Raw genomic sequence first — 228521 nt, 5'->3', positions numbered from 1 at the left:
GAAGTAGAGCCCGAAGAGCTCGGCCGTGCCACCCGGACCGGCGTAGTCGACGTTGGTGCTGGTGCGCACCAGGTCGCCACCGAGGGTGAACTCGAACTGGCGCAGCGTCGCGTCGCGGCCCACGCGGGCGTTGATCTGCTCGGCGTGCACCGCGTCGTCGGCCCAGTCGTTGACGTGGACCAGGTCGAGGTGGGCGCCGTCACCGACGAGCACGGTGGTGAAGGCGTTGTACGTCGTGCTGCCCGAGTGCTCGACGACGACGGTGGCCTTGGAGTGCGTTCCGATCCGGACCACGAGGTGGCCCCAGACGGTGGCGTCGAGCGCCGTGCCGTGCAGCAGCAGCCGCACCGGCTCGTCGACCTCGGTGTCCGACGGGATGTCGAGCACCAGGGCGCCACCGGCGTTCTTCACCGCGAGCGCGCCGAGGCGGTCGAACGGCGCCGTACCGCCGAGGGCGATCGCGTCCTCGGTGGAGAAGCGGGTCAGCGTGACACCGGCGGGAAGGGATTCCTTCCACTCCAGGGTCTCGACGGACGGGACGTCCTCCAGCAGGCCGCGCAAGCGCTTGAGCGGGGTGAACCGCCAGACCTCCTCGCGACCGGTCGGCACGGGGTGTGCCTCGAGGTCGAAGGTGGGCTCCGGGTGGAGGTGGGACTCGACGTGCACCTGCTCGAGGGCGTCGCTGATGGCTGCGGCGCTCAACCCACGGCCCCTTCCATCTGCAGCTCGATGAGCCGGTTGAGCTCGAGGGCGTACTCCATCGGGAGCTCCTTGGCGATCGGCTCGATGAAGCCACGCACGATCATCGCCATCGCTTCGTCCTGCTGCATGCCTCGCGACATGAGGTAGAACAGCTGGTCGTCGGAGACCTTCGAGACGCTCGCCTCGTGACCCATGGAGACGTCGTCCTCGCGGATGTCGACGTACGGGTAGGTGTCCGAGCGGCTGATCTGGTCGACCAGCAGCGCGTCACAGAGCACGTTGGACTTCGAGCCGTGCGCACCCTCGTTGATCTGGATGAGGCCGCGGTACGACGTCCGGCCGCCGCCGCGCGCCACCGACTTGCTCAGGATCGAGCTCGACGTGTTCGGCGCAGCGTGCACCATCTTGGCGCCGGCGTCCTGGTGCTGGCCCTCGCCCGCGAAGGCGATGGACAGGGTCTCGCCCTTGGCGTGCTCGCCCATGAGGTAGACGGCGGGGTACTTCATCGTCACCTTGGAGCCGATGTTGCCGTCGACCCACTCCATGGTGGCGCCGGCTTCGCAGACCGCACGCTTGGTCACCAGGTTGTAGACGTTGTTCGACCAGTTCTGGATGGTCGTGTAACGGCAGCGACCACCCTTCTTGACGATGATCTCGACGACCGCGGAGTGCAGCGAGTCCGACGAGTAGATCGGCGCCGTGCAGCCCTCGACGTAGTGCACGTAGGCACCCTCGTCGACGATGATCAGGGTCCGCTCGAACTGGCCCATGTTCTCGGTGTTGATCCGGAAGTAGGCCTGGAGCGGGATGTCGACGTGGACGCCCTTGGGCACGTAGATGAACGAGCCACCCGACCACACCGAGGTGTTGAGCGCGGCGAACTTGTTGTCGCCGACCGGGATGACGGTGCCGAAGTACTCCTGGAACAGCTCCGGCTGCTCCCTGAGCGCGGTGTCGGTGTCGAGGAAGAGCACGCCCTGCGCCTCGAGGTCCTCGCGGATCGAGTGGTAGACGACCTCGGACTCGTACTGCGCCGCGACGCCGGAGACCAGGCGCTGCTTCTCGGCCTCGGGGATGCCGAGCTTGTCGTAGGTGTTCTTGATGTCCTCGGGGAGGTCGTCCCAGGTCGCGGCCTGCTTCTCGCTGGACCGGACGAAGTACTTGATGTTGTCGAAGTCGATCGCCGACAGGTCCGAGCCCCACGTGGGCATGGGCTTGCGGTGGAAGAGCTTGAGGCCCTTCAGGCGCAGGTCGAGCATCCACTGCGGCTCCGACTTGAGCGCGGAGATGTTGCGGACAACGTCCTCACTCAGGCCACGCTTCGCGTCGGCACCGACGTCGTTCTTGTCGGACCAGCCGAACTCGTAGCGGCCGATGCCTTTGAGCTCCGGGTTCAGTTCTTCGATCGAGGTCATGACGTGACCTGCTCCTTCTTCTGGATGCTGTGGACGTCCGGGATGCAGGTGGTGCACACCCCGTCGCCGTGGGCGATGGTGGCCAGACGCTGGACGTGCGTGCCGAGGACGCGGCTGATCGCCTCGGTCTCGGCTTCGCACAACTGTGGGAATTCGTGGGCGACGTGGGACACGGGGCAGTGCTGCTGGCACAGCTCTTCCCCACTGCGTCCGTTCTTCAGGGGAATGTCGTGCACGGCAGCGACATAGCCCTCGGCGGTGAAGATCGTGGCGAGCACCTGGGCCGGAGAGGCCTCCGGGTGCGCGGCCTGGACCTCGGGGAAACGCTTCTCGATGAACGACGCGCGCCGGTCGGCGAACGCGCGTACGGCGGCCTCACCGCCCGTCTCGGCGAGGAACCGGAGCGCCTCGGTGGCGAGGTCGTCGTACTGCTGGTCGAAGGCGTCGCGACCGCGCTCGGTCAACACGAACACCTTGGCCGGACGGCCGCGGCCACGGGAGCCCACCGGCCGGGGGTCGCGCGCGACGAGGGAACCGTCAGCGACCATCTGGTCGAGGTGCCGACGGACGGCTGCCGGGGTCAGCTCGAGACGCTCCGCGAGGGCCGCAGCGGTGGAGGCGCCGTTGACCAGGATCGACTGAGCCACGCGCTGGCGCGTCGGCTGGTCGCACTCGGTCGGCAATTCCACAACATCAGTGTGCCGATAATGCCCAGCCGCTTTCAAGCAAGGTCAACCTAAGTTTCGAGACTCGCTCCGCTCGCACCTCAACCAACGGGGGTTCTCCGGGTGTGGCGCAGCCATGCCAGGCCCGCGAACGGCAGCACGAGGGGAAGGAATCCGTACCCCTGCCCGAAGTGCGACCAGACCGTCTTGTCGGGGAACAGGTCGGTCGCGAGGTAGCTCATCGCGCCGACCGACAGGACCCCGAGCAGCTCGATCGTGACCGCGATGCCGGCCACCCGCCAGCCGGTGGTGCCGCCGAGCAGCAGACAGGTCGTGGCGACGAGGTAGAGGATCGCGGCGAGGAGCGACAGCGAGTACGCCAACGGCGCCCGGTCCGGTTCCATGCCGAGCTGTACGGCGGAGCGCCCGGTCGCTGCGACCGCGAACAGGCCGTAGACGAAGACCAGCGCGCGACCCCAGCCCTCGGCCAACGGCTGCTGCAGCTCAGACATGGCGACCTCCCCAGATGTCCCAGAGCCGGAGCTCCAGCCCGGCGACCGTGGCGACGGCGAGCAACAAGATCGTGGTGCCGACGCGCGACCGCTCCGCGAGCGAGAAGAACGCGCCGATCACCGGGACGAGGAACACCGTCACGAGGTAGCTCACGAACACCGCGCCCTCGACCTCGCGCTCGGTGCGCGCGAGCGCCACCGCTCCCCCGACCAGCTGGACGAGCAGGATCACGTCCAGCACCGCCAGCGAGACGAAGTGCGAATCCTGGGCAGCCCGGTCACGAATCAGATCGACCACGAGCAGCGCCGCAGCCGCACACGAGACGGCGAGAACGACGCCGTACAACCAGACAGTCACGGCCGCCAGCGTAGGCCCGCGGACCGCGCTCTAGACTCCCCGGGTGCCCGCTGGTCCTGCTGTCCTCGTCGACGGCCTGGTGATGAGGTACGGCGACCGTACAGCCGTCGACGACCTCTCCTTCGAGGTCGAGGCACACACGATCACCGCCGTCCTCGGCCCCAACGGCGCCGGGAAGACCACGACGCTCGAGACCTGCGAGGGCTATCGCCGCGCGCAGTCGGGCACGGTGCGCGTCCTCGGCCTGGACCCGGTGCGCGAGCGGCGCGACCTGCTCCCCCGGATCGGCGTGATGCTGCAGTCGGGTGGCGCCTGGAGCGGCGCGCGCGCCGACGAGATGCTGCGGCACTTCGCCCGGCTGCACGCCCACCCGCTCGACACCGGCCTGCTGATGGACCGCCTCGCGCTGCACGAGTGCGGCAGGACGCCGTACCGACGGCTCTCGGGCGGCCAGCAGCAGCGGCTCGGTCTCGCCCTGGCCCTCGTCGGGCGCCCCGAGCTGGTCTTCGTCGACGAACCGACTGCCGGACTGGACCCCCAGATCCGCCGGGCCGTCTGGGAGCTCCTCGAGGAGCTGCGCGGTGACGGCGTCACGGTCGTGCTGACCACGCACTACCTCGAGGAGGCCGAGCGGCTGGCCGACAAGGTCCACATCCTCGACCACGGCAAGCTCGTGGCGAGTGGCTCGCCCCTCGAGCTCACCCGCGGTGGCACGGTCGCGACGATCCGGCTGGTCGTGACCCAGCCGTTCCCGCCGGGCTCCCCCGAAGCCCTGGCCACAGCGCTCGGCGCCGGCACCGAGCTGACCGTGCTCGACCCGCTCAGCCTGCAGGTCTCGGGTCCCGCTGACGGTTCGACGCTCGGCAAGGTGGCCGCCTGGTGCACCGACCACGACGTGCTGCCCGAGTCGCTCTCGCTCGGACAGCGCAACCTCGAGGACGTCTTCCTCGAGCTGACCGGCCGAGAGGACTTCGCTTGAGCGCCCCCACGAGCACCCCGACGGGCGGAACCTTCACGCCTGCCCCCGGAGCGGCCCCCGTCCTGCGCCAGCTGGTGACGCAGGCAGGCATGGAAGCGCGGCTGATGTTGCGCAACGGTGAGCAGCTGCTGCTCGCGGTCGTCATCCCGGTGATCGTGCTGGTCGCCGCCGTGCGCGGCGCGGACCGGGTCGGCGTCAACCTCGACGGTCGGCCGATCGACGTGCTCACCCCCGGCGTGCTCGCCGTCGCGGTGATGTCGACCGCGTTCACGTCCCTGGCGATCGCGACCGGCTTCGAGCGGCGCTACGGCGTCCTCAAGCGGCTCGGCACCGCTCCCCTCTCCCGCGCCACCCTGCTGGGCGGCAAGGTGATCGCCCTGCTGCTGGTCGAGATCCTGCAGTTCCTCGTCATCGGTGGCGTCGGCTTCGCCCTGGGCTGGTCCGGCCCGGACGGCCTCGGTGGCTACCTCGCGCTGATCCTGGCGGCAGTGTTGGGCACCGCGGCGTTCGCATCGCTCGGCATGCTGCTCGCCGGATCGCTGCGCGCCGAGGCCACGCTCGCTGCCGCGAACCTCGTCTACCTGCTGCTGCTCGCCGGCGGCGCCGTCGTACTCCCTGCCGATGCGTACGGCGGCCTGGGTGACGTCGTGCGCTGGCTGCCCTCGGGCGCGCTCGGTGAGGCTGCGCGCGCCGCGTGTGACGCCTCGGTGGCGGTCCGCGACCTGCTCGTCCTGGTGGGCTGGGCCGTCATCGGCTCCGCCCTGACGGCGAGGACGTTCCAGTGGGAGTGAGCCTGACGACGCGCTGGGCGACCCTCCAGCGGTCGCTCGGCGACCGCCTGGTCCCGCTGGCGTGGGCCAACCTGGTCGCCAACATCGCCATTGCCATCACGGGCGGCGCCGTCCGGCTCACCGGCTCCGGACTGGGCTGCCCGACCTGGCCCCGGTGCACGGACGAGTCGTACCTCCCGCACAGCGCGCTCGGCGTGCACGGCGCGATCGAGTTCGGCAACCGGATGCTGACCTACGTCCTCGTCGTCATCGCCGTGGCTTGCTGGCTGGCTGCCCGGGACCGGGCCGCCGAGCACTCGCGCGCCGTACGCCTCTCCACGATCATCGCCCTCGGCATCCCCGCCCAGGCCGTCCTCGGCGGGATCACGGTGCTCACCGACCTGAACCCGTGGATCGTCGGACTGCACCTGCTCGTCTCGATGGCGATCGTCGGGGTCTGTGTCGTCCTCCTCGACCACCTGCGCGGACCGTCCCGGGAAGGCGCCCCGACAGGCGCCAGCCGGCTGGCCGCGATGCTGTTCGTCGTCGGCTGGGTGGTCCTCTACCTCGGGACCGTCGTGACCGGCTCGGGTCCGCACTCGGGCGACCTCGAGTCGCGCCGTACCGGCCTCGACCCGCAGGTGATGTCCCACGTGCACGCCTGGGCGGTCTACGTGCTGGTGGCGCTGACGGTCGGTCTCCTCTGGACCGCGCAGCGAACGAACCAGCGGGTGCTCCTCCGCGCCGCCGCAGCCTTGCTCGGCGTCGAGCTGCTGCAGGGCACGATCGGCTTCTGGCAGTACTTCACCGACCTGCCCGAGCTGCTCGTCGGGTTCCACATGCTCGGCGCCGGACTGACGTCCGCCGCACTCACCTGGGTCGTTCTCTCGACCCGGCCCCGCTGACCGGGAGCTGGCCTACTTCAGCAGCGGATCGATGGCCACTGCGACGAAGAGCAGTGACAGATACAGGTTCGAGGAGTGGAACAGGCGCATCGGCTGGAGGATGCTCAGCTCCTCGGTCGTCTTCGACCGGCTGTGCAGGGCGTGGGCCTGGCTGAGGAACACCGCACCGAGCACCGCGGCGACGATCGGGTAGACCAGCCCGGTGTCGGCCACCGGCCACAGCAGCAGTGACGTGGCAACCATGACCCAGCTGTAGATCACGATCTGGAAGGCGACCGAACGGGCCGGCTTGACCACCGGAAGCATCGGGACGTCGACCTGGGCGTAGTCCTCGCGGTAGCGCAGCGCGAGCGCCCAGGTGTGCGGCGGCGTCCAGAAGAAGACCACCGCGAACAGCACGATCGGGATCCACGACAGCTCGTCCGTCACGGCGGTCCAGCCGATCAGGGTCGGGAAGCAGCCGGCGATGCCGCCCCACACGATGTTCTGGGCCGTACGACGCTTCAGCAGCATCGTGTAGATGAACACGTAGAAGGCGATGGCGCTGACCGACAACACAGCCGAGAGCGTGTTGACCTGCCAGGCGAGCACCACGGTCGACAGGACGCCCAGCACGATCCCGAACACGAGGGCGGCGCGGGGCGTCACGATGTGGCGCGGGAGCGCTCGCCGACGGGTACGCCGCATCTGCTCGTCGATGTCACGGTCGTAGACGCAGTTGAACACCGACGCCGAACCGGCGGACAGGGTGCCGCCGATGACGGTGGCGACTACGAGGCCCAGCGGCGGCACACCCTCGGCCGCGAAGAACATCATCGGGACGGTCGTGAGGAGCAACAGCTCGATCACGCGCGGCTTGGTGAGGCCGACGTACGCCATGAGCACATCGCGGGCAGTGGCCCCGGTCTCATCCGTCGTGCGCCGTCCGTCGTCAGCGATCAGCTCGGGGCTGGTCGGGTCGACGTAGGTCACGGCAAGTTCCTCGGAGGTGGCCTCGCGGGCAGGGATCGAAAGCGGTCCGAGTGTAGCCCGAGCGAACCGATGTGCAGGCACCGAGCCAGGTGTCGGCCGCCTGCTCCGGCTGGGTAGGCTCGGACACATGATCCCGGAGTTGGTGTGGACCGATCTCGACCGCAAGGCCGTCGACACGGCACGGGTGCTGGCGATGGACTCTGTCCAGAAGGTCGGCAACGGCCACCCCGGCACCGCGATGAGCCTGGCGCCTGCGGCGTACCTGCTCTTCCAGAAGGTGATGCGGCACGATCCCGCTGACCCCGATTGGGCAGCCCGGGACCGGTTCGTGCTGTCCTGCGGACACTCCTCGATCACCCTCTACACGCAGCTCTACCTCGGCGGCTTCGGTCTCGAGCTCGACGACCTCAAGGCGCTGCGCACCTGGGGCAGCAAGACGCCCGGTCACCCCGAGTTCGGCCACACCGCCGGCGTCGAGGTCACCACCGGCCCGCTCGGCCAGGGCGTCGCCAACGCCGTGGGCATGGCGATGGCTGCACGCAGGGAACGCGGCCTGCTCGACCCCGGTGCCGGCGACGGCGCATCGATCTTCGACCACCACGTCTACGTCATCGCCTCCGACGGCGACCTCGAGGAGGGCGTCAGCAGCGAGGCGTCCTCGATCGCGGGCACCCAGGAGCTGGGCAACCTCACGGTCCTCTACGACGCCAACCGGATCTCGATCGAGGGCGACACCCACATCGCGTTCAACGAGGACGTGGCGAAGCGCTACGAGGCGTACGGCTGGCACGTCCAGACCGTCGACTGGACCGGCAACGACCACGCTGACCTCGCTCACTACGCCGAGGACGTCCCGGCGCTGTACGAAGCGATCAAGGCAGCCGACGCGGTCACCGACAAGCCGTCCCTCATCGTGCTGAAGACCGTCATCGCTTGGCCCGCCCCCAGCGCCCAGAACACCGAGGCCGCCCACGGGTCCGCGCTCGGCGCCGACGAGGTCGCGGCCACCAAGACGGTCCTTGGCTTCGACCCCGAGCAGGACTTCGAGGTCCCCGACGACGTCCTCGAGCACACCCGCTCGCTCGTCCAGCGAGGCAAGGCCTGGGCGGCGGAGTGGAACGAGCAGTACGCCGCCTGGTCGACCGCACACCCCGACAGTGCGGCGCTGCTGCACCGGATGAAGGGTCGCGCGCTCCCCGACGGCATCGAGGACGTGCTCCCGACCTTCGAGGCCGACGCCAAGGGCGTCGCGACCCGTGCCGCGTCCGGCAAGGTCATCAACGCGATCGCGGCGATCATGCCCGAGCTGTGGGGCGGCTCTGCCGACCTCGCGGGCTCCAACAACACGACCATCAAGGACGCCAAGTCGTTCCTGCCCGTGGACCGCTCCGTCGAGGAGTGGCAGGGCGACCCGTACCAGGGTCGGGTCCTGCACTTCGGCATCCGCGAGCACGGCATGGGCGCGATCATGAACGGCATCGCCGTCCACGGTGGCACCCGCGTGTTCGGTGGCACCTTCCTCACCTTCTCGGACTACATGCGCGGTTCGGTTCGTGTCGCGGCGCTGATGAAGGCACCGGTCATCTACGTCTGGACGCATGACTCCGTCGGCCTCGGCGAGGACGGTCCGACCCACCAGCCCATCGAGCACGTCGCGTCCCTTCGTGCGATGCCGGGCCTCGACATCGTCCGCCCCGCTGACGCCAACGAGACCGCAGCCGCCTGGCTCCAGGTCCTGCGCAACGCCGACCGGCCCGCCGGCCTGGTCCTGAGCCGCCAGAACGTCCCGACGTTCCCCCGCGGCACCGAGGGCTTCGCGACCACGGAGAACGTCGGCAAGGGCGGCTACGTCCTCGTCGACGCCGAGGGTGGCGAGCCGGACGTCGTGCTGCTGGCGACCGGGTCCGAGGTCCAGCTCGCCGTGACCGCCCGCGAGCAGCTGAAGGCCGACGGCATCAACGCCCGGGTCGTGTCGCTGCCGTGCATCGAGTGGTTCGAGGCGCAGACCCAGGCCTACCGCGACTCCGTCATCCCGCCGACCGTCAAGGCACGTGTCTCGGTCGAGGCCGGCGTGAAGCAGGGCTGGCGCGAGTACGTCGGTGACGCCGGCCGGATCGTCAGCATCGACCACTACGGTGCGAGCGCCGACGCCGGCACGTTGTTCCGCGAGTTCGGCTTCACGCCCGAGGCGGTCGCCGTGGCCGCCCGGGAGAGCATCGCCGCGGTCAGAGCCTGACCCCAGCGGTCGTCGTACCAGCCCCCACACAGCACCTCTCGAGGAGGATTCATGAGTGAACGACTGAAAGCCCTCGCCGACGCGGGGGTGTCCATCTGGCTCGACGACCTGTCCCGCGAACGCATCGAGACCGGCAACCTGGCCCAGCTCGTGGCCGAGAAGTCGGTCGTCGGCGTCACCACCAACCCGACGATCTTCGCCGGCGCCATCGCCAATGGTGAGCGGTACGACGACCAGGTCCGCGCGCTCGTCGCCGACGGCGCGACGGCAGACGCCGTGATCTTCGCGCTGACCACCGACGACGTCCGCAACGCGTGCGACGTGCTCGCGCCCGTCGCTGCCGCCACGGCCGACGACGGCCGGGTCTCGATCGAGGTCGAGCCGACCCTGGCCAACGACACCGCAGCGACCGTTGCGTCCGCCGCGGCCCTGTGGTCCGCGGTGGACCGCCCCAACGCGCTGATCAAGATCCCCGCCACGCTCGAGGGACTTCCGGCCATCGCCGAGGTCATCGGGGCCGGCATCAGCGTCAACGTCACGCTCATCTTCTCCACCGAGCGCTACCGCGCGGTGATGGACGCCTACGTCGAGGGTCTGGAGAAGGCCCAGACCGCGGGCATCGACCTGTCGACCATCCGTTCCGTGGCTTCGTTCTTCGTCTCGCGCGTCGACTCCGAGATCGACGCCAGGCTGGACAAGATCGGCACGGACGAGGCGCTCGCCCTGCGCGGCAAGGCAGCCGTCGCGAACGCCCGTCTGGCGTACGCGGCCTTCAAGGAGGTGCTGGCTTCCGACCGGTGGCAGGCTCTGGCCGCAGCCGGAGCGAACCCCCAGCGTCCGCTGTGGGCTTCCACGGGTGTCAAGAACCCGGACTACTCCGACACCCTCTACGTCACCGACCTCGTCGTCGCGAACACCGTGAACACGATGCCGGAGAAGACGCTGATGGCGTTCGCCGATCACGGCGAGCTGGTGGCCGAGAACGGCGGCGACGCCGTGACCGGCAAGGCTGCCGAAGCCCAGGCGGTGTTCGACCAGCTCACGGCGGTCGGCATCGACCTCGACGACGTCTTCGGAGTGCTGGAGACCGAAGGTGTCGACAAGTTCAAGGTGTCGTGGACCGAACTGATCGAGACCGTCCAAGCGCAGATGGCCAAGGCGGGAGCCTGACCGGTGGGCGAGCCGCAGAACGCTGCTCCCGTCGACCCGACTGCCACGGCCGCGTGGGCGCGGCTGCAGAAGCTCGCTGACTCGCACTGCGACGACCACGGGAACTGGCAGACCTCACTGCGCGAGCTCGTCTCGGAGCCGGGTCGCGTCGACGCACTCACGCACACCGCGGGCGACCTGCTGGTCGACCTGTCGAAGAACCTGGTCGACGACGGGGTCCTGACCGCGCTCCTGGCGCTCGCCGACGAGGTCGGTCTGCCCGGGCGTCGCGAGGCGATGTTCCGCGGTGACCACATCAACGTCTCCGAGGACAGGGCCGTGCTCCACACGGCGCTGCGCCAGCCGGTCGACGCCGACCTCGAGGTCGGTGGGCACGACGTGGTCGACGACGTCCACGAGGTGCTGAGCCGCGTCTACGCGTTCGCGGACGACGTACGGTCCGGCGCCTGGCGAGGGAGCACCGGCGCGGCGATCAGGACCGTGGTCAACATCGGCATCGGCGGCTCCGACCTCGGACCCGTGATGGCCTACGAAGCGCTGAAGCCGTACGTCCAGGCCGGTCTGGAGTGCCGCTTCATCAGCAACATCGACCCGACCGACGCCGCGGAGACCCTGGCCGGGCTCGACCCGGCCACGACGCTCTTCGTGGTGTCGAGCAAGACGTTCGGGACCCTCGAGACGCTGACCAACGCGCGGCTGTGCCGCAACTGGCTCCTGGCGGGACTGCACGACGCAGGCGTCGTCAGCACCGCCGACCCGGAGCACCCCGAAGCCAAGGCCGTGATCGCACGGCACTTCGTCGCGGTGTCCACCGCGCTGGAGAAGGTGGCCGCCTTCGGCATCGACCCCGCGAACGCCTTCGGCTTCTGGGACTGGGTCGGCGGACGCTACTCGGTCGACTCCGCGATCGGGACCTCGCTCGTCATCGCGATCGGACCGGAGCGGTTCGAGGAGTTCCTCGCGGGCTTCCACGTGGTCGACGAACACTTCCAGAACGCCCCCCTCCATGCGAACGTCCCGGTCCTGATGGGGCTGCTCAACGTCTGGTACGTCAACTTCCTCGGCGCCCAGACCCACGCCGTGCTGCCGTACGCCCAGTCCCTGCACCGGTTCGCGGCCTACCTCCAGCAGCTCACCATGGAGTCCAACGGCAAGAGCGTGCGCTGGGACGGCTCGCCCGTCACCACCGAGACCGGCGAGGTGTTCTGGGGCGAGCCCGGCACGAACGGCCAGCACGCGTTCTACCAGCTCATCCACCAGGGCACCCGGCTGATCCCGGCGGACTTCATCGCGTTCGCCACCCCCACCTCTCCCCTGGTGGACGGCACGACCGACGTCCACGAGCTCCTGCTGGCGAACTTCTTCGCGCAGACCAAGGCGCTCGCCTTCGGGAAGACTCCCGACGAGGTGCGGGCCGAAGGCACGGCCGAACAGATCGTGCCGGCCCGGGTGTTCACCGGGAACCGTCCCACCACCTCGATCATGGCGCCGGCGCTGACGCCGTCCGTGCTCGGTCAGCTGATCGCGCTGTACGAGCACATCACGTTCGTGCAGGGTGTCGTGTGGGGCATCGACAGCTTCGACCAGTGGGGCGTCGAGCTCGGCAAGCAGCTGGCGCTGGAGATCGCGCCCGCCCTCGCCGGCGACGAGACGGTCCTTGGCGAGCAGGACCCCTCGACCCAGGCCCTGATCCACTACTACCGGGAGCACCGCGCGCGATGACAGACACCTCTGCGACATCCGAACGACCGAGCCCGCTCATCGAGGTCCACGCCGACGCCGCGGTGCTCGCCACCGCCGTCGCCGGCGAGCTGCTGAACCGGATCGCTGACGCCCAGGCGGCCGGCCACGTGCCCGACATCGGCCTGACCGGCGGGACCATCGCCGACACGATCCACCGTGAGGTGGCCCGCCTGGCGCCCGCCTCCGGCGTCGACTGGGGAGCGGTCCAGTTCTGGTTCGGCGACGAGCGGTTCGTGCCCGCCGACTCACCCGACCGCAACGCCGGGCAGGCCCGTGCAGCGTTCCTCGACGAGGTCCGCGCGATGCGCGTCCACGAGATCCCGGCGTCGGACGAGTCCGAGAGCGCCGAGACCGCCGCGGCGTCGTACGGCGAAACGGTGCGGGCCGAGGGCAATGGCGACTTCGACGTCCTCATGCTCGGCATCGGACCGGACGGCCACGTCGCGTCGCTCTTCCCGGGCCACCCGGGCCTGGACGTGACCGATGCGATCACCGCCGCCGTCCACGACTCCCCCAAGCCGCCGGCCGATCGGGTGACGCTGACGTTCGAGGCCCTCAACCGGGCTCAGTCGGTCTGGTTCCTCGCCAGTGGCGAGGCCAAGGCCGACGCCGTACGACGGGCGCTGGCCGAGGCCGGTTCCGTCGAGGAGACGCCCGCCCGCGGTGTCGCCGGCAACGCGGAGACCGTGTGGTTCCTCGACACCGAAGCCGCGTCACTCATCTGACTGACGCGGCTGCGCGCAGATCAGAAAATGATCTCGCCCGACTTGCGGCGCGAACGCAGCAGCTGGATCGCCTCGTCGAGGATGACCTCGGCCTCCTTGTCGGAGCGGCGCTCCTTCACGTAGGCGAGGTGCGTCTTGTACGGCTCGATCTTGTTGGGCGGCGGAGCGTTCTCCGAGTCCAGACCGGCCGGGAGGCCGCACTTCGGGCAGTCCCAGGACTCAGGGACGTTCGCCTCAACGGAGAAGGTGATCACCGAGCGGTGGCTGTTCGTACAGAAGTACGTCACTGCCTGCCGAGGCGCAGCCTCGCCGCGCTCGGCCTCGCCCATCGGACCTGCACCGACGCGACTCCCGCGAATCGCGTTTCCACCACCAGCCAACGGATTTTCTCCTCAAGCCTTCGGACAGCCCGCTAGTCGGGCAGGCCTGTTGTTCGGTCAGTTCTGATAGGCGAGCAGCAGGCCGAGTGCGATGACGCACGCGAACCAGATGACGCCGATGCCGACCGTGAAGCGGTCGAGGTTTCGCTCAGCAATGGACGACCCGCCGAGCGAGCTCGACACACCGCCGCCGAACATGTCCGAGAGTCCGCCACCACGGCCCTTGTGCAGCAACACCAGGAGGATGAGCAGCAGGCTCGCGGTCACGAGCAGAACGGTGAGCAGGGTGATCAACACGCGGGGAATCCTACGTCAGGCCCGAGATCAGGACAGCACCGGCATGTCATAGAACCGGCAGATCCCGCCGAACTCGTCCACTTCGAGGCTCGCGCCACCGACCAGTGCACCGTCGACATCGGCCTTCGCCATGATGCCGGCGATGTTGGCGGCCTTCACGGAACCGCCGTAGAGGACGCGTACGGCGTCGGCCGCTTCGTCACCGAAGGACTCCCGCACCTGCCCGCGAATGGCCGCACAGACCTCCTGTGCGTCCTCGGGAGTGGCGACCTCGCCGGTGCCGATGGCCCAGACCGGTTCGTAGGCGATGACGAGGCTTGCGACCTGCGCCTTCGTGAGACCGGCGAGGGATCCCTCGACCTGCGCCATCGTGTAGGGGACGTGCTCTCCTGCCTGGCGGATCTCAAGCCCTTCCCCCACGCAGACGATCGGAACGATCTCTGCGTCGAGCGCGGCCTTCGCCTTGGCGTTCACCAGCTCGTCGGTCTCCCCGTGGTACTGCCGGCGCTCGGAGTGACCGACGACGACATAGGAGCAGCCGAGCTTCGCGAGCATGCCCGCGGAGATCTCGCCGGTGTAGGCGCCACTGACGTGCGGGGAGACGTCCTGGGCGCCGTACTTGATGGACAGCCGGTCACCGTCGACCACGGTCTGCACCGAACGGATGTCGGTGAAGGGAGGCAGCAGCGCCACTTCGGCCTTGCCGTAGTCATGGCGCTTGTCCGAGAGCGTCCAGGCGAGCTTCTGGAGCAGGTTCACGGCCTCGGCGTGGTTGAGGTTCATCTTCCAGTTGCCCGCCATCAGGGGGGTGCGACCGGCCTGCGCTGCGTTCCTGCCCATCTCAGGCACCTTCCTCTTCGAGAACCGTGATGCCCGGGAGCTCCTTGCCCTCGAGGTACTCCAGGCTTGCGCCGCCTCCGGTGGAGATGTGCCCGAAGGCAGCCTCGTCGAAGCCGAGAGTGCGTACGGCGGCCGCGGAGTCACCGCCGCCGACGACCGACAGGCCGTCGACCCGGGTGAGTGCGTCCGCAACGGCACGGGTGCCCTCGGCGAAGGCTGCCTGCTCGAACACGCCCATCGGGCCGTTCCAGAAGACCGTCTTCGCGTCGGCCAGTGCGGCGGCGAACGCCGCGCCGGACACCGGCCCGATGTCGAGGCCGAGCGCGTCGGCCGGGATGTCGGTCGCCGCAACCACCCGAGCGGAGGCCTCGTCGCCGAAGCTGTCCGCGACCACGATGTCCGTGGGAAGCACGATCTCGACGCCGAGCTCCTTGGCGCGGGCCTGGTACTCCCGCACCGTGTCGAGCTGGTCCTCCTCGAGCAGGCTCTTGCCCACCTCGAGACCGTCGGCCTTGAGGAACGTGAACACCATGCCCCCACCGATGAGGAGCTTGTCGGCCTTGTCGAGCAGGTTGTCGATGACGCCGAGCTTGTCCGACACCTTGGAACCACCGAGGACCACGACGTAGGGACGCTCGGGCTCGACGGTCAGCCGGCGCAACACGTCGATCTCCGTCGCGACCAGGCCCCCCATGGCGTGCGGGAGCCGCTGCGCCACGTCGTACACGCTGGCCTGCTTGCGGTGGACCACGCCGAAGCCGTCGGAGACGAACGCGTCCGCGAGGGCGGCGAGCTCGTCGGCGAAGGCGCCACGCACGGCATCGTCCTTGCTCGTCTCCCCCGCGTTGAACCGGACGTTCTCCAGCAACGCGACGTCCCCGTCAGCGAGCCCGGCGACGGTCTCCTGCGCCGAGGCACCCACGGTGTCGCTCGCGAACGCCACAGGGGCACCCAGGAGCTCGCCGAGCCGTGCCGCCACCGGGGCGAGGGAGTACGCCGGGTCCGGCGCTCCGTCGGGACGCCCGAGGTGCGCGGTGACCACCACGCGGGCACCTGCTTCGGCGAGCGCCTTGATCGTCGGGACGCTGGCCCGGATCCGGCCGTCATCGGTGATCCGGCCGCCGTCGAGCGGGACGTTCAGGTCCGAGCGGACCAGGACCCGCTTGCCGGCGACGGTCGCGAGGAAGTCCGGGGCAAGCCCGTTGAAGTCAGTCACAAGCGTCAGAGCCGACGTGGACGATGAGGTCCGCGAGCCGGTTGGAGTAGCCCCATTCGTTGTCGTACCAGCCGGCGACCTTGACCTGGTTGCCGAGCACCTTGGTGAGGGGAGCGTCGAAGATGCACGACGCCGGGTCCGTCACGATGTCCGAGGACACGATCGGGTCGGTGGAGTAGCGCAGGAACCTGCCGTCGGCGGCCGCCTTCACGATCGCGTTGACCTCCTCGACCGTGGTCTCCCGCGCCGCCTCGAACGTCAGGTCCGTCAATGAGCCGGTCGGCGTGGGAACGCGCAGCGCGTAGCCGTCCAGCTTGCCCTTGAGCTCCGGCAGGACCAGGCCGATCGCCTTCGCCGCGCCCGTGGACGTCGGGACGATGTTGATCGCAGCAGCACGAGCGCGCCGCAGGTCGGGGTGGATGTTGTCCTGGAGGTTCTGGTCCGCCGTGTAGGCGTGCACCGTGGTCATCAGGCCCTTGACGATGCCGAGGCCGTCGTTGAGCGCCTTGGCCATCGGCGCGAGGCAGTTGGTGGTGCACGACGCGTTGGAGATCACCGTGTGGGCGGCCGGGTCGTACAGCTCGTGGTTGACGCCCATCACGATCGTGATGTCGTCGTTGGTCGCCGGCGCGGAGATGATCACCTTGCGGGCTCCGCCACCGTCCACGTGGGCACGCGCCTTGGTGGCGTCGGTGAAGAACCCGGTGGACTCGACGACCACGTCGACGCCCAGGTCACCCCAGCCGAGGGCGGCCGGGTCGCGCTCCGCGAAGGCCCGGATCTGCTGGTCGCCGACGATGATCGCGTCGTCGGTGGCGGACACGTCCGCGTCGAGTCGACCGAGGATCGAGTCGTACTTCAACAGGTGCGCCAGGGTGGCGTTCCCCGTGAGGTCGTTGACGCCGACGATCTCGATGTCGGCTCCGCTCGCTCGCACCGCGCGGAAGAAATTGCGGCCGATCCGGCCGAATCCGTTGATGCCTACACGCACGGTCACTACGAGCCTCCTGAGGGTGGGGAAACGGTCATCACGACCCTATCCCGCACCCCGGAGCCCGCGGGGCGTCGGGGTGACCCGCATCACATCGCGGACCTCGATTCAGGCGTCCCCGGCAAGCATCTCGGGCGTCAGTGACGCCTCGGTGTCCGGAACACCCAGGTCCTCGGCACGCTTGTCCGCCATGGCCAGGAGACGCCTTATGCGGCCGGCGATCGCATCCTTGGTCAGGACCGGTTCGTGCAGCTGACCGAGCTCTTCGAGCGAGGCCTGCTTGTGCTCGAGGCGCAGCTCCCCCGCCATCTTGAGGTGGTCGGGGACCTCGTCGCCGAGGATCTCCATGGCACGCTCGACGCGGGCTCCGGCCGTCACGGCCGCGCGGGCCGAGCGCCGCAGGTTGGCGTCGTCGAAGTTGGCGAGCCGGTTGGCGGTCGCACGGACCTCGCGCCGCATCCGGCGCTCCTCCCAGGCCATCAGGGTCTCGTGCGCGCCCAGTCGCGTCAGCAGCTGGCCGATCGCGTCACCGTCGCGGATCACCACGCGGTCGACGCCGCGGACCTCACGGGCCTTGGCCTGGATGCCGAGCCGACGGGCGACACCGACGAGCGCCAGCGCGGCCTCGGAGCCGGGGCAGGTCACCTCGAGGGACGACGAGCGCCCGGGCTCGGTCAGCGATCCGTGGGCGAGGAAGGCACCGCGCCAGGCCGCGACGGCGTCGCAGGCGCCCCCGGAGACGACAGCAGGCGGCAGACCACGGACGGGCCGCCCACGCTGGTCGAGCAGGCCGGTCTGACGAGCCAGCGCCTCACCGTCCTTGGCCACCCGCACGATGTAGCGGCTGCCCTTGCGCAGGCCGTTGCCCTGCACCATGACGACGTCGGAGGTCTGACCGTAGATCTCGGAGATGTCCTTGCGCAGCCGACGCGCAGCCGCACCGGTGTCGAGCTCGGCCTCGACGACGATCCGGCCGGCCACGATGTGGATGCCGCCGGCGAAGCGCAGGGTGGAGGCGACCTCGGCCTTGCGGCAACACGCCTTGGTGACCGGAGTACTGGCCAGTTCCGCCTTGACCTGCGCCGTCATCGCCATGGGCCGATCCTGCCATGGTGGTCAACAACCCTGCGCGGGTGCCCGGGTCACTCGGTGGCGAAGATCCGGGTGTAGGCAGCGGCCAGCTTGATCGGATCGTGTCGCGGCGAGCCGTCGTCGGCAGCGACGTCGGCGATGACGAGGCGGGCGCCGAGCGCGGTCACCGTCTCCTCGAGCTCGGCCAGCCCGGACTCGAGGACGCTCTCGTCCGCGAGCACGACGTCGATCGCGAGGTCGGGTGCGTGCTCGGCCAGGACCGCGAGGTGGTCGGACGGCCCGAAGCCACCCGTCTCCCCCGCCTGCTCCGCCAGGTTGAGTACGACGACAAGACGGGCCTCCGTGCGGACCAGCGCATCCCGAAGTGCGGGCACCAGCAGGTGCGGCAGCACCGAGCTGAACCAGGATCCCGGACCCAGCACGGCCCAGTCGGCGTCCGTGATCGCGTCGAGGACCGCCGGACTCACCTCGGGGTCAGGCGGCTCGAGGGCGATCGAGGAGATGACGCCCTCAGTGGTGGCGACCTCGACCTGGCCACGGACGGTGGTGAGCTCGTCGGGACGCCCCTCGACGAGGCCCCGCACCTCGGCCGTGATGTCCATGGGCGTCTGCGCCATCGGCAGGACGCGGCCGCGGGCTCCGAGCAGGCGGCCGACCCAGTCGAGGGCGTCGATGTGGTCTCCGAGGAGCTCCCACAGGCCGACGATCAGGAGGTTGCCGACGACGTGGCCGCGCATCTCCCCCTCCCCCTCGAACCGGTGCTGGAGCACGCGGGCCCAGGTGTCTCCCCACTCGTCGTCGCCACACAGCGCGGCGAGCGCCATCCGCAGGTCACCGGGCGGCAGCACTCCGAACTCGCCGCGGAGCCGGCCCGAGGACCCACCGTTGTCGGCGACCGTGACCACGGCGGTGAGCTTGTCGAGGGTGAGGTCGTCGAGCAGGTGGCGCAGGGCGTTGAGCGAGGCGTGCAACCCGTGGCCACCGCCGAGTGCGACGACCGCCTGGGCGCGCTGAACCGCACCGAAGTCCGAGATCATCGATCGATCACTCCCGACCGACGTCGCGGTGGATGGCGCGGGCGAGGTAGCCCTGCTCCCCCAGTCGCCGGGCGATCTCCTCGCTCATCGCGACGCTGCGGTGCTTGCCACCGGTGCAGCCGATGGCGACGCGCATGAAGCGCTTGCCCTCGCGCAGGTAACCGTCGGCGACCACGGTCAGCAGCGGCACGTAGGCGTCCAGGAACTCCTCGGCCCCCGGCCGGCCGAGCACGTAGCTGGCCACCTCGGGGTCCTGACCGGTGCGCGGGCGCAGCTCCGGGACCCAGTGCGGGTTGGGCAGGAACCTCATGTCGGCGAGGTAGTCGGCGTCGACCGGGCTGCCGTACTTGAAGCCGAAGCTGATCACCGTCACCCGCAACCGGGTGGCGTCCGGCGTACCGAAGTCCTCGGCGATCCGGTCGGTCAGCTGGTGCACGTTGAGGTTGCTGGTGTCGATGACCAGGTCGGCCTCGGAGCGGAGATCGGCCAGCGCGATCCGCTCGCGCTGCAGGCCGTCGAGCAGCCGACCGCCCTGCTGGAGCGGATGGGGCCGGCGCGCGGCCTCCTGCCGGCGCACGAGCACCTCGTCCGAGGCGTCGAGGAAGACCAGCGTGGCGTCGCGTCCGGCGACACCGTGCGCCAGTGCGCTGCGCAGGCCGAGGAAGAACGAACCGGACCGGACGTCGACCACGACGGCGACGGGTTGCGCCGGACCGTGGCTCTCGTCGACGAGGCGAACGACATCGGGAAGGAGGTTCGGGGGCAGGTTGTCGACGACGTAGAACCCGAGGTCCTCGAGCTCCTTGGCCGCGGTGCTGCGGCCGGCACCGGTCATGCCGGTGACGACGACGAGGGGCCCGGCGGTGTGCTCAGTCATGGTGCGCCTTGCTCATGGGGTCGCTCATGGGGTCATTGTGGTCGAGGCCGATGCGGGAGGTGCAGCGTCCCCGCCGTCGAGCGCCGCCTTGATGGCGGCGGCCGTGCGCGGACCGATGCCCGGCACTGCGGCGATCTCGTCGGTCGTGGCCACCCGCAGCTTGCGGAGCGACCCGAAGTGGCGCAGCAAGGTCTTCCGGCGGACCTCGCCCAGCCCGGGGACGTCGTCCAGCAGGCTCTCGACCATCGACTTGGACCGCCGGTTGCGGTGATGGGTGATGGCGAACCGGTGTGCCTCGTCGCGCACCCGCTGCAGGAGGTAGAGGCTCTCGGAGGAACGGGCCAGGATCACCGGGTCCTCCTGACCGGGCAGCCACACCTCCTCGAGTCGCTTGGCGAGGCCACACACGGGGATGTCGTCGATGCCGAGCTCGTCGAGCGCGCGCTGGGCCGCAGCGACCTGCGGTGCGCCGCCGTCGACGACCACCAGTCCGGGCGCGTACGCGAACTTGCGCGGCCTCCCGGTGTCGGGGTCGACCAGCATCGGTCCGCTGGTCTCGTCGCCGGGCCGGAGCTCCGACCTGGCCTGTTCGTCCAGCAACCTGCGGAAGCGCCGCGTGATCACCTCGTGCATCGCGGCGACGTCGTCAGATCCCTCCTGGTCGCGGATCACGAAGCGGCGGTACTCGCCCTTGCGCGCCAGCCCGTCCTCGAACACGACCATCGACGCCACGATCTCGGTGCCCTGGATGTGCGAGACGTCGTAGCACTCGATGCGCAACGGTGCCTCGTCCAGCTCGAGCGCCTCGGCGATCTCGGCCAGGGCCCGGTTACGGGTGGTGAGGTCGCTGGCCCGCTTGGTCTTGTGGAGCATCAGCGACTCGGACGCGTTGCGCGCCACCGTCTCCTGGAGGGTCTTCTTGTCGCCGCGCTGGGGCACCCGGATCTCGACCCGGGAGCCGCGCAGGTCCGACAGCAGCTGTTCGAAGGTCGCGCTCTCGGGTGGCAGCTCAGGGACCAGGATCTCCCGCGGCACGGCGTCACGCGCCTCCTCGGGAGCCACCCCGGCGTAGAGCTGGAGCAGGAAGTCCTCGACCAGCGCCGAGGTGTCGCCGTCATCGGTGCGGTCGGCCACCCAGCCTCGCTGGCCCCGGATCCGGCCGCCCCGGACGTAGAACACCTGCACGGCGACCTCGAGCGGGTCCTCGGCCAACGCGATCACGTCGGCGTCCGAACCGTCGCCGAACACCACGGACTGCTTCTCCAGCGCCTTCTGCATGGCCGCGAGGTCGTCCCGCAGCCGCGCGGCCTTCTCGAAGTCGAGCGCTTCGGACGCGGCGTACATCTCGTTCTCGATGCGCTTGGTGAACTGCTTGGTCCGCCCGGCCATGAAGTCGCAGAAGTCCTCGACGATCGCACGGTGCTCGTCGGCCGACACGTTGCCGACGCAGGGCGCAGCGCACTTGTCGATGTAGCCGAGCAGACAGGGGCGCCCGATCTGGCCGGACCGCTTGAAGACCCCGTTGCTGCACGAGCGCATCGGGAAGACCCGGAGCAGGATGTCGACCGTCTCGCGGATCGCCCACGCGTGGCCATAGGGCCCGAAGTAGCGGGTGCCCTTGCGCTTGGCGCCGCGTCCGACCATCACCCTCGGGAACTCGTCGGACACCGTCACGGCCAACCAGGGGTACGACTTGTCGTCGCGGTACTTGACGTTGAACCGCGGGTCGAACTCCTTGATCCAGGAGTACTCCAGCTGGAGCGCCTCGACCTCGGTCTTGACCACGGTCCACTCGACCGACGTCGCCGTGGTGACCATGGACGCGGTGCGCTGGTGCAGGTTCGCGATGTCCTGGAAGTACGACGACAGGCGGGCCCGCAGGTTCTTCGCCTTGCCGACGTAGATCACCCGGCGCTGACGGTCACGGAACCGGTAGACGCCCGGCTGGGTGGGGATCGAGCCGGGCGCAGGCCGGTAGCTCAGCGGGACGGGCACGCCCCAACCCTACGAGGCCGGACCGACAGCCACCGTCGCGCAGGTCGGCCGGGCCGGTTCAGCGCACGACGCCGATCATGTGGTCGCGGGTGACCGAAGCGACCAGCTCGTCCTCTGGGCGATCCGCCGCGTCACCGGGTGCCAGCGGCAGGACCAGGTAGCGGACCTCGGCGCTCGAGTCCCAGACCCGGAGCTCGACGTCGTCCGGGAGGGTCGTCCCGAACTCGGCGAGCACGGCCCGCGGTTCACGCACCATCCGCGACCGGTACGCCGAGCTCTTGTACCAGCGTGGTGGCAGCCCCAGGACCGGCCACGGGTAGCACGAGCAGAGGGTGCAGACGACGACATTGTGCACGGCGTCGGTGTTCTCGAGCACCACGAGGTGCTCGCCCTCCGCGCCACCGAACCCGAGCTCCCCGACCGCGCTCGTCGCGTCCTCGAGCAACCGCGCCCGGTAGTCGGGATCGACCCAGGCACGGGCCACCACCCGCGCTCCGTTCATCGGACCGACGTGGTGCTCGTAGGTGTCGATGATGGCGTCCACCACGTCGGAGGTGATCAGGCGACGTTCGACGAGCAGCGCCTCGATGGCCTCGATGCGCAGGGCCGTCACCGACGGAGACGCGTGTGCGGGCGACGCGGGCTGGTCGTTCATGTCTGGTCGTTCATGTGAGGTACCGCTCCCACAGGTCGAGGTGGAGGAGACCGGCCTCCGCGTCGTCGCCCCAGAGATCGCGCATCTCGAAGCGAACGGTGTACGTGGCCTCGGGCCGTCCGTCGCCGCTCGCGTGGGGCCAGCCTCCGGGCTGGCGCGTCACGACGCCGCTGACGCCGCGGACGTAGCGTGGGCAGCGGTGGTGACCCTCCGGCGCCATCCGCTTCACGGTGACCCGGTCACCGACCTTGAAGCGCGCGGCAACGTCTTCGCCGCTCGGTCCGCGCGGCCGGTCGACGAGTGCAGCGGCCAGACCGGCTGCCAGCTCGGGGTTGGTGTCGTTCCCGTGCTGGGCCGGCGGTCGCGGATCGCGGACCCGAGCATCGATCTCGGCCTCGGTGAGGGTGCCGGCGTCGACCAGCCCGCGCTCCAGTGAGCTCGCCCACCGCTCGAAGTAGCTCATGGCGAGGTAGTCGGCCGGAGGGATCGCCTCGATCCCCGGCCGGATCGATCCGGACCGCGCCCCGGCCACTCCAGCGGCGATGTACAGGCCGAAGGTGCGCCCCTCCCAGGGCTCGTCGAAGGGGAGCTCCAGGTCGTCCACCGGGACGGCACCGAAGCCGTGCATGCCACCCATGTCGTGAACGCCTTCCACGGCTCCCCCTGTCTGCGCCCCATCATGCGGCGAGGATGCGGTCCCCGTCCATGGTGATCTCGACGGACGCGAGCGGACCGCTGGCAGGACCGCCGGTCACGTCACCGCTCGTGGCGTCGTACGACGACCCGTGGTTGGCGCAGTGGATGGTGCCGTCCTCGACGGAGGTGACCAGGAGGCCCTGGTGGGTGCAGACCGCGGTGAACGCCTGGAAGTCCCCTTCGGTCGGCTGCGTGATGACGATCCTCTCGTCGGTCAGGACGATGCCGCCACCGACGGGCACCTCGGACTTCAACGCAAGCTCGGCACCGGCAGCCACCGCCGGCCCCGAGGAGCCGTCGTCATCGCTGCCCGCACAACCTGCGAGTGCGGCGGCCACACCCAGTGCGCCAAGTCCCGAGAACACGATGCGACGAGTCGCACGAACGTCAGCCAAACGGCTGTGCTCCGGGCTCAACCGCGCACGACCTGGTCACCCTCGACCTTGAGCGTGACCTTCGACAGCGGCGACGGCGCGGGACCGCCGGCGACCGAGCCGTCGGCGACGTTGTAGCTGCTGCCGTGGCACGGGCAGTTGATCTTGCCGTTGGCAACGGAGGTCACGAGGCAGCCCTGGTGGGTGCAGACGGCGGAATAGCCCTGGAACTTCCCTGCCGTCGGCTGCGTGACGACGAGCTCCTCGCCGTCCAGCACGACCCCGCCGCCCACTGGCACGTCCGCGGCTGCGACGAGGCCGCCCGCTGCGGCGGTGCTGGTGGCACCGTCTGCCGTCTCGGTGGTGGTTGCCGATGTCGGTGCGCTGGACGTGGGCTGGCTGGTCGTGTCGTCGGACGCCGTGGAGTCACCGTCGTCGCCACACGCGGCCAGCAGGGGCACGCTGACACCGAGAGTGGCAGCGCTCGTCAGGGCTCGTCTCCTGCTGAAGGGGGCTGTCATGGCCACAGGCTACGACCCGTACCTGAGGCGGGGCTATGCCTTCGCTGTGGCCTTCGCTGTGACCTTGGCCGCGGCCTTCGCCCGGACGCGCCCCTTGGGCTGGGTCGCGGCCCTGCCGGCCAGCATCGGCTTCAGGAACTGGCCGGTGTAGCTGGCCCGGACTGCCGCGATGTCCTCGGGCGTGCCCTCGGCGACCACCGTGCCGCCACGGGAACCACCTTCCGGCCCCATGTCGACGATCCAGTCGGCGGTCTTGATGACGTCGAGGTTGTGCTCGATCACCAGCACGGTGTTGCCCTTGTCGACCAGGCTCGACAGCACGCCCAACAGCTTGCGGATGTCCTCGAAGTGCAGTCCTGTGGTCGGTTCGTCGAGCACGTAGACGGTGCGGCCGGTCGACCGCTTCTGCAGCTCGGAGGAGAGCTTCACCCGCTGCGCCTCACCGCCGGACAGGGTCGTGGCCGGCTGGCCCAGGCGGACGTAGCCGAGTCCGACCTCGCACAGCGTCTTCATGTGGCGGCTGATCGCGGGCACCGCGGCGAAGAACTCGGCGGCCTCCTCGATCGGCATGTCGAGGACCTCGGCGATGGTCTTGCCCTTGTAGTGCACCTCGAGCGTCTCGCGGTTGTAGCGGGCGCCGTGGCAGACCTCGCACGGGACGTAGACGTCCGGGAGGAAGTTCATCTCGATCTTGATCGTGCCGTCACCGGAGCACGCCTCGCAGCGACCGCCCTTGACGTTGAACGAGAAGCGGCCCTGCTGGTAGCCGCGCATCTTCGCCTCGGGCGTCTGCGCGAACAGCTTGCGGACGTGGTCGAAGACCCCGGTGTACGTCGCCGGGTTGGACCGCGGCGTGCGGCCGATCGGTGACTGGTCGACGTGGATCACCTTGTCGACGTGCTCGAGGCCGGTGATCTTCTGGTGCCGCCCGGGGATGGCGCGGGCGTTGTAGATCTGCTTGGCCAGCGACGTGTAGAGGATGTCGTTGACCAGGGTCGACTTGCCCGATCCCGAGACGCCGGTCACCGCGCAGAACACCCCCAGCGGGAAGCTGACGTCGATGTCCTGCAGGTTGTGCTCACGCGCCCCGTGCACCTTGAGCTCGCGCCCCACGGTCCGCGGACGTCGTACGGCGGGGACGGGGATCTCTCGACGCCCGGAGAGGTACTGCCCGGTCATCGAGTCCGGGTGTTCGAGGAGCCCCTTGACGGTGCCGGAGTGCACCACCTGGCCGCCGTGCTCGCCGGCGCCGGGCCCGATGTCGACGACCCAGTCGGCGACCCGGATGGTGTCCTCGTCGTGCTCGACGACGATCAACGTGTTGCCGAGGTCCTTGAGCCGCACGAGGGTCTCGATGAGCTTCTGGTTGTCGCGCTGGTGGAGTCCGATGGACGGCTCGTCGAGGACGTAGAGGACGCCGACGAGGCCGGCACCGATCTGCGTGGCGAGCCGGATCCGTTGCGCCTCGCCGCCCGACAGTGACCCCGAGGGCCGGTTGAGCGAGAGGTAGTCGAGACCGACGTCGAGCAGGAAGTTGAGCCGCTCCTGGATCTCCTTGAGGACCCGCTCACCGATCTGGCGCTCGCGCGTCGACAGGTCGAGGTCCGAGAGGTAGGCAGCGGCCTCGTTGATCGGAAGGGCGCAGACCTCGGCGATGTTCTTGCCGCCCGACTCCCGGGACCCGAGCGTGACCGACATCGAGACCGGCTTGAGCCGGCTGCCTGCACAGACCGGGCACGGCACCTCGCGCATGAAGCCCTCGAACCGCTCGCGGCTGGTGTCGCTCTCGGCCTCGCGGTGGCGCCGCTCGACGTACTTTCGGACGCCTTCGAACTCCGCGTAGTAGGAGCGCTCACGGCCGTAGCGGTTCTTGGTGACGACGTGGACCTTGGTGGCGTGCCCCTCGAGGATCGCCTTCTGCGCCTTGCCCGAGAGCTTCTCCCACGGGGTGTCGACGTCGAAGCCGAGCTCCTCGCCCAGCGCGATCAGAAGCCGGCCGAAGTAGTCGGCGACGTGCGCGTGGCTCCACGGTTGCAGAGCGTTCTCGGCCAGCGTCGCGGTGGGGTCGGGCACGACCAGCTCGGGATCGACCTCCATCCGGGTGCCGAGGCCGACACAGGCCGGGCAGGCACCGAACGGGGAGTTGAACGAGAACGAACGCGGCTCGAGGTCGTCGGTGTCGATCGCGTGCTCGTTGGGGCACGCCATCTTCTCGGAGAACTTCAGCTCCTTCGGCTCGCCCTTCGCGGCGTCGACCATGTCGAAGACGACCAGGCCGCCGGCCAGGCCCAGGGCGGTCTCGACCGAGTCGGTCAGGCGTCGCTTCGCGGTCTCCTTGACCGCGAGCCGGTCGACCACGACCTCGATCGTGTGCTTGAGCTTCTTGTCCAGCGTCGGCGGCGCATCGAGGTTGTGGATCGCTCCGTCGACCCGGGCCCGTGAGAACCCCTGTGTCTGGAGCTGCTTGAAGAGCTCGACGTACTCCCCCTTGCGGCCGCTGATGACCGGTGCGAGCACCTGGAACCGGGTGCCCTCCTCGAGCGCCATCATCCGGTCGACGATCTGCTGCGGCGTCTGCCGCTCGATCGGCGCGCCACAGGTGGGGCAGTGCGCCCGGCCGGCGCGGGCGTAGAGGAGGCGGAGGTAGTCGTAGACCTCGGTGATCGTGCCGACGGTCGAGCGCGGGTTCTTCGACGTGGACTTCTGGTCGATCGAGACCGCCGGGGACAGGCCCTCGATGAAGTCGACGTCCGGCTTGTCCATCTGGCCGAGGAACTGGCGTGCGTACGCCGACAACGACTCGACGTAGCGGCGCTGGCCCTCGGCAAAGATCGTGTCGAACGCCAGGCTCGACTTTCCGGAGCCGGACAGGCCCGTGAACACGATCAGCGAGTCGCGCGGAAGGTCGAGGGAGACGTCCTTCAGGTTGTGCTCGCGGGCGCCGCGAATGATCAGCTGATCGGTCACTACCGGTCCTCGTGTATCGGGTGGTCGGGCCCCGAGGCCCGGTGGTCGAGCCTGTCGAGACCTTCGAACAAGTGTTCGCCATGGTACGGCGCCGGGGCAAGTCGCCGCGCCAGGAACCACCTTCTCACCCACCGCCGACAGCCACCGTTTCGCGGGCATGATGGTCCGGTGACCACCGCTGTCCAGACCGCCACCACCCGCCTGCTCGCCACTGCCGACGCGCTGCCCGACGACGACTGGGCGGCGCCCAGCGTGTGTGAGGGATGGAGCCGCGCACACGTCCTCGCCCACCTCGCCCTCAACGCCGAAGGGCTGGCCGGCGGACTACGTGGGCTGACCGAGGGCGTGCCGACGACCATGTACGTCTCCGACGAGCAGCGCGACCTCGACATCGCCGAGCTGGCCGCGACGACTCCGGCGACGATCCGCGAGCGACTGCACTCCTCGGCACGAGCGTTCGACGAGGCGCTCGCCGGGCTCCAGGCGCCCGAGGACGCGGGCTTCGAGCGGACTCCGGGGGCCCAGGTACTGCGGGCGCGCGTCGTACCCCTCCTCAGGTTGCGAGAGGTCGAGATCCACCACGCAGACCTGGACGCGGGCTACACGCACGCCGACTGGCCGCGCGACACCGCGATCGCCTTCCTCGACCTGTCTGCCCGCCATCCCGTGCGACCGGACTGCCGGGTGGTCGCCACCGACGGCGACGAGCTGTGGGTGTTCGGCACGCCCGGGACCGACGCCGAGGTCGTGCGCGGCACGGCCACGGCCCTGGCCTGGTGGGCATCGGGGCGCGGCATGATGGAGCCATGACCTACACCGGAGACGTGACCGTCGGCGGCGACGCCGGAGTCCGCGACCTGCCCGCGTTGACCATCACCAAGGTCGCCGTCGACGAGAAGATGGCCAACAACGCCTACCTGCTGACCTGTCGCAGCACCGGCGACCAGGTCCTCATCGATGCCGCTGACGCGCCGGACACACTGCTCGCACTGATCGGCGACGCCGGCCTCACCACCGTGATCACCACCCACCAGCACTGGGACCACCACCGGGCACTCGGTGCCGTCGTCGAGGCGACGGGGGCGGACGTTGTCGCCGGCGAGCCCGACGCGGACGCGATCACCGAGCAGACCGGCGTTCCCGTGGCCCGCAGGGTGACCGACGGGGACACGGTCGCGGTCGGCGACTGTGCGCTCGAGGTCATCCGGATCACCGGGCACACGCCCGGCTCGATCTGCCTGCTCTACCGCGACCCCGAGGGTCACCCCCATCTGTTCACCGGCGACTCACTCTTCCCCGGTGGCGTGGGCGGCACGTTCGGTGACGCCGACGCCTTCCGCTCGCTCATCGAGGACGTCGACACCAAGCTGTTCGGCACGCTGCCCGACGACACCTGGTTCTACCCCGGCCACGGCTCCGACTCCACACTGGGCGAGCAACGCCCGCACGTCGCGGAGTGGCGCGAGCGTGGCTGGTGACGGTCCTGCGGGTCGATGACACCGACGTCCATGTCCAGGTCGACGGTCCGGAGGGCGCACCGATCCTGGTGATGGTGCACGGCATGACGTGTTCGCTGCGCTGGTACGACGCCATCACGGCGCTGCTCGCCGACACGTTCCGGGTCATCCGGATGGACCTGCGTGGCCATGGCTCCACCAGGGGCGGAAGTGGCCTGCAGCCCGCCGACCAGGCGCGGATGATCGCGGCACTGCTCGACGCGCTCGGCGTCACCGCACAGGACGACGTCACGTTGATCGGTCACTCCTGGGGCAACGACGCCACCACCGATCTGGCCGCCAGTACCGGTCTGGTCACCCGGATCGTCGTACTCGGACAGGGCCCGAGCTATGCACCGGGTGTGGCGACCATGCCCCGGGTCGGGGCCCTCCTCGCACTCCCGTACCTGGCGCGACTCCATCGGTTCGCACCCGACGCCCTGCTGCGCGGCGGCCTGGCCCTCGGCTTCGCCCCAGGCTTCGACCACCAGGCCGCGTTCGCGGACCCGCAGCAGGCCTACATCGACCTGCGCGGCGCGGACCACCGCATCCCGCGGATCGTCATCCACGACCGTCGGGCACAGCTCGCCGCGAACGGCCTCGACAAACGGCTCCAGGTGCTCGGCCTGCCGGCGTTGGTCATTCTCGGCGAGCAGGACAGCTTCTATCCACCCGAGGCGTCCAGGGCGCTGTACGAGGCCGTCGGCGCCCAGGTCGTCGTACTCGGCGGCGTTGGCCATTCCGTGCAGGTCGAGCGACCGGTCGAGGTGGCCCAACTGATCCGCGACTTCGCCCCGTCGGCGGCGTGACGAGCTAGTCGCCGCCGGCCAGCGCGTGGACGATCGACGCGGCGGCCGGAAGGTCGTGGATCCGCTCGACGGTCTCGCCGGCGTAGAGCGGTGACGTCTCGAGCACACGGTCGGGAAGGTCGTGAGCCGGTGGAGCCGGGATGTAGAAGGGCAGTCGGACGGACTGGTGCGTGACGGCCCAGGCCTGCAGGGCGTCCGGTCCCCGGGCCATCATCGGACGGGTCACACGGTTGGCGACTCGAACACTTCGCGGACCGCGCGGATCCTTGCGCAGCCAGCGTTCGGTGGCGGCGTTCGGCAGGACCCGGTGGGTGCCGGGCCAACCGACACCGAACAGCTCGGTCAGCCTCGTGTCCGAGCCCTCGACCAGTCGCTGCTTGTAACCAGGCGATGCGCCGCTCTCCGCGGACATCAGGAAGCGGGTTCCACACACGGCCGCGACCGCGCCGGCGCCCAGGGCGTCAGCCACGTCAGCGGCATCCGCGATCCCACCCGCGAGCAGGAGCGGGAAGCCGGCCGGCAACGCAGCGCGGACCTGGTCGAGGAGCTCGAGAGCGCGCGTCGTACCGCGGACGTGGCCGCCGGCCTCGACGCCCTGGACGATGACGGCGTCAGCCCCGGACTCACGCGCGGCTCGCGCCTCGCCGACCGAACCGGCCTGGTGGATCCAGGGCTTGTCCGAGAACCTCGTCGGCCGTCCCCAGAAGGTCACCACGACATCAGCCTCAGCGGCCGGAGCTGCGTGGCCCCGGCGGACGAAGGGCAGCAGGAGGTTGATCGCGACGGGTCTGTCCGTACGACGTCGCACCTCGGCAAGGTGCGCGCTCAGGGCCCGCGGACCCGTCATGCCCAACGTGCCGAGCCCGCCTGCGTCGGAGACCGCGGCGGCGAGGTCCGGACCGGCGATGCCGCCACCCATCCCCGCCTGGACGACCGGCCGCGCCACACCGATCCGGGTCAAGAAGTCGATCATTCCGCCCCAGCTGCCTTCCGTCGGGTCTACGTTTCCGAACATGTCGAACTTCCCCGCCCAGGTCCCCGGCCGGCGCTACCTGACCGAGGGCGGCATCGAGACCGAGATCATGTACCGCTGGGGCCATGAGCTGCCGGAGTTCGCAATGTATCCGCTGCTCGACAACCCGGCGGCCATGGCTGACCTGCGCACCATGTATCGCGGGTACCTCGACGCTGCGGCGCGACACGGGATGTCAGCACTGATGGGCGGGCTCGACTACCGCGCCAGCCCGGACTGGGGCACCCTGATCGGCTACTCGGCCGACGGCCTCAGGGAGGCCAACCTGGCGTCGATCGCGTTCCTGCGCGAGCTCGCGGCGGAGTACGCCGACGACATCGACTCGATCCTGGTCCAGGGATTCGTCGGCCCGCGCGGCGATGCCTACGAGCGCAACGTGGTGATGACGCGCGACGAAGCCGAGGACTACCACTCCGTCCAGCTCGCGACCCTCAAGGAGGCGGGTGTCGACCTCGCCTGGGCGTTCACGTTCAACGACGAGGAGGAGGCGATCGGGGTGGCCCGCGCGGCCCGCGCCGTCGACGTGCCGGTGGCCGTCTCGTTCACGCCGACCACCGATGCCCGGGTGCACTCCGGTTCGACCCTCGCTGCCGCGATCGAGACCGTCGACGCCGCCACGGACTCGTCGGTCGAGTTCTTCGGCATCAACTGCTCGCATCCGATCGAATTCGGACCGGCGCTGACGCCCGGAGCCTGGACCGATCGGCTCCGGTCGCTGCGACCCAACGCGTCGAAGATGGAGAAGATCGCACTCTGCCAGCTCGGGCACCTGGAGGAGGGCGACGCGGAGGAGCTGGCCACGACCACGGGCGAGCTCGCCCAGCGCTACCCGCAGATCGACATCTGGGGTGGGTGCTGCGGAACCAGCGCCCGGCACCTCGACCTGATCGCCGCCGCTCTCAGCTGACCGGCAGCACGAAGGCCTTCCGGGCTGCGATCACCTCGTCGCGGGTCACGCAACCGACGACGTGGTCGTTCACCAGGCCCATCGCCTGCATGAAGGCGAAGGCCGTCGTCGGGCCGACGAAGCGCCAGCCGCGCTTCTTGAGGTCCTTCGACATCGCGATCGCTGCCGGGGACGTGGTGAGGGTCTGGGGCTCCCCCAGCTCCGCGAGCGTCGGCTCCCACCCCCAGAAGTACGACGCCAGCGACCCGCGCTCCTCGACCAGCTCGAGGGCACGACCGGCGTTGTTGATCGTCGCCTCGATCTTCCCGCGATGCCGGACGATGCCGGCGTCGCCCAACAGTCGGGCGACGTCGCTGTCGTCGAATGCGGCGACCGCCGCGAGGTCGAAACCGGCGAAGGCTGCGCGGAACGCGGGGCGCTTCACCAGGATCGTGCGCCAGCTCAGGCCGGACTGGAAGCCCTCGAGGCAGACCTTCTCGAACAGGCGTTGGTCGTCGACGACCGGGAAGCCCCACTCGGTGTCGTGGTAGGCCGGGAACTCCGGGGCCGACACGGCCCAGGCACAACGTGGGAGCCCGTCCGGGCCGGGCAGGGCTGTCATGGGTCCACCGTGCCAGAAATGACCGACAGCCCCGCGGTCCGGTGCGAAACCGGCCCACGGGGCTGTCGAGATGAATCAGATGGCGCGAACGTTCTCCGCCTGCAGGCCCTTGGGGCCGCGGGTGACGTCGAACTCCACACGCTGCTCCTCGGCGAGCGACTTGAAGCCGTTGCCCGAGATGCCGGAGTGGTGCACGAAGACGTCGCCGTCGCCACCGTCCTGCGCGATGAAGCCGAAGCCCTTGGTGTCGTTGAACCACTTCACGGTGCCAACTGCCATTTTCTTGCTCCTTGTGTCTTTTCCTACGAGGCCGCTTCGGCATGGTGCCGGCGCGGGCTGAAACCAACTGCACCGCTACCTCGTGGAAGACCAGATGGAGCTACAACAGTGAACCGTGTACCCGACAGCGCCATCGTGTGTGCTGCCGGTCTGCGGGAGGGACGTTTTACCGCTCCCCTTCAACACCGACAAGGTTAGCACCGCAGCCTGTATCACACTGCATCAACGCGGGGCTCAGCTGTAGGTGACCTTGACGGTGTCCGTGACCGGAACCGACTGGCATCCGAGACGGATGCCGTCGTCGAGGTCGTCCTTGTCGAGCACGTCGTTGTGGAGCATCCGCACGTCGCCGGCGAGCAACCGGATCGCGCAGGCCGAGCACTCCCCCTCGCGACAGGAGTACGGCGCCTTGACGCCCTTGCTCTCCAGGAAGTCGAGCAGCGTGGTGCGGGGGTTCCAGTCGTCGAAGGTGAACTCCTCGCCGTCCAGCTCGACCTCGACCTTCACGGGACCCGTGGGTGCATCGGCGAAGTCATCGGCGCCGTCGTCGTTCCCGTCAGCCAGGGCGATCTCCGCCGCGGCCTGCTGGCGCATCTCCTCGATGTCACCGAAGGGGTTGCCGCCGAGGGAGACGAACTTCTCCTGATGACGCTGGGAGCGCGGGACCTCGAGCTCCTTGAGGACGGTCGTGACCATCTTCATGAAGGGCGCAGGGCCACAGACGAATGCTTCGCGATCGAGGTAGCCGGAGCAGAACGCCTTCATCTGCTCGGGCGTCGGCAGGCCCTGGACGGACTCGAGCCAGTGGATGACCTGCAGGCGCTCGGGGTTCTCAGCAGCGAGGCGGGCGAACTCCTCGGCGAAGATGACCGACTTCTCGTCGCGGTTGGCGTAGAACACCACGATCTTGCCGGTGCCCTCGGCGAGCGCCGTACGCGTGATCGACATGATCGGGGTGACGCCCGAGCCGCCGCCGAACAGCAGCAGGTCGTTGTCGATCGACGAGGGCGTGAAGATGCCGGACGGCGGCAGCGCGCGCAGCGTGTCACCGACGGAGAGGTTGTCGCAGATCCAGTTGGAGGCGAATCCCCCGGCAGTGCGCTTCACGGTCACGGTGAGCGGCCCGCCGTCGTGCGGGCTGCTGGACAGCGAGTAGCACCGTGCGGCGATGCCGGTCTGGTCGCTCGGCACGGCCACGGTGAGGAACTGGCCCGGCTTGTAGACGAACTTCTCCTCCGCGCCCGCGGGCACGGCAAAGCTGATCGACTTCGCGTCGGCGGTCTCCTCGACCACACCGACGACGTCCAGCACAAAGGACTCGATGTCCACGAAACTCCCTACAGACTCACGATTGACGCTGCGTTGACGCGACCGGCTCAGTAGCCGTCGAGCGCACCGATCGGGACATCTCCGGCCCGAACAGCGTCATCGATGCTAGCCATCATCCGGGAGCAGGGCTTGTGCACGTCCCGCCTGCCGGTACCGGGATCCTGTCGCGCGAACTCTTGACAATTGGCCCGGGCCTCGGTGCTCCATTGCAGCGAGGTCTGGTGATCGCTGTTCTTCTTGACCCGCACCGTGGCCAGGCAGTCGAGGCAGGCGACGTCGACGAGGCGGGCCTCGGTGTAGAGCCGCTGGTCCTCGAGGGTTTCCGCGCGTGCCGGGACGAAGGAGGACATGGCGGGCTACGCGTCCGCCGGTGTCTCGGCCGTCTCGGCGGCCATCTTCGCCAGGTTCTCGGCGACCTCGGCGTGCCAGTACTCGTTGGCCTTGGTGGTGTCGACCTCGAACTCGAAGCGGTCCACCATCTCGGGCTTCACGTCCGCGACGTCGACGTAGAACTGCTCGTACCAGCGGCGCAGCTGGTAGACCGGGCCGTCCTCCTCGCACAGCAGCGGGTTCTGCACGGCCACCTTGTTCTCCCAGATGGCGACGTCCTGGAGGAAGCCGTCGCCGAAGGACTCGGTGTACTTCTCGGCGATGTAGTTGACGGTCTTCTCGTCGAGGCCCTCGGGCTTGCGGACGCTGATGCCGTACTGGAGCGTGAAGGACTCCGGTCCCGTCGGGATGTGGCAGTTGATCAGGATGACCTCGGTGACGAAGCCCTTGTAGTCGACCTCGAGCCAGTTGATCATGTACGACGGCCCGTAGTAGGTCGCCACCGACTTGAGCATCGAGTCCTCGTCGCCGTACCCGCCCGACATGTCGGGACGGCCCTTCGACTCCATGAACTGGGTGGCGGTGTTGCCGTCGAAGACGTTGCGGAAGCTCGTGGGGAACGCGAAGTGCACGTAGTAGAAGTGCGCCATGTCCGCGACGTTGTCGATGAGCTCGCGGCAGTGCGATCCGTTGATCTGCCGGACGTGCCAGGACCACGGCGTGTACTTCTCCGTCATCACGTCGGGCAGCTCAGGCGGCAGGAGGTCGTGGTCCGCGGCGGATCCCTCGGGGTCGTTCCAGATCAGCAGCTGCCCGTTGCGCACGGCCGTCTCGTAGCGCTGCGTGCGCGCGCGGAGCGGCACCCGGCGGGCGTAGGGGATCTGCTTGCACTTGCCGTCGCCGCCCCAGCGCCAGTCGTGGAACGGGCAGGCGATCTGGTCACCCTTGACCTCGCCCTGGGTGAGGTCGCCGCCCATGTGGCGGCAGTAGCCGTCGAGCACGTTGAGCTCGCCCTGGCTGTCCTGCCAGACGACGAGCTTGGTGCCGAAGCCTTCGATCGCGTGCGGCTTCCCGTCGCCGAAGTCCGTTGCGAGGCCGAGGCAGTGCCAGCCGCGCGCAAAGCGCAGCGGTGCGATTCCCTGATCCAGAAGGCGCGTGTCGCTCATACTAGAACACGTTACAGTTTTCGGGTTAGGCTAGCAACATGCACATCGATCTGGAGCCGCAGCAGATTGCCCTGCGCGAAGAGCTCCGCGAGTACTTCGCACAGCTGGTCACCCCCGAGATCCGCGCCGGCCTGGCCTCGGCCACCGGCGAGTTCGGCGAAGCAGGCGTCTACCGCGACGTCATCCGCCAGATCGGCAGTGACGGCTGGCTCGGCATCGGCTGGCCCAAGGAGTACGGCGGCCAGGCCCGCTCCATGGTCGAGCAGCTCATCTTCACCGACGTGGCCGCCATTGCCGGCGTACCGATCCCCTACCTGACGCTGAACACCGTCGGGCCCACGATCATGCGGTTCGGCAGCGACGAGCAGAAGGAGTACTTCCTCCCGAAGATCCTCGCCGGCGACCTGCACTTCTCCATCGGCTACTCCGAGCCCGGCTCCGGCACCGACCTCGCCTCGCTGCAGACCAAGGCCACCCTCGAAGGTGACGAGTGGGTGATCAACGGCCAGAAGATGTGGACCTCGCTCATCCAGTACGCCGACTGGCTCTGGCTCGCGTGCCGCACCGAGCCGGACGCGTCGCGCCACAAGGGCCTGTCGATGATCCTCGTGCCGGCCCAGGCCGACGGCGTCTCCTACACGCCGGTCCACACCGTTGCAGGTGTCGGCACCTCCGCCACGTACTACTCCGACGTGCGGGTTCCCGCAGAGAACGTCGTCGGCGAGCGCGGCGGCGGCTGGGCCCTGATGACCAACCAGCTCAACCACGAGCGGGTGGCCCTCACCTCGGCCGCACCGCTCCAGCACTCGCTGCAGCTCGTCCTGGACTGGGCCCGAGCCACCCGCAACCCCGACGGATCCCGCGTCTTCGACACCGAGTGGGTCCAGATCGCGCTCGGCCGGGCGCACGCCCGCATCGAGGCCCTCACCCTGATCAACTGGAAGCTCGCCGCCGACGCTGACCACGGAGTCCAGCTCTCCCCCGCCGAGGCATCCGCGACGAAGATCTACGGCTCCGAGCTCGCGACCGAGGTCTACCGCGCACTGATGGAGGTCGTCGGACCGCAGGCCGGCGTGACGGGCGACTCCCCCGGCGCCGCCCTGGCCGGGCGGCTCGAGCGGTTCCACCGCTCCTCGCTGGTGATGACGTTCGGTGGCGGCACCAACGAGATCCAGCGCGACATCATCGGCTACATCGGACTCGGCCTGCCGGCCGCGAAGCGCTAGGGCAACGACATGGACTTCCTCTTCACCCCCGAGCAGGACGAGGCCGCCGAGCTCGCGGCGCAGATCCTCACGGACAGGACCACGAACGACCGACTCAAGCAGGTCGAGGCCGGCGGCGACCGCTTCGACCGCGACCTGTGGGCCGACCTGGACCGCGCCGGCCTGCTGTCGCTCCACCTCCCCGAGTCGGCTGGCGGTGCCGGGCTCGGACTCATCGAGCTCGCGCGGGTCCTCGTCGAGGTCGGCCGCCGCGTCGCCCCCGTCCCGCTGGCCGTGCACGGTGCCTGCACCGCATTCCTCTCCGAGCAGGGCGTCGCGGTCGACGGCCGGTTGTACGCAGCTGCCGTCGCCGAGGAGCGGTCCCACCTGCCCGCAGCACCAGTCGTCGCCGCAGACGCCGCCGGTGTGCTCAGCGGCACCAAGACCCTCGTCCGTGCCGGCATGGCCGCCGATGTCTTCCTGGTCACCGCGACCGGCCCGGACGGTCCGGGCGTGTACCTCGTCGACGCGACTGCCACGGGCGTCGAGCGGGTCGCCCAGAAGACGAGCGACGGCGACGTCGCTGCCCTGGTGACCTTCACCGGCGCCGGGGCGACCCGCTTGGGCGATGCCGCTGCAGCCGAGCGGTTCGGACAGCTCCTGATCACCCTCGCGGCCGCCGAGCAGCTCGGTGTCACCGAGGGAGCGTTGAAGCTGACGGCGTCGTACGCGAAGACGCGGGAGCAGTTCGGCCGCCCCATCGGCACCTTCCAGGCCGTCTCCCAGCGGCTCGCCGACGGGTTCATCGACGTGCTCGGCCAGCGGCTGACGTTGTGGCAGGCCGTGTGGCGCCTCCAGGAGGGCCTGCCTGCAGCCAGCGAGGTCGCCACGGCAAAGCTGTGGGCCGCCGACGCCGGTCACCGGATCGCCCACACCACGGTGCACGTGCACGGAGGGGTCGGCATCGACATGGATGGCGAGGCGCACCGCTACTTCACCACCGGCAAGCGGTTCGAGTTCCTCTTCGGCGGAGCGACCGAGCAGGCGCTGCTGATCGGGCGCGCCTTCGCCTCGTGAGGCCTTCGTGAGCACCGTGCGCGACCTGTTGCTCGCGCGGGCTGACGACACCCGGCCGGGCCTGCTGTTCGAGGAACGGTCGTGGTCGTGGGCGGACGTGGTCCGGGAGAGCGCCGCACGCGCAGCAGCGCTGGACGTGCTGCTCGACCCGGACCGCCCGCCGCACGTCGCGGTGCTCTTCGACAACATCCCGGAGTTCACGTTCGTCCTGGGTGGGGCAGCCCTCGGCGGGCACGTTGTCGTCGGGCTCAACAGCACCCGTCGCGGCGCGGCCCTCGCTGCCGACATCGCTCGTACCGACGTCCAGGTGGTGCTCACCGAGCCCCACCTGCGCGACCTGCTGCCGAACGATCTCCCGGTCGAGGTGATCGACGTGACCGGCGAACGGTGGCAGACGCTGCTCGCCGGGCACACCGCAGCCGACGTACCGCGCCGAGAGGTCGCGGAGGGCGACCTGCTGATGCTGATCTTCACGTCAGGCACGTCCGGTGACCCGAAGGCGGTCCGGGTCACGCACCAGAAGATCGCCGGACCCGGCGTGATGCTCGGGGACCGCTTCGGGCTCAGCGCCGCCGGACGGCAGGACGTCGCGTACGTCGCCATGCCGATGTTCCACTCCAACGCGATCATGGCCGGCTGGGCGCCAGCGCTGGCCACCGGCTCCACGGTCGCGTTGGCCCGCAGGTTCAGTGCCACCGGCTTCCTGCCCGACGTACGGCGGTTAGGAGCCACCTACGCGAACTACGTGGGCAAGCCGTTGACCTACGTGCTCGCCACCCCGTCCCGGCCGGACGACGCCGACAACCCGCTGCGGCTGGTGTTCGGCAACGAGGCCAACGAGGGCGACATCGCGGCCTTCGCGGCCCGCTTCGGCTGCGAGGTCATCGACTCGTACTCGTCGACGGAGAACGCCGTGATCGTGCAGCGCCGACCGGGGATGCCGGCTGGCAGCCTCGGCATGCCGCTGCCGGGGATCAAGGTGCTCTCACCGGAGACCGCAACGGAGACCCCCGATGCGCTCTTCGACCCGCAGGGCCGGCTCCTCAACCCCGACGAGGCGATCGGCGAACTGGTCAACACCGAGGGCGCCGGCGCCTTCGCCGGGTACTACCGCGACGACGAGGCGGAGTCCGAGCGCATGCGCGGCGGCATGTACTGGTCCGGCGACCTCGCCTATCGCGATGCCGACGGCTGGGTGCACTTCGCCGGGCGGACCGGTGACTGGTTGCGGGTCGACGGCGAGAACCTCGCTGCGGCCCCGATCGAGCGGATCCTGCTGCGCCACCCGGCGATCGCCGAGGCGGCCGTGTACGCGGTGCCCGACGAGAAGGTCGGCGACCAGGTGGCGGCGGCGCTCGTCCTGCGCAGCGAGCTGTCGGCCAGCGACCTCGAACGGTTCCTGGCAGAACAGTCCGACCTGCAGGTCAAGGCGCTGCCGCGGTTCGTGCGCGTCGTCGACTCGCTCCCCCGCACCGCGACGAACAAGGTGCTGAAGCGTGTCCTCAGCTCCGAGCCACTTCCCGCGTCCGGAGCTGTCTGGACGCGCGAGGCGCGCGGGACGTCGTACCACTGACGGTCAGGCTGGCGGTCAGGGAAGGTCGCGCCACGGGTCCTCGCGCTGCCACACCTTGGGGAAGTGCAGTGCGACTCCCTGAGCGGTGGCGAGCTCGTCGAACACCCTCATCGTGACGTCGAGGTCATCGCCCGCGAACGGCAGCGCACGCAGCGGCTGGTCGAGGGGGCGGAAGAAGTCGTCCCAATGGGTGAGGACGACCCGTCGCGCCCCGACGGCCTCGACCGTCTCCGCCCAGTAGGTGCGGATGTACGGCTCGCTCTGGATGCCGAGCTGTCCGACGCCGAGGTACGCGACATCCGCCTTGCGTCCGGCGAGCGACCCGGCGACGTACCCGGCGCTGCCCTGCAGCAGGGCCGTGCGACCGCTGGTGTGCTCCACGAGGATCGACCATGCCTCACCGCACTTGTAGGCGCCCATCTTCACCGGCGGCACCAACGGCTCGGTGATCACGCCCGGTGAACGGTCCGGCGGACAGTGGTGGGACTCGACCAGGGTCAGGGTGAAGGCGCCGTACGTCATCGGCTCTCCGGGCGTGGCCACCCGGATCAGATCCTCCGAGAGACCGTGTCCGCGGCCGATGTTGGCGGCGGACTCGCCGCCCACCAGCACGGCGCCCGTCCTCGCGGCCACGACTGCCGAGTCCATGCCGTGGTCGTAGTGCGTGTGCACCGGCAGGACGGCCGCGAGCTGCTCGACACCCGCCCTGGCCAGGCAGGCATCGATCCGCGCCTCGTCGGGTGCGATCCTGCCGAAGGCCGACCTGAGCAGCGGCGGTCGCGAGAAGAACCCGTCGGTCATCACCGCCGAGGTGCCGTCGTCCAGCAACAGGCTGGCGACGCCGAGGAAGGTCACTCCGAAGGTGCCCTCCGCGAGCGGTACGTCGAAACGATCGGCGTACGCAGCAATGTCGGGACGTCCGGGCTTCAGGCGCATGTCGCCACGCTAGCGGTCGCACTGCGCGACAGGTCCTGTCACGTCGCTACGGCAACAGTGCCGCTGCCGTGCCCCGCAGGCCCACCGCGAAGAAGCCCTCGTCCATGTCGGAGTACCAGACCTCGCCGCGCTCCACGTCCCAGGCGGGTTGCGACATCGCGGCGGCACCGTCCGGACCGGGCTGGTTGAAGTAGCCCACCTCGCGGGGGCGCTCGACGTCGGAGATGTCGAACAGGCGCAGCCCCGAACCGACCATCGAGCAGGCCGCGATCTGCGGGTCATCACGGGTCGGGAGCGAGCAGTAGTGACCCGTGTAGCTCCGAACGATCATCCTCGCCCCTCGGTCGCCCATCACCTCGTCCCGCACGAGCGGGTCGTGGACGTCGAGCCGGACGTTGGACACGACGACGGGCACGCGCGGGTCGGTGACGTCGATGATCCGCGCGGCCCCGACCGGGCTCCTCGGGGAGTTGAAGTGCGTGACGTCACCGAAGAGGTCGCTGAACTCGTCGACCTCGAAGACGTACCTGCGCGAGCCACGGGTGAACGGCTCGGCGACCTGCGGGATGGAGGACTCCTCCCACGTCAGCCTGGACAGGGTACGGATCCGGGGACCGGCCCGACGGTCCTGGATGTCGGAGACGTCGAGGATGTCGAGACCGGCGCCGTCGAGGACGCTCCCGCTGAGGAGACCGGGGCTGCCGATGTTGGCGGCGTACATCGTGCGGCCGTCGTCGGACAGACGCAGGCCGTGATAGACGACACCCGTCTTCGTGTGCAGCACCCGTGGCCGCCGCGGGTCGGCCAGGTCGACCGCTGTCAGCGTGAAGCCCGCCGCACCGGCGGTCCAGAACGTCTGCCCGTCAGGTGCGAAGCCGCTCTCGTGCCCCATCACGCCTGACAGGGTCGTCGACATCAGCCGCGGCCTGCGGCAGTCCTGGCTCACGTCGTACACGTCGAGGATGCCCGGGGCGGTTGCCAGCGTGCCCATCACAGCGGCCAGCAGTCCGCGCTCCTCGTTGACGAGCAGCGACTCGTGCGGCTGGAGCATGGCGGGCGTGATCAGGTTTGCCGTCTTCACCGGCTTCGCCGGATTCGTCATGTCGAGCACGACGACCCCGAGACCGGCTCCACCGGTGAGGAGGCTCGTCAGGTTGAGTCCGACCATCAACGCCGAGTCGTAGTACGCACAGGTTCGTCCGGTCACATCGGTGTAGCGCTGGACCTTGTAGCCGCCCGAGCCGAGCACCGAACGCTTGCCGTGGTGGCCGACCTGCACCGTGTTGCACCGGTAGCCCTGCGCGGCCCGCCCGGACCCGTAGTCGGCCGTCGGCACCCGTCCCTGCACCGACGACTCGGGCAGATCTCCGTCGGAACACGTGGCCTCGGGAACACCGCTCAGGGAGAGGTCCGCCTGGGACGAACCAGCCGTCGCCACGGCGCCGGTCACGACCAGCGCGGCTGCCAGCAGGGAGAGGAGAACCCGTCGGATCCCCGAGGAACGATGGCGCATTCGCACACCCTCGCACGGCCCCGCGGACGTGTCGACCGTCTCGGCTCCCCTAGCCCGTGTACGGAATCTCGGTCTGCCAGGCGGACTCGTCCTGCTCCACGGCAGCACGGAGCGCGCGAGCCACGTTGTCGGGGGTGAACGCGCCCTCCTTGGCCAGCATGCCGCGGACGGTGACAGAGACCGCACGGATGCCGTCGCCCTTCACGGTCGCGTCGATGCTGCGCACCAGGTTCTGCACACCGGCCTTCTGGACGCCGAGCGAGGCTGCGCCGAACCACGGCGAGTCGGCGGCCATGCTGCCGGTGACGGAGATCCGGCCACCGGGGCCCATGAACGGTCGCGCGGCCTGGACGAGCGTCAACAGGGCGCCGACACCGAGCCGGACATCGGCGAGCAGCTCGTCCGGGCTGAGTGCGAGCGGGTCCTTCTCCCGATACGCACTCGGGTTGAAGTGCACGACGTCGTAGTGGCCGACGTGGGTGCCCATCCGGGTCACCACGGCACGGGTGGCGGCATCGTCGGTCAGGTCCACGACCGCCGTACCGGCAGTGCCCCCGGCTGCCTCGACCTCGGCTCCCAGCGTCGCCAGGACCCCCGCCTCTGCTCCCAGCAGCCCGACACCGAAGCCCTCGGCGGCATAGAGCCTGGCCAGCGAACCACTCACACCCGGGCCGGCGCCGGCGATCAGGACGTTGCGCGTCATGGACACATCGTAGGGCGCCTCGACCGGGCGGGACGGCGGAGCACTGCCCCCGACTCTGCCCCATCGGCCTTGCCCGTTGCCGGGGCCGGGACTTCGATGGAACCAGGCTGCCGCACGACACCGGAGGCCGCATTGCCGGACCAATCACGGCGCTCGGGAGCCGGCACCTTGTGGCTCGGAGCGCACACGCGCTCCGAGCATCAGCTGTCCCTGCAGTTCGGCCTCGACGACCTGCGGTTCACGGCGTCGTACTGGTACGAGGACGTCGACCTGGTCGACCTCGAGCGAAGGTACGGCACCGACGTCCTGGACCGGGTCTACTTCCACCTCGCGGCCTTCACCGCCAACACGCTGGTCAGCCTGCAACCCGCGACCTTCGACCCCGGCCCCTACCAACGCCACTGCACCCCCGAGTTCTGGGCCCTCTGGCGAGGGGTCGTCCACGGTGTGTGGGCGCAGTGGCGCTTCGAGCACGACCTGCCGGACTACGAGGGGCCAGACCTGTTGCGGTCCCCTGCCGAAGCCGTGCCGAGCCCGGTGTCGACCACGGCCCACGGCGACCCGGACCTGCCGAAGGTCCTGGCGTTCTTCGGGGGTGGCAAGGACAGCGTCGTCTCGCTGCGGCTGCTCCAGCGATCCGGGATCCCGTGCGACACCCTGGTGTACTCGAGCTCGACGTATGGATGCGCAGAGAAGCAGCACGCCCTCTGCAGCACCCTCCTCGACGCGCTCGCGATGCCAGCAGGAGGGCGCCGCCGGATCTGGTCGTACGACGACCTGGTCGACAGTCCCGTCGCGCGACTCATGCCGCACCACGATCTGCTGCCCCTCACCGCGGCAGAGACACCAGCGTCGGTGTTCGCCGCCGTACCCCTGGTGCTCGCCCATGGCTACCGCGGACTGTGTCTCGGGCACGAGCGCAGTGCGGACTCGGGCAACACGGTGCGGTCCCCGGCAGGTGACGAGGTCAACCACCAGTGGGGCAAGTCAGCCGAGTGCGAGGAGGTCCTCGCCGGCTACCTGCGCACCCACCTGGTCGCCGACTGTCACTACTTCAGCCCGTTGAAGGCGGTGCACGACCCGTTGATCTTCACCATGCTCGCGGCCGAACCCGGCGCCATCGCGTTCACGCATTCGTGCAACGTCGACAAGCCGTGGTGCGGCCGGTGCGCGAAGTGTGCCTACGTGTGGCTCGGCTACAGCGCGTACCTCGACCCCGACATCGTCCAGCGGACCTTCCGAGGTCACGGCAACCTGCTCGACCACCCCGACAACCAGGTGTGGTTCCGGCAGCTGCTCGGGCTGGCCGACCACACGCCGTTCGAGTGCGTCGGCGGGATCGACGAGACCAGGCTGGCCTTCGAGCTGTGTCGCCGCCGCGGCCTGCGGGGCACGGCGATGGAGATGTTCGAGCGCGAGGTCGCGCCGGTGGACGTCGATGGACTGCTGACCCGCTATCTCGGCGTCGGTTCCCTCGGCGCCTGGTGCCCACCCGCTCTGCGAGCACCGATCGAGGCAGAGCTGCACCGGGCTGCCGCCAGGGCATTCCCACTGCTCGCTACTTCTTGAAGGACCGGAACCCGACGTAGTCGTAGTGGTCCCACTTGCTCGCATCCATGTGCAGCGAGATCGAGAGGATCCCGACACCCTCGGTCGCGTTCATCGCACTGATGAAGAGGTCGTGGCCGACGTTCAGGCCGGTGTGGCCTGACTCGCCCTTCTCCTTGTTGTGGAACGAGACGAGGTCACCGGTCTGGGCGAAGACACCGGGCTCCAGCTCCTCGGGGTTCTTCGTCTCCTTCGTCTTCTCCCACGCCCCCTTCGCGTTCTTGACGTGTTTCTCGAACACGCCACCGGCCAGGAGGTACTTCGCGATCACCTTGCCCCGGCCGTCGAACTCGAAGATCTCGGCGACGGACTTGCCGTCAGCAGCGAGATGGATGAGCTGAGAGTACGGGAAGTGCTTGAGGTCCTTGCCCGGCTCAAGGCGTGCCTTGCCCTTGTCGACGTCGGCCGCCAGGTCGTTCGCCTTGTACGACCAGGCCTTGTCGTCGCCGTAGAACGGGTACTTCGACTTCCCGATCGCCGCGCCCGACCTGGCGAGGTACGCATCGGCGACGAGCTTGTTGCACTTCCACGACTCGGCACCGAACCGGCCCGTGCTCCCGGCGACACCGGGGTTGGACGCGCCCTCGCTTCCGGGCCGGGTCGTCATCCACAGCTTGTTCTGGGCGCTCGGCGTCCCGGCAACCTTGTCCATGTTCAGCTTCTCGGCCGAGAACACGATCGCCTGGAGCCGGGCGGGCAGCTTGTCGAAGGTCTTCACTGCGGCGATCTCGCCCGCGAGGTCGTTGACCGCCGCGAGCAGTCGGACGTGGAAGCCCGAGTCGTCACCGTGGGGTCCGGCGGAGCCGTGCAGGACGGCGTAGTCGAGCATCTTCTTGAGAGCCGCGGCGGCGCGCTTGTGGCCCGCCTTGTCCAGCGCATCGATCCGCACCGCGCCGAAGGTGCCGAGGATCATCGCGCGGACGGTCTCCCCGAAGCGCTGCACCGTGGCCTGGTTGCCGGCCCAGCGCTGCAGGGCGGTGACGTGGTGGGCGTCGGCCGGCCAGGTGCCCGGAGAGCGATTCGGTACGACGGCGACACCCGGGGCGGCGCGGACGTGCGCCGATGCCCGCTCGTCACTCACCCCGCCGCGCGCACGGCGGGGCTCACCGTGCAGCCGGTCGCGCATTCCCCCATCGTCGGCCTGTTGCCGACGATGAGGAAGTACCTGGCGAGGGAACTGCCCTAACGGGCCACCTCGACGACCTCAGTCGAGCAGGTCCTCGACGCCATTGGTCAGTCGCACGACGTGGAAACCGCTGGTGCCGTCGGTGTACCAGATGCTGCCTCCGGCGGGATCCCACGCAGGTTGGGAGAGGGCACTCGCGCCACCCTTCGCCGGCTTGTTGAAGTACGCCACCTCGCGCGGGTTCTCCACGTCACTGATGTCGAAGATCCGCAGCCCGGATCCGACCATCGAGCAGGCCGCCAGGTTCGGCGCGTCCCGGCGGGGCACCGAGCAGTAGTGCGCCGAGTAGCCGCCGATCGGCAACGCGTTGCCGGGATCCTTGAGCAGCTCCGGCGTCCGGTTCACGGCCTGGTGCACCTCGAGCCGGATGTCCGAGACCAGCGAGGGGCTGTTCGGATCCGTGACATCGATGATCCGCGCGCCGCCGACCGGGCTGTTCTTGAAGTCGACCGTCCAGCCGTCGCCGAACCAGTCGGTGAACTCGTCGACCTCGAGCACGTAGTCGCGGCCGTCGCGGTGGAAGGGCTCCGCGACCTGGGGGATCGAGATTCCCGGCCAGTCGATCTCCGACAGGAGGCTGATCCGGGGTTTGGTGACCCGGGCCTGGACCTGCGACACGTCGTAGATATGGAGGCTCGGCTCGTCGAGGATCGAGTGGGACGACGGGGTGCCCATGTTCGCGACGTACATCGTGTTGCCGTCGTCGGAGAACCGGAGACCGTGTGCGACGACGCCCGTCTCGACGTGCAGCACGCGCGGCCGGCGCGGATCCGTGAGGTCGACGGCGGTCATGGTGAACCCCGCGGCGCCGGCAGTCCAGAAGGTCTGTCCGTCCGGGGCGAATCCGCTCTCGTGCCCGAGCACGCCCGAGAGGGTGGTCGAGAGGAGCTTCGGCTTGCGGCAGTCGCTGCGGACGTCGTACACGTCGAGGATCCCGGGCGCGGTGGCGAGCGTGCCCATCACGCCCACGAGCAGACCTCGCTCCTCGTTGACCAGCAACGACTCGTGCGGGCTCAGCATGGCCGGGGTGATCAGGTTGGCGGTCTTGCGCGGCAGCGCCGGATTCGTCATGTCGAGCACCACGACGCCGAGGCCGGTGCCGTTGAGCAGGTTGCCGACCACGTCCATCCCGAGGATCCGGGTGGAGTCGTAGAAGGCACAGGTGTGGCCCTGGGCGTCGGTGTAGCGAAGGGCCTTGAAGCCACCCGTCGTGCCGTGCCTGCCCGCCGCCTCGGTGTTGCAGGTGTAGCCGGCCAGGACCCGTCCGGAGTCGTAGTCCGCCTGGGGGACCCGGCCCTGCAGGTCGGTGGTCTCGGGTCGCGATCCCGGGCCGCAGTCGGCTTCGGGCACGGCCTGCGGCACGACGTCGTCACCGGCTGCGGCGAGGCTTCCGCCGATCACCACACCGGCGACGGCGACAGCGACCGCGATCCTGCGATGGAGAGCTCCCATGTCTGTTGCCCTCCTCAGATTCCGGCGATGCCGTCCAGCTTCTTGACGGTCGACTCGAACTCCGCGACCAGGTCGGCGACGACCTCGGCCACGGGCCGGACCTCGTTCATCCGGCCGACGATCTGGCCGATCGGCATCGAGATCACGTCGGGGTCGCCGGAGGCGTTGATCCGGTTGTGCGCGTCGGCGACCAACAGGTTCTGCAGCGGCATCGGGAGCGGTGCCGGAGCACCTTCCTCGTTCCACGACTCGGTCCACTTCGTCTTGAGCAGACGAGCCGGCTTGCCGGTGTAGATCCGGGTCCGCACGGTGTCGGACGAGGTGGCGCGCAGGAACGCGGTCTCCCAGCCCTTGTTGCCCGACAGGCTGCGGTACTCCTCGGTGCCGAGCCAGATCGAGCCGGTCCACACACCCTGGGCGCCGAGCGCGAGCGACGCCGCGATCTGGCGACCAGAGCCGATGCCACCGGCGCCGAGCACCGGGACGTCAGGACCGACTGCGTCGACGATGTCGGGCGTCAGCACCATGCTGGCGATCTCGCCGGTGTGCCCACCGGCTTCGTAGCCCTGGGCGATGATGATGTCGACACCGTTGGTGACGTGGCTGAGCGCGTGCTTGGGGGCACCGGCCAGGGCCGCGACCTTGAGACCTGCGGCGTGGCACTGCTCGATCACGTCGACGGGCGGCGAACCGAGTGCGTTGGCGATCAGCACCGGCCGGTGCTGCAGCGCGACGTCGACGTGCGAGCGTGCCATCGAGTGCAACCAGCCGAGGACGCCCTCGCGCCCCTCGCCCTCGGGCAGCGGCGGGACGCCCAGCTTGAGCAGCGTCTCGTCGACGAACTTCTTGTGCTCGTCCGGGATGTACGACGACAGGTCGGCCGACGTGCCCTCGGTGGGGATCTTCATCGGCATCACCACGTCGACGCCGTACGGCTTGCCGTCGGTGTTCTCGTCCATCCAGGTGAGGACCCGCTCGAGCTCCTCGGTGTCGTTGAACCGCACGCAGCCCAGGACACCGAGACCGCCGGCGCGGGAGACCGCGGCCGCCACGTGCTCGGAGGGGGTGAAGGCGAAGATCGGGTACTCGATGCCGAAGGCGTCGCAAAGGGCAGTCTTCATCAGGCGTTCGCTCCTGCAGTCGTGTGGCTCTCGAGGGCCAGTTCCTTGGCACGGGGGTACTGCGCCTTGCCGGTGGCGTTGCGCGGGACCTCCGGGACGATCGTGAGCACGCGCGGCAGCTTGTAGCCGGACAGGTGGGTCCGGAGGAAGGTGCGCAGCTCCTCGAGCTCGACCGTCGCTCCGGCACGGGGCTCGACGACCGCAGCCACGGTCTGCCCGTACTTCTCGTCGGGCAGGCCGACCACGAGGACGTCGTACACACCGGGGTGTGCCTTGATGGCCTGCTCGACCTCTTCGGGGTAGACCTTCTCGCCGCCGGTGTTGATGCAGTTGGAGCCGCGGCCCAGGAGCGTGATCCGGTTGCCCTCCTCGATCCGCGCGTTGTCGCCGGGGATGGAGTAGCGCACGCCGTCGATCTCGATGAAGGTCCGCGCCGACTTCTCGGGGTCCTTGTAGTAGCCGACGGGCACGTTGCCGGAGCGTGCGGTGCGGCCGACCTTGCCGACGTCCTTGACCGGGTCGAGGATCTGGTTGTCGTCGCCGAGGATCACCGTCGTGGCAGGGATCGACACGACCGGACCGTCGGTGGACAACGCGCTGGCGTCCTGCAGGCCGGTGCCCTGGAAGCCGGTCTCCGACGAACCGATGGAGTCGGTGAAGACGGCATTCGGGAAGTGCTTCATCCACCGTTCCTTCACCGACTTGGAGAAGATCGCGGCGCTGGAGGCGATGGCGAAGAGGGTCTGGCCGGAGTAGCCGCCTGCTTCGTAGGCGTCGATCAGGGGGACGGCCATGGCGTCGCCGGTCATGAACATCATCTGCACGCCGTGCTTGTCGACCAGCTCCCACGTGCGCACCGGGTCGAACTTCGGCTCGAGGATCGTGACCTGGCCGGCGAACAGGTGCATCAGCAGCGACGCCTGGGCGCCGCCGTGCATGAGCGGGCTCAGGGGCAGCGTGACGAGTCCGGCCTCCAGTGCCTTCTTCGACTGGTCGTACTCCTCCAGCGGTTCGGCGGTCATGAAGTCGATGCCGCCGCCGAGCACGCGCCAGAAGTCCTCGTGGCGCCACATGACGCCCTTGGGGAACCCGGTGGTGCCGCCGGTGTAGATGATGTGGATGTCGTCGGGGCTGCGCTCCCCGAAGTCGCGGACGTCGGACTGACCGGCGACGGCGTCCTCGAGCAGGACGCCGCCGTACGACGACACGTCGCTCGCGTCGTCGGGCTCGAGCGGGTTCGGGACGACCACGATGGTCTGGAGCCTGTCGAACTTCGGCGCCACCTCGGCGACCAGCGGTGCGTACACCCGGTCGTGGACCAGGCCCACGAGGTCGGCGTTGTCGAAGAGGTACTCGAGCTCGCCGGCGACGTACCGGAAATTCACGTTGATCGCGACGGCACGCACCTTGAGGATCGCGATCAGGGCGATCACGTGCTCGATGCTGTTCTTGGCGTAGAGACCGACATGGTCGCCCGTGCCGATGCCCTGGGCCTGCAGGTAGTGCGCGAGCCTGTTGGACTCGGCTTCCAGCTCGGCGAAGGAAATGACGCGATCGCCCACCTGTACGGCGGGCTTCTGGGGGACGACGTCGACGGCGTGTTCGAAGAGATCGGCAATGTTCAAGGCCACGATCCGAGACTAGAACACGTTTCACTTTTTCGCTAGCGTGGTTCACATGTCCCGCACTGATGACGCTGCCGACGACCGTGGACCCGACTGCCTGGTCGAGCAGGACGGCCACAAACTGATCGTCACGATGAACCGCCCCGAGCGGCGCAACGCGCTCTCCGGTCCGATGCTCCGGATCATGGAAGCGGCCTGGGACCGGGTGAACTCCGACCCCGAGATCCGGGTCTGCATCCTCACCGGAGCCGGTGGCTACTTCTGCGCAGGGATGGACCTCCAGGCCGCCGACGAGAAGCCGCCGTCGGAGGCGTTCGAGTCCGGCGCGTACGACCCGACCGTGATCAAGGGCCTGCTCAAGGGCTTCCGGCTCACCAAGCCGCTGATCGCGGCGGTCGAGGGTCCGGCGATCGCCGGAGGCACCGAGATCCTGCAGGGCACCGACATCCGGGTCGCCGGCGAATCGGCGAAGTTCGGCATCGCCGAGGCGCGCTGGAGCCTCTACCCGATGGGTGGCTCCGCGGTCCGACTCCCCCGCCAGATCCCCTACACCGTCGCCGCCGAGCTCCTGCTGACCGGCCGCACGCTGCTCGCGCCCGAGGCGAAGGAGCTCGGACTGATCGGCCACGTCGTCCCGGACGGACAGGCACTGGCCAAGGCGCACGAGCTCGCCGACCTGGTCGCTGCGAACGGGCCGATCGCCGTCCAGGCCATCCTCAAGACGATGCGTGACTCGGAGGGCAAGCACGAGGACGACTGCTGGGCCGACGACGCGAAGGTCGGCGCCCCGGTGTTCTCCTCCGACGACGCCAAGGAGGGCCCGCGGGCGTTCCTGGCGAAGCGGAAGCCCGAGTTCAAGGGGCGTTGACGGCTCCCGGAGGACGTCCGGGCAGTCCCGATGACCTTCCGGGCAGAGAAAGGTAAAGACTTCCGGACTTCGCTGGCGCCGGTCCCCCGACGGGAAGATAGTGAGCACCGCACTCCTGCTTGTGCTCCCATCCCCCCCAATCGGCAGGTGACTTCCGTGCGTACTCGGACCCTTTTTGCTGCTCTCTCGGTGACCGCGATGGTGTCGGTCCTGGTCGGCCCCACCATCGCGATGGCCGACCCGTCGACACCGGGTGCGTCCTCGACGGTCCGGTGCGCCAGCCCGCCGGCGACCGAGGGAGCCACGCAGGACAACCGCGACGCGTTCGTCGACCTCTGGTCCGAGCGGTTCGCCGACAACACCTGGCGCAAGGCGTACGTCGCCCTCAAGCAGGTCCCGAGCGACATCCTGGCCGAGGGCTTCCACGGGCTCCCCGAGCCGACCCAGCTGTGGCTGAGCGCCTGCCTCCTCGAGGACCTGCTCGCCACCACGCACACGAGTCCCACTGCCCAGGAGCGCGAGACCTACCTGGCCGGCGTCGCCCTGGTGATCTTCGGGAAGGAGAGCACCGAGGAGATGCGCGAGGAGCTCAACGAGCCCGCGCCGCCTCCGCCTGCGGACACACCGCCGGTCGAGCAGGACCTCACCGGCGAGCACCTCGACGCGATGAGCGAAGAGCTCGCCGAGGCACCGAGCCTGACATCGGCGAAGCAGCCACGCACCTCCGTCGCCGCGCCGACCGCGAGGACCTCCACCAACATCACCGCGGGGGCGCCCCCGACCTTCCGCGAACAGCTGACGGCGCTCCCCGCCGTACCGCTCGTGCTCTCTGCCCTGGATTCCCTTCTCCAGGAGGTCAGCAAGGTCCAGGGCAAGCTCTTCACCCTTCCGGTACTCAACCTGCTGGCGCCGCTCTTCTACAGGATCTGTGCCGAGTCGGCGACGATGGAGCTCTCCTGCAGCGTGTCGGTCCCGGTCGGCATCCCGGTGCCGGCCGACGTCACCGGTGACCACCTGCCCGACGTCCTGGCCCAGCTCGTTCCGACGACCAACCTCATCGATGTCGGCGCCCGCTTCGCGGTGTCGCGGATCGGCACCACGGGCAACCTGCCCGCCCACGTCTTCGCGGTGTACGACACCCCGGTGGTGAAGAAGCGGGTCACCGTCGGCATCGACGGTCGCGCCTCGACGTTGGGCTGGAACAACGCCGTCAAGCTGACCCTCAAGAACGTCGTCGGCGCCCTCACCGGCGACGTGCAGGTCGCCGCGAGCGTCGCCACCAACCAACCGGGCGCGACCCAGGCGGTCACGTTCGGGGTCAAGAGCCTGACGGGCGGCAGCAACGGCGTACCGGTGACCGAACAGGACCCGCTGACCGGATCGGTCCAGCTCAGCCCGTTCCCGGCGACGTTCGACGTCGGCGCCCGGTTGACGCACACCAACACCCACAGCAAGGACACGATCACCGTGTCCACGCCGCTCCCGACCAAGGTGGACGCCGCCATCGACCAGGCGGTCACGTCCGGCACCACGGACAGCAACCGCCGCTTCACGGCGACGGTCGACAAGCTGCCGACCACGGTGCAGGTCGACCTGACCCGCGTGGGAACGCACCAGAGCATCGAGTACGTCGCCAACGACGAGATCGGCTTCGTGCAGGCGACCGACACCACCACGCCCGACGTCACGCAGCCGTCGAAGGTCGACCACGCGGTCTACCAGGTGCACGGCGTCCCGAAGCGGATGAAGGTCGACCTCGACGGGAACCTGATCGGCTACGACGCCAGCGACACCATCGACAAGGTCTATGCCGGCGTCGAGCGAATGAACGGCGACGCCGTCACGGCCGAGGTGCGCGACATTCCCGCGCAGGCAACCGTGCTCTTCGACGGGAAGAACTCCCTGCTCGACTGGGACGCCTCCGCGGCGACCACCAGTGTCAGTGCCGCGGCCCACCTGACGGCGGACACCCTTGGCACCGACCGGGACTTCGACGCAGGCCTGACGATCGAGTCGATCCCTGCGAAGTGGAACGCCGGCTGGGCGGACGGCGACGTCCTCTTCGAGGCGCCCGCTGCCGGCATCGGTTCGATCAGCGCGAACGTCACCAACCACGGCGACTACCAGACCCTCCCCGGTGACCACCTCAGCGCCTACTACGACGAGGCGTCGGGCGATCTCGACGCGAGCCTGCGGATCAGCAACCTGCGGCGTGCCGCCTTCGCCAAGGTGCCGGATGCCGGCAACGGCGGCGGGTTCGAGGCCGGCCTGGACATGGGCGACCACGGCGAGTTCGGGTTCGCAGGCGAGGTGCACACGGCGGCCGGCGACCTCGAGGCCTCCGGGAGCCTGAGCAACCTGCCCTCCACCGTGACGCTGCGCAGCGAGGGCGGCCGGATCACCTACAGCGGTGACTCGAACCCCGACGCCACCATCTCGGTGGCGGCGGGCAAGGCCCCTGCGCTGGCGGCGACACCTGTTCCTCCGCAGGTGCACGGCATCGCCGTACGCGACGGCGCGAGCGGGTCCGACAGGGCCATCCGGGCGAAGGTCTACCTGACCGGGCTGCCCACGGGCCTCGACCTCGACGCGACCAACGGCATCTACACCGTGACCGGCTACCACCCCACGATCGACACCCTCGTGGTCGACGCGGTGCTCAAGAAGCTCGCGCCGAAGCCGATCAGCCTGCAGCTGCAGCAGGGCGTGCCGACGGCTGTGCCCGTCGACTTCACCTTCGGGCCGATCACGACCGCGACCCTGCCCGACGGCAGCCACACGATCGGCCTGGACTACGTGGCCAGCCAGCCACTCGGAGCACTCAACGCCAACGCGACGTACGACGACACCGACGAGGCACAGCTGACGATCAGCGCCATCCCGAAGAGCATCAGCGTCGACGCGTCGTTCGGGACCGACACCAAGACGGTCGGCGTGACCATGAGCCAGGGCATCGATGACATCACCGCCGCGTACAAGCACGTCGGCGACATCGACTTCGCCGCGTCGGTGCACCTGCACGACGTACCGAAGACGGTGGACATCACGATCGGGAAGGACTCGTCGTCAGGCGGCGGCACCGACGTCGACGCGCCCGTGTTCACCATGACCACCGAGTCCGCCGGCCTCGACATCGACGCGTTCGCCTCCGCGGCGATCTCGGACCCGGTGGACGCAACGGCAGCCGTCGCGCTGACGGTGACGAACCTCGGCAAGGTCGTCACTGCGGACCTCATCGGCTCCCGGCTGCACCTCACCTCGAGCCCGGCCACCGAGGCCTTCGCCCTCGAGGCCGCGGGACGGGTGCAGAAGACGATCTCGCTCGCCTGGGACGGGGGGATCTTCCAGAACACCGGCAGCCTGAGCGCCGACCTGAAGATCCACCGGGTCACGCTCGGTCTGACCGACTTCTCCGACGTGAACCTGCGGCTGGGCTTCACCACCGGCCTCGACGGCACCTTCGGGACGTTCACGTTCGGTCAGGACAGCGACCTGACGATCGACCTGGAGGAGAAGTTCTCGGTCTTCATCGACTGGCCGGACCCGCTGGGCTCCGACACGATCCCGATCGTCAACATCCCGCACGCGACCATCCCGTTCGGCAACGTCGCGCCTCGCTGGCACATCAACGAGAACGTGTACGAACGTGCCTTCCACCTTCCGATCATCCACTTCGGGATCGCGGACTGCGGCGTCTCGTTCGACGTACGGCCGGCGCCCGGCTACACGACCTCGGGCAACACCTTCACCCTCGGCCAGCCGACGAACGACGGGGCGCACACGCCGGCCTGGCTGATCACGCCCGACATCAACCTGCTCGGGTTCTCGCTGCCCGACTTCGGGCTGGACATCATCGCCTACTTCCTCTCCCCGTACGGCAACGGCATCACCGCCTACCCGGAGTGCCAGTGGCTCGTCTGACCCACACGTTCGCCCTCCTGGCCGCGCTGGCGGTCACGGTGGGCGGGTGCAGCAGCGACCCCGAGGACCCGAAGCCCGATCCGTCGGCGCCGCAGAGCGACATCACGGTGTCGTGCGACCGGTTCGACGACACGGCTCAGCGGATCACCGACATCCAGACGACGCTGTACGACGGCAAGGACTCCTCCGGGGACGCCGCGGCCGTCAACGACCTGGTCGCCGAGCTGGACGCACTCAAGAAGGACGCGCCCGACGACGTGGACACGGCCCTCACCGACCTTGGTGAGGGCTTCCGCTCGGCCCGCGAGCTCCTGGCGGAGCCCAGCGAGGCCAACAGTGCCGCGCTGGCCGCCCTGGCACCCGAGCTGGCCGCGGACAGCCAGACGGTCACGACCTGGATCATCAGCCAGTGCGGCCAGTGACCCCTGGGCGTACCGGAACAAGCGCAAAGTGGAGTTCGAGGGACGACGCCCCCGAGGCTGGATAGAGTCCCACCTGTGAATCGCCGTTCTCGGGCTCTCGTGGCCGCACTCCTGCTCACCGTTGCTCCCTTCGCAGGCTGTGGGGACAACGACTCGCCGGCTCCGAAGTCCGAGCCGTCGCGGTCATCGCCGTCCGAGGCAGCTTCCTCCTCGTCCAGCCCGGCCTCGTTCGGGACGGCCGTGCCAAGTCCCACCAGCACGCCCGATGCGACCGCTCGCTCCCTCGGCCCCTGCTTGCTCACCCCGGCCTCGGTGAGCGACGCGATCGCAGGGAGCTGGACCATCATCGACCGCCAGGCCGGCGGCTGCTCCTTCGCCAGCGACCGTGGTGCCCGGTTGGGCGTCCAGCGCGTGGAGAAGCGCCCTGGTGAGGACCTCGACGATCTCTACCTCGGCCTTGCCTCGGCACGGGTCAGCTGCACAGCAGCACCGCGGGAGATCCCGAAGATCGGTGGGTTCGCCTGCGTCGAGGCCGAGGACACGGGAGACCTCGTCATCGGCAACGTGATCGGCGGCGACGACCTGTGGGTCGTGATCATCCCGGGCGCGCCCGGCGGCGGCGACCACGCTCCCGAGCTCGACGCCATGGTCGCCATCCTCGAGCAGCTGCCGCCACGCTGACCCGCCGTCAGCCGACCGAGCGATCACCCGTCCAGAAGCGCGCACGCAGCGCCTTCTTGTCCGGCTTGCCGAGAGCGGTGAGCGGCAGCGCGTCGACAGCGATGACGTCCTTGGGCGTCTGGACGGAGCCCTTGCGCTCCTTGACGGCGTCCTTGATCTCGGCGACGACGTCGTCGGTGAGCTCGTAGCCGTCCCTCAGGACCACGACGGCAGTGACGGCCTCGCCGAACTTCTCGTGCGGCGTGCCGATCACACCCACCTGCGCGATCGCGGGGTGTTCGGCGATGACGTCCTCGACCTCGCGGGGGAAGACGTTGAAACCGCCCGTCACGATCATGTCCTTGGTCCGGTCGACGATGTACCAGAGGCCGTTCTCGTCCTCGCGGGCGACGTCGCCGGTGTGCATCCAGCCGTCACGGAAGGTCGCCGCGGTCTCGTCAGGCAGCTGCCAGTAGCCGGCCGACAGCAGCGGCCCGGCCACGCAGATCTCACCCGGCTGGCCCTGGGGCACGGGGTTGCCGTCCTCGCCCAGCAGGGCCGTCCGGAGGTACGCCGACGGGCGGCCACAGGACGTGAGGCGCTCCTCGACCGGCTTGCCGTCGGCGTCCACGTGGTCGCCCTTGGGGAAGTAGGTGATCACCATCGGGGCCTCGGACTGCCCGTAGTACTGGGCGAAGATCGGTCCGAACCGCTCGATCGCCTCCTTGAGGCGGACCGGGTTGATCGCCGAGGCGCCGTAGTAGACGGTCTCCAGCGACGACAGGTCGCGCGTGTGTGAGTCCGGGTGGTCCATCAGCGCGTAGAGCATCGTCGGCACGAGCATCAGGGAATTGATCTTCTTCTCCTCGATGGTCGCCAGCACCTCGGCAGGGTCGAACCGCGACGAGACGAAGAGGGTGCCGCCCTTCAGCACCACGGGGACGAAGAACGCGGCGCCGGCGTGCGAGAGCGGCGTGCACATCAGGAAGCGCGGCTCGGCCGGCCACTCCCATTCGGCCATCTGGATCTGGGACATCGTCGAGAACGCGCGGGTCGTGCCGATCACGCCCTTGGGCTTGCCAGTGGTGCCACCGGTGTAGGTGATCGACGTGATGTGGTCGGGCTCGAGCACGGCCGCCTCGACGGGCTTCGGCGTGAACGAAGCGGCGACCTCGTTCAGGTCGGTGCCGACCTCGGCGAGCTCGGGCGGCACGGGTCCGATGGTGAGCACCTGCTTGAGCCCCGGGCACTTGCCGAGCAGCTCCACGGCGCGAGCTGCGAAGTAGGGGTCGATGACCAGCGTGGTGATGCCGGCGTCGTTGATGACGTACGCGTGGTCGTCGGCGGAGCCGAGCGGGTGCAGCGACGTGCGCTGGAAGCCCTGGGTCTGGCCGGCACCGAGGATGAAGAGCACCTCGGGCCGGTTCAGTGCCAGGAGCGCACCCGGCGTACCGCGGCCGGCACCGAGGGACTCGAAGGCCTGGATGTACTGCGAGATCCGGTCGGCGGTCTCGGCGCCCGTGAGCGTCACATCGCCGAGGTGGACGATGGGTCGGTGCGCGTGCCGCTTGAGGGCAGCCACCATCAGGTGGCCGTTGTGGGCGGGAGTACGAAGCGTGTCGGTCACGACGCCAGACTAGAACGTGTTCTAGTCGTGGGCAAGGAGGGTCAACCGGCGCGGCGCTCGACCGGCGCGATGAGCGGCTGGACTCCACCGAGCCGGCGCTGGAACCGCACCTGGTCGGAGTGCGTTTCAAGGGCGTCCCACAGCGCACGATGGGCCGACCAGGGCAGCGGGTCCTCGCCGTTCGACCAGCGCTCGCCGAAGCTGATCCAGACCGGGATCCAGGTCGCCGCGCAGTCCCAGGCCCCGCGCCTGGCCTCGATGAGCCTTCGCCGGACCTGGAAGGCGGTCCGTGGACCATCGACACAGATCGGCGCAGTGCGCACCGGCCACAGCCACAGGTCGAGCTCCATCAGCTCGAGCTCGAGGTCGCGCAGCAGCGCAGGATCCACCAGCACCGTGGCGACGTTCTCGTGCGGCTCCCGCCTCATGCCCGAAACGCTAGCCGCCGTCGCCGACAGCGACCAGCGTTCTGGACGAACCCGCCCAATCGCTCAGGCCAACAGCTCGGCGACCTGACGGATCTCGGCAGCACTCCTCGAGGACAACAGCAGCGTGGTCACGCCGGTCTCCTCCCACTGAGCCACCCGCTCGCGCACCTCACCGGCGGTACCGATGATGTGCATGTCGTCGACCAGCTCGTCCGGGATCAGTGCCGTCGCCTTGTCCTTCTCCCCCGCCAGGTAGAGGTTCTGCACCTCCTCGGCCAGGTCGGCGTACCCCATGCGACCGAAGACCTGGGTGTGGAAGTTCTGCTCCTTGGCACCCATGCCGCCCATGTACAGGGAGACGTACGGCTTCATCGCGTCGATGACCGCCTGCTTCTCGGCGGCGTTCTGCACGACCTGGAGATGACACGTCGCCGAGATCTCGAAGTCGGCGCGGGTACGACGCGCGCCCGGTCGGGCAAAGCCCTCGTCGAGCCACGGCTGGTACATGTCGGCGCTCTTCGGTGTGTAGAAGATCGGGATCCAGCCGTCGGCGATCTCGGCGGTCTGGGCGACGTTCTTCGGACCCTCGGCGCCGAGCCAGATCGGCAGGTCGGCGCGGAGCGGGTGCACGATCGGCTTGAGCGGCTTGCCGAGGTGGACGGCGCCGGGGCCGTTGTAGGGCAGCGGGTGATGGGGGCCGGCATTGGTCACCGGTGCCTCCCGGGCCAGGACCTGGCGGATGATCTCGACGACCTCGCGCGTGCGAGCCAGGGGCTTGGAGAACGGCTGTCCGTACCAACCCTCCACGACCTGGGGTCCGCTCACACCCATGCCGAGGATGACGCGGCCGTTGGTGAGGTGGTCGAGGGTGAGGGCGTGCATGGCGATCGACGTCGGGGTACGTCCGGACATCTGCACGATGGAGGTGCCGAGGCGGACCCGGCTGGTCTCGCGACCCCACCAGGCCAGCGGCGTGAAGGCATCACTCCCCCACGCCTCGGCGGTGAAGATCGCGTCGAACCCGGACTCCTCGGCGGCCGCCACCAGCTCGCCGACGCCCTGCGGAGGCTGCGCGCCCCAGTAACCCAGCTGAAGTCCCAGTTTCATGGTTCGAATCATGCCCTGACGACGCGCCGCATTTCTAGAACGTGTTTCACTTTTGAGCAGAACATGTTTCACTTTGGCCCATGAGCCGTACCTTGCAGGCGCCTGTCACGGTCGCCTTCGACTACACGCGATCAACCGGCCCTGTCGTCGGTCGCTTCCTCTCCGGACTCCGCGACGGCGTCGTGGTGGGCGGACGGACCTCGGCCGGCGAGGTCGTCGTACCGCCGCTCGAGTTCGACCCCGTCACCCACGAGGCGACGACCGAGTTCGTGGAGGTCTCCTCCGTCGGCACGGTCACGTCCTGGACCTGGGTCCCCGAACCGGTGAAGGGCCAGCCGTTCGACCGGCCGTTCGCCTTCGCCCTGGTGACTCTCGACGGTGCCGACGTGCCGCTCCTGCACGCGCTGGACGTCTCGTCGCCCGCCGAGGTCAGCAGCGGCATGCGGGTGCGCGTGCGCTGGGCCGCGGAGCGGTTCGGCCACATCAACGACATCGCGTGTTTCGAGCCGCTGGCTCCCGGCGAGACGGAGGCCGCCGCCCCGGTGGCCGCGTCCAGCGAGCCGGTCACCGGTGTCGTCACCACCGTCTCGCTCGACTACAACTACGCGGCCTCCCCCGAGGAATCCCTGTTCTACCGCGGCCTCAACGAGGGCCGGATCATGGGCCAGCGCTGCCCCACCTGCGAGAAGGTCTACGTCCCGCCGCGCAGCGCCTGCCCCGCCGACGGAACGCCGACGGAGGAAGAGGTCGAGCTCTCGCAGACCGGCACCATCACGACGTTCTGCATCGTCAACGTGCCCTTCCTCGGTCAGAAGATCACCCCGCCGTACGTCTCGGCGTACGTCCTCCTCGACGGCGCCGACATCGCGGTCCTTCACCTCATCCTCGGCGTTCCCGCCGACGAGGTGCGGATGGGCATGCGCGTCAAGGCCGTCTGGAAGCCGAAGGACGAGTGGGCGTACTCCCTGGAGAACATCGACCACTTCGCGCCGACCGGCGATCCGGACGCCGAGTTCGACACCTACAAGCAGCACCTCTGAGACGGGAGACACGGACAGATGCGTGACGTCGCCGTCGTCGGGTTCGCCCAGCGACAGATGCCCCAGTTCGACGGGTCCCCGACCTGTGTCGAGCTCCTCGTGCCGGTGTTCAAGGAGCTCTACGAGCAGACCGGCTGGACCCGCCGGGACGTCGGGTTCTGGTGCTCCGGCTCCTCGGACTACCTTGCCGGCCGTTCGTTCTCGTTCGTCCAGGCGGTGGACGCCATCGGGGTGATCCCCCCGGTCAACGAGTCGCACGTGGAGATGGACCTTGCCTGGGCCATGTACGAGGCGTGGATCAAGATCCAGACGGGCGAGGTCGACACCGCCCTCGTCTACGCCTTTGGTAAGAGCTCGGCCGGCGTGCTGCGCCGCACCCTGGCGCTCCAGCTCGAGCCGTACACGATGACGCCCCTGTGGCCCGACACGGTGTCCCTCGCCGGCCTCCAGGCCCGCGCGGGCATCGACGCCGGCATCTGGGACGAGCGCGCCATGGCCGAGGTCGCGAACCGGTCGCTGACCGATGCCGAGAAGAACGAGTACGCCATCCGCAAGGGCGGCTCCTCGGTCGACGAGCTGCTCGCGCGCACGATGTACGCCGATCCGTTGCGCAAGCACGACTGCGCCCCCGTCACCGACGGCGTGGCGGCCCTGGTCCTGGCAGCCGGCGACAAGGCTCGCGAGGTCCGCGAGCGGCCCGCCTGGCTCACCGGGATCTCCCACTACGTCGACCCGATGGGCATGGGCGTCCGCGACCTCACCCGGTCCCCGTCGGCCCAGCGGGCCGGTGCGGCGCTCGACCTCGGCGGTGTCGAGGTGGCCGAGCTGCACGCACCGTTCAGCCACCAGGAGCTCATCCTGCGCAAGGAGCTCGGACTCGGCGACGACGTCGCCATCAACCCGTCCGGCGGCGCGCTCGCGAGCAACCCGATGTTCTCCGCAGGTGGCATCCGCGTCGGCGAGGCCGCGACGAGGATCTGGTCCGGCGAGGCCGACAAGACCCTTGCCCACGCCACCAGTGGCCCCGCCCTGCAGCAGAACCTCGTCTGCACCCTGTCCGGGTCGACCGAAGGGAAGAACAACTGATGGGCAAGCAGCCTGCAGCGATCATCGGCATCGGCCAGACGCACCACCGTGCCAAGCGCCTCGACGTCTCGATGGCGGGTCTGTGCCGCGAGGCCATCGACCGTGCGCTCCTCGACGCGAACCTGACGCTCGATGACATCGACGCGATCGTCGTCGGCAAGGCGCCGGACCTGTTCGAGGGCGTGATGATGCCCGAGCTGTTCCTCGCGGAGGCGCTCGGCGCAGCCGGCAAGCCGCTGCTGCGCGTCCACACGGCCGGCTCGGTCGGCGGATCGACCGCCATCGTTGCGTCCTCCCTGGTCCAGGCCGGCGTTCACAAGCGAGTGCTGACGGTCGCCTACGAGAAGCAGTCCGAGTCGAACGCGATGTGGGCGCTGTCGGTGCCGCTGCCGTTCAACATGCCCGTCCACGCCGGTGCCGGCGGCTACTTCGCGCCGCACGTGCGGTCCTACATCCGCCGCTCGGGCGCCCCGAACCACATCGGCGCCATCGTGGCTGCCAAGGACCGCAACAACGCACTGAAGAACCCGTACGCGCACCTCCACAACGAAGGCACGACCGTCGAGTCGGTGATGGCGTCGCAGATGCTGTGGGACCCGATCCGGTACGACGAGACCTGCCCGTCCTCGGACGGCGCCTGCGCACTGGTCATCGTCGACGAGGACACCGCCAAGTCATCGCCGAACCCGGCGTGGATCCACGGCACGGTGATGCGTTCGGAGGCCACCACGGCCGCCGAGCGCGACCAGGTCAACCCCCAGGCCGGACGCGACGCCGCAGCAGCGTTGTGGAAGCAGGCGGGCATCACGAACCCGATCGAGGAGATCGACGCGGCCGAGATCTACGTGCCGTTCTCGTGGTTCGAGCCGATGTGGCTGGAGAACCTCGGCTTTGCCGCCGAGGGCGACGGCTGGAAGCTCACCGAGGCAGGCGAGACCGCAATGACCGGCAAGATCCCGGTCAACTGCTCCGGCGGCGTCCTGTCCTCCAACCCGATCGGTGCGTCCGGCATGCTCCGCTTCGGCGAGGCGGCGCTCCAGGTCCGCGGCGCGGCCGGCGAGCACCAGGTCGACGGCGTACGACGGGCGCTCGGCCACGCGTACGGCGGCGGGTCGCAGTTCTTCGCGATGTGGGTGGTTGGCTCGGAGAAGCCCACCAACTGACGAATTCTTGACGGCGGCGGCGCCCGATAGGCTCGTTTCGTGATCGAGCTCCGCACCCCCACCCAGATCGAGCAGATGCGTCCCGCCGGGCGTTTCGTCGCCTCGGTGATCAAGGCCCTCTCCGAGAAGGCCGCCGTGGGTGTGAACCTGCTCGAGCTCGACGCGCTGGCGCACAAGATGATCAGGGACGCGGGTGCGGAGTCCTGCTACATCGACTACCACCCCTCGTTCGGCGCCAGCCCGTTCGGCAAGGTGCTGTGCACGTCGGTCAACGACGCCGTGCTGCACGGGCTCCCCTTCGACTACGTGCTGAAGGACGGCGACCTGCTCTCCGTCGACTTCGCCGCCTCGGTCGACGGCTGGGTCGCCGACTCGGCCCTGTCGGTCATCGTCGGTACGCCGAACGAGAAGGACCAGTGGCTCATCGACGTCACGCAGCGTGCCCTCGACGCCGGCATCGACGCCGCGCGGGCGGGCAACAAGATCGGTGACATCTCGTTCGCCATCGGCAGCGTCGCGCACGCCGAGGGCCTGAAGGTGAACCTGCAGTTCGGCGGCCACGGTGTCGGCCGGACCATGCACGGCGAGCCGCACATCTCCAACGACGGTCGCGCCGGCCGCGGCCTCAAGCTGCGCCCCGGCCTGGTCATCGCCATCGAGCCGTGGTTCCTGCACACCACCGACGAGATCACGTTCGACCCCGACGGCTGGACCATCCGGTCGGCCGACGGCTCGCGTGGCGCCCACGTCGAGCACACGGTCGCCATCACGGACGGCGACCCGCTGGTGCTCACCGCCCGCGACTGAGGTCAGTCATCGAGCATCTGCTCGTGACCGTTCGGGCACCGTCCGCGTGTGCAGTCGTAGAAACCTTCGTCGAACTCGATCCAGGTCGACCAGCACTTCGCGCAGTAGTTGAGCTCGCAGGCCACGCAGCAGAACGCTCCGAGCTCCCCGTGCAGGTGTGCGACGTCGAGCGGGTCGATCTCGTCGCGTCCTTCGAGCAGCTCGACCAGGCCGGCGGGCACGATGCCGCTGTTCTCTCCGAGGAACTCCAGTCGGTACGACGGCCCGTCGTAGATCGTCTGCCCCGCGCCCCTCACGGAAAGGGTCGCTGCGAGCACACCGCAGGCAGAGCAGGCGAACTCGAACCCGTCGTCAGCGCGCACTCCATGACGGGACACGTTGCTCACGGTCCCATTGTGCGGTCCCATGGACCACTTCGAAGGTCTCGTATGACTCATGTCGAGGATCCGATGTCGGCTCCGTCCCTGCTTCGACGGACCAACACCACCACTGGAGGACTGACCCATGGCAAACCTGCGCTTCGACCACGTCGGCATCACCGTCGCGGACCTCGACGCCGCGACCGCATTCTTCGTCACCCTCGGTCTTGAGGTCGAGGGAACGGCATCGATGGAGGGCGAGTTCGTCGACGCCGTGATTGGGATCCCCGGTTCGCACAGCCGGATCGTCGTGCTGCGCCCTCCGGGCGGCGGCGCCGGCGTGGAGCTCTCGACCTTCGTCACGCCGGACCACCTGCCCGGCTCCCCCGCCCCGATGTCCAACGAGCTCGGCATCCGCAACGTGATGTTCGAGGTCGACGACCTCTCTGCGGTCCTTGATGTGCTGGCAGCGAACGGCTACGGCCTCGTCGGTGACGTGGGCGAACAGGGGGGTTGGCGGATGGCCTATGTGCGCGGCCCTGAGGGCATCATCGTCGCGCTCGCCGACCAGGAAGCCCACACTTTCGACAGTTGACGCTGCCCGTGCCACGTTCCTATGGTCGATTTGCTGTCCGATTCTCGGGTCCGGAGTTCTCGTGGAGCGTCGACCCGAGCGCACCCAGCCAGGGGGATCGTCGCAGGCACTTGCGCGCATGGGGGCCCATGGAGGCGCGCGATGAGGCAATTGGTTCGGTTCGGCATCAGAGTCCTGGCGCTCGTGTTGATAGGCGTGATGTTCGCGCAGGTCCCCAGCGCCCACGCCGCCACGGTCGGTGGCTTCGAGATCGACGGCAACCTGCTCGACGACTCCGGCGGCGGAGATCCGATCGACTGGTCGACGCCCCCACCGAACCTGACGAACTTCACTGACCTCCCGTCGAGCGCCGACAACATCTTCGCGACCGGCTCGAAGGACAACGCCCCCTCGGGCTGGGACTGCGACATGGGAAGCGGGCCCGACAAGGACGACATCGTCAGCGGCCAGGTCGCGTTCCGGCGCGTCGCCGGTGATCAGTGGATCTACGTCAACTTCTTCCGCGCGGCCACCAACGGCGACGCGCACATGGCGTACGAGTTCAACAAGTCCTCGGCGCCGGCGAGCGCCGACTGCCCGGACGTCGCGGCGCGGACACCCGGCGATCAACGGATCTCCTTCGACACCGACCAGGGCGGCTCGGTCATCAACGTCGTGGCCTCGAACTGGAACGGGACGGCGTGGAACGACGTAGCGCTGGGCGCGAACGCCGGGGGCGCGGTCAACATCCCGCCCTCGTTGACGATCCCCGGTCACGCCAACGGCGACTTCGGCGAGGCCGCGATCAACCTCACCAAGACGATCGGTGAGATCGGCTGCAACGAGTTCGCCGGGGTGCACATGAAGACGCGCGCGTCGACGGCGCCCAACTCGACGCTCAAGGACTACACCAAGCGGCAGGCACTGAACATCGGCGAGTGCCCGCAGTCGACGACGACCAAGTCGGTCCGCAACGCCTCCGTGACCGGTTCGCAGTTCGCCGGGTCGACGGACGCAGCACCCGGCGACGTCGTCGAGTACAAGCTGAACTACACCAACGCGGGTCCGGGGATCGCCCACAACGTCGTCGTCACCGACACCCTCGCCGGCAACCAGACGCTCGTGGCCGGCAGCTGCAGCCCGGCTTGCTCGGTCAGCGGGTCAACGCTGACGTGGAACCTGGGTGACGTCGCCCCAGGCTCAGTGAGCATGACCTTCCGAGTCCAAATCGTTGGCACCTTTGCGGCCGGCACAGCGACGGAGATCAAGAACACCGCAACGGCGACGACCACCGAGGAGGGGCAGAAGCCCTCCGGCGCGACGACCGTCACCGTCAAGACGCCGTCCACGTCCGCGAACAAGGACGTTCGCAACGTGACGACCAGCGGCTCGTTCGGGAACACCGCGAACGCGGCGCCGGGTGACGTCCTCGAGTACCGCGTCATCGTCACCAACGCCGGACCCGGCGTTGCCACGGGTGTGGTGGTCACCGACGCTGTTGCGTCGGGCTCGACGTATGTCGCGAACTCGTGCACGGGCGGGACGTCGTGCTCGTTCAGCTCCCCGACGGTGACCTGGCAGGTCGGCACGCTCGCCGCGGGCGCCTCGGTGACGTTGACGTTCAGGGTGACCCTCTCCGCGACGTTCCCGCCGGGGACGACCGCGGTGAAGAACACGGCCGTCGTCGACTCCGCTCAGGAGAATCCGAAGAACAGCGACGAGACGACCACCAACGTCACCTCGACCACGAACACCTCGGGCAACAAGGACGTTCGCAACGTGACGACCAGCGGATCCTTCGGGAACACCGCCAACGCGTCGCCGGGCGACGTCCTCGAGTACCGCATCATCGTGTCCAACACGGGCAACGCTGCGGCGACCGGCGTGGTCGTCACCGACGCTGTCGCGTCCGGCTCGACCTACCTCACGGGCTCGTGCACGGGCGGGACGTCGTGCTCGTTCAGCTCCCCGACGGTGACCTGGCAGGTCGGCACGCTCGCCGCGGGCGCCTCGGTGACGCTGACGTTCAAGGTGACCCTCGCCGCGTCCTTCCCGGCCGGAACGACGCAGGTGAAGAACACCGCCGTCATCGACTCCGACCAGGAGGAACCGGAGAACAGCGACGAGACGACCACCAACGTGGCGGGGAACGCGAACACGTCGGGCAACAAGGACGTTCGCAACGTGACGACCAGCGGATCCTTCGGGAACACCGCGAACGCGTCGCCGGGCGACGTCCTCGAGTACCGCATCATCGTGTCCAACACGGGCAACTCGCCGGCGACCGGCGTGGTCGTCACCGACACCGTCGCGTCCGGCTCGACCTACCTCACGGGCTCGTGCACGGGCGGAACGTCGTGCTCGTTCAGCTCACCGACGGTGACCTGGCAGGTCGGCACGCTCGCCGCGGGCGCCTCGGTGGCGTTGACGTTCAGGGTGACCCTCGCCGCGACCTTCCCGGCCGGAACGACCCCGGTGAAGAACACGGCCGTCGTCGACTCCGACCAGGAGGAACCGGAGAACAGCGACGAGACGACCACCAACGTGGCGGCGAACCCGAACACGTCGGGCAACAAGGACGTTCGCAACGTGACGGCGAGCGGTTCGTTCGGGAACACCGCCAACGCGTCGCCGGGTGACACGCTCGAGTACCGGATCATCGTGACCAACACGGGCAACGCTGCGGCGACCGGCGTGGTCGTCACCGACACCGTCGCGTCCGGCTCGACCTACCTCGCGGGCTCGTGCACGGGCGGAACGTCGTGCTCGTTCAGCTCCCCGACGGTGACCTGGCAGGTCGGCACGCTCGCTGCGGGTGGCTCGGTGACGCTGACGTTCAAGGTGACGCTCGCGACGAACGTCACTGCCGGAACGACGGCGGTGAAGAACGTCGCGGTGATCGACACGGATCAGGAGGACCCGGACGACTCCGACGAGACGACCACCAACGTGACGGCCACCTCGAACCTGACTCTCGCCAAGGCCGCCAACCAGTCGACGGTCCGTGCCGGCGACAAGATCACCTACACGCTGACCTACGGCAACACCGGCAACGGTGCGGCGACCGGAACGACGATCGTCGAGACGGTCCCAGCCGGGACGACGTACGAATCGTGCACCGGCGGCTGCACCAGGACTGACAGCACGGTCACGTGGGATGTCGGCACGGTCGACCCCGGCGAGACCGGCAGCGTCACGATGACGATCACCGTCTCGGCCACGATCGACGCGTGCGGGATCTGCAACGTGGCACAGATCAAGAGCCTGGTGCAGAACGGAGGCACGCCGGTCAGCTCCAACCAGGCGTGTGTCCCCGTGCAGCCCACCGCCGACCCGTCGACGGCGAAGGCCAACGGCGACGCGCTCGGGCTGAAGGTCTATGCACCGCTGTTGGGCATCCCGCTGATCAACGCGGAGATCTCGAAGGCCGCCAGCAGCCGGACCGGGCCGGGAAGCGCGCTCGACGATGACCAGGCTCTCAACCTCAACATCCTCGGTGTCGCGGGCCTGGCCAGCATCGCCAAGGCCAGCGTCCTGACCACGACGTCAGCGTCGCAGGTCACCCCGACGCTCGGTGCGCGCCAGACGAGCACCGCAGAGGTGCTGGGTCTGAACCTGCTCGGCGGAGTGGTCACCGCCGACGTCGTGCGGTCCGTGGCCTCCACGACGGCGCGCGGTGACGCGTCGTCGTACTCGGCGGCGGGAACCACCGCCGTCAACCTGAAGGTGCTGGGTCAGGCGCTCCTGAACGTCGCTCCCGGGACGAAGATCCGCCTCGATGGAACGGCCCTCAACAAGGGCCTGTACGGGGCCGGATCGTACGTCGCGGTGAACGAGCAGACCGGCTCGACCAGCGGGCCGGCAAGTGGCGTCCTTTCGGGCGGAACTTACAAGTCCGACCTGACGGTGACGGCAGTGCGCGTCCTGATCACGGGCGGCACCATCGGCGGCCTGCTCACGCTGGGCGGAGCTCCGGTCGAGATCACCGTCGCCAGGGCGACAGCTCATTCGGAGCACAAGCAGACGCGGGTGTGTGACGAGACTGCGCCCGTCCAGGCGGTGAGCGGCCATGCGGTGCTCGCGTCCGCGTTCGTCAACCCGCTGCTGGGCCCGGTCGACGTCGGCTTCGTCCAGATCCCCGCCAGTGGCGGCAGCGCCAACAACAGCGTGACCGCTTCCGCGCTGCCGGCCGACGGGACGATCCTCACCACCGAGGACGCGGCCACGAACACCACGGGCACGAACGGTGCGACGTCGAGCACCTCATCGAGCTACGCCCAGGCGGCCGGTGTCTGCGTGCTGAGGCTCGTGGCCCAGAACTGTCTGGTCAAGGCGACGACGATCAGATCGCAGGCCAACAGCACGGCGACGAAGACGTCACGATCCTCGAACGCCACCGGGACGCAGTTCGTCGGCCTGATGGTCGCCGGCATACCCATCAACGCCAACGTGGCTCCGAACACGGTGATCCAGCTACCCCTCGGAATCGGCTTCGTGGTCCTGAACGAGCAGGTCCCGGACGGACCGGAGACAGGTCATACGGGACTGACGGTCCGCGCCATTCACGTGGTCCTGAACGCTATCGTCCCGCCACTCGTGAGCGGCGCGGAGGTGATCGTCGCAGAGGCGCACAGCGACGCGACGTTCAGGTAGTCAGGCCGCTCCGCGCAAGCAGGGCGATCGCCACGACCTGCGCGGAGGCGACGACCCCGATCAGGGCACCGAGGTGTCCTGTGACGAGGGCACCGGCAGCCACACCACCGATCAGGGCGCCGATCCCCTGCACGGCGGCGAACACGCCGTACCCGGTTGCGCGGCGGTACGAGGGTACGACGGCCGCGACCTGGGCCTTCACCGTCGAGTCGAGCACGCCGGTCGCCACACCCCACAGCGCCACACCGACGAGGACGAGGGGCAACCGGTCCGCGAACGCCAATGCGGGCACCGCGGCGACAAGCACCGGGACGACGTACAACACCCGCGCACCCCAACGGTCGAACAGGACGCCGGTCGCCAGCGCTGCGGCGGCCGCAGTGAGCATGGCCAGCGCGTAGACCAGAGGCGATGCGGCGAGGGGTACGACGCCCTCCTCGACGAACCGGTAGGAGATGACGCCGAAGGTCATCAGTCCGGCGGTCGCCAAGGCGGACGCACCAGCGAAGAGGTGGAACCGGGGCGGCAGGTCGATGCCCAACGCTGCGGACAGGCCCGAACGCGGGGCCTGATCGGGAAGGTCGGCGGGAGGTTCTTCGGGCGCCGTCAGGGCCGGCACCTTGCGCGCAAGCTGCGCGAGCACGAGGAGGGACAGCGCCCCCGGGACGGCCAGCACGGCGAAGCCCGGCCAGAGCACGCCGGTCGCGGCCGCGACACCGGCCACGACGAGCGGTCCGGCGAAGGCACCCACCTGGTCGAGCGCCTTGTGGACGCCGAAGGCCTTCCCGAGGCTCCCGCGCGAGGCCACTCGCGCGAGGAGCGCGGACTTGGCGGGACTCCGGATCGCCTTGCCGGCCCGCTCGGAGAGGATCAACGCTGCGGCGACCGCCACGCCCGCCGTACCCACGGCCGGGGCCAGGGCCAGCAACGGCACGCACACCGCCGTGAGGGAGTACCCGACGACCGTCAGATGCCAGTGCCGCCCGCTCCGGTCCGCCCAGGGTCCGGTGCCGAGTCGCAACAGGAGCGCCATGGCCTCGCCGGCGCCGGTGACGATCCCGACGACCAGCGCCGACGCGCCGAGCGTGCCGAGGAACGGACCCGAGATGGATCGCATCCCCTCGTAGACCATGTCGGCCAGCAGGCTGACGAACCCGAAGGCCACGATGGTGCGCCAGGTGCTCCACTCCTGCGCACGGTTCTCGGTCACGCGGGGATCATGCCAGTGCCGGCCACGCGGGTGACGACCACCACGAACCGAGCCCACCCCTCCGTGCGGATGGGTACGACGGACGCCGGGCCTTCTAGGCTGGGTCCGTGCTCTACGAGGTCCTCCACGCCATCGTCCCTCCCGTCGCGCGCGCCGTGTGGCGCCCCACGATCGAGGGCATCGAGCACGTCCCCATGTCCGGGCCGGTGCTGATCGCGAGCAACCACCTCAGCTTCGCCGACAGCGTGGTCATCCCGATCGTGGCGCCCCGCAAGGTGGTCTTCCTGGCGAAGTCGGACTACTTCACCGGTCCCGGGATCAAGGGACGGATGAGCAAGGCCTGGTTCGAGGGCCTGGGCATGGTTCCCGTCGACCGCGATGACACGCAGGCTGCGCTCAAGTCCCTCGACATCGCGCTGGAGGTCCTCGGCCGCGGTGACGCGTTCGGGGTCTATCCCGAGGGCACCCGCTCCCGTGACGGCAGGCTCTACCGCGGCCGTACCGGCATCGCCCAGCTCGCCCTGACCGCCGGCGTCCCCGTCGTGCCCGTCGGGCTGATCGGGACCGAGAACCTGCAGCCGGTCGACGGCGCCCTGCCGCGGCGCGCGAAGGTGACCATCCGCTTCGGCAAGCCGCTCGACTTCGTCGGCCGTTTCGATGGTGTGGCTCCCGGACGGGCCCGCCGCCAGGTCACCGACGAGATCATGGACGCGATCCACTCCCTCACCGGCCAGGAGCGCGTCGAGGCGTACAACGAGCGCCCCGTCGACGCCTGAGGCCGCTTGGCCACGTCAGGGATGCTGGACTCCGACCCGCCAGGAGGACCCGTCACGTGAGCACGATCGAGACCACCCCGTCCGACGACCTAGCCGCGCAGCTGCGGGAGCTCCAGGGCGGCATGGCGCGCTTCCGGATGCGCTACCAGTTCGCCCTGGACGAGGTGACCACGAAGATCTCCATCCTGCGTGAGGAGTTCGAGCAGTCGCACGACCACAGTCCCATCGAGCACGTGCGCACCCGGCTCAAGTCCGTGGAGAGCCTCTTCGCGAAGGTCGAACGCATCGCCTGCGAGCCGACCCTCGAGGAGATCGAGGCCAGGATCCGCGACATCGCCGGGATCCGGATCGTGTGCCCGTTCGTCTCGGACGTCTACTGGATCAGCGACATGCTCACCGGCCAGCCCGATGTCACGGTGCTCGAGGTCGAGGACTACATCCGCTCCCCCAAGGCCAACGGCTATCGCAGCCTGCACCTGATCATCCGGGTGCCGGTGTTCCTGTCCGACCGCACCGAGCACGTCCCGGTCGAGCTGCAGATCCGCACCATCGCGATGGACTTCTGGGCCAGCGTGGAGCACTCGATCTACTACAAGTACGACGGCATCGTCCCCACGACGTTGCTCGATGAGCTGCACCACGCGGCCGACACCGCAGCATCGCTCGACCAGAAGATGGGGCGGCTGCGGACCGAGGTCCGCGCGCTCAGCTCCTAGGCTCCGCCGCGCAGCTTGGCCAGCCGTGCCCGCAACGCCGGCACCCGATCAGCGTTGGCGCGCAGGTCGACGTACGTGTCGCCGTACACCCACAGCAGGGCGTCGTCGAGCCGTCGTACGGCGCCCGGCGGGTAGCGATAGTCCATCCGCTCCTTGAGCGCCTCGTCGTCCACGGACCGCAGCGTCTCGCCGAGCTCGTGGAGCGAGGTGATGCCGAGCTCCAGCACCAGCGCGGAGATCCACGTGTAGTGGTCGGTGCGGGACCAGCCGGAGTCGGAGTACTGACCGGCGAGGAAGGCGGCCAGCTCGCGTGGGCTGATCCGCGGGTCGTCGTCCTCGGCCTCGTCACTCGGTCCGGTCATCCCCGACTGGAGCCGGTCGCGGATGGTCGAGAACTCGCGATCGGCGAGCTCGAGGAGCCCGGCAGCCAGGGTGAACCTGCGGTCGAGGTCAGGGACGTACTCGTCCGGGATCGTGCCCTTGTAACGGATGTCGTGCTCGAACTCGGCCCAGGCGTGCTGCAGCACCGTGCGGACCTGGATCTGGGCCTGCCTGCCGCGCAGCAGTGCGAACTCGTCGTGGCCCTCGCGCGCCGGATCCAGCCCGACCAGCAGGTGGCGGCTGGCGTAGCCCCAGCGCCCTTCACTGGCCGTCTCGCGACCCATGTCGCGGTCGTCGTGGACGACGACCTGGTCCTCCATCAGGTCGGCGACCGCCTGGACGTCGCTGTGCACGTAGGTGATCACACGGATCCCGATCTGGTCGGTGATCTCGCGCAACGGGTCGCCGAAGACGGGTCGGCCGTCCACGGTGCGTGCGGCCTTGGCCGCAAACGAGGACACCGACTTCGCCCGGCCCGTGACGGTCAGGTAGTTGATGCCCGCCTCGTCGAGGATCGCGGTGACCAGCTGGACGAATTGGTCGGTCGCCAGGCGGAGCTGAGGCTGGATCTCGGCGTACTCACGAATGGCGGCACCCGCAGCGCCCACGTCGGCCGCCGCTGTCCTCGGCGCCGGGACCAGGTCGGCCGGAAGCGCAGGCGTGACGATGTAGCCCGTCTCGAAGTCGCCGTAGGTCACCGTCTGCTCGGGCCGACGGTCGGCGAAGAGTCCGACATACGCACAGATCACGGCGTCGATCTGGTCCTCGACGACGCGGAGCTCGCTCTTGCGCGTTGCCGTCTCGACCGCCGTGCGCAGCCCCGTCCAGGCCGGGCCCCCGACGGTCATCGGCGGATCCGCGGCGACGAGCCCCTCGACCAGGCTGACCAGGACGAGCAGCTCGGCGCGCAGCTGTTCGAAGTCGCGACCCGCCTTGTTCTTGTACTTGAGCGTCCGCCCCAACCGGAACAGGGCCACGGTGGCGGGGTGCGGGTAGACCTCGATGGCGCGGCGCGCGCGTCCCGACCGTGGATTCATGTCGAGCCCCAGACGACCTGCGATCCGCGCGCCACGGGGCTGGCCGCTGAACTCGGGCTTGCCGGTGTTCGACGGGTGCGCGCCCGCATCGAAACGGGCGAAGTCCTTGTTCAGCTCGGCCTCCGCGGGGCGGTTGCCGGTCTTGTTGACCACGATCAGCGGAGCGTCGATGGCGACCAGGCAGTCGCCTTCGACGTACGACGCCAGTGCCTCCACGATCTCGTCGTCACTGGTCACCGTGGCCACCGACACCAGCTGGCCGTCCTCGTCGAGGACAGCCAGACCGGTGGGCCTACGGTCGCCCCACGCGAGGTCGACTCCGACGAAATGCATAAGGGGCAGCCTGCCCTACCGGCTGCCCCCTTGCGCGCTCGACATGGATCAGTTGTCGGCGATCTTGTTCAGCACCTTGAAGTTGACGTCCAGGTCGACGTCCCACTCGACGTTGAACTTGTCGAGCACCTCGACGTCATACGCGGCGCCACGGTCGTCGCTCGCCTCGACGTCGACGACCTTCCCGCCGCCGACAGCGGCCAGCGCGGCCTTCTCAGCCGATGCCCGCTCGCTCCCGCTCAGCACGCGGTCATCGGCGTCGTCGCTCTCGTCGGAGTCGTCGGCATCCTTGGTGATGACCTTGAGGTCCTTGTCCAGGGTCACGTCGATCTCAGAGCCGTCTGCCTGACGGACCTCGACCTCGTAGGCCTCGCCCCGGTCGTCGCTGGTCTCGACGTCAACGGCCTCGCCACCTACGGCACTGGTGGCCGCGTTGGCGACCCGGTCGCGCTCGTCGCCGTTCACGTCGTTGTCAGCAGTGGCGGTCCAGATCGTGCCGCCCACGGCAAGGATCGCAACGGCGGCGATGGTGGGAAGGATGATGCGCTTGCGGCGGAGGGTGGTCTTCATGAGGGTGCCTTTCCGGGCTACTTCTCGGGGTTCCTGACTGGATGAACCCAGCCTCTCCCGACCGCACTGAAGCCAGCCTGAACGCTCCTGAAGGCCCGTTCAGGAAGGAGATTCGGCGGGCAGCCGTACGACGAACCGGGCGCCGCCGAGGGGCGACGTCGACACCTGCACGCCGCCGCCGTGCGACGCCACGATCTCGCCCACGATGGCCAGTCCGAGGCCGCTGCCCCCGGCGTCGCGAGCACGCGCCTCGTCGAGCCGGACGAACCGTTCGAACACGCGGGCACGGTCGGCCTCGGGGATGCCGGGGCCGTCGTCGTCGACGACCAGCTCGACTCCCCCGACGACGTCGCGCACGGCGATCGCGAGGGTGGCGACGGCGTGCCGGGCTGCGTTGTCGACGAGATTGCGCACCACCTGGGCGAGGGCGACCTCGTCGCCGCGGACCCGGCCGGGCGCGACTCCGGAGGTGTCGACGGCAAGGCCGGACCGACGTACCCGTCGTGCCTCGGCCAGTGCCAGGTCGTCCAGGTCCACGTCATGGGAACGCCTCGGGGCACCTTCGTCGGCGCGCGTGAGCATCAGCAGCTGCTCGACGAGGCGCTGCATCCGCGCCCCCTCCTCGAGCACGGCGGTCGCGAGCTCGCCCTCGGGCAGGGCTCCCGGGTGCGCACTGGCCACCTCGGCGGTCTGCCGGATGCTGGCCAGCGGGGAGCGCAGCTCGTGGGACGCGTCGGCGACGAACTGCTGCTGCTTCGTGCGGGAGTCCTCCAGGCGACCCAGCATCAGGTTCATCGTGTGGGCAAGGCGGTGGATCTCGTCCTGTGCCGGTGGTTCGGGCACTCTCCGGTCGAGCCGGTCACCGGTGATCTGCTCCACCTCGCGGCGGATCCGTTCGACGGGAGCCAAGGCCCGCGTGACCACGACCCAGGTCGTGCCGCCGAGCAGGACGAGCAGGAGCGGCAGCCCGACGACGAGCGGACCCACGAGGGCAGCCGTGGACTCCTCGAGGTCTTCGAGCGAGACGGCGACCACCACCACGAGGCCTCCCGCGGCCTCGTCGGTCACGACGAGATAGGGATCCTCCCCGCCCGGGAGGCTCGCCTCGTCGTGGTCGTCGCGTGCCACGGGACGGTCGAGCGGCTGGGACGAGCGCACCACCGCGCCATTGCGGTCGATGACCTGCCACACGAGGTCGTCGAGCTCCACCTCGTCGTCCTCGTCGTCGTCCTCCGGGTCCTCGTCGCCGTCGCTCTCGGCGGTGCCTGAGGCCGGAAGACCGGTCGTCGCGATCTGGTCGACCAGCTCGGAGGCTCGCTGCTCCGCCGTGGCCTCCACGCCGTCATGCAGCGAGTCACGGACCAGCGCCACCAGGACGAAGCCGCCGACCACGAGCACGATCGCCACGACCAGCACGGCCGCAGCCGTCGTACGCAGCCGCACGGAGGCGCGGCGCCAGAACACCTCAGCCACCGTCGCTCGCCAACCGGTAGCCGGCCCCGCGGATGGTCTGGATCGCGTCCCGCTCGAAGGGCCGGTCGATCTTGTTGCGCAGGTGCCGGACGTAGACCTCGATGATGTTGGGGTCGCCCTCGAAGTCGTCGTCCCAGACCGCCTCGAGGATCTGTCGCTTGGAGACGACGTCACCGGTGTGCCGCGTCAGGAAGGCCAGCAGCGAGAACTCCCTCGCCGTGAGCTCGATCTCGACGTCGCCACGCCAGACTCGCCGCGCGGCAGGATCGACCCTGAGGTCACCAGCCTCCAGGGAGGTCGGTCGTTCCTTCGCGCCCCGACGGGCGACGGCGCGCAGGCGCGCCACCAGCACCGGGAAGGAGAACGGCTTGGTGAGGTAGTCGTCGGCCCCGGTGTCGAGGCCTTCGACCTGGTCCCACTCGCCGTCCTTCGCCGTCAGCATCAGGATGGGCGTCCAGTTCTTCTCGGCCCGCAGTGCCTCGCAGACCTTGTAGCCGTTGATCCCGGGCAGCATCAGGTCGAGCACGATGGCGTCGTACTCGTTCTCCCGGGCCATCCAGAGCCCGTCGGTCCCGTCGTGGACGACGTCGACCGCGAAGCCCTCGGCCTCGAGCCCCAGCTTCAGGGATCGCGCGAGCCGCTGCTCGTCATCGACGACGAGTACGCGCATGGCAGCCTCCGGCAGGGTCGGGAGCAGCCATTCTTGCGGACCCCGGCTGAAACCCGGCTGAACTGACTACCGGTAGTTGACCTGCATCTCCTTGATCGCGTTCAGCCAGCCCGAGCGCAGCCGGCGCGGCTCGTCAGCAAGCGAGATGTCGGGCGCCAGATCGGCCAGCGCATCGAAGATCAGCTTGATCTCCATCCGGGCCAGGTTGGCGCCGATGCAGTAGTGCGCACCGTGCCCGCCGAACGCGACGTGCGGGTTCTTCTCGCGCGTGATGTCGAAGGTGAACGGGTCGTCGAAGACCGTCTCGTCGAAGTTGGCCGAGGCGTAGAAGATCCCGACCCTGGCCCCCTTCTTGACCTCCTGGCCGGCGACGACGACGTCGTTCTTGGCCGTCCGCTGGAACACCGTGACCGGCGTCGACCACCGGATGACCTCGTCGATCATCGTCTCGGGGCGCTCCTTCTTCCACAGCTCCCACTGGTCGGGGTGCTGGAAGAAGGCGTGCATGCCGTGGCTGATCGCGTTGCGCGTCGTCTCGTTGCCAGCCACGGCCAGCAGGATGACGAAGAAGCCGAACTCGTCGTTGGTGAGCGAGCCGTGGTCGTCGTCCAGGCCGACGCTGACGAGCTTGGTGACGATGTCGTCCTGCGGGTTCGCGCGGCGCTCGTTGGCGAGGGCGTCGAAGTAGACGAGGAGCTCCATCGACGCGGTGGCCGGGTCGGAGGTGTTGTCCGGGTCGTCGTACCCCATCATCGAGTTGGACCACTCGAAGATCTTCTTGCGGTCCTCCTGCGGCACTCCGAGGAAGTCGGCGATCGCCTGCAGCGGCAGCTCGGCGGCGAGGTCCTCGACGAAGTCTCCCGTGCCGCGGTCCACGGCCTCCTGGACAATCTCGTACGCGCGGTCGCGCAGGTTGTCCTTGAGGCTGGCGATCGCTCGGGGAGTGAAGCCACGGGACACGATGCCGCGCATCTTGGTGTGGTCCGGCGGGTCGTGGTGGATCAGCATCGCGCGCTGGACCTCGACCTGGTCGCGCGTCATGTCCTCGGCGAACCGGATGATCACGCCGTTCTCGGCGGTCGACCAGTTCTCGTTGTCCTTGGAGATCTCCCGGACCTCCTGGTGCCGGGTACAGGCCCAGTAGCCCGTGTCGAGGAAGCCCGCGCGGGCATGGGGCGGCTGCTCGATCCAGCGGATCGGCTCGTTCGCACGCAGGGAACGGAACTCCTCGTGCGGGAGCGCCACCGCGTTGATGTCGGGGTTCGTCGGGTCCCAACCCGCAGGAAGGAGGAGCTCGGTCGTCACGCGTCGAACCTTTCGTAGTGGAACACGTTCTAGTTCGGCCCACACTACAAACCGCCGCCCCGTAACGAAAGGGTTTCGCGAAGCCTGTTTGACGAGTGGAACAAAACGAGAACCTGTTCTAGTTCAGTGCTATCCTGCGCCCATGGGTACCCCTGTCATCGTCGATGCCGTCCGCACTCCCCTGGGCAAGCGAAAGGGCTGGCTCGCCGGGCTCCATCCGGCCCAGACCCTCGGCTTCATCCAGGCCGAGGTGCTCCGCCGAGCCGGGGTCGACCCGGCCCTCGTCGAGCAGGTCATCGGCGGCTGCGTGACCCAGGCGGGCGAGCAGTCCAACGGCATGGTCCGCCGGGCGTGGCTGTACGCCGGCCTCGCCCAGGCCACGGCCGGCACCTCACTGGACGCCCAGTGCGGGTCGGGCCAGCAGGCAACGCACCTGATCAACGACATGGTCGCCGCCGGGTCCATCGACGTCGGCATCGCCTGCGGAGTCGAGATGATGTCGCGCATCCCGCTCGGCGCCAACGTGCCTCCCGGCATGGGCGACCCGCGGCCGTCCGACTGGTCCATCGACATGCCCAACCAGTTCGAGGCTGCGGACCGGATCGCCAAGCACCGCGGGATCTCCCGCGCCGACCTCGAGGCCCTCGGCCTCGCCTCTCAGGTGAAGGCGCGAGCCGCCGTCGACGAAGGCCGCTTCAAGCGCGAGATCGCCGCCATCGAGGCGCCCGTCCTGGACGCCGACGGCAACCCGACCGGCGAGACCCGACTCGTCGACACCGACCAGGGCCTGCGCGAGACCACGCTCGAGGGCCTGGCGAGCCTCAAGTCGGTCCTGCCCGACGGCATGCACACGGCCGGTACGTCGTCCCAGATCTCCGACGGCGCGGCCGCCCTGTTGATCATGGATGAGTCGAAGGCCCGGGCGCTCGGACTCACGCCCCGCGCCCGCATCGTGTCGCAGACCCTCATCGGTTCCGACCCGTACTTCCACCTCGACGGTCCGGTCGACGCGACACAGCGTCTGCTCGACCGCACCGGCATGGCGATCAGCGACTTCGACCTGTTCGAGGTCAACGAGGCGTTCGCCTCTGTCGTCCTGTCCTGGGCCGGAGTGCACGGTGTCGACATGGACAAGGTCAACGTGAACGGCGGCGCGATCGCCCTCGGCCACCCGGTGGGCGCCACCGGCGTACGGCTGATCACCACCGCACTGCACGAGCTCGAGCGCCGCGACCAGTCCACCGCGCTCATCTCGATGTGTGCGGGCGGCGCGATGGCGACCGGCACGATCATCGAGCGGATCTGATCCGGCCCCATCCGGAGACAGACGAAGAGGCGGTGTCCCCCAACGGGGACACCGCCTCTTTGCTTGGTCGGTTGGTCTTGGTCAGCGGTAGCTGACCGGCATGTCCTTGACGCCGTTGATCCAGCCGCTCCGGAGCTTCGTGGGCTCGCTGGTGAGGCTGATCTTCGCGTCACGGTCGGCGAGGGCGTCGAAGATCAGCTTCACTTCCAGCCGGGCCAGGTTGGCGCCGATGCAGTAGTGCGCACCGTGGCCACCGAAGGCCTGGTGCGGGTTGGTCTCACGCAGGACGTTGAACGTGAACGGGTCCTCGAAGACGTCGTCGTCGTAGTTGGCCGACGCGTAGAACAGGCCGACGCGGTCGCCCTCCTTGATCTGCTGGCCGCTGATCTCCAGGTCCCGCTTGGCGGTGCGCTGGAAGACCGTGACCGGCGTGGCCCAGCGGATGATCTCGTCGACCGCGGTGTCAGGGCGCTCACTCCTGTAGAGCTCCCACTGGTCCGGGTTGTCGATGAACGCCTTCATACCGAGCGTGATGGCGTTGCGCGTGGTCTCGTTGCCGGCCACCGCCAGCAGGATCATGAAGAAACCGAACTCGTCGTCAGTGAGGCCGTTGCCGTCGACGTCCGCCGAGACCAGCTTCGTGACGATGTCGTCCTGGGGGTTGCGGCGCCGGTCGTCGGCGAGCGCCATGGAGTACGCGAGGATCTCCATGAACGCGGTCATCTGGTCGCCGCCGAGCTCCGGGTCGTCGTACGACAGCATCTGGTTGGACCACTCGAAGAGCTTTCCGCGGTCCTCCTGCGGGACGCCGAGGAGCTGGGCGATGGCCTGGAGCGGGAGCTCGGCGGCGATGTCGGTGACGAAGTTCCCGGACTCCTTCGCGAGCGCCTCGTCCACGATCTTCTCGGCGCGGTCCTTGAGCCATTCGTGCAGGCTGCCGACGGCGCGCGGCGTGAAGGCGCGGGAAATGATCTGACGCAGCTTCGTGTGCTCCGCCGAGTCGTGGTTGATCAGCAGGAAGCGGGTCTGCTCGAGCTCTTCGCGCGTCATGTCCGGCGCGAAACGGATGATCACGCCGTTCTCGTACGTCGAGAAGTCGGTCTGGTTCTTCGACACCGCAGCGACGTCGGCATGCTTGCTGAGCGCCCAGTAGCCGGTGTCGAGGAACCCGGCCCGGGCACCCGGGTCGGCCTGCTCGATCCAGCTCACCGGAGCCGTCTGACGCAGCGCCAGGAGCTCCTCATGGGGCATCCGCTGACGCAGGATGTCCGGGTCCGTCGGATCGAAGTTCGTCAGCGTCGGGGCCTCAACAGCAGTCATGGCCCCGACGCTACACACTTTCGTCTTGAAACGAAAGACTTTCGTAAACGTGTCTAGCTGCCCGTTCCGTAAACGGGTTCCGGCGTCGGTGCCGCGGCCAGCAGGTCGCGCAGGGCCGGCCCGACTCCGGCCGCTTCCCAGCGGGTCCCGTTGTCGCGCGACGGGCCGTGCGACCAGCCGTTCTCGACGGTGATCACGCTGCCGTCGATCTCGATCACGCGGCCAGTGATGTCGCCGGCCTCCTCGGACGCGAGCCACGCCACGATCGGCGAGTTGTCCTCGGGGAGGGCCATGGCGGAGGTGTCGAACGCACCCTCGGTCATCCGCGTCCTGGCGACGGGAGCGATCGCGTTGACGGTGACGCCGTACCGACTCATCTCGACGGCCGCGACGAGCGTCATTCCGGCAATCCCCGCCTTGGCAGCGGAGTACGTCGTCTGCCCGAGCGAACCCTGCAGGCCCGCACCTGAGGACGTGTTGATGACGCGAGCCGCGCGCTGCCGGCCCTCCTTGGCCTCGGCGCGCCAGTAGGCGCCGGCGTGGCGCAGCGGTGCGAAGTGGCCCTTGAGGTGGACCCGGACGACGGCGTCCCACTCCTCCTCGGAGGTGTTGATCAGCATCCGGTCCCGGAGGAAGCCGGCGTTGTTGACGAGGATGTCGAGTCCACCGAAGGTGTCGATCGCCTGGCGGACCATCGCCTCTGCCGACGCGAAGTCGGCGACGTCGGCACCGTTGACCACGGCCTCGCCGCCCATCGCCTGGATCTCCGCGACGACCTCGTGGGCGGGCGACTCCTCGGTGCCCTCACCGGCAGCCGAGACGCCGTAGTCGTTGACGACGACCTTCGCGCCGTGGCGCGCGAGCTCCAGGGCGTGCGCGCGGCCGATCCCGCGTCCCGCGCCTGTCACGATCGCGATGCGACCCTCCAGCAACCTGCTCACTTGTCGTTCTCCTCGTTCTGGGCATTGCTCTGGGCGATGTGAAGGAACACCGGTTGCTCTCCCCCGCCGTGACAGGCGAGCTGAGCACCGGAGACGTACGACGACAGGTCGCTGGCCAGGAAGGCGGCCACCTGTCCGATCTCGGCGACGTCGGCCATCCGGCCGAGCGGGATGGTGCGCTCGATCCGGGCGACGGTCTCGTCACCGCCGTAGTGGTCGGCTGTGTCAGGCGTGCGCACGAGGCCGACATCGATGGAATTGACCCGGACCTTGGGGCCCCATTCCTGGGCGAGCGAGGTGGTGAGCGAGTCGAGCCCGGCCTTCGCGGCGCCGTACGCCGCAGTACCCGGGGAGGGACGGAGTCCCGACACCGACGAGATGTTGATGATCGAGCCGCCCGTGGCCTGACCCTGCATCACCCGGTTGGCGGCCTGGCTCACGAGCAACGCGGACATCAGGTTGAGGCCGATGACCTTGTCGTGGAAGCGCGGCGACGCGTCGGCGGCGAGCGCGTACGGCGCCCCGCCGGCGTTGTTCACGACGACATCGAGCTGCCCGAACTCGCTCACGATCGCGCTCACGAGCGCGTCGACGGACTCGGGATCGCGGACGTCGCAGATCCGGTGCGTCGAACCGGTGGGCGGCGTCGCGTCCGACCGGCCGCAGGTGACGACCGTGGCACCGGCTTCGAGCAGCACCTCGGCGATGCCGCGGCCGATGCCCTTCGCGCCGCCGGTGACGAGGGCGACCCGTCCGGCGAGATCGAGTTGGAGTGACATGTCCGCACCCTACCAAGCAAATGCTTGGTAGGGTGCCTTCCATGACGGTTTCCAGTGAACTGCGCGACGACGGCATCCGCGTCGTCACCATGAACGCGCCCCCGGTCAACGCCCTCACCGTGCAGGGGTGGTTCGACGTGGCCGCGGCCCTCGACGAGGCGAGCGCGGACCTGGCGACCAAGGTCGTGGTCCTGCGCGCCGAGGGCAAGGGCTTCAACGCCGGCGTCGACATCAAGGAGATGCAGAACACCACCGGCTTCGACGCGCTGATCGGCGCCAACAAGGGCTGCTTCGCCGCCTTCAAGGCCGTCTACGAGTGCGCGGTCCCCGTCATCGCGGTGGTCAACGGCTTCTGCGTGGGTGGCGGCGTCGGCCTCGTCGGCAACGCCGACATCGTGGTCGCCAGCGACGACGCCTACTTCGGTGTCCCCGAGGTCAAGCAGGGCGCGCTGGGTGCGGCCACGCACATGGCCCGGCTCGTCCCCCAGCAGATGATGCGCGCGCTGTACTTCACCGCTGCGACCATCCCCGCGACCGAGCTGCACCGCTTCGGCTCGGTCTACCGGCTGGCCCCCCGCGACGAGCTCGACGCCGTCGCGCTCGAGGTCGCCGCATCGATCGCCGACAAGGACACGCGGGTCATCAGGGCCGCGAAGGAAGCGTTGAACGGGATCGAGCCCGTCGACGTGAACAAGAGCTACCGGTTCGAGCAGGGATTCACCTTCGAGCTCAACCTCGCCGGTGTCAGTGACGAGCTTCGCGACGAGTTCGCGGGAACGGAAAAGGCAGTTTCGAGGCTCGCTGGTGCTCACACCTCAACCACCGAGGAGAACAAATGAAGCCCCGCGACAAGCAGATGACGATCGACGAGGTCGTCGCCCAGCTCTCCGACGGAATGACGATCGGCATCGGCGGGTGGGGTCCGCGGCGCAAGCCGATGGCCCTGGTCCGCGCCATCCTGCGCTCGGACCTCAAGGACCTGACCATCGTCAGTTGGGGTGGCGCCGACGTCGGCCTGCTCGCCCGGGCCGGCAAGATCCGCAAGGTCGTCTACGCGTTCGTCTCCCTCGACTCGATCCCGCTGGAGCCCAACTTCCAGCGTGCGCGGCAGAACGGCACGATCCCCGAGGTCGTCGAGCTCGACGAAGGCATGTTCCAGACCGGCCTGTACGCCGCGGCCCAGCGGCTGCCGTTCCTCCCGATGCGCGCGGGGCTCGGCTCCGACGTACTCGTCAACAACGCGTGGATCAAGACCGTCGCGTCGCCGTACGCCGACGAGAACGGCGACTTCGAGGAGCTGACCGCCGTGCCGGCACTCAAGCTCGACGTCGCCCTGGTGCACCTCAACCGCGCGGACGTCCACGGCAACGCGACGTACCTCGGCCCGGACCCGTACTTCGACGACCTGTTCGTGCAGGCCGCGGACAAGGCGTTCGTCTCGGTCGAGCAGATCGTCGACACGGCCGGCCTCACAGTCGACACCCCGGTGCAGCGCCTGCTGATCAGCCGGATGATGGTCGACGGCGTCGTGGAGACGCCGAACGGTGCGCACTTCACGGTCTGCACCCCGGACTACGAGCGCGACGAGAAATTCCAGAAGGCGTACGCCGCCGCGGCGGGCGGCTCCGACGAGGACTGGGCCGCGTTCGAGGAGCGATTCCTCTCCGGTGACGAAGCGGCCTACCAGGCAGCCGTCGTTGCCTTCCACACCGAGCTCGAAGGAGCCAAGTGATGACCGAGTTCTCCCGTGCGGACGTCTGCGCAGCTGCCATCGCCGATGCGTTCAAGGACGACGGCGAGATCTTCGCCTCGCCGATGGGCATGCTCCCGATGCTGGGGGTCCGGCTCGCCCGACTGACCTCCAACCCGGACCTGGTGATCTCCGACGGGGAGTCGCTCTTCCTCGCCGGGACTCCCCCGCTGTTCGCGAAGGCCGACGTCGTCGAGGGCTGGATCCCGTTCCGCCGCGTCTTCGACGTGGTCGCGTACGGCAAGCGCCACGTGATGATGGGCGCGACGCAGGTCGACCGACAGGGCAACCAGAACATCTCCGCGATCGGTGACTTCGCCCAACCGAAGCGGCAGCTGCTGGGCTCCCGCGGTGCGCCGGGCAACACGGTGAACAACCGGACGTCGTACTGGGTCCCGAAGCACAACACCCGGGTCTTCGTCGAGAACGTCGACATCGTCTCCGGCGTCGGCCCGGCCCGCGCGAAGGCGGCCGGCCCCGGCGCCTCGAAGTACAACGACATCCACCGGATCGTCACCAACCTCGCCGTCTTCGACGTGAAGGGTGCCGACGACACGGTCCGGCTGCTCTCCGTGCACCCGGGCGTGACCGTCGAGGAGATCGTCGAGGCGACCGGATTCGTGCTCGACATCCCCGCCGACGTACCGACGACGCGCGAGCCGTCCCTCGAGGAACTGATCATCATCCGCGAGGTGCTCGACCCCAAGGGCCTGCGCTTCCGCGAGGTGCCCGAGCCCGTTGCAGAGGTGTCGTCGTGATCGAACAGCTGATCCGGACCCCCTTCACCGACCTGGTCGGCGTCCCGCACCCGGTCGTGCAGACCGGCATGGGCTGGGTCTCCGGGCCGCGGCTCGTCTCCGGCACGGCCGAGGCCGGCGGTCTCGGCATCCTCGCCTCGGCCACGATGACCTTCGAGGAGCTCGAGAAGGCGATCGTCGAGACCAAGAACCGCACTGACAAGCCCTTCGGCGTCAACCTCCGCGCCGACGCGGGCGACGCACCCGCCCGCTGCCAGCTCCTCATCGACTACGGCGTCAAGGTGGCCTCGTTCGCGCTCGCCCCGAAGCCGGAGCTGATCGCGAAGCTCAAGGAGCACGACATCGTCGTGATGCCGTCGATCGGCGCGGCCAAGCACGCGAAGAAGGTCGCTGCCTGGGGTGCGGACGCCGTGATGGTGCAGGGCGGCGAGGGCGGCGGCCACACCGGCGCCATCCCGACCACCCTGCTGCTCCCCACCGTGCTCGACGCCGTCGACATCCCCGTGATCGCCGCCGGTGGCTTCTTCGACGGCCGCGGCCTCGCTGCTGCCCTGTCGTACGGCGCCGCGGGCGTCGGCATGGGCACCCGCTTCCTGCTCACCCAGGACAGCGCTGTCCCCGACGCCGTGAAGCACCTCTACCTGGAGAAGGGCCTGACCGACACCGTCGTCACCGCGAAGGTCGACGGCATGCCGCACCGGATGCTGCGCACCGAGCTCGTCGAGTCCCTCGAGGAGACGTCCGCGGTTCGGAGGTGGGGACCGACTGCGCGACGCACCCTCGAGTTCAAGAAGTCGACCGGCATGTCGTGGACCGAGCTGCTCAAGGACGGCCGGGCCATGAAGAAGGCCCAGGGCCGCACGCTCGGCCAGATGGCCCTCGCCGCCAACACCCCCACCATGCTGCGCGCCGGCCTGGTCGAGGGCGACACGTCCGCGGGCGTGCTGGCCAGCGGCCAGGTCGTTGGCGTCATCGACGACCTGCCGACGTGCGAGGCGCTGATCGAGCGGATCGTCGTACAAGCGGCGGCGGAGCTCCGGCGGGGGGCGTCGTACCTGGTGTGACGTTCCGTCATGCTTGCCCCATGCGATTCACCGAGCACGAGCTGACCGCGGCGCTGACCGGAGCGGCCAAGACCGTGGTCGCGTCGAACCGCAAGGTCCGCAAGGGCGGCAAGGACATCGACACCGTGTGGAACGAGATGGACCGCTACGAGCGGTTCAAGGTCCTCGACGCCCTGGGGTCGCAGATCCTGCCGGTGCTGGTCGCTCTGCCCGACGTCGATGTCGAGCCGGGGACGCGGCCGTCGTACTCCAACAGCGAGGTGACCGATGCGGTCTCCGGGCTGGTCGGCGACGAGCTGGGCAAGCTGCGCCGTGCAGTCCTGGTGAAGGCACGGACCCTGCTGGTGCAGACGGCGCTCGCGAGCGTGCCGCCCCGGCTGGATCCCGACGCCTTGATCAACGCGTCCGGCGACCCGACATGACATCGACCCGCCCGGCCTACACCCACCCGGTTGCGCACCAGGCGTACGACCTGTCGCAGATCATCGACGGGCACAACGACCTGGCCTGGTCCTCGCGGATGGTCGCCGGGTACACCGTCGAAGGGCTCGACGGACCCGAGCACCCCTTCAAGACCGACATCCAGCGGCTGCGTGCTGGCGGGGTCGGCGCACAGTTCTGGTCGGTGTACTCCCGAGGCGGGCTGGCTCCGTCTGAAGCGGTCCAGTACACCCTCGAACAGATCGACTTCGTCCACCGCCTGGTCGACCGTTACCCCGACACCTTCGTCCTGGCGCGCACGGGGACCGAGATCCGGACCGCGTGGGAACGCGGGCAGATCGCCTCGCTACTGGGTGCCGAAGGCGGGAACAGCATTGGCGGATCCCTGGCGGTGCTGCGCGTCCTGGCGGGTCTGGGCGTCAAGTACCTGACGCTCACCCACAACCACAACACCACCTGGGCCGACTCGGCCACGGATGTTCGAGCCCACGGAGGGCTGACCAGCTTCGGCCGCGAAGTGGTGGCCGAGATGAACCGGCTCGGCGTCCTGGCCGACCTCTCGCACGGCTCGTTCGACACCATGCGGCAGACCCTCGAGGTGAGTTCCGCGCCCGTCATCTTCAGCCACTCGTCCTGCCACCAGGTCTGTCCGCACCCGCGGAACGTCCCCGACGACGTCCTCGGCCGGCTCTCGACCAACGGAGGCGTCCTGATGGTGGCGTTCGTTCCGGAGTTCGTCAGCGCGGACTACTGGGACTGGCACGACCAGGGCAAGCACGGAACCCGTCCGCCGGTGACGGTCAACCAGGTTGCCGACCACATCGAGCATGCCCGGGAGGTCGCCGGGATCGACCATGTCGGCCTCGGATCCGACTACGACGGTGGCGGCGACTTCCCCGACGACATGGGGGACGTCAGTGGTTTCGCTGTCCTCATCGACTGCCTGGCCGAGCGCCGGTGGAACGCCCGTGAACTGGCGAAGCTCATGGGCGGCAACATCCTCCGCGTCCTCGACGACACCGCCAAGGCAGACGTCACCGACGCGTAACCCATCACCCGCCGGGCGGGCTCTCGCCGTACGGATCAACGGGCGCGCCGTCACCGGTCGTCGGCAGGTCGCCGCGGGTCACCGGCGACAACGGCGGCAGGACTGCAGGGGTCGTCCCGTCCTGACGCCGAGCGCCCAGCGCTGCCCTGGTCAGGGAGTCCCGGTCGACTGCAGCCGTTGGCGCGCCCACGGTGAGGTGGTGGCCGTCCCGGCTGACGACGTACTCGTGCCAACCACCGCCGGTGCGGTACCAGCCGGTGCCGTCCGCCTCGCACGACTCGACCGGAGCCGGAAGACCTCCGCTCGGGCCACCCAGAGGGGTTCGCTCGCAGGTGGCCCGGTCGTAGGAGCCTTCCTTGACATCGAGGTGGACCTCGGTCGTGTACGGCGGCTCGTCGGGCACGTACACCGCGGCGTAGTCGGAGTCGCCGCGCACCCCGGCGGACTGCTCCGCCAGCTCGAACCCGGACAACGCAATGGTGTGCACGAGGGCGGGGTCGACGCCCTGGCTCAGCACCCGCTGGTACGTGTCATCGGGCAGGGGTGCCGGGCCTCCATCGGCACCGCTCGGTTCGGTGCCGCATCCACTGCTCAGCAGAAGAAGGACGGCGAGGGAGAGGACGCTCTTGCTCAGCATGTCCGCGACCGTAGGGCGGAACCGTGTCGTCCACCTGAGCCCGTGGGCTCAGGCGTCCTTGGACTCGCGACGCTCCTGCAGGCGCTGCTGGGCGGCCTCGAGGAACTCCAGGCACGGTGCCTCGCTCGCGGAGTGCTTCTCACGAAGGTGGAAGATCCAGCGGTCCATCGCGGCCATGAAACCGTTGTCCTCACCCGGGCGGAGCGTCGACCAGTGGATGTGACCGCGGACGATGCACTCCGCGCAGTTGATCTTGTAGACGAACTGGTCGTTGGCGTCGACGTCGATCTTCACCTTGGCGAGCGGACCGGCCTGTACGGCGGCCTTCCTCTCACGAGCGGAGCGGCTCGCAACCATGTCGTCCCCCTCGGGTGTTCGGCCCATGGAGCCTACCGGCCGCCGGACCGGGCCTTCCCTCGCGGGCCTTCCGTCAAGGATGCAGCTTCCGGACGTCGCCAGGGACGATGCTCACCGTGAGCTCCTCGTTCCGAGGCATCTCCTGCGCCGTGAAGAGCGTGACCGGCGCGACCGGGGCACGCGGCCCGAGATCCGTCATCCCGTCGGCGTCGAACCGGGCGCAGGCCGGGATCCGGCCCTGCTGCCAGATCCCTCCCACACCGATCCCGAGTCCGGGCGGGTCCGCCGGTTCGATCGTCCAGCGAATGCCGTCCGGAGCGTCGATGACCGCGCCGCACCCGTCCTCCTCGGGCGACTCGACGAGGCACACGGTTGTCCGTCGGATCACCCAGCCGCTGTCAGTGGGCTCGACGAGGTGGACGGCGGCCGGTTCACCGACCGCGGCGCCCACCTTCACGTACCGGTTGCCGTTGCCGTCTGGACCGACCGACTGGAACTCCTGACCAGCAGTGAGCCATGGCTCGACCGCCGCCTCCGGGCTTGCAGCTCGCTCGGTCTCTGGCTCCTGATTGACCACGAAGGCAATGACCGGCGTCTGGCAGAGGTCGCGGGCCGTGGTGTTGGCGTCCTCCGTCGGGATGACGGCACCCGCATCCTTCAGCGGGACCAGGACCGCGACGATCATCCCGTTCCCGGCGTTGAGCTGGACCTTTGCGCCCTCGCCCTGCGACACGAGCCGGACGTCGAGCAAGCGCTCAACGAGGGGTGGCTCGTCCTTGCAGGCGACCAGCGAGGACCCGAGGTCCTCGTGGGGGAAGGTCAGCTCGGAGCCGTTCCGGAGATACGTCCCGAAGATGCTGTTGCACCCGGTCGTGCCGGAGAGGGTCCCGTCGTCGAAGGTCAGCTGGACGGACCCGGTACCAGCGGGGTCGTGGAAGAGGTTGTTGCCTCGCGACGAGACCAGGGCCTCGACCACCCACGTCCCGTCGAGCGCCGGGGCCGCTTGAGGGTCGCCCGACTCAGACGCACTCGACCCGGCAGTGCTCGGGTCGTCAGCGGGCAGGGTGGTGTGGTCCGTGCCGCCCGCCAGCGCCGCGGTCAGCCCGACGACGAGCACGACGGCCGCCGCAGCCGCAAGAGTCACCAGTGCCGTGCCCCGACGGCGACGGCTGCGTTCGCCTGCGGCGACCAGCGCACCGACGGGTGCCTCCGACGTCGGCACGGAGGCGGCCAGGCCTTCGACGTACCGGATGATCTCGTCGTCGCTCATTGCTCACCTCCGTGGTGCAGCTCGAGGATGCCGGGATCCTCTGCGAGGCGAGCGAGTGCCCGCGACAAGCGGCTCTTGACCGTTCCATTGGGCACGTTCAACGCCTGCGCGGTTTCCCGCTCGGAGAGCTGCAGGTGGATCCGGAGGACGACGACCTCGCGCTGTTCCGGGTTGAGGACGCCGAGCGCCTTCCGCACCAGCTCTGCCTCAACGACGCCGACAGGTGCGGCCTGCTGCGGCGCTTCCGGCAGGGCGTCTACGGGGACCTCGCCCCGCCATCGGCGTCGGTGCGCCTGGCGGTGCAGGTTGATCAGGATGCGCGCCGTGTACGCCGCCGGATCGTCGGCACGTTCCACATGACGCCACTTGACGAAACACCGCACCAGGGTCGTCTGCGCCAGGTCCTCGGCTTCGTGGAGGCTGCAACCAAGGAGCACCGCTGACCGGACGAGGAAGGGCCAGCGCACTCCCGCGAAGGCGGCGTACTCCGCCTTCTGTGCCTCGTCCATGCGCGCGCTCCTCGCCTCTCATGGACAACGATGACTCAGGTCGGGCGATCGGTTCCACGAACGGCCCGACAAGTTTGCGGGCCGATCGATGATCTGTCGGCACGGTCGCCTAGGGTCAGGGGCGTGAAGTGCCGATGAGCAAGATGGACGGACTGCGCGCCATGCGCGAAGCCCGCTACGCAGCAGCAAACGCCCGCACCGCGACGCCCGCCAAGGGCGCAGCGCCTGCGAAGGCCGCGCCGAAGAAGGCGACGCCCCAGGCCGCGCCCAAGGTCACGACGCCGGCTGACGGTGCGGAGCCCGACGAGTCGCTGTGCGGGCACCGCAACATGAGTGGCCGCACCTGCACGCGCGAGCGCGGGCACAGCGCCAAGAGCCACCGCTACTCCTGACCTGCGCGATCAGTCCAGGTTGCGCTGGTAGGCCCACTCACGGCCCATCACCCGGTAGCCAAGAATCTCGTTGACGCCGATCATGTGGTCGTTGGACTCGGCGTTCCACGTGTCGACGGTCCGCAGCCGCGGCTCGTCCTCGCGCAGCCAGCGCAGCATGTCCGCCTTCAGCAGCAGGCCCAGCCGGTGGCCACGGTGGGCCTGCGTCACCGACGTGTCGTGCTGGTCACCCCAGGTCGGGTCCTCCTCGGAAACCGCGACGACGGTCTGGGCGGCGAGTGCGCCCGACGGCACGTGCCGCGCCACCACGCGGAACAGGCGTTCTCCGCGGCCGGCCATGGCCGTCTCGTAGGCAGCCATCCGCTCGGGAGTGAACACCTCGTCCTCGTAGTCCAGGTCGTCCGTCGGGGCGTCGTTGATCGCCGACGCCATGACCGCGAGGGCGTCCAGGCGGTCCGCGGGGGTGGGGACGCTCCAGCGCTCCAGGACGTAGTCCGTCGCGTGCGGCAGCGCGGCGTCGTACCGCTTGTCGAGCTCGGGCCAGTCGATGTCAGCCAGTGTCTGGCGGCGGTTGATCGAGGCGAGCTTCTTCTCGAAGGCGTGGCGATCCGCGAACGCGTGCGCGGCCGCCGTGTCCCATGCCTCGGCAGCGATGATCGTGCGGCCGCGGCGGCGGGCCTCGTCGAGCAGCGCCTCGAGGATCACCGCTCCGTGGCCCTGACGGCGATGCTCCGGGTGCACCTCGACCCGGATCCACGCCAGTTCGAGGTTGTCGTACTCGCTGGTGCTGATCGCGCCGCTGCCGACGACGGCGTCGCCGACCCGCGCGAGGTACGGCGTGTCGACCTCGCCGTCCCAGCCGTGCCGGAAGCGACCAACGGCCATCGCTCGGGTCTGCGGCCGGTTCCACGGAGAGTCGACAGAACTCGTGGCGTTGGTCAGGTCGACCCACGCGTCGACTTCGGCCACGTCATCGGGGCCGAACGGACGAATCTCCATGCCAGCAGCATGCGGTGACGGGCCGAGCGCCGCCACTGGATATTCTCCAGTGGTGAGCCAGCCGACGACGACCCCCGATCCGGGCGCTCCGCGTCGCAAGCACCTGATGGACCCGAACGCCCCGCGCAAGGCGCCGGACCCCCAGGCGCTCGAGCGGCTGGCCCGCGTGCAGCGCCGGGTGGTGTCCGTCCTGGCCATCACGACGGTGCTCCACCTGTCCGCCGGACTCGTCATCGCCGCGGATCACGTCGGCAAGGACCGGCTCGACGCCCAGCTGACGCTGCTCACGATCGCGACCATCTTCATGGTCGGCGGCATCGCCGCCACCCTGGTGATCAACCACCGGAAGTGGCTCTCGCCGTGGTTGCTGATCGGACTGACCCCCGGCCTCGTCGGCCTCTGGTGGATCGTCCTCTGAGGCGTCAGTCCTCGATCTCGACCGGGTAGACGTCGTGCTCGGTCCCGGCAGCGAGCGTGAAGCCCCAGCCGGTCGGTAGCGCGACGTAGGGCCAGATGGCGGGATGCGCCTGGTACATGTCCTGGAGCGTGGCCACGGTGAACCCGACGGTCTTGCTGACCGTCTCGAAGTCGTCGTTCTCGGCGAACACGACCCACCCGGTGTCCCTCCGCTCCTCGTCGGCGGGGAAGCGGGCGCCGTAGACGAGCAGCGACTGCGGCGTCACGTTCTTGGCCAACAGGCCACTGCCCAGCGGCCACGGCGGCTCGGCGCGTGCACCCAGCCGCTCGCACACCTCCTGCTGGTCGCTGCGGAGACGCGGCGCGGCGAGCGGGTCCAGCGGCGAGGTCGGATCGGTCCGCGGATTCTCCGGATCGGCCTCCCACTTCGCGAGGAACGCCAGGAAGTCGTCGAAGTCCGGCACCGGCGCACCGGTGCCGATCAGGTGCGACAACGGGATCCGCAGGAGGTCGTTGGGCAGCAGTCGGGTGTGGGTGCCGAACGGCAGGTTGTCGAGAGCACACTCGACGGTGTCGCCGTCGACCTCCAGCACGATGGCCCACATCCGCTCGACCTGCGTGACCAGGTTGGGCTTCCCGGCTTCGTCGTACGGCGCGAGGCCGTCGCGTGCGACGTCGGCAATCGTCACCACCAGGAACATCGCACGGACCAGGCTGCCGGGAACCAGAGCAGCGAGCTCGGCCGGCGTCGGCATCTCGAACGTGTCCGGGTGACTGGCCGCCGTCGGTCGCGGATCGACGAGCTCCCAACCACCGTGCGTGAGCAGGGCCGAGAGGTCCGCGGAATCGGTCATGGCGTCGGATCGTACCGGTGCGTCACCGCCTCGATGTTGTTGCCGTCGAGGTCGCGCACGAAGGCGCCGTAGTAGCCGGGGTGGCGGCGACTGGGCCCCTCATTCCGACGGAGTGCTCAGGTCGGCGACCGCGCAGCCGACCAGAACAACATGTCGGTGCCCGCCCCGGACCCAGTCGGCCCCGAAGTTCACCCCGCGATCCTGCAGACCGTCGACCTCACGCTGCGCCCGACCGCGGGCGAGCCGGTCGCATTCACGACCCGCGTGCTGGACGTCGAGCCGCAACCTGATGGCCGGTCCACCCTCGTCGTGGCGTGTCCTGACGGCCACGACCCGCTCGAGCACCACTTCGAGGCAACCGTGTCGTGGTCCTATCCCCTGGGCCGGATGGAGTGCCCCGTGAGCACCCGGCCCGGACGGCGCGCGTACGGCAGGGTGTGGCTGTTGCGTCCCGCGGCCACGGCCACCCGCATCCAGGAGCGGGCCTTCTTCCGCGCTCGGGTGTCGGTCCCCGTCGTCCTCACCTGGACCGAGGAGTCCGAAGGAGACGAGGACCCCGTGGTGCGCGACCTGACCGCCGTCGCGGTCGACCTCGGCGAGGGCGGCCTGCTCGCCGTCGTACGCACCGAACCGCCCGCCGCCGGCACGCTCGTCGAGTCGACGGTGCGCGTCGACGGCATCAACTACACCCAGCCGGCGCGGGTGATCAGGCACGTCGGCTTCGCCAGCGGCGGCATCGGTGTCGCCGTCGCCTTCATCGACCCCACGGTCCACGGTGACCGGTTCCGCAAGGTGGTGTTCGAGTCCGAGCGTCGGCGGCGCCGCGTGCGGTGAGTACGACGTCAGGCGGCGCGCTGCTGATCGGGGACACCGTGCGGAAGCCGGTGAGCGAGCTCGACCGCTCCGCTGGCGAGACGGCGTACGCCGCGCTCGTCGGGACGGCCGCGTGTCCAGAGGACAGCGATGGAACGACCGGCGATGCAGCCCAGCGCATAGGTGGCGAGGACGTAGACCGGAATCTCTGTACGACGGTGGCTCATGATGCCCCCTTTCCCTTGTGCAACTCATCGGCAGCGGCGTGCTGGCGTTGAGGAACATGCCCGGGAAAGGGGGCTCTCACAACGTGCGCGGTGATCAGCGCACTTCGCAGTCGACCGGGTCGTCGCAGTCCCGGAGCGGGTGGTCCTCGATGACCTCGCCGCTGGCGTCGTAGGCGATCACCTTGGCGAGCTCTCCCGGGACCTCACCGAAGAAGATCGACTCCCCCGGCACGAGCGTGCCGGCCTCGACCGTGCCGGCGACGACCGTGCCGTCGGTGGCGACGAAGTCGGCGCGCGCCACCGCGGTGCCGTCCAGACCCGCGATCGCGAGGGTCGCATCGGCGCCGTCCAGCGTGCTGTCGCTCGCGAAGACCTCCATCGGCGCTCCGGGAGTGAGGAAGTCGTCGGTCCCCATGCCCCAGTCGAGGAACCACTTCCCGCCGTGTCGCGTGAGCACCGCCGGCGAGCAGTTGGTGCCGTCGCGCGACCGGTCCTCGGCCCCGGGTTCGATGCAGCCGAGGTAGCGCGGGCCGAGGTCGACGATGACGCCCGTGATGTCGGTCGTGCCGACGGGTTGGCTGTTGCCATCCCCTGCCGCCATCTCCAGCTTGTCGGTGCCGTCGTAGAGCCAGACGGGGAAGACGCCGTCGCGGTACTCGGTCACGCCGCCGTAGCTCGGCTCGGGAAGCTCCACGGCCTCGCCGCGCAGCGTCACGGGGATGTCGGGCAGGCCGTGCGCGGCGTCCGGTGCGGGAATCAGCACCTTGGTGGGCGACAGCTGGCGAGCGCCGGGAATCTCGGCCAGCGCGCGCTCCGCGAGCGGGGTGAGACCCGCCGGCGCCTGCGAGGTCGGCTCGCTGGCGAGCAGGTTGTCGTCACCCCGGCCGCTGCCGTCGAGCAGCATCACGCCGCCACTGACGGCCGCAACCGCCAGGACGGCCGCGCCACCGACCGCCGCCGTACGCACGCGCCGCCGACGGCGTCCCTGCCGCCTGATCGTCGCCAGGTCGGGCCCCCTGCCGGCGACGCCGTCGCCCGCGAGCTCCCGCTCCAGTTCCTCGAGTTCGAAGTCACTCACCGTGTTCCCCTTGCATCGTCGGTCTCGGTCACGATCGACACCCGGAGCTTGCCCAGCGCCCGCGAGAGCGAGCTCTTCACCGTGCCCGGCGCAATGCCGAGCTCGTGCGCCACGTCGGCCTCGCTCAGGTCGCAGTAGTGCCGCAGCACCACCACCCTGCGCTCCCGGTCGGTCAGGCCGGCGAGCAACCGCGCGATCTGGTCCCGGTCGGCAACCCCGCCTTCGCCGCCCGTCACGGGTACGACGTCCAGCGCCGCGTCCCCGACCTCGACGAGGCGGCGACGACGCATGCGGTCGATGTTGGCGTTGAGCAGGACACGGCGGGCGTAGGCCCCCGCGTCGTCGTTGCGCACACGGCGCCACGACGCATAGGTCTTCACCAGCGCGATCTGGGCAAGGTCCTCTGCGAGATGGTGGTCACCGGTCAGCAGGAACCCGATCCGGCGCAGGCGCGGCCACGCAGCCGCCGCGAACTCGTCGAACCGTGCATCTGACTCACTCAGCATTCACTGTCTCCCTCGGGTGTCACTCTTCCTTACGCAGAAAGGGCACGCGAGGTTCTGCAGTGAGCAGACCAATGCCGAGGACTCAGCCCAGCCGTTCGATGATCGTCACGTTGGCCTGACCGCCGCCCTCGCACATCGTCTGCAGCGCGTAGCGACCGCCGGTGCGCTCGAGCTCGTTGAGCATCGTGGTCATCAGGCGGGTGCCGGTCGCACCGATCGGGTGGCCGAGGGCGATGCCGCCGCCGTTGACGTTGACCTTCTCGTGCGGCGCGCCGGTCTCCTTCATCCAGGCCAGCACGACCGACGCGAACGCCTCGTTGCACTCGAAGAGGTCGATGTCGCCGACGGACAGTCCGGACTTCGCGAGCGCGTGCTTCGTGGCCTCGATGGGACCGGTGAGCATCCAGACCGGGTCGTCGCCGCGCACCGACAGGTGCACGACGCGGGCCCGCGGCGTCAGGCCGTGGTCCTGCACGGCCTGCTCGGAGGCGATCAGCATCGCCGACGAGGCGTCGCAGATCTGCGAGGCGACCGCCGCGGTGATCCGGCCGCCGGGCGCGAGCGGCTCGAGGCCCGCCATCTTCTCCAGCGAAGTCTCGCGCGGGCACTGGTCGACGTCGAAGACAGTGCCGTCCTCGAGCGTGAAGGGCACGATCTCGCGAGCGAAGCGGCCTTCGGCGATGGCCGTCCGGGCGCGGGTGTGCGAGGCGAGGGCGTACTCCTCCATGTCGAGCCGCGAGATGTCCCACTTGGCCGCGATCATCTCGGCGGAGTTGAACTGGCTGACCTCGACGTCGCCGTAGCGCTTGGCCCAGCCCGGGGACTCGGCGAACGGCGTGGAGAAGCCGTACTGCTGGCCCACGAGCATGGCCGCGGAGATCGGGATGGCGCTCATGTTCTGCACGCCGCCGGCGATGACGAGGTCCTGGGTGCCGGACATGACGCCCTGGGCAGCGAAGTGCACGGCCTGCTGGGACGAGCCGCACTGGCGGTCGATCGTCACGCCGGGCACGTGGTCGGGCAGGCCCGCGACCAGCCAGGAGGTACGGGCGACGTCGCCGGCCTGCGAGCCGATCGTGTCGCAGCAGCCGAGGATCACGTCGTCGACGGCGCCCGGGTCGATTCCGGTGCGCTCGACCAGGGCGGCCAGCGTGTGCGCCGCGAGATCCGCGGAGTGCACGCCAGCGAGCGCTCCCCCGCGCTTGCCGACGGCCGTCCGGGCAGCGTCGATGATGTAGGCCTCAGGCATGTGTTCCTCCGGTGGTCGAGCTTGTCGAGGCCCCGATCCCGTCGAGCAGGATCCGGACGTACTGGTCAGCGATGTCGGTGTGGGTCAGGTCGCGGCCGGGGCGGTACCAGCGCACGGCCACCCACACGGTGTCGCGGATGAAGCGGTAGGTGAGCGTGACGTCGAGGTCGGGGCGGAGCACGCCGGTGCGGACCCCCTCCTCGATCAGGGTGACCCAGACCTGGCGGGACTGGGCGTTGCGGTCAGCGAGGTAGCCGAACCGCTCGAACGTGCCGAGGTGACCGGCGTCGTTCTGGAAGATCGCGACCTCGTGCGGGTGCTTGTCGATCGCCTCGAACGAGACGCGGACGGCGGACTCGAGCTTGGTGCGGGCGTCGTCGCTGCTGGCCAGGATGGCGTCGTACTGCCCGAAGAGCTCCTCCTGGAAGGTCGACAGGATCTCGTCGACCATCGACTCCTTGGAGTCGAAGTGGTGGTAGAGGCTGCCCGAGAGGATGCCGGCCGCGTCGGCGATGTCGCGCACCGTCGTGTTGCGGAAGCCCTTGTCGGCGAAGACGTTGGCCGCGATCGCGAGCAGCTGCTCGCGCCGGCTCGGCTCAGGCGTGCTGGCTGCTGACACTGATCACCTCTCCGGTCAGGTACGACGAGTAGTCGCTCGCGAGGAACACCATCACGTTGGCCACCTCCCACGGGGCTGCGGCCCGCCCGAAGGCCTCGCGCTGCTTCAGCTCGTGGAGGAGTTCGGGCGAGGTCACCTTCTCGAGGAACGGGTGCATCGCCAGGCTGGGCGAGACCGCGTTGACCCGGATGCCGTGCGGCGCGAGGTCGAGGGCGGAGCAGCGGGTCAGCGCCATCACGCCTGCCTTCGCGGCGGCATAGTGGGCCTGGCCCTCCTGCGCGCGCCAGCCGATGACCGACGCGTTGTTGATGATGATCCCCTTCTTGCCGGCCGCGACGAAGCGCTGGCCGGCCGCACGGGTGGCGCGCATGGTGCCGGTGAGGGTGATGTCGATGACCCGGTTCCAGGTCTCGTCGGTCACCTCGAGGATCGAGTCGGTGCCACCCAGGCCGGCGTTGTTGATGAGTACGTCGACCCCGCCGAACTCGTCGGCAGCATCGAGGAGGGCCTGGACGTCCTCCTCCTTCGTCACGTTGCAGACCAGCTGGCGCACGCGGTCGGCACCGAACTCGGCTCCCAGTGCTTCTTCGGCCTCCTTGAGGCGACGCTCGTGGGTGTCGCTGAACACCACCGCCTTCGCGCCCTCCTCCAGGGCCCGTCGTACGACGGCCGCACCGATCCCGGCACCGGCGGCCGCCGTCACCACGATCACCTTCCCGGCCAGCAGGTTGTGGCCCGGCACGTAGTCGGGGGTGGGCTGTTCTTCGCGAGTGATCGTCATCCGCGTGGCTCCTTGGGTAGTCCGAGCACTCGCTCGGCGAGGATGTTCTTCTGGATCTCGTCGCTGCCGCCGTAGAGCGTGTCGGCTCGCGAGAACAGGAAGAGTCGCTGGTGCTCGTCGAGGTCGTAGGACCCCGGCTCCGGTGCCGACGGGCGCGACAGCAGCCCGTCGGCACCGGCGACGTCCATGGCGACCTCGCCGAGGGTGCGGTGCCAGGTGGCCCACGCCAGCTTGAAGATCGAGCCGGCGCCACCGCCAGCGGCCGAGTCCTGACCGCCCTCGACCAGGGCGAGCGAGCGCAGCGCGAAGCTGCGGATCACGGCGAGCTCGGTCTTCGACCGGGCCAGCCGGTCGCGGACGATCGGGTCGTCGATGGAGCCGTTGGCCTTCGCGCGGGCGACCACCGTCTCGAGCTCGCGCTCGAAGCCGACGGTCTGGCCCAGCGTGGAGACGCCGCGCTCGAAGCCGAGCAGGCCCATCGCCACGCCCCAGCCGCGACCGGGCTCGCCGACGACCATGTCCGCAGCGGTTCGGGCCCCGGTGAAGAAGACTTCGTTGAACTCCGAGCCGCTGGTGAGCTGCTCGATCGGCCGGATCTCGACGCCGTCCTGGTCGAGCGGGACGAGGAGGAACGACAGGCCCTGGTGCCGGACGGATCCCGGCTCGGTGCGGGCGACGACGAAGCACCAGTCGGACAGGTGGGCCAGCGAGGTCCACACCTTCTGGCCGTCGATCACCCACTCACCCGTCGCTTCGTCCCGTCGCGCCTTCGTCTGCACGTTCGCCAGGTCGGAGCCGGCGCCGGGCTCGGAATAGCCCTGCGACCACAGCTCGCGCACCGCGACGATCTCCGGCAGGAACCGCTGCTTCTGCGCCTCGGTGCCGAACGCGATGAGGGTGGGGCCCAGGAGCTGTTCGCCGAGGTGGTTCACGCCAGCGGGGGCGTTCGCCCGGGCGTACTCCTCGTGGAAGATCACCTGCTGCCAGAGCGAGAGCCCGCGGCCGCCGTACTCCTTGGGCCAGCCGACGGCGGTCCAGCCGTGCTCGGCGAGCAGCCGGTTCCACGCCAACCGCTCGTCGTGCGCCTCGTGCTCGCGCCCGGGGCCGCCGCGGCCGCGCAGGTCGGCCCACTCGCCGGACAGGTGGTCGCCCAGCCAGGTCCGGATCTCCGCACGGAAGGCGCGGTCGTCGGCGCTCTCGGTCAGGTCCACCTCGCCACCATACCAAGCAAATGCTTGGTAGGGTGCAGCCATGGACACGATTCCCGCCGTCTTGCGCGCGGCCGCGGACAGGTACGGCGAGAAGCCGGCCTACGTCGACGGTGACCGCACGGTCTCCTTCAACGGGATCCTCGACCTCGTACGTCGCACCGCGGCCGGCTATCGCGAGCGCGGGTTCGGTGCCGGCGAACGGGCCGCCCTCTGGGCGCCGAACAGCATCGACTGGGTCGTTGCAGCGCTGGCCGTCTCGTACGCCGGCGGCACCCTCGTGCCCCTGAACTCCCGCTACACCGGTCACGAGGCGGCCGACATCGTCGAGCGCTCCGGCGCCACCCTCGTGCTCGTGGCCGATGGCTTCCTGGGCCGTGACCAGATCGGCGAGCTCCGGAGTGCTGCCGAACTGCGCAACGTGCGCGACGTCATCGACCTGGCAGCCCTGGACCAGCTCGCGGCCGAACCCGGCGACATCGACGAGATCGCGGATGCCGTCACCCCTGACGACGTCGCCGACATCCTCTTCACCTCGGGCACGACCGGCCAGCCGAAGGGCGCGATGAGCGCACACCGCCAGACCGTCGGTGTCGCGCGCGCGTGGGGCGACCTCGGAGGGGTGACCGCGGACGACCGCTACCTCGTGGTCAACCCGTTCTTCCACTCCTTCGGCTACAAGGTCGGCATCATCACCGGCCTCACCACCGGCGCCACCCTCTACCCGCTCGCCACCTTCGACCTCGACAGGACGATGGCCCTCATCGAGTCGGCGAAGATCACCGTGCTGCCGGGTGCGCCGGCGATCTACCAGTCCCTCCTGGCCGCGCCGAACCGCGCCGACCACGACCTCACCTCGCTGCGGCTCGCTGTGACCGGAGCGGCGGTCGTGCCCGTCGTACTCATCGAACGGATGCGGGAAGAGCTGGACATCAACCAGGTCGTGACCGCCTTCGGCATGACCGAGGCCGTCGTCGTCACGATGGCCCGCGCCGGAGACCCGGCCGAGCTCGTCGCCACCACCTGCGGACGCGCCATCCCCGGCATGGAGGTCCGGATCGACGCACCCGACGGCGAGGGCGGTGAGCTCCTCGTCCGTGGCGACTTCGTGATGCTCGGCTACCTCGACGACCCCGGGGCGACCGCTGAGGCCATCGACCCCGACGGCTGGCTGCACACCGGCGACGTCGGCGTCCTCGACGACCAGGGCAACCTGCGGATCACCGACCGACTCAAGGACATGTACATCTCGGGTGGCTTCAACGTCTATCCCGCCGAGGTCGAGCAGGCGCTGATGCGGATGGACGGCATCACCGACGTCGCCGTCGTCGGCGTCCCCGACGAGCGGATGGGCGAGGTCGGGAAGGCGTACGTCGTGGTCTCGACAGGCTCGACCAACGAGGTGACCCCTGAGGCCGTCATCGCCTTCGCGAAGGACCGCCTCGCCAACTTCAAGGTGCCGCGCTTCGTGGAGCACATCGACGCACTCCCCCGGAACCTCGGGGGCAAGGTGCTCAAGAACGAGCTGAGGAAGAAGTAATGGACCTGACCCTCTCCGAGTCCGAGCTGGCCTTCCAGGCCGAAGCCCGGGGCTGGCTGGCGGCGAACGTACCGACGGAGCCGCTGCCGTCGCTCGACACTGCCGAGGGCTTCGAGCTGCACCGGCAGTGGGAGGCGAAGCTCTCGGACGCACGGTGGTCGGTCGTGTCCTGGCCCGAGGAGTACCACGGTCGCGGGGCGTCCCTCGTCGAGTGGGTGATCTTCGAGGAGGAGTACTACCGGGCCGGCGCACCCCTGCGGGTCGGCCAGAACGGCATCTTCCTGCTGTCCCCCATCCTGTTCGAGCACGGCACCAAGGACCAGCAGGACAGGTTCCTGCCGTCGATGGCGACCGGCGAGAAGGTCTGGGCGCAGTGCTGGAGCGAGCCGGAGGCCGGTTCCGACCTCGCGTCGTTGCGCTCGACCGCCCGGCGGGACGACGACCGCGGTGGCTGGGTGCTCAACGGGCAGAAGATCTGGTGCTCGCGCGCCGCCCTCGCCCACTGGGGCTTCGGGCTGTTCCGCAGCGACCCGGACGCCCAGAAGCACTCCGGGCTGACCTACTTCCTGTTCCCGCTCGACGCCGAGGGCGTCACGGTACGTCCCATCGCCCAGCTCGATGGCGAGGCCGGCTTCGCCGAGGTGTTCTTCGACGACGTCTTCGTCCCGGACGCCGACGTGCTCGGCGCGCCCGGCGACGGCTGGCGCGTGGCCATGAGCACGGCCGGCAACGAACGTGGCCTCTCGCTGCGCTCGCCCGGGCGGTTCACCGCCGCTGCCGACCGGCTGCTGGACCTGTACGACGGCACGTCCGATGGTCCGGACCGCGAAGCGGCCACCACGGCCGTCGTCGACGCCTGGATCAAGGCCGAGGCCTACCGCCTCTACACCTGGGGCACCGTCACGAAGCTCAAGGACGGTGGCGACATCGGCGCTGCCGGCTCCGTCAACAAGGTGTGGTGGAGCGAGCTCGACATCGCACTGCACGAGACCGCGCTCGACCTGCTCGGGAACGGGGCAGAGGTCGAGTCCCGCTGGCTCGACGGCTACACCTTCTCGCTGTCCGGCCCGATCTACGCCGGCACCAACGAGATCCAGCGCAACATCATCGCCGAGCGGATCCTCGGTCTGCCCCGCGAGCCGAAGGGAGTCCAGAAATGAGGTTCGAGCTCACCACGGACCAGAAGGACTTCGCGTCCTCGCTGGAGTCCCTGCTCGCCGCCTCCGACACCGTGGGCGCTGCGCGCGCCTGGGCGGAGGGCAACCACGAAGCGGGCCTGAAGCTGTGGCAGCGGCTCGCCGAGCAGGGGCTCACCATGCTTGCCAGCGAGGCGACTCCTGTCGAGGTCGTCGTCGCCTTCGAGGCGCTGGGCCGCCACGCAGTGCCGTGCCCCTGGGTGGAATCGGCGGCGTACCTGCCGCTCGCGCTGGGTCGCGAGATCGAGGGTGTGGCCACGGTGGCGGTCCCTCCGCAGGTGCCCTGGGCGCTGGACGCGGATGTCGCCGATGAGGTGTACGTCGCGGGGCCCGACGGGCTGTCTGCGGCGACTGTTGGTGAGCTGAACGTGTCGGTGGACCGGGCGCGACGGCTGTTCGACGTGCGTCTCGATACGTCCTCGCCTGGCGGCTCGGACTACTCGACGAACTTGCGGGCCGCGTTTGATCTGGCGGTCCTCGCCACCGCTGCCCAGCTGCTCGGCGCCGGCGAGCGGGTGCTGGCCGACTCGGTCACCTACGTGAAGCAGCGCAAGCAGTTCGGGCGCGAGATCGGGTCGTACCAGGCGATCAAGCACGCGCTGGCCCACGTACGGATCGCTCTGGACTTCGCGCGCCCACTGGTCTTCGGCGCCGCCCTCGACCCGACGCCGCGCAGCGTCTCGGCGGCGAAGGTGGCCTGCGGCGATGCGGCGTACCTCGCCTCCCGCACCGGGCTCCAGGTCCACGGCGCGATCGGCTACACCCAGGAGTTCGACCTCAGCATCTGGATCACGAAGATCCGCGCGCTGGTCACCGCCTGGGGCACACCAGCGTTCCACCGGGCGCGCATCCTCGAGTCCCTGTTGGCGGAGCGATGAGGTTCGCGCTCAGCGAGGAGCAGACCGAGCTCGCCGCCACCATTCGCAGCCTCTTCGAGAAGCGGGCAGACTCGACAGCTGTCCGCGCCGCGTCGACGTCACCCACGGGACACGACGAGGCCCTCTGGGCAACCCTGTGCGAGCAGATCGGCGTCGCCGCCCTCAACATCCCTGAGGAGTACGACGGCGTGGGGGCCACGTTCTTCGAGACCGCCGTCGTCCTGGAAGAGCTCGGCCGGAGCCTCGCACCGTCGCCGCTGCTGGCCACGGTCGTCGCAGCGGAGTCGCTCCTCGCAGGCGGCACCGAGGACGCGAAGCGGCGCCTGCTCCCCCGCATCGCAGCCGGTGAGATCGCGACGATCGTCCTCGACGGTCCGGTCCTCGACGCTGATCGGGCGGCCATCGTGCTGGCCGTCATCGGCGACGACCTCGTCGAGGTCACCGGTGCCACGGCGACGTGGACCGAGTCGATGGACCAGTCCGTCCGGCTCGGCCGCGTCGACCTGTCCGCGGCGCAGACCACGGTCATCGGCGACGGCACCGCCGCCCGCACCCGGGCCGAGCTGATCGGGGCGGCCGCCGTGTCCGCCCTCGCCGTCGGCCTGTGCGACCGGGCCCTGCAGACGACGACCGGCTACACGAAGGAGCGGGTGCAGTTCGGACGCCCCATCGGGTCGTTCCAGGCGATCAAGCACCGCCTGGCCGAGGTGTTCGCCGCGACCGAGCTGGCGCGGTCAGCGAGCTGGGCGGCGTCGTACGCGCTGGCCGAGGGCACGGACCCTGTGGAGGCGGAGTTCCTCACCCACGCGGCGGCGTCGTACGCACTCGAGACGGCTCAGCTGGCGGCGAGCGAATGCATCCAGCTGCACGGCGGCATCGCGATCACCTGGGAACACGACGCGCACCTGGTCTTCAAGCGGGCTCACTCCCTGAGCCACCTCTTCGGCGCACCACACCGACACCGGGAATCCGTGGCGCTCTGATCACCCTCCGGGGCGCAGCCGGCCGGGGCCGGACCTTCTCGCTCTCGGTGTGCACGACCGCCGTGAAGCCGTCCTCCCCCTGGAGCGCCGCCCGGATGGACGGTGCGGCGAGACGGACGACCTCGTCGACCGTCGCCGACGCCAGCGGCTCCAGCTTCAGGACGTAGCGGGTCATGGCCAGTCCGATCAGCTGCGACGCCACCAGCTCGGCCTTCATGGTCGACATCGCTCGGCGCTCGGAGATGGGCACGAACCGCGGATTCAGCACGGCCTTGTTGATCCAGCCGTAGAGCTTGGGTGCTCCCGGGCCGAAACGCGTCGAGTTCCGGACCATGCCCAGCATCCGCTGGCGCGTGCGCGGGTGCTCGCAGAGCAGCAGGAAGCGCCGCAGCAGGCGGATCGCGAAGTCTTCGGTGGGGTCAAGGCTGTGCATGTCGAGACGATCGTCCCCCAGAACCCGACCAATTGGTCAGCCAACAGGGGCAGTGCAGCCCGTGGCGTCGACCACAGCCGCCGTCCGGTCCACCGGCAGCGGACACGGGTAGACCCGGACCCGCACGGTGGCCGTGGCCGTGGTGGTGCGCACGCGGTACCACCGCAGGCCCACTCGCGCCGGCTTCTGCTGGAACTCCACGATGCCGTCGCCACCGGTCCGCTTCACCTCGACCCGATGCCACGCACCGTTGGCCGAGTACCGCACACCGAGCACGACTCGGGTGCTGGCCGACGTGCGCGACCTGAGCCGGACGAGCTGTCCCCGACCGACGCGTGGGGGCACTGCCCGCAGCGAGATGCTGGTCCGTGACGCGGCCCGATCCGTCGTACGAGGTGCGACCCGTGAGGCACGCGCAACCGAGAGCAGGGTCAGGATCGAGCGGCCCACCGGGTGGGCGATGAGGTACGCCGGCCCGGTGACCGTGCGACGCGAGGTGACCGCCCAGATGAAGCCCACATTGGCGTTGGCCATCGAGATGAACCACGGCCCACCGCTGGCCCCGCCGGTCAGCGGGCAGGGGATCTTCGCGTCGCCCGCACTCTCGAACGGCGTGGTGTTCCCGACGCAGCGCTGCACGGTCTCGCCGTTGTACACGCCTTCGGCCGGCCAGCCCCAGACCCGGATGTCGGACTCCGTGGCCGGGTAGTTCCAGGCCAGCCCGTTGCCGCCCACGACCGAGACCAGGTTGAGGCCGCTGCGCGGAGCGACCTCGATGAGCGCCTGGTCGAAGTCGAGGTTCTCGGAGTCAATCCACTGCTGGTGGGTGATCGCGCGGGTACCGGCCCACTTGCCGTCGGGCGCAGCGCCGTTGGCGTAGCGCGGCACGAAGAGGAAGTTCGTGTAGTACTGACCGGGACAGATCTGGGTCCCCAGGAGTCCGCACGCCTTGGGCTTGCCGCTGTGCGCACAGTGAGCCGCCGTGATGATGACGTTCTTCTCGGCCGTGTTCACCGCGGCGGCCGAACACACGGCGTTGCCCTGCGGCGTCGTGAAGAACAGCTTGCCGACGCTCCGGGGCGCCGTCAGCGTGGTCGCGCGGCTCGTCGAGCGGGGCGCGGCGGCGCGGGGCTTGATCGGGTTGCCGACCTCGTCGAGCCCGAGGGGCAGCGCCGACTCCATCCGGTCCGCCGTCCAGTAGTCCTCCACCCCCGTGGAGTCGAGAGACTGGGCGTAGGCGGCGTTCGCCAGGACGATCGGAGCGTTGCGGCTCTCGCTCCGCGGTCCACCCTCTGCTGGCGTCGCCAACAGGAACCCGAGTGCGAGAACGCACCCCAACGCCGCTGCCGACCACCGAACCACAGACGTCTTCGTCACGCCGATTCCCCCCGATTCCCCCTGGACCACACGGGAACAACGCGCGGGCGGGCGCTCAGGTCACGAATCGGTCGTGCGGTATCGCCCCTTGAAATAGAGGAGGGGTTCGACGACGGCGGCCGCGGCCTGGTTGGTCTCCAGGTGCTCGACCTTGCCGATCACCACGTAGTGGTCACCGCCCTCGTAGACCGCGTGGATCGTGCAGTCCAGGTGCGCCAACGACCCGTCGATGACCGGTGAGCCGGTCGACGCCGCGGGCGTCCAGTCGATCCCGGCGAACTTGTCCGCACCCTTCGAGGCCATCTGGCCCGAGACGTGCTCCTGATCTGCCGCGAGCACGTTGACGCAGAACCTCCCCGAGCGCTGGATGAGGGGCCACGCCCGCGACGACCGGGCGGGGACGAACATGACCAGAGGCGGGTCGAGCGAGACGCTCGAGAAGGACTGGCAGGTCATGCCCACCGGTTCGCCGCCACTCATCGTGGTGATCACGGTGATGCCGGAGGCGAAGCAACCGAGCACGTCGCGGAACCGGCGGGCGGCCGCCTGGGCCTCGGGGTCGTCGTGGACGGCGACCTCTTCGCCGGGACGCAGCTCGAAGTCGACCTCGGCGTCACCGAGCCAGGACTGGATCAGCTCGGGATGGGGCCAGGTGGCTCGCGCGTCGGCGCTGATCCCCTCGGGGATGTCGTCTCCCGACGGAGGAAGCCCTGGTGCCGGCACGGCGCCCACGGTAGCGATCCCGATCCCGCCGGCGCTCAGTGCCCGCCGCCGAAGACGTGACCCCAGTACGAGACCGCGGTCGACTCACGGGCGACCCAGCGCTGGTCGTCGACGGTCATGCCGTCGGTGCCGAACTCGATGTCGAAGCCGCCCGGGGACTTCACGTAGAACGAGACCATCTCGTCGTTCATGTGGCGCCCGAGCGTCGCGGACAGCGGTGCACCGTTCTTGCGGACCCGCTCCAGTGCACGGCCGACGTGGTCGAGCTCGTCGACCTCGAGCATCACGTGGACGCACTTGCTCGGGTTCGGCATCGGCAGGAACGCCAGCGAGTGGTGGCGCGGGTTGACGCCGAGGAAGCGCAGCCAGACCTTGCTGCCCGGCTCCTTGCCGACGAACTCGCCCGGCATGCTCATGGAGTCACGCAGCCGGAAGCCGAGCACCTCGGTGTAGAACCGGAGCGCCTCGACGTCGTCGAGGACCGGCACCACGATGTGGCCCAGGCCCTGGTCGCCGGTCACGAACCTGGCGGCGTACGGCGTCACGACGGGACGCGATTCGTAGGTGATGCCGTGGTAGAGCTCGAAGACGTTGTCCCACGGGTCGCGGAACCGGACCAGCTCCTGGACCCGGCGCTCGGCGAGCTCCTCGCGGGTGCCTTCCTCGAACTCGACTCCGGCCTTCTGCAGGTGCTCACGCGCAGCCTGCAGGGCCTGGTGGTCGGCGAGCTCCCACCCGGTGCAGTCGAGCTGGTCGACGTCGGACGGGAACACGACAATTCGGGCCGAGACCTCGTCGATCCGCCAGTACTGGTGGTCCGGGTTCGGGCCGCGGCCCTCGGCCAGGCCGAGGACCTTGCCGGCGAACTTCGTCCACGCGTCGAGGTCGGTGCTGGCCACGCGGATGTAGCCCATGGACTTGATGTCGATGGTCATGCCGGAGTCCTTTCGACGTGGCGGGACAGGAAGGCGGTGCAGATCTCGGCGAACTCGTCAGCCGCCTCGATCTGCGCCCAGTGGCCGCAGTTCGGGAAGACGTGGAGCTGAGCCTTGGGGATCTGCTTGAGCGCGACCAGGGCACCGTCCAGCGGGTTGACCCGGTCCTCGCGGCCCCAGGTGAGCAGGGTGTGCTTGCGCAGTCGGTGCGCCTCGCGCCAGAGCATGCCGTCCTCGGCCCACTCCGGGTTCCAGAACGACATGCCCATCGAGCGCATCGCCTCGAGCGAGCCGGGTGCGGTCGCGTCGGCGAAGCGTTCCTCGACCAGCTCGTCGGTGACCAGCTTCTGGTTGACGACCATCGTCGAGATGAACGCCCGCAGTGCCTCGCGGCTGGGGTTCATGCTGAAGTCCATCAGCCGCTGGACGCCCTCGGTGGGGTCGGCGTGGAACAGGTTCACCGACAGCCCACCCGGGCCCATCAGGACCAGCCGGCCGACGCGGTCCGGGTTCTCCAGCGCGAAGCGCATGGCCGTGCCGCCGCCGAGCGAGTTGCCGAGCAGGTGGATCTTCTCGATCTGCAGCTCGTCGAGCAGCTTGAGGAGGTAGGACGCCGAGTGACGGAAGTAGTTGGCCGTCACCTCCGGCTTGTCCGAGGAGCCGAAGCCCGGCTGGTCGACCAGCAGGGTCCGGAACGTCTGGGCGAAGCGGGGCAACGCGGACCCGAAGTTGCTCCACGCGGACGCGCCCGGCCCGCCACCGTGCAGCAGCACGAACGGCAGCCCGCCACCCACGAGTTCTCCGGTGGTCGAGCTTGTCGAGACCCCGGCCTCGTAGTAGTTCAGCGTGATGTCGCCGGCCTTCGCCGAGCGACGGGTCGCTTCTTTGGAGAAGTCCACGTCAGTACATCCCCGGGTCGACCTTGTGGCCGAACTGCTGCGCGCCGTACATCTGGAGCGCCCGCTCGGGGTCGTTGGCGGCGTGCACGCGTCCGGCGTGGGCGTCGCGCCAGGCCCGCTGGAGGTAGGTGCCCTCAGCCAGCGCGCGGCCACCGGAGGCCTCGAACAGCGAGTCGATCGCCTCGATCGAGCGCGCGGTGCCGAGCACCTGGTCGCGGCGCACCCGCAGGCGCAGCTCGAGCGGGATCTGCTCGCCACGGGCGACGTAGGCCTGCTCCTCGCGGATGTTGCTGATCAGCAACGCCCAGGCCGCGTCGATCTCCGAGGACGAGCGCGCGATGCGCACTGCAGCGAACGGGTCCAGCGAGGCCTTCTCGCCGAGGTAGGCCGCACGGACCCGCTTCTGCTGCATCTCGACGTGCTCCGCGTACGCGCCCTTGGCCATGCCGATGATCGGGGTGGCGATGGTCGAGGTGAAGATCGAGTGGAACGGCAGCTTGTAGAGGTCGCTGGTGTTCACAGCCTGGCCGGGACCCTTGCACGCGCCGGTCTCCCCCATCGAGAGCGTGAACGCCTCCGGGACGAAGACCTCGTCGACGACGATGTCGTTGGAGCCCGTGCCCCGCAGGCCGACGACGTTCCACACGTCGACGATCTGGTACTTCTCCCGCGGGACCATGAAGGTGCGGAAGTCGACGATCTGGCCCTCCTCGTTGAACACCAGGCCACCGAGCAGGACCCACGAGCAGTGGTCGCTGCCCGAGGAGAAGCTCCACTTGCCCGAGAGCGTGAAGCCGCCCTCGGCCAGGATCGCCTTGCCGGTCGGGGCGTACGACGACGAGAGCCGCACCGTCTGGTCCTCGCCCCACACCGCCTGCTGCGCCTCGTCGGCGAACAGGCCGACCTGCCAGGGGTGGACACCCACGACGCTGGAGACCCAGCCGGTGGCGCCGTCGGCCGAGGCGATGTCGCGCACGGCGGTGTAGAAGGCAACGGGGTCGGCCTCGAGGCCGCCGTACCGCTTGGGCTGGAGAAGCCGGAAGAAACCGGTCTCCTCGAGCTCCTTGATGGAGGCGTCCGGAATGACGCGCAGTCGCTCGCCCTCTTCGGCTCGCTCGCGAATGGTCGGAAGCAGGTCACGTACGCCGGAAAGGACGGCGTCCACCTCGGGGGTGAAGTCCTGGTTCATGGGGAGCTCCTGGTTTTCTGCGACAGTCAGTCAGGTCAATAATAGAACACGTTCTAGTTTTGGCAAGTACTACACGCTGACGGACTCCGCGTCACGTGCCTTGAGCATCAGCGCGATGTCGATGAGCTGGTCCTCCTGGCCGCCGATGAGCTTGCGCCGGCCGGCTTCGAGGAGGATCTGGGCACCCGAGACGCCGTAGCGATCGGCGGCGTTGCCGGCGTGCTTGAGGAAGCTCGAGTAGACGCCGGCGTAGCCCATCATCAGCGTCATCCGGTCCAGCTGGCACTCCTCGGGCATGGCCGGCTTGATGACGTCCTCGGACGCGTCGACGATCTTGAGGAAGTCCACCCCGGTGGTCCAGCCGAGCTTGTCCGCGACCCCGACGAACGCCTCCAGCGGCGTGTTGCCGGCACCGGCACCGAAGCGGCGCACCGACCCGTCGATCTGCGTCGCGCCCGCCCGGGCAGCGATCACGGTGTTCGCGACCCCGAGGCCGAGGTTCTCGTGACCGTGGAAGCCCACGTCGGCCTGGTGCCCGATCTCGGCAACGACGGCGGACACGCGGTCGGCGGTCTGTTCCATGATCAATGCACCGGCCGAGTCGACGACGTAGACGCACTGGCAGCCGGCGTCGACCATGATCCGCGCCTGCTTCGCCAGCACCTCCGGTGACTGGGTGTGCGACATCATCAGGAACCCGACGGTCTCGAGACCGAGCTCCCTGGCCAGGCCGAAGTGCTGGATGGACACGTCGGCCTCGGTGCAGTGCGTGGCGATCCGGCAGATCTGGCCACCGTTGTCCTGCGCCGCCCGGATGTCGTCCTTCGTGCCCAGGCCCGGCAGCATCAGGAACGCGATCTTCGCGCGCTTGGCCGTCTCGGCCGCGATCTTGATCAGCTCCTGCTCGGGGGTCCGGGAGAAGCCGTAGTTGAAGCTGCTGCCGCCGAGACCGTCACCGTGTGTGACCTCGATGACCGGCACACCGGAGTTGTCGAGGGCCTCGACGATGTCGTGGACCTCGGTCGCGGTGAACTGGTGGCGCTTGTGGTGCGAACCGTCGCGCAGGCACGTGTCGGTCAACCGCAGGTCGAGCGTGCCGAACGGCTCGTCGCCGTGGCTGCCGGACCATGTCCGGGGCAGGGTGTTGATGTCGGTCATGTCAGTTGCTCCCGGCGTTCTCGATCAGGTGGCGGGCGATGTTCTCGCCGACCTGCGCAGCGGCGGCGGTCATGATGTCCAGGTTTCCCGAGTACGGCGGCAGGAAGTCGCCCGCGCCCTCGACCTCGACGAAGATCGAGACCTTCTTGCGTCCCTGCGTCGCTTCGGAAGCCGGGTCGAACTGGGGCTCCTGCAGGAGGCGGTACCCGGGCACGTACTGCTGCACCGCCTTCTCCATCCGGTGCACGGACTCGGCGATGGCGTCCTCGTCGGCGTCCGCGTCGACGGCACAGAAGATCGTGTCGCGCATGATCATCGGGGGCTCGGCGGGGTTGAGGATGATGATCGCCTTGCCGCGCTCGGCGCCACCGATCGACACGACGCCGGCGGACGTGGTGCTGGTGAATTCGTCGATGTTGGCGCGGGTACCGGGTCCGGCGCTGACGCTGGACACGGAGGCGACGATCTCGGCGTACGGCACCGGCGTGACCCGGGAGACGGCGTTGACCATCGGGATGGTGGCCTGACCGCCGCAGGTGATCATGTTGACGTTCATCGCACCGACGTGTTCCAGACCGTTGACCGGCGGGATCACGGCCGGGCCGACCGCAGCCGGGGTCAGGTCGATCGCCCGGATCCCCGCTTCGGCGTACCGCGGCGCATAGGCGCGGTGCACATACGCAGAGGTGGCCTCGAAGAGCAGGTCGGGCAGCTCGTCCTGCTTGAGCAACCAGTCCACACCCTCGTGGCTGACCTCGAGCCCCTTGTCGGACGCGATCCGCAGACCCTCACTCGCCGCGTCCACACCGATCATCCAGCGCGGCTCGACCACGTCGCTGCGCAGCAGCTTGAACAGCAGGTCCGTCCCGATGTTGCCCGGCCCCACGATCGCCGCGGTCAGCTTCCGCCCGCTGGTTGAGCTTGTCGAAACCATCTCTACTCCTCGAACTCGACAGTCAGCGGCGCGAAGCCACTGATGGATGCCTCGACGCGGTCTCCCGGCGCGAACGGCACGAAGGGGCCCAGGGCCCCGGACAGGATCAGGTGACCGGCACGCAACGGATCCCCGAAGCGGTAGGCCTGCACGGCGAGCCAGCGCAGGGCCTCGAGCGGGTCGCCCAGGCAGGCGGCGCCGTTGCCGGAGGAGCGCTCCTCGCCGTTGATGGTGAGCGACATGACGACGTCACGCGGCTCGAACTCATCGAGGCGGCGACCCTGGCGGCCGACCACGTAGAGGCCGCTCGAGGCGTTGTCGGCCACGGTGTCGGTGAAGCCGATGTCCCAGTTCTCGATCCGCGAGTCGACGATCTCGAGAGCAGGCAGGGCAACGTCGACGGCTGCGCGCACGAGGTCGAGCGTGATCTCCTCCTCGGTCGCCGGGTTGATGTCGGCGGCAAGGATGAACGCCACCTCCGCCTCCACGCGCGGCTGCACGAGCGTGCTCATGGAGATCGGGCGACCTTCGACGCCGTAGCTGACGTCCATGTCGCTCAACAGGTAGCCGAAGTCGGGCTGGTCCACGCCGAGCTGGCGCTGCACCGCCTCGGAGGTCGCTCCGATCTTGCGACCCACCACGCTGACGCCGCCGTCGAGGCGGGCCTGCACCAGACCCTGCTGCACGGCGTAGGCGGCGGGCAGGTCATCGGTGCCGATCAGGTCCCGGACGGCCGCGCACGGCACCCGGGTCTTCTGGGCGTCCGCAAGGCGGGCCACAGCGGCGTCGACGGCGGTGGGAGTAGTCACGATGTAGATACTAGAACCTGTTACAGTTTTGTGCCATGACGGGATCCCATTCAGCCGCCACGAGCGACGACCTGCCGACCGAGGTCGACGTCGTCGTGGTGGGCGCCGGTGGCGCAGGCATGAGCGCAGCACTGCGCGCCGGCCGCCACGGCCTCGACACCATTGTCATCGAGAAGAGCGCCTACTTCGGCGGTTCCACCGCACGGAGTGGCGGCGGCGTCTGGATTCCAGGCAATTACGCGCTCAAGACTGCCGGGCAGGACGATCCCGGTGACCGGGACAAGGCCAAGACCTACCTCGACGCGATCGTCGGCGACGTGGTCCCGAAGGTCCGCCGCGACACCTACATCGACCGCGGCCCCGAGGTCATGGACTTCATCCGGGACCAGACCCCCGTCCGCTTCCGCTGGGTCCCCGAGTACGCCGACTACCTGCCCGAGCAGCCCGGTGGCCGCCCGCGCGGCCGCAGCGTCGAGCCGGTCCCGCTGGACGCGCGCTTCCTCGGCGACGAGCTCGATCGCCTGCACCCGGCGTACACGAAGGCACCGGCCAACCTGATCGTCACCCAGGCCGACTTCCGCAAGATCAACCTCGGCCTGCGCACGATCAAGGGCCCGCTCACGATGATCCGCATCATGGTGAAGCGGCTGCTGGCGATCGCCACCGGCAAGAAGATGTTCGCGATGGGCAACGCCATCGCGATCGGCCTGCGCAAGGGCCTCGCCGACGCCGGTGTCCCGGTCGCCTACGAGACCGCCCTGCAGGACCTCCTCGTCGAGGACGGACGGGTGGTCGGCGTCGTGGTCGACCGTGACGGCGAGCGCGTGGAGATCCGCGCCCGGCGGGGTGTGATCCTCGGCTCGGGCGGCTTCGAGCACAGCCAGGAGCTGCGCGAGAAGTTCCTCCCGCACCCGACGACCACCGAGTGGTCGACCGGCGCCAAGTCGAACACCGGTGGCGGACTCCTTGCCGGCATGACCGCCGGTGCCGCCACGGACCTGCTCGACGACGCCTGGTGGGGCCCCACCATCCCGCTGCCCGGTCGCGCCTGGTTCTGCCTCGCCGAGCGCAACCTGCCCGGCTCGATCATCGTGAACTCCGCCGGCCAGCGGTACATGAACGAGGCGCTCCCCTACGTCGAGGCGACGCACGAGATCTACAAGGGCGAGGCGACCGGCGTGCCGCACGTCCCGTCGTACATGGTCTTCGACCAGACCTACCGCAACCGGTACCTCTTCGCCGGGGTGCCGGGACGCCAGCCGTTCCCGGGTCGCTGGTACAAGGACAAGGTCGTGGCGCGGGCCGACTCGCTCGCCGAGCTGGCCGAGCTGGTCGGCGTCCCGGCGGACGCCCTGGATGCAACCGTGGAGCGCTTCAACGGCTTCGCGCGCAGTGGCGTCGACGAGGACTTCCACCGCGGCGAGAGCGCGTACGACAAGTACTACTCGGACCCCAAGGTGAAGCCGAACTGCTCCCTCGCACCGATCGCGAAGGGTCCGTTCTACGCCGTCAAGATCGTGCCGGGCGACCTCGGCACCAAGGGCGGACTGGTCACCGACGAGCGCGCCCGCGTGCTCCGCGAGGACGGCTCGGTCATCGCCGGCCTGTACGCCGCCGGCAACGTGTCGTCCGCCGTCATGGGCAACACCTACCCGGGCCCGGGTGGCACGATCGGCCCCGCCCTCGTGTTCGGCTACCTCGCTGTGGAGGACATCACCCATGCCCATTGACCCGTCCGTCGCGATCGGCGCCGACCTCGGCGCCCGCACGTTCTCGTGGACCGAGTCCGACGTCCTGCTGTACCACCTCGGCATCGGCGCGGGCACCCGTACAGGCGACAACCTGTCACCGGGTGCACTGCGCTACACGCTCGACAACGCAGCGCTCCAGGTGCTGCCGTCGTTCGGGGTCGTCGCACCGACGTTCCACGACACCGACCCGCCGCCGCTGGACCTCCCCGGTTGCGACATCAACCTGGCCCAGGTCGTGCACGGCTCCCAGTCCGTCACCGTGTCCGGCCCGCTGCCGACCTCGGGTACGGCGACGATCCGCACCACGCTCACCGACATCTGGGACAAGGGGAAGGCCGCGGTGATCTGGCAGGAGTCCGTCGCCACGTCCGGCGCGGACAGTTCTGGCGGGTCCGGCGAGGAGCTGTGGCGCGCCCGCTCCTCGATCTTCGTCAAGGGCGAGGGCGGCTGGGGCGGCGACCGGGGCTCGGCCGAGCCGGTCGTGGTGCCCGAGCGCGCACCCGACCACCAGTCGTCGTACACGGTGACACCGCAGCAGGCGCTGCTCTACCGCCTCTGTGGCGACCGCAACCCGCTGCACGCCGACCCCGACTTCGCGAAGTCGGCCGGCTTCCCGGCGCCGATCCTGCACGGCCTGTGCTCCTACGGCATCGTGCTGCGCGAGCTGACCGACGGCCTGCTCGGTGGCGAGGCCGCTGCCGTGGCTGGTTTCACCGGCCGGTTCGCCGGCGTGGTGTTCCCCGGCGAGGCGATCAAGGTGACCGGGTGGCGGGAGGGCGACCGGATCGTGGCGACGGCGGCGATCGACGGCGGCGACCGTGACGGCTCCCCCGTGCTGGCCGACTGCGTGGTTTCGCTCGCCTGACCTTCGGTCTACGGTGAACACGTCCATTCGCCGTTGAGAGGTCCCCCCATGCCGATTCGCACCGCACGCACCGCCTGGAACGGCGGACTCATGGATGGTTCCGGACAGGTCGAGCTGACCTCGTCCGGCGTCGGCACCTACGACGTGTCGTTCCCCAAGCGCGCGGCCGACGAGGCCAACGGCACGACCAGCCCTGAGGAGCTCGTGGGCGCGGCCCACTCGGCATGCTTCGCGATGTCGCTCTCGAAGGCGATCGCGGACGCCGGCGGGACCCCGATCGCCCTGGACGTGACGGCCGACGTCACGCTCGGGCCGGACCCCGCGGGTGGCTTCCGGATCACGCTGATCAAGCTCACGGTCCGCGGCGAGGCCGAGGGCCTCGACAACGACGGCTTCGTCGCAGCCGCGGAGAAGGCGAAGGCCGGCTGCATCATCAGCAAGGCACTCGCCGGCGTGGACAGCATCACGCTGGACGCGGCGCTGGAGAGCTGACCTCTTCGACGGCGTCGCCAACGCTGATCGTCCCGCCCTCGAGCACCCGGAACACGGTGCCGGCGCGACGGCGAAGTGCCTCCTGGGCGCCCGCGCCGATCGTGTCGTCGAGCAGCTTGCACGGGGCAGCGACCCGCACGGCCTCGAGCAGGACCGGGCCGATCCGCAGGAGCGAACCGGGATCGCGTGGGATCACGCCGTGGCTCACGGTCAGGTTGCGCCGGGTCAGGTGCGAAGGCACTTCGCGCCCGTAGACGGCTGCCGCCTCGTCGAGGCTCTCGCGGCTCTGCACGGTGACGTGGCGGTGCTTCGTGCCGTGGTACCGGTCCCCCACGATGCCCTTGCCGGCCTCCACCTCGACGGTGGTCCTCGGCTGCATCGGGAGCCTGGTCGCCTTGGCGAGATGAATCGACTCGACAGTCGGCAGCAGCTCCACGCCCCGAGGTTAGGGTGCAGCCCATGGCAGGACAAACGCAGTGAGCGACACCCTGGAGCTTCGGCTACCGGCGCCCGCCGGTCAGCACTCGCCGCTACGTCCTGTCGCGGTCGCACTCGGCTTCGTCCTGGCGGGGAGCATGTTGGTTGCCATCGGCACCCAGGACCTCGATTCGCTGGACCAGCTCGAGGCGATCATGACCGCAGCCGCCGGACTGCTGATCCTGGGCTGGGGCGTTGCCGGCCTGTTCGGCAACAGCTCCCGCCTGCGGTACGACGCCATCCTCCGTCTCGACGGCGACGGAATCGCGCTGCACAGCGGTGCGGCCGGTGACGGCGGATGGGCGCACCTCGCCTGGTACGACCTGGCGCGCGTCGAAGTGCACTGGTGGGAGATCGTGCCGCCGTTCCTCGAGGACCCGGAACACCTCCCCGTGCTGCGATTCATCAGTCGGGACGAGTCGTACATCCAGGTCGCCGGTGATCACGTGCAGTCGAGGGCACTGGCCGGAGCGTTCCAGGTGTCGCCCGCGTCAGCCGCGCTGATCGCAGTCCTCGACCATGCGGCAACCGAGCCGCTCCAGCAGCTCGGGGCATGGCTCAACGAGCACCAGGGCGAGGTCCCGGTCGAGATCGGCGCACCGCCGAACCTGTGACCGGGCGCCACAGCCAGGACCCCGCCGTCAGGCGAGGCCCCGGTCGTGTCACAGCGTGTTCAGGACCGCGGTCCTCAGCGACCCTTGCCCGGGGGAACGATCGCGGTGCTCTTGGCATCGGCCTTCGCGTGCTTGTCCGCGCGCTTCTCCTTCAGAGACTTGCCCGCTTTCTTGGACAGGTTCTGACGAGGTGACTTGTCGGCCATTGCTGCTCCTTTGAGTGGAAGCCTGAACGGCTTCCCCACCGACAGTACGCGTGCGGTGCTGACCTACTTCGCCTGCGCGGCAGTCGCCGTCTCCCGCAGCGCAGCGATCATCTTGTCCGGATCCTCGGCGGAGTAGACGGCCGAGCCGGCCACGAACACGTCGGCTCCCGCTTCCGCGCACCGCTCGATGGTCTCCAGGGAGACTCCGCCGTCGACCTGCAACCAGGTCTCGACGCCGTGCTTGTCCATCAGCGCCCGGGCCCGCCGGATCTTGGGGAGGCACATGTCCAAGAACTTCTGGCCGCCGAAGCCCGGCTCCACGGTCATGATCAGCAGCATGTCGAGCTCGGCGAGCATGTCCTCGTAGGGCTCGATGGGGGTCGCGGGCTTGAGGGCCATGCTCGCCCGCGCGCCGGCCTTGCGGATCTCGCGTGCCAGGCGAATGGGTGCCTTGGCCGCCTCCACGTGGAAGGTGACCGAGCCGCAGCCGGCCTCGACGTAGGCGAGGGCGTTGCGGTCCGCGTCGTCGATCATCAGGTGCGCGTCGAGCGGTACCGAGCTGGCGCGGGCCAGCGCCTCGACCATCGTCGGGCCGAACGTCAGGTTGGGGACGAAGTGGTTGTCCATGACGTCGACGTGCACCCAGTCGGCCCCGGGGATCCGCGCCACTTCCTCCCCGAGCTTCGCGAAGTCGGAGTTGAGGATCGACGGCGTGATCTGGATGTGGCCCACGAGCGGTCAGTCTAGGGAGCCGGTTCGCGCGCCGGGAAACTCGCGTACAACCCTTTGCGTGGCTGGCGCGTCCTTGGGGCATGGAGCGGCAACATGAGCCTGGTGGAGGCGCCATGACGACGCGGCCCCCGAAGGGCGCCGCCGAACGCAGCGCGGACGAACGGGACGATGCCGCGTTCGCGGCGTTCGTCGAGGCGCGACTCCCCCACCTGCTCAAGCTCGGACGTGCCCTCACCGGCGACGAACAGCGCGGTGCGGACCTCGTGCAGGACGCCCTGGAGCGCACCCTGCTGCGGTGGAAACGGGTCGATGACCCCGAGGCGTTCGTACGACGGGCGATGGTCAACCGCAGCGTCTCGGTCTGGCGCAAGGTGCACCGGGAGCGGCCGCTCACCGACCGGGTCGATGCCGGGTCCGGCCGATCGGAGCCGCCGTTCGACCACGAGCTCCTTGCCGCCGTACGACGGCTGCCACCGCGGCAACGCGCGGTGATCGCGCTGCGCTACTACGAGGACCTCACCGAGGCGCAGACCGCCGACGTACTCGGGTGCTCGATCGGGACGGTCAAGAGCCAGGCCCATCGCGCCATGGCGGCGCTGCGTGACCAGCTGCCCAGCTTCGCTGACCGGGAGGAGACGCCATGACCGAGCTGGAGGACGCCCTGCGCCAGACCTTCCGTGCAGAGGTGGACGGCGCCGCCGACCGGATGCTCAGCGACGTACGCCGTGGCGCACGGCGCCGCCGTACGACCCGCACCACGATCGGGGCGGTGGCAGCGTCCGGGCTCGTGGTCGCTGGCGTCGCGCTCGGTGGCTCGTTGCTCACCAGGGACGATTCGACTCCTTCCCCGGCGCCAAGACCCACGGAGACCGTCACCGATCCGACCACCAACATCACGCCCGGCGGGGTCCTGGTCCTGTCGTCTCCACTGGCGGTGGAAGCTGGCGGAGACCACCTCTACGTGACGTCCGACGACCTTGATTGCGACTGTTCGGTGCTCTACCGGCGCGACCGCTTCAAGCTCGTCGAGATACACCGGTTCCCGGTGCCGTTCGTCGACCGGCTCTCGTTCTCGCCCGACGGGGCCAACGGCTGGGCAGCCGCCGCTGGGCAGGTCTGGGCGACCCACGATGCCGGCCTCACGTGGGCCTCGCTCGACCTGCCACCGGAGGCACCGGAAGACATCGGCGACAGCTACCTGGTGGATTCCTCCGCGTCGTACGCGTGGATCGTCAATCTGGGCAGTGGCAGTCTCTGGCGCTCACGGATCGGCAGTGACGACTTCGAACAACTCGATGTCCCCGACGCCGATGGCTACCAAGGCCTCGCGGTCGTCGGTGACGCTGTGGTCGTCGAACCGCGACCGACCGGCGAGGGCAACACCACCTCGGTGCCGCGGCTCAGTACCGACGGGGGCACCGTGTGGAGCGAGCTCAACTGGCCGTGCTCGGGCGAGCACCGCCTGCTGCCCACGGACGGGGCGGTGTTCATGACGTGTGAAGGCGCTGGGGAGCCCGAGGCCACCATCTACCGCTGGACACCGGGCAGCGACCAGTTCGTCGGCTTCGGGAACCCGACGGACAACCTCCCGAGCACGACACCGCTCGCGGCTGATCGCGTCCTGGTGCCCGGCGCCGATCCGGTGCTGGTGACCGAGCAGGGCGCCGTTCCCGCAGACACGGACCTCGCCGCGGATGTCTCCGTCTGGGACGCGGCCGACGTCGACGGCAATCTCTACCTGGCCACCACGGACGGGCTGCTCCAGTCGATCGACGGCGGCAGGACGTGGGGCCGGATCTGAACTTCTCCGATCCGCCACGAAGGGGCCGATGGTGAGCCTACGATGCAAATCTCGGCCCCAGGAGGCCCGCATGATGATGAACAGTGAGGCCCGCAAGCGGGCCCAGGACCAGGCCAGCGCCAAGCCGCTGGCAGCCGTCGCCCATCTCGCCGATGTCTGGGACGAGAAGGCCGACCACGAGGACGCGTGCGGCAACGGTTTCGCCGCTGCGGTCCTGCACGCGCAGGCGCGCGAGCTCCGCGCAGCGCTCTCGGAGCAGCTCAGCGCCTGAGCGCCGCCGCGATCGCAGCGATCCCCGCCTCGACCTCCGCGAAGGACGTCGAGAGGGGTGACAGGCCGAGACGCAAGCCGTCGGGTTCCCGGAAGTCGGGCAGCACGTCCCGTGCCCACAGGTCCGCAGTGACAGCGCGCATCCGTGGGTGCGCGATCGTCACGTGCCCGCCCCGCTGCGCGGGATCCCGCGGAGACGCGAGCCGCACGTCGGGCAGGTCACGATCGATCAGAGCGGCGGCGTACTCCGTCAGCGCGACGGACTTCTCGCGCACGGCCGCGACACCGACGTCCTCGATCAGGTCGACCATGTCCTCCAGCCCGAGCATCCCGATGATCGGCGGCGTGCCGCTGAGCAGTCTCCGGATGCCGGTTGCGGGCACGTAGGTCGGGCCCATCGTGAACGAGTCGGCCGCGCCCATCCATCCCTGGACGGGCTGGACGAACGCTTCGCCTTCGAGGTGTCGTTGGGCGACGTACCCGAAGGCCGGCGAGCCCGGTCCCCCGTTGAGGTACTTGTAGGTGCAGCCGACGGCGAGGTCCACCTGCCACGCATCCAGCTCCACGGGTACGACGCCCGAGGAGTGACAGAGGTCGACGAGGATCCACGCGCCGGCATCGTGGGCGAGCCGGGTCAGCGTCTCGATGTCGGCCAGCCAACCGGACTTGTAGGCGACGTGGCTCACGAGCACCAGCGCGGTCTGGTCGCCCAGGACCGCAGCCAGTCCGTCCGCGGTGACGCCGCCGTCCGGGTCGACGTCGAGCCACCGCACGGTCAGCCCACATTCGTTCGCGACACCCTCGACGACGTACCGGTCGGTGGGGAAGTTGTCGCGGTCCACGACGATCTCGCTCCGACCGGGGTGGGCTGCGACGGCGGCCCGGACGAGCTTGTAGAGCAGCACCGTGGTCGAGTCCCCGACTGCCGTCTGACCGGCACCAGCACCCAGCGCCGCAGCGCCCAGACGGTCCCCGAGCTCGAGCGGCAGCTCGAACCAGCGCTCGTCCCAGCCGCGGATCAGACGACCACCCCACTCCTCGGTGACGAACGACCCGATCCGGTCTGCAGTGGTCCGCAGCGGCCGGCCGAGGGAGTTGCCGTCGAGGTAGACCAGTGAGGTCTGCCATCCAACGAACAGGTCACGGTGTGCGCCCAGCGGGTCCGCAGCATCCAGTGCCCTCGCATCGAGCGTCACGTGGTCTCCTCCTGGTCGTCCAGCACAGCTTTGCCTTCCGCCTCGTCCCGATCCGCCCACTCCAGCAGCGGCGCGATGTCGAAGACGTGGTCGTCGATGTCGTGGTGCAGGTCGCCGATCTCGGCGAACCGTGCCGGAACGGTGAAGATCGTGAAGTCCCGCGGATCTGCGGCGTCGATCTCGTCCCACCGGATCGGAGTCGAGACCCGGGCGTCGGGCAGGCCACGCACCGAGTACGCCGCCGCGATCGTGTGGTCGCGGGCGTTCTGGTTGTAGTCGACGAAGACCGCTGCCGGGTCGCGGTCCTTCGTCCACCACGTCGTGGTCACCAGGTCCGGCGCCCTCCGCTCGACCTCGCGCGCGAAGGCGAGCGCAGCCCGCCGTACCGCCTTGTGCTCGTGGTCGGGGCGGATCCGCACGTAGACGTGCAGCCCCTTGCTGCCGCTGGTCTTCGGGTACCCGACCGCACCGAGCTCGTCGAGCACCTCGTGGGCGACGTGGGCCACCTTGCGGATGCTGTCGTACGACGCCTCGGGACCGGGGTCCAGATCGATCCGCCACTCGTCGGGCTGCTCGACGGCACCCCTGCGGCTGTTCCACGGGTGGAACTCCACCGTGGACATCTGCACCGCCCAGATCACCGACGCCAGCTCGGTCACACACAGCTCGTCAGCGGTGCGCTTCCAGCGCGGGAAGAACAGCTCGACGGTCTCCACCCACGGCGGAGCCCCCGCAGGGAGCCGCTTCTGGTGGACCTTCTCCCCCGCCAGCCCCTTGGGGAAGCGGTGCAACATGCACGGCCGCTCGCTCAGCGCGTTGACGATGCCCTCGCCGACGGCGAGGTAGTACTCGACCAGGTTCAGCTTGGTGGCACCGATCTCCGGGAAGTACACGCGATCGGGGTTGCTGACCCGCACGACGCGGTTCTCGACCTCGATCTCGATCGCCGGGGACGCCATGTCGGCGACCCTACCGGTCCCTGGTTGGTCGCCACTTCAGCCAAGTAGGTGGCGCACGCGAGGCCAGCCAAGGTCCTCGGCGGCGACGTGAGCGGCTTGATGCTCGCCCACCGAACGGGAACTGGCGTCGGCCAGGTGCCGGGCGCGCACTCTGTGCCATGAGCGGGCGGAGACGTCGCTTCGCGCGTACGGTTGATCCATGCGATGGGTGCTGGCGACCGTGGCCAGTCTCCTCGTCCTTGGGGCAACGTGGCCCGTCCTTTGTGTGCAGGGCGAGTTCGACAGCGGATCCTGCAAGAGCGCGTTCCTGGTGCCGACGTTGGGCTCGGCGGCGAGCGCAGACTCGTGGGCCCTGGCCGTTTCCCTACCCGCAGCGCTTCTGGCCTTCGGAGCGGTGCTGATGATCACCCGTCGTCGCTAGCTGCTCGCGCCATCCACGCCATCGACGGTGATGGCACTCCGCCGATTGGGCGGAAATGGCGCGGTCCAGGCCGCTTCAGACGCCATTTCCGCCCATTCGGGCTGGAACGCCAAGTGCGCGGCACGGAAGGTCTGAACCCACGCGACACCGGACCCGCGGATAGCGTGACGTCGTGGACTTCGACCAACCGCCCGTCGTACGGATCACCGCAGAGCGCGGCGGCGTCGATCCCCGCGAGTGGCCAATGACCGTGCCGGCCGTGGCCCAGGTCGTGCGCGAGGGCCTCGAGCTGCCCAAGGGCGTCACCTTCCTCGTCGGCGAGAACGGCTCGGGCAAGTCGACCCTGGTCGAGGCCATCGCCGTCGCGTACGGCCTCTCGCCCGAGGGCGGGAGCGGCCAGAGCCGCCACTCGACCCGTCCCACCGAGTCCCCGCTGCACTCCGCCCTGCGCCTGCAACGCGGCCTTGGCACCAGCCGCTGGGGATTCTTCCTCCGCGCCGAGACCATGCACGGCTGGTACACCTACCTGGAGGACAACCCACGCAGCCCCAACGCCAGGGAGCAGGACTCCCGGTTCCACGAGCTCAGCCACGGCGAGTCCTTCCTCGAGGTGCTCCGGACCCGCTTCGACTCCCCCGGTTTCTACTGCCTGGACGAACCCGAAGCCGCGCTGTCGTTCTCGTCCACACTGAGCCTGATCGCAGTCCTTCATGACCTGGTCCAGGACGGCGGGCAGGTGTTGTGCGCCACGCACTCCCCGGTCCTCGCGGCCATGCCGGGTGCCACCATCCTCGAGGTCGGCGACTGGGGCCTGCGCCCCGCACGCTGGGAGGACCTCGAGCTCGTGCAGCACTGGCGCAGCTACCTCGACGACCCGCGTCGCTACTTGCGCCACGTCATCGACTGAGGACACTCGATGACAACGCGTGGCCGATCGGGTGTCACGCGCCCGGTGCATCGGAGCGTCAGGTGGGTGTGAAGACCAACGAGCAGGCGGAGGAGTTCACCGCCTTCGTCCGCGAGACCGGCACGCAGCTGCACCGCGCAGCGATGCTGCTCACCGGCGACCACCACCTCGCAGAGGACCTCACCCAGGCGACGTACGCCAAGGTGTTCGTCCACTGGCGTCGGGTGTCCACCTCCGAAAGCCCGCTCGCGTACACCCGCACCACCCTGCTCAACACGTTCCTGTCCCACCGCCGCCTGCGCCGCAACTCCGAGCGTCCGACCGACCTCGACCCCGGCGCGGACGACGGGCTGACCGCAGCAAGGACAGCCGTCGTGGATGTCGACCCCGGCGCCCGGATGGACCTCCTTGCAGCGCTCGCCGACCTGCCACCCCTGGATCGCGCGATCGTCGTCCTGCGCTACTGGGAGGACCGCAGCGTCGCGGAGACCGCGACCGATCTCGGACTTTCGGAAGCGGTCATCAGGACCCGGGCCAGGCGCGCGTTGCAGCGCCTGCGCCCCCTGGTCGACCCACCACCCACCCTGACCGCCGTACGACCCGATCGGACGTCCTCATGAACGACATCGACCACGACCCCTACCTGGGCCCCGCCCTCCGCGACCGCGTCCGGAGCGAGAGCCCCGACCTCGAGCACCTCGCCGCCGCGTCACTGGCGGCCGGCACCCGGCTGCGGCGACGCCGCCGCGTCGGCGTCACCGCAGGCGCCGTCGCCGGCGTGGCCGTCATCGCACTGGCCACCTCCCAGATGGGCGGCGGTACGACGGCCAGCGACCCCGACTTCGCAGGCACCCCCTCCGCGAGCGCCCCCGCCGCGCCCACCTTGCACGTGGGCCAGGTCCTCGATCTGGAGTACGGCCTCAAGGGCACCGTGCGCACGGACGAGGCAGGGCTGTACGAGCTCGGAGCGAGCACCCTGCCTGGCACAGGTACCGGTTTCGTCCTCGTCGTCGACGGCCCCACCGGCGACATCGAGGACTGGTGGTCGGAGAGTTTCGGCACGCTGACCCAGGACTGGCCCGGCATCAAGGTGGCCGTGTCCATGGCCAAGGCCGACGAACTCGGGATGCTCGGCAAGGTCGACAAGGCGCCCGTCACGGTCGGCGCCGGCTGGACCTGCGAGTGGTTCCTGGTCGATGACAAGGCGAGCTGCGAGTCACCCGACGGCGGGGTTGCGAGCCTCGTGATCCGGGATGCCGCCGACCGTGCCTCCTGGCTCGGCTCGAGCGACAAGGGAGATGACCCATCGGTCTACACGACCAAGGCGCACGACGGCATCTTCATCTCCGTCCAGGGCGGCCAGGGCACCACGAACGCCGAGATCCAGGAGCTCGGCGAGTCCCTCACCTGGGTCGACTGACGACCGCCAACCCGGCTGCGGCCAGCCCGATCAGGGCCGCGGCCGGGATCGGCAGTCCCTCGGCTCCCCCGCGCGCGACCACCCCGGACGCGAAGGCGGCGCCGATCGCGATCCCGCCGTTGAACACGACGGGGATCAGTGCCCCGGCCAGCGAGCGGTGCTCCGGGCCGGCGAGGCGCAGGATCATGGTCTGCGCCAGCGGCGGAAGTGCACCGGACGCGACACCCCAGAGCACGACCACGGCCGCTCCGGCCAGTGCGCTCTGCCCTGTCACCGAGAAGCCGAGCACCGCGACTGCCGTCGCTGCCGTCGCGACGACCAACGCCGGCGCGGTCCGTCCGAGCACCCGGCCCGCGAGCGCGACCCCGGCGGCCGAGGACAACCCGAAGACCAGCAACAGGCCGCCCATCCCGCCGGGCACCAGCGTCGCAGCCGGCTCGCCCAGTCGCGTGATGAAGGTGTAGGCGCCGTAGTGGCCGACCAGCACCAGGCCCACCAGCACGGTGACCACCACCATCGGTCGCACGGTACGACGCCCGCCGCTCCCCGCTCCAGCGGCGGACCGCGCCAACGGGTCGGCGTCCGGCACCACCGCGCGGACCAGTCCCGCCCCGACGAGGCTCAGCACGGCGAGCGCCCAGAAGGACGCACGCCAGCCCGCGAGGTCCGCGACGAACCGGCCGACCGGCGTACCGAGGACCATGCCGAGCGTGGCGCCGCCCAGCACGACGGCTGTTGCCCGGCCGAGGAGACGATCCGGCACCAGGTCGGCGACGTGCGCGTTGACGGTCGACCACAGCAGACCGACCGATGCCGCGCCGGCAGTGCGCGCGACCAGCACCACGGCGTAGGTCGGTGCGAGCGCCGTGGCAGCGGCCGCGACCGAGAAGACCAGCAGGCTGGCCGCGATCACGGAGGTCCGCCGCGCTCCGCGGGTCAGCCGCACGAGCGGGAAGCTCGCGATCACGACGACCGCGGCCCAGATGCTGACCAGCAGGCCGGCGGCGGATTCGCTCACCCCCAGCCCAGCGCTCATCTGGGGCAGGACGGCCGTCGGCAACATCTCGCCGGTCACCATGACGAGGGTGGCAGCGCCGAGGACGAGCAACGCGGGCCAGGGCAACTGATCGGCGGTGGCGTGGGTGGAGTCAGGGACAACAGGACGGGTCGTCGTACTCATGTCTCGACGCTAAAGGTTTACACTGATGTCAATGTCAAGGTGTGGCACCAGGAATGTGAGGCAGCAGACATGAAGATCGGTGAAGTCGCCGAACGCACCGGCGTCGCGGCCCGGCTCATCCGGTACTACGAACAGCAGGGCCTGGTCACTGCGGACCGCGCCGACAACGGCTACCGCAGCTACACCGAGGCCCACGTCGACCGCGTCGAGCGGGCTGCCGGTCTGATCCAGGCCGGCATCCCGACCCGGTTGGTCAAGGTGCTCCTCGAGGCCGAGGACGCCTGCGCCCGCGAGGAGGCCACCTGCCCGGACGAGGTCTCCCACCTGCTCGCGACCGAGCTCGACGGCCTCGACCAGCGGATCACGTGCCTGACCCGCAGCCGGGACACGATCCGTCGCTACCTCGCACAGACCCGCTCACAGGCGTCCGGGACGGCCTGAACCGTCAGCGCCAGCCCAGCGCCGGTGCGACCTCGGTCAGGATCGACTCGATCACGTGGGCGTTGTAGTCGACGCCCAGCTGGTTCGGCACCGTGAGCAGCAGCGTGTCCGCCTCGGCGATGGCCTCGTCCTCGCGCAACTGCTCGATGAGGGCGTCCGGCTCGGCCGCGTAGGAGCGACCGAAGATCGCGCGCATGTTGTCGATCTGGCCGACCTGGTCGCTGTCCGGGCGTCCGCCGAAGTACATCCGGTCCTGCTCGTTGACGAGCGGGAAGATCGACCGGCTGACCGACACGCGCGGCTCGTGGGCGTGACCGGCTTCCTTCCACGCGTCGCGGAAGATCCGGATCTGCTCGGCCTGCTGGACGTGGAACGGCTGACCTCCCTCGTCCTCCTTCAGCGTCGAGCTCATCAGGTTCATGCCGAGGCCAGCGGCCCAGCGCGCCGTACCGTTGGACGCAGCACCCCACCAGATCCGGTCACGAAGGCCCTCCGAGAACGGCTCGAGGCGGAGCAGTCCCGGCGGGTTGGCGAACATCGGCCGCGGGTTCGGCTGCGCGAAGCCCTCTCCCCGCAGCACCTCCAGCAGCACCTCGGTGTGGCGGCGGGCCATGTCGGCCTCGGTCTCGCCCTCGGCCGGGGCGTACCCGAAGAGACGCCACCCGTCGATGACCTGCTCCGGTGAGCCGCGGGAGATGCCGAGCTGCAGCCGGCCGCCGGAGATCAGGTCGGCCGCACCAGCGTCTTCCGCGAAATAGAGGGGGTTCTCGTACCGCATGTCAATGACACCGGTGCCGATCTCGATCCGGCTGGTCCGGGCACCGATCGCCGCGAGCAGCGGGAAGGGGCTGCCGAGCTGGCGGGCGAAGTGGTGCACCCGGAAGTACGCGCCGTCGGCACCCAGCTCCTCGGCCGCGACCGCGAGGTCGATCGACTGGAGCAACGTGTCGGACGCCGTACGCGTCAGGGAACCGGGGCTGTCCGCCCAGTGGCCGAAGGAGAGGAATCCGATGTTCTTCACGAGTGGTTCAACCTTCAACCACTCTCGATCATTCCTTGCGCAGCAGCGCCAGGAACATCGCGTCGGTGCCGTGCCGGTGCGGCCACAGCTGGGCGGTCCCCGGCAGCGGACCGTCTGCGTCGGTGACTCCCGGCAGCAGCGGCCGTACGTCGTCGACCCGCAGTCCCGGCGCAGCCGTGGTCACCGCGGTGACGACCTCGGACGTCTCGGCGAGCAACGGCGAGCAGGTGGCGTAGAGCAACGCTCCCCCGGGCCGCAGGACGCGGACGGCCTCGGTCAACAGCGCCTTCTGCAGCGCCACCAGGTCGACCAGGTCGCCAGGAGTACGACGCCAGCGGGCTTCCGGCCTCCGACGCAGCGCGCCCAGGCCGGTGCACGGGGCGTCGAGGAGGATCCGGTCGATGCTGTCGTCCGCGAACGGTGCCCGGGTGCCATCGGCCTGGAGCACACCGGCCAGGTCAGCCCCCGCCGCCTTGGCGACGAGGCCCGCGCGGTGATGGTGCAGCTCGGTGCCGATCAGCAGGGCGCTGCGTTCGGTCGCGAGCGCGGCGAGCAGCGCCGCCTTCCCGCCCGGTCCGGCGCAGAGGTCCAGCCAGCGCTGGTCGCGGCCCTCGACGGGTGCTTCGGCCAGCGCGAGAGCGACGAGCTGCGAGCCCTCGTCCTGCACGCCGGCGCGACCCTCGACCACCGCGGCGACCGCTGACGGGTCGCCGCCGCTGGAGAGCACGGTGCCGAACGGCGAGTACGGCGTCGGCGTACCCGGGAGCTCCTCACGACTCGCGCGCCCGGGGCGGGCGACCAGGGTCACCCGCGGCGGGACGTTGTCGGCCACCAGCAGCGCCGGCAGCTCGTCGGCGCCGACGGCCTGACCGAGCGCCTCGACGACCCAGGCGGGGTGGCTGTGCGCGACGGCGAGATGTCCGGTCGGGTTCGTCGCGGCGTCGGGTGCGACCTCGGCGATCCAGGCCTCGAGGTCACGGGTGCTGACCTTGCGCAGCACGGCGTTGGCGAAGCCGGATGCCCCCACGCTGACCTTCACCCGGACCAGGTCGACGGTCGTGTTGATCGCGGCGTGCGACGGAACCCGCATCGCGAGCAGTTGGTGGACACCGAGGCGCAGCGCGTCGAGCACGGCCGACTCCACCTTGCGCAGCGGGCGATCGATGCAGGTGGCGAGGATGGCGTCGTACGTGCCCTGGCGGCGGATCGTGCCGGCGGCGAGCTCGGTGACGAACGCAGCGTCACGACCGACGAGTCCGTGGTGCGCGATCACCGAGGGCAGCACGAGGTTGGTGTAGCCGCCGTCGACCCGGACCACGCGGAGCACGTCGAGCGCCGCGAAGCGGACCGGGTCGCCCTTGGGCTTCGCCGGCCGCGGAGGTCCGGTGGGCCGGCGGCGGCCACCACTACGGGAGCGCTGGGACCCGCTCACTCGAACGTCGCGGTCTCGGGCAAGCGCACGCCGCGCGCCCAGTCGGCAGCAGCCATCTGCTTCTTGCCGAACGCCTTGACCTCGCCCAGGCGCACCGCGCCCGTGGCGGTACCGACGAGGACGTGGTTCTTGCCGACGCTGATCGCGCCGGGAGCCAGGGCGGGTGCGTCCTCCTCGAGGGAGACCGGGCCGACCTTGACCCGCTCACCGTCGAGGGTGGTCCACGCACCGGGGCCGGGGGTGCACGCACGGATCAGGCGATCGATGCCGACCGCCGGGTCGGTCCAGCTGATCCGGGCGTCGTCGACCGTGATCTTCGGCGCGAGAGTGACTCCCTCGAGCGGCTGGGTGCGGGCTTCGAGGGCTCCGTCAGCGATGCCGTCGAGGGTCGCGACCAGCAGGCTCGATCCGCCCTCGGCCAGCCGCTCCAGCAGGTCGCCCGCGGTGTCGGTGGGCTTGATCCGCTCGGTCATCACGCCGAACATCGGGCCGGCGTCGAGCGCTTCGACGATCTGGAACGTCGTGGCGCCGGTGTACTCGTCACCCGCCCAGATCGAGTGCTGGACCGGAGCGGCACCGCGCCAGGCGGGCAGCACCGAGAAGTGCAGGTTGACCCAGCCGTGCTTCGGGATGTCGAGCGCGCTGCGCGGGATCAGCGCGCCGTAGGCGACGACCGGGCAGCAGTCGGGTTCGAGAGCCTTCAGCGCAGCCTGGAACTCCGGATCGCGCGGGTGCGTGGGCTTCAGGACCGGCACGCCGAGCTCCTCCGCACGCAGGCCCACCGGGCTCGGGGTCAGCTTGCGACCGCGGCCCGAGGGCGCGTCCGGTCGGGTGATGACGCCGACGAGCTCGTGCGGGGACGCTGCGATCGCGTCGAGTGCGGGGACGGCGACCTCCGGGGTCCCGGCGAAGACGACCCTCATCGGCCGAAGCCTCCCGTCGCGTGGGGCGACAGTCTGACGGTCGGCTTCTCGAGCCCGAACCACTCCGACTCGCGGATCTCGCGCATCGCGGCCTTGCGGGCGGCGGCGTCGAGACGATCGATGAACAGGATCCCGTCGAGGTGATCGGTCTCGTGCTGGATCGCCCGCGCCAGCAGCTCGGACCCCTCGATGCGGATCGGGTCGCCGTACATGTTGAAGCCGGAGGCGACCACCGACATCGCCCGCAGGCAGTCGTAGGTGAGCTCGGGCAGGGACAGGCAGCCTTCGGCGCCGTCCTGGGTCTCGTCGGACAGCTGCAGCGACGGGTTGACCAGGTGGCCGACCTCCCCGTCGACGTACCAGGTGAAGACGCGGAGCCCGACCCCGATCTGCGGCGCAGCCAGGCCGGCGCCCGGGGCCTCCAGCATCGTGTCGGTCAGGTCGGTGACCAGTTGCCGCAAGTCGGTGTCGAAGTCGACGACCTCGATCGCGGGCTTGCGCAGGATCGGGTCGCCGAACAGGCGGATGGGTCGAATGGCCACTGGGTCATCCTAGGAGTTCGGGAGGATCGACCTGAATCCTCACGGGTTCGAGCTTGCGGGCCGACCGCAGCCGCTGTGCCTCGACCAGCGCGCGCGACAGGGCGGGCCCGTGGGTGCGGGGCACCCGCACGATCAGGCGTTCCTCGTCGGGGTTGCCCTCGACGGGCACCGGACCGAGAACGTCGGCGACGTCCGGAAGGTGCAGCAGGGCGCGCATGTCGTCCAGGGCTCCCGGCGCGCCGGTGAGGGAGGCGACGCGCGCAGCCGGGGGAAGCCGGGCCTCACGCCGCTCCTCCGCCTCCCGAGCGGCGAAGCCAGCGGGGTCCCAGCGCACCAGCGCCTGGAGCGCAGGCTGCGCCGCATCACCGACCGCCAATGCGCGCCCGCCGGGGCGCAGCAGTCCCACGGCGTTGCACCAACGACGCAACGCCTCCTCCGCCGCGCGCATGCTGTCGCGGCCGAGCACCCACCACGTGTCCAGGAGTACGACGACCGCGTAGCCACCGTCCGCGACCGGCTCGGCACCCGGTGTGGCCACCACGAGTCGGGGTGCCGCGTCGACGGTCGCCCGGATCCGGTCGCCCGATGACGCCAGCACCGGGATCTTGGGGAACGACCGACCCAGCTCGTCGGCGGTGCGCGCATCCCCGAGCATCGGCGAGCGGAGACCGGACGCTCCGCACTCGGGACACGCCCATCCGACGGCCTCGGTGGCGCACAGGCGGCAACGCGGCGGTGTCGTGGGACCGGTCAGGCCCAGCGGCCCCGCGCAGGCGGCGCATCGCGCGGGCGTGCGACAGCGTTCGCAAGCCAGGCGAAGGGCATAGCCAGCGCGGGGAGTCTGGACCAGCACCGGCCCACGCTCCAGGCCCCACTTCATCGCCTGGTGCGCCTCCCGCGGGATCCGGGCGCCTCCGCTGTGGGGGTCGCGTTCGAGCGCCTGCTCGGTCGCCCCCGAAACCGCTACCAGGGCCCGGGCCCGGACCTCGGTCCGCGGCAGCCCGATCTCGCGCGCCCACCCCGAGCGCAGCAGCTGGTCGGCCTCGACGGTGCGCGCGAACCCGCCCACCAGCGCAGCCGCCTCTTCCTCCTCGGCCCGCAGGAGCAGGACTTCCCGGGTGTGCGGGTACGGCGCCCGCGGCTCGGCGTGCAGGTCGTCGCCGTCGTCCCAGATCACCACGAGTCCGAGGTCCCGCACCGGCGCGAAGGCCGCAGAGCGCGGCCCGATCACGATCCTGCGGGCCCCTCGGCTCACAGCCAGGAAGTCGCGGTAGCGCGCTGCGGGACCGGGCTCCGCCTGCAAGGTGACGTGGTGACCCTCCCCCAGCAGCGCCGTCATCGCAGCGTCGACGCGCGTGATGTCGCGATGGTCGGGCAGGCAGATGATGGTCCCGCGGCCAGCAGCGAGCGCCGCGCCGGCGAGATGGGCGAGCAGCGCCGGCCAGTCCTCCCCCGGGCCCGCACCCCAGACCGCGCGCGGCGCATGTCCGCTGCGCAGGTGCTCCAGGAACGCCCGCGCAGCCGGGTACGGCGACCACGCCTCGTCACAGCCCGTCAGCACCGGCAACGGCGGGGATGCCGGCGAGGCTTCCCGCTCGGTGGTCGCATGACGTGGCGGGACCGCGAGGCGTCGTACGTCCGCAGAGACACCGGCGTAGCGCTCGGCCACCCGGCGGCACAGCGCCTCGACAGCCGGACTCAGCACGGGCTCGGGGCTCACCAGACGCCGCAGCGGCGACAGCACGCCGTCGTGCCCGGACGCCGCGGTCCGCTCGACCACGAAGCCGTCGACGGCCTGGCCGGCGAACCGCACCTTGACCCGCGCCCCAGGCACGGCGCCCTCGGCCATTGCTGCGGGCACGAGGTAGTCGAACACCCGGTCCAGGTGCGCCAGCGGCACTTCCAGGACCACCCGGGCAACCGGATCCACCGTCGCCAGCTCGGCCTCGTCGACCTTCCGGGCGCGGGTGGCAGCAGCCTTGGCGCGCCCTTCCGCTGCCCGGTCCCGGACGAGGCCGGGCAGCTCCAGCGCCGGCTCGTCGGGGGTGGGGGTCATGGGCGCAGTTCTACCAGCGGCCCCCGACGCTGGCAGCGCGGCCTAGCGTCGTACCCGGACGGTGCTCGGCGAACGCCTCGATGCTGAGTAGTAGCCCGCACGTGTGCCCGTGATGACCACGCTGATCCGGTGCCCCCGGTCGATGCTGCGCAGGAGGTAGCGGTACTTCGTGGCGCGCGGAATGGGCCGGCCGTCGCGCAGCCACCTGTAGTGGAAGGTCACGCCGCTCGGGGTCCAGGTCCCCGGCCGGGCGTAGAGCACCCGCCCGACCCGCGCCCTTCCTGCGATGCTGACGGAGCTCGGCGGTCTGACCTGGCCGTAGTCCACCGTGTACGGCGTGGAGGCGATCTCGGACTGGATGAACGGAAGTGCGGTCATGGTCACCCGGACGCTCACGCGGCGCCCCAGGTCGGCGGCCACGACCGCGTAGGTGCGCGAGCGCGCCCCGGTGATCGCCGTCCCATCGCGGAGCCATTGATAGCTGGGGACCGCATCCGGAATGTTCCAGTGTCCGACCGTCGCGGTGAGGGTCTGTCCCACCCGCGGAGCAGTCGCCGTCATCTCCGGCGGCATGTACCAGAACAGTGACGTGTCGCAGGTGTAGACGACCACGTCGTCGACGTACCAACCGGGCGCACCGACCGAGCTGTCGCTGCGCATCGTGAAGCGCGGGCGGATGACCTGGCCGGCCATCGAGCTGAGGTCCACTCGGCTGCCGACCCACCCCCGGCTGCTCCCGGCGAACGCCTTCACCCCGGAGTACGGCGCCTGCAGGCTGCGAACCGGCCCGTTGAGCCATGCGCCGGCAGGCAGCAGGTAGGCGTTGTCGTTGGCGTCGACGACGTCCACGGTGCCGCCGTCCCAGTACCGCACCGTCCCGGCTGACGTCACGTCGAAGTCCGTGACGTGCCAGTGCCGGAAGGCGAGGTACGTCGGCTGGTCGGGCGGCAGTGCGATCCCGGTTGTCGCCGTCATCGGGCGCGTGGCAACCGTTGCCGGGTCGTCAGCATGCCAGGACGAGTCACCGGAGTATCCGTTCAACGCCGGGGACGGGTCACTGGCAACGGGCAGTCGTTGCCAGCCCGGAGAGGTCGTGAACGTCGCGCCTGGTGCGGTCGCCGCTTCGGTGTCCAGCAGCACGCGCTTGTGCGTGCCGTCGGGGCAGGAGCGGTCCGCGTCGCGGGCAGGCTCGGCCGTGGGGCGCTGCGTCATCTCCGTCGCAAGGGTTGCCTGGTGCACAGCAGTGCAGTCGGCGGCCGACAGGTCGCCGACGGTGACCAGCGCCGCACAGGACTGCTCCAGCACCGCGGCCAGGTCGGCGTACTCGGTGAAGGACGTGATGGTCTCGATCACCTGGAGCCACAGTGCGGACGACCTGGCCAGGGTCGGATCGCCGGCGTCGATGCCCGCGATGGTCTGTCCGTTGAAGGTTCCGCCCTGGGAGATCAGGTGGAAGGCCTTGTTGCCGACCCCGGAGTTCGTGTGGACTCCCCCGTTGTCGTCGTACGTCGGGTCGACGTCCCAGTCCGGGCTGGTCATCCGGTCCGGCTGGCCGTGGGCCTCGGGGTGCGCCATGTCGCGAATGGCGCCGCCGGGCAGGTCCTCACCCGTCGTCCAGGTCACACTCTCGCCGTCGGCGACGTTCCGGTGGTCGACGATCTCACCGATGATGTCGGCCAGGGACTCGTTGATCGCCCCGGACTGGTCGAGGTAGAGCAGGTCCGAGGTGCGCTCGATGACGCCGTGGGTCATCTCGTGCCCGACCACGTCGTCCGCCACGGCGTATCCCGCCCCGTAGAACATCTGCCGGCCGTCCCAGTAGGCGTTGGGGTACGGGCAGGGGTCGCCGTTGATGCAGACCCGGACGGTCGACGCGAGCTTGGGACCACTCGCCGTGTCGAGGCCGATGAAGTCGGTGAGGTCGCGGTCGCCGACTTCGTCGTAGAACTGCGCCGTCGCGCCGGCATTCTGGAACGCCTGCTCCACGTCGGGCACCGCCGATGCCGGGGACTGCTCCGTGCGGACCGCCCCCGAAGTGCAGGCCGCGGGATCGGGGACGGACACACCGGCCTGGTCGCAGACGACCCGGTCGATCTCCTGGATCAGGTCGAGGTCGAGCAGGACGTCACCGGTCCGGTCATCGACCAGCAGCTCGTGCCGCACAGCGCCGTCCGCGCGGACCTCGAAACGCCACGCGCCGCGCGGCCCTGTCGAGTTGGTACGTCCGGTCGTCGCGGGATCCCACAACCAGCGCTCACCGGTCGCGGCAGTCGGACTGCCACCCGTTGCTCGCCGGACCTTGGCGATCGCGGTCCGGCGCGCGTCCGGTTCCGAAACTGTTGCGGCAGGCACGCTCCGGACGTCGGAGAGGTTCGCGTTGACCGAGCTGAGGTCCTTGTCGTCAGCCAGGACGACCACCACATCACCTCCGACCACGGGGACTCCGCCGACGTGCTGCTGGTAGCGCACGACTCCGGCGCCCGCGGCGGCGCGGCTGCGGCGTTCCTGCACGAGGGTCGTTCCCGGACGATCTGTGCCGAAGGCCGGGCCGTAGCGCTGCAGGTGCGCACGGGCCGCCGCTGACACCGAGTCCCCGCGGTCGACCGACGGGTTGTCGACCTCGGTGCCGGCGGAGGCGCCGGCGAAGGTCACGACCCCGCCCTCCTTGCGCACCACGACGGACCCGTCCGCGTCCGAGCGCAGGGTGGCCTCCGCATCATCCGGATCCGGAGCCGACTGTGCCGACTGCGTCGGCGCCAGAGCGAGCAACCCGGCGACGACAGTGGCAGCACACAGGGACGACAGGGCGCGACGCATTCAGGATCCTTCGAGACGAGGGCAAACAGCGCATCGTTCCACGCCGAGCGCACCCACCGCCGCGAAACCGCGAAGCAGGGCAGGAGCTCGGGACAAAGGCACGACGCCCGCCCGTCCCCGGAGGGACGGACGGGCGTCGGATGAAGCAGGTGGGATCAGATCCCGGCAGCAGCCTTGAGCGCCTCGGCGCGGTCGGTGCGCTCCCAGGTGAACTCGGGCAGCTCGCGACCGAAGTGGCCGTACGCCGCGGTCTTGGCGTAGATCGGACGCAACAGGTCGAGGTCGCGAACGATCGCGCCCGGACGCAGGTCGAAGACCGTGAGGACGGCCTCCTGGATCTTCTCGTCCGGGACGACGCCGGTGCCGAAGGTCTCCACGAAGACACCGACGGGCTTGGCAACGCCGATGGCGTAGGCGACCTGGACCTCGGCGCGACGGGCCAGGCCCGCGGCAACGATGTTCTTGGCAACCCAGCGCATGGCGTAGGCGGCCGAGCGGTCGACCTTCGACGGGTCCTTGCCGGAGAACGCGCCGCCACCGTGACGGGCCATGCCGCCGTAGGTGTCGACGATGATCTTGCGGCCGGTCAGGCCGGCGTCACCCATCGGGCCGCCGACGACGAAGCGACCGGTCGGGTTGATGAAGAGCTGGTACCCCTCGGACGGGACGATGGCCTGGAACGCCTCGAGCACCGGCTCGATGACGTTGACCAGGATGTCCTTGCCGAGCTGCTCCTGGTCGATGTCCTCGGCGTGCTGCGTCGAGAGGACCACGGTGTCGATGCGAACGGGACGGTCGTCCTCGTCGTACTCGATGGTGACCTGGGTCTTGCCGTCGGGACGCAGGTAGGGCAGCGTGCCGTCCTTGCGCACCGCGGTGAGCTTCTCAGCAAGCGTCTGCGCGATCTTGATCGGCAGGGGGAACAGCTCGGGGGTGTCGTCGCAGGCGTAGCCGAACATCAGGCCCTGGTCGCCGGCGCCCTGGCGGTCGAGCTCGTCGCCCGAGCCGTCCACGCGCTCTTCGAAGGCGTCGTCGACGCCCTGCGCGATGTCAGCCGACTGAGCACCGATGGCGACCTGGACGCCACAGGAGTTGCCATCGAAGCCCTTCTCCGACGAGTCGTAGCCGATCTCGAGGATCTTGGCCCGAACGAGCTGGGCAACGGGGGCGTACGCCGACGTGGTCACCTCACCCGCGACGACGACCAGTCCGGTCGTCAGCAGGGTCTCCACGGCGACCCGGCTCGACGGGTCGTGCTCGAGGAGGTAGTCGAGGATCGTGTCGCTGATCTGGTCGGCGATCTTGTCCGGGTGACCCTCGGTCACCGACTCCGACGTAAACAGACGTCCGGTCATGTTGGTGGAAGCTCCTGGTTCTCAGACCGAGTACGGGATCCCCCGAACCCGCTCGGCTATGACGTTGTGACAGAAGTTGTCGTCGATCCAACGATACGGACCGGCCGGGGTCATGGCCGGTCGTCTCACTATCGCTGGGGAAGACGGGAGACGACGTTGTCCCAGATCAGGTGTGCGAGGGCTGACTTCGATCCGCGCGGAACCTCGACGGCCGTGCCGTCCGAGCCCAGGATCACCGCTTCGTTGTCGGCGCTCCCGAAAACTGCGCCACCGCTCACGTCGTTGACGACGAGCAGGTCACAGCCCTTGCGCACCAGCTTGGCGCGCGCCAGGTCCAGCACGCTGCCGGTGGCATCGCCCGTCTCTGCGGCGAATCCGACGATCACGGACTCCGGGCGGACCCGGTGCGTCGAGATCTCCTTGAGGATGTCGGGATTCTGTTGCAGCGTGATCGACGGCGCCGATCCGTCGTCGGCCTTCTTGATCTTCACGTCCGACTGGCTCAGCGGACGGAAGTCGGCGGGCGCGGCCGCCATCACCACGGCGTCAGCGCTGGCGCTGGCCGTGAGTACGGCGTCGCGCAGCTCAGCGGTCGACTCGACCCGGACGACCTTCACGCCGGCCGGGTCGGGCAGGGTCACGTTCGCGGCGATCAGAGTGACCTCCGCGCCCCGGGCTGCCGCCGCGCGAGCCAGGGCGTAGCCCTGGAGACCCGAGGAGCGGTTGCCGAGGAAGCGCACCGGGTCCAGGCGTTCGCGGGTGCCACCGGCGGAGACGACGACATTGCACCCGGAGAGGTCGCTCAGCGACTGGCCGCCGGCCGAGGCACCCGTCGCGACGCGCGCGAGGACGTCGCGGGCGATCTCGAAGATCTCGGAGGGCTCGGGAAGCCGGCCCTTGCCGGTGTCGGCACCGGTCAGGCGGCCCTCGGCGGGTTCGATCACGATCACGCCGCGTGCGCGCAGAGTGGCGACATTCGCGGCGGTGGCCGGGTGCTCCCACATCTCGGTGTGCATGGCCGGGGCCAGCACGACCGGGCACCGTGCAGTGAGCAGGGTGTTCGTGAGCAGGTCGTCGGCGAGGCCGTGCGCCGCCTTGGCGAGCAGGTCTGCGGTTGCCGGAGCAACCACGACGAGGTCAGCGGTCTGCCCGAGGCGCACATGAGGCACCTCGTGGACCGCTGACCACACGTCGGCGGACACCGGCTTGCCCGACAGCGCAGCCCACGTGGGCGCGCCGACGAACTCCAGCGCCGCAGCGGTCGGAACCACCGTCACGTCATGTCCGGACTCGGTGAACCGGCGAAGCAGCTCGCAGGCCTTGTAGGCCGCGATGCCGCCGGACACACCGAGCACGACGCGGGGCATGGCTGGAGTCAGTTCACTCAGCAGCAGCCGGCGCGGCCGCAGCGGCCTCGGCGGCAGCGATCTCGGCCGGGTCGATGTCCTCGCAGGTCAGCAGGTCCTGGCTGATCTCGCGCAGCGCGATCGAGAGCGGCTTCTCCTGGACGTGGGTCTCCACGAGCGGGCCGACGTACTCCAGCAGGCCTTCGCCGAGCTGCGAGTAGTAGGCGTTGATCTGCCGGGCGCGCTTGGCACTGTAGAGAACCAGCTTGTACTTGCTGTCGGTCTTGGACAGCAGGTCGTCGATCGGGGGGTTGGTGACACCCTCGGCGGCGATGTTCGGGGCAGACACGTGTTAGAGCCTCACAGTTCGTGGGTGGAATCAACCATTAAGGCTACCAAGTCCTGGACCGCAGCGTTAACTTCCACGTTCACGATGGTGACGTCGAACTCCGCTTCGGCGGCCAGCTCGAGCCGTGCAGTGGCCAGCCGGCGCTCGCGCTCCTCCTCGCCCTCGGTCCCGCGACCCACCAGACGGCGGACCAGCTCGTCCCACGACGGCGGCTTCAGGAACACGAAAACGGCCTCGGGCATCGTCTGACGGACCTGGCGTGCGCCCTGGAGATCGATCTCCAGCATCGCCGGGCGATTCGCCGCCAGAGCCTCTTCGACGGGGCCGCGGGGGGTGCCGTAGCGGTTCACGCCATGGACCACCGCCCACTCGAGCAGCTGGCCGTCGGCGACCATCGCGTCGAAGGTCGCGTCGTCGACGAAGTGGTAGTGGACGCCGTCGATCTCACCGGGACGGGGAGTGCGCGTCGTCGCGGACACCGACAGGAAGACCTCGGGGTGCTGGTCGCGCATGGCAGCGGCGACCGTGCCCTTGCCGACCGCGGTGGGTCCGGCAAGGACGAAGAGTCGACTACTCACCGGGGGCGAACTCGCGCTCCAGTGCGGCGATCTGCTTCGTACCGAGACCGCGGACCCGCCGCGACTCGGCGATGCCGAGGCGCTCCATGACCTGCCGGGCGCGCACCTTGCCGAGGCCGGGAACCGCCTGGAGCAGGTCGATGACCTTCATCTTGCCGACGACGTCGTTGACCTGACCCTGGGCCAGCACCTCGCTGATCGAACCACCGGAGTTCTTCAAGCGGTTCTTCACCTCGGCCCGTTCGCGCCTCGCGGCCGCCGCCTTCGCGAGGGCAGCCTGGCGCTGTTCGGGTGTCAGGGGAGGCAAGGCCACGAAAGGGATCCTTCGGTCTTCAACAGAGCGGTCATCGGGCGGATCGGGCCGCCGCGGTCAATCTAGCCATTCACGTTCGGCCGGGGCAATGCGGCGCCGCGGTACGGCTGCTCACAGGCTCAACGGCGTCTTGCAGACATCACGTGCCTGCTGGCTGACACCCGCGAACGCCAGCTTCGTCTCCTGCGACCCGAGGCGGACCGCCGCCGCCTCGATCGCGTCGCGATCAGCCTTCGGCAGGTCCCTCGGCGGCTTCTCGGGATCGTAGGTCGCGGGGTCCACCTTCGCGTCCGCGAAGGCGTCACGCACCTCGGTGACCCGATCGATCACGATCGTCCACTCGTCGCGGAGGTCCTCCGGTGCCTTCTCGGCCAGCAGCTCGAACGTCGGCAGCGCCCGGATCAGCCCGAGTCGCTCCCCCGCCGCCAGCGCGGCCCCGAGCTCGCCGCGTCGGTCCTCGACCTCGGAGCAGTACGCCGCGAACGGGTCGTCGTCGTCCGAGGACTGCAGCAGCCAGGCTCCGGCGCCCAGCACGAGGACCACGACGATCACGAGCGCCACGAGGCGTCGCGTGCTCACCCGAGCAGGCTCCGCAGCTCGTCGTTGCCACGCTGTACGGCGTCACGCATGGCGATCGGGTCCGGGCCCAGACGCAGCACGCCCCGTGACGACGAGGCCAGGACGTGGGCGGCACTGGCCCCGAAGATCCGCAGGATGTCGGCGCTGGTGCCCCCCTGCTCGCCGTACCCGGGAGCGAGGATCGGGCCGTTCAGCGCGAAGTCGAGCCCCGAGCCGTCGATGGTGGCACCGACCACTGCGCCGAAGGAGCCGAGCGGAGCGGCATGGGCGTTCAGCTCACGCAGGTGGTCGAGCATGGCCGCCGCGACCGTGCGGCCACCGAACTCCTCGCTCGTGACGGCCTCCTGGATCTCGGGGCCCTCCTTGTTGGAGGTCGCCGCGAGGACGAACAGTCCGGCGTCGAACCGGCGCGCGGTGTCGACGAACGGCAGCAGCGACCCGAAGCCGAGGTACGGGCTGATCGTGATCGCGTCGCTCGCGAGCGGGGAGGACGGGTCGAGGTACGCGTCGGCGTAGGCCTGGGAGGTCGAACCGATGTCGCCCCGCTTCACGTCGAGCAGTACCAGCGCTCCAGCGGCACGGGACTCTGCGATGACACGTTCGAGCACCGCGATGCCCTTGCTGCCGAAGCGCTCGTAGAAGGCCGACTGCGGCTTCACCACGCTGCAGTACGGCGCCACGGCCTCCACCGCACCGAGGGCGAACCGCTCGAGCCCGGAGACGTCGTCGTCGTACCCCCAGTCGTGCAGGAGCGCACTGTGGGGGTCGATACCGACACAGAACTGGCCACGCTCGGCCATGGCAGCGGTCAGGCGGGCACCGAAGGTCATGGAGACAACCGTAGATGAGGCAGGCGTCCGTTTCGGGAGCAGGTCGCTGCTCGCACGCCTATCATCCGGTGGTGCAGACGGCATCGACATTCCCCCAGCGGCTCGACGCCCGAGTGGCCGAGGCTCTCGACATGCGTCTGGTCGATCGCGTGAGCACGGGCAAGAGCACCGGTTTCGCCCGCGCACTGGCCTTTGCCCTGGTCACCCCGGTTCACCTCGTCAGTCTCGCGCTGGCCGTCGGCGGCACCGTTCTCCTGGTTCGCGGTGACGGATGGTGGCAGTGGCTGATGGCTGCCGTCATCCTGGGGGTCGCGTGGCTGACCCGACCGCACATCCTCTTTGCGGCGGACCCGGACAGCGTCCTCGTCGACCCGGAGCGTGCTCCCGGGATCACGACCCTGGTCGCCCAGGTGGCACAGCTCCTGGGGACGCGGCCACCCACCGAGATCCGGATCGACAGCGAGTTCAACGCCTATGTGGCCCCCCGCGGGCTCCGGGGACGGCAGCTCGTTCTCGGCGCTCCTCTGTGGGTGGCCCTCGGCCCCCAGGAACGAGTGGCACTCCTCGGCCACGAGATCGGGCACCTGGCGCACGGTGACCTGATGAGCTCGCGGTACGTCGCCAGTGCTCGCCAGACCCTTCTCCGATGGGTCGACCTGCTGGACCCCGACGGCACCGAGGTCTTCGAGAACGACACCCCGGTCCTCGTGCGTGCCCTCATGGCTCCTCCACGCTGGGCCGTCCTCGGCTACCTGCGGCTCCTCGGCTCCGTCAATTCCACCGCGTCCCGCCGTCAAGAGCTCTACGCGGACCTCGCCGCGGCGATGGCTGCAGGCACCACCGCCGCGATCGCAGACCACGAGATCAGTCTTCTGGCCGAGGGCATCGACGTCATTGCGAACCGCGCCGCGGTCGATTCGACCCGACCACATCTGGGCGACGCGATCATCGCCCGGGTCGCCGCGTACGACGCGAGCCAACGTGCTGCCGCCCGTCGTGCGGCAGCCGACGACCGACGCAGCGTCGACAACTCACACCCACCGACTGTCGATCGGCTGCGTCTGGTCGAATCGGTCGACCCGTTCACGGCAAGCATCGTCCTCGAGGCTGCCCAGAGCCGACGCATCGACCGGGAATTGGCGCCGGCACTGGACCGGGCCTTCAAACGGCTCGGGGACTCCTACCGTCACGTCCAATGACGGAGGCTCAGTCCGACAGGCCCTTCAGGACCCGGCGCGGCCACATCGGGCCACCGTAGATCAGGCCGCTGTAGACCTGGACCAGGTCGGCACCGGCAGCAATCCGCTCGCGGGCATCTGCGGGCGTGCTGATCCCACCGACGCCGATGAGGGTGAGGTCGGGCCCGACGCGGCCGCGCAGCAGGCGCACGACCTCGGTCGAGCGCTCGCGCAGCGGCGCTCCGGAGAGTCCACCGGCACCGGCGGCCTCCACGGTCTCCACCGGGGTGGCCAGGCCGGCGCGACTGATGGTGGTGTTGGTGGCGATGATCCCGGACAGGCCGAGGTCCAGCGCCATGTCCGCGACGGCGAGGACGTCGTCGTCATCGAGGTCGGGAGCGATCTTCACGAGCAGCGGCACCCGGTCACGACTGACCGCGTCGGTCGCCTCGTCCGCCGTACGACGCACGTGCGCGAGCAGCGGAGCGAGCTTCTCGACGGCCTGCAGGTTGCGCAGGCCGGGCGTGTTGGGTGAGCTGACGTTCACCACGAGGTAGTCGGCGTACGGCGACAGCAAGCGCGTCGACGTCTCGTAGTCGGCCTCGACCGCGGCCTGGTCGTCGTCAGGGACGACCTTCGACTTGCCGATGTTGACGCCGAGGACGAGTCCCCGCTTGGTGCGGCCGCGGCTGGGCTTGCCCAGGCCGCGCTTGGCGAGCCGGGCGGCGACGGTGCCGGCTCCGTCGTTGTTGAAGCCCATCCGGTTGACGATCGCGCGGTCCTCCGGCAACCGGAACAGCCGCGGCTGCGGGTTCCCCGGTTGTGCGATCGCGGTGACGGTGCCGATCTCCACGTGCCCGAAGCCGAAGGCCGCCACCTGGTCGAAGACCTCACCGGTCTTGTCGAAGCCGGCGGCGAGCCCGAGCCGGTTGGGGAAGGTCAGGCCCATGGCCTCGACCGGCGCGCGGCCCGGGATCGGCGCCCTGCCCAGGACGACTCCCCCGGCCTTCAGCGCGTCGTAGGTCCGGTGGTGCGCCTTCTCGGCGTCCATCCTGACCAGGCACTTCTCGAAGACGCGGTCGTACACGGATTTCGAGGCTCGCTCCGCTCGCACCTCAATCACCGGTTCTTGACGGCCTCGGCGTCGGCGTGCCACTCCTGCAGCGACCGGACACCGACCGAGCCGGCCCGGATCGCGGCGATGCCCTGCACCGCAGCGGCCAGTCCCTGGACGGTGGTGATGCACGCCGTACCGGTCAGCACCGCGGCCGAGCGGATCTCGTAGCCGTCGATCCGCGAGTCGCCGCCACCCGTCGAACCGTGCGGCGTGTTCACGATGAGGTCGATCTCGCCGTCCAGGATCATCTGCACGGTGGTCTTCTCCCCCGCCGGGCCGGTTCCCTCGAAGTGCTTGCGGACCACGGTGGCCTGGATGCCGTTGCGGCGCAGCACCTCGGCCGTGCCCTGGGTCGCGAGGATCTCGAAGCCGTAGTCGGCGAGCACCCTGGCCGGGAAGATCATCGTGCGCTTGTCGCGGTTGGCGATCGAGATGAAGACCTTGCCCTCGGTCGGCAGCGAGCCGTAGGCGGCGGCCTGGGACTTGCTGAACGCCGTACCGAAGTCGGCGTCGAAGCCCATCACCTCACCGGTCGACTTCATCTCCGGACCGAGCACCGTGTCGACGAAGTGACCTTCCTTGGTGCGGAACCGGTTGAACGGCAGCACCGCCTCCTTGACCGCGATCGGCGAGTCGGCGGGAAGGGTCCCGCCGTCGCCCTCGGCCGGCAGCGCACCGGCGGCACGCAGCTCGGCGATCGACTCTCCGAGCATCAGCCGGGCAGCGGCCTTGGCCAGCTGGGTCCCGGTGGCCTTGGAGACGAAGGGCACCGTGCGGGAGGCCCGCGGGTTGGCCTCGAGGACGTAGAGCACGTCGGACCCCAGGGCGAACTGGATGTTGATCAGGCCCTGGACGCCCACACCCTTCGCGATCGCCTCGGTGGCCTCGCGGATCCGGGTGATCTCGGCCGCGCCGAGCGTGATCGGCGGCAGCGCGCACGACGAGTCACCGGAGTGGATGCCGGCCTCCTCGATGTGCTCCATCACGCCGCCGAGGAAGAGCTCCTCGCCGTCGTACAACGCGTCGACGTCGATCTCGACCGCGTCGTCGATGAACCGGTCGACCAGGACCGGGCGGTCCTGGCTGATCTCGGTGGCGGAAGCGATGTAGGCCTCGAGGGCGGCGTCGCTGTAGACGATCTGCATGCCGCGGCCGCCGAGGACGTACGACGGACGCACCAGCACCGGGTAGCCGATGGAGTGCGCGATGGTCTGCGCGTCCTCGAAGGACACAGCGGTGCCGTGCATGGGTGCGACCAGGCCGGCCTCGGCGAGCACGCGACCGAAGGCGCCGCGCTCCTCGGCGAGGTCGATGGCCTCGGGACTGGTGCCGACGATCGGGACGCCGGCGTCCTGCAGGCCCTGCGCGAGCCCGAGCGGGGTCTGGCCACCGAGGGTCGCGATGACGCCGGCGATCGGGCCGGCAGCCTTCTCCGCCTCGTAGATCTCGAGCACGTCCTCCAGGGTGAGCGGCTCGAAGTAGAGCCGGTCGGAGGTGTCGTAGTCGGTCGAGACCGTCTCCGGGTTGCAGTTGACCATGATCGTCTCGTAGCCGGCCTCACTCAGGGCGAGCGAGGCGTGCACGCAGGAGTAGTCGAACTCGATGCCCTGGCCGATCCGGTTGGGTCCCGAGCCGAGGATGATCACGGCCTGCTTGCCCTCGGCCCGCGGCTGGACCTCGGTCTCCTCGTCGTAGGACGAGTAGTAGTACGGCGTCGCCGCAGCGAACTCGGCCGCGCAGGTGTCGACGGTCTTGTAGACCGGGCGGACACCGGCGGTCTGGCGCGCGATCCGGACCTCGGACTCCTTCAGGCCGCGGATGCCCGCGATCTGGGCGTCCGAGAAGCCGTGCCGCTTGGCCACCCGGAGCGCGCTGGCGTCGAGCAGGTCCGTGGCTGCGACCTCCTGGGCGACCTCGTTGATGAGGAACATCTGGTCGACGAACCACGGGTCGATCTTGGTGGCGTCGTGGACCTCGGCCTGGGTGGCTCCGGCGCGGATCGCCTGCATCAGCTTCTGCACGCGGCCGTCGTGGGGCACCTTGATCGCTTCGAGCAGCTCGTCCTTGTCGCCGAGCGGAGTGGCCCACTCGAACGGCGCCTTCTTGTCCTCGAGGGACCGCAGCGCCTTGTTGAACGCCTCGGTGAAGTTGCGACCGATCGACATCGCCTCACCCACCGACTTCATGTGGGTGGTCAGCGTCGTGTCGGCGGTCGGGAACTTCTCGAACGCGAACCGCGGGACCTTCACCACCACGTAGTCGAGCGAAGGCTCGAACGAGGCCGGGGTCTCCTTGGTGATGTCGTTGGGAATCTCGTCGAGGGTGTAGCCGACGGCGACCTTGGCGGCGATCTTGGCGATCGGGAAGCCGGTCGCCTTCGAGGCCAGCGCACTGGAGCGGGAGACCCGCGGATTCATCTCGATCACGATGACGCGGCCGTCGGCCGGGTTGACGGCATACTGGATGTTGCAACCGCCGGTGTCGACGCCGACCTCACGGATGATGGCGATGGCCAGGTCGCGCAGGTGCTGGTACTCGCGGTCGGTCAGGGTCAGCGCCGGCGCGACGGTGATCGAGTCACCGGTGTGCACGCCCATCGGGTCGAAGTTCTCGATCGAGCAGATGATCACGACGTTGTCGGCCTTGTCGCGCATCACCTCCAGCTCGTACTCCTTCCAGCCGATGATCGACTCCTCGATCAGCACCTCGGTGGTCGGGCTGGCGGACAGGCCGGCGCCGGCGATCCGGACCAGGTCCGTCGCGTCGTACGCGATGCCCGAGCCGAGACCGCCCATGGTGAACGACGGTCGTACGACGACGGGGTAGCCCAGCTCGACGGTCGCTGCCTCGACCTCGGTCATTGTGTGGCAGACGTAGCTGCGGGCCGTCTCGCCGCCGACCTTGTCGACGATCGCGTTGAACAGCTCGCGGTTCTCGCCGCGGTGGATGGCCTCGAAGCTGGCGCCGATCATCTCGACGCCGTACTTCTCGAGCACGCCGTTCTCGTGGAGCGCGATGGCGACGTTGAGCGCGGTCTGCCCGCCGAGGGTCGGCAGGACGGCGTCGATCGGGAAGCCACGGTCGGCCTCGCGCGCGATGACCTTCTCGACGAACTCGGGAGTGAGTGGCTCGACGTACGTCGCGTCGGCGAACTCGGGGTCGGTCATGATCGTGGCCGGGTTGGAGTTCACCAGGACGACCCGCAGGCCCTCCTCCTTGAGCACCCGGCACGCCTGGGTGCCGGAGTAGTCGAACTCACAGGCCTGCCCGATGACGATCGGGCCGGACCCAATCACCAGGACGGACTTGATGTCTTCACGCTTCGGCATCAGGCGTTGCCCTCCAGCAGCTGTACGAATCGGTCGAAGAGGTACGCCGCGTCGTGCGGACCGGCGGCGGCCTCGGGGTGGTACTGGACGGAGAACGCCTTGAGCCTGCCTGTTTCGGTGGTTGAGCCTGTCGAAACCCGGAGCTCCAGGCCCTCGACCACGTCGTCGTTGAGGCAGACGTGGCTCACCGTCGCGCTGCCGTACGGCGTCTCCGTGGCGGTGTCGCGCGGGGCGTCGACCGCGAAGCCGTGGTTGTGGGCGGTGACCTCCACCTTGCGCGTGGTCAGGTCCATCACCGGCTGGTTGATGCCGCGGTGGCCGTACTTCAGCTTGTAGGTGTCGAACCCGAGCGCGCGGCCGAAGAGCTGGTTGCCGAAGCAGATCCCGAAGTACGGCAGGTCGCGTCCCAGCGCCTCCTTGAGCAGCTCGACCTGGCCGGTCGTCGCGGCCGGGTCGCCCGGCCCGTTGGAGTAGAAGAGCCCGTCGGGGTTCGTTGCCAGCACGTCATCGAGCGTGGACGTCGCGGGCAGGACGTGCACCTCGATGCCGCGCTCGCTCATCCGCTGCGGCGTCATGTCCTTGATGCCGAGGTCGAGGGCGGCGACGGTGAACCGCTTCTCGCCGATCGCCTCCACCACGTACGGCTCGCTCGTGGAAACGGCTTCGGACAGGTTCGCTCCGCTCATCGCGGCCGAGGTCTTGACCTTCTCCAGTAGCACTGCGGGATCGGTCTCGACGGTGGAGATGCCGACCCGCATCGCGCCGCGCTCGCGCAGGTGACGGGTCAACGCGCGGGTGTCGATGCCCGAGATGCCGACGACACCCTGCGCGCGCAGGTCGTCATCGAGCGAGCGCTGCGAGCGGAAGTTGCTGGGCATGCGGGCGGGGTCACGGACGACGTACCCGGCGACCCAGATCCGCTGGGACTCCGGGTCCTCGTCGTTCATGCCCGTGTTGCCGATGTGCGGGGCGGTCATCACGACGACCTGGCGGTGGTACGACGGGTCGGTCAGCGTCTCCTGGTAGCCGGTCATGCCGGTGTTGAAGACCGCTTCGCCGAAGGTCTCGCCCTCGGCGCCGTACGCCTCCCCATGGAAGGTGCGGCCGTCCTCGAGGACGAGCAGGGCGGGGGTGGTCACAGGAGTGCTCCTTCCAGAACCGTCGGGGTACCGCGCAGCAGCGTGGCAATCACCCGACCGGTCAGCTTGCGGTCGTGCCAGGGGTTGTTGCGGCTCAGCGAGACGCTGGCGGCGCGGTCGACGACGACCTGCGCTGCCGGGTCGACCAGGGTCAGGTTGGCCGGCTCGCCGACCGCGATCGGTCGACCGTGGCCTTCCAGACCAGCGATCCGGGCGGGATTGGCGCTCATCACGCGGGCGACGCCGGCCCAGTCGAGCAGGCCACCTTCGACCATGACGGTGCTGACGACCGACAGCGCGGTCTCCAGGCCGAGCATGCCGAACGCCGCGTCGACGAAGGCGTGCTCCTTGTCGTGGCGGGCGTGCGGGGCGTGGTCGGTCGCGACGGCGTCGATCGTCCCGTCGGCCAGCGCCGCGCGCAGCGCCTCGACGTCCTCGTTGGGGCGCAGCGGCGGGTTGACCTTGAACGTCGGGTCGTAGGTGCCGAGCAGGTCCGTGGTCAGCAGCAGGTGGTGCGGCGTGACCTCGGCAGTGACGTCGATCCCCTGCGCCTTGGCCCAGCGGATCACCTCCACGCTGCCGGCCGTCGAGACGTGCGCGACGTGCACGCGGCTGCCGGTGTGGCGGGCGAGCATCACGTCGCGGGCGACGATGACCTCCTCGGCGACGCCGGGCCAGCCCGGCAGGCCGAGGCGGCCGGACAGCTCGCCCTCGTGGCAGCACGCGGTGGAGCCGGCGAGCGACGGGTCCTGGCTGTGCTGGCTGATGACGCCACCGAATGCCTTGACGTACTCCAGCGCGCGACGCATCACCCGCGGGTCGGCCACGCACTTGCCGTCGTCGGAGAACACCCGGACCTTCGCCCGCGACCGCGCCATCAGGCCGAGCTCGGCGAGCTCCTCGCCACCCAAGCCCTTCGTCACGGCACCGACCGGCTGGACGTCGACCAGGCCAGCCGTGCGGCCGAGGTCGAGGACCCGCTCCGCCGCTTCGGCGGTGTCGGTCACGGGGTTGGTGTTCGCCATGGCCAGCACGGCGGTGAAGCCACCGACGGCAGCGGCGCGCGATCCGGTCAGGACCGTCTCCGCGTCCTCACGACCGGGTTCGCGCAGGTGCGTGTGCAGGTCGACGAAGCCGGGCAGCAGGACCAGGCCAGCGGCGTCGATGGTCTGCTCGGCCGCGGCGGTCGTGGAGCCCAGCTCCTGGATCACGCCGTCCGCGACGAGGACATCGGTCGTCGTACCGTCGGGAAGGGCAGCGCCCTTGATCAGGATCGAGCTCATTCGCCCACTCCTTCGTTGCCCTGGGGTTCCCCAGTCAGCAGGTGGTAGAGCACGGACATGCGGACGGCGACGCCCGCGGAGACCTGGTCGAGCACGGCCGAGTCGATCGCGTCGGCCGCGTCGGCGGAGATCTCCAGTCCGCGGTTCATCGGGCCCGGGTGCAGGATCGGCGTGCCGGGCTTCAGCAGGGAGAGGCGGTCGCGGGTCAGTCCGTAGCCGACGGTGTACTCGCGAGCCGTCGGGAAGAACCCGCCGCTCATCCGTTCACGCTGGACGCGCAGCATCATCACCGCGTCGGCCTCGGGCAGCACCGGGTCGAGGTCGTACGACGTCGCGAAACCGGCTTCCTTCGACCAGTCGGCCACGCCGGCCGGCATCAACGTCGGCGGCGCGACGACCGTGACGGTGGCGCCGAGCTTGACCAGGCTCTTCACGTTGCTGCGGAAGACCCGGCTGTGGGTCAGGTCGCCGACGATCGCGACGTGCTTGCCCTCGAGCGTGCCGAGGCGGCGGGTCAGGGTGTAGCCGTCGAGCAGCGCCTGCGTCGGGTGCTCGTGGGTGCCGTCGCCGGCGTTGATCACCGGGACGTCGACCCAGCGGCTGATCTGCTCGGCAGCGCCGCTGGCGCCGTGCCGGACGACCAGCCCGTCGATGCCCATGGCGGTCACCGTCAGGACGGTGTCGCGCAGCGACTCGCCCTTGCTGGCACTGCTGCCCTTGGCGGACAGGTTGATCACGTCGGCGGAGAGCCACTTGCCGGCGATCTCGAAGCTCGAGCGGGTCCGGGTGGAGTCCTCGAAGAACAGGTTGATCACGGTGCGGCCGCGCAGGGCGGGCAGCTTCTTGACCGAGCGCTTCTGCACGTCGTGCATCTCGGCCGCGGTCGTGAAGATGTCCTCGATGTCACTGACCTCGAGGTCATCGATGCTCAGCAGGTGCCGGTTCATGCCTCGCCTCCGTCAGTCGGGCCAGTGCTGTCGACGATCCCGATGATCCTCACCTCGTCCTCGCCATCGGTCTCCACCAGGCGCAGGCTGACGCGCTCACTGCGTGCGGTGGGCAGGTTCTTGCCGACGTGGTCGGCCCGGATCGGGAGCTCGCGGTGACCACGGTCGACCAGCACGGCCAGTCGTACGACGGCCGGCCGGCCCAGGTCGGACACGGCATCGAGCGCGGCGCGGATGGTGCGGCCGCTGTAGAGCACGTCGTCGACCAGGACGACGGTCTTGCCGTCGATGCCACCGGCGGGCACCTGGGTGCGGCTCGCCACCCGGGTGGGGTGGTCGCGCAGGTCGTCGCGGTACATGGTGACGTCGAGCGACCCGGTCGCGACCGTCGTACCCTCGACCTGGGCGATGCTCGCCGCGATCCGCTCCGCCAACGGGACTCCGCGGGTCTGGAGGCCGAGAAGCAAAAGATCCTCGGAGCCCTTGTTGCGCTCGAGGATCTCGTGGGAAATGCGGGTCACTGCCCGCTGGATGTCGCCGGCGTCGAGAACGACGCGGCCCGTGAGTCCCTCGTGGGACCCGGAAGCGGTGTGCGCAGGCAAGGTTGGCTGACCTTCCTTCTCCGCCTCACAGGACGGCTCGTTAAAGGATGTCGATCGAGTGCCACCTTACCTGTCCCGCCTGCCTCGGCACGAACCGGGACACCCGGTGGTCGAGGAGGTTGCGCAGCAACCGTCCCGAGGCCCCGTAGGCGACCCCGATCGACAGAAACTAGAACACGTTCTAGGCTGCACGGCATGGACCTCGCCGCCGTTGAGCAGATCAAGCGCCTCAAGCACCGCTACTTCCGCACCCTCGACCTGAAGCTGTGGGACGAGTTCGCCGACTGCCTCGCCGAGGACGTCGTCGCCCAGTACGGCACCCAGGCGATGGACAAGCCGTTGCACTACGACAACCGCGCCGACGTCGTCGCCTTCATGACGGAGAACCTCGGCCCGAGCGTCGTGACGGTCCACATCGCCAACCACCCCGAGATCGACGTCGACGGCGACACCGCCACCGGCTCGTGGGCCTTCGAGGACACCGTGATCGTCCCGGACTTCAAGGTGCAGATCCGCGGCGCCGGCTACTACGTCGACACCTACCGCAAGGATGCCGACGGCGCCTGGCGGATCGCCTCGACCCGCTACGAGCGCATCTACGAGGCGATGACCTCGCTCGACGACACCCCGAGCTTCAAGCTGATCGCCAACCGCTGGGACCCGGCCCTCAAGCACTGAGCCGAAAGCGCCTACAGCGCCGCCGCCATCCCTGCGCACGCCCGCAGCCAGGAACGCTGGGTCGCCTCGGAGAGCTCGCCGTACGGGACGACCGAACCGGACACGAGCGCCGGGTCGTACGGCACCCGGTAGACCCCGCGGGTGCGCTGCTCGTAGACCGCGACCAGGTCGCGGGCCAGTGCCTCGTCCACCTTCGGACTCGGGTCGGAGAGCACCGTGATCGTCTTGTACTTGAGGTTCTCGTAGCCGGCGTCCTGCAGGGCATCGAGCATCCACAGGCCGCTGTAGCCGGTGTCCTCGCGGATGGTGCTGGTGACGACGAGCAGGTCGGCCTTCTCGGCCGCCGCGAGCCAGTTCTCGGCCCGGAGGTTGTTGCCGGTGTCGACGAGGATGATCCGGTAGAACCGCTCGAGCAGGGAGTGGACCTCGCCGAAGTCCTTGGCGTGGATCACGCCGGTGACGTCGGGGCGCTCGTCCGAAGCCAGTACGTCGAAGTGCGCGTCGCCCTGGGAGCGGACGAAGGCGCCGAGGTCGCCGATCCGGGACTGGTAGACGTCCTTGAAACGACCCAGGTCCTCGAGCAGCTCCCGGGTGGTGTTGCGGTGCGTGCTGCGAGCACCCCGGATGCCGAGAGTCCCGCGGGTCTCGTTGTTGTCCCAGGCGATGACGCCGCCACCGCGCACGGTGCCGAACGTGTGGCCGGCGGCCAGGACGCCCGTCGTCTTGGCCGCACCGCCCTTGGGGTTCACGAACACGATCGTGCGGGGGCCGTCGAAGTCCTTCTGGATCTGGGACCGGTCGGCCTCGAACGCCTGCTCCCGGGCACCCATCGCCGGTTTGAACAAGCCGCCGCTCCAGCGGCGCACGCGTCCGCGCCAACCCCAGGTTGCCGGACCGAGCTTCCTCTCACTCACACGCCGGTCCAGGAAGTCGGTGGCCGTCATGAAGCGACGAGGGTCCGGCGCCACGGGCTGGGCCACGGGCTGGGCCAACGGCGGCGGGCTCGACGGCGGCGGGGCTGACGGGGGCGGAGCCGTCGGTCGCATCGCTGTGTGCGCGGAGATCGGGTCCGACAAGGGGTCGGTGAAGGGGTCGGTCAAGGGCTGACTCACGAGAACCTCCGAGATAGGCAGTCAGGTGGCCCAAAGGCGAGGCCAACCTACCCCGAAACCCCTCACCCCAGGTCGGAGAGTGCAGTCTCGATGGCCCGGTGGAAAGTCGGATACGCGAAGTGCATGCCCTTCAGCGTGGCCAGGGGAACCTCTGCGTGGACGGCGGTCACCAGCATGCCGATGACCTCCCCACCGGACGGCCCCACAGCGGTGGCGCCGACGAGAACTCCGCGGTCGAGGTCGGCGACGACCTTGATCACGCCGTGGTTGCCCACCTTGTGCAGCCAGCCGCGGCTCGAGTCGGGCAGCTTCGCCAGACCGACGCCGACGTTCAGCCCGGCGTCACGCGCCTGCTGCTCGGTCAGCCCCACCGAGCCGACCTCGGGATCGGTGAACGTCGCCCGGGCGACGGCGCGGTAGTCGGCCCACGGCCCGTCCTCCCCCGTCAGGTCCCGGATGGCGACATTCGCCTGGTACATCGACATGTGCGTGAAGGCGCCCTTGCCGGTGATGTCGCCGATCGCCCAGAGCCCGCCCGAGGATCCAGTGATCCGCATCCGCTCGTCGGTCTCGATCGTGCGGACGGCCGAGTCGAGCCCGATGGTCTCGAGCCCGACATCGCTGACGTTGTTGCGTCGTCCGGCCGCGACCAGCAACGCCTGGGCACCGATCGAAGTGCCGTCGGACAGTCCGATCGTGAACGCGCCGTCGTGGGTGACGCCGGTGACGCCGACGCCGGCACGCACCCGGATCCCCTCGGCCTCCAGCGCTTCGGCCACGACGGCACTCGCCTCCGGCTCCTCCGGACCGAGGATCCGGTCGATCGCCTCGACGATCGACACCTCGACGCCGTACCGCGCAAAGGCCTGAGCCAGCTCGCAGCCGATCGCTCCGCCGCCGATGACGACGAGGCTCGTGGGCAGCTGCCGCAGCTGCACCACCTCACGATTGGTCCAGTACGGCGTCCCGGCGAGCCCCTCGATCGGCGGGACCGCGGGCTCCGTGCCGGTGTTGAGCACCACCCCTCGTCGTACGACGAAGTCCCGCACGCCGTCGGCGGTCTCGACCTGGACGCGCCCCGGCCCGGCGAGCCGGCCGGTCCCGCGGACGAACTCCGCACCGGCTCGCTCCAGGCGCTCGACCGCGACGGTGTCGTCCCAGTCGTCGGTCGCCTCGTCGCGGATCCGGTCCGCCACCGGCGTCCAGTCGGGAAGCACCTCGGTCGATCCGCCGAGCATCGGCACCCGCCGCGCCTCCTGGAGGGCGTCGGCGGCGCGGATCATCATCTTCGATGGCACGCAGCCGTAGTAGGGACATTCGCCACCGACGAGGCGGCGGTCGACCCCGACCACCGAGAGTCCAGCCTTGGCCAGGGACGCAGCGACGTGCTCGCCGCCCGGTCCGAGTCCGATGACGACGACGTCGACCTCAGTTGATTCAGCCATGCCCACACACTGGCACGCTGACCAAGGTCAAACCAGTGTCGCCTTGCTGCGCTGGATGGCGCCGAGGACGCCGTTGACGAACGACGGCGACTCGTCGGTCGAGAGCTCGCGCACCAGGCTCATCGCCTCGGTGACGGCCACCGTGTCGGGCACGTCGTCGGCCCACAGCAGCTCCCACACACCGATGCGCAGGACGTTGCGGTCCACGGCGGGCATGCGGGACAGGCTCCAGTCCGTGGAGAACTGCACGAGGATCTCGTCGATCCGTGCCTGGTGCTCGGAGACCGCACGCACCAGGACAGCGGTGTACGGGTTGGTGAGCTGTTCGCCGTCGGCCGTGACGCGCTCGAGCGCCTCGAGTCCCGACTCACCCCGCATGTCGGCGGCGTAGAGGACGTCGAGGGCTCGCTTGCGCGCCTTGGTCCGGGCTCCCACCTGCTGGTCAGCCCTTCACGCGGGAGAGGTAGGAGCCACCCTCGCGGGTGTCCACCTTGATCTTCTCGCCCTGCTCGATGAACAGCGGCACCTGGATCTCGGCGCCGGTCTCCAGCGTGGCCGGCTTGGTGCGACCGGTCGCGGAGTCGCCGACGACACCGGGCTCGGTGTAGCTGACGACGAGCTCGACGGAGGCGGGCAGCTCGATGAAGAGCACCCGGCCCTCGTTGGTGGCGACGATCGCCTCCTGGTTCTCGAGCATGAAGCCCGACGCGTCACCGACGATCTCGGGAGCGACCTCGGTCTGCTCGAACGTGCCGGTGTCCATGAAGACGTAGCTGACGCCGTCGTTGTAGAGGTACTGCATCGTGCGGCGGTCGACCGTGGCGGTCTCGACCTTGGTGCCGGCGTTGAAGGTGCGGTCGACGTTCTTGCCCGACTCGACGTTCTTGAGCTTCGTACGGACGAACGCCGGGCCCTTGCCGGGCTTCACGTGCTGGAACTCCACCACGGCCCAGAGCTGGCCTTCGATGTTGAGAACCATGCCGTTCTTGAGGTCATTCGTCGATGCCATGCGCGCGTGTTCTCCGATGCAGATGTCAAAGCGGTTCGAGTGGCCCAGGGTGCTCAGGACCAGCGCTGAAGTCTAGTCCGCCGGGCGGTCAGCGATGAATTCGAGCGCTTGCCGGTAGCCGTCGATGCCCTGGCCGGAGATGGTCAGGGTCGCGTACGGCTCGACGTACGACGTGTGCCGGAACTCCTCGGGACGCTGCTTCGGGTCCGAGATGTGCACCTCGACGAGCGGAGCCGTGAGCTGGGCGCAGGCGTCGAAGATGGCCAGCGAGTAGTGCGTCCACGCCGCAGCGTTCAGCACGACGGGTGATCCGGCGTCGGCAGCCTCGTTGAGCCAGTCGAGCATCGTGCCTTCGTGGTTGGTCTGCCGGACCTGCACCTTCAGGCCGGCCGCCTCGCCCCACTGCTCGCAGAGCTCGACGAGCTGTTCATGGGTGGTGTGCCCGTAGATCTCCGGCTGGCGGCGACCCAGGCGCCCCAGGTTCGGGCCGTTGAGGACCAGGACGTACGGCGCGCCCGTGGGGTGATTCATGCTGCACCGCCGGCGATGGCGTCGTACGCCGCCCGGAGGTTCTCCTCGGACGGACCGGCCAGCACGACCGGCTTCGCCAGGTCGTCCAGTACGACGAAGCGGAGCTGGTTGCCACGGGACTTCTTGTCCACCCGCATGGTGGCCAGCAGCGTCTCGAAGTCGGCACCGTTCCAGGCGACGGGCAGGCCGACGCGGCCGAAGGTCGCCCGGTGCCGCTCGACGAGGCCCTCGGGCAGGCCACCCTCACGCGCAGCCAGCTCGGCCACGAAGACGCACCCGATCGCGACGGCCTCGCCGTGGCGGATGGAGTAGTCGGTGGCCTTCTCGATCGCGTGGGCGAGCGTGTGGCCGTAGTTGAGCGCCTCGCGACCCGGGTGGCCGGCGACTCCCCCGGTCTCCTTGAGGTCCCCGGCGACGACATCGGCCTTCACCGCGATCGAGCGCTCAACCAGCTCACGGAGCACGACCGAATCAGCGGTCAGCGCCTCCGGCTCGGTCTCCTCGACCAGCTCGAGGATCCGCGGGTCCGCGATGAAGCCGCACTTGATGACCTCACCGAGGCCGGCGACGAGCTCCTCGCGGGGCAGTGTCTCGAGCAGCGCGAGGTCGCACAGCACGCCAGCAGGCTCGTGGAAGGAGCCGATCAGGTTCTTGCCAGCGGGGCTGTTGATGCCGGTCTTGCCGCCGACGGCAGCGTCGACCATGGCGAGCAGGGTCGTGGGGATGTGCACGACCGCCACACCACGCAGCCAGGTCGCCGCCACGAAACCGCCCAGGTCGGTGGTGGCCCCGCCACCGAGGGTCACCACGGCGTCGGAGCGGGTGAAGCCGTCCTCGCCGAGCGATTCCCAGCACGCCGCGGCGACTTCCCAGTTCTTGGCCTCCTCGCCGTCGGGCACCTGCAGCACCACGACGTCGAGACCCTCGAGCAGGTCCACGAACGGGTCCAGCAGGTCCTCGAGCGACTCCGGACACACGATCGCGACACGCTGCACGCCGTCGGGCAGCAGCCCGCGCAGCCGGTCGAGGACACCGTGGCCCACCACGACGTCGTACGGCGACGCGGTGGCCACGCGGATGACTGTGGGAGCGCTCACGTGGCTGCCCCGTTGATGGCCGCCACGATCTCGGCGGCGACGTCGGCAGGCGAACGGTCGTCGGTGTCGACGGTGATCCGGGCGAGGCCCTGGTAGACCGGGGTGCGCTCGTCGAGCAGCTGCTTGACCCGCGAGCGGACGTTGCCCAACAGGAGCGGCCGGCCCACACCCAGGCCGACCCGCTTCACGGCGTCGGCCAGACCGACACGGAGGAAGACCACCTGGTGTGCGGCGAGCAGCGCCTGGGTAGCGGGATCGAGCACGGCACCTCCACCGAGGGACAGGACACCGTCGTGGTTCTCCAGGGCCCATGCCACGGCTGCGCGTTCGTGCGCACGGAAGGCGGACTCACCGTCCTCGACGAAGATGTCCTGGACGGACTTGCCGACCCGGTCCTCGACGAGGTGGTCGCTGTCGGCGAAGGGGACGTCGATCGAGGCGGCCACCAGTCGGCCGACGGTCGTCTTGCCGGCACCCATGGTGCCGATGATGACGGCCCGAGGGCTCACTTGAACCTCAGCGAGTCGAGGTAGGTCTGCACGTTGCGTCGGGTCTCGCTCACCGCGTCTCCGCCGAACTTCTCGAGGATCGCGTCAGCGACGACGAGCGCCACCATGGCTTCGGCAACGATGCCGGCGGCCGGAACCGCGCAGACGTCGGAGCGCTGGTGGTGGGCGACGGCTTCCTCACCGGTCGCCAGGTCGACGGTGCGCAGCGCCCGCGGGACGGTCGCGATCGGCTTCATCGCCGCGCGCACGCGCAGGACCTCGCCGGTCGACATGCCGCCCTCGGTGCCACCGGACCGGCCCGAGACACGACGCAGTCCCTCGTCGGTCGACACGATCTCGTCATGGGCGAGCGAGCCGGGAGTGGCTGCGAGCTCGAAGCCGTCGCCGACCTCGACACCCTTGATGGCCTGGATGCCCATCAGCGCGCCAGCCAGACGGGAGTCGAGTCGACGGTCCCAGTGCACGTGCGAGCCGAGGCCCGGCGGCAGGCCGTGGACCACCACCTCGACGACACCACCGAGGGTGTCGCCGTCCTTGTGGGCCTGGTCGATCCGCTCGATCATCAGCTTGGAGCCGTCGGGGTCCAAGCAGCGCACGGGGTCCGCGTCGAGGCGGGCCACGTCGTCGGGCGCAGGGACGTCCCGCGACGGCGTACGGACGCCACCGATCTCCAGCACGTGGCTGACGATGCGGGCGCCGGTGGCCTGCTCGATGAAGTTGCTCGCGACACGGCCGAGCGCCACGCGGGCAGCGGTCTCGCGCGCCGAGGCGCGCTCCAGGATCGGACGGGCGTCGTCGAAGTCGTACTTCTGCATGCCGGCGAGGTCGGCATGGCCGGGCCGCGGCCGGGTCAGGGGGGCGTTGCGGGCCTGGGCGGCCAGGACCTCGGCGTCGACCGGGTCGGCCGCCATCACGGTCTCCCACTTGGGCCACTCGGTGTTGCCGACCTGGATCGCCACCGGGCCGCCCTGCGAGCGGCCGTGGCGGATGCCACCGGTGATGGTCACCTCGTCGGCCTCGAACTTCATCCGCGCGCCACGGCCGTAGCCGAGGCGCCGACGGGCGAGAGCATCGGAAATGTCATCAGTGGTGATCTCGACGTGGGCCGGCAAGCCCTCGAGGATCGCCACCAGAGAGGGGCCGTGGGACTCCCCTGCGGTCAGCCAGCGCAACATGAGCACCAGTCTCCCACGGGGTCAGGCTCCGGCGAGGACCCGTCCCAGTACGACGGCGACCAGCGCCCCACCCGCGAGGAACGGCCCGTAGGGCACCTTGCGCTGGATCATGTTGCCGCCACGCCGCAGCGGCACCAGCGCGATCACGGCAAGAACGGCGGCAGTCACGACCGAGACGACCACGGTGGCCAGTCCCAGCGGTCCCATCGCCAGACCCAGCAGGGCACCGAGGCGGACGTCGCCGAAGGCCATCGTCCGGGGACTGATGAACCAGATCAGCCCGTAGTAGGCGCCCAGCACGGCGCCACCGATGGCGGCCAGCACGAGCACTGCCGGCTCCTCAAGCGCGACCGCAGCGACCACCTCGAGGGCGACCACGACGCCGTACGACGGCAGGATCAGGCGGTTCGGCAGGTACCAGGTGACGTAGTCGATGACGGCGAGCGCGATGCAGACCGGGACGAGGTAGAGCAGCCACGGCAGCGACCAACCCCAGCCGACCGAGGCGCCGAGGACGCCACCGGACACCGCGCCGGCCGCAGCACTGCGCAGCGCGAGTCCCGGACGGGCCGCGAGTTCCACGAACCGCACGTGGTCCGGGAACTCGTCCGGGTTCTCCGCCGGGTTGTGCTCGGGCTCCGGGCACAACGCGACCAGGCGCGGCACGAGGAGCCCGCCGAGCAGGCCGACGAGGGCCCCCACGAGGGCCGGGAGCAGTTCCATGTGCGGGAACCTATCGGTCGGCGAGTGCGCGCAGACCCGCCGAGCGCATCGCGTCGAGTGGTCCGTTGTGACCAGTGAACATCGCGAACTGCAGCACGGCCTGGTGCACGAGCAGGTCCAGCCCGGAGACCAGCGCCTGCCCGCGTCCCGTCGCTGCCGCAGCCAACGGCGTCGGCCAGGGGTCGTACACGACCTCGAACACGACGGCCGCCTGCGCCGCGGCCACCACGAGCTGATCGGACTGCGCTGCGGCCGGAATGGTCGAGACGACGACCTCACCCACCACGGCGGCCCCGTCGAGCGCCACCACGTCGACCTCGAGGCCGGGGTGCCGAGCCAGCGCCGCGGCAGTCTCCCTCGCTCGCGAGGGGTCGCGGGCCAGCAGCCGAATGGTGTGGGCGCCCAGCTCGGCGAGCGCGAGACCGACCGACGCAGCCGTCGCTCCGGCACCGACGATGGTCGCCGAACCCACCGGGCCGTCGTACCGCTCCCGGATCGCAGCCACGGCACCCGGCAGGTCCGTGTTGTCCGCGGACCAGCCGTCGGCGGTGCGGACCAGCGTGTTGGCGCCACCGGCGAGCAGCGCCCGGTCGCTCACCGAGGTCGCGAAGTCCAGCGCCTCCCGCTTGAGCGGGGCGGTGACGGAGAGGCCCCGCCACTCCGGCCCCAGGTCGTCGACGAACGACGCGAGGCCGCCGGCGGGCACCTGTACGGCGTCGTAGGCGAAACCGAGCCCCAGTGCGTCGTACCCGGCCCGGTGCAGCACCGGCGACAACGAGTGACCGATCGGGTCGCCCAGGACTCCGCAGCGCAGGCCGGCGCCGGCCAGGTCAGCACTCGTCATGGGTACGGCAGTACTCCTTGGCCCTGTCGGCGTTGCGGAGGTGCTCGTCGTAGTCGTCGGTGAAGAGCGTCGTGCCGTTCTCGAAGTCGGGGACGAAGTACAGCCAGCTGCCCTCGGCGGGGTTGAGCGCCGCCTCGATGGTCTCCTTGCCGGGAGACCCGATCGGGCCGGGCGGCAGGCCGGTGTGCTTGTAGGTGTTGTAGAGCGACTCGCTGTCACGCTCGTCGGCCGTGGTCCACACGTCGCCCTTGCGCTTGCTGGCGTAGGAGACCGTCGAGTCCAGCTGCAGCGCCATGCCGTCGTCGAGCCGGTTGTAGATGACCCGGGCGACCTTGGGGTAGTCGGGTCCGCGGTTGGCCTCGTACTCCAGGATGCTCGCAACCGTGATGATCTCGTGCGCGGTCAGCCCGAGGCGGTCGGCGCCCGCTGCGATCTGGAGGTCCTTCTCGGCGGACTCGGTCAGGGCGACCATCTCGCTGAGCAGGCTCTTCGCGGTCGTCGACTCGGTGATCTCGTAGGTCGCCGGGAAGAGGTAGCCCTCGGGGTTTCCGCCCGCTTCCGCGGGCAGACCGATCCGTGCCGGCTTGTCGAGGAGGGCGGTGATCTCCTTCTCGGTGAAGTCGGTCTTCTTGACGATGGTCGCGACGATCTGCCCGACACGGGCGCCTTCGGGGACCGTGACCGTGTTGCCCGACCCGGCGTTGGCCGGATCAGCGAGGAAGGCCACCGCGTCCGCGGCCTTCATCTTCGACTTCATGACGTACGTCGCGGCCTGGATCTTCTGCGCGTCGGTGTTGGCCGACGCGGCATCCACGAACGCGTCCGAGGAGGCGACGACGTCGAGCTCCTTGAGCTCGTTGCCCATCGACCGGATGCTCTGGCCGGGGTCGATGACGACCTGGACCTCGCCGGACCCGGGCCCCGGATAGTCCTCCGGTCCGGCGAACATGTCCTTGACGTCGCCGATCGCACCGCGCGCGAACCACGCGATGACGGCGCAGAACAGGACCATGACGAGCAGGATCGGGAGGCAGCCGGATCGGCGCTTGCGGGCTGCACGACGCCGGCCCGGGTCGTGCGCCGGGTGCATTGCGTGCTGGGCGGGCGCAACGGCTTCGAGACCCACTTCCGGCTGGTCCGACTGGCTCATGCGTCTCCTCGTCCTGCGGTGTCCTCGGTGACGACCGCCTCGGCCTCGTGCTCCACGATCTCGCCCGGAGGCAGTCCCGTGGCTCGTTCGACCTCCAGCGCCTGCTGCAGGATCACCACGGCCGCGACCTGGTCGATCACGGCGCGTTGCTTTGCTCCCTTGCGCTGGTCGCGCAGCATAGCCGTCGCCGTCACAGTGGTCAGCCGCTCGTCGACCATCCGCACCGGCACCGGAGCGACCCGTCGGGCCAGGCGCACGGCGAACTCCCGCGCCTTGACCGCGGCCGGACCCTCGGCGCCCGACAGTGATCGGGGCAGCCCGACGATCACCTCGACCGCTTCGGCCTCCTTGAGGATCTGGTGGATCCGGCGCAGGTCCCCCTTGCCGCGGCGCACGGTCTCGACGGGCGTCGCGAGGACTCCCGACGGGTCGCTGCGCGCGACACCGATCCGCGCATCCCCCGGATCGATGCCGAGGCGGACACCCCTTCTCATGGGGCGATCACCGGGCTTGCGCCACCGTGGCGGTCACGGCCGCCAACGCCTCGTCGATCCGGGACACGTCCGTGCCACCGCCCTGGGCGAGGTCGGCCTTGCCGCCGCCCTTGCCTCCGAGGAGGGGTGCTGCGGCCCTGACCAGGTCGCCGGCCGCGAGTCCACGAGCCTGCGCGGCGTCGTTGAGCGCGGCCACGATCGCCGCCTTGCCGTCCGCCGCACCGATGAGTACGACGACCGCCGGGGCGTCGCCCGCGAGCCGGGCCCGGACGTCCGTGGCGAGCGTGCGTACGTCGCCGCCGCTCGCGCCGTCGAGCCGTTGCACGACCAGGCGCACGCCGTTGACGTCTGCTGCGGCCTCGGCCAGCGCGGCGCCGCCCGAGAGCAGCTGGGTGAGCCGGGCCTTCTCGATCTCCTTCTCGGACTGCTTGAGGCGCTCCAGGAGGTCGCTGACCCGGCCGACGATGTCATCGGGCTGGATCTTGAGGAGCGTCGAGAGCTGGCTGACCACGTCGCGTTCGCGCGCGAGGTAGGAGAAGCCCTCCACGCCGGTGAAGGCCTCGATCCGGCGGTTGCCCGAACCGACGCTGGCCTCACCGGTCACCACGATGGTGCCGATCTGGCTCGAGTGGTCGACGTGGGTGCCACCGCAGAGCTCGCGCGACCACGCGCCGCCGATCTCGACGACGCGCACCTTCTCGTTGTTGTAGGTCTCGCCGAAGAGCGCGAGGGCTCCCCACTCCTTGGCCTGGCCCAGCGTCATGTACTCCCAGCCGACCGGCAGGTCCGCGCGCAGCGCGTTGTTGGAGACCAGCTCGATCTGCTGCACCTGGTCGGGCGACAGGGCGCTGAGCCAGCCGAAGTCGAGCCGGAGGTAGCCCGGGCGGTTGTAGGAGCCGGACTGCAGCGCCGTGGGGCCGAGCACCTCACGCAGCGCCGCGTGGACCACGTGGGTCCCGGAGTGCGCCTGGCGCGCGCCGGTGCGCCAGTCGGGGTCGACCTTCGCGTGCAGCACCGGATCGCTGGTTGAGGTGCGAGCGCCAGCGAGCCTCGAAACCAGCTCGCCCTCGAGCACCCGCACCTGGTGCACGACCAGACCGCGCACCGGACGCTGGACGTCCAGCACCTCCAGCTTGCCGCCCTCGAACTCGATCACGCCGGCATCGGCCACCTGGCCACCGGACTCGGCGTAGAAGGGAGTGCGGTCGAGAACGACCTCACCCACCTCACCGGCGCCGAGCGACTTCACCGCTGCGCCCTCCTTGAGCACGGCGAGCGCACGGGACTCGGTCTCGAGGGTCTCGTAGGCGAGCCACTCGGTGGGGCCGTTCGCGTCGAGGATCCCGCGGTAGACGCCCGTGTCGGCGTGCTGGCCCTTCTTGGACCGTGCGTCCGCCTTGGCCCGGTTGCGCTGCTCGGCCATCAGCTGCCGGAAGCCGTCCTCGTCGACGTTCAGGCCGGCCTCGGACGCCATCTCCAGCGTGAGGTCGATCGGGAAGCCGTAGGTGTCGTGCAGGGCGAACGCCTTGTCGCCCGGGATCGTCGTCGCGCCCGCGCCCTTCACCTGGCCGGCGGCGAGGTCGAAGATCTGGGTGCCGGCCTGGAGCGTCTTGCGGAACGCCTCCTCCTCGGCGAACGCCACCTGGGCGATCCGGCCCCAGTCCGCGACCAGCTCGGGGTAGCTCTCCCCCATCCGGTCGCGGGAGACGGGCATCAGCTCCGGCAGCGCCGGGTCCTCGTAGCCGAGCAGGCGGACGTTGCGGACCGCGCGCCGGAGCAGACGACGCAGGACGTAACCGCGACCTTCGTTGCCGGGCGTGACGCCGTCGCTGATCAGCATCATGGAGGAGCGGATGTGGTCGGCCACGACCCGGAAGCGGACGTCGTCGTCGTACCCGGCGCCGTAGGTCTTGCCGGTGAGGGCCATCGTCTTCTCGATCACCGGGAACACGACGTCGATCTCGTACATGTTGTTCTTGCCCTGGAGCAGGTACGCGACCCGCTCGAGGCCCATGCCGGTGTCGATGTTCTTGTTCGGCAGCTGGCCGGCGATGTCGAAGTCCGACTTGCTGCGGACCGCGGACAGCTCGTCCTGCATGAAGACGAGGTTCCAGAACTCCAGGTAGCGGTCGCCGGCGTCCCAGTCACGCTCGGCACCGAACTCGGGGCCACGGTCGATCAGGATCTCCGAGCAGGGTCCGCCGGGTCCCGGGATGCCCATGGACCAGTAGTTCTCCTTGGGGGGCAGCCGGACGATGCGGTCGTCGGGCAGGCCGGTGATCTTCTTCCACAGGCCGATGGCCTCGTCGTCACCGTCGAGCACCGAGGGGTAGAGCAGCGACTCGTCCAGGCCGAAGCCGCCGTCGGCCTGCGACTTGGTGACCAGCTCCCAGGCGAGCTCGATGGCGCCTTCCTTGAAGTAGTCACCGAAGCTGAAGTTGCCGCACATCTCGAAGAACGTGCCGTGCCGGGTGGTCTTCCCGACCTCTTCGATGTCGGGTGTGCGGATGCACTTCTGCACGCTCGCAGCGCGCGCGTACGGCGACGTCTCCTGACCGAGGAAGTAGGGCTTGAACGGCACCATGCCTGCGTTGACGAACAGCAGGTTCGGGTCGTCGAGCAGCAGCGAGGCCGACGGCACGACGGTGTGGCCCTGGCCCTCGAAGTGGGCGAGGAACCGGTTGCGGATCTCGGCGCTGGTCAGGTAGCCGTCCGGTGTCGCCGTCATTGTGGGCCTTCCAGGGTGCGGGCGGCCGGAACGGCCGTCGTGGTGGAACGGGTAGGTAGTTCGTGGGTCTGGCCTGCCCGGTGCTGACCAGCCTCCACAGCGCGGAAGTGCTCGCGCAATTGGGTTTCGGCGTCGACCTGTCCCTGGGCGACCTCGTCACGGAAGATGCGGGCACCGACGACGGCCGCGTTGACCCGGTCCCGCATGCCGTCGGGCGTCAGCGCCTCGGTGAGGCGTCGTACCTTCACCATGCCGTAGATGCCGACGGTGGCTCCGGCGGCGAACCAGACACCGCCCTTCACGACTGGCTCCCGATGTCGGAACGCCGGCGGGTCTCCCAGTCGCGGCGCGCAGCCCTGAGCATCAGCTTGCGGTCCTTGCGCGAACGCTTGATCTCGCGCTTCATCTCGAACCGGATCCGGTTGCGAACCTCTGGCGACAGGGCTCGACGCAGGCCGGACGCCAGGGCCGCGGTCTTGATCACGCTCTCGCGCAACAGGATGTCGGCGAACATGGGCGCCGGCACGATGCGTGCCGGCACCTGCGGGCCGCGGCCGCGGTGGAGGTCGGTGATGAGGTACTCACGGTCATCGACCACCGCCACCGGCACCCGGTCAGGGAGGTTGGAGGCTGCCACCGACATGGCGGCCTGCCGCTTGAGCGCCTCGTCGAGGTCAGCCAGCTGGACCCGCAGCTCCTCGGCGTCCGTGGCCGTCGAGGCCAGCAGCGCATCGGTCTCTTCGCGGACCCTGCGCAGCGACTGGTTCAGGTTCCAGGCAACCCAGGCGAGGGCCACCAGGGCGACAAGGGTCGCCACGGCCAGCCAGACGGGTACGGCGAGCTCGTTGGTCACGACGGGCAAGCCTACTTGCCGCGGATGAGTCTCCGGACCCGCTCCCACCGTTGCTTGACGGCAGACTCGGCTCCGAGCTCGGTCGGACGGTAGTAGCGCGTGTCACCGATCACATCAGGGGCGTACTGCTGCTCGGCGACCCCGAACGGCGCGTCGTGGCTGTACTTGTATCCCTTGCCGTGCCCGAGGCGCTCCGCGCCTGCGTAGTGGGCGTCGCGCAGGTGGGGCGGTACGGCGCCGATCTTGCCCCTCCGCACGTCGCTGATCGCCTCGTCCACCGCCACGATGACGGCGTTGGACTTGGGCGCGACGGCCAGGGCAATCACCGCCTGCGCCAGGTTGAGCCGTGCCTCGGGCATACCGATCAGCTGCACTGCCTGCGCCGCGGCGACCGCGGTCGGCAGCGCTGTCGGGTCGGCGAGGCCGATGTCCTCGCTGGCCAGGATGATCAGCCTTCGGGCGATGAACCGGGGGTCCTCGCCCGCCTCCATCATCCGCGCGAGGTAGTGAAGGGCGGCGTCGGCGTCGGAGCCCCGGATCGACTTGATGAACGCGCTGATCACGTCGTAGTGCTGGTCGCCGTCGCGGTCGTAGCGCACGGCCGCCTGGTCGGCTGCCGTCTCGGCAGTCGCCAGGTCGATCGCGTCGAGACCCTTCGCCACCGCTGCGCCCGCCGCCGCCTCGAGGTAGGTCAGCGACCGCCGCGCGTCCCCGCCGGCGAGCCGCACGATGTGGGCACGAGCGTCGTCGTCGAGCACGAACCGGCCCGCAAGGCCTCGCTCGTCCTTCACCGCGGCGTCGATGACCGCCACGATGTCGTCATCGGTCAACGGCTGGAGCCGCAGCAACAGGCTGCGCGAGAGCAGCGGCGAGATCACGCTGAAGGACGGGTTCTCGGTGGTCGCGGCGACCAGCGTCACCCAGCGGTTCTCGACCCCCGGGAGCAGGGCGTCCTGCTGGGCCTTGCTGAACCGGTGCACCTCGTCGACGAAGAGGACCGTCTCCTCCCCCGTCGCGACCAGGCTCGCGCGGGCTGCCGAGATCGCCTCACGCACGTCCTTCACACCGGCCGAGACCGCGGAGACCTCGACGAACCTGCGGCCTGTCTGCTGGCTGATGATCGAGGCGATCGTCGTCTTGCCCGTGCCCGGCGGTCCCCACAACAGCAGGGACAGCGACTGGTCACCCTCGACCAGCTGCCTCAACGGCGAGCCCGGGGCTCGAAGGTGTGCCTGCCCGACCAGCTCATCGAGGTCGCGCGGACGCATCCGCACGGCCAGCGGCGCGGCGGCGTGGGTCGCGTCGGAGAGCGACCCGCCGGACGTGGGTGCACGTCCGGGCACGTCGAACAGACCCGGTTCACTCACGACTGCAGCCTACGGCTCCGGACCGACAGCCCGAATCAGGACCGGCTCAGACCCTGCCGATCGTCTTCTTGTCGAGGTCGAACCAGGTGTCGGCGAAGCCGGGCTGCTCGACCAGGTCGGTGCTCGGGCTGGCGCCCGGGTCCGGGCGGCCTTCGCGGTCCACACCGAGCAGGCCCGAGGTGAGCGGCTCGCGCGGCGCCTCCCCGAGGCGTCCCGGGAAGTGGCAGGCCACCTTGTGACGCTGGCCGATCTGCAGCAGCGGCGGCTCGTGTCGCGCGCAGATCTCCTGGGCGATCGGGCAACGCGTGCGGAACCGGCAACCCGACGGCGGATCGATCGGGCTCGGGACGTCGCCCTCCAGGCGGATCCGCTCACGCCGACCTCCGGTCGCCGCCTGACGGACGTCCGGCACCGCGGAGAGCAGCGCCTGCGTGTAGGGGTGGTGCGCGTTGTTGTAGATCGAGTCACGGTCGCCGATCTCGACGATCTTGCCGAGGTACATCACCGCGACCTCGGGGCAGAAGTGCCGGACCACGGCCAGGTCGTGCGCGATGAACAGGAAGGCGACGCCGAACTCACGCTGGATGTCCTGGAGCAGGTTCACGACCTGCGCCTGGATCGACACGTCCAGCGCGGAGACCGGCTCGTCGGCGACGAGGAGCTTCGGCTGGAGCGTCAGGGAACGGGCGATGCCGATCCGCTGCCGCTGACCACCCGAGAACTCGTGCGGGTAACGGTTGTAGTGCTCGGGGTTCAGACCCACGATCTCGAGCAGTTCCTGGACCCGGGGAAGGATCTGCTTCTTCGGCAGGATCTTGTGGATCGCCAGGGGTGCGCCGATGATCGCGCCGACCGTGTGGCGCGGGTTCAGCGAGGTGTACGGGTCCTGGAAGATCATCTGGATGTCGCGACGCAACGGCTTCAGCTGGCGCGCCTTGGCGTGGGCGATGTCCTCACCCTGGAAGCGAATCGCCCCGGAGGTCGGCGTGTAGAGGCGGGTGATCAAGCGACCGGTCGTCGACTTGCCGCAGCCGGACTCACCGACCAGGCCGAGCGACCCGCCTTCGACAACCTGGAAGGAGACACCGTCGACGGCCTGCACGTGCCCGACGGTGCGACGAAGGAGTCCGGGCGACTTGACCGGGAAGTACATCCGCAGCTTGTCGACCTCGAGGATCGGAGCCGCTCCGACCGGCGCGACCGCCGCGGCGTTCCCCGCGACGGTCAGCATGTCGGCCATCGTGGCCGGCTCGTGGTCGTCCGCCGCACCGGGCACATATTCCTCGAACGTCATCGGGCACCTTCTGCATCGTCCGCTGCATTGTCCGTTGCCTTGTCAGCAACAATTTCGTCCACCAGGTCCGGGGCGATCTCCGGGAGCACCTCGGACTCGTAGATGCTGTCCGGGTCGCTCAGGTGGCACCTCTTGAGGTGCGATCCGATCCGGGTGCCGACCACCAGCGGAGGCAGCTCGGTGCGGCACAGGTCGCCGGGCACCTTGTCGCGGTGCAGGCAGCGCGGGTGGAACGCGCATCCCGTCGGCGGGTTCAGCAGGCTCGGCGGGCTGCCGGGGATCGGCAACAGGCGAGCGTTGGTGTCACCCGACACGTCCGGCACGCTGGAGAGCAGACCCCAGGTGTAGGGCATCTCCGGGTGCGTGAGGATCTCCTTGCAGGGACCGTGCTCGACCGCACGGCCGGCGTACATCACCAGGACGTCGTCGGCCATCTCGGCCACCACACCCAGGTCGTGGGTGATGATGATGACCGCGGAGTTGAACTCGCGCTGCAGGTCCTGCAGCAGGTCGAGGATCTGCGCCTGCACCGTCACGTCGAGCGCCGTGGTCGGCTCGTCGGCGATCAGCAGACCGGGGTCGTTGATCAGGCCCATCGCGATCATGGCGCGCTGCCGCATGCCGCCCGAGAACTGATGCGGGTAGTCACCGATCCGCTTGTCCGGGTTGGGGATGCCGACCCGGTCGAGCATCTCGACGGCGCGGGCACGCGCCTCCTTCTTCGTGACCTTGTTGTGCACGCGGTACGCCTCGACCAGCTGGTTGCCGACCGTGTAGTACGGGTGCATGGCCGACAGCGGGTCCTGGAAGATCATGGAGACGTCGCGACCGCGCATCTTGCGCATGTCCTCGTTGCTCAGCTCCAGCAGGTCGACGCCGTCGAGCAGGATGTGGCCGCTGACCTGGGCGCTGCTCCCCCGGTGCAGCCCGAGGATCGCCGAGCTGGACACCGACTTGCCGGAACCGGATTCGCCGACGATGCCGAGAGTTTTTCCCCGCTCGAGGTCGAAGGAAAGGCCGTCGGTCGCCTTGACGATGCCGTCAGGTGTCGGGAAATGGACCTTGAGGTCCTGGACCGACAGGTACGGCGTGGGCGCGGTGCTCAATGGAGGCGTCTCCTAGCCGACCCGCACCCGCGGGTCGATGAATGCATAGAGGATGTCGACGATGATGTTGGCGGTGATCACGAACGCGCCCGCGATCAGCACGATCCCGATCAGGACGGGCAGGTCGTAGTTGGTGTTCGCCGAGACGGCGAGCTTGCCGAGACCGTTGAAGTTGAAGATCGACTCGGTGATGATCGCGCCGCCCAGGACGCTGGCGAAGTCGAGGCCGGCCATGGTGACCAGCGGCGTCAGAGCGGCGCGGAGCGCGTGCTTGAACAACACCTTCCGCGTCGCGAGCCCCTTCGCCCGCGCCGTGCGGACATAGTCCTCCGCCTGCGACTCGAGGACGAACGCGCGCGTCATCCGGACGTAGCCGGCCATGTAGAGCATGGCCAGGGTCACCGCAGGGAGCAACAGGTTCGAGGCCCAGGTGCCCACCCCGCCGTCCGCGATCGACGTGTAGGACGGCAGCGGGTACAGGCTCCACTTGATCGAGATGTACGTCAGCAGGAAGGTGCCGATGAAGAACGAGGGGAAGGCGTAGAGGAACAGGGACGTGCCGACGATGCCGCGATCGAGGAACGATCCCTTGGTCACTGCCGCCAGGACGCCGATCAGGACGCCGAAGAAGATCCAGAGGATCACGGCGGCCAGGGCGATGGAGAAGGTGACGGGCAGGGCTTCGCCCACCATCTCGTTGACGGTCCTGATGCTGTAGGTCGAGTAGCCGAAGCAGGGAGCGGCGCAGTCGACGACGTTCTCGGGCGCGGCCTTGCGGAGCTCTTCGTCCGCCGGGAACTGGCGACCCTTGACGATGCCCTTGGCGAACGTGCCCCACATCTCGGCGGGGCCCTTGATGTTGCTCTCCCAGACGCCCTCACCCCGCGAGGGGTAACCGAGCGCCTTGCGGGCCTGCTCGCGCTGGACGGGCGAGCAGTTCTTGCCACAGGCGTACTGCGCCGGGTCGACGGGCGAGGCGAAGAACAGCGTGAACGTCACCAGGCTCATCGCCAGGAGCATCGCGACGCCGACGAAGATGCGGCGGATGACGTAGGCCAGCATGCGGGAATCACCTCAGGGGTCGGTGGCGATGGAACGGTGAGGGCCCCGAGACAGATGGAGGCCACTCCGGCGGCCGGATGGACACGGACTGAGTCAGTCCGGGTCCATCCGGCTGCGCGGTGGTGTGGGTGTGCTCAGGAACGAGCATCCCGGTGGTGGGTGAGGAGCCACCTGGACTCCTCACCCACCGGGTGAATCACTTGACGCTGATCAGCCCCAGGTCCGCGAACCCGTTGGAGGCCGGGGTGGTGGCGAAGTTGACCTTCGACCCGTGCACCCAGTTGAACAGCGAGATCTCGAGCGGGACGTAGGCGTAGTCCTTGCCGAGAACCGCGTCGGCCTTCTGGAGCGCTTCCGTCTGCTCCTCGAGCGTGCCGGCAGCCTGCGCCTCGTCGACGAGCGCGTTGAACTCGTCGCTCTTGTAGTTGCCGTAGTCCTGGTTGTTGGACGACGGCGTGAGGTTGATCCGGCTGTCGAACAGCGGCGCGGTGACCGTCAGTGCCGACGGCCAGTCAGCACCCCAACCGGCCCACGTGACGTCCGAGTCAGCGTTGGGGTCCTGGATGGTCGGGTAGTAGGCGTCGGTCAGCGGGTTCAGCGTGACGTCGAAGCCCGACTTGTCCCACGTCTCCTTGAGCGCGGCAGCCTGCTTGTCAGCCGTCTCCGAGGCACCGTCGTACGTGAACTTGAGCTTGTACGGCAGCTTGACGCCTGCACCTTCAAGGATCTTCTTGGCAGCGTCGGGGTCACCGGCGCCCAGGTCCTTGAACTGCTCGACCGCCTGGTAGCCCGGGACGACCGGGTTCACGATCGAGTCGGCCTTCTTGTAGAACTTCTCGCCACCACCAGCGGTGATCCACGCCTCGACGTTCGTGGCGGTTGCAAGCGCCTCACGAACCTCCAGCGAGAGTCGCTTGGTGTTCGGCACCAGGTAGTCGACGTACGGAGACTCGACGTTCTGGTAGCGGTCCTTGAGGCCCACGGCCTTGGCGATGAACTGCGGCAGGACACGCGTGCCGGTGACAGCGGCCTGGACCTCGGCGCTGTCCTGGATCAGCAGCTGGTTGATCGTCTCCGGGGTCTTGCCGATGTCGAAGATGATCTTGTCCGGGTTGGCCTGACGGTTGTCCGTGGAGTCCGTCGAGGGGTCGTACTCCGGGTTGCGAACGAGCGTGCCGCCCTTGTTCTCGTCCCACTTGCCCTCGAGCATGTACGGGCCGTTCGAGAAGATCTCGAAGTTGGAGCCCTCACCCTTGTCGAGGTCGGCGCGGTACGGGTCCAGCATGTGCAGCGCCGCGATGGCGAGCGGGAAGTCCGGCCACGCCTTCTTGAAGTTGTACGTGATGGTCTTGCCGTCGCAGGTGACGGCCTTGTCGAAGTCCGCCTGGCCCTTGTCGGTGTAGGGACCCTTGTAGACCGGGGCACCCTCGGCATCCGCGGGGATGTCGAGGTAGCTCAGGAGGTAGTTCGGGCCACCGGTGATGACGTCGTTGGCGAACGCACGCGAGGCTCCGTACTTGAAGTCCTCACACGTGATGTCCTTGCCGTCCTGCCAGGTCACGCCGTCCTTGACGGTGAACTTCCAGACCTTGCCGCCGTCGCTGGAGGTACCCGTGTCGGTCGCGAGGTCGGCGACCGGCGTGTTGGCGGTCTCGAGGTCGGTCGCGGTCGGGAAGGTGACGAGCTGCCGGTAGACGGTACGGCTGAGGTTGCTGATGTCGCGGCCGACGTAGACCCGGTGGGGGTCGGTGTGACCCATCGGGCTGGCGAGCAGGTAGGTCAGCGTCCCGCCCTTCGTGGCTTTCGTGTCCGACGAGTCGTTGTCGTCGCTGTCTCCGCCGCCACAGGCGGCGAGAGAGACCACCAAGGCAGCCGTAGCGGACGCCGCGAGCAGCCGCTTTCGAGTGTTGGCCATGAATTCTCCTTCAATGTGTACGCGCCTGGCGGCGGCACATTCGGCGGCGACCTGCCGTCGAAGATCGTGGGTTCAGCGGTTGGACTTCGGGTCGAGGGCATCACGCAGACCGTCGCCGAGCAGGTTGAAGCAGACGACGATCAGAGCGATGGCGAAAGCAGGCGAGAAGAAGTACACGAAGTCGAACTCCGCGTAGTTGAGCGAGTCGCGCAGCACGTTGCCCAGGGTCGGCGTGGGCGGCTTGATGCTGACGCCGAGGTAGCTGAGCGCCGCTTCGGCCGAGATGTAGGCCGGCAGCAGCAACGTGAAGGACACCAGCAGCGGCGCCCACAGGTTCGGCAGGATCTCCTTGAAGTACATCCGGAACCTCGAGGCGCCGAACAGGGTCGCCGCGTGCACGAACTCGCGCTCGCGGATCGACAGCACCTGTCCGCGGATCAGCCGCGCAATGGGCGGCCAGCCGAAGATCGCCAGGAAGACGACGACGTACGTCGCCCACGCCAGGTCGCCCTCGGGCACGTGGAAGTTCTTGGTGAGCAGCGCATACATCGGCGCCGACAGGGCCAGCAGCATCAGCGTCGAGGGGAACGAGAGGGTCAGGTCGATCAGTCGACCGATGACACCGTCGGTCAGGCCGCCGGTGAAGCCCGCGATGATGCCCAGGACCGTCCCGATGGCCATCGCGAGGAGGCTCGCGATGAGAGCGATCGTGAGCGACAGCGTCGTACCGAGCCAGACCCGGGACATGACGTCGCGGCCGGTGCCGGGCTCCACCCCCAACGGGTGCTTCCAGCTGATGCCGCCGAGCGGACCCTCCGGAAGGGTGAACTCGTTGAGCAGGTCCTGGTGGTAGCTGGTCGGGTCGAGCAGGCCGAACTTCACCAGGAACGGGGCGAGGATCCCACCGAGGATGTAGAGCGCCACGATGATGAACGACACCATCGAGAGCCGGTCCTTGCGGAACCGCTCGATGGCGAGTCGTGTCGGTGACTTGCCCTCGACCTTGCCGCGATCCATCTCGTCCGGATGTCCGGTGGGGTCGGGCAGACCCTCGCTCTCGAGGTTGCTCACCGTGGTGGTCATGTCACCTCTACGTCCCGTTGCTCGCCGCCAACGGGACGTTGTGAGCCATCCCGTTCAGTGCCGTCCGATGTCGGCACCGCGAGCGACATTAGGTGCTCACGTTGCGCCAAAGCGATAGCGACGCGGTAACGGTTTGGTCTCGACCCACCGGAAAATCCTTCCGGCCCGAACGGTCAGGACTTGGTTTCGTCCTCCGGACGGGCGTCCACACCGGCTTCCTTGCGCTGTTCGGCCGTGATCGGCGCAGGAGCAGCCGTCAACGGGTCGTAGCCGCCACCGGACTTCGGGAACGCGATCACCTCGCGAATCGAGTCGACCTTGGCCAGCATGGCGACGATCCGGTCCATGCCGACAGCGATGCCGCCGTGCGGGGGTGCGCCGAACTTGAAGGCGTCGAGCAGGAACCCGAACTTCTCCTGGGCGTCCTCCTCGCTGATCCCCATCACCGAGAAGACGCGCTTCTGGACGTCCTCACGGTGGATCCGGATCGATCCACCCCCGAGCTCGCTGCCGTTGCAGACGATGTCGTAGGCGTAGGCCAGCGCGCTGCCGGGGTCGGTGTCGAAGGTGTCGGCGAACTCCGGCTTGGGACCCGTGAAGGCGTGGTGCACGGCCGTCCAGGCACCGGCACCGACAGCGACGTCACCGGAGGCAACCGCGTCCGAGGCCGGTTCGAACATCGGGGCGTCGACCACCCACGTGAACGCGAAGGCGTCCTCGTCGATGAGGTCGCAGCGACGACCGATCTCCAGGCGTGCGGCACCCAACAGGGCGCGGCTGGACTTCGTGGCACCGGCACCGAAGAAGATGCAGTCCCCCGGCTCCGCGCCGACGTGGGCCGCGAGGCCCGCCTGCTCGGCCTCGGAGAGGTTCTTCGCCACCGGGCCGCCGAGCGAGCCGTCCTCGGTGACGAGCACGTAGGCCAGTCCCTTGGCACCGCGCTGCTTGGCCCACTCCTGCCACGCGTCGAGCTTCTTGCGCGGCTGGCTCGCGCCACCGGGCATCACGACCGCACCGACGTACTCGGCCTGGAAGACGCGGAAGGTCGTCTCCTTGAAGTACTCCGTGCAGTCGACGAGCTCGTTGCCCATCCGCAGGTCCGGCTTGTCGGACCCGAACCGGGCCATCGCGTCGGCGTACGTCATGCGAGGGATGGGGCGCGGGATGTCGTAGCCGATCTGATCCCACATCGCAGCGAGCACGTCCTCCATGAGGGCGATGACGTCCTCCTGGTCGGCGAAGCTCAGCTCGATGTCGAGCTGGGTGAACTCGGGCTGCCGGTCGGCGCGGAAGTCCTCGTCGCGGTAACAACGGGCGATCTGGTAGTAGCGCTCGAGACCGCCCACCATGAGCAGCTGCTTGAACAGCTGCGGGCTCTGCGGAAGGGCGTACCAGCTGCCCGGGGCAAGGCGTGCCGGCACCAGGAAGTCCCGCGCACCCTCGGGCGTCGAGCGGGTCAGGGTGGGCGTCTCGACCTCGACGAAGCCGTGCTGGTCCAGGACGTCGCGGGCGGCCTTGTTGACCTTGCTGCGCAGGCGGAGGGCGTGCGCAGGGCCACTACGACGCAGGTCGAGGTAACGGTGCTTGAGGCGCACCTCCTCGCCGACGTCGACGTGGTCGCTGATCGGGAACGGCAGGGGCGCGGCCGGGTTCAGCACCTCGACCTCGGTCGCGACGACCTCGATCGCACCGGTGGGCAGGTTGGGGTTCTCGTTGCCCTCGATCCGGGCGACGACCTCGCCGGTGACCTTGAGGCAGAACTCCGCACGCAGGCTGTGCGCGACGGCCTCGTCACGGATGACGACCTGGACGATGCCACTCGACTCGCGGAGGTCGATGAAGGCCACACCGCCGTGATCGCGCCTGTTGGCCACCCACCCGGCAAGGGTGACGGTCTGGCCGACGTGCTCGGCGCGGAGTGCGCCGGCGTCCTGGGTGCGGATCACGAGAGTTCCTTTTCGATGGATGAGGCGGTGCTGGTGTCAGTGCTGGTGTCAGTGCTGGTGTCAGTGCTGGTGTCGGTGGAGATGGCCACGACCTGCGGGCGCAGGTCCTGGCTCGGAGGTTGCCACGTCGCCGGGTCGGCTGCGACCTGGTTTCCGTCGCGGATGTCCTTGACCTCGTGCGTGACGGTGCCGTCCTCGGAGGTCGAGGAGAACCAGACGTACGGGATGCCACGCCGCTCGGCGTGACGGATCTGCTTGCCGAACTTCGCGGCGGTGGGTGCCACCTCGCACGCAATGCCCTGCGCACGCAGGGCGGTTGCCGTGGCATCGGCCTCGCTGCGTGCGTCCTCGTTGGCGAGGGCGACCAGGACGACGCTCGGCACCGAACGGTCCGAGGTCAGCAGGCCCCGCTGGACCAGGGGCACCAGGACGCGACTGACACCCAGCGAGATGCCGACACCGGGGTACGTCGTACGACCGTCGTTGGCGAGGGCGTCGTAACGGCCCCCCGAGCAGATGGAGCCGAGCGACTCGTAGCCGTCGAGGCGGGTCTCGAACACCGTCCCGGTGTAGTAGTCGAGGCCCCGGGCGATCGAGAGGTCGGCCTCGATCCTGACCGATTCCGTCGCCAGAGGAGCGCACGCGCGGACGAGCGTCGCGAGCTCGTCGAGGCCCTCCTCGAGGAGCTCGCCCTTGACGCCGAGGTCCCGCACCCGGTCGACGAAGGAGTCGTCGGTGGTGCGGATCGTGGCCAGCGCGAGGGCCTTGTCAGCCTGTTCCTCGGTGACGCCCGCGTCGGTGAGCAGCAGCTCGCGGACCTTCGCGGGCTCCAGCTTGTCGAGCTTGTCGACGAGGCGCATCACCTCGTCGATGCCTTCCGTGGAGATGCCCATTCCGGCGTAGAAGCCCTGGATCAGCTTGCGGTTGTTGACCTGGAGCCGGAAGCCGGGCAGGAAGTCGAGGCGCGAGAGGGCCTCGAGCATGACCCGGGCGACCTCGACGTCGTGGTGGAACGGCAGGTCGTCGCGCCCGACGATGTCGATGTCGGCCTGCGTGAACTCGCGGAAGCGACCCTCCTGGGGCCGCTCACCCCGCCACACCTTCTGGATCTGGTAGCGGCGGAACGGGAACTCCAGCTTGCCGGCGTTCTCCAGCACGTAGCGCGCGAACGGCACCGTCAGGTCGAAGTGCAGGCCGATGCCGGCGTCCTTGCCCGCCTCGTCGTGGAGGCGCTTGAGGACGTAGACCTCCTTGGAGGTGTCCCCCTTGCGCAGCAGCTGGTCGAGCGGCTCGACCGCACGGGTCTCGATGTTCGCGAAGCCGTGCAGCTCGAAGGTGCGCGCCAGCGTCGCGACGACCTCCTGCTCGACGTGGCGCTGCGCAGGCAGGAACTCGGGAAACCCGCTGAGCGGGGTCGGCTTTGCCATGGAACTACAGACCTCTGGTCACTCGGCCCGCGGAGCCCGAGTCGAGCAGGTCCTGCAGGAAGGGGTTGGTCGCGCGCTCGCGACCGATGGACGTCTGCTCGCCATGGCCCGGCAGCACGACGATGTCGTCGGCCAACGGCAGCACCTTCGAGGCGAGCGAGCGGAGCATGGCGGCATGATCGCCGCCCGGCAGGTCGGTCCGGCCGATCGAGCCCTGGAACAACAGGTCGCCGGAGAACATCAGCTCCGAGATGTCCTGCTCGCCGTACGGCGTCCGGAAGGTGACCGAGCCAGCCGTGTGCCCGGGCGTGTGGTCCACGACCACCTGGAGTCCTGCGAGCTCGAGCGCGGCGCCGTCAGCGAGCTCGGCAACCCGGTCGGGCTCGACGAACTCGTACTTGCCGCCGAGCAGCATGCCCGCGGTCTCGGCCGACATGCCCGACATCGGGTCGGCGAGCAGGTGCCGGTCGTCCGGGTGGATCCATGCCGTGGCGTCGTACGCACCCGCGACGGGGGTGACCGACCACATGTGGTCGATGTGCCCGTGGGTCAGCAGGACCGCAACCGGCTTGAGGTTGTGCTCGCGGACCACGTCGGCGACACCGCTCGCGGCGTCCTTGCCCGGGTCGATCACGATGCACTCAGCGCCCGGTCCGGTGGCCGCGACATAGCAATTGGTGCCCCACGGTCCAGCGGGGAAGGCAGCGATGAGCACCGACCCAGCCTATCGGCCTGAGGGTTCGGCACTAGCATGGCCCACTGTGACTACCTCCGACTGGGGCCGCGTTGCTGACGACGGCACCGTCTATGTGAAGACATCCGATGGCGAACGTGCGGTCGGGCAGGTTCCCGACGTGCCTCCCGAGGAAGCCCTGGCCTTCTACACGAAGCGCTATGACGCGATCGCGCTCGAGGTGGACCTGCTCCACAAGAGAGTGATCTCGGGGGTCCTGTCCCCCGAGGAAGCCGTCTCCTCGGTGAAGCTCGTGCGCGACCAGCTCGCCGACATCCATGCCGTGGGAGACCTCGCGCTGCTCGGGCGAAGGCTCGACGAGCTCGGCCCGGTGATCGCCATCCAGCGCGAGGCCCGCAAGGCCGTCAAGGCGCAGAAGGCCACCGAGGCACGCGAGCAGAAGGAGAAGCTCGCGCTCGAAGCCGAGAAGATCGCCAGCGGCCGCGACTGGCGCAACGGCGCCAACCGGCTGCGTGAGCTCCTCGACCAGTGGAAGCAGCTCCCCCGCATCGACAAGGCCGCCGACGACGCACTCTGGAAGCGCTTCTCGACCGCGCGGTCGGCGTACACGAAGGCACGCAAGGGGCACTTCGCCGAGCAGGACGAGAAGCGCGAGGGCGCCCGGGTCGTCAAGGAGCGCCTCGTCGCCGAGGCCGAGGCCCTGGCCAGCTCCACCGACTGGGGTCCGACGTCGGGCAAGTACCGCGACCTGATGCGCGACTGGAAGAACGCCGGTCCGGCGCCCAAGAACGTCGACGACAAGCTCTGGCAGCGCTTCCGTGGCGCACAGGACTCCTTCTTCGGGGCTCGCGACGCAGCCAACGCCGCCCTCGACACCGAGTTCGCAGCCAACGCAGAGGTCAAGGAGGCGCTGCTCGTCGAGGCCGAGGCCGTGCTCGCCCCGCTCGCCGAGACCGGTGACGTCGCAGCCGCCAAGGCCGCCTTCCGCCTGGTCGCCGACCGCTGGGACGAGGCCGGCAAGGTGCCCCGCGACCGGATCAAGGACCTCGAGGGACGCATGCGTGCCATCGAGCAGACCATCCGCAAGGCCGAGGACGACCAGTGGCGCAAGTCCGACCCCGAGAAGTCGGCTCGCGCCGACGACATGGTGTCCAAGCTCGAAGCCGCCATCGCCGAGGCCGAGGCCAAGCTCGAAGCCGCTCGCGCCAAGGGTGACGCCAAGAAGATCCGCGACCTCGAGGAGAACCTCGAAGGGCGTCGGTCGTTCCTGGACATGGCGAAGAAGGCGTCGGCCGACTACCGCTGATGGAAGTGCAGGAATCCCCGGGCGCCCGGGGATTCCTGCCCCTGATGGGGGTTGCAACGCCCGACCGGCGCAGGAACTGACCGCGCGGTGTGACCTGTGTGCCAGGTGTGACGCGTCAGCTCGCTCGCCGCGCGGATGCGACCGCGGCAATCACTCCACGAATGCGGCGCTCCAACGCCGCAGGGTCCGCGAGGTCAGCCCAGGTGATTCGGATGCACCGCCAGCCCGTCAGTTCAGCGATCCGATTCTCACGAGTCCTTTCGCGGAGGATCGCGTCCAGGACTGTCTCCCCCGGCCGGAGGTACTTCACGTACTTGACCTTGCCGTCGAACTCGAGCCAGATGCCCAGCTCGGGGAACGCGAAGTCCAGGTAGGCCAATAGCGTCGCGCCGTCGTACACCTCGAACTGCGGCTCGGGAGCTGGGAAATGATGACGCCAAAGGAAGTAGTACGTCCGCGATTCCCCAACCGACTCGATCCGCCGGTCGCCCAGGCGAAGAAGGAGGTCGGTGTTGAGGGAGTTCGCCCATCCGTCCATGCCGCATTCGTATCGTTCACGGATCTGTTGACCCGTGAAGTCGCCACGGTGCAGGAAGTGGTTGAGTACGACCAGGCTGGACTCGACCGGGGCCAGTGTGGCTACCTCCAGGGTCGCGCGCATTGGGGCCGTGACCTCCATGCCGTTGACCGTAACGACGTCGCCGTCGAGCAAAGTCCCTCGATGCTGCTGGATCCCGGCTTCGTGGCGCCCAGCACGTCCATCCTTTCGTGTCAGGTGAACGTCTTGGAGTGACATGTGAAAGACCGGGGCGTCCAGGAACGGCAACGCCGAAGTGTGGCTCGGGACGACGTCAGCTCGGGCTTGCCGTACGGCGGCGCGAACGCGGACGGCGTACTGCCCTTCGGTCGCCAGACCGGCCCAGACGTTCCCGTCGACGTAGGCACCGCGTCGGGGTCTCGCCAACCAACCGTTCCGCAGGGAGCGGGCAATGCTGCGGTCGGTCTGACCGAGCGCGATCAACTCGCTGCGCAACGCGATGTCCGTCATGCAGGGATCGTCTGGTTCGAGATACATGACCAGCCTCTGCCCCGCGGCGCCGGGCGCCTACACCTGGCGTCCGCGCACCTGTGGATACGAGCGTGAACTCCCCCATGCGGAGGCACTTCCTGCGCCAAATGGGGTTTGCAAACCCCATCCCGCGCAGGAATCCCCGGGCGCCCGGGGATTCCTGCAGCGCCCGCGCGCGCTACTGGGTGACGCGGTAGGCGTCGAAGACGCCGGGGACGGTGCGTACGGCGTTCAGCACGGTGTCGAGGTGCTTGGCATCGGCCATCTCGAAGGTGAACCGGGACTTCGCGACCCGGTCGCGGGAGGTGGTGAGGTTCGCCGACAGGATGTTCACGTGGGCATCCGAGAGCGCCATCGTGATGTCGGACAGCAGCCGCGAGCGGTCGAGCGCTTCGACCTGGATGTTGACCAGGAAGGTCGACTGGCCGGTCGGTGCCCACTCGACCTCGACGACCTTCTCGGGCTGGCCGAGCAGGTCACCGGCGTTGGTGCAGTCCTTGCGGTGGACCGAGACTCCCCCGCCCTTGGTGACGAAGCCCAGGATCGAGTCGGGCGGAACCGGCGTGCAGCACTTCGCCAGCTTCACCCAGACATCGGGTGCGCCCGTGACCATGACGCCCGCGTCTCCGCTGGAGGGCCGGCGTGAACGGCGGCCGCGGCCGGTGATCGTGACGGCCTCGGCGAGGTCCTCCTGGGCGCCCTCGTCGCCACCGTGCAGCTCGATGACCCGGCGGACGACCGCCTGGGCGCTGAGGTTGCTCTCCCCCACGGCTGCGTAGAGCGCGGTGACGTCGGCGAGGCGGAAGGCGTCGGCGACCAGCGAGAGCGAGTCGTGCGTGAGCAGGCGCTTGAGGGGCAGGCCCTCCTTGCGCATCAGCTTGCCGATCTCGTCCTTGCCGCGCTCGATCGCCTCCTCGCGGCGTTCCTTCGTGAACCACTGGCGGATCTTGGAGCGCGCACGCGGGGACCGGACGAAGTTCAGCCAGTCGCGGGAAGGCCCGGCTCCTTCGGCCTTGGACGTGAAGACCTCGATCACGTCGCCGTTCTCGAGCGTCGATTCGAGGGGGACGAGCCGCCCGTTGACCCGTGCACCGATGGTGCGGTGACCGACCTCGGTGTGGACGGCGTACGCGAAGTCCACGGGGGTCGCGCCCGAGGGCAGCGCGATCACGTCGCCACGTGGAGTGAAGACGTACGTCTCGGTCTGGTTGATCTCGAAGCGCAACGACTCGAGGAACTCGCCCGGGTCCTCGACCTCGCTCTGCCAGTCGAGGAGCTGGCGCACCCACGACATGTCGTCCATGTCGGCACGCTTGTCGGTGTCCGTGCCGGTGCGCCCGTCCTCCTTGTACTTCCAGTGCGCCGCGACGCCGTACTCGGCCCGGCGGTGCTGGGCGAAGGTACGGATCTGCATCTCCACCGGCTTGCCCATCGGGCCGATCACCGAGGTGTGCAACGACTGGTACATGTTGAACTTCGGCATCGCGACGTAGTCCTTGAACCGCCCGAGGACAGGGTTCCAGCGCGAGTGCAGCACACCGAGGACCCCGTAGCAGTCGCGGTCCTCCTCGACGAGGATCCGGATGCCGACCAGGTCGTAGATGTCGGAGAAGTCGCGACCGCCGACGATCATCTTCTGGTAGATCGAGTAGTAGTGCTTCGGGCGTCCGGTCACGGTCGCCTTGATCTTCGCCTCGCGCAGGTCCTTCTCGACCTGGGTGATCACCTCGGCCAGGAACGAGTCGCGAGAGGGCGCGCGCTCGGCAACCAGGCGCACGATCTCGTCGTAGATCTTCGGGTGGAGGGTCGAGAACGCGAGGTCCTCCAGCTCCCACTTGATCGTGTTCATGCCAAGCCGGTGGGCCAGCGGCGCGTAGATGTCGAGCGTCTCGCGCGCGGTGCGCTCCTGGCTCTTCTGCGGCACGAAGCGCAGCGTGCGCATGTTGTGCAGGCGGTCGGCCAGCTTGATGACCAGGACCCGGATGTCGCGCGACATCGCGACGATCATCTTGCGGATGGTCTCGGCCTGGGCGCTGTCGCCGTAGACGACCTTGTCGAGCTTCGTGACCCCGTCGACGAGCGCCGCCACCTCGTCGCCGAAGTCGCGACGACACTCCTCCAGCGTGTACGGCGTGTCCTCGACCGTGTCGTGCAGCAACGCCGCGACGAGCGTCGGCTCGGTCATGCCGATCCCCGCGAGGATCGTGGTCACGGCCAGCGGGTGGGTGATGTACGGGTCGCCGCTCTTGCGCTTCTGGTCCGCGTGCAGGCGCTCCGCGATGACGTACGCCCGCTCGAGCAGGGCGAGGTCGGCCTTGGGGTGGTTGGTCCGGACTGCTCGGAACAACGGCTCGAGGACGGGGTTCGAGCCCTGGTTGCGGTTGCCCATGCGGGCGAGCCGCGCACGCATGCTGCGCGCCGTGGCAGGCTCGGGCGTCGCCGTCGTGGGCGTCGTGGGCGTCGTGGGCGCAGGTGTGGACGCGGACGTGGGCGCAGCGTCGTCACGCGGTTCCACGCGTGCGGGGGTGCGCTCCTCGGTCATTCGTCCAGTGTATGGGTCTCAGACGGCCAGGAGTGCCGTCACGGGAAGGCTCCCCAGCTCCGCACGACCCGGCAGGAATCCGAGCTCCATCAACACGGCGAATCCCACGGCCTCGGCGCCACATGCAGCAACGAGCTCGCACGTCGCACGGGCCGTGCCACCGGTGGCGAGTACGTCGTCGACGAGCAGCACCCGGTCACCCGGTGCGAGACCGTCCTGATGGATCTCGAGTACGGCGGCGCCGTACTCGAGCTCGTAGGAGACGTGGTGCGTGGCGGCCGGCAGCTTGCCCGCCTTGCGCACCGGCACGAAGCCGACACCGAGGGCGAGCGCCACCGGGGCGGCGAGGATGAAGCCCCGCGCCTCCATGCCGACGACCTTGTCGACGACCGGACGCCCGTCAGCCCCACGACCCGCCGCTGCGAGACCGGCCACGACGGCCGCGAAGCCTTCGGGGTCGGCCAGCAGCGGCGTGATGTCCTTGAACAGGATCCCCGGTTCGGGGTAGTCCGGGACGTCCCGCACCAGCCGGGTCAGCACGTCTGCGGCACGTGCACCCGCGTCCGGCACCGGACCTACTTCTTGCCGCGCTTCGAGCGCGGCTGGCGCACCGGCTGCTTGCGCCCGGCACCGCCGCTCTCGTTGACCGGTCGGGTCGAGGCCGGGACGACCCGTCCCTTGCCGACGGCACCCTGGGTCTGCGGGCGAGCACCTCGCGCCGTCTCTGCGGGCCCGGGCTCGTCGTCCTCGCGGAGCTCGTCGGGCTCCTCGACACCCTCGACGTCGCTGACCGCGCGGCCGGCGACGACAGCGGTGTCGTCCTTGAAGACGGGCACCGTCGCGTACTTGTCGGCCAGGGCGCGCTGCTTGGCCTTCGCGCGCCGGGCCTGGAGCTGGACCTCGGTCTCCTGCATCTTCAGGTGCACCAGCACGCGAGGCGCCAGCATCACCGAGGAGTAGACACCGATCGCCATGCCGACGAACTGGGCCAACGCGAGGTCCTGCAGCGAGCTCGCTCCCAGCTGGACGGCGCTGACGTAGAGGATCGCGCCGATCGGGATGAGCGCCACGATGGAGGTGTTGATCGAGCGCACCAGGGTCTGGTTGACCGCGAGGTTCGCCGCGTCGGAGTACGACTGCGTCTTCTTGCGGAGCTGGTGGGTGTTCTCCTTGATCTTGTCGAACACGACGACCGTGTCGTAGAGCGAGAAGCCGAGGATCGCGAGCACACCGGTGACAGCAGCCGGCGTGACCTGGAAACCGGACAGGGCGTAGACACCGACCGTGAGCAGGACGTCGTGGACCAGCGCGATGAAGGCTGCGACGGACATCCGCCACTCGCGGAAGTAGGCCCAGATGAAGAGCACCACGAGGATCAGGAAGATCACGACGCCCAGGGCAGCGCGCTTGGCAACCTGCTCGCCCCAGCTCGGACCGATGTCCTGGACGGACAGGTCAGTCTCGCGGTCGAGGTTCGGATAGCTCTTCTGAATGACGTCAGAGATGTCGGACCGTTGCGATTCGGACAGGTTCTCGACCTGAACCGTCAGCCGCTTGTTGCCCTCGGTGGTGACCGTCGGGTTCTCGGCGTTCTTGATACCGGAGTCGGCCACGGCCTCGCGGAGGTCATCGGCGGCGTCCTGGTTCGCGTTGCCCGCGCCGACGTCGACCGTGACCGTCGTACCACCGGTGAACTCGACGCCCATGTTGAGCGGCTTGAGGAAGAGCACGGCCACGGCGAGGCCGACCAGCACGAGCGAAACGGCGTACCAGAGCCACGGCTTGGCGACGAAGTTGAAGGACTTGCGACCCTGGTAGAGGTCGTTGCCCAGTCGGGACATCTTGCCCATCAGGCCTTACCTCCCACGGTCGCAACCTTGCGGTCGGGCGCGACATCCATACCGAGCGTCTCCTTGCTGAGACCCGACAGCTTGTGTCCGGAGTTGAAGGCCTTGAACTGGGCGAGCCAGGACACCAGTGGCTTGGTGAACCAGAACAGGACCGCGAGGTCGATCAGGGTGGTGAGACCGAGCGCGAAGCCGAAGCCCTTCACTGCGCCGGTGGCGAAGACGTAGAGCACGAACGCCGACAGCAACTGCACCGTGTTGGCCGCCACGCGGGTGACGCGGGCTCGCGCCCATCCCGTCTCCACGGCGACGCGCATCGACTTCCCTTCACGCATCTCGTCACGGATCCGCTCGAAGAAGATGACGAACGAGTCCGCGGTGATGCCGACGGCGATGATCAGGCCGGCGATACCGGGCAGGGTCAGCGTGAACCCGGCCGTCTCACTGAGGAGCAGCACCATCGCGTAGGTGACGCTCGCGGCCACGAAGAGCGAGCTCACCACCACCAGGCCGAGGCCGCGGTAGTAGAAGAGGCAGTAGAGCATCACCAGCGCGAGGCCGATGGCACCCGCCAGCATGCCTGCGTTGAGCTGGTTGCCCGCGAGGGAGGGCCCGATCTCCTCGACGGAGGTCTGCTCGTCGTCGAAGTTGATCGGCAGCGCACCGAACTTGAGGCTGTTGGCCAGGTCGAGCGCGCTCTGTTCGGTGAAGTTGCCCTCGATCTGCGAACGTCCGTCGGTGATGATGCTGGTCATGACCGGGTCCGTCAGCACGAGGCCGTCGAGGACGACGGCGAACTGCTCCTCGGTACCGGCGAAGGCACGCGAGACGGCTTCGAAGTCAGTCGAGGCGCCAGCGGAGCCCTTGGGCAGCGCCTTCTTCTTGTCGTTGCCCATTTCGATGGCCACGACCCAGCGGACGGCACCCTGGGGCGTCTGGGCGCTGGCGTCCTCGAGTTCGGTGCCCTCGACGACCGAGCGGCCGAGGAGGTACTTGATGGACTGGCCCTTCTCGGGCTCCTTGCAGGCAACGAGAGGCTGGTCCCAGACATCCGGGAGGTCGGCCGGCTTGCCGTCGAGCGTCAACAGGACACCCTTGGCGTCGCAGGTGTAGTTGTTGTACGCCGCGATCGCGTCCGCATCGGGGGCGCGGGACCAGGCGATGTCGTCCTTGACCGTCCACTTCTCGCCGTCGCCGCCCGGGTCGGTCGCCGTCGGCGTCTCGGTGGGCGTTGCGCTCGGGTCGGCGGACGGGTCCGTGGTCGGGTCGCCAGACGGATCGGCCGTGTCGGTGGCGGTGTCCGTCGCGGTCGGGGTCGGAGTCGGCTCCTCGTCGGCACCCAGCGACAGCGGGGCACGGCTCAGGCCGCCGGTGGCCGGTGCACAGGGGCCACTCGGGTTGCGCTCGGAACAGGCAACGAGCCGGAACCGGAGCTGGGCCTGCCGCTTGACGGTCTCCTCGAGTTGGGCCCGGTTCGTCGTCTTCCCGGGAACCTCGACGACGATGTTCTTGCCGCCCTGGGTGGTCACCGCAGCCTCGGCCACACCGGAGCCGTTCACCCGCTGGTCGATGATCCGACGGGCTTCTTCGAGGTTCTCGGCGCTGGGTGCCTTCTCGGCGGTCAGCGTGATCCGCGTTCCGCCCTGCAGGTCGAGTCCCAGGCTCGGCTTCCAGCTCCCTGCGAGCGCGACGAGTCCATAACAGACAGCGAGACCGAGGAAGAAGATGATGAGGGTGCGTCCGGGGCGCGGGCGACGGGCGGCCATGTCAGCGTTCCTCGGTGTCGTTGGGGGCGGTGTCGCCGGCTTCGGCGCTCGCGGAGTCGAGCTCGTCGGTCAGTTCGGTCTGTTCTTCGTCATCCACGGTGTCGTCCGCAGTGTCGTCCGCGTGGTCGACCCGCAAGGAGGCGACCGCGCCGCGCACGACGTGGATGACCACGCCGGGCGCGATCTCCACCTCGAGGTGGTCGTCGGCCGCACCGACGATGGTCGCGAAGACACCGGAGGTGAGGAGGACGTCGTCACCGACGGACAGGGCCGCGTGGAGCGCGCTGACCTCTCGCTGACGTCGCGCGGCCGGACGGATGATCAGCAGCCAGAAGACCACCGCGATCGCGGCAATCCACAGCCAGGGGTAGAGCTCCTTCACTGACAAACCTCTCCAGCACGCGCAGGTATGGCACCGCTCAGGACGAGTGAAGGCGGGCCGACGGGCAAGTGTAGCCACGGACCCCTGCCCGTCGAGGATCGGTGGCGCGCCCGCGCGCGCCGCGGCCGGGCAGCGACCCGGTCAGTCCTCGAAGAGGGTGGGCGCGACGCTGTCCGGCTGTGCTGTCGGCGGAGTCAGGCCGAGGTGGATCCACGCTGCCGGAGTCGCGATCCGCCCGCGCGGGGTGCGGGCCAGGAAGCCGTTGCGGACCAGGAACGGCTCCGCCACTTCCTCGACCGTCTCGCGCTCCTCGCCCACGGCGACGGCGAGTGTCGAGACGCCGACAGGCCCGCCACCGAAGCGTCGGCACAGGACGTCGAGCACGCCCCGGTCGAGCCGGTCGAGGCCCAACGAGTCCACCTCGTAGAGATCGAGTGCGGCCTGGGCGACCTCGTGCGTGACCACGCCGTCCGCCCGTACCTGGGCGAAGTCCCGCACCCGGCGCAGCAAGCGGTTGGCGATCCGGGGCGTGCCGCGGGAACGGCCGGCAATCTCGGCGGACCCCTCGGGTGTCAGGTCGACACCCAGCAGGCCCGCCGAGCGGTGGACGATGAGGTCGAGGTCGTGGGCCTCGTAGAACTCCAGGTGTGCGGTGAACCCGAAGCGGTCACGCAACGGACCGGGCAGCAGGCCCGCTCGTGTGGTGGCACCGACCAGCGTGAACGGCGGGATCTCGAGCGGGATCGCGGTGGCACCCGGCCCCTTGCCGATCACCACGTCGACACGGAAGTCCTCCATGGCGAGGTAGAGCATCTCCTCGGCCGGTCGTGACATCCGGTGGATCTCGTCCACGAACAGGACGTCGCCCTCGTTGAGACCGGACAGGATCGACGCCAGATCGCCGGCGTGGGTGATCGCCGGCCCGCTGGTGATCCGCAGCGGCGTGTTCATCTCGTGCGCGATGATCATGGCGAGCGTGGTCTTGCCGAGGCCCGGCGGACCGGACAGCAGCACGTGGTCGGGGGCTCTCCCCCGCTGTCGAGCAGCCTCGAGGACCAGCCCGAGCTGGTCGCGGACCCGCACCTGCCCGACGACCTCGGCCAGGCTCCGCGGTCGCAGCGCCGCTTCGACGGCGCGTTCGTCGCCCTCCGCCTCGGCCGCGGTCAGCGACCGGAGATGGACCTCCTCGGCTGCCTCGAGCTCGTCCTCGTGGAACGGCATGCCGTCAGGCCTTCGACAGCGCGCGGAGAGCAGCACGGAGCAGGGCGCCAACATCCGGGCCGAGGTCTCCCCCGGCCTGGTCGGCGACGGCGTCGACCGCTTTCTCTGCGTCACGGGTGTTGTAGCCCAGGCCGATCAGGCCCTGGTGGACCTGGTCGCGCCACGGGGCCGCCCCGGTCGTCGTACCTCCGCCGGCGGAGCCGGTCGGAGCACCGATCCGGTCCTTGAGCTCGAGGATGATGCGCTGGGCACCCTTCTGGCCGATACCGGGCACCTTGGTCAGCGTCTTGACGTCCTCGGTGGCGATGGCAGTACGTACGCCGTCGGGCGAGAGCACCGCAATGATCGACTGGGCGACCTTCGGCCCGACGCCGGACGCCGTCTGGACCAGCTCGAAGATCGCCTTCTCGTCCTCGTCGGCGAAGCCGTAGAGGGTGAGCGAGTCCTCGCGGACGATCATGCTGGTGGGCAACGTCGCCTGGCGACCGGTGCGCAGCTGGGCGAGGGTGCCCGGCGTGCACATCAGCTCGAGGCCGACACCGCCGACCTCGACCACGGCACTGTTCAGCGTCAACGCGGCAACATTGCCCCGCACGAACGCGATCATCGAACTCCTCCTGCGGCAGGGCGGCTCTGTCGGGCGCCGGCAGCGGCCACCGCCGCGTCGAGCCGGGCCTGACTGCCTCCCCGCCAGATGTGGGTGATGGCCAGCGCGAGTGCGTCGGCGGCATCGGCGGGTTTGGGCATCGCGTCAAGGCGCAGGATCCGGGTGACCATCGCGCCCACCTGGGCCTTGTCGGCGCGACCGTTGCCGGACACGGCGGCCTTCACCTCGCTGGGCGTGTGGAGCGCGACCGGGAGGCCGCGCCGGGCAGCACAGACCATGGCGATGCCGGCGGCCTGCGCCGTACCCATGATCGTGCTGACGTCGGAGCGCGCGAAGATCCGCTCGATCGCGACGGCGTCCGGACGGTGCTCGTCGAGCCAGGCGTCGACACCGCGCTCGATGGTGACCAGCCGTTCGGGAACGGCCAGTTGGGACGACGTACGAACGACGCCGACGTCGACCAGTGACAACGGCCGTCCCACGGAGCCCTCGACCACGCCCATGCCGCAGCGGGTCAGCCCCGGGTCGATCCCGAGCACACGCACGTCGTCACCTCTCGTCCGAACAAGTGTTCGGGCCCAACGCTAGATGACCCTGCGCTGCCGAGCGCCGACGACACGCGGGCGAACGGGTGAGTTCGAGAACACCACTGCGTGCCGCGTAACTCGGTTAACTGGCCGGCGTTGCCGCCGTGCCGTAACCCTCGCGGGTGACGGCACGGCGGCAGCTTGCCGGGAGTCCCTCGATGGCCCCGAACAGGTCAGGCGCGGAGCGTGATGACGAGAACAACGGACGACCTGGATCGCCACATCCCGAACGAACAATTCATCCCACCGGAATCTGGCTCCACAGGCGGAGCACAGTCCTAGTGCGTCTCGGGCGTTCAGGCCATCGAGCTCGAATACACCAGCAAATCCCAGTCGCATGAGAATCGAAGATTCAAAGACGTAGCGGGACGGAAGCGGCACCAGAGTGCGTTCCCACTGCAACTGGACCGGTTCTCGATTGGCGGCAAACTCGAATGAGGCACAAAGCCCCAGGCAGCGATCTATCCGCCGACTATCGGCCGATGCTCACAGCCACAACGTCACCAGACCCAACCACCGCACGAACTGTCGACCGCTTGGTTGAGAGTGAACTTGACATTCAATCCGCCTCCTCCGCGATAGATGTTCGTTTCACGCATTACATGCCAAGCGCCATCTTGGATTGCCGACCCTGTGTAGTAGGTAAGCGTAGGCGCGGTTCCATAGTCATTGACCCAGATTTTTCCGCCGCCGCGCCCATTGTCCTCGATCTTGTACTCGATCCGGTAGATCGTACGCTTATACAAATCGTGCGTGACACTAAGCGTGGCGGTCTGCCCATCCGCCACACAGGTGAATTTCGTGTTTTCGGCCGCGTAGGCGGGGTTTGCGGACAATACGATGCTCGCAACCGCAGCAGCAAGGCTAATTACACCAACACGTTTTCTGAACATGAATGCCCCTATCGTCTGGCAGGCCCGAGAGCCCAGAACGGAGACGCACCGTAACACGATATTCGGAACCCGGCGCGCGGTCTGCCGAGATACGTGCCGTCGGCCGAGATCAGGTCGTGGCAAGAATCCCTCGGGCCGCAGGGGTACTGAAAACGTCTGGTGTTTCCCCGTCTGATGGGCAGGGCCGCGCCTCACCGAGGAACTCAGTGCTACGGCTCGAAGCTATCTATGACCTCATCGGGGATGTCGGCGTTGGAGAAGACGTTCTGCACGTCGTCGAGATCGTCGAGCACGTCGACGAGCTTGAACACCTTGCCGGCCGCATCGGGGTCGGAGACCGGGATGTCCATCGATGCGACGAACAGGACATCGGCGGAGTCGTAGTCGATCCCGGCGTCCTGCAGTGCGGTGCGGACGGCGACGACGTCACCCGCCTCGGACTGGACCTCGAAGCTCTCGCCGTGGTCGGCGACGTCCTCGGCGCCAGCGTCCAGCGTCGCCTCGAGCACGTCGTCCTCGGAGACCGTCTTGCCTTCCTGGTCCTTCGCGACCACGACGACGCCCTTGCGGGTGAACAGGCGCGAGACCGAACCCGGGTCAGCCATGGTGCCGCCGTTGCGGGTGACCGCCGTGCGGACCTCCATCGCAGCGCGGTTGCGGTTGTCGGTGAGGCACTCAACGAGCAGGGCCACGCCCTGCGGTCCGTAGACCTCGTACATGATCGTCTCGTAGTTGACGCCGGTGCCTTCGAGGCCACCGCCGCGCTTGACCGCGGAGTCGATGTTCTTGTTCGGGACCGACTGCTTCTTGGCCTTCTGGACGGCGTCGAACAGCGTCGGGTTGCCCGTCAGGTCGGGACCACCCATCTTCGCGGCGATCTCGATGTTCTTGATCAGCTTGGCGAACAGCTTGCCGCGCTTGGCGTCGATGGCCGCCTTCTTGTGCTTCGTGGTTGCCCACTTGGAATGGCCCGACATTTCCGTCCTCTTCCAGCTCTCTTCGAAACGACAACAGTGGAGTCTATCCGGCGACCAGGTCGAGGAAGAGCCGGTGCACCCGGCCGTCCCCGTCGACCTCGGGATGGAACGACGTCGCCATCAGGTGTCCCTGTCGTACGGCGACCGGGTGGCCGTGCGCTTCGGCCAGCACCTCCACGTCCGGGCCGGTCTGCTCCACCCACGGCGCGCGGATGAAGACGGCGTGCACCGGCGCGGGGAGTCCGGTGAAGTCCAGGTCCGCCTCGAACGAGTCGACCTGACGGCCGAAGGCGTTGCGCCGGACCGTCACGTCCAGGCCACCGATCGTCTCCTGGTCGGCGGTGCCGCCCTCGATCCGGTCGGCCAGCAGGATCATCCCCGCACAGGTGCCGAACGTCGGCATGCCTGCCTTCACGCGTTCGCGGATGGGGTCGAGGAGCTCGAAGGTGCGGGCGAGCTTCGCCATCGTCGTCGACTCACCACCCGGCAGCACCAGGGCGTCGCACTGGTCCAGCTCCCGGGGCCGTCGTACGGGGAACGCTGCAGCACCCAGGGCGGTCAGGGTCTGGAGGTGTTCCCGCACGTCGCCCTGGAGGGCGAAGACTCCGATCGCTGCCACGCCGGAAGCCTAGTGCGATACCGCCGGCGCACTGTCGCGGGGCCGTCGGTCCCCCGCCGTCCGAACCGCGGCCGGTGCCAGGCACCCGAGCACCAGCACCGCCCACCACCACATCGGGAGCGCCGGCTCGAGGGTGACCTCCAGCCGTCCGTCCTCGTCCGGGTCGCGGACGACGACGGTGCCCACCTCGCCGGCCGCCAGGATCGCGCTCTCCCCATGGTGCGTGGTCAGCCTGACCGGCAACAACCCGGTCCCGACGTAGGTGGCCCGCGCGGTCGATCCCTCGGGCGAGAACGCGATCCGCTGGGCGCCGATCAGCGGGTGGTAGACCGACACGGCGATGCTGACCACGGTCGCGGCGAGGACCATGGTGACAGGGAAGCGCCACGCCGGATCCACCGCAGCGCGTGCCGCGACGACAATTGCGAAGCCGCCCAGCAGGACGGGCGCGGCGACCACCAGCCACCCGGCGCCCCACCACGTCATCCGCACCTCTCCGACCACGTCGGCGGCGGTCAGCCGCCACGGATCAGGGCCGGGGATGTCGCCCTTCGTGGTGAACGAACCGTCGTCGTACACCGCGAGCACGCGATGGCTGTAGAGCGCGTCGCTCCCGGGCGGACGAAAGGTGATGAAGTCGCCTTCCGCGAGGGTCTCGGTGTCGACCGGCTTGACCCACAGCAGTGAGCCGACCGGTGCTGCCGTGCCCATGGACGGCGACTCGACGTGCACCCAACGGCCGCCGTCGATGCGCCACGACACCAGCAGCGCCAGGAACGAAGTCACGGCCACGGTCGCGGCGATCCGTGCCCACCTGCTCACGCTCATCCGAGCAGCACCGCCGTCGTCCACTCGAACAACAGGCGCCAGCTGGTGCCGGACAGGTTCGCCCGGTGCCCGAGAACCGTGACCAGTTCCAGGCCCGCGACGTCGGTGTCGTACCCCACCGGAACACGCGAGTACGACGTCGTGAGGGTGTGGCTCGCTCCCCCGGCAGGCGCGGCAGCCGGGCTCGCCGGCAGCCAGCCGGAGCCCGTCAGGGTGGCGATCGCCGTCGGCGAGAACGCCGATGTCGAGCCCAGGGTCCAGCCCAGCCGAACGAGCGCGCACGGGTTGCCACCGGTCACGTAGGCGATCGCGGGTGTGTACGTCGCCGTACGTCCCTCGGCAAGCATCCAGAGATGTTGGGCCCCGCTCAGGGCCGTGGCGTACGCCGACGCCGACGCGGCTCCCGCGAGCGTCGACACGGCTCCGGCGGACAGCGCTGTCGTCGTCCGGAAGACACCGGACAGGGAGCCGGTGAAGTACGCCGTCGGGTTCCCGTAGCCCAGGAGGCCGGTGGTGTCCGTCCAGCCGACGTGCCACCACGCCGCCGAACCGGTACCGACGAGGAGCGTGACGCCGAGTGCACTGTCCGCCACCGCACCGTCGACGTAGAGCCGCAGGTCGGTCGTCAGGATGCTGCGGGAAACCGTGAGCGCGACGTGGTGCCACTGGCCGTCGCGGTAGTCGGTCCCTGAACCCGATGCGACCGTCAGGATCACCGGGATGACGATGATCGGCACACCGTCGAACCGTGCCCGGACGCGCCCCGTCGGGTCGAGGTAGACGCTCGGGTTGGCACCGGAGCTGGTCGTGTCGACGGGGCTGGCGTTCAGGGAGAGCAGGCCGCCTCCCCCACTGCCGGGGGCCGCCTTGAACCACAGGCCCACCGTGTACGACGTGGCTGCGACCGCGGAGGTCGACGTGGAGACCACGTCCGCGGCGTACTGAGAGGTGCCGTTGAAGGTGGCGGCGCTCGTCGTCCCCCACTTGTCGGTCACGTTTCGGGTCACCCTGCTACGCGACAGAAGGGGGTCACCGCTCGTCGTCGTGTTGGTGAAGGCCGCCGGTGCGCACGAGGTGACCTGGACCTGCTGGGTGAACGCTCCGCCACCCGTCGTCTGGTTGCTCAGCGTCGTGTCGAGCGTCTGGGCCGAGGACGAGGACGCGGCGGTGGTGACCGGGCTGTCGGCGCACGCGGTGTCCGACGGCCCCGTGCCGACGCAGGTCGTGCTGGCGTAGGTGTGGGTGAAGGCCAGGCGTCCCGTCTTGGCGGAGTTCGCGGCCGTCGCGACCTGCGCAGTGGTCCACCCGGCACGGGTGACCGCGGCACCCAGGACGAGGATTGCGACTCCGACGACCAGGGTGACGAACAGCGGCCCGGAGCGCGGCCGCCACGTCATGACGCGAGTGTCCAGGTCAGCGGTTGGGAGACGATGACGTTCTGGCTCGCGATGCTCGCTGCGGCATTGAGCGCGATGGTGAACCGACACGTCCACTGGGCGCCGGCATTCAGCTCGGCTCCGGTCGCCGTATGGGTCTTCGTCGCCGTGGGCGGCACCCCGGCAGCGTGGACCAGGTCGACCCAGGCCGACCCGCCGACGTACGTCGCACCGGGCGAGCAGGAGACGCCGACCGTCAGCTCACTGGTCGCCGTGCACAGGTTGGTGGCGGCGGGTGTTCCGCTCCCGGCCGTCGGGGTCTGGCTGCAGGCCCCCGGTGCCAACGAGAACGTCACCGCGTTGGCGGCGCCGATGTTGGAGAACGTGACGTCGAGGGTGCGCGACCCGCCGGGCATCAGGGGCGAAACGGTGCCGCCGTACTTGTTGATCCCGCTGCAGGTCGACACGTTGGTGGTCTGGTCGCTGGAACGACAGGTCGTGCTGCCGTCCGTCTCGGAGAGGATGACCGCCTTGGCGGTGGCGACGGTGTTGGTGTCGTTGCCGACGACAGCGCTGGTCCAGGAAGCGAGAGCACCGGAGGTGCCGAGCACGAGGACGGCTGCGGAGGCGCCACCGGCGAGCCAGATGACGACGTTGCGCGGGCGACCCGCGCGACGTCGCCGCCGTGGCGCACGGTGGTCGGTCGGCACCTCACACCACGCTGATCCGCCAGACGAGGTCCTGCGCCACCGTCTGCCCGCCGTAGTTCGCGGCCGTCGCGCCGGGCAATGCCACGGTGAAGGTGCAGTCGACGGCGTCCCCGCTGCCGAGGCCACCTGTGATGGCCTGTGCGCCGCTGAAGCTGCCGAGTGCAACAGCCGCCACCGAGAGCACGTTGACCGCCCCGGCGTCGTCGCAGGAGACCGCGACGGTCAGCTGGCTGCAGAGGTCGTCACCGGGCGCAGGGGCCTGGCCGCTGTTGGTGCCGGAGTGGTAGATCGCGCTGCAGGAGCCGGGCGTCAGCGTGAAGGTCGCTGCGTCGCCGCTGCCTGTGTTGGTCAGCGTCACCGTGGTCGAGATGGAGTCGCCCGGCTCGAGCGCTGTCACACCGGTCGCTGCCGCGCCGTCGTCGCCGTACTTGTTGATGGTCGAGCAGGTGGCGGTGTTGGTCACCGTCCCGCTGGTCGTGCACGTCGTCGCGCCGGGGCCCGTCTCCTCGAGCACGACGGACGTCGCACTGTCGGCGTGGTTGTCATCGTTGCCCAGGACGGCTTCGGTCCAGCTGGACAGGGTGCCGCTGATGCCGAGTGCCAGTACCGCCGCCGACATCGCGCCGGCCGTACCGAGCACGAGACCGCGGCGTCGGCGCGGTTCGCGGGGAAGGTGAGTGGTCATGCCCCTTCCATCGACTGGTCCAGACCAGTCCTGAGGACTTCATCCCGGGTATTCGGGCGGAGAGCGCCTCGGGACTAGGGACCACACACCTTGCTGTTGTTCTTGCCGGAGTAGTTGTAGGTGTTGGAGAGCGCAGACTCCACGCCACCGACCACCGCAACGATCCGGAACGTGCCCGCCTCGTCATTGATCGGGACCGACACTCCTGTGTACGGCGAAGTGACATCGGGGAGCGTCGTGGGCGGCCTGGAGCTGCCACCTCCTCCGTAGTACAGCTTGAACGAGTCCGCCGTGCCCGGTCCGGGCCACGTCCAGGTCAGGGTGTACTCGGTGAGTCCGTTGGCAACCGTGCAGCTCGTGATCGTCGGCGTGGCTGGCACAGTGATGGTGAACCCGGTGTTCAAGGGCGTCGCCGCGTTGCCCGCGACGTCCGTCGCAGTGAAGGCCGCGGTGTAGGTGCCGACCGGCATCAACGCAGCGGTGAGGCCACTGGTGCTGTACTGGTTGCCCGCGACCAGGACCATCGGCTGCGGCGAGCAGCCCGTACCGGCAATGAAAGCCGTGCCGTTCCAGCACTGGTTGGTGCTCGTGCGGACCAGCTTCACGAACACGGTGCTGACGCCGGACCCGCCCGTGTCGGTCGCGTTCACGCAGATCTGGTTGGCGCTCGACGCGCAGCTGAGCGCTGCCCAGCCCGCACCGGACGAAGCGTTGGCCGGCAGCGGGTTCGAGAGCACCGGCGGGGTCGTGTCGACGACCGCGGGCGTGCTGGCCGTCGTCGTCGCGGTGGCCGTGTCGGTCCAGAAGGCAGAGGTGAACGCCCAAGGAGCCTGTCCGCTGGCGCCGAGCAGGACCCCGGCCGCGACCACTCCGACGACACCCGTCGAAACGAGGGCTCGGGTGCGGACCGGCCCGGAGGCGTTGGAGCGATCCTGGCGACGGGCGAAGCCCAGCCACATGCTTGCGCCGACCAGCAGGGCGATGACCAACAGGCCGAAGGGGCTGGCGGCAGCGTTGAGGACGTAGCCGGCGTACGGTATCCCGAAGGAGACGCGGTCAGCGGACGTGACGGCGTACGCCTCGGCATCGGGGACGTTGTTGGTGTCGCCCTGCAGGGTCAGCACGGAGCCGTTGCCCACGGGAACGGTCTCGACGATCCGGTGGGTCACTCGGTCGCCCTGCGCGTTGACCACGCTCACGACGTCGCCGACCTCGAGGTCGGGTGCGGGCACCTCATGCGCCAGCCCGAGTGCGCCGGCCTCGTAGGCGGGGCTCATCGAGCCGGACGAGAACACCAGCGGCGTGACGTTGAACATCCAGCCGGCGAGCAGGGACAGCAGGCACAGGGTGCCCAGCGCTCCCCCGACCCAGAGAAGTGCCTCGCGTCCGAAACGCAGTGTCTTCGTCATGAGTGCACCTGGGTAGCAGGGAAGGTGAAGCTGACGTTCGATGTCGAGCTGCCCGGCAGAGCCACGCCCGTACGCGTCACCTGGACACAGATGTTGTGGGACTGGGTCGGGGCGAGGTTCGCGCCGGCCGGCTGGTTGAAGCCGTTGAGCGTGGCATTCGCGCCACCGATCAGGGTGCCTCCGGAGCAGGCCGTGCCGTCGGAGGTACCGCCACGGCGGACGGTCACCTGGAGCTGCGGTCCCAGGGTGGTTCCGGTCGCTGCGGCCTGGATGCGGTAGGAGAACTTCAGATGACCGCTGCTGTTGTTCGTGACGGGCAGCACGGCAGCCTTGGAGGCGCCCGGCGCGAGGTTGCTGAGGGAGAGCCCAGCCCAGGGGTAGACCTCGGGCTTGACCTTGTTGTTGGTGGCGAGGTCGAGGTGGATCGCACCGGAGCTGACGGGTCCGGTGGTGACGGTGTCCTCGGCCGTCCAGTACGCCGAGGTCGCGACGGCTCCCATCCCGAGCAGCAGGCCGAGGGAGAGGATCGCCCGGGTCCGGCCGCGGCCGAACCAGCCCTGTCGCGGAGCGCGGTGCTCAGACACAGGAGGCCTCCTCACGGCGACGGCGGCGCGGGAGGACCAGCGCCAGACCGGCTCCGATCAGGCCAGCGGCCAGCCAGAGGTACATCATCTCGATCGGGGAACCGGTGTCCGGCAGGCCTCCGTCGTCCACTCCGCCGACATCGCCACCGCCGTTCCCGTCGCCGTCACCCTCGTCGACACCGCCGACGTCGCTGTCCTCGGACATCGTGAGGCGGACGCTGAAGGGAATGCTCTCGAGCTGGCTGGTCGACGCGGACAGGAAGCTCGCCCGGATCCGGACGTCGGTCTGACCGCCCTGGGCGATCTTCAGCTCGGTGCGGGCGCGGGTCGAACCCGGCTCGACGTTGACCCAGGGACCGGAGCCCACCTGTGCCTCGACGAGGAAGTCGTCGTTCGCCAGGAGGTCATCGGGGTCGGAGGCGATCACGTCGACGGTGAGCACACCGTCGGAAGGTCCGTCATTGCGGGCCTTGAAGCTCCTGACCTCGACGTCGCCCGGCACGAAGACGAAGTCCGGTTCGAAGATCGGCTCGACCAGCGAGTCCGACCAGGTCACCCCGTCCTCGCTGAGTCCGATCTCGTTCGCGTGCGCGGGCGCAGCCGCAGCCCCGACAGCCAGTACGGCTGCGGTGACGACGGTTGCGAGGCGACGCATCACGACGAGTCCTTGTCCTGGGGCTTCGATGAGTGGGCTTCGATGAATGAGCTGGGAGGGATGTTCAGTGGTGGGTGTGGTCAGTGGTTCGGCCGCGCCGGGCCCTGATCAAGCGGTAAGCCAGGCCGAGGGCGACGAGTCCGAAGATTCCGGCGGCTGCGACTCGTGCGTTGGAGCTGCCATCGCGGGCCTGCCCTCCCTTGCCGTGGGTCTCGACCTGCTCTGTCACCCGGTGGATCTGTGCTTCAGCGACCTCGTCGACGACCTGCGTCTTCTTGCGCCGCCGGTCCCGGAAGCTCCCGACGAACATGAAGGCTGCGTACCCGACGAGACCCGCCGAGACAATCAGCACGGCAATCTGTCGCTGGCCCCCGTTGAGTGCGTTGTTCACGCGTCCGAGGAAAGGGACCGAGTACCACAACCGGCCCCTGACCTGGACCTCCTCGACCCCTTCGGGATCCGGGGAGTTGTTGGCATCGCCCTGTGTCGTGAGCACCTTCTCGCCGTCGAGCCGGGCGCTGACCCTGGTCACCCGGTGGGTCACCACCGTCGCCTTGCCCGACTCGAGCTGGTAGGTGATCACGTCGCCGACGGCGATCTCGTCGAACGGCACCGGCCTGACCACCACCAGCGTGCCCGGCGGGTAGTTCGGCTTCATCGAACCCGTGAGCACGGTGTAGGGAGCTGCACCGGCGAGCCGCGGTACCAACACCGCGACCGCCAGCACAGCCACCACACCGAGGATCACGAGCCATGAGACAACCTGACCGATCCAGCCGAGAGACTTGCGCACGGGCAGTCAGCCCAGTTCCGCGACGGATCAGTCGTGGACCTGGACGGCGTCCAGCGTGATCGCGCCGAGCGTGGCCGTCGACAGCTGCGAGTCGTTGTTCTCGGTCGCGCCGTACGGGTAGGCAACGGTGATCACGACGTCGACCGTGGTGGGCCCGTCGATCTCCACGTCGGTGGTCGCACCGACCAGCGCAGCGGAGACGGTCAGGGTGTCCGTGACCCCAGTGCCGAGGGTGATGTCGGCGACCGAGGCCGGGTCGATCTCGACCGTGGCCTTGAGGTGGTCGCCGGAGCCGTCGATCGTGACCTCGCAGGTCTGCTCGATCGTGTCGCCCGGGACGACGAGCGTCACCGGACCGGTGCCCTCGAGGTCAGCGGCGGAGTAGACCCAGCCGTCGCAAGTGCCCGTCGTCAGCGTCAGGCTGCCCGAGTCGATGCTTCCGCCGTCGACGTCGTCCGTGGCGGTCCAGAACGCGAGGGTGCCCGCACCACCCATGAGGAGAACGGCCGCAGATCCAGCTGCCAGCGCGCCCTTGGTTGACTTCTTCATGCCAAATCTCCGTCCCCGGGCCTGTGTCCCCAGGTCCGGATTTCGTTGAACATTGGTGAGGCGTTACTGCCTCTGATGTCAGAACGAAGAGGACCACGACGGGACACGCTGTGTTCAGGGAACCGGGACTTTGTCCCGATTCTTTACCAACGGGTCGGCACAATTTGTCAATCCATCGGTTCCGAGGGTCAGCGGGACCGACATGCGTCACTGCCGGACGACGTCCGGCAGGGGTTCACCAGCCGCGTTCGGCGAGCCGGTGCGGCTGCGGGATGTCCTCGACGTTGATGCCGACCATCGCCTCACCGAGTCCACGCGAGACCTTCGCGACCACGTCGGGGTCGTCGTAGAACGTGGTGGCCTTGACGATCGCCTCGGCCCGCTCAGCCGGGTTGCCGGACTTGAAGATGCCCGAACCCACGAACACGCCCTCGGCACCGAGCTGCATCATCATCGCCGCGTCCGCGGGGGTGGCGATGCCGCCGGCGGTGAAGAGAACGACGGGGAGCTTGCCGGTACGGGCGACCTCGGCGACCAGCTCGTACGGCGCCTGGAGCTCCTTGGCCGCGACGTACAGCTCGTCCTCGGGCAGCGACGACAACCGGCGCAGCTCGCCACGGATCGTGCGCATGTGGGTCACGGCGTTGGAGACGTCGCCGGTGCCGGCCTCGCCCTTGGAGCGGATCATGGCCGCGCCCTCGGTGATCCGGCGCAGCGCCTCACCCAGGTTGGTCGCACCGCACACGAAGGGAACCGTGAAGTTCCACTTGTCGATGTGGTTGGCGTAGTCGGCAGGGGTGAGGACCTCGGACTCGTCGATGTAGTCGACACCGAGGGACTGCAGGATCTGGGCCTCGGCGAAGTGACCGATGCGGGCCTTCGCCATCACCGGGATCGAGACCGCGGCGATGATCGAGTCGATCATGTCCGGGTCGCTCATCCTGGACACGCCACCCTGGGCACGGATGTCGGCCGGAACCCGCTCCAGGGCCATCACCGCAACCGCTCCGGCGTCCTCGGCGATCTTCGCCTGCTCGGCCGTGACGACGTCCATGATGACGCCACCCTTCAGCATCTCGGCCATGCCGCGCTTGACCCGGGTGGTGCCCTGTTCCTGCTGCTCGCTCATGCCGCCGATTCTACGGCGACCGGGTGAACCCTCACGCCCCGGGGGCAGCCTCGGCCGCGAGCGCCTGGCGTCGTACCTTCAGGACCCGGAACGCCACCGTGTAGGTGCTGGCGACCGCGAGCGTCCACAGCGTGACGTTCATCAGGATCGGCAGGTCGAAGATGTCCGACAACCCGGTCATCACGAGGATGGACACGAGCCGGTCGGCACGCTCGGCGATGCCGCCCTTGGCGTCCATGCCGAGGGACTCGGCGCGCGCACGGGCGTAGGACGTGACCGAACCCATGACCAGGCACCACAGGGACACGCAGAGGTAGAGATAGCTGTCGCCCTGACCGTCGCCGGTGCCGGCGAAGTAGAGCGCCAGGCCACCGAAGATGGCACCGTCGCCGATCCGGTCGAGGGTGGAGTCCCAGAAGGCTCCGAACTTCGACTCACGCCCCATCTCACGTGCCATGCGGCCGTCGATGAGGTCACTGAACACGAAGGCGGTGATGAACAGGACGCCGTAGAGCAGCTCGCCGCGCGGGAAGAACGCGAGCGCACCGACCACCACACCGATCGTGCCCACGAGGGTCACCGTGTCCGGGCTTATGCCCAACCGGATGAACAGGCGGACGAACGGGTACAGCACGGTCCCGCCCCAGAACTCCTTGAAGCGCTCCAACACGGGTCGGAACCTACCAGCGCGTCTCGATACTCCACTCGCTGGCGCTCGTCGCTACTCGACGACCTTGGTTGCCACAGCGCGACTCGCTGGCGCTACTCGACGACCTTGTCGGGCCACGCGTCGTGCAGGAGGTCCCGGGTCTGCTCCAGTAGTTGGGGCAGCGTCTTGGTGCCACCGATGACCGTCATGAAGTTGGAGTCGCCGGACCAACGCGGCACGACGTGCTGGTGCAGGTGGCCCGAGAGCGATCCTCCCGCTGCCTCACCGAGGTTGAGGCCCACGTTGAAGGCATGCGGCTGGGACACCGAGCGGATGGTGCGCAACGCGGCCTTGGTCAGCGCGGCGACCTCGACGGTCTCGTCGTCGGTCAGGTCGACGTAGTCGGCGACGTGCCGGTACGGCAACACCATGAGGTGCCCGGGGTTGTAGGGGTACAGGTTGACGACGACGTACGCCGTCTCCCCTCGTACGACGACCAGGTCGTCGTCCGTCGATGTGGCCGGCTCCGCCGTGATCCGGCAGAACGGGCACACCGGACGCGGCTCGGCATGCGCCGGCGGGTCTACGTCCTCCTCGCCCCGGACGTAGGCCATCCGGTGCGGCGTCCACAGCCGGTCCAGCCCGTCAGGAGCGGACTCTGCGCCGTTCACTCCCCGGCGCTCTCGGGAGACAGCGCCTGCAGGAGGTCGACGATCGGCAGGTCGGGCAGGTTGATGCCGCGAGAGAGAGCCAGACCGTTGATCTGCAGCCAGATCGACTCCGAGAGAATGCTGATGCAGACATCGATGCTGGGCGCTCGCACGTCGCGTTCGAGCCAACGACGAACGGCAGCGAAGACGGCGCCGATCATGCCGAAGACCCAGGGATCGAGCGCGGCCCGGTCGTCGTCGGTCAGCTCGACACCCACCGCGCCGACGACGATCGCCATCAGGCTCTCGATCCCCTCGGCGACCTGCTGCACGGCTTGGCCCAGCGGGCTCGGCCCCCAACCAGCGAGGTCGCGCTCGGCGAACCAGTAGAGACTCGGGTGGGCCTCGGCCCACCGGATGAAGCTGCCGACGATCCGGTGGATGATCTGGTCGGGCGTGCCGTCGTAGGAGAGCGCAGGCAGCAGGGCGGCGCCGACGTCCTCGCAGACCTGACGCTGGACGGCCCGGTCGAGGTCGGTGCGGTCCTCGAAGTGGCGGTAGATGACGGTGCGACTCATCCGGGCCTCGTCGGCAACCGCCTGCACCTGGATCTCCTCGCCAGGTGCCTGGCGTTCCATCACCGCGACGGCAGCGTCGATGATGACCTGCCGGCGCACCTGGTTGTGCTCCTGCCACCTGGTCCGGCGGCCGTCCAGCATCTCCGGACTGTCGTCCGAGTCCATCAACACTCCTGTCGTCCGGATCGCACCCCCGCGCGATCCGTGTTGCTCCGGTCGGCCCGGCTGCAGTCGCAGACTAGCCAACACCTCTCAGGTGAAGCGATGGAACCACTGTCCGAGGTCCCGCGCGACGCCCGGGCAGGTGACGTTCTGGTCCCGGCTCTCGGCCACCCACTGGCCCATCACGGCCGCGCCTCCCTGGATCGACCAGTCGTCGCCACAGCGGTTCAGCGCCTCGGCGCGCGAGGTCTTCCCTGCCGCCCTCCACTCGGGGACTCCCCCGAGCCGGAAGTTGCCGACGACCCGCGCATAGAGGTTGGGCGTGGAGTAGACGCCGATCCGGAAGCCGGCGTCGACGTACCCGCGGGCAACGCCCTCGATGACCGCTGCGTTGGCCTGGAGGTCGTCGCTCCACTCGAAGACCGGGACCGGCTCGACGTCGATCCAGACGATCGGGCTGAGCAGGCCGACCTTGCCCATGGTGCCGATGTTGTAGCGGGCCTGCTGGTAGCCGACGTTCTTGAGCCGGCCCTCTTTCGTCGACGCGTCGTGCGGGCCGTCGGCGCCGTACTCGTCGAGCGTCGCCTTGTCGGGATAGCTCGACACGGCGTAGACCGCGACCAACACGTCGTTGTCCTTCGCCCACTGCACCTGATCGGCCAGACAGGGGTTCGGCGTGAAGCCGGGGCCGTTGGTCAGGCCGAGCACGACGTACTCCGCCTCGGGCAGCGGCATCGGCATGCCCAGGCCCTGCTTCTCGGGGATCCCCATCCCCTTGGGGCACTGCGGCCAGCTCACGTCGCCGCCGAGCACCTCACCGTCGCGCGGGGCGATGTTGCTGGTGGGCTGGCTGCCCTTGCGGGCCGCCTCCTCCGCGGCCTGGGCGAGGTTGCTCGCGTCGGCCCCGGGGTCGCCGGCGTCCCCGCCGGGACGGCCAGTGTCGGTGGCCTCCGTGGCGCTGGCGGTCGTGCTGGTTGGCGGGCGCGGCGGAGCGCCGGCGGTCGGGTCGGTGGCGCCACATCCTGCGAACAGGACGAGCAGGACCGACGAGGCCGCGACCGACGCCCGCCGCCTCACGATCAGACCTGCGTACGGGTGGTGACGGCCTCGACGACCCGGGCAACGGCGTCCGCGATCGGCACCCCGTTGTCCTGGCGCCCGTCGCGGTACCGGAAGCTCACCGCACCGGCCTCGACGTCGTCCGCACCGGCGATCAGCATGAACGGCACCTTCTGGAGCTGTGCATTACGGATCTTCTTCTGCATCCGGTCGTCCGAGTCGTCGACCTCGACGCGAAGGCCCGCGGCCTTCATCTGCTTCGCGACGTCGTAGAGGTAGTCCGCGAACGCGTCGGCGACCGGGATCGCCTGCACCTGGACCGGGGCCAGCCACGGCGGGAACGCGCCGGCATAGTGCTCGACGAGGACGCCGAAGAACCGCTCCAGCGAGCCGAACTTCGCGGAGTGGATCATCACCGGCTGGTGCTTCTGGCCGTCGGCGCCGTTGTACTCGAGCTCGAACCGGGCCGGCTGGTTGAAGTCGTACTGGATCGTCGACATCTGCCAGGTGCGGCCGATCGCGTCGCGGCACTGGACCGAGACCTTGGGGCCGTAGAACGCGGCGCCGCCCGGGTCCGGGACGAGCTCCAGCCCGGACTCGATGCAGACGTCCTCGAGCACCTTGGTCGCGATCGCCCAGTCCTCGTCAGAGCCGACGAACTTGTCCGGCTTGGAGTCGTCACGCGTCGACAGCTCGAGGTAGAAGTCGTCGAGACCGAAGTCCTTGAGCAGGCCGAGCACGAAGTCCAGCAGGTGCTTGATCTCGCCGGGGGCCTGGTCGGCAGTGACGTAGGAGTGCGAGTCGTCCTGCGTCATGCCGCGAACCCGGGTCAGCCCGTGCACGACACCGGACTTCTCGTAGCGATAGACCGAGCCGAACTCGAACAGCCGCAGGGGCAGCTCCCGGTAGGAGCGCCCGCGCGACTTGTAGATCAGGTTGTGCATGGGGCAGTTCATCGGCTTCACCATGTAGTTCGACCCCTCGAACTCCATGGGCGGGAACATCGTGTCCGCGTAGTACGGCAGGTGGCCCGAGGTGTAGAAGAGCTGGTCCTTGGTGATGTGCGGGGTGCCGACGTAATCGAACCCGTCCTCGATGTGGCGCTGGCGGACGTAGTCCTCCATGACCCGCTTGATCACGCCACCCTTGGGGTGGAAGACCGCGAGGCCGGAGCCGATCTCGTCGGGGAAGCTGAACAGGTCGAGCTCGCGACCCAGCTTGCGATGGTCGCGGCGCTCGGCCTCCTCGATGCGGTGGAGGTGCTCGTCGAGCTCCTCCTTGCTCGGCCAGGCGGTGCCGTAGATCCGCTGGAGCTGCTTGTTCTTCTCGTCGCCGCGCCAGTACGCCGCGGCGCTGCGCATCAGCTTGAACGCCGGCACCCGCTTGGTGGTCGGCAGGTGCGGTCCGCGGCACAGGTCGGACCACTTGGCCTCACCGCTGCGGCCGATGTTGTCGTAGATCGTGAGCTCGGCACCACCGACCTCGACGCTGGCGCCCTCGGTGGAGTCGGCTCCGGCGCCACCCTTGAGGCCGATCAGCTCGACCTTGTAGGGCTCGTCCTTGAGCTCCTCGAGAGCGGCCGCGTCCGTGGTGACCCGACGCTCGAAACGCTGGTTCTCCTTGATGATCTTGCGCATCGCCGACTCGATCTTGACGAGGTCCTCGGGCACGAACGGGGTCTCGACGTCGAAGTCGTAGTAGAAACCGTTGGCGATCGGCGGACCGATGCCGAGCTTGGCCGCCGGGAAGAGCTGCTGCACGGCCTGGGCGAGGACGTGGGCGGTCGAGTGGCGCAGGATGTCGAGGCCGTCGGGGCTGCCGATGGCCACGCCCTCGACCTCGTCACCGTCCGCGAGCTCGTAGGACAGGTCCTTGAGCTCGCCGCCGACCCGCGCTGCGATCACGTCGGCGTCGTCGCGGAAGAGCTCCCAGGCCTTCGTGCCCGTGGTGACCGTCGAGTCCTGGCGCGCTTCGGCGGACAGTACGGCGACCTTGATGTCGGACACGAATGACTCCTTGCTGGTGGTTCCCGAGACGTGCTGAAACGCGGCCGGATGGCTGGGTGTCGATCGTACCGACCGAGGCGCCCGTGCCGCGCGGGAGTAAGGAACCTCGTCGAGCGGCTCCGCGCAGGACGCCCGGAATGCGTCGAGGCCGGCCCCTTGCGGGACCGGCCTCGGCTGATCGGGTGGGCGATACTGGGTTCGAACCAGTGACCTCTTCGGTGTGAACGAAGCGCGCTACCACTGCGCCAATCGCCCGATCATGATGCGGCGCAGACTTTAGCGCATCTCGATCATGTCACCGGAATCGGGCCGGGTCGTCGTACCCCTGCCGTCACTGTGCGGTCGCCGGGTCCTCACCCGAGGTGGTGCACCTCCTGGAGCCGGTGGACCGGAGTCTCGAGGCCGGCGTGCCGCGCCTTGAGCTGCAGCGCGAGGTACAGCGAGTAGTGGCGCGACTGGTGCAGGTTGCCGCCGTGGAACCAGAGGTTCTCCTGCTGGGTGGGCTTCCACATGTTGCGCTGTTCCCCTTCCCACGGGCCGGGGTCCTTGGTGGTGTCGGATCCCAGTCCCCAGACCTTCCCGACGCGGTCCGCGACCTCCTGGCTGATCAGGTCGGCGGCCCAGCCGTTCATCGAGCCGTAGCCGGTGGCGTAGACGACGAGGTCGGCGGGAAGCTCCGTGCCGTTCTCGAGCACGACGGCGTGCTCGTCGAGGTGGTCGACCTCGCCCTTGGCCAGCTTCACGTCACCGCTCGCGACGAGCTCGGCTGCGCCGACGTCGATGTAGTAGCCCGAGCCGCGGCGCAGGTACTTCATGAACAGGCCGGAGCCGTCGTCACCCCAGTCGAGATCGAAGCCCGCGGCCGTCATCCGGTCGTAGAAGTCCTTGTCACGCTCCTTCATCTGCTCGTACAGCGGGATCTGGAACTCGTGCATGATCCGGTAAGGCAGCGACGCGAAGACCAGATCGGCCTTCTCGGTCGTGACACCGGCCTCCAGAGCCCGCTCGGAGTAGAGGTCGCCGAGGCCGATGTCCATGAGCGTGTCGCTCTTGACGATGTGCGTGGAGGAACGCTGCACCATCGTCACGTCGGCACCGTGCTCCCACAGCGCCCCGCAGATGTCGAAGGCGGAGTTGTTGCTGCCGATGACCACGACCTTCTTGCCCGTGTAGGCGTCGGGACCCGGGTGCTGGGAGGAGTGGTGCTGTTCACCGGCGAAGACGTCCTGACCCGGGATGGCCGGGACGTTGGCCTTGCCGGACATCCCGGTGGCCATGACCAGCTGGGTGGGCTTGAGCACGAGCGGCTTGCCCTCGCGCTCCAGGTGGACCGTCCACTCCCCTGCCGCCTCGTCGTAGGCGGCGCTGGTCGCGATCGTGTTGGACCAGTAGGGCACCTCCATCACCTGGGTGTAGAACTCGAGCCAGTCGCCGACCTTGTCCTTCGGTGCGAAGACGGGCCAGTTGTCCGGGAACTTGAGGTACGGAAGGTGGTCGTACCAGACCGGGTCGTGCAGGCACAGCGACTTGTAGCGGTTGCGCCACTGGTCGCCGGGTCGCGGGTGCTTGTCGATGACCAGCGCCGGTACGCCGAGCTGGCGGAGCCGGGCGCCGAGGGCGATGCCACCCTGACCGCCACCCACGACGAGCACGTACGGCTGGGTCTCGACCCCGAGGGCAGCGTCCTCCGCGCGGCGCTTCTCCGCCCACGTCACCCGCTCCCGGGTCGCGCCGTGCTCGGCGCCCATCGGGCGTCGTACTCCGCGAGGCTCCTCGTGGCCCTTGAGCTCGTAGAGGGTGGTCAGGAACGTCCACGCCTTCGGCCCGTCCTCGTCGACGAGCCGGAGCAGGCCGCGGCCACGGCCGACGGCGGTCTCGAACTCGAACCACGCGGTCGTGACGCCGTCGGCGGTCGTCGCCGGCTCGGAGAGCCGGAAGCCGCTCGGATCGACCCGATCGAGGGTCTGGGCGAGGAGGTCGGCCACGCCGTCCGGGTTCTCGACGGTGGTGAGGTTCCAGGAGAAGGCGACCAGGTCCCGCCAGAAGCTGGTGGCGGCGAAGAGACCGGCAGCGCGGTCGATGTCACGGGCGGCCAGGGCGTCCTCGAAGGCGGCGAACCAGGTGGTCGCGGGATCTTCGGGCACCCCGGTGGTCAAGGGACGTTCGTCGAGTTGGGTCATGTCCTCAGGACACTGCGGCACAGCTCCCGGGCGGAACCGTTGCACGTTGTTGCATGTGGTCCCGGTCACATGGGCGGACCTACAGTTGCTGCATGCCCGCACCCACCGATCTGGCGGCGCGAGCTCGTGACCTGGTCCGGATCCACGACGCCGTGCTCTCCGGTGGTGCGCCCCAGGAACGACCGCGGGCGGTGGTCGCCCGGTCGTGGAACCGGGTGCTCGGTCTCGGCGTCGATCCCGACGGACGCAACGGCCGCGATCCGCTGGCCCCCTTCGAGGTCGACGAGCGGCGGCGGACGTCCCGGTTGTCGTTGGTGATCGACGAGATCCGGGAGCTCCTGCTCAGCGCCGCCGACGCGTCGAACTACCTCGTCGTGGTCGCCGATGCCGACGGGATCGTGCTGTGGCGCAGCGGTTCGCCGCGGGTGAAGCGGCAGGCCGACACCCTCGGGTTCGCCGAGGGCGCGGTCTGGACCGAGAGCGCCGTCGGCACCAACGCCATCGGTACGGCGCTGGAGGAGTCGGCACCGGTGCAGCTGTTCTCCGCGGAGCACTTCGAGAACGCCCAGGTGCCCTGGTACTGCACGGCCTCACCCATCCACGACCCGATCGACGGCACGCTGCTCGGCATCGTCGACGTCAGCGGACCGGCCCTCACGCTGCACCCGGCGATCGAGGCTCTCGTGACGGCTTCGGTGCGGCTCGCCGAGGCCCGGCTGTGGCGGCACCACGAGGAGGGCCTCGAGCTGCTCCGTCGTACGGCGGAGCCGCTGCTGTCCGGCGCCAACGGACCGTTGCTCGTGGTCGATGACCACGGCTGGGTCGCCGCACACCAGGGCGTCGCCGTACGCGACCGGGTCGAGGCTCCGCGGGCGGACCGGGTGCTCGCCGTACCCGGACTGGGCCTGTGCCTGCCGGAACGGTTGCGCGGCGGTTGGCTGATCCGGCCCTCGGCCGAGGGACACGTCCTGCGCGCCACTCTCGACCTGACCGTGTCCCCGGCGATGCTGGAGGTCACCGGCGGCGACGCGCCGTGGCGCGTGGTGCTCACCCCGCGCCACGCGGAGATCGTCGCTCTACTGGGGGCCGCCGGGCGCACCGGCGTCACCGCAGCCACCCTCAGCCACCGCTTGTACGGCGACGGGGAGCACCAGGTGACGGTCCGGGCCGAGGTGTCGCGCATGCGGCGCGCACTCGGTGCGCTGCTGGCGACGAACCCCTACCGGCTGGGCGCCGGCGTCGAGCTCACGGTGCTGCGCTCAGCGATCGAAGCCGAGCAGCTCTGACTCGCGCTCGCGCCACGTTGCGGCCGCCGCACGGGTGATCGGCCCCGGCGCCGGGAGCTCGCGGTCGTCCCACAGGCGCACGCCCTGGACGTCGCGGGTCGTGGAGGCCAGGAAGATCTCGTCGGCCGCGGCGGCCACCGCCAGCGGCTCGTCGACCTCGCGGGCACCGAACCACTCCAGGACCAGGTCGCGGGTGACGCCGGCGAGGCAGCCGCTGGCCAGCGTGGGGGTGCGGAGCTCCCCGTCGACCACGTAGAACACGTTGGTCCCGGTGCCCTCGCAGAGGTGGCCGGCGAGGTTGGCGAAGATCGCCTCCGTCGCCCCCTTGGCCCGGGCGGCCTCCAGCGCCACCACGTTCTCCGCGTACGACGTCGTCTTCAGGCCCGCCAGGGCACTGCGCTCGTTGCGCGGCCACGGGACGGTGATCACGGAGGTCGTCTCGGCCGCCACGTCCATCGGCGAGGCCACCACGATCAACGTCGGCGGCTCGCCTCCGCGCCCGGACCCCAGCGGCGCATTGCCGCCCGTCACCGTGATCCGCAGGCGACCCAGCGGCATCGGGTCCCCGTCGAGCACGGCAGCCACTCCCCGCCGTACGGCGTCGGGCGAGAGGCCGACCAGCCCCAGACCCGCAGCGGACCGCTCGAGCCGATCCAGGTGGCGCTGGAACGCGAACGGCTGGCCGTCGATGACCTTGACCGCCTCGAACACCGCGTCACCGACGGTCAGCCCGTGGTCGGTGACGGGCACCGCAGGAGCGGTCGCATCGGGCAACAACTGGTCATTGATCCACACGCGCATGGGCCCAGCCTAGAAGCACCGTTCACAGGACGAACGCCGCCGCGACATCCCGAAGGTGGGGCCCGTTTTGGCACCACCCACCCCATCGGCTAATGTTCTGACGCGCACCAGAACAGGGTCGAAAACCCCTGAGGCGGCGTGCATGCGGACATAGCTCAGTTGGTAGAGCGCAACCTTGCCAAGGTTGAGGTCGCGAGTTCGAGTCTCGTTGTCCGCTCGGAGAGGTCAGACCCACTGGCTGACCAGGTCAGTCCAGATTTTGTTGGTTTGGGTGGCCTTCGCGGTGGGTTGGCCGAGAGGCGAGGCAACGGACTGCAAATCCGTGTACACGGGTTCAAATCCCGTACCCACCTCCACAGCACAACTTCAAAGATCAAAGATTCACCACGGGCGATTGGCGCAGCGGTAGCGCGCTTCCCTGACACGGAAGAGGTCACTGGTTCAAACCCAGTATCGCCCACACAAGAGAACCAGCCCCTGACCTGCACGAACTGCAGATCAGGGGCTGCTTCGATTTCGGAGCGTGCGACCCACGTGCAAGGGGACCCCTGGCTGCCCAGCGCCGTCGTCGTCGGACCCTGGCCACGGTCGAGAGCACTCAACACCCCGCTGCTCGAACGTCTGTTCTATTGTCAGAGCATGTCAGGCGTCCGGCACGTGTGGGTTCGGCCGGCGTTCGTGCCAGTCGAGATGCCGGGCCTGGTGCTGCTGTGGAAGCCCACGCCAAATGGCTGGCAGGCGCTCGTGACGTGGGTCGACCCGGTCGGGCGGATCACGACGGACTGGTGTGATCCGAGCACCCTGCGGCCGATCGAGGGACGACCGAGCACTGGATCCCGATACGGGTGAGGCCGGTATGGCCGACAGCTGTGGACGTGGTGGACGTGGTGGACGAGGAGTCCCAGCAATCCACCAATAGGTTCGATCCGTGCGGCGTACGACGCGTGAGCGGTCAGCCCGCTGACCACTTGTTCTTGGACTGCAGAGCACCCGGGAAGAAGTCCTTGCCCCACCGCTCACCGATCCGCTCGAACGGCTTGAAGTCGTCGTGCAACACCTTGCCGGCCTTGTCCTTGACGACCTGCACCTTCGAGCCACCACCCATGACGTCGTCCCACTCCTCCTGGGTCTCGCCGTACTCCGTGCGCTTCCCGTGCGCCACGTGATCGACTCCGATCGCGTGCCCGAACTCGTGTGCGGCGGTGGACTGGTCCGCCACCAACGGGGTGATCTTCCCCGTTACCGGGTCCCTCGGCTGCCCCTGGTACTGCTCCCGCTTCTTCACGACTCCTGCATCGGGAGCCATGGCACCGCGGCGCTCCCCCGTCTTCAGGTCGGTGCTGATCTCCCCGGCTTCGTACGTCGTGTTCTTGAGGTCGATCGGCAGGTGCTCGCCGCCATCGACCCACAACACGGTGACCTGGGTCTTGAAGGACGGCACCTTGAGGCCCGCCGAGTACGCCGGTCTGACGTTGCCCTTCCCCGACCACGTCGACTCCACGACCGACTTGAACTGCGCCTTGAAGGTCTCGATCTCCTTGGGGCTGGGCGGCGGGTCGCCGCCGGGCACGACCTTCGCCTTGAAGATCAAGGAGATCAGCCCGGACGTCGGCTCGACGAACGCGTCGAACCGTCCGTCGAAGTCGCCACGTTCGAATGTCTTGGCGTCCTTCGGTGCTCCGACGTACTTCATGATGTCGGTGATCTGGTCGATCGGCAGCGATCCGAGCTCGCTGGCCGTCGCCGTCGCGTACGCCTTCCAGTCCCCCTTCATCGTGACCGCGTTCATCGCCGCCACCAGCCGGGGCCCGCCGACGAAGGCGCCGGCGACCTTGTCGGTACGCGCTGCAGCCGGTTCGAGAGTCGCCAGCGCAGCGAGCAACTGGGGCATGGCGAAGCCCTGGATGTCAGCCAGCGGCTTCTCGTTGTCCTTGTCGCGCTGGACCGTGGCGGTGCGCTGCACGGCCGCGGTGCGCTGCACGGCCGCGGCGCGCTGGACAGCGGCGGACGCTGTCCGGTTGCCGGCCAGGCGCTGGAGTGCGGCGAGCTGCTTCGAGGCTCCGACACGACCGGCAGCGGTGATCAGCCCCAGCGCCGGGCTGCCCACCTGGGCGACGTCGGCGGACGCAGCAGCACGGGCGGTTGCGGGCGCCTCAGGCGTCGGCGCGCGCTCGTGCTCCCCCATCTGCCGACGCTACTGACAAGTCGTCACGCGACAGTAGATGCCGGCGGGCGCCCAGTCGGGCAGCGAGGACTGCCCCAACGGCCCGCCGACAGCACTGCCGACGCGGACAGCGAGTTCAGGTGCGCGAGTGGTGCCGCGTGCGCGACGCTGTCCGGATGCGCCTCCCGATTCGTGGTCGAGTCCAGCCTCCGCTGTTCCCACCGGGCCTCGACGACCCGATCACCGGGGTGCCGGTGGCGCCCGACCCCTCGCGGGACCCGTCGTTCGCGCTCCAGAAGCTCGAACGAGCTCTCGTGCGCGCACACGTCGACGCTCCTGACGCGATGACCGAGGTCGAGGTACGTCGCCTCCGCTACCTGATCAGCTTCGCCCGGCTGACCGCGTTCGAACCCGGCGCCGCCGGCCCGCAGGGCACGCGGGGCCGCGGCGACGTGGACGTGACCGAGGACCTCGCACCCTGGCGCGACACCGTCATCGACAAGCTCACCGGTCCCTTGCGCCGTGAACAGGACCCGGCGAAGCGCCTGGCCGGGGCCCGCGAGGTCTACCACGAGCTGGAGGAACAGCAGACCGAGCAGCGGCGACTGCTGCTGGAACGACGTGGCAAGGACTTCAGCGCGGCCGAGCTCGACGCGGAGGTCGGCTACAAGAGCCTTGCCCTGGTGCTCGGCGGGGGCGGTGGCGCCGGCTTCGTCTACGTCGGCGCGATGCGGCGTCTCATCGAGAGCGACATCGAACCCGACTACGTCATCGGGGCGTCGATCGGCGCCATCCTCGGTGCCCTGTTCGCCCGGCAGACGCCGATCCCGTTCGACGACTACCTCGAGTTCGCCCGGTCACTGAGCTACCGGGCCCTGCTGGGCCCGGAGCCCGCACGACGCAAGCACGGACTCACCAGCGTCCTGTCGCTGCGCCTCGACGAGTTCGCGGCGCCGCTCTTCGAGCGCCCCGACGGCGACCAGATGAGGATGGAAGACCTCGCCATCCCGTACGACGCCGTCGTCGCCGGCGTGCACCAGCAGCTGTTCTCGCGCCTGCCCGCACGGTTCCGCCGCCAGGAGATGGCGATGGTGAAGCTGCGTTCGCTCCCGGTCATCCCGATCGGACTCGGGCCCGCGATCGTCAGCCGCCTGTGGCAGGCCGCCTCCTTCATCGACTCCCGTGTAGTCAAGCCACTGGTCCTGGGGGACGACGACCTGACCCGGCAGTTCAACGTGGTCGACGCGGTGTCGTTCTCCGCGGCGATCCCCGGCGTGCTCCACCACGAGACGAAGGACCCACGGATGGTCCCCCTTCTCGACCGGTTCCTCGCCGAGAAGGAGGTCGCGGCGCTGGTCGACGGCGGCGCGGCGAGCAACGTGCCCGTCGAACAGGCATGGATCAAGGTGCAGCGTGGCCGGATCGGCACGCGCAACGCGATGTACCTCGCGCTGGACTGCTTCCACCCGCAGTGGGACCCGCGCCAACTGTGGCTGACGCCGATCACTCGTGCCGTTCAGCTCGGCATGGTCCGCAACGCGCCGTACGCCGATCAGCTCCTGCGGATGAGCCCCACCCTCTCCCCCGTCACGCTCGCACCGTCGCCGGAGGCGCTGGACCAGGCGGTCGAGTGGGGGCATGCCTCGATGGACGAGGCCATGGTGTTCGTGAACCGGATGCTCGAGCCGGTCTGGTGGGAGGGCGATGCGCCGGCGTACGCCGATCGCTCGGGTCGCCGGGCGCGGGTCTCCATGGCTCCGCCGATGCGTCCGATCATCGCCGCGGCGCAGGGATCGCGCGACGCGTTGCGCCGATTCCGGGACCGTCACTTCAGCTGAGAGCGACGGCCGACCAAGAACTGGCTGAGAACAAAGTCAAGACTCTGGCATTTGCCCACGCGGCAGCGCCCGTTGCCACTAACGTCCACCGCGGGATCCCAACCGCGCCCGACGGTCCCCACACACGCCGGGCGCGAGCCGTGTCCCGCTTGGCATTCATGTCGGGCGGGACACGTGTTCCCGGCCGTCCCCGGTCAGCTCGCGGCGACGTCCACGTCACCGGAGCACTCGTTGCAGCGGATGCGGTGCTCCCCCCTGTCGGCCGGCTCACCGAAGAGTCGGCGATGCCAACGCGTCTGCTCGGTGCGCCGGAAACAACTCGGGCACCACTCATGCCTGACCCACGGTCCGTAGTTCTTCCCCACGTCCCTCACCCTGCCGTGCCGCACGTCCGATGTCGCGCTCCGACCGGGCAATTCCCACCCGCCGGAGGAGGTCTGCACGATCGGCGGCGAAGGGTCTAGTCCCAATGAACCATTGGTCCCACCAGCGGTCCCAGGGAACTGGTCTAGTCCTCGTCGTTGGCGAAGTCCTCGTTGTGGGTCCCGGGCCGCGGCGCCCACGGCAGCTCCTTGGCCGGGCGTACGACGACCAGCCGGTCGCCCCGCGCGAGCAGGGTCACCACGGGGTCGAAGTAGCGGTACACCTTCTCGTCGCGGACCACCGCGATCACCTGGTCCGGCAGCGACTGCGGCGGCATGCCGACCTCGTTGACGAGCAGCTCCCGCTCGGCGACCTCGAGGCCCTCGCCATAGGTCAGCAGGTCCTCCATCACCGATCCGAGGGTCGGGGACAACGTGGACAGGCCGAGCAGGCGCCCGACCGCGTCGGACGAGGTGATCACGGAGTCGGCGCCGGACTGACGCATCAGCGGAGCGTTCTCCTGCTCGCTCACCGACGCGACGATCCACGCATCCGGGTTGAGCTGCCGCACGGTCAACGCGGCGAGCACGTTGGAGTCGTCCCGGCCGGTGGTGATGATGACCTGGTCGGCCTCCGCAACACCGGCTCGGTGCAGAACCCCCCTGCGCGTCGCGTCGCCGGTGACGACGGCCAGCTGGTCGGCGTGCGCATCGGCCATGGCCACGGGGCTCGGGTCGACGACGACCACGTGCTCGCGTTGCAGCCCGTTGTTGACCAGGGTCTCGACGGCGCTGCGTCCCTTGGTGCCGTATCCGATCACCACGACGTGGTGTCCCATGTTCTTCCTCCATCGAGCGATGCGGAACATCTCGCGGCCGCGCTGCGCCAACACCTCGAGGGTGGTGCCGATCAAGAGCACGAGGAACGCGATACGGGCCGGGGTGATGATGAACGCGTTGACCAGACGCGCTGGATCGCTGACCGGGGCGATGTCGCCGTACCCGGTCGTGCTGAGGGTGACGGTCGTGTAGTAGATGGCATCGACCAGGGAGATCGTGCCGAACGGGTCGGCCGTGGTGGCGTCACCAGCGTCGCGGTAGCCCTCCCGGTCGAAGTACACGAGCATGACCGTGCCGGCCATGATCGCGAAGGCCAGGAGCAGGCGGCGCCCCAGCTCCCACCACGGAGAGCGGGTTCGTTCGGGCAGGGCGATGCGCCCCACGTTCGCCGACACTGGTGCTTCGAGACCCACGGCCCCGAACCTAGTCCACCGGCTCGGGCGTACGCCGCAGGAGTCGCGTCATGAGTTCCCGGCGTGCCCGCTGGGTGGTCTCCTGAGGGAAGACCTCGTCGAAGGCCGCGTTGACGCCCGCGCCGATCAGGACGGCCAACGCCGCGATGTAGAGCCAGATCAGGATGGCGATCGGGGCGGCCAGCGGGCCGTAGATGGAGTGCGAGTCCTGGGCGGTCACCGTCAGCACCCAGCGGAGCAGGTAGGACCCGCCGAGCCACATGACCAGCGAGAACGTCGCGCCGGGGAGGTTGAAGCTCCACTTCGTCCGGACCGGCACCGACACGTGGTAGAGCGTGGCGAGGAAGCAGATGCAGACCACGACGACCAGCGGCCAGTAGAACTCGATCAGGAAGTCCGCACGGTTGGGCAGCCACGAGCGCACCAGGCGCGGCCCGGCCACCATCAGCGGCAACGTGATCGCGCCCGTGACCACGGCGAGGATGTACAGGACGAAGGACAGTGCCCGGGTCTTCACGATCCCGCGGTCACCACCGAGCCCGTGCATGATCGTGATGGTGTCGACGAAGACGTTGAGCGCCCGCGAACCGGACCAGAGCGCGAGCACGAAGCCGAGCGAGATGACGTCGAAGCGCCCGCCCTGGAGCACGTCGTCCATCGTCGGCGTGATCACCTTGCTGACCGCGGTGTCGGTGAGGAAGCGCGAGAAGAGCTCGGTGACCGCTCGACGTACCTCTTCGACCTGACCGGGAGTGAAGTGCTCGGTCACGTAGCCGACCCCGCCGGCCATCGCGAAGATCAACGGCGGGACGGAGAGCACCGCGAAGAACGCGCCTTCGGCAGCAAGCCCGGTCACGCGGTACCTCAGGCAGGACCCGACGGTCGTGACGATCAGCCGCCACACGACATGGAGGAAGCTGCGCACCGGCTGCGGGAGCCGGTCCAGCGCAGCTCGGAGGGACGACGGCCGGGGCTGGGGTCCCGGATCGTCAGCCATGGGAGTCACGCTATCTGTCAGGAGGCGCGGTCTTCCGCATCCCGACGGCCCTAACATGCGGTGATCTGCATCGCTCTTGGCTGGAGGAACCATGCACGACCGCTCCGCGCTCGGCCCCGCCGACGTCTCCGACGAGGTGCTCACGGCGATGGTGGCTGCCCTGCTGGCGATCGACGATTCCGCTGTCGCACTGGTGGACTCGACGGCCGAGCCCGTCCCGTACGAGATCCCCGCCATCACCACGGGCGGACGCTGGTGGGTGCGTGGCACCGCAGACGTGGCCGACGAGCCCCGTCCGTTCGCGCTCTTCGTGAAGCAGGTCCACGAGTGGTCGCGCTCCCCCCTCTTCGCCGAGCTGCCGCCGGAGATCCAGCCGTGGGCCGCCGAGCAGGTGCCGTGGCGCACGGAGGGCGCGGTCTACCGGTCCGACCTCGTCGACCACCTGCCGGCCGGCCTGACGATGCCGCGCGCGGTCGGGGTCCACGACATCGATGACCTGTCGTATGCCGTGTGGCTCGAGGTGGTGCCCATCCGCGAGGTCGAGTGGGACCTCGAGCGGTACCGACGTGCCGCGCACCTGCTGGGCCGGTTCGCCGGCAACGACGCCGTGCGCGAGCGGTCGAACGTCGGTGGTCACGAGTGGGACATCACCCGGTACGTCGAGGGCCGGCTCAAGTTCCAGGTGCTCCCGATGCTGGCAAGCGACGACCTGTGGCACCACCCGCTCATCGCGGACACCTTCGCCGATCTCCGCCCGCGCCTGGACCGGGTGGCCGCGACGATCGATGCGGTCGCGGCGGAGTTGATGGCGTTCCCTGTCCTCGCCGGTCACGGGGACGCCTGCCCGAACAACCTGCTGGTGGGCCCCGGCGACCACGACTTCACGATGATCGACTTCGGGTTCTTCACGGCACTGCCCGTCGGGTTCGACCTCGGACAGCTCCTCGTCGGCGACGTGCAGCTCGGTCGTCGTACGGCGGACGACCTGGCGGAGCGCGACGCCGCCTGCCTGTCGTCGTACGTCGACGGGCTGGCGGCGGAGGGCGTGGACATCGACGAACGGGCGGTTCGCCGGGCACACGCCTTGCAGCTGCTGCTCTTCACCGGGCTGTCCGCCCTGCCGTTCGAGCTGCTCGGCGGCGAGCCCACTGACGAGGTCCGGGCGATGGCGGCCACGAGAGCCGCCATCGCCCGCCATTCCCTCGAGCTGGTCGATCAGACCGGCTGAGCCTCCCTGGCCTGCTCGACCTGCACCGGGTCCTCGGCGTGGTCGTCGACCATGGTGGTCTCATCGAATGGGTCGTCGCCGGCGAGCACCCGGTCCAGCTGGGCGCGGTCGATGCTGCCGGTCCAGTGTCCGATGAGGACGGTGCCGACGGCGTTGCCCGCAAAGTTCGTCAGCGCGCGGGCCTCGGACATGAACCGGTCGATGCCCACGATGAGGCCGACGCCGTCGACCATCTCGGGGCGGTGCGACTGGAGGCCACCGGCCAGGACGGCCATGCCGGAACCGGTCACACCGGCCGCGCCCTTCGCGGCGATCATCATGAACAGCAGCAGGGAGATCTGCTCACCGATGGCGAGCGGGCTGCCGATCGCCTCGGCGATGAAGATCGAGGCCATCGTCAGATAGATCGCGGTGCCGTCGAGGTTGAACGAGTAGCCGGTCGGGACGACGACGCCGACGGTGGTCTTGTCGATACCGGCGTGCTCGAGCTTGGCGATCGCTCGCGGCAGGGCCGACTCGGAGGACGAGGTGGCCAGGATCAGCAGGAACTCGCGGCCGAGGTAGCGCAGCAGCGCGAAGATGTTGATGCCGGCGGCGACCTTGAGCAGCGTGCCGAGCACCACGAAGACGAAGAGCAGGCAGGTGACGTAGAAGCCGATCATCAGCACACCGAGGCTCTTGAGCGCGTCCACCCCGCCCTGGCCGGTGACGGCTGCCATCGCACCGAACGCACCGACCGGCGCCGCCCACATGATCATGCCGAGCAGGCGGAACACCAGGCGCTGGACGTGGCCGACGACCGTGAGCACGGGGGCGCCGGCGGCGCCCATCCGCTGGAGCGCGAAGCCGACCAGGAGGGCGACGAGCAGGGTCTGCAGGACGCTGCCGCTGGTGAGCGCGCTGAACAAGGACGTCGGGATGATGCCGAGCAGGAACGCGGTGGTGTCGGCGTGGCCCTCGGCCGCCTTCTCCTGCGCGATGGCGGCGGCATCGGCGGTCAGGTGCAGGCCGTCACCCGGGTGCAGCAGGTTGCCGACCACCATGCCGATCGTCAGCGCGGCCGTCGACATCACGAGGAAGTAGACCAGCGCCATGCCGCCGACCTTGCCGACCTTCGCGGCGCTGGCCACGGAGCCGACGCCGAGCACGATGGTGCAGAAGATGATCGGCTGGATCATCATCTTGATCAGGTTGACGAAGCCCTCGCCGAGCGGCTTGAGCTCGACGGCGAAGCCCGGGAACAGCAGGCCCGTCGCGATGCCGAGCAGGACCGCCACGATCACTGCAAGGTAGAGGTAGTGGGTGGCGCGGGAGCCGTGGCTCCGTTTCGCGCTGGTGCTCGTCGTACTCATCGATCCTCCTGGTCCGGGACCCCTGATCGGGGTCTTCGGCCACTCTGCGACCTGGTGTGACCTGGGTCACCGTTGTGTTCTTTGTGTTCGTGACGAGCGCCACTACCGAGGGCAGCCGATGGGAGAGACTGCAGACGTGCCCCGCCTGCCACGCCTCCTCCGCGACCGCTCGGTCGCGCGCCAGGTGCTGCTCCTGCAGGTCGCGATCGTCCTGCTCCTGGTCGTGACCGCGATCGCGCTGGCGGCGTACGACGCCCGGCGCGACGCGCGCAGCCGGGCAACCGAGCGCGCGGTGGCTGTCGCCCAGACCGTGGGCGATTCCCCCACCGTCCACGAGGCCCTCGCCAGCGCGGACCCGACGGCGCTCCTGCAGCCGTGGACCGAGCAGGTTCGCCAGGACACCGACACGGACTTCGTCGTGGTGATGGCGCTGGACCGGACCCGCTACACGCACCCGGACCCGGAACAGATCGGGCGGAAGTTCGTCGGCGACCTCGGCGGCGCCCCGGACGGTGAGGTCTTCGCCCAGCAGTACACCGGCACCCTCGGCCCGTCGGTCCGCGCCGTCGTACCCGTGCTGGACGGGAACCGGGTCATCGCCCTCGTCGCGGTCGGGATCACCGTCAGCGACATCAACCGCGGCCTTCGGCGGGACGTCACCGTGATCCTGCTGTGGGCCGGCGGCGTCCTGCTCGCCGGCCTCCTGGGCGCGGCGCTGCTCAGCCGACGCCTGCAGCGGATCACGCACGGACTCGGCGAGAAGGAGCTCGCGCGGATGTACGAGTACTACTCCGCCGTGCTGCACTCCGTGCGCGAAGGCCTGCTGCTGCTCGACGGCGAGGGGCGCGTCCAGCTGGTCAACGACGAGGCCCGCCGACTGCTCGCCCTGCCCGACGACGTGATCGGCCGCGCGGTGGGCGAGCTCGGCCTGGCTCCCGGACTCGTCGCCGCGGCCCGGGGCGAGACGGCCGAGGCCGACGAGCTCTACCTCGCCGGCGAACGCATCCTCGTGGTCTCCTCTGCGCCCGCACGCTGGCACGGACGGGACGTCGGTTCGGTGGTGACGCTGCGCGACCACACCGAGCTGCGCTCGGTCACCGGCGAGCTCGAGATCGTGCGTCGGCTGACCGAGTCACTGCGCTCCCAGAACCACGAGTCGGCCAACCGGCTGCACACGGTCGTGTCCCTGATCGAGCTCGGACGCACCGACGAGGCCGTCGAGTTCGCGACCGCCGAGCTCCAGGTCGCCCAGGTGCTCACCGACCAGGTGGTGGCGGCGGTCGACGACCCGGTGGTCGCCGCGCTGCTGCTCGGCAAGTCCGCCGAGGCCGCCGAGCACGGGATCGAGCTCGTCATCACCGGCGAGGTGCCGGCCGGCTCGGGGATCGCGCCGCGTGACCTGGTGACCCTGCTGGGCAACCTGGTCGACAACGCCTTCGACGCGGTGGCCGATGCCGACCAGCGCCGGGTCGAGGTGCGCCTCGCCGGCGAGGACGCGCGGCTCGAGATCCGGGTCGGGGACAGCGGGTCCGGCCTCGACGACGCGGCTGCCGCCCACGTGCTCGAGCGCGGCTGGACGACGAAGGCCGCCCCGGGCACCGGTCGCGGCCTGGGCCTCGCCCTGGTCGTCCAGGTCGCCCGCCGCCACGGCGGCACCGTCGACGTCGGCAGGTCCGCGCTCGGTGGCGCCGAGTTCACCGTCGTCCTGCATCCCGAGGCGGGGCCGTCGTGAGCGTGCGCGTGCTCGTCGTGGAGGACGAGGCCCTCGCCGCCGAGGCGCATGCGTCGTACGTCGCCCGGCTGGCCGGATTCGAGCTCGCCGGTGTCGCGCGGTCGGCCCGCGACGCCGTCCGCGCGCTGGATGCGGGACGTGCCGGCGGCACTCCCGTCGACCTGGTCCTGCTCGACATGAACCTGCCCGACGGGCACGGACTCTCGCTGCTGGCCGGGATGCGCACGGCCGGGCACCAGTGCGACGTGATCGCGGTGACGGCCGCCCGCGACACCGCCATCGTGCGCCAGGCCGTCGGGCAGGGCGTGGTGCTCTACCTGCTGAAGCCGTTCACGTTCGCCACGTTCCGAGCCAAGCTGGAGCAGTACGCGGCGTACCGCGCCCAGCTGGCCGACGCGCCGGACGAGGTCGTCCAGGACGAGGTCGACCGGCTCCTCGGGGCGCTGCGGCCGAGCTCGACCGCGCCGCTGCCCAAGGGGATGAGCCCCGAGACCCTGCGGGGCGTCACGTCGGCGCTGCGCGACGCGGGCGAAGGGCTCTCGGCGAGCGCCGCGGCGTCAGCGGTCGGCATCTCGCGCGTCACGGCGCGGCGCTACCTCGAGCACCTGGCCGACCAGGGGCTCGCCCACCGCAACGCGCGCTACGGCGGCGGCAGTGGGCGACCCGAGGTCGTCTACAGCTGGGGTTGATCAGGCGAGGTCGAGGCCCGGGTAGAGCGGGTGCTTGTCGAGCAGGTTCGCCGACTCGCTGCGCACCCGGTCGGCCACGCCGTCGGCGAGCTGGTAGGTCGCCTTCGACGGCGCCCCCGCCTTGTTGACGCCGGCCTCGGTGTTGCTGAGCACGTCGACGACCAGCTCGGCCACCTTGTCGAACTCGTCGTGGCCGAAGCCACGCGTGGTGAGTGCGGGCGTGCCGAACCGGATGCCGGTGGTGTACCAGGCACCGTTCGGGTCGTTCGGCACCGAGTTGCGGTTGGTGACCACGCCGGCGTCGAGCAGCGCCGACTCGGCCTGACGACCAGTGAGGCCGTACTTCGCGACGTCGAGCAGCACGATGTGGTTGTCGGTGCCGCCGGTGACCAGCTTGGCGTCGCGGCTGAGGAAGCCCTCGGCGAGCGACTTGGCGTTGTCCGCGACGTTCTGCGAGTAGGTCTGGAACTCAGGGGTGCGCGCCTCCGCGAACGCGACGGCCTTCGCGGCCATCACGTGCGAGAGCGGGCCGCCGAGGACCATCGGGCAACCGCGGTCGACGCTGGGGGCGTACTCCTCGGTCGCGAGGATGAAGCCACCGCGCGGCCCGCGCAGCGACTTGTGCGAGGTGCTGGTGACGACGTGGGCGTAGGGAACCGGGTCCTCTTCACCCTGGAAGACCTTGCCCGCGACCAGACCGGCGAAGTGCGCCATGTCGACCATCAGCGTGGCGCCGACCTCGTCGGCGATCTCGCGCATCTTGGCGAAGTTCACGCGACGCGGGTAGGCGGAGTAGCCGGCCACCAGGATGAGCGGCTTGAACTCCTTCGCCTTGGCGCGCAGGGCGTCGTAGTCGATGAGCCCGGTCTCGGGGTTGGTGCCGTACTGCTGCTGGTGGAACATCTTGCCGCTGATGTTCGGGCGGAAGCCGTGGGTGAGGTGGCCGCCGGCGTCCAGGCTCATGCCGAGCAGGCGCTGGTTGCCGAACTCGTGGCGCAGCTTCTCCCAGTCGGCGTCACTAAGGTCGTTCATGTTCTTCACGCCGGCGTTCTCGAGCCACGGGCCCTCGACGCGGTGGGCGAGGATCGCCCAGTACGCCGTCAGGTTGGCGTCGATGCCGGAGTGCGGCTGGACGTAGGCGTACTCCGCGCCGAACAGCGCCTTGGCGTGCTCGGCGGCGATCGACTCGACCGTGTCGACGTTCTGGCACGCGGCGTAGAACCGGTGGCCGACGGTGCCTTCGGCGTACTTGTCGCTGAACCAGGTGCCCATCGTGAGGAGCACGGCGGGCGAGGCGTAGTTCTCGCTCGCGATCAGCTTGAGCGACGACCGCTGGTCGGCCAGTTCCTGACGGGTCGCGTCGGCGATCCGGGGCTCGACGGCCGCAATGACCTCCAGCGCCTGGCGGTAGGCACTGCTGACGAGGTCGGCGTTGGGAACGTGGGCGGTGTTGTCGCTCATGGCGCACAGCGTAGTGCCGGTCACAGACACGCGACGCAACGGTCGGTGCGTACGCGATGCTGGCGCAGTGGCAGGCGCCGCCTCGTGTGACCTGCGTCGCAGCCCACGGGGAAACCAGTCACCTCAGACCGATTTCATCCCAAATTCTGAGACTTCGGTCCACACTCTGAGATTCACATTTGGTGGGAACGCGTCCGAGGGATGAGACTCATTGACATGGTCTCTGCTGCAACTCACGCGCACCTCGTGGCTCGTCGCCACGTGGACTTCGGGCGCATGGGCAGCATGATGTGTCGGCCCCGCTGATCACGCCACCCGTCACCCTCGAGTCGCGCACCGGACACCACCGGAGCGCCCATCAGCGAAGGACCTTCTCCCCGCATGCCCGACCTGCGCTTCCAGTCCCAGCCTCCTCGCCACACTGAGGTGCCCCGCCCCCGCCGCGCGGAGGGCCAGTGGGCATTCGGTTACACCGAGCCGCTGAACAAGAACGAACAGTCGAAGAAGGACGACGACCCGCTGAACGTGCGGGACCGGATCCTCTACACGTACTCCAAGCGCGGCTTCGACTCCATCGACCCGGCCGACCTGCGCGGTCGCTTCCGCTGGATGGGCCTGTACACCCAGCGCCGCCCCGGCATCGACGGCGGCCGCACGGGCTCGATGGAGGAGGAGGAGCTGGACGACCGCTTCTTCATGCTCCGGGTCCGTTCCGACGGGAAGCTGCTGTCGGCGGAGGCCGTGCGCACCCTGGGCCAGATCGGCATCGACTTCGCGCGGGACACCGCCGACGTCACCGACCGCCAGAACATCCAGTACCACTGGATCGAGATCGAGAGCATGCCCGAGATCTGGGAGCGCCTCGAGACCGTCGGTCTGCACTCGCTGGAAGCCTGCGGCGACTCGCCGCGACCGTTCCTCGGCTCGCCCGTCGCCGGCGTGGCCGCTGACGAGATCATCGACGGCACCACCGCCCTCGAGGAGATCGAGCGGCGCTACCTGAACAACAAGGACTTCTCGAACTTCCCCCGCAAGTTCAAGACCGCCCTGACCGGACACCCGAGCCACGACGTCTCCCCCGAGACCAACGACGTGTCGTTCGTGGGCACGGTGCACCCCGAGCACGGCCCCGGATTCGACGTGTGGGTCGGCGGCGGTCTGTCGACCAACCCGATGCTCGCGCAGAAGCTCGGGGTGTGGATCCCGCTCGACGAGGTCCCCGACGTGTGGGCCGGCGTCGCCGGGATCTTCCGTGACTACGGCTACCGCCGCCTCCGCTCGCGCGCCCGCCTGAAGTTCCTGGTCGCCGACTGGGGCGTGGAGAAGTTCCGCGAGGTGCTGGAGAACGAGTACCTCGGCAAGAAGCTCGACTCGAACCCGTCGCCCGAGGCACCCGTGAGTCACCGTGACCACGTCGGCGTCCACGAGCAGAAGGACGGCAAGTTCTACGTCGGCCTCGCTCCGTCGGCCGGCCGGATCTCGGGCACCGCCCTGGTCCAGCTCGCCGACCTGATCGAGGAGTACGGCGTGCTCGGCGCCCGCCTGACGCCGTACCAGAAGATCGTGCTGATCGGTGTCGACGGCGACAAGGTCGACGACCTGCTGACCAAGCTCGACGGGATCGGCCTCACGGCGCGGCCCTCGAACTGGCGCCAGAACACGATGGCCTGCACCGGCATCGAGTTCTGCAAGCTCGCGATCGTCGACACCAAGGAACGTTCGCGGCTGTTGACGCTGGAGCTCGAGAAGCGCTTCCCGGATCTCGACACGCCCATCACCATCAACGTCAACGGTTGCCCCAACGCCTGCGCCCGGACCCAGATCGCCGACATCGGCCTCAAGGGCCAGCTCGTCACCGACGAGGACGGCAACCAGGTCGAGGGCTTCCAGGTGCACCTCGGTGGCGCCACCGGTCTGCGCGCCAACTTCGGCCGCAAGCTGCGCGCCCACAAGGTCACCAGCAAGGGCCTCGACGACTACGTCACCGTGGTGGTCTCGAACTTCCTCGCCGATCGCACCGAGGGCGAGGCCTTCGACGCGTGGGTGCACCGTGCCGACGAGTCGCTGCTGCGTGGCGACACCTCCCTCGAGCCCAGGGCGCTGGAGTCTGTCTGATGACCGACGAGTCCGGATCAGCGAGCGGGCGGGGCGGCACGCCGTTCCACTGCCCGTTCTGTGGCGAGACCGACCTGTGGCCGCACGAGCCCACGGGTTGGGAATGCCGCGGCTGTCTCCGTGCTTTCACCGTCAACTCGCTCGGCATGATCCGCCGGGCCTCCACCACTCCTGAAGGAGGTGCCTCATGACCGCTCCGGCCACCGCCAGCGCGCGGGCCTTCCGTGGCGCCTCGACCGAGGGCCGCTCCCCCGAACAACTGCGTGAACTGGTGTCCCACTGGGGCGCCGAGCTCGAGCTCGCCCCGCCCGAGGTCATCATCGAATGGGCCGCAGCCACCTTCGGCGAACGGTTCTGCATCACGTCCTCGATGGGTGACGCAGTGCTCGCGCACCTCGCCCAGAAGGTGGTGCCCGGCGTCGACGTCGTCTTCCTCGACACCGGCTACCACTTCATCGAGACCATCGGCACCCGCGACGCGGTCGCGGCCACGATGAACGTCAACCTGCTCTCGATCACGCCCGTGCAGTCCGTTGCCGAGCAGGACGCCGAGTACGGCCCCGAGCTCTACAAGCGCGACCCCGACCTGTGCTGCGCGCTGCGCAAGGTCAAGCCGCTGGCCGACTCGCTGGCCCAGTACGACGCCTGGGCGACCGGCCTGCGCCGCGCGGAGACCCACAACCGGGTGATCGCGCCCGTCATCGGGTGGGACGCCAAGAAGCAGAAGGTCAAGGTCTCCCCCATGGCCCGCTGGAGCGACGAGCAGGTCGAGCGCTACATCGCCGAGAACGGCGTGCTCGTCAACCCGCTCGTGTACGACGGCTACCCGTCCATCGGTTGCGCACCCTGCACCCGACGCGTCGCACCCGGCGAGGACCCGCGCAGCGGGCGCTGGGCCGGCACCAACAAGACCGAATGCGGCATTCACTCATGAAGGCAGCACTCAACACAGCCGAGAGGGGAATCAACTGATGGCCGCTCCCGCCCTCATCGCCCTGGCCCACGGCAGCCGCGACCCGCGCTCTGCCGCGACCGTCACGGCGCTCGTCGACGCAACGAAGGCGTTGCGCCCCGACCTGCGCATCGAACGGGCCTTCCTCGACCTGGCCAAGCCGAACTTCCACACCGTGGTCGACCGGCTGGTCAAGGCCGGCTTCGAGGAGATCGTGGTCGTGCCGCTGCTCCTGGTCGAGGCATTCCACGCCAAGGTCGACGTTCCTTCGGTGATCGCCGAAGCCACGGCTCGCCACCCCGGCCTGCAGATCCGCGCCACCGAGGTGCTCGGCCTGGAGCCGCGCTTCCTCGAGGTGCTCGACGAGCGACTCCGTGAGGCGCTCCGTGGTGCCCGCGTGCGCGAGCTCGACGCCCTCGTCCTGGCTGCCGCCGGGTCGACCGACCCGCTGGCCAACCAGGCCGTCGCCCGCCTGGCTCGCCTGTGGGGCGCCCACCACAAGCTGCCCGTCACGGCGGCGTACGCGTCCAGTGCACCGCCGGCCACCGGTGAGGCAGTGCGGCAGTTCCGCGCCGAGGGTCGCCGCCACATCGCCGTCGCCTCCCTCTTCCTGGCTCCCGGCGGCCTGCAGGACCGCGCCGCCGAGCTGGCGATCGAGGCCGGCGCGGTTGCCGTGTCCGAGCCGCTGGGTGCGCACCCGGAGGTCGCCCGGACCATCCTGGCCCGCTACGCCGTGGGTGCTGTCGAGCTCGTTCCTGTCTGATCCCGAAATCAGGTGCGACAGTCCCGCGGGTGCGGTGGACTGTCGTCATGAGCGGAGTCGACGAACCGGGACTGCCCACGTTGTACGAGTGGGCAGGCGGCCTCGCTCCGCTACGCCGGATGATCGACAGCTTCTACGACCGGGTCGAGGCTGACGACACCCTCTCGGGCTTCTTCCCGGGCGGAGTCTCGGAGCATCACCGCGCCCACGTCGCGGACTGGTGGGCCGAGGTGCTCGGCGGGCCGGCTGCCTACACGGAGCAGCACGGCGGGTACGAATCGATGCTCCGGCACCACCTCGGACTGGCCATCACGCCTGCCCAACGGCATCGGTTCGCGACCACGATGAGCCTCGCCGCCGACGATGCGGAGCTGCCCGCCGACCCGGAGTTCCGTGCGGCCGTCATCGGGTACCTCGAGTGGGGCACCCGCCTCGCGATGGAGAACTCCCAGCCCGGCGCCGAGCCGGTCGAGCACGCGCCCACGCCGCGATGGGGCTGGGGTGTCGCGCCGCCGTACCAGGGGTGATGACCGCTGCCCTGCCTCAGGGTTCTTCGGCGAGGGCGGCAGCGCCGATCCGCACGCTGAGGTCGTCGAGCTCGTCGAGCATGTCCCCCACACCCCAGACCTGATGGCGCTTGCGGTCGGTCAGGGGACGCAGCACCTGTGCGTCGACCAGAGCATCGACGGCGCGATAGACAGCGCTGGTGGTGCCGCCCACTCGCACCTCGGCCTCGGCCGCGGAGAAGACCGGCATCTGCAGAAGCACCTCGAGCAGCCGCAGCGTCGCGCTGTCGCTGCGAACCCGTCCGACCGCGTCACGCCATCCTTCGGGAAACCCCGCCATTCGCACGGCGGTGGTCCTGGACTCCTGTGCCGCGAGCCTCGATGCCTTCGCGAACGCGGCAATGATCGGCTCGGGGTCACCCTCACGGTAACGATTCAGCACGTCGAAGTAGGCCTCGCGGCGAGCGACCAGGGCGGAGGCCAGTGGAACCACGACCGTGGTCGTCACACTTCGGCGACGGAGCACGGTGTTGACGAGAGCTCGACCGATGCGGCCGTTGCCATCAGTGAACGGGTGGATGGACTCGAGCTGGGCATGCACGATCGCGGCCTGCACCATCGCCGAGAGGTCGTCACGGTTGGCGAAGGCAACCAGGTCGGCGAGGTAGTCGGCGACGGTGTCCGGCGGGGGTGGAACGTACAAGGCGTTGCGCGGGGAATGGTCGCTACCGCCAATCCAGTTCTGCATGTCGCGGATCCGTCCGGCGTACGCGCTCTCACTCGGATCATCACGCATCAGCGCCCGGTGTGATCGCAACACAGCGTCCGCGGTCAGGTCGCTGCCCTCGACCGAGCTGATGAGCTGCTCGAGCGCCACGGTGGCGGCCGCCATCGACGTTGCCGACTGGTTCGACTTCATTCCGTGCAGGGCACGCGCGTAGTCGACGACGTCGGCCTCGACCTGCTCGATCTTGGACGAAGCAACGGACTCGGTACGCAACAACATGGTGCCCAGCGCTCCCAGATGAGACCCGTGGCTGGCGTCCAGGCTCGCGACCTCACGCAGGCAGTCCTCGATCTGAGCTGCCAGTCCCGACGCGACGAAAGGATCTCGGTCGGCGATCTTCGGGGGCAACCAGACCGTGACGTCACGAAGCATCCGGTCGTCCCTGGTTCCGCCGCGGCCCGCTTGGTGCCACGGCCGTACCTCACGACCGTGAGCGGGCCAGGCGTCTGGACCAGGCAGGAACACAGCAGCCATGATTCCAGTTTAGCGGCACAAGTGGGAACAAGAGCGTTCTTGTTCCCACTTCGGGCCTCGCCGGCGCGGTCGCGTCCGATCGCGAGCTCGTCAGACGGACACGCGCTCCCAGCGCACCGACTCCCGCCAGCCGGGGACACCGAAGGCCCAACCCCTGATGAGCGCGTGAGCCGCGCGCATGTCCGCCGCCACCGTGCCGTAGTGGTGCTCGGGTCCACCGTCGCGGTACTCGACGACGTAGGTCCCGTCGTCGTTTCGCGAGGCCTGGGCGTAGGCCTGGCCATGGGAGCCCACGAGGGCCTCGACGATGAGGTAGGTGCTCTCCCCCGCCTCGACGTCCTCGAACATCATGAACAGGGCGTCTTCCGACGGGTCATCGATCGTGTCACCGGACTCGGCCGTCGCTCGCAGCCCGGGGTCCTCGCTCATGCGTGAATGCTCCCACGCGCACGTGCCATGCTCTCCGCTCCAGAGCGCCGAAGGTGAGTGAGTCCAATGCGACGCTTCGGGCATCAACGCGGACCAAGAACCCGCGAGCGTCACCGAAGTCCTGACGCATCAAGTGTCACCGATGTCGTGATGCAGAACTGTCACCGATGTCCTGAGACATGAACAATCCACAAGGTCCTTGAGTCACTTGCCGATCGAACGTCTGTTCGGTATCATCTATGTATGATCTCGGGTCTCGCTGAAATGCCGCCGGAGCAGTTGCTCCAGGCGGCTGACGACGTGCTGCTCAAGAGCCGTGAAGCCGAGGTCGAGAAGCTGGAAGTCCTGCAGGCATGGGGTGATGTGTTCTCGGGTGACCCGCAGGACGAACCCAATGCGGTCCCGGTCCGGTACTGCGGCCCCCGGCTCATCTCCTTGGGTGGGGAGGGCACTCCGAAGGTCTCGGACCTGGCGTTGGTGGAGATCGCGGTCGCTCGCCGGGAGTCGGTGTTCACCACCCGGCGCCGCACCGCCGACGCGTTCGACCTGCGCCACCGACTCCCCTTGGTGTGGGCGGGGTTGCAGGCGTTGCGTTGCGAGACCTGGGTCGGTACCAAGGTCGCAGCCATGTCCCGCAAACTCACTGCTGAGCAGGTTGTGATCGTGGACGTCGCGGTCGCTGAAGCCCTCGACGAGGCACCGGCACGGATCCTGGAGATCGCCGAGGCCAAGATCATCGAAGCCGACCCCGTCGCCCACGCCGAACGCATCGAGGCGAACCGCGCCCGTAAGGGTGTGTGGCACTCCCGCCCCAAGCCCGGCGAAGCTGTCGAGGGCGAAACCGCGGGTGTGGGCAGCGTGTTCGCGCGGATCGATGAGGTCGACCTCGAAGCCCACCGCGAGTTCATCGAAGAACTCGCCAGGCCCTGGCCGCCCACGCTGGCCCGCCCGCTGAGGGTGAGGAGCCGTTGTCGATGGACCACTGGCGGGCCGAGGCCTTCGCGATGCTCGCCGACCCCGCCGCCGTCCTGGCCTTCCTACGCGGCGAACAAACCACCGAGCCCACCGACGCACCCGCTGCCGAGCCCACCGAAGAACCCGAGGCGCCTGCAACCAGTCCGACCGCGGGACCTTCCGCGGTTGTGGTCGTGCACGTCGCCGAGGACCCCGACACCGGCGCCCTCGGCCCCGTGGCCCGGGTCGAGGGCCTGGGACCGAGGCTGCTCAGTGAGGTCCGTGACCTGCTCCGCCGCTACGCGGACGTGACCGTGACCCCGGTCATCGACCTGCACACCGGGCGCTCGGTCAACGGCTACGAACACCCCACCGACGTCAAGGCCCGCACCGAGCTCCGCACCCTGGGCGACGTGTTCCCCCACGCCACCGGCCTCTTCACCAGGACCGGCCGGCCACCGGACCACGACCACACGGTCGCGTATGACAAGCACGGCCCACCCGGCCAGACCGGCGACCACAACGACACCCCACTCCGGCGACATCACCACCGGGCCAAGACCCATGCCGGCTACGCGGTCCACCAGCTCGGACCCGACCGCTGGATCTGGCGTACGCCCCACGGACTGCACCGCCTCGTCACGACCAGCGGAACCACGTCGATCACCCGAGGTGAGTTCCTCGCGCTCAGGACCATGGCCGTGCACCTCGCCGGGGACTTCGCCGCGGCCTGATCCCGAATCAGCGCCTCAGCAAGACGTACCGGCGGTCCGCCCAATGTGCTGAGCGGCCGATGAAGCCGCGTCGAACGGTCGCATCACATCATTCAGCGCACACGAACGACTCTGACTGGCAGGCTCAGCGTCGTGTCTTCACGCCTCGTCATCACCGGAGCCCTGCTCGGCGCACTGCTGACCGCCTGCAGCGGCGAGGACGAGCCACTGACGCAGTGGCTACCGCAACCGACGAGCGACGTGGCCGCGAGCACCGCGACGACGAACCCTGTCCCGACCGCTCCCGAAGCGTCGCCCACCTGCGCATGGCCCGACGAGGTGTCCGCGACCGGCTCGGGCTTCGTCGTCGAGTGGAGCATCACGTCGGGACGCCCGAATCCGGCCTGGCGACTGACCAAGGCCGAGGGAGCGAAGCTACGACTCCTGTTGACGGGGAATCGAGAGGTGCTCGATCTTGAGGGCCCGGACGACATGGGCGGTTTCGGAGTGACGGCCGACGGGGCGACCACAGAATTTCTCGAACGCCGGGAGATCCCTTCGCGGTTCTGGGTCCGGGGCGACAACCAGATCGGGGAGTTCCTCAGCGAGACCTTCCCCTGTTAGTGGTGTCCAGGCGGTCCTAGAGGACCAGGGACTCCAGCAGGTGCTCGAGGGTCCGGGCGGAGTCAGCCGTCACGCCACCGTGGACCGGGCCGGGCTGGATCACGGTGCTGCGTGGGGCCTTGAGGAAGCCGAAGCGGGTGCTGGCGTCGTCGCGGGACTCGCGGACGCCGTACGCCGTCGCACGGAGGCCGACGCCGAAGCCGGTGTGCGCCTCGCCGCGGCAGACCCGGTCGATCATGGCCAGTGCGGCGCGGACGGAGTCGAGGTCGATCCCGGCGTCGAGGGCCTGGATCCGCTCGTCGTTGACGGCGGTGCGGACGCCGAGGAAGTTGGCCGCCGGACAGTGGACGACAACGCCGACGTTGACGAACTCCTCGCGCTCGACGCGAGGAACGCAGCGCAGGGTGACGTACTGGTAGGGCTTCATGCCGACGCCCCCACTGCGGGCAGCCACGAACGGCCCCCGTCACGACGAGCCCGGAGGAACGCCGCGTAGTGAGCCCGCACCGCGGCGGGGTCCTCGGCCCCCGGGGTCGCCTCGAGCCAGTCGTCACTGATGTCGGCGAGCACGGCATCGATCGCGTCGTCGCTCAGCCGCTCGGCGAGAGCCGCGTCCTGGGCGAGCGCCTCGGCGGCGTACTCGCGCAGGATGTGCTCGGAGGCGTCGTACGGCTGGGCCGCGAAGCGGGCCGGGTCGCCGGGGCCGCCGGACCACGAGTGGTGGAAGTAGAGCGAGGCTCCGTGGTCGATCGCGTGCAGGACACCGCGCCAGACCAGCAGGTTCGGGTTGCGCCAGCTGCGGTCGACGTTGGCCGTGAACGCGTCCAGCCAGAGCACACGACCGGCCAGCTCCCGGTCCGGCCCCGAACCCGGGTCATAGCCGAAGGAGCCGGGCAGGAAGTCGATGCCGA

General features: G+C 69.3%; 225 protein-coding genes and 4 tRNA genes (2 of these 229 cut by a window edge). 72 read left to right on the top strand and 157 right to left on the bottom strand.

Annotation, left to right across the window (positions count from 1 at the left end; genetic code table 11):
• The 5 genes from sufD to ASD84_RS15260 all read right to left on the bottom strand — a co-directional run.
• A protein-coding gene (gene sufD / locus ASD84_RS15280; RefSeq protein ID WP_056712084.1) for a Fe-S cluster assembly protein SufD crosses the window boundary here: on the bottom strand, positions 1–702 show its 5' portion. It extends 465 nt beyond the left edge of the window; the window shows 702 of its 1167 coding nt (coding positions 1–702); it begins with the start codon at positions 700–702; its stop codon lies beyond the left edge, outside the window.
• Entirely contained in the window at positions 699–2117 is a 1419-nt protein-coding gene (sufB, locus tag ASD84_RS15275; RefSeq protein ID WP_056712082.1) for a Fe-S cluster assembly protein SufB, read from the bottom strand. The genes sufD and sufB overlap by 4 nt, the downstream gene beginning before the upstream one ends.
• Positions 2114–2806, bottom strand: a complete 693-nt coding sequence (locus tag ASD84_RS15270) for a helix-turn-helix transcriptional regulator (RefSeq protein WP_056712079.1) — start codon at positions 2804–2806, stop codon at positions 2114–2116. Before ASD84_RS15270 ends, sufB begins: the two co-directional genes overlap by 4 nt.
• A gap of 77 nt (positions 2807–2883) precedes the next feature.
• The gene (locus ASD84_RS15265) at positions 2884–3294 is read right to left on the bottom strand and encodes a hypothetical protein (protein WP_056712076.1); all 411 of its coding nucleotides are present in this window, start codon (positions 3292–3294) and stop codon (positions 2884–2886) included.
• Positions 3287–3652 carry a hypothetical protein gene (locus tag ASD84_RS15260; protein WP_056914060.1) on the bottom strand — a complete coding sequence of 122 codons (366 nt, stop codon included), beginning with the start codon at positions 3650–3652 and terminating at the stop codon, positions 3287–3289. Before ASD84_RS15260 ends, ASD84_RS15265 begins: the two co-directional genes overlap by 8 nt.
• Before the next feature lie 43 nt (positions 3653–3695).
• Between ASD84_RS15260 and ASD84_RS15255 the strand changes: the two genes are divergently transcribed.
• The 3 genes from ASD84_RS15255 to ASD84_RS15245 are packed head-to-tail and all read left to right on the top strand — an operon-like array spanning position 3696 to position 6306.
• The gene (locus ASD84_RS15255; RefSeq protein ID WP_056712071.1) at positions 3696–4631 is read left to right on the top strand and encodes an ABC transporter ATP-binding protein; all 936 of its coding nucleotides are present in this window, start codon (positions 3696–3698) and stop codon (positions 4629–4631) included.
• Positions 4628–5422, top strand: coding sequence for an ABC transporter permease (locus ASD84_RS15250; protein WP_056712069.1), 795 nt, complete (start codon positions 4628–4630; stop codon positions 5420–5422). Before ASD84_RS15255 ends, ASD84_RS15250 begins: the two co-directional genes overlap by 4 nt.
• Positions 5413–6306: a COX15/CtaA family protein gene (locus ASD84_RS15245; protein ID WP_235531129.1), complete on the top strand. Its 894-nt coding sequence runs from the start codon at positions 5413–5415 to the stop codon at positions 6304–6306. Before ASD84_RS15250 ends, ASD84_RS15245 begins: the two co-directional genes overlap by 10 nt.
• 12 nt (positions 6307–6318) lie before the next feature.
• Here ASD84_RS15245 and ASD84_RS15240 read toward each other — a convergent pair whose 3' ends face one another.
• Entirely contained in the window at positions 6319–7278 is a 960-nt protein-coding gene (locus ASD84_RS15240) for a heme o synthase (RefSeq protein WP_235531128.1), read from the bottom strand.
• Between the two features lie 127 nt (positions 7279–7405).
• On the opposite strand from ASD84_RS15240, the gene tkt reads away from it, so the two are divergent.
• The 4 genes from tkt to pgl are packed head-to-tail and all read left to right on the top strand — an operon-like array spanning position 7406 to position 13152.
• Positions 7406–9514 (top strand): transketolase, encoded by a 2109-nt coding sequence (gene tkt, locus ASD84_RS15235; RefSeq protein ID WP_056712066.1) that lies wholly within the window; start codon positions 7406–7408, stop codon positions 9512–9514.
• 51 nt (positions 9515–9565) lie between these two features.
• Complete coding sequence (gene tal / locus ASD84_RS15230) at positions 9566–10684, top strand: transaldolase (RefSeq protein ID WP_056712064.1); 1119 nt, start codon at positions 9566–9568, stop codon at positions 10682–10684.
• Positions 10685–10687: 3 nt separating this feature from the next.
• A complete protein-coding gene (pgi, locus tag ASD84_RS15225; protein WP_056712060.1) occupies positions 10688–12406 on the top strand; it encodes a glucose-6-phosphate isomerase in 1719 nt (572 codons plus the stop codon).
• Positions 12403–13152 carry a 6-phosphogluconolactonase gene (pgl, locus tag ASD84_RS15220; RefSeq protein WP_056712056.1) on the top strand — a complete coding sequence of 250 codons (750 nt, stop codon included), beginning with the start codon at positions 12403–12405 and terminating at the stop codon, positions 13150–13152. The genes pgi and pgl overlap by 4 nt, the downstream gene beginning before the upstream one ends.
• Positions 13153–13172: 20 nt before the next feature.
• On the opposite strand, the gene ASD84_RS15215 is transcribed toward pgl, so the two are convergent.
• From ASD84_RS15215 to uvrA, 14 genes are all read right to left on the bottom strand, one after another.
• Complete coding sequence (locus ASD84_RS15215) at positions 13173–13532, bottom strand: RNA polymerase-binding protein RbpA (RefSeq protein WP_082573556.1); 360 nt, start codon at positions 13530–13532, stop codon at positions 13173–13175.
• Between the two features lie 57 nt (positions 13533–13589).
• Positions 13590–13826, bottom strand: coding sequence for a preprotein translocase subunit SecG (gene secG / locus ASD84_RS15210; RefSeq protein ID WP_056712317.1), 237 nt, complete (start codon positions 13824–13826; stop codon positions 13590–13592).
• A gap of 30 nt (positions 13827–13856) precedes the next feature.
• Entirely contained in the window at positions 13857–14669 is an 813-nt protein-coding gene (gene tpiA / locus ASD84_RS15205) for a triose-phosphate isomerase (protein WP_056712050.1), read from the bottom strand.
• 1 nt (position 14670) lies between these two features.
• On the bottom strand, positions 14671–15885 hold the full coding sequence (locus ASD84_RS15200; protein ID WP_056712047.1) for a phosphoglycerate kinase: 1215 nt from the start codon (positions 15883–15885) through the stop codon (positions 14671–14673).
• Entirely contained in the window at positions 15878–16882 is a 1005-nt protein-coding gene (gap, locus tag ASD84_RS15195; RefSeq protein ID WP_056712044.1) for a type I glyceraldehyde-3-phosphate dehydrogenase, read from the bottom strand. The genes ASD84_RS15200 and gap overlap by 8 nt, the downstream gene beginning before the upstream one ends.
• Before the next feature lie 102 nt (positions 16883–16984).
• The gene (gene whiA, locus ASD84_RS15190; RefSeq protein ID WP_056712041.1) at positions 16985–17971 is read right to left on the bottom strand and encodes a DNA-binding protein WhiA; all 987 of its coding nucleotides are present in this window, start codon (positions 17969–17971) and stop codon (positions 16985–16987) included.
• Between the two features lie 47 nt (positions 17972–18018).
• Positions 18019–19005: a gluconeogenesis factor YvcK family protein gene (locus ASD84_RS15185; RefSeq protein ID WP_056712038.1), complete on the bottom strand. Its 987-nt coding sequence runs from the start codon at positions 19003–19005 to the stop codon at positions 18019–18021.
• Between the two features lie 7 nt (positions 19006–19012).
• Positions 19013–19882: an RNase adapter RapZ gene (gene rapZ, locus ASD84_RS15180; RefSeq protein ID WP_056712035.1), complete on the bottom strand. Its 870-nt coding sequence runs from the start codon at positions 19880–19882 to the stop codon at positions 19013–19015.
• 24 nt (positions 19883–19906) lie between these two features.
• Positions 19907–21877: an excinuclease ABC subunit UvrC gene (uvrC, locus tag ASD84_RS15175; RefSeq protein ID WP_056712032.1), complete on the bottom strand. Its 1971-nt coding sequence runs from the start codon at positions 21875–21877 to the stop codon at positions 19907–19909.
• A 58-nt stretch (positions 21878–21935) separates the two neighbouring features.
• Positions 21936–22532: a nitrile hydratase subunit alpha gene (gene nthA / locus ASD84_RS15170; RefSeq protein ID WP_056712029.1), complete on the bottom strand. Its 597-nt coding sequence runs from the start codon at positions 22530–22532 to the stop codon at positions 21936–21938.
• Between the two features lie 10 nt (positions 22533–22542).
• On the bottom strand, positions 22543–23187 hold the full coding sequence (nthB, locus tag ASD84_RS15165; protein WP_156391970.1) for a nitrile hydratase subunit beta: 645 nt from the start codon (positions 23185–23187) through the stop codon (positions 22543–22545).
• A 22-nt stretch (positions 23188–23209) separates the two neighbouring features.
• The gene (locus ASD84_RS15160; protein ID WP_235531127.1) at positions 23210–23593 is read right to left on the bottom strand and encodes a Rieske (2Fe-2S) protein; all 384 of its coding nucleotides are present in this window, start codon (positions 23591–23593) and stop codon (positions 23210–23212) included.
• A 47-nt stretch (positions 23594–23640) separates the two neighbouring features.
• Complete coding sequence (locus tag ASD84_RS15155) at positions 23641–24123, bottom strand: Rieske (2Fe-2S) protein (RefSeq protein ID WP_056712019.1); 483 nt, start codon at positions 24121–24123, stop codon at positions 23641–23643.
• Positions 24124–24156: 33 nt separating this feature from the next.
• Positions 24157–27090 carry an excinuclease ABC subunit UvrA gene (uvrA, locus tag ASD84_RS15150; RefSeq protein ID WP_056712016.1) on the bottom strand — a complete coding sequence of 978 codons (2934 nt, stop codon included), beginning with the start codon at positions 27088–27090 and terminating at the stop codon, positions 24157–24159.
• Between the two features lie 168 nt (positions 27091–27258).
• On the opposite strand from uvrA, the gene ASD84_RS15145 reads away from it, so the two are divergent.
• Genes ASD84_RS15145 through ASD84_RS15135 form a run of 3 tightly spaced genes read left to right on the top strand, consistent with a single transcriptional unit; the run spans position 27259 to position 29395 of the window.
• Positions 27259–27900 (top strand): maleylpyruvate isomerase family mycothiol-dependent enzyme, encoded by a 642-nt coding sequence (locus ASD84_RS15145; RefSeq protein WP_056712012.1) that lies wholly within the window; start codon positions 27259–27261, stop codon positions 27898–27900.
• Positions 27897–28568 carry an MBL fold metallo-hydrolase gene (locus ASD84_RS15140; RefSeq protein WP_056712009.1) on the top strand — a complete coding sequence of 224 codons (672 nt, stop codon included), beginning with the start codon at positions 27897–27899 and terminating at the stop codon, positions 28566–28568. The genes ASD84_RS15145 and ASD84_RS15140 overlap by 4 nt, the downstream gene beginning before the upstream one ends.
• Entirely contained in the window at positions 28565–29395 is an 831-nt protein-coding gene (locus ASD84_RS15135) for an alpha/beta fold hydrolase (RefSeq protein ID WP_156391968.1), read from the top strand. Before ASD84_RS15140 ends, ASD84_RS15135 begins: the two co-directional genes overlap by 4 nt.
• A 4-nt stretch (positions 29396–29399) precedes the next feature.
• Here ASD84_RS15135 and ASD84_RS15130 read toward each other — a convergent pair whose 3' ends face one another.
• On the bottom strand, positions 29400–30368 hold the full coding sequence (locus ASD84_RS15130) for an NAD(P)H-dependent flavin oxidoreductase (protein ID WP_056712003.1): 969 nt from the start codon (positions 30366–30368) through the stop codon (positions 29400–29402).
• Positions 30369–30408: 40 nt separating this feature from the next.
• Here ASD84_RS15130 and ASD84_RS15125 point away from each other — a divergent pair, with 40 nt between their 5' ends.
• Positions 30409–31335 (top strand): homocysteine S-methyltransferase family protein, encoded by a 927-nt coding sequence (locus ASD84_RS15125; protein WP_056712000.1) that lies wholly within the window; start codon positions 30409–30411, stop codon positions 31333–31335.
• On the opposite strand, the gene ASD84_RS15120 is transcribed toward ASD84_RS15125, so the two are convergent.
• From ASD84_RS15120 to ASD84_RS15100, 5 genes are all read right to left on the bottom strand, one after another.
• On the bottom strand, positions 31328–31936 hold the full coding sequence (locus tag ASD84_RS15120) for a DNA-3-methyladenine glycosylase I (RefSeq protein ID WP_056711998.1): 609 nt from the start codon (positions 31934–31936) through the stop codon (positions 31328–31330). The two genes, ASD84_RS15125 and ASD84_RS15120, sit on opposite strands and share 8 nt — an antisense overlap.
• Positions 31937–32011: 75 nt before the next feature.
• A complete protein-coding gene (locus tag ASD84_RS15115) occupies positions 32012–32215 on the bottom strand; it encodes a cold-shock protein (protein WP_056711996.1) in 204 nt (67 codons plus the stop codon).
• A gap of 234 nt (positions 32216–32449) precedes the next feature.
• Entirely contained in the window at positions 32450–33544 is a 1095-nt protein-coding gene (locus ASD84_RS15110) for a ferredoxin--NADP reductase (protein ID WP_156391966.1), read from the bottom strand.
• Positions 33545–33591: 47 nt separating this feature from the next.
• On the bottom strand, positions 33592–33894 hold the full coding sequence (locus tag ASD84_RS15105; protein ID WP_056711994.1) for a hypothetical protein: 303 nt from the start codon (positions 33892–33894) through the stop codon (positions 33592–33594).
• 6 nt (positions 33895–33900) lie between these two features.
• Complete coding sequence (locus tag ASD84_RS15100; protein WP_056711991.1) at positions 33901–35040, bottom strand: Rieske 2Fe-2S domain-containing protein; 1140 nt, start codon at positions 35038–35040, stop codon at positions 33901–33903.
• A 38-nt stretch (positions 35041–35078) separates the two neighbouring features.
• On the opposite strand from ASD84_RS15100, the gene ASD84_RS15095 reads away from it, so the two are divergent.
• Genes ASD84_RS15095 through ASD84_RS15085 form a run of 3 tightly spaced genes read left to right on the top strand, consistent with a single transcriptional unit; the run spans position 35079 to position 38895 of the window.
• Positions 35079–36266 carry an acyl-CoA dehydrogenase family protein gene (locus ASD84_RS15095; protein ID WP_056711988.1) on the top strand — a complete coding sequence of 396 codons (1188 nt, stop codon included), beginning with the start codon at positions 35079–35081 and terminating at the stop codon, positions 36264–36266.
• 9 nt (positions 36267–36275) lie between these two features.
• Complete coding sequence (locus ASD84_RS15090) at positions 36276–37322, top strand: acyl-CoA dehydrogenase family protein (protein ID WP_056711985.1); 1047 nt, start codon at positions 36276–36278, stop codon at positions 37320–37322.
• A 7-nt stretch (positions 37323–37329) separates the two neighbouring features.
• On the top strand, positions 37330–38895 hold the full coding sequence (locus ASD84_RS15085; RefSeq protein WP_056711982.1) for a long-chain-fatty-acid--CoA ligase: 1566 nt from the start codon (positions 37330–37332) through the stop codon (positions 38893–38895).
• A 15-nt stretch (positions 38896–38910) separates the two neighbouring features.
• Here the strand turns inward: ASD84_RS15085 and ASD84_RS15080 are convergent, their stop codons facing one another.
• Genes ASD84_RS15080 through ASD84_RS15070 form a run of 3 tightly spaced genes read right to left on the bottom strand, consistent with a single transcriptional unit; the run spans position 38911 to position 42047 of the window.
• Complete coding sequence (locus ASD84_RS15080) at positions 38911–39831, bottom strand: MBL fold metallo-hydrolase (RefSeq protein ID WP_056711979.1); 921 nt, start codon at positions 39829–39831, stop codon at positions 38911–38913.
• A 46-nt stretch (positions 39832–39877) separates the two neighbouring features.
• Positions 39878–41344 (bottom strand): LVIVD repeat-containing protein, encoded by a 1467-nt coding sequence (locus tag ASD84_RS15075; RefSeq protein ID WP_056711976.1) that lies wholly within the window; start codon positions 41342–41344, stop codon positions 39878–39880.
• A 49-nt stretch (positions 41345–41393) separates the two neighbouring features.
• A complete protein-coding gene (locus tag ASD84_RS15070) occupies positions 41394–42047 on the bottom strand; it encodes an SDR family oxidoreductase (protein WP_056711973.1) in 654 nt (217 codons plus the stop codon).
• Between the two features lie 132 nt (positions 42048–42179).
• Between ASD84_RS15070 and ASD84_RS15065 the strand changes: the two genes are divergently transcribed.
• Complete coding sequence (locus ASD84_RS15065; RefSeq protein WP_156391964.1) at positions 42180–43616, top strand: hypothetical protein; 1437 nt, start codon at positions 42180–42182, stop codon at positions 43614–43616.
• Here the strand turns inward: ASD84_RS15065 and ASD84_RS15060 are convergent.
• From ASD84_RS15060 to ASD84_RS15045, 4 genes are all read right to left on the bottom strand, one after another.
• Positions 43606–44781 (bottom strand): hypothetical protein, encoded by a 1176-nt coding sequence (locus ASD84_RS15060; RefSeq protein ID WP_056711968.1) that lies wholly within the window; start codon positions 44779–44781, stop codon positions 43606–43608. The genes ASD84_RS15065 and ASD84_RS15060 overlap by 11 nt on opposite strands.
• A 78-nt stretch (positions 44782–44859) precedes the next feature.
• A complete protein-coding gene (locus ASD84_RS15055; RefSeq protein ID WP_056711964.1) occupies positions 44860–46293 on the bottom strand; it encodes an LVIVD repeat-containing protein in 1434 nt (477 codons plus the stop codon).
• 14 nt (positions 46294–46307) lie between these two features.
• Positions 46308–47414, bottom strand: coding sequence for an NAD(P)H-dependent flavin oxidoreductase (locus tag ASD84_RS15050; RefSeq protein WP_056711962.1), 1107 nt, complete (start codon positions 47412–47414; stop codon positions 46308–46310).
• A complete protein-coding gene (locus ASD84_RS15045) occupies positions 47414–49045 on the bottom strand; it encodes an acyl-CoA synthetase (protein WP_056711959.1) in 1632 nt (543 codons plus the stop codon). The genes ASD84_RS15050 and ASD84_RS15045 overlap by 1 nt, the downstream gene beginning before the upstream one ends.
• Positions 49046–49091: 46 nt before the next feature.
• Here ASD84_RS15045 and ASD84_RS15040 point away from each other — a divergent pair, with 46 nt between their 5' ends.
• The 4 genes from ASD84_RS15040 to ASD84_RS15025 all read left to right on the top strand — a co-directional run bounded on the left by ASD84_RS15040 (position 49092) and on the right by ASD84_RS15025 (position 54931).
• The gene (locus ASD84_RS15040; protein WP_056711957.1) at positions 49092–49907 is read left to right on the top strand and encodes a crotonase/enoyl-CoA hydratase family protein; all 816 of its coding nucleotides are present in this window, start codon (positions 49092–49094) and stop codon (positions 49905–49907) included.
• A gap of 156 nt (positions 49908–50063) precedes the next feature.
• A complete protein-coding gene (locus tag ASD84_RS15035; RefSeq protein ID WP_156391962.1) occupies positions 50064–53828 on the top strand; it encodes a hypothetical protein in 3765 nt (1254 codons plus the stop codon).
• Entirely contained in the window at positions 53816–54250 is a 435-nt protein-coding gene (locus tag ASD84_RS15030; protein WP_056711951.1) for a hypothetical protein, read from the top strand. Before ASD84_RS15035 ends, ASD84_RS15030 begins: the two co-directional genes overlap by 13 nt.
• Before the next feature lie 75 nt (positions 54251–54325).
• Positions 54326–54931: a hypothetical protein gene (locus tag ASD84_RS15025; protein ID WP_156391960.1), complete on the top strand. Its 606-nt coding sequence runs from the start codon at positions 54326–54328 to the stop codon at positions 54929–54931.
• Positions 54932–54938: 7 nt separating this feature from the next.
• Here ASD84_RS15025 and fadD8 read toward each other — a convergent pair whose 3' ends face one another.
• The 3 genes from fadD8 to ASD84_RS15010 form a co-directional block, all read right to left on the bottom strand.
• Positions 54939–56537: a fatty-acid--CoA ligase FadD8 gene (gene fadD8 / locus ASD84_RS15020; RefSeq protein ID WP_082573550.1), complete on the bottom strand. Its 1599-nt coding sequence runs from the start codon at positions 56535–56537 to the stop codon at positions 54939–54941.
• Positions 56538–56578: 41 nt separating this feature from the next.
• A complete protein-coding gene (locus tag ASD84_RS15015; protein WP_056711947.1) occupies positions 56579–56965 on the bottom strand; it encodes a hypothetical protein in 387 nt (128 codons plus the stop codon).
• Positions 56966–57028: 63 nt separating this feature from the next.
• Complete coding sequence (locus tag ASD84_RS15010) at positions 57029–58072, bottom strand: LLM class F420-dependent oxidoreductase (RefSeq protein ID WP_056711942.1); 1044 nt, start codon at positions 58070–58072, stop codon at positions 57029–57031.
• An 80-nt stretch (positions 58073–58152) separates the two neighbouring features.
• Here ASD84_RS15010 and ASD84_RS15005 point away from each other — a divergent pair, with 80 nt between their 5' ends.
• The 4 genes from ASD84_RS15005 to map are packed head-to-tail and all read left to right on the top strand — an operon-like array spanning position 58153 to position 62168.
• A complete protein-coding gene (locus tag ASD84_RS15005; protein ID WP_056711938.1) occupies positions 58153–59112 on the top strand; it encodes a Zn-ribbon domain-containing OB-fold protein in 960 nt (319 codons plus the stop codon).
• Between the two features lie 18 nt (positions 59113–59130).
• Positions 59131–60198: a thiolase domain-containing protein gene (locus ASD84_RS15000; protein ID WP_056711936.1), complete on the top strand. Its 1068-nt coding sequence runs from the start codon at positions 59131–59133 to the stop codon at positions 60196–60198.
• Positions 60198–61361, top strand: a complete 1164-nt coding sequence (locus tag ASD84_RS14995; protein ID WP_056711933.1) for a thiolase domain-containing protein — start codon at positions 60198–60200, stop codon at positions 61359–61361. The genes ASD84_RS15000 and ASD84_RS14995 overlap by 1 nt, the downstream gene beginning before the upstream one ends.
• 39 nt (positions 61362–61400) lie before the next feature.
• The gene (map, locus tag ASD84_RS14990) at positions 61401–62168 is read left to right on the top strand and encodes a type I methionyl aminopeptidase (RefSeq protein WP_056711929.1); all 768 of its coding nucleotides are present in this window, start codon (positions 61401–61403) and stop codon (positions 62166–62168) included.
• A gap of 2 nt (positions 62169–62170) precedes the next feature.
• On the opposite strand, the gene ASD84_RS14985 is transcribed toward map, so the two are convergent.
• Positions 62171–62554, bottom strand: a complete 384-nt coding sequence (locus ASD84_RS14985) for a hypothetical protein (protein ID WP_156391958.1) — start codon at positions 62552–62554, stop codon at positions 62171–62173.
• Positions 62555–62672: 118 nt separating this feature from the next.
• On the opposite strand from ASD84_RS14985, the gene ASD84_RS14980 reads away from it, so the two are divergent.
• Positions 62673–63122, top strand: coding sequence for a VOC family protein (locus tag ASD84_RS14980; RefSeq protein WP_056711924.1), 450 nt, complete (start codon positions 62673–62675; stop codon positions 63120–63122).
• Positions 63123–63263: 141 nt separating this feature from the next.
• Positions 63264–67754: a choice-of-anchor P family protein gene (locus tag ASD84_RS14975; protein ID WP_162251541.1), complete on the top strand. Its 4491-nt coding sequence runs from the start codon at positions 63264–63266 to the stop codon at positions 67752–67754.
• Here the strand turns inward: ASD84_RS14975 and ASD84_RS14970 are convergent.
• A complete protein-coding gene (locus ASD84_RS14970) occupies positions 67747–68964 on the bottom strand; it encodes an MFS transporter (protein WP_235531126.1) in 1218 nt (405 codons plus the stop codon). The genes ASD84_RS14975 and ASD84_RS14970 overlap by 8 nt on opposite strands.
• Positions 68965–69071: 107 nt before the next feature.
• Between ASD84_RS14970 and ASD84_RS14965 the strand changes: the two genes are divergently transcribed.
• Together ASD84_RS14965 and ASD84_RS14960 are read left to right on the top strand one after the other, a co-directional pair.
• Positions 69072–69740 (top strand): lysophospholipid acyltransferase family protein, encoded by a 669-nt coding sequence (locus ASD84_RS14965; protein WP_056711920.1) that lies wholly within the window; start codon positions 69072–69074, stop codon positions 69738–69740.
• Positions 69741–69796: 56 nt separating this feature from the next.
• Positions 69797–70456 (top strand): GTP pyrophosphokinase family protein, encoded by a 660-nt coding sequence (locus ASD84_RS14960; protein ID WP_056711917.1) that lies wholly within the window; start codon positions 69797–69799, stop codon positions 70454–70456.
• On the opposite strand, the gene ASD84_RS14955 is transcribed toward ASD84_RS14960, so the two are convergent.
• The 5 genes from ASD84_RS14955 to ASD84_RS14935 form a co-directional block, all read right to left on the bottom strand.
• Positions 70453–72207 carry a DUF429 domain-containing protein gene (locus ASD84_RS14955; RefSeq protein WP_056711914.1) on the bottom strand — a complete coding sequence of 585 codons (1755 nt, stop codon included), beginning with the start codon at positions 72205–72207 and terminating at the stop codon, positions 70453–70455. The two genes, ASD84_RS14960 and ASD84_RS14955, sit on opposite strands and share 4 nt — an antisense overlap.
• A gap of 48 nt (positions 72208–72255) precedes the next feature.
• Positions 72256–72777 carry a PepSY domain-containing protein gene (locus tag ASD84_RS14950; protein WP_056711911.1) on the bottom strand — a complete coding sequence of 174 codons (522 nt, stop codon included), beginning with the start codon at positions 72775–72777 and terminating at the stop codon, positions 72256–72258.
• A gap of 99 nt (positions 72778–72876) precedes the next feature.
• Complete coding sequence (locus ASD84_RS14945) at positions 72877–74250, bottom strand: ATP-binding protein (protein ID WP_082573537.1); 1374 nt, start codon at positions 74248–74250, stop codon at positions 72877–72879.
• A complete protein-coding gene (locus tag ASD84_RS14940; protein ID WP_056711908.1) occupies positions 74243–74920 on the bottom strand; it encodes a response regulator transcription factor in 678 nt (225 codons plus the stop codon). The genes ASD84_RS14945 and ASD84_RS14940 overlap by 8 nt, the downstream gene beginning before the upstream one ends.
• A 66-nt stretch (positions 74921–74986) precedes the next feature.
• The gene (locus tag ASD84_RS14935) at positions 74987–76225 is read right to left on the bottom strand and encodes a cytochrome P450 (RefSeq protein WP_056711905.1); all 1239 of its coding nucleotides are present in this window, start codon (positions 76223–76225) and stop codon (positions 74987–74989) included.
• A 142-nt stretch (positions 76226–76367) separates the two neighbouring features.
• Between ASD84_RS14935 and ASD84_RS14930 the strand changes: the two genes are divergently transcribed.
• Positions 76368–77531 carry a steroid 3-ketoacyl-CoA thiolase gene (locus ASD84_RS14930; RefSeq protein WP_056711902.1) on the top strand — a complete coding sequence of 388 codons (1164 nt, stop codon included), beginning with the start codon at positions 76368–76370 and terminating at the stop codon, positions 77529–77531.
• 81 nt (positions 77532–77612) lie between these two features.
• On the opposite strand, the gene ASD84_RS14925 is transcribed toward ASD84_RS14930, so the two are convergent.
• The 3 genes from ASD84_RS14925 to ASD84_RS14915 are packed head-to-tail and all read right to left on the bottom strand — an operon-like array spanning position 77613 to position 80571.
• Complete coding sequence (locus ASD84_RS14925; RefSeq protein WP_056711900.1) at positions 77613–78851, bottom strand: cytochrome P450; 1239 nt, start codon at positions 78849–78851, stop codon at positions 77613–77615.
• Positions 78852–78904: 53 nt separating this feature from the next.
• Entirely contained in the window at positions 78905–79792 is an 888-nt protein-coding gene (locus ASD84_RS14920) for an SDR family oxidoreductase (protein ID WP_056711897.1), read from the bottom strand.
• Positions 79789–80571 (bottom strand): SDR family oxidoreductase, encoded by a 783-nt coding sequence (locus ASD84_RS14915; RefSeq protein ID WP_056711893.1) that lies wholly within the window; start codon positions 80569–80571, stop codon positions 79789–79791. Before ASD84_RS14915 ends, ASD84_RS14920 begins: the two co-directional genes overlap by 4 nt.
• A gap of 41 nt (positions 80572–80612) precedes the next feature.
• Here ASD84_RS14915 and ASD84_RS14910 point away from each other — a divergent pair, with 41 nt between their 5' ends.
• Genes ASD84_RS14910 through ASD84_RS14885 form a run of 6 tightly spaced genes read left to right on the top strand, consistent with a single transcriptional unit; the run spans position 80613 to position 85632 of the window.
• On the top strand, positions 80613–81410 hold the full coding sequence (locus tag ASD84_RS14910) for an enoyl-CoA hydratase family protein (protein WP_056711890.1): 798 nt from the start codon (positions 80613–80615) through the stop codon (positions 81408–81410).
• Entirely contained in the window at positions 81407–82303 is an 897-nt protein-coding gene (locus ASD84_RS14905) for a CoA transferase subunit A (protein ID WP_056711887.1), read from the top strand. Before ASD84_RS14910 ends, ASD84_RS14905 begins: the two co-directional genes overlap by 4 nt.
• The gene (locus ASD84_RS14900; protein ID WP_056711884.1) at positions 82303–83079 is read left to right on the top strand and encodes a CoA-transferase subunit beta; all 777 of its coding nucleotides are present in this window, start codon (positions 82303–82305) and stop codon (positions 83077–83079) included. Before ASD84_RS14905 ends, ASD84_RS14900 begins: the two co-directional genes overlap by 1 nt.
• Positions 83076–84143, top strand: a complete 1068-nt coding sequence (locus tag ASD84_RS14895; RefSeq protein WP_056711881.1) for an NAD(P)H-dependent flavin oxidoreductase — start codon at positions 83076–83078, stop codon at positions 84141–84143. Before ASD84_RS14900 ends, ASD84_RS14895 begins: the two co-directional genes overlap by 4 nt.
• 20 nt (positions 84144–84163) lie before the next feature.
• The gene (locus ASD84_RS14890) at positions 84164–84565 is read left to right on the top strand and encodes a hypothetical protein (RefSeq protein ID WP_056711878.1); all 402 of its coding nucleotides are present in this window, start codon (positions 84164–84166) and stop codon (positions 84563–84565) included.
• Entirely contained in the window at positions 84562–85632 is a 1071-nt protein-coding gene (locus ASD84_RS14885) for a dipeptidase (protein ID WP_056711875.1), read from the top strand. The genes ASD84_RS14890 and ASD84_RS14885 overlap by 4 nt, the downstream gene beginning before the upstream one ends.
• A gap of 4 nt (positions 85633–85636) precedes the next feature.
• Here ASD84_RS14885 and ASD84_RS14880 read toward each other — a convergent pair whose 3' ends face one another.
• The 4 genes from ASD84_RS14880 to ASD84_RS14865 form a co-directional block, all read right to left on the bottom strand.
• A complete protein-coding gene (locus ASD84_RS14880) occupies positions 85637–86269 on the bottom strand; it encodes a hypothetical protein (RefSeq protein WP_056711872.1) in 633 nt (210 codons plus the stop codon).
• Positions 86270–86317: 48 nt separating this feature from the next.
• The gene (locus ASD84_RS14875; protein WP_056711868.1) at positions 86318–86626 is read right to left on the bottom strand and encodes a hypothetical protein; all 309 of its coding nucleotides are present in this window, start codon (positions 86624–86626) and stop codon (positions 86318–86320) included.
• A gap of 73 nt (positions 86627–86699) precedes the next feature.
• The gene (locus tag ASD84_RS14870) at positions 86700–87896 is read right to left on the bottom strand and encodes an META domain-containing protein (protein ID WP_056711865.1); all 1197 of its coding nucleotides are present in this window, start codon (positions 87894–87896) and stop codon (positions 86700–86702) included.
• Entirely contained in the window at positions 87893–88405 is a 513-nt protein-coding gene (locus tag ASD84_RS14865) for a SigE family RNA polymerase sigma factor (protein ID WP_056711862.1), read from the bottom strand. The genes ASD84_RS14870 and ASD84_RS14865 overlap by 4 nt, the downstream gene beginning before the upstream one ends.
• 134 nt (positions 88406–88539) lie before the next feature.
• Between ASD84_RS14865 and ASD84_RS14860 the strand changes: the two genes are divergently transcribed.
• Positions 88540–88797, top strand: a complete 258-nt coding sequence (locus tag ASD84_RS14860) for a hypothetical protein (protein WP_056711859.1) — start codon at positions 88540–88542, stop codon at positions 88795–88797.
• 9 nt (positions 88798–88806) lie between these two features.
• On the opposite strand, the gene ASD84_RS14855 is transcribed toward ASD84_RS14860, so the two are convergent.
• Positions 88807–89796 carry a GNAT family N-acetyltransferase gene (locus tag ASD84_RS14855; protein ID WP_162251540.1) on the bottom strand — a complete coding sequence of 330 codons (990 nt, stop codon included), beginning with the start codon at positions 89794–89796 and terminating at the stop codon, positions 88807–88809.
• Positions 89797–89848: 52 nt separating this feature from the next.
• On the opposite strand from ASD84_RS14855, the gene ASD84_RS25330 reads away from it, so the two are divergent.
• Positions 89849–90214 (top strand): hypothetical protein, encoded by a 366-nt coding sequence (locus ASD84_RS25330; RefSeq protein ID WP_162251539.1) that lies wholly within the window; start codon positions 89849–89851, stop codon positions 90212–90214.
• Positions 90215–90218: 4 nt separating this feature from the next.
• On the opposite strand, the gene ASD84_RS14845 is transcribed toward ASD84_RS25330, so the two are convergent.
• Positions 90219–91067 carry a hypothetical protein gene (locus ASD84_RS14845; protein WP_056711851.1) on the bottom strand — a complete coding sequence of 283 codons (849 nt, stop codon included), beginning with the start codon at positions 91065–91067 and terminating at the stop codon, positions 90219–90221.
• Between the two features lie 150 nt (positions 91068–91217).
• Between ASD84_RS14845 and ASD84_RS14840 the strand changes: the two genes are divergently transcribed.
• Positions 91218–91901: a PilZ domain-containing protein gene (locus ASD84_RS14840; RefSeq protein WP_056711848.1), complete on the top strand. Its 684-nt coding sequence runs from the start codon at positions 91218–91220 to the stop codon at positions 91899–91901.
• A gap of 8 nt (positions 91902–91909) precedes the next feature.
• Here ASD84_RS14840 and ASD84_RS14835 read toward each other — a convergent pair whose 3' ends face one another.
• The 7 genes from ASD84_RS14835 to ASD84_RS14805 form a co-directional block, all read right to left on the bottom strand.
• A complete protein-coding gene (locus ASD84_RS14835) occupies positions 91910–92107 on the bottom strand; it encodes a hypothetical protein (protein ID WP_056711845.1) in 198 nt (65 codons plus the stop codon).
• A 94-nt stretch (positions 92108–92201) separates the two neighbouring features.
• The gene (locus ASD84_RS14830; protein ID WP_056711843.1) at positions 92202–93185 is read right to left on the bottom strand and encodes a hypothetical protein; all 984 of its coding nucleotides are present in this window, start codon (positions 93183–93185) and stop codon (positions 92202–92204) included.
• Positions 93182–93691 (bottom strand): SigE family RNA polymerase sigma factor, encoded by a 510-nt coding sequence (locus ASD84_RS14825; protein WP_200954582.1) that lies wholly within the window; start codon positions 93689–93691, stop codon positions 93182–93184. The genes ASD84_RS14830 and ASD84_RS14825 overlap by 4 nt, the downstream gene beginning before the upstream one ends.
• Before the next feature lie 82 nt (positions 93692–93773).
• On the bottom strand, positions 93774–94940 hold the full coding sequence (locus tag ASD84_RS14820; protein WP_056711840.1) for an acetyl-CoA C-acetyltransferase: 1167 nt from the start codon (positions 94938–94940) through the stop codon (positions 93774–93776).
• Positions 94933–95559 carry a TetR/AcrR family transcriptional regulator gene (locus ASD84_RS14815; RefSeq protein ID WP_056711837.1) on the bottom strand — a complete coding sequence of 209 codons (627 nt, stop codon included), beginning with the start codon at positions 95557–95559 and terminating at the stop codon, positions 94933–94935. The genes ASD84_RS14820 and ASD84_RS14815 overlap by 8 nt, the downstream gene beginning before the upstream one ends.
• Complete coding sequence (locus ASD84_RS14810) at positions 95537–96340, bottom strand: SDR family oxidoreductase (protein WP_056711834.1); 804 nt, start codon at positions 96338–96340, stop codon at positions 95537–95539. The genes ASD84_RS14815 and ASD84_RS14810 overlap by 23 nt, the downstream gene beginning before the upstream one ends.
• A complete protein-coding gene (locus tag ASD84_RS14805) occupies positions 96337–97551 on the bottom strand; it encodes an acyl-CoA dehydrogenase family protein (RefSeq protein ID WP_056711831.1) in 1215 nt (404 codons plus the stop codon). Before ASD84_RS14805 ends, ASD84_RS14810 begins: the two co-directional genes overlap by 4 nt.
• 40 nt (positions 97552–97591) lie before the next feature.
• Here ASD84_RS14805 and ASD84_RS14800 point away from each other — a divergent pair, with 40 nt between their 5' ends.
• The 4 genes from ASD84_RS14800 to ASD84_RS14785 are packed head-to-tail and all read left to right on the top strand — an operon-like array spanning position 97592 to position 102145.
• The gene (locus ASD84_RS14800; protein WP_056711829.1) at positions 97592–99088 is read left to right on the top strand and encodes a FadD3 family acyl-CoA ligase; all 1497 of its coding nucleotides are present in this window, start codon (positions 97592–97594) and stop codon (positions 99086–99088) included.
• Positions 99088–100248, top strand: a complete 1161-nt coding sequence (locus ASD84_RS14795; protein ID WP_056711826.1) for an acyl-CoA dehydrogenase family protein — start codon at positions 99088–99090, stop codon at positions 100246–100248. Before ASD84_RS14800 ends, ASD84_RS14795 begins: the two co-directional genes overlap by 1 nt.
• Complete coding sequence (locus ASD84_RS14790; protein ID WP_056711823.1) at positions 100245–101162, top strand: acyl-CoA dehydrogenase family protein; 918 nt, start codon at positions 100245–100247, stop codon at positions 101160–101162. The genes ASD84_RS14795 and ASD84_RS14790 overlap by 4 nt, the downstream gene beginning before the upstream one ends.
• Positions 101159–102145, top strand: coding sequence for an acyl-CoA dehydrogenase family protein (locus ASD84_RS14785; protein ID WP_056711820.1), 987 nt, complete (start codon positions 101159–101161; stop codon positions 102143–102145). Before ASD84_RS14790 ends, ASD84_RS14785 begins: the two co-directional genes overlap by 4 nt.
• On the opposite strand, the gene ASD84_RS14780 is transcribed toward ASD84_RS14785, so the two are convergent.
• The 9 genes from ASD84_RS14780 to ASD84_RS14740 all read right to left on the bottom strand — a co-directional run bounded on the left by ASD84_RS14780 (position 102075) and on the right by ASD84_RS14740 (position 110602).
• Complete coding sequence (locus ASD84_RS14780) at positions 102075–102578, bottom strand: hypothetical protein (RefSeq protein WP_056711817.1); 504 nt, start codon at positions 102576–102578, stop codon at positions 102075–102077. The genes ASD84_RS14785 and ASD84_RS14780 overlap by 71 nt on opposite strands.
• A 36-nt stretch (positions 102579–102614) precedes the next feature.
• The gene (locus tag ASD84_RS14775; RefSeq protein ID WP_156391956.1) at positions 102615–103955 is read right to left on the bottom strand and encodes a trypsin-like serine peptidase; all 1341 of its coding nucleotides are present in this window, start codon (positions 103953–103955) and stop codon (positions 102615–102617) included.
• A gap of 60 nt (positions 103956–104015) precedes the next feature.
• Complete coding sequence (locus ASD84_RS14770; protein ID WP_235531125.1) at positions 104016–104678, bottom strand: flavin reductase family protein; 663 nt, start codon at positions 104676–104678, stop codon at positions 104016–104018.
• A gap of 35 nt (positions 104679–104713) precedes the next feature.
• Positions 104714–105613 carry an iron-dependent extradiol dioxygenase HsaC gene (gene hsaC / locus ASD84_RS14765; RefSeq protein ID WP_056711812.1) on the bottom strand — a complete coding sequence of 300 codons (900 nt, stop codon included), beginning with the start codon at positions 105611–105613 and terminating at the stop codon, positions 104714–104716.
• Complete coding sequence (gene hsaD, locus ASD84_RS14760) at positions 105610–106512, bottom strand: 4,5:9,10-diseco-3-hydroxy-5,9,17-trioxoandrosta-1(10),2-diene-4-oate hydrolase (protein ID WP_056711810.1); 903 nt, start codon at positions 106510–106512, stop codon at positions 105610–105612. The genes hsaC and hsaD overlap by 4 nt, the downstream gene beginning before the upstream one ends.
• A gap of 1 nt (position 106513) precedes the next feature.
• On the bottom strand, positions 106514–107701 hold the full coding sequence (gene hsaA, locus ASD84_RS14755; protein ID WP_056711807.1) for a 3-hydroxy-9,10-secoandrosta-1,3,5(10)-triene-9,17-dione monooxygenase oxygenase subunit: 1188 nt from the start codon (positions 107699–107701) through the stop codon (positions 106514–106516).
• Between the two features lie 69 nt (positions 107702–107770).
• Entirely contained in the window at positions 107771–108859 is a 1089-nt protein-coding gene (dmpG, locus tag ASD84_RS14750) for a 4-hydroxy-2-oxovalerate aldolase (RefSeq protein WP_082573529.1), read from the bottom strand.
• Position 108860: 1 nt separating this feature from the next.
• Positions 108861–109793, bottom strand: a complete 933-nt coding sequence (locus ASD84_RS14745; protein ID WP_056711805.1) for an acetaldehyde dehydrogenase (acetylating) — start codon at positions 109791–109793, stop codon at positions 108861–108863.
• A 2-nt stretch (positions 109794–109795) separates the two neighbouring features.
• A complete protein-coding gene (locus ASD84_RS14740) occupies positions 109796–110602 on the bottom strand; it encodes a 2-keto-4-pentenoate hydratase (RefSeq protein ID WP_235531124.1) in 807 nt (268 codons plus the stop codon).
• A gap of 35 nt (positions 110603–110637) precedes the next feature.
• Between ASD84_RS14740 and kstD the strand changes: the two genes are divergently transcribed.
• The 3 genes from kstD to ASD84_RS14725 are packed head-to-tail and all read left to right on the top strand — an operon-like array spanning position 110638 to position 113710.
• Positions 110638–112332 carry a 3-oxosteroid 1-dehydrogenase gene (kstD, locus tag ASD84_RS14735; protein WP_056711803.1) on the top strand — a complete coding sequence of 565 codons (1695 nt, stop codon included), beginning with the start codon at positions 110638–110640 and terminating at the stop codon, positions 112330–112332.
• Positions 112322–113218, top strand: a complete 897-nt coding sequence (locus ASD84_RS14730; protein ID WP_056711799.1) for a MaoC/PaaZ C-terminal domain-containing protein — start codon at positions 112322–112324, stop codon at positions 113216–113218. The genes kstD and ASD84_RS14730 overlap by 11 nt, the downstream gene beginning before the upstream one ends.
• A gap of 48 nt (positions 113219–113266) precedes the next feature.
• Positions 113267–113710 (top strand): OsmC family peroxiredoxin, encoded by a 444-nt coding sequence (locus ASD84_RS14725; protein ID WP_056711795.1) that lies wholly within the window; start codon positions 113267–113269, stop codon positions 113708–113710.
• Here the strand turns inward: ASD84_RS14725 and ASD84_RS14720 are convergent.
• Entirely contained in the window at positions 113682–114146 is a 465-nt protein-coding gene (locus ASD84_RS14720) for an MOSC domain-containing protein (protein WP_200954581.1), read from the bottom strand. The genes ASD84_RS14725 and ASD84_RS14720 overlap by 29 nt on opposite strands.
• A 40-nt stretch (positions 114147–114186) precedes the next feature.
• Between ASD84_RS14720 and ASD84_RS14715 the strand changes: the two genes are divergently transcribed.
• Positions 114187–114801, top strand: coding sequence for a hypothetical protein (locus ASD84_RS14715; RefSeq protein WP_056711792.1), 615 nt, complete (start codon positions 114187–114189; stop codon positions 114799–114801).
• Between the two features lie 74 nt (positions 114802–114875).
• On the opposite strand, the gene ASD84_RS26025 is transcribed toward ASD84_RS14715, so the two are convergent.
• On the bottom strand, positions 114876–115007 hold the full coding sequence (locus tag ASD84_RS26025; protein WP_268788479.1) for a hypothetical protein: 132 nt from the start codon (positions 115005–115007) through the stop codon (positions 114876–114878).
• 63 nt (positions 115008–115070) lie between these two features.
• Entirely contained in the window at positions 115071–115739 is a 669-nt protein-coding gene (gene rpe / locus ASD84_RS14710; protein WP_082573527.1) for a ribulose-phosphate 3-epimerase, read from the bottom strand.
• 113 nt (positions 115740–115852) lie between these two features.
• Between rpe and ASD84_RS14705 the strand changes: the two genes are divergently transcribed.
• From ASD84_RS14705 to ASD84_RS14695, 3 genes are all read left to right on the top strand, one after another.
• Positions 115853–116383, top strand: coding sequence for a SigE family RNA polymerase sigma factor (locus tag ASD84_RS14705; protein ID WP_200954580.1), 531 nt, complete (start codon positions 115853–115855; stop codon positions 116381–116383).
• A complete protein-coding gene (locus ASD84_RS14700) occupies positions 116380–117540 on the top strand; it encodes a hypothetical protein (RefSeq protein ID WP_056711789.1) in 1161 nt (386 codons plus the stop codon). Before ASD84_RS14705 ends, ASD84_RS14700 begins: the two co-directional genes overlap by 4 nt.
• 70 nt (positions 117541–117610) lie before the next feature.
• Positions 117611–117811 carry a hypothetical protein gene (locus tag ASD84_RS14695; RefSeq protein WP_056711785.1) on the top strand — a complete coding sequence of 67 codons (201 nt, stop codon included), beginning with the start codon at positions 117611–117613 and terminating at the stop codon, positions 117809–117811.
• Here ASD84_RS14695 and ASD84_RS14690 read toward each other — a convergent pair.
• Positions 117801–119006 carry a kynureninase gene (locus ASD84_RS14690; protein ID WP_056711784.1) on the bottom strand — a complete coding sequence of 402 codons (1206 nt, stop codon included), beginning with the start codon at positions 119004–119006 and terminating at the stop codon, positions 117801–117803. The genes ASD84_RS14695 and ASD84_RS14690 overlap by 11 nt on opposite strands.
• Positions 119003–119965 carry a non-homologous end-joining DNA ligase gene (ligD, locus tag ASD84_RS14685; RefSeq protein WP_056711781.1) on the bottom strand — a complete coding sequence of 321 codons (963 nt, stop codon included), beginning with the start codon at positions 119963–119965 and terminating at the stop codon, positions 119003–119005. The genes ASD84_RS14690 and ligD overlap by 4 nt, the downstream gene beginning before the upstream one ends.
• Positions 119966–120164: 199 nt before the next feature.
• On the opposite strand from ligD, the gene ASD84_RS14680 reads away from it, so the two are divergent.
• The 4 genes from ASD84_RS14680 to ASD84_RS14665 all read left to right on the top strand — a co-directional run bounded on the left by ASD84_RS14680 (position 120165) and on the right by ASD84_RS14665 (position 122713).
• Positions 120165–120386: a hypothetical protein gene (locus ASD84_RS14680; RefSeq protein ID WP_056711778.1), complete on the top strand. Its 222-nt coding sequence runs from the start codon at positions 120165–120167 to the stop codon at positions 120384–120386.
• A gap of 172 nt (positions 120387–120558) precedes the next feature.
• Positions 120559–121293, top strand: a complete 735-nt coding sequence (locus ASD84_RS14675; protein WP_056711776.1) for an AAA family ATPase — start codon at positions 120559–120561, stop codon at positions 121291–121293.
• Positions 121294–121355: 62 nt separating this feature from the next.
• Positions 121356–121913 carry a SigE family RNA polymerase sigma factor gene (locus tag ASD84_RS14670; RefSeq protein WP_235531123.1) on the top strand — a complete coding sequence of 186 codons (558 nt, stop codon included), beginning with the start codon at positions 121356–121358 and terminating at the stop codon, positions 121911–121913.
• Complete coding sequence (locus ASD84_RS14665) at positions 121910–122713, top strand: hypothetical protein (protein ID WP_056711774.1); 804 nt, start codon at positions 121910–121912, stop codon at positions 122711–122713. The genes ASD84_RS14670 and ASD84_RS14665 overlap by 4 nt, the downstream gene beginning before the upstream one ends.
• Here ASD84_RS14665 and ASD84_RS14660 read toward each other — a convergent pair.
• Positions 122697–123893, bottom strand: coding sequence for an MFS transporter (locus ASD84_RS14660; protein ID WP_056711772.1), 1197 nt, complete (start codon positions 123891–123893; stop codon positions 122697–122699). The genes ASD84_RS14665 and ASD84_RS14660 overlap by 17 nt on opposite strands.
• Positions 123894–123962: 69 nt before the next feature.
• Between ASD84_RS14660 and ASD84_RS14655 the strand changes: the two genes are divergently transcribed.
• The gene (locus tag ASD84_RS14655) at positions 123963–124334 is read left to right on the top strand and encodes a MerR family transcriptional regulator (RefSeq protein WP_056711770.1); all 372 of its coding nucleotides are present in this window, start codon (positions 123963–123965) and stop codon (positions 124332–124334) included.
• A gap of 4 nt (positions 124335–124338) precedes the next feature.
• Here ASD84_RS14655 and ASD84_RS14650 read toward each other — a convergent pair whose 3' ends face one another.
• From ASD84_RS14650 to pyrF, 13 genes are all read right to left on the bottom strand, one after another.
• Entirely contained in the window at positions 124339–125355 is a 1017-nt protein-coding gene (locus ASD84_RS14650; RefSeq protein WP_056711768.1) for an LLM class flavin-dependent oxidoreductase, read from the bottom strand.
• A 28-nt stretch (positions 125356–125383) separates the two neighbouring features.
• Positions 125384–126787, bottom strand: coding sequence for an RsmB/NOP family class I SAM-dependent RNA methyltransferase (locus ASD84_RS14645; RefSeq protein WP_056711766.1), 1404 nt, complete (start codon positions 126785–126787; stop codon positions 125384–125386).
• Positions 126784–127710 carry a methionyl-tRNA formyltransferase gene (gene fmt / locus ASD84_RS14640; protein WP_056711764.1) on the bottom strand — a complete coding sequence of 309 codons (927 nt, stop codon included), beginning with the start codon at positions 127708–127710 and terminating at the stop codon, positions 126784–126786. Before fmt ends, ASD84_RS14645 begins: the two co-directional genes overlap by 4 nt.
• Positions 127707–128252, bottom strand: a complete 546-nt coding sequence (gene def / locus ASD84_RS14635; RefSeq protein ID WP_056711759.1) for a peptide deformylase — start codon at positions 128250–128252, stop codon at positions 127707–127709. The genes fmt and def overlap by 4 nt, the downstream gene beginning before the upstream one ends.
• A gap of 4 nt (positions 128253–128256) precedes the next feature.
• Positions 128257–130308 carry a primosomal protein N' gene (locus ASD84_RS14630; RefSeq protein WP_056711756.1) on the bottom strand — a complete coding sequence of 684 codons (2052 nt, stop codon included), beginning with the start codon at positions 130306–130308 and terminating at the stop codon, positions 128257–128259.
• A gap of 42 nt (positions 130309–130350) precedes the next feature.
• A complete protein-coding gene (locus ASD84_RS14625) occupies positions 130351–133125 on the bottom strand; it encodes a M4 family metallopeptidase (protein ID WP_056711753.1) in 2775 nt (924 codons plus the stop codon).
• 155 nt (positions 133126–133280) lie between these two features.
• The gene (gene metK / locus ASD84_RS14620; protein ID WP_056711750.1) at positions 133281–134480 is read right to left on the bottom strand and encodes a methionine adenosyltransferase; all 1200 of its coding nucleotides are present in this window, start codon (positions 134478–134480) and stop codon (positions 133281–133283) included.
• 128 nt (positions 134481–134608) lie between these two features.
• Entirely contained in the window at positions 134609–135847 is a 1239-nt protein-coding gene (coaBC, locus tag ASD84_RS14615) for a bifunctional phosphopantothenoylcysteine decarboxylase/phosphopantothenate--cysteine ligase CoaBC (protein WP_056711748.1), read from the bottom strand.
• A 13-nt stretch (positions 135848–135860) separates the two neighbouring features.
• Entirely contained in the window at positions 135861–136175 is a 315-nt protein-coding gene (gene rpoZ / locus ASD84_RS14610) for a DNA-directed RNA polymerase subunit omega (protein ID WP_056711745.1), read from the bottom strand.
• Between the two features lie 11 nt (positions 136176–136186).
• Positions 136187–136753 (bottom strand): guanylate kinase, encoded by a 567-nt coding sequence (gene gmk / locus ASD84_RS14605; RefSeq protein WP_056711742.1) that lies wholly within the window; start codon positions 136751–136753, stop codon positions 136187–136189.
• Positions 136746–137066: an integration host factor, actinobacterial type gene (gene mihF / locus ASD84_RS14600; protein WP_056711739.1), complete on the bottom strand. Its 321-nt coding sequence runs from the start codon at positions 137064–137066 to the stop codon at positions 136746–136748. The genes gmk and mihF overlap by 8 nt, the downstream gene beginning before the upstream one ends.
• Before the next feature lie 111 nt (positions 137067–137177).
• Positions 137178–137645, bottom strand: a complete 468-nt coding sequence (locus ASD84_RS14595) for a hypothetical protein (RefSeq protein ID WP_056711735.1) — start codon at positions 137643–137645, stop codon at positions 137178–137180.
• A complete protein-coding gene (gene pyrF / locus ASD84_RS14590) occupies positions 137642–138475 on the bottom strand; it encodes an orotidine-5'-phosphate decarboxylase (RefSeq protein WP_056711733.1) in 834 nt (277 codons plus the stop codon). Before pyrF ends, ASD84_RS14595 begins: the two co-directional genes overlap by 4 nt.
• Before the next feature lie 71 nt (positions 138476–138546).
• Here pyrF and ASD84_RS14585 point away from each other — a divergent pair, with 71 nt between their 5' ends.
• The gene (locus ASD84_RS14585) at positions 138547–139674 is read left to right on the top strand and encodes a M48 family metallopeptidase (protein WP_162251538.1); all 1128 of its coding nucleotides are present in this window, start codon (positions 138547–138549) and stop codon (positions 139672–139674) included.
• A 7-nt stretch (positions 139675–139681) separates the two neighbouring features.
• On the opposite strand, the gene ASD84_RS14580 is transcribed toward ASD84_RS14585, so the two are convergent.
• The 6 genes from ASD84_RS14580 to pyrR are packed head-to-tail and all read right to left on the bottom strand — an operon-like array spanning position 139682 to position 148070.
• Positions 139682–140740 (bottom strand): quinone-dependent dihydroorotate dehydrogenase, encoded by a 1059-nt coding sequence (locus ASD84_RS14580; RefSeq protein WP_235531122.1) that lies wholly within the window; start codon positions 140738–140740, stop codon positions 139682–139684.
• A gap of 32 nt (positions 140741–140772) precedes the next feature.
• On the bottom strand, positions 140773–144099 hold the full coding sequence (gene carB / locus ASD84_RS14575; protein WP_056711728.1) for a carbamoyl-phosphate synthase large subunit: 3327 nt from the start codon (positions 144097–144099) through the stop codon (positions 140773–140775).
• Positions 144099–145238, bottom strand: coding sequence for a glutamine-hydrolyzing carbamoyl-phosphate synthase small subunit (carA, locus tag ASD84_RS14570; protein ID WP_056711727.1), 1140 nt, complete (start codon positions 145236–145238; stop codon positions 144099–144101). The genes carB and carA overlap by 1 nt, the downstream gene beginning before the upstream one ends.
• On the bottom strand, positions 145235–146521 hold the full coding sequence (locus ASD84_RS14565) for a dihydroorotase (protein ID WP_056711725.1): 1287 nt from the start codon (positions 146519–146521) through the stop codon (positions 145235–145237). Before ASD84_RS14565 ends, carA begins: the two co-directional genes overlap by 4 nt.
• Positions 146518–147468 carry an aspartate carbamoyltransferase catalytic subunit gene (locus ASD84_RS14560; RefSeq protein ID WP_056711723.1) on the bottom strand — a complete coding sequence of 317 codons (951 nt, stop codon included), beginning with the start codon at positions 147466–147468 and terminating at the stop codon, positions 146518–146520. Before ASD84_RS14560 ends, ASD84_RS14565 begins: the two co-directional genes overlap by 4 nt.
• Positions 147465–148070 carry a bifunctional pyr operon transcriptional regulator/uracil phosphoribosyltransferase PyrR gene (gene pyrR, locus ASD84_RS14555; protein ID WP_056711721.1) on the bottom strand — a complete coding sequence of 202 codons (606 nt, stop codon included), beginning with the start codon at positions 148068–148070 and terminating at the stop codon, positions 147465–147467. The genes ASD84_RS14560 and pyrR overlap by 4 nt, the downstream gene beginning before the upstream one ends.
• 195 nt (positions 148071–148265) lie before the next feature.
• On the opposite strand from pyrR, the gene ASD84_RS14550 reads away from it, so the two are divergent.
• A complete protein-coding gene (locus tag ASD84_RS14550) occupies positions 148266–148748 on the top strand; it encodes a nuclear transport factor 2 family protein (protein WP_056711719.1) in 483 nt (160 codons plus the stop codon).
• 11 nt (positions 148749–148759) lie between these two features.
• Here ASD84_RS14550 and ASD84_RS14545 read toward each other — a convergent pair whose 3' ends face one another.
• Entirely contained in the window at positions 148760–149692 is a 933-nt protein-coding gene (locus tag ASD84_RS14545; RefSeq protein WP_235531121.1) for a MinD/ParA family protein, read from the bottom strand.
• On the opposite strand from ASD84_RS14545, the gene ASD84_RS25780 reads away from it, so the two are divergent.
• Positions 149691–149855, top strand: coding sequence for a hypothetical protein (locus ASD84_RS25780; RefSeq protein WP_235531120.1), 165 nt, complete (start codon positions 149691–149693; stop codon positions 149853–149855). The genes ASD84_RS14545 and ASD84_RS25780 overlap by 2 nt on opposite strands.
• 67 nt (positions 149856–149922) lie before the next feature.
• On the opposite strand, the gene ASD84_RS14540 is transcribed toward ASD84_RS25780, so the two are convergent.
• The 23 genes from ASD84_RS14540 to ASD84_RS14430 form a co-directional block, all read right to left on the bottom strand.
• Positions 149923–151305: a dihydrolipoyl dehydrogenase family protein gene (locus ASD84_RS14540; protein ID WP_056711717.1), complete on the bottom strand. Its 1383-nt coding sequence runs from the start codon at positions 151303–151305 to the stop codon at positions 149923–149925.
• Between the two features lie 27 nt (positions 151306–151332).
• Entirely contained in the window at positions 151333–151740 is a 408-nt protein-coding gene (gene nusB, locus ASD84_RS14535; protein ID WP_056711716.1) for a transcription antitermination factor NusB, read from the bottom strand.
• A 7-nt stretch (positions 151741–151747) separates the two neighbouring features.
• Positions 151748–152314 (bottom strand): elongation factor P, encoded by a 567-nt coding sequence (gene efp, locus ASD84_RS14530; RefSeq protein WP_056711715.1) that lies wholly within the window; start codon positions 152312–152314, stop codon positions 151748–151750.
• A gap of 72 nt (positions 152315–152386) precedes the next feature.
• Entirely contained in the window at positions 152387–152845 is a 459-nt protein-coding gene (locus ASD84_RS14525) for a type II 3-dehydroquinate dehydratase (RefSeq protein WP_056711713.1), read from the bottom strand.
• Positions 152842–153942 carry a 3-dehydroquinate synthase gene (aroB, locus tag ASD84_RS14520; RefSeq protein WP_056711711.1) on the bottom strand — a complete coding sequence of 367 codons (1101 nt, stop codon included), beginning with the start codon at positions 153940–153942 and terminating at the stop codon, positions 152842–152844. The genes ASD84_RS14525 and aroB overlap by 4 nt, the downstream gene beginning before the upstream one ends.
• A complete protein-coding gene (locus tag ASD84_RS25555; RefSeq protein WP_235531119.1) occupies positions 153939–154451 on the bottom strand; it encodes a shikimate kinase in 513 nt (170 codons plus the stop codon). The genes aroB and ASD84_RS25555 overlap by 4 nt, the downstream gene beginning before the upstream one ends.
• On the bottom strand, positions 154448–155626 hold the full coding sequence (gene aroC / locus ASD84_RS14510) for a chorismate synthase (RefSeq protein ID WP_056712273.1): 1179 nt from the start codon (positions 155624–155626) through the stop codon (positions 154448–154450). The genes ASD84_RS25555 and aroC overlap by 4 nt, the downstream gene beginning before the upstream one ends.
• Before the next feature lie 21 nt (positions 155627–155647).
• The gene (locus ASD84_RS14505; RefSeq protein ID WP_056711709.1) at positions 155648–156349 is read right to left on the bottom strand and encodes a prepilin peptidase; all 702 of its coding nucleotides are present in this window, start codon (positions 156347–156349) and stop codon (positions 155648–155650) included.
• Between the two features lie 10 nt (positions 156350–156359).
• Complete coding sequence (locus tag ASD84_RS14500) at positions 156360–157193, bottom strand: shikimate dehydrogenase (RefSeq protein ID WP_056711707.1); 834 nt, start codon at positions 157191–157193, stop codon at positions 156360–156362.
• Positions 157180–158343, bottom strand: coding sequence for an endolytic transglycosylase MltG (gene mltG, locus ASD84_RS14495; protein ID WP_056711706.1), 1164 nt, complete (start codon positions 158341–158343; stop codon positions 157180–157182). The genes ASD84_RS14500 and mltG overlap by 14 nt, the downstream gene beginning before the upstream one ends.
• Positions 158340–158837, bottom strand: a complete 498-nt coding sequence (ruvX, locus tag ASD84_RS14490; RefSeq protein ID WP_056711704.1) for a Holliday junction resolvase RuvX — start codon at positions 158835–158837, stop codon at positions 158340–158342. Before ruvX ends, mltG begins: the two co-directional genes overlap by 4 nt.
• Positions 158838–158844: 7 nt before the next feature.
• Complete coding sequence (alaS, locus tag ASD84_RS14485; RefSeq protein WP_082573515.1) at positions 158845–161565, bottom strand: alanine--tRNA ligase; 2721 nt, start codon at positions 161563–161565, stop codon at positions 158845–158847.
• Positions 161562–161867 (bottom strand): DUF6167 family protein, encoded by a 306-nt coding sequence (locus tag ASD84_RS14480; RefSeq protein WP_056711702.1) that lies wholly within the window; start codon positions 161865–161867, stop codon positions 161562–161564. The genes alaS and ASD84_RS14480 overlap by 4 nt, the downstream gene beginning before the upstream one ends.
• A complete protein-coding gene (locus ASD84_RS14475) occupies positions 161864–162418 on the bottom strand; it encodes a hypothetical protein (RefSeq protein ID WP_156391952.1) in 555 nt (184 codons plus the stop codon). Before ASD84_RS14475 ends, ASD84_RS14480 begins: the two co-directional genes overlap by 4 nt.
• An 11-nt stretch (positions 162419–162429) precedes the next feature.
• Positions 162430–163785 (bottom strand): replication-associated recombination protein A, encoded by a 1356-nt coding sequence (locus ASD84_RS14470; RefSeq protein WP_056711697.1) that lies wholly within the window; start codon positions 163783–163785, stop codon positions 162430–162432.
• A 46-nt stretch (positions 163786–163831) separates the two neighbouring features.
• On the bottom strand, positions 163832–165016 hold the full coding sequence (locus ASD84_RS14465; RefSeq protein ID WP_235531133.1) for a dipeptide ABC transporter ATP-binding protein: 1185 nt from the start codon (positions 165014–165016) through the stop codon (positions 163832–163834).
• 59 nt (positions 165017–165075) lie between these two features.
• On the bottom strand, positions 165076–166185 hold the full coding sequence (locus ASD84_RS14460; RefSeq protein ID WP_056711695.1) for an ABC transporter ATP-binding protein: 1110 nt from the start codon (positions 166183–166185) through the stop codon (positions 165076–165078).
• A 12-nt stretch (positions 166186–166197) separates the two neighbouring features.
• Positions 166198–167247, bottom strand: coding sequence for an ABC transporter permease (locus ASD84_RS14455; RefSeq protein WP_056711693.1), 1050 nt, complete (start codon positions 167245–167247; stop codon positions 166198–166200).
• 196 nt (positions 167248–167443) lie between these two features.
• Positions 167444–169162 (bottom strand): ABC transporter substrate-binding protein, encoded by a 1719-nt coding sequence (locus tag ASD84_RS14450; protein WP_056711691.1) that lies wholly within the window; start codon positions 169160–169162, stop codon positions 167444–167446.
• A gap of 72 nt (positions 169163–169234) precedes the next feature.
• Positions 169235–170245, bottom strand: a complete 1011-nt coding sequence (locus tag ASD84_RS14445) for an ABC transporter permease (protein WP_056711689.1) — start codon at positions 170243–170245, stop codon at positions 169235–169237.
• 173 nt (positions 170246–170418) lie between these two features.
• A complete protein-coding gene (gene aspS, locus ASD84_RS14440; RefSeq protein WP_056711687.1) occupies positions 170419–172191 on the bottom strand; it encodes an aspartate--tRNA ligase in 1773 nt (590 codons plus the stop codon).
• Positions 172188–173618, bottom strand: a complete 1431-nt coding sequence (hisS, locus tag ASD84_RS14435) for a histidine--tRNA ligase (RefSeq protein WP_056711685.1) — start codon at positions 173616–173618, stop codon at positions 172188–172190. Before hisS ends, aspS begins: the two co-directional genes overlap by 4 nt.
• 4 nt (positions 173619–173622) lie before the next feature.
• The gene (locus tag ASD84_RS14430; RefSeq protein ID WP_056711683.1) at positions 173623–174333 is read right to left on the bottom strand and encodes an MBL fold metallo-hydrolase; all 711 of its coding nucleotides are present in this window, start codon (positions 174331–174333) and stop codon (positions 173623–173625) included.
• A 46-nt stretch (positions 174334–174379) separates the two neighbouring features.
• Here ASD84_RS14430 and ASD84_RS14425 point away from each other — a divergent pair, with 46 nt between their 5' ends.
• Entirely contained in the window at positions 174380–175618 is a 1239-nt protein-coding gene (locus ASD84_RS14425; protein ID WP_056711681.1) for a DUF349 domain-containing protein, read from the top strand.
• Positions 175619–175733: 115 nt separating this feature from the next.
• Here the strand turns inward: ASD84_RS14425 and ASD84_RS14420 are convergent, their stop codons facing one another.
• The 29 genes from ASD84_RS14420 to ASD84_RS14285 form a co-directional block, all read right to left on the bottom strand.
• Entirely contained in the window at positions 175734–176666 is a 933-nt protein-coding gene (locus tag ASD84_RS14420) for a hypothetical protein (RefSeq protein WP_056711679.1), read from the bottom strand.
• 199 nt (positions 176667–176865) lie between these two features.
• Complete coding sequence (locus ASD84_RS14415) at positions 176866–179097, bottom strand: RelA/SpoT family protein (protein ID WP_056712263.1); 2232 nt, start codon at positions 179095–179097, stop codon at positions 176866–176868.
• Positions 179098–179247: 150 nt separating this feature from the next.
• Complete coding sequence (locus ASD84_RS14410; RefSeq protein ID WP_056711677.1) at positions 179248–179799, bottom strand: adenine phosphoribosyltransferase; 552 nt, start codon at positions 179797–179799, stop codon at positions 179248–179250.
• 5 nt (positions 179800–179804) lie between these two features.
• The gene (gene secF, locus ASD84_RS14405; protein ID WP_056711675.1) at positions 179805–181079 is read right to left on the bottom strand and encodes a protein translocase subunit SecF; all 1275 of its coding nucleotides are present in this window, start codon (positions 181077–181079) and stop codon (positions 179805–179807) included.
• Positions 181079–182842: a protein translocase subunit SecD gene (gene secD, locus ASD84_RS14400; RefSeq protein WP_056711672.1), complete on the bottom strand. Its 1764-nt coding sequence runs from the start codon at positions 182840–182842 to the stop codon at positions 181079–181081. Before secD ends, secF begins: the two co-directional genes overlap by 1 nt.
• 1 nt (position 182843) lies before the next feature.
• Positions 182844–183224: a preprotein translocase subunit YajC gene (gene yajC, locus ASD84_RS14395; protein ID WP_056711670.1), complete on the bottom strand. Its 381-nt coding sequence runs from the start codon at positions 183222–183224 to the stop codon at positions 182844–182846.
• Between the two features lie 141 nt (positions 183225–183365).
• The gene (ruvB, locus tag ASD84_RS14390) at positions 183366–184445 is read right to left on the bottom strand and encodes a Holliday junction branch migration DNA helicase RuvB (RefSeq protein WP_056711668.1); all 1080 of its coding nucleotides are present in this window, start codon (positions 184443–184445) and stop codon (positions 183366–183368) included.
• A 4-nt stretch (positions 184446–184449) separates the two neighbouring features.
• The gene (gene ruvA / locus ASD84_RS14385; RefSeq protein WP_056711666.1) at positions 184450–185052 is read right to left on the bottom strand and encodes a Holliday junction branch migration protein RuvA; all 603 of its coding nucleotides are present in this window, start codon (positions 185050–185052) and stop codon (positions 184450–184452) included.
• Positions 185049–185597: a crossover junction endodeoxyribonuclease RuvC gene (ruvC, locus tag ASD84_RS14380; RefSeq protein WP_056711664.1), complete on the bottom strand. Its 549-nt coding sequence runs from the start codon at positions 185595–185597 to the stop codon at positions 185049–185051. Before ruvC ends, ruvA begins: the two co-directional genes overlap by 4 nt.
• Before the next feature lie 542 nt (positions 185598–186139).
• Positions 186140–186532 carry a hypothetical protein gene (locus tag ASD84_RS25135; RefSeq protein ID WP_156391951.1) on the bottom strand — a complete coding sequence of 131 codons (393 nt, stop codon included), beginning with the start codon at positions 186530–186532 and terminating at the stop codon, positions 186140–186142.
• Positions 186533–186741: 209 nt separating this feature from the next.
• Positions 186742–187509 (bottom strand): YebC/PmpR family DNA-binding transcriptional regulator, encoded by a 768-nt coding sequence (locus ASD84_RS14375; protein WP_056711661.1) that lies wholly within the window; start codon positions 187507–187509, stop codon positions 186742–186744.
• A gap of 43 nt (positions 187510–187552) precedes the next feature.
• Complete coding sequence (gene pdxT / locus ASD84_RS14370) at positions 187553–188128, bottom strand: pyridoxal 5'-phosphate synthase glutaminase subunit PdxT (protein WP_156391949.1); 576 nt, start codon at positions 188126–188128, stop codon at positions 187553–187555.
• 9 nt (positions 188129–188137) lie between these two features.
• A complete protein-coding gene (locus tag ASD84_RS14365) occupies positions 188138–188950 on the bottom strand; it encodes a hypothetical protein (RefSeq protein WP_156391947.1) in 813 nt (270 codons plus the stop codon).
• 2 nt (positions 188951–188952) lie between these two features.
• Positions 188953–190353, bottom strand: a complete 1401-nt coding sequence (locus ASD84_RS14360) for a LamG-like jellyroll fold domain-containing protein (RefSeq protein ID WP_056711658.1) — start codon at positions 190351–190353, stop codon at positions 188953–188955.
• Entirely contained in the window at positions 190350–191042 is a 693-nt protein-coding gene (locus ASD84_RS14355; RefSeq protein ID WP_056711656.1) for a hypothetical protein, read from the bottom strand. The genes ASD84_RS14360 and ASD84_RS14355 overlap by 4 nt, the downstream gene beginning before the upstream one ends.
• A 1-nt stretch (position 191043) precedes the next feature.
• Positions 191044–191727, bottom strand: coding sequence for a hypothetical protein (locus tag ASD84_RS14350; protein WP_056711654.1), 684 nt, complete (start codon positions 191725–191727; stop codon positions 191044–191046).
• A gap of 74 nt (positions 191728–191801) precedes the next feature.
• On the bottom strand, positions 191802–193136 hold the full coding sequence (locus ASD84_RS14345) for a signal peptidase I (protein ID WP_056711652.1): 1335 nt from the start codon (positions 193134–193136) through the stop codon (positions 191802–191804).
• Positions 193133–193720 (bottom strand): SipW-dependent-type signal peptide-containing protein, encoded by a 588-nt coding sequence (locus ASD84_RS14340; RefSeq protein WP_056711650.1) that lies wholly within the window; start codon positions 193718–193720, stop codon positions 193133–193135. Before ASD84_RS14340 ends, ASD84_RS14345 begins: the two co-directional genes overlap by 4 nt.
• Positions 193713–194375 carry an LPXTG cell wall anchor domain-containing protein gene (locus ASD84_RS14335; RefSeq protein ID WP_056711647.1) on the bottom strand — a complete coding sequence of 221 codons (663 nt, stop codon included), beginning with the start codon at positions 194373–194375 and terminating at the stop codon, positions 193713–193715. The genes ASD84_RS14340 and ASD84_RS14335 overlap by 8 nt, the downstream gene beginning before the upstream one ends.
• 64 nt (positions 194376–194439) lie before the next feature.
• Positions 194440–195168, bottom strand: a complete 729-nt coding sequence (locus tag ASD84_RS14330) for a signal peptidase I (RefSeq protein ID WP_235531118.1) — start codon at positions 195166–195168, stop codon at positions 194440–194442.
• A gap of 27 nt (positions 195169–195195) precedes the next feature.
• Positions 195196–195717, bottom strand: coding sequence for an alternate-type signal peptide domain-containing protein (locus ASD84_RS14325; protein ID WP_056711646.1), 522 nt, complete (start codon positions 195715–195717; stop codon positions 195196–195198).
• 235 nt (positions 195718–195952) lie between these two features.
• Positions 195953–196846, bottom strand: coding sequence for a pyridoxal 5'-phosphate synthase lyase subunit PdxS (gene pdxS, locus ASD84_RS14320; RefSeq protein ID WP_056711643.1), 894 nt, complete (start codon positions 196844–196846; stop codon positions 195953–195955).
• Between the two features lie 31 nt (positions 196847–196877).
• Positions 196878–197516 carry a phosphatidylinositol phosphate synthase gene (gene pgsA, locus ASD84_RS14315; RefSeq protein WP_056711642.1) on the bottom strand — a complete coding sequence of 213 codons (639 nt, stop codon included), beginning with the start codon at positions 197514–197516 and terminating at the stop codon, positions 196878–196880.
• Between the two features lie 92 nt (positions 197517–197608).
• Complete coding sequence (locus tag ASD84_RS14310; protein WP_056711639.1) at positions 197609–198166, bottom strand: HIT family protein; 558 nt, start codon at positions 198164–198166, stop codon at positions 197609–197611.
• Positions 198163–198888, bottom strand: a complete 726-nt coding sequence (locus ASD84_RS14305; protein ID WP_056711637.1) for a TetR/AcrR family transcriptional regulator — start codon at positions 198886–198888, stop codon at positions 198163–198165. The genes ASD84_RS14310 and ASD84_RS14305 overlap by 4 nt, the downstream gene beginning before the upstream one ends.
• An 87-nt stretch (positions 198889–198975) precedes the next feature.
• Positions 198976–199962 carry a hypothetical protein gene (locus ASD84_RS14300; RefSeq protein WP_056711635.1) on the bottom strand — a complete coding sequence of 329 codons (987 nt, stop codon included), beginning with the start codon at positions 199960–199962 and terminating at the stop codon, positions 198976–198978.
• A 2-nt stretch (positions 199963–199964) separates the two neighbouring features.
• Entirely contained in the window at positions 199965–201950 is a 1986-nt protein-coding gene (gene thrS, locus ASD84_RS14295) for a threonine--tRNA ligase (protein ID WP_056711633.1), read from the bottom strand.
• A 183-nt stretch (positions 201951–202133) separates the two neighbouring features.
• A tRNA-Val gene (locus tag ASD84_RS14290) sits at positions 202134–202205 on the bottom strand.
• Between the two features lie 98 nt (positions 202206–202303).
• Positions 202304–204130, bottom strand: coding sequence for a flavin-containing monooxygenase (locus tag ASD84_RS14285; protein ID WP_056711631.1), 1827 nt, complete (start codon positions 204128–204130; stop codon positions 202304–202306).
• 92 nt (positions 204131–204222) lie between these two features.
• Between ASD84_RS14285 and ASD84_RS14280 the strand changes: the two genes are divergently transcribed.
• Positions 204223–205416, top strand: coding sequence for a GAF domain-containing protein (locus ASD84_RS14280; RefSeq protein WP_056711629.1), 1194 nt, complete (start codon positions 204223–204225; stop codon positions 205414–205416).
• On the opposite strand, the gene ASD84_RS14275 is transcribed toward ASD84_RS14280, so the two are convergent.
• Positions 205390–206217: an aminotransferase class IV gene (locus tag ASD84_RS14275; RefSeq protein WP_056711627.1), complete on the bottom strand. Its 828-nt coding sequence runs from the start codon at positions 206215–206217 to the stop codon at positions 205390–205392. The genes ASD84_RS14280 and ASD84_RS14275 overlap by 27 nt on opposite strands.
• A 144-nt stretch (positions 206218–206361) precedes the next feature.
• Here ASD84_RS14275 and ASD84_RS14270 point away from each other — a divergent pair.
• The 3 genes from ASD84_RS14270 (at position 206362) to ASD84_RS14260 (ending at position 206677) form a co-directional block, all read left to right on the top strand.
• Positions 206362–206434, top strand: a tRNA-Gly gene (locus tag ASD84_RS14270).
• Between the two features lie 65 nt (positions 206435–206499).
• Positions 206500–206573: transfer RNA gene (locus tag ASD84_RS14265), tRNA-Cys, on the top strand.
• A gap of 32 nt (positions 206574–206605) precedes the next feature.
• Positions 206606–206677, top strand: a tRNA-Val gene (locus tag ASD84_RS14260).
• A gap of 492 nt (positions 206678–207169) precedes the next feature.
• On the opposite strand, the gene ASD84_RS14250 is transcribed toward ASD84_RS14260, so the two are convergent.
• Positions 207170–208402: a hypothetical protein gene (locus ASD84_RS14250; protein WP_056711623.1), complete on the bottom strand. Its 1233-nt coding sequence runs from the start codon at positions 208400–208402 to the stop codon at positions 207170–207172.
• Between the two features lie 155 nt (positions 208403–208557).
• Between ASD84_RS14250 and ASD84_RS14245 the strand changes: the two genes are divergently transcribed.
• Positions 208558–210219 carry a patatin-like phospholipase family protein gene (locus ASD84_RS14245; RefSeq protein ID WP_082573609.1) on the top strand — a complete coding sequence of 554 codons (1662 nt, stop codon included), beginning with the start codon at positions 208558–208560 and terminating at the stop codon, positions 210217–210219.
• A gap of 508 nt (positions 210220–210727) precedes the next feature.
• On the opposite strand, the gene ASD84_RS14240 is transcribed toward ASD84_RS14245, so the two are convergent.
• Both ASD84_RS14240 and ASD84_RS14235 read right to left on the bottom strand, forming a co-directional pair.
• Positions 210728–211834 (bottom strand): potassium channel family protein, encoded by a 1107-nt coding sequence (locus ASD84_RS14240; RefSeq protein ID WP_056711621.1) that lies wholly within the window; start codon positions 211832–211834, stop codon positions 210728–210730.
• Between the two features lie 10 nt (positions 211835–211844).
• On the bottom strand, positions 211845–212831 hold the full coding sequence (locus ASD84_RS14235) for a YihY/virulence factor BrkB family protein (RefSeq protein WP_082573508.1): 987 nt from the start codon (positions 212829–212831) through the stop codon (positions 211845–211847).
• 91 nt (positions 212832–212922) lie between these two features.
• Between ASD84_RS14235 and ASD84_RS14230 the strand changes: the two genes are divergently transcribed.
• Positions 212923–214059, top strand: coding sequence for a phosphotransferase (locus ASD84_RS14230; protein ID WP_056711618.1), 1137 nt, complete (start codon positions 212923–212925; stop codon positions 214057–214059).
• On the opposite strand, the gene ASD84_RS14225 is transcribed toward ASD84_RS14230, so the two are convergent.
• Positions 214047–215411, bottom strand: a complete 1365-nt coding sequence (locus tag ASD84_RS14225) for a cation:dicarboxylate symporter family transporter (protein ID WP_056711615.1) — start codon at positions 215409–215411, stop codon at positions 214047–214049. The genes ASD84_RS14230 and ASD84_RS14225 overlap by 13 nt on opposite strands.
• 136 nt (positions 215412–215547) lie before the next feature.
• Between ASD84_RS14225 and ASD84_RS14220 the strand changes: the two genes are divergently transcribed.
• Together ASD84_RS14220 and ASD84_RS14215 are read left to right on the top strand one after the other, a co-directional pair.
• Entirely contained in the window at positions 215548–217143 is a 1596-nt protein-coding gene (locus ASD84_RS14220) for a sensor histidine kinase (protein WP_235531117.1), read from the top strand.
• Positions 217140–217832 (top strand): response regulator, encoded by a 693-nt coding sequence (locus ASD84_RS14215; protein ID WP_056711611.1) that lies wholly within the window; start codon positions 217140–217142, stop codon positions 217830–217832. The genes ASD84_RS14220 and ASD84_RS14215 overlap by 4 nt, the downstream gene beginning before the upstream one ends.
• Here the strand turns inward: ASD84_RS14215 and ASD84_RS14210 are convergent, their stop codons facing one another.
• Positions 217833–219293: a glycine hydroxymethyltransferase gene (locus tag ASD84_RS14210; RefSeq protein ID WP_056711609.1), complete on the bottom strand. Its 1461-nt coding sequence runs from the start codon at positions 219291–219293 to the stop codon at positions 217833–217835.
• 381 nt (positions 219294–219674) lie between these two features.
• On the opposite strand from ASD84_RS14210, the gene ASD84_RS14205 reads away from it, so the two are divergent.
• From ASD84_RS14205 to ASD84_RS14190, 5 genes are read left to right on the top strand one after another with little or no spacing between them, the layout of a single operon-like run.
• Entirely contained in the window at positions 219675–221408 is a 1734-nt protein-coding gene (locus tag ASD84_RS14205; RefSeq protein ID WP_056711607.1) for a nitrite/sulfite reductase, read from the top strand.
• Positions 221408–221599: a hypothetical protein gene (locus ASD84_RS24780; RefSeq protein WP_082573506.1), complete on the top strand. Its 192-nt coding sequence runs from the start codon at positions 221408–221410 to the stop codon at positions 221597–221599. The genes ASD84_RS14205 and ASD84_RS24780 overlap by 1 nt, the downstream gene beginning before the upstream one ends.
• Positions 221596–222342 carry a phosphoadenylyl-sulfate reductase gene (locus ASD84_RS14200; RefSeq protein ID WP_082573504.1) on the top strand — a complete coding sequence of 249 codons (747 nt, stop codon included), beginning with the start codon at positions 221596–221598 and terminating at the stop codon, positions 222340–222342. Before ASD84_RS24780 ends, ASD84_RS14200 begins: the two co-directional genes overlap by 4 nt.
• A gap of 37 nt (positions 222343–222379) precedes the next feature.
• Positions 222380–223123 (top strand): sirohydrochlorin chelatase, encoded by a 744-nt coding sequence (locus ASD84_RS14195; protein WP_056711606.1) that lies wholly within the window; start codon positions 222380–222382, stop codon positions 223121–223123.
• 47 nt (positions 223124–223170) lie between these two features.
• Complete coding sequence (locus tag ASD84_RS14190; protein ID WP_056711604.1) at positions 223171–223650, top strand: group II truncated hemoglobin; 480 nt, start codon at positions 223171–223173, stop codon at positions 223648–223650.
• 16 nt (positions 223651–223666) lie between these two features.
• Here ASD84_RS14190 and ASD84_RS14185 read toward each other — a convergent pair whose 3' ends face one another.
• From ASD84_RS14185 to ASD84_RS14175, 3 genes are all read right to left on the bottom strand, one after another.
• A complete protein-coding gene (locus ASD84_RS14185; RefSeq protein ID WP_056711602.1) occupies positions 223667–224890 on the bottom strand; it encodes a Fic family protein in 1224 nt (407 codons plus the stop codon).
• A 90-nt stretch (positions 224891–224980) separates the two neighbouring features.
• On the bottom strand, positions 224981–225319 hold the full coding sequence (locus ASD84_RS14180) for a hypothetical protein (RefSeq protein WP_056711600.1): 339 nt from the start codon (positions 225317–225319) through the stop codon (positions 224981–224983).
• A 237-nt stretch (positions 225320–225556) separates the two neighbouring features.
• Complete coding sequence (locus ASD84_RS14175; protein ID WP_056711598.1) at positions 225557–226216, bottom strand: hypothetical protein; 660 nt, start codon at positions 226214–226216, stop codon at positions 225557–225559.
• Positions 226217–226293: 77 nt separating this feature from the next.
• On the opposite strand from ASD84_RS14175, the gene ASD84_RS14170 reads away from it, so the two are divergent.
• The gene (locus ASD84_RS14170; protein WP_056711596.1) at positions 226294–227007 is read left to right on the top strand and encodes a hypothetical protein; all 714 of its coding nucleotides are present in this window, start codon (positions 226294–226296) and stop codon (positions 227005–227007) included.
• Positions 227008–227139: 132 nt separating this feature from the next.
• The gene (locus tag ASD84_RS14165; protein ID WP_056711594.1) at positions 227140–227610 is read left to right on the top strand and encodes a hypothetical protein; all 471 of its coding nucleotides are present in this window, start codon (positions 227140–227142) and stop codon (positions 227608–227610) included.
• 16 nt (positions 227611–227626) lie between these two features.
• On the opposite strand, the gene ASD84_RS14160 is transcribed toward ASD84_RS14165, so the two are convergent.
• Together ASD84_RS14160 and ASD84_RS14155 are read right to left on the bottom strand one after the other, a co-directional pair.
• The gene (locus tag ASD84_RS14160; protein WP_056712247.1) at positions 227627–228037 is read right to left on the bottom strand and encodes a DUF3037 domain-containing protein; all 411 of its coding nucleotides are present in this window, start codon (positions 228035–228037) and stop codon (positions 227627–227629) included.
• Positions 228034–228521 carry the 3' portion of a HipA family kinase gene (locus tag ASD84_RS14155; RefSeq protein WP_056711593.1) on the bottom strand. Its footprint extends 286 nt past the window's final position, so only the last 488 of its 774 coding nucleotides appear in the window; its start codon lies off the right edge, out of view; its stop codon occupies positions 228034–228036. Before ASD84_RS14155 ends, ASD84_RS14160 begins: the two co-directional genes overlap by 4 nt.

It is taken from the genome of Nocardioides sp. Root682 (genome assembly GCF_001427795.1).
Classification (GTDB): Bacteria; Actinomycetota; Actinomycetes; order Propionibacteriales; family Nocardioidaceae; genus Nocardioides.
Note: the sequence above shows the minus strand (reverse complement) of the source record. Positions and strands in the feature narration are given on the sequence as shown.

What these genes read in the sequence shown, in the direction of transcription:
- sufB (WP_056712082.1), bottom strand. Translation starts at nt 2,117, where the DNA reads ATGACCTCGATCGAAGAACTGAACCCGGAGCTCAAAGGCATCGGCCGC.
- ASD84_RS15265 (WP_056712076.1), bottom strand. Translation starts at nt 3,294, where the DNA reads ATGTCTGAGCTGCAGCAGCCGTTGGCCGAGGGCTGGGGTCGCGCGCTG.
- tkt (WP_056712066.1), top strand. Translation starts at nt 7,406, where the DNA reads ATGATCCCGGAGTTGGTGTGGACCGATCTCGACCGCAAGGCCGTCGAC.
- tal (WP_056712064.1), top strand. Translation starts at nt 9,566, where the DNA reads ATGAGTGAACGACTGAAAGCCCTCGCCGACGCGGGGGTGTCCATCTGG.
- pgl (WP_056712056.1), top strand. Translation starts at nt 12,403, where the DNA reads ATGACAGACACCTCTGCGACATCCGAACGACCGAGCCCGCTCATCGAG.
- tpiA (WP_056712050.1), bottom strand. Translation starts at nt 14,669, where the DNA reads ATGGGCAGGAACGCAGCGCAGGCCGGTCGCACCCCCCTGATGGCGGGC.
- whiA (WP_056712041.1), bottom strand. Translation starts at nt 17,971, where the DNA reads ATGGCGATGACGGCGCAGGTCAAGGCGGAACTGGCCAGTACTCCGGTC.
- ASD84_RS15185 (WP_056712038.1), bottom strand. Translation starts at nt 19,005, where the DNA reads ATGATCTCGGACTTCGGTGCGGTTCAGCGCGCCCAGGCGGTCGTCGCA.
- rapZ (WP_056712035.1), bottom strand. Translation starts at nt 19,882, where the DNA reads ATGACTGAGCACACCGCCGGGCCCCTCGTCGTCGTCACCGGCATGACC.
- nthA (WP_056712029.1), bottom strand. Translation starts at nt 22,532, where the DNA reads ATGAACGACCAGCCCGCGTCGCCCGCACACGCGTCTCCGTCGGTGACG.
- ASD84_RS15155 (WP_056712019.1), bottom strand. Translation starts at nt 24,123, where the DNA reads ATGACAGCCCCCTTCAGCAGGAGACGAGCCCTGACGAGCGCTGCCACT.
- ASD84_RS15140 (WP_056712009.1), top strand. Translation starts at nt 27,897, where the DNA reads ATGACCTACACCGGAGACGTGACCGTCGGCGGCGACGCCGGAGTCCGC.
- ASD84_RS15130 (WP_056712003.1), bottom strand. Translation starts at nt 30,368, where the DNA reads ATGATCGACTTCTTGACCCGGATCGGTGTGGCGCGGCCGGTCGTCCAG.
- ASD84_RS15125 (WP_056712000.1), top strand. Translation starts at nt 30,409, where the DNA reads ATGTCGAACTTCCCCGCCCAGGTCCCCGGCCGGCGCTACCTGACCGAG.
- ASD84_RS15120 (WP_056711998.1), bottom strand. Translation starts at nt 31,936, where the DNA reads ATGACAGCCCTGCCCGGCCCGGACGGGCTCCCACGTTGTGCCTGGGCC.
- ASD84_RS15115 (WP_056711996.1), bottom strand. Translation starts at nt 32,215, where the DNA reads ATGGCAGTTGGCACCGTGAAGTGGTTCAACGACACCAAGGGCTTCGGC.
- ASD84_RS15105 (WP_056711994.1), bottom strand. Translation starts at nt 33,894, where the DNA reads ATGTCCTCCTTCGTCCCGGCACGCGCGGAAACCCTCGAGGACCAGCGG.
- ASD84_RS15100 (WP_056711991.1), bottom strand. Translation starts at nt 35,040, where the DNA reads ATGAGCGACACGCGCCTTCTGGATCAGGGAATCGCACCGCTGCGCTTT.
- ASD84_RS15095 (WP_056711988.1), top strand. Translation starts at nt 35,079, where the DNA reads ATGCACATCGATCTGGAGCCGCAGCAGATTGCCCTGCGCGAAGAGCTC.
- ASD84_RS15090 (WP_056711985.1), top strand. Translation starts at nt 36,276, where the DNA reads ATGGACTTCCTCTTCACCCCCGAGCAGGACGAGGCCGCCGAGCTCGCG.
- ASD84_RS15080 (WP_056711979.1), bottom strand. Translation starts at nt 39,831, where the DNA reads ATGCGCCTGAAGCCCGGACGTCCCGACATTGCTGCGTACGCCGATCGT.
- ASD84_RS15075 (WP_056711976.1), bottom strand. Translation starts at nt 41,344, where the DNA reads ATGCGCCATCGTTCCTCGGGGATCCGACGGGTTCTCCTCTCCCTGCTG.
- ASD84_RS15070 (WP_056711973.1), bottom strand. Translation starts at nt 42,047, where the DNA reads ATGACGCGCAACGTCCTGATCGCCGGCGCCGGCCCGGGTGTGAGTGGT.
- ASD84_RS15060 (WP_056711968.1), bottom strand. Translation starts at nt 44,781, where the DNA reads ATGCGCGACCGGCTGCACGGTGAGCCCCGCCGTGCGCGCGGCGGGGTG.
- ASD84_RS15055 (WP_056711964.1), bottom strand. Translation starts at nt 46,293, where the DNA reads ATGGGAGCTCTCCATCGCAGGATCGCGGTCGCTGTCGCCGTCGCCGGT.
- ASD84_RS15050 (WP_056711962.1), bottom strand. Translation starts at nt 47,414, where the DNA reads ATGAAGACTGCCCTTTGCGACGCCTTCGGCATCGAGTACCCGATCTTC.
- ASD84_RS15040 (WP_056711957.1), top strand. Translation starts at nt 49,092, where the DNA reads ATGTCCCGCACTGATGACGCTGCCGACGACCGTGGACCCGACTGCCTG.
- ASD84_RS15015 (WP_056711947.1), bottom strand. Translation starts at nt 56,965, where the DNA reads ATGAGGCGGGAGCCGCACGAGAACGTCGCCACGGTGCTGGTGGATCCT.
- ASD84_RS15010 (WP_056711942.1), bottom strand. Translation starts at nt 58,072, where the DNA reads ATGAAACTGGGACTTCAGCTGGGTTACTGGGGCGCGCAGCCTCCGCAG.
- ASD84_RS15005 (WP_056711938.1), top strand. Translation starts at nt 58,153, where the DNA reads ATGAGCCGTACCTTGCAGGCGCCTGTCACGGTCGCCTTCGACTACACG.
- ASD84_RS15000 (WP_056711936.1), top strand. Translation starts at nt 59,131, where the DNA reads ATGCGTGACGTCGCCGTCGTCGGGTTCGCCCAGCGACAGATGCCCCAG.
- ASD84_RS14995 (WP_056711933.1), top strand. Translation starts at nt 60,198, where the DNA reads ATGGGCAAGCAGCCTGCAGCGATCATCGGCATCGGCCAGACGCACCAC.
- ASD84_RS14980 (WP_056711924.1), top strand. Translation starts at nt 62,673, where the DNA reads ATGGCAAACCTGCGCTTCGACCACGTCGGCATCACCGTCGCGGACCTC.
- ASD84_RS14975 (WP_162251541.1), top strand. Translation starts at nt 63,264, where the DNA reads ATGAGGCAATTGGTTCGGTTCGGCATCAGAGTCCTGGCGCTCGTGTTG.
- ASD84_RS14955 (WP_056711914.1), bottom strand. Translation starts at nt 72,207, where the DNA reads ATGCATTTCGTCGGAGTCGACCTCGCGTGGGGCGACCGTAGGCCCACC.
- ASD84_RS14950 (WP_056711911.1), bottom strand. Translation starts at nt 72,777, where the DNA reads ATGAAGACCACCCTCCGCCGCAAGCGCATCATCCTTCCCACCATCGCC.
- ASD84_RS14940 (WP_056711908.1), bottom strand. Translation starts at nt 74,920, where the DNA reads ATGCGCGTACTCGTCGTCGATGACGAGCAGCGGCTCGCGCGATCCCTG.
- ASD84_RS14930 (WP_056711902.1), top strand. Translation starts at nt 76,368, where the DNA reads ATGGGTACCCCTGTCATCGTCGATGCCGTCCGCACTCCCCTGGGCAAG.
- ASD84_RS14925 (WP_056711900.1), bottom strand. Translation starts at nt 78,851, where the DNA reads ATGACTGCTGTTGAGGCCCCGACGCTGACGAACTTCGATCCGACGGAC.
- ASD84_RS14915 (WP_056711893.1), bottom strand. Translation starts at nt 80,571, where the DNA reads ATGTCACTCCAACTCGATCTCGCCGGACGGGTCGCCCTCGTCACCGGC.
- ASD84_RS14910 (WP_056711890.1), top strand. Translation starts at nt 80,613, where the DNA reads ATGACGGTTTCCAGTGAACTGCGCGACGACGGCATCCGCGTCGTCACC.
- ASD84_RS14905 (WP_056711887.1), top strand. Translation starts at nt 81,407, where the DNA reads ATGAAGCCCCGCGACAAGCAGATGACGATCGACGAGGTCGTCGCCCAG.
- ASD84_RS14900 (WP_056711884.1), top strand. Translation starts at nt 82,303, where the DNA reads ATGACCGAGTTCTCCCGTGCGGACGTCTGCGCAGCTGCCATCGCCGAT.
- ASD84_RS14890 (WP_056711878.1), top strand. Translation starts at nt 84,164, where the DNA reads ATGCGATTCACCGAGCACGAGCTGACCGCGGCGCTGACCGGAGCGGCC.
- ASD84_RS14885 (WP_056711875.1), top strand. Translation starts at nt 84,562, where the DNA reads ATGACATCGACCCGCCCGGCCTACACCCACCCGGTTGCGCACCAGGCG.
- ASD84_RS14880 (WP_056711872.1), bottom strand. Translation starts at nt 86,269, where the DNA reads ATGCTGAGCAAGAGCGTCCTCTCCCTCGCCGTCCTTCTTCTGCTGAGC.
- ASD84_RS14875 (WP_056711868.1), bottom strand. Translation starts at nt 86,626, where the DNA reads ATGGTTGCGAGCCGCTCCGCTCGTGAGAGGAAGGCCGCCGTACAGGCC.
- ASD84_RS14870 (WP_056711865.1), bottom strand. Translation starts at nt 87,896, where the DNA reads ATGAGCGACGACGAGATCATCCGGTACGTCGAAGGCCTGGCCGCCTCC.
- ASD84_RS14865 (WP_056711862.1), bottom strand. Translation starts at nt 88,405, where the DNA reads ATGGACGAGGCACAGAAGGCGGAGTACGCCGCCTTCGCGGGAGTGCGC.
- ASD84_RS14860 (WP_056711859.1), top strand. Translation starts at nt 88,540, where the DNA reads ATGAGCAAGATGGACGGACTGCGCGCCATGCGCGAAGCCCGCTACGCA.
- ASD84_RS14855 (WP_162251540.1), bottom strand. Translation starts at nt 89,796, where the DNA reads ATGGAGATTCGTCCGTTCGGCCCCGATGACGTGGCCGAAGTCGACGCG.
- ASD84_RS14845 (WP_056711851.1), bottom strand. Translation starts at nt 91,067, where the DNA reads ATGACCGATTCCGCGGACCTCTCGGCCCTGCTCACGCACGGTGGTTGG.
- ASD84_RS14840 (WP_056711848.1), top strand. Translation starts at nt 91,218, where the DNA reads ATGTCGGTGCCCGCCCCGGACCCAGTCGGCCCCGAAGTTCACCCCGCG.
- ASD84_RS14835 (WP_056711845.1), bottom strand. Translation starts at nt 92,107, where the DNA reads ATGAGCCACCGTCGTACAGAGATTCCGGTCTACGTCCTCGCCACCTAT.
- ASD84_RS14825 (WP_200954582.1), bottom strand. Translation starts at nt 93,691, where the DNA reads ATGCTGAGTGAGTCAGATGCACGGTTCGACGAGTTCGCGGCGGCTGCG.
- ASD84_RS14820 (WP_056711840.1), bottom strand. Translation starts at nt 94,940, where the DNA reads ATGCCTGAGGCCTACATCATCGACGCTGCCCGGACGGCCGTCGGCAAG.
- ASD84_RS14810 (WP_056711834.1), bottom strand. Translation starts at nt 96,340, where the DNA reads ATGACGATCACTCGCGAAGAACAGCCCACCCCCGACTACGTGCCGGGC.
- ASD84_RS14800 (WP_056711829.1), top strand. Translation starts at nt 97,592, where the DNA reads ATGGACACGATTCCCGCCGTCTTGCGCGCGGCCGCGGACAGGTACGGC.
- ASD84_RS14795 (WP_056711826.1), top strand. Translation starts at nt 99,088, where the DNA reads ATGGACCTGACCCTCTCCGAGTCCGAGCTGGCCTTCCAGGCCGAAGCC.
- ASD84_RS14790 (WP_056711823.1), top strand. Translation starts at nt 100,245, where the DNA reads ATGAGGTTCGAGCTCACCACGGACCAGAAGGACTTCGCGTCCTCGCTG.
- ASD84_RS14785 (WP_056711820.1), top strand. Translation starts at nt 101,159, where the DNA reads ATGAGGTTCGCGCTCAGCGAGGAGCAGACCGAGCTCGCCGCCACCATT.
- ASD84_RS14780 (WP_056711817.1), bottom strand. Translation starts at nt 102,578, where the DNA reads ATGCACAGCCTTGACCCCACCGAAGACTTCGCGATCCGCCTGCTGCGG.
- hsaC (WP_056711812.1), bottom strand. Translation starts at nt 105,613, where the DNA reads ATGACCATCGACATCAAGTCCATGGGCTACATCCGCGTGGCCAGCACC.
- hsaA (WP_056711807.1), bottom strand. Translation starts at nt 107,701, where the DNA reads ATGAACCAGGACTTCACCCCCGAGGTGGACGCCGTCCTTTCCGGCGTA.
- dmpG (WP_082573529.1), bottom strand. Translation starts at nt 108,859, where the DNA reads ATGACCGACATCAACACCCTGCCCCGGACATGGTCCGGCAGCCACGGC.
- ASD84_RS14745 (WP_056711805.1), bottom strand. Translation starts at nt 109,793, where the DNA reads ATGGTTTCGACAAGCTCAACCAGCGGGCGGAAGCTGACCGCGGCGATC.
- kstD (WP_056711803.1), top strand. Translation starts at nt 110,638, where the DNA reads ATGACGGGATCCCATTCAGCCGCCACGAGCGACGACCTGCCGACCGAG.
- ASD84_RS14730 (WP_056711799.1), top strand. Translation starts at nt 112,322, where the DNA reads ATGCCCATTGACCCGTCCGTCGCGATCGGCGCCGACCTCGGCGCCCGC.
- ASD84_RS14725 (WP_056711795.1), top strand. Translation starts at nt 113,267, where the DNA reads ATGCCGATTCGCACCGCACGCACCGCCTGGAACGGCGGACTCATGGAT.
- ASD84_RS26025 (WP_268788479.1), bottom strand. Translation starts at nt 115,007, where the DNA reads ATGGCCGACAAGTCACCTCGTCAGAACCTGTCCAAGAAAGCGGGCAAG.
- ASD84_RS14705 (WP_200954580.1), top strand. Translation starts at nt 115,853, where the DNA reads ATGACGACGCGGCCCCCGAAGGGCGCCGCCGAACGCAGCGCGGACGAA.
- ASD84_RS14700 (WP_056711789.1), top strand. Translation starts at nt 116,380, where the DNA reads ATGACCGAGCTGGAGGACGCCCTGCGCCAGACCTTCCGTGCAGAGGTG.
- ASD84_RS14695 (WP_056711785.1), top strand. Translation starts at nt 117,611, where the DNA reads ATGATGATGAACAGTGAGGCCCGCAAGCGGGCCCAGGACCAGGCCAGC.
- ligD (WP_056711781.1), bottom strand. Translation starts at nt 119,965, where the DNA reads ATGGCGTCCCCGGCGATCGAGATCGAGGTCGAGAACCGCGTCGTGCGG.
- ASD84_RS14680 (WP_056711778.1), top strand. Translation starts at nt 120,165, where the DNA reads ATGCGATGGGTGCTGGCGACCGTGGCCAGTCTCCTCGTCCTTGGGGCA.
- ASD84_RS14665 (WP_056711774.1), top strand. Translation starts at nt 121,910, where the DNA reads ATGAACGACATCGACCACGACCCCTACCTGGGCCCCGCCCTCCGCGAC.
- ASD84_RS14660 (WP_056711772.1), bottom strand. Translation starts at nt 123,893, where the DNA reads ATGAGTACGACGACCCGTCCTGTTGTCCCTGACTCCACCCACGCCACC.
- ASD84_RS14655 (WP_056711770.1), top strand. Translation starts at nt 123,963, where the DNA reads ATGAAGATCGGTGAAGTCGCCGAACGCACCGGCGTCGCGGCCCGGCTC.
- fmt (WP_056711764.1), bottom strand. Translation starts at nt 127,710, where the DNA reads ATGAGGGTCGTCTTCGCCGGGACCCCGGAGGTCGCCGTCCCCGCACTC.
- ASD84_RS14630 (WP_056711756.1), bottom strand. Translation starts at nt 130,308, where the DNA reads ATGACCCCCACCCCCGACGAGCCGGCGCTGGAGCTGCCCGGCCTCGTC.
- ASD84_RS14625 (WP_056711753.1), bottom strand. Translation starts at nt 133,125, where the DNA reads ATGCGTCGCGCCCTGTCGTCCCTGTGTGCTGCCACTGTCGTCGCCGGG.
- metK (WP_056711750.1), bottom strand. Translation starts at nt 134,480, where the DNA reads ATGACCGGACGTCTGTTTACGTCGGAGTCGGTGACCGAGGGTCACCCG.
- coaBC (WP_056711748.1), bottom strand. Translation starts at nt 135,847, where the DNA reads ATGCCCCGCGTCGTGCTCGGTGTGTCCGGCGGCATCGCGGCCTACAAG.
- pyrF (WP_056711733.1), bottom strand. Translation starts at nt 138,475, where the DNA reads ATGACCTTCGGTGCCCGCCTGACCGCTGCCATGGCCGAGCGTGGCCAG.
- carB (WP_056711728.1), bottom strand. Translation starts at nt 144,099, where the DNA reads ATGCCGAAGCGTGAAGACATCAAGTCCGTCCTGGTGATTGGGTCCGGC.
- ASD84_RS14565 (WP_056711725.1), bottom strand. Translation starts at nt 146,521, where the DNA reads ATGAGCTCGATCCTGATCAAGGGCGCTGCCCTTCCCGACGGTACGACG.
- ASD84_RS14560 (WP_056711723.1), bottom strand. Translation starts at nt 147,468, where the DNA reads ATGAACCGGCACCTGCTGAGCATCGATGACCTCGAGGTCAGTGACATC.
- ASD84_RS14550 (WP_056711719.1), top strand. Translation starts at nt 148,266, where the DNA reads ATGGACCTCGCCGCCGTTGAGCAGATCAAGCGCCTCAAGCACCGCTAC.
- ASD84_RS25780 (WP_235531120.1), top strand. Translation starts at nt 149,691, where the DNA reads ATGAAGCGACGAGGGTCCGGCGCCACGGGCTGGGCCACGGGCTGGGCC.
- ASD84_RS14545 (WP_235531121.1), bottom strand. Translation starts at nt 149,692, where the DNA reads ATGACGGCCACCGACTTCCTGGACCGGCGTGTGAGTGAGAGGAAGCTC.
- ASD84_RS14540 (WP_056711717.1), bottom strand. Translation starts at nt 151,305, where the DNA reads ATGGCTGAATCAACTGAGGTCGACGTCGTCGTCATCGGACTCGGACCG.
- efp (WP_056711715.1), bottom strand. Translation starts at nt 152,314, where the DNA reads ATGGCATCGACGAATGACCTCAAGAACGGCATGGTTCTCAACATCGAA.
- ASD84_RS14525 (WP_056711713.1), bottom strand. Translation starts at nt 152,845, where the DNA reads ATGAATCACCCCACGGGCGCGCCGTACGTCCTGGTCCTCAACGGCCCG.
- aroC (WP_056712273.1), bottom strand. Translation starts at nt 155,626, where the DNA reads ATGTTGCGCTGGCTGACCGCAGGGGAGTCCCACGGCCCCTCTCTGGTG.
- ASD84_RS14505 (WP_056711709.1), bottom strand. Translation starts at nt 156,349, where the DNA reads ATGGAACTGCTCCCGGCCCTCGTGGGGGCCCTCGTCGGCCTGCTCGGC.
- ASD84_RS14500 (WP_056711707.1), bottom strand. Translation starts at nt 157,193, where the DNA reads ATGACGAGTGCTGACCTGGCCGGCGCCGGCCTGCGCTGCGGAGTCCTG.
- mltG (WP_056711706.1), bottom strand. Translation starts at nt 158,343, where the DNA reads ATGAGCCAGTCGGACCAGCCGGAAGTGGGTCTCGAAGCCGTTGCGCCC.
- ruvX (WP_056711704.1), bottom strand. Translation starts at nt 158,837, where the DNA reads ATGAGAAGGGGTGTCCGCCTCGGCATCGATCCGGGGGATGCGCGGATC.
- alaS (WP_082573515.1), bottom strand. Translation starts at nt 161,565, where the DNA reads ATGACGGCGACACCGGACGGCTACCTGACCAGCGCCGAGATCCGCAAC.
- ASD84_RS14465 (WP_235531133.1), bottom strand. Translation starts at nt 165,016, where the DNA reads ATGCTGACCGTCGCGGGGAACGCCGCGGCGGTCGCGCCGGTCGGAGCG.
- ASD84_RS14455 (WP_056711693.1), bottom strand. Translation starts at nt 167,247, where the DNA reads ATGCTGGCCTACGTCATCCGCCGCATCTTCGTCGGCGTCGCGATGCTC.
- ASD84_RS14450 (WP_056711691.1), bottom strand. Translation starts at nt 169,162, where the DNA reads ATGGCCAACACTCGAAAGCGGCTGCTCGCGGCGTCCGCTACGGCTGCC.
- ASD84_RS14445 (WP_056711689.1), bottom strand. Translation starts at nt 170,245, where the DNA reads ATGACCACCACGGTGAGCAACCTCGAGAGCGAGGGTCTGCCCGACCCC.
- hisS (WP_056711685.1), bottom strand. Translation starts at nt 173,618, where the DNA reads ATGGCAAAGCCGACCCCGCTCAGCGGGTTTCCCGAGTTCCTGCCTGCG.
- ASD84_RS14420 (WP_056711679.1), bottom strand. Translation starts at nt 176,666, where the DNA reads ATGACGGACATCGCGTTGCGCAGCGAGTTGATCGCGCTCGGTCAGACC.
- ASD84_RS14415 (WP_056712263.1), bottom strand. Translation starts at nt 179,097, where the DNA reads ATGCGTGCGCGGCTCGCCCGCATGGGCAACCGCAACCAGGGCTCGAAC.
- secF (WP_056711675.1), bottom strand. Translation starts at nt 181,079, where the DNA reads ATGGGCAAGATGTCCCGACTGGGCAACGACCTCTACCAGGGTCGCAAG.
- secD (WP_056711672.1), bottom strand. Translation starts at nt 182,842, where the DNA reads ATGGCCGCCCGTCGCCCGCGCCCCGGACGCACCCTCATCATCTTCTTC.
- ruvB (WP_056711668.1), bottom strand. Translation starts at nt 184,445, where the DNA reads ATGCCGTTCCACGAGGACGAGCTCGAGGCAGCCGAGGAGGTCCATCTC.
- ruvA (WP_056711666.1), bottom strand. Translation starts at nt 185,052, where the DNA reads ATGATCGCGTTCGTGCGGGGCAATGTTGCCGCGTTGACGCTGAACAGT.
- ASD84_RS25135 (WP_156391951.1), bottom strand. Translation starts at nt 186,532, where the DNA reads ATGTTCAGAAAACGTGTTGGTGTAATTAGCCTTGCTGCTGCGGTTGCG.
- ASD84_RS14375 (WP_056711661.1), bottom strand. Translation starts at nt 187,509, where the DNA reads ATGTCGGGCCATTCCAAGTGGGCAACCACGAAGCACAAGAAGGCGGCC.
- ASD84_RS14360 (WP_056711658.1), bottom strand. Translation starts at nt 190,353, where the DNA reads ATGACGTGGCGGCCGCGCTCCGGGCCGCTGTTCGTCACCCTGGTCGTC.
- ASD84_RS14350 (WP_056711654.1), bottom strand. Translation starts at nt 191,727, where the DNA reads ATGACCACTCACCTTCCCCGCGAACCGCGCCGACGCCGCGGTCTCGTG.
- ASD84_RS14345 (WP_056711652.1), bottom strand. Translation starts at nt 193,136, where the DNA reads ATGACGAAGACACTGCGTTTCGGACGCGAGGCACTTCTCTGGGTCGGG.
- ASD84_RS14335 (WP_056711647.1), bottom strand. Translation starts at nt 194,375, where the DNA reads ATGCGTCGCCTCGCAACCGTCGTCACCGCAGCCGTACTGGCTGTCGGG.
- ASD84_RS14325 (WP_056711646.1), bottom strand. Translation starts at nt 195,717, where the DNA reads ATGAAGAAGTCAACCAAGGGCGCGCTGGCAGCTGGATCTGCGGCCGTT.
- pdxS (WP_056711643.1), bottom strand. Translation starts at nt 196,846, where the DNA reads ATGAGCGAGCAGCAGGAACAGGGCACCACCCGGGTCAAGCGCGGCATG.
- ASD84_RS14305 (WP_056711637.1), bottom strand. Translation starts at nt 198,888, where the DNA reads ATGGACTCGGACGACAGTCCGGAGATGCTGGACGGCCGCCGGACCAGG.
- ASD84_RS14285 (WP_056711631.1), bottom strand. Translation starts at nt 204,130, where the DNA reads ATGACCCAACTCGACGAACGTCCCTTGACCACCGGGGTGCCCGAAGAT.
- ASD84_RS14280 (WP_056711629.1), top strand. Translation starts at nt 204,223, where the DNA reads ATGCCCGCACCCACCGATCTGGCGGCGCGAGCTCGTGACCTGGTCCGG.
- ASD84_RS14275 (WP_056711627.1), bottom strand. Translation starts at nt 206,217, where the DNA reads ATGCGCGTGTGGATCAATGACCAGTTGTTGCCCGATGCGACCGCTCCT.
- ASD84_RS14250 (WP_056711623.1), bottom strand. Translation starts at nt 208,402, where the DNA reads ATGGGGGAGCACGAGCGCGCGCCGACGCCTGAGGCGCCCGCAACCGCC.
- ASD84_RS14245 (WP_082573609.1), top strand. Translation starts at nt 208,558, where the DNA reads ATGCGCCTCCCGATTCGTGGTCGAGTCCAGCCTCCGCTGTTCCCACCG.
- ASD84_RS14235 (WP_082573508.1), bottom strand. Translation starts at nt 212,831, where the DNA reads ATGGCTGACGATCCGGGACCCCAGCCCCGGCCGTCGTCCCTCCGAGCT.
- ASD84_RS14230 (WP_056711618.1), top strand. Translation starts at nt 212,923, where the DNA reads ATGCACGACCGCTCCGCGCTCGGCCCCGCCGACGTCTCCGACGAGGTG.
- ASD84_RS14225 (WP_056711615.1), bottom strand. Translation starts at nt 215,411, where the DNA reads ATGAGTACGACGAGCACCAGCGCGAAACGGAGCCACGGCTCCCGCGCC.
- ASD84_RS14210 (WP_056711609.1), bottom strand. Translation starts at nt 219,293, where the DNA reads ATGAGCGACAACACCGCCCACGTTCCCAACGCCGACCTCGTCAGCAGT.
- ASD84_RS14205 (WP_056711607.1), top strand. Translation starts at nt 219,675, where the DNA reads ATGCCCGACCTGCGCTTCCAGTCCCAGCCTCCTCGCCACACTGAGGTG.
- ASD84_RS24780 (WP_082573506.1), top strand. Translation starts at nt 221,408, where the DNA reads ATGACCGACGAGTCCGGATCAGCGAGCGGGCGGGGCGGCACGCCGTTC.
- ASD84_RS14200 (WP_082573504.1), top strand. Translation starts at nt 221,596, where the DNA reads ATGACCGCTCCGGCCACCGCCAGCGCGCGGGCCTTCCGTGGCGCCTCG.
- ASD84_RS14195 (WP_056711606.1), top strand. Translation starts at nt 222,380, where the DNA reads ATGGCCGCTCCCGCCCTCATCGCCCTGGCCCACGGCAGCCGCGACCCG.
- ASD84_RS14190 (WP_056711604.1), top strand. Translation starts at nt 223,171, where the DNA reads ATGAGCGGAGTCGACGAACCGGGACTGCCCACGTTGTACGAGTGGGCA.
- ASD84_RS14185 (WP_056711602.1), bottom strand. Translation starts at nt 224,890, where the DNA reads ATGGCTGCTGTGTTCCTGCCTGGTCCAGACGCCTGGCCCGCTCACGGT.
- ASD84_RS14180 (WP_056711600.1), bottom strand. Translation starts at nt 225,319, where the DNA reads ATGAGCGAGGACCCCGGGCTGCGAGCGACGGCCGAGTCCGGTGACACG.
- ASD84_RS14170 (WP_056711596.1), top strand. Translation starts at nt 226,294, where the DNA reads ATGGACCACTGGCGGGCCGAGGCCTTCGCGATGCTCGCCGACCCCGCC.
- ASD84_RS14160 (WP_056712247.1), bottom strand. Translation starts at nt 228,037, where the DNA reads ATGAAGCCCTACCAGTACGTCACCCTGCGCTGCGTTCCTCGCGTCGAG.